Source organism: Stenotrophomonas terrae, assembly GCF_001431465.1.
GTDB classification, from domain to species: domain Bacteria; phylum Pseudomonadota; class Gammaproteobacteria; order Xanthomonadales; family Xanthomonadaceae; genus Stenotrophomonas; species Stenotrophomonas terrae.
On record NZ_LDJJ01000009.1, the window covers coordinates 1 to 194,940 of the forward strand.

Annotated in this window: 171 protein-coding genes; 91 read left to right on the forward strand and 80 right to left on the reverse strand. The window is 63.2% G+C overall.

What is annotated here, in order from left to right:
* Positions 1-86: 86 nt before the first annotated feature.
* From motB to msrB, 3 genes are all read right to left on the reverse strand, one after another.
* A complete protein-coding gene (gene motB / locus ABB27_RS03045; protein ID WP_057626757.1) occupies positions 87-1,028 on the reverse strand; it encodes a flagellar motor protein MotB in 942 nt (313 codons plus the stop codon).
* Positions 1,029-1,038: 10 nt separating this feature from the next.
* Positions 1,039-1,893 carry a flagellar motor stator protein MotA gene (motA, locus tag ABB27_RS03050; RefSeq protein WP_057626758.1) on the reverse strand — a complete coding sequence of 285 codons (855 nt, stop codon included), beginning with the start codon at positions 1,891-1,893 and terminating at the stop codon, positions 1,039-1,041.
* Between the two features lie 291 nt (positions 1,894-2,184).
* Positions 2,185-2,652: a peptide-methionine (R)-S-oxide reductase MsrB gene (gene msrB, locus ABB27_RS03055; protein WP_057626759.1), complete on the reverse strand. Its 468-nt coding sequence runs from the start codon at positions 2,650-2,652 to the stop codon at positions 2,185-2,187.
* A gap of 123 nt (positions 2,653-2,775) precedes the next feature.
* Here msrB and ABB27_RS03060 point away from each other — a divergent pair, with 123 nt between their 5' ends.
* Positions 2,776-3,162 (forward strand): classical arabinogalactan protein 4, encoded by a 387-nt coding sequence (locus tag ABB27_RS03060; protein WP_152984410.1) that lies wholly within the window; start codon positions 2,776-2,778, stop codon positions 3,160-3,162.
* 143 nt (positions 3,163-3,305) lie between these two features.
* Here ABB27_RS03060 and ABB27_RS03065 read toward each other — a convergent pair whose 3' ends face one another.
* On the reverse strand, positions 3,306-3,785 hold the full coding sequence (locus ABB27_RS03065) for a winged helix-turn-helix transcriptional regulator (protein WP_057626761.1): 480 nt from the start codon (positions 3,783-3,785) through the stop codon (positions 3,306-3,308).
* 149 nt (positions 3,786-3,934) lie between these two features.
* Between ABB27_RS03065 and ABB27_RS03070 the strand changes: the two genes are divergently transcribed.
* The gene (locus ABB27_RS03070) at positions 3,935-5,200 is read left to right on the forward strand and encodes a D-amino acid dehydrogenase (protein WP_057626762.1); all 1,266 of its coding nucleotides are present in this window, start codon (positions 3,935-3,937) and stop codon (positions 5,198-5,200) included.
* Entirely contained in the window at positions 5,200-6,276 is a 1,077-nt protein-coding gene (gene alr / locus ABB27_RS03075) for an alanine racemase (RefSeq protein ID WP_057626763.1), read from the forward strand. The genes ABB27_RS03070 and alr overlap by 1 nt, the downstream gene beginning before the upstream one ends.
* 184 nt (positions 6,277-6,460) lie before the next feature.
* Here the strand turns inward: alr and ABB27_RS03080 are convergent, their stop codons facing one another.
* Positions 6,461-7,030 carry a DUF3016 domain-containing protein gene (locus ABB27_RS03080; RefSeq protein WP_057626764.1) on the reverse strand — a complete coding sequence of 190 codons (570 nt, stop codon included), beginning with the start codon at positions 7,028-7,030 and terminating at the stop codon, positions 6,461-6,463.
* Between the two features lie 162 nt (positions 7,031-7,192).
* Here ABB27_RS03080 and ABB27_RS03085 point away from each other — a divergent pair, with 162 nt between their 5' ends.
* The 5 genes from ABB27_RS03085 (at position 7,193) to ABB27_RS03105 (ending at position 12,123) form a co-directional block, all read left to right on the forward strand.
* Complete coding sequence (locus ABB27_RS03085) at positions 7,193-9,232, forward strand: ATP-binding response regulator (RefSeq protein WP_211263661.1); 2,040 nt, start codon at positions 7,193-7,195, stop codon at positions 9,230-9,232.
* A gap of 52 nt (positions 9,233-9,284) precedes the next feature.
* Positions 9,285-9,590: a DUF3247 family protein gene (locus ABB27_RS03090; RefSeq protein WP_244479116.1), complete on the forward strand. Its 306-nt coding sequence runs from the start codon at positions 9,285-9,287 to the stop codon at positions 9,588-9,590.
* Positions 9,591-9,683: 93 nt separating this feature from the next.
* Positions 9,684-10,742 (forward strand): class I SAM-dependent methyltransferase, encoded by a 1,059-nt coding sequence (locus tag ABB27_RS03095; RefSeq protein WP_057626766.1) that lies wholly within the window; start codon positions 9,684-9,686, stop codon positions 10,740-10,742.
* Positions 10,739-11,446 (forward strand): pseudouridine synthase, encoded by a 708-nt coding sequence (locus tag ABB27_RS03100; protein WP_057626767.1) that lies wholly within the window; start codon positions 10,739-10,741, stop codon positions 11,444-11,446. The genes ABB27_RS03095 and ABB27_RS03100 overlap by 4 nt, the downstream gene beginning before the upstream one ends.
* Positions 11,446-12,123, forward strand: coding sequence for an HAD family hydrolase (locus ABB27_RS03105; RefSeq protein WP_057626768.1), 678 nt, complete (start codon positions 11,446-11,448; stop codon positions 12,121-12,123). The genes ABB27_RS03100 and ABB27_RS03105 overlap by 1 nt, the downstream gene beginning before the upstream one ends.
* 318 nt (positions 12,124-12,441) lie before the next feature.
* Here the strand turns inward: ABB27_RS03105 and ABB27_RS03110 are convergent, their stop codons facing one another.
* Entirely contained in the window at positions 12,442-13,005 is a 564-nt protein-coding gene (locus tag ABB27_RS03110) for a DUF1415 domain-containing protein (protein WP_057626769.1), read from the reverse strand.
* Between the two features lie 221 nt (positions 13,006-13,226).
* Between ABB27_RS03110 and ABB27_RS03115 the strand changes: the two genes are divergently transcribed.
* From ABB27_RS03115 to ABB27_RS03125, 3 genes are all read left to right on the forward strand, one after another.
* On the forward strand, positions 13,227-14,690 hold the full coding sequence (locus ABB27_RS03115) for a benzaldehyde dehydrogenase (RefSeq protein WP_057626770.1): 1,464 nt from the start codon (positions 13,227-13,229) through the stop codon (positions 14,688-14,690).
* Between the two features lie 13 nt (positions 14,691-14,703).
* The gene (locus tag ABB27_RS03120) at positions 14,704-15,828 is read left to right on the forward strand and encodes an NAD(P)-dependent alcohol dehydrogenase (protein WP_057626771.1); all 1,125 of its coding nucleotides are present in this window, start codon (positions 14,704-14,706) and stop codon (positions 15,826-15,828) included.
* Positions 15,829-15,920: 92 nt separating this feature from the next.
* Entirely contained in the window at positions 15,921-17,021 is a 1,101-nt protein-coding gene (locus ABB27_RS03125; RefSeq protein ID WP_057626772.1) for a helix-turn-helix domain-containing protein, read from the forward strand.
* A gap of 21 nt (positions 17,022-17,042) precedes the next feature.
* Here the strand turns inward: ABB27_RS03125 and ABB27_RS03130 are convergent, their stop codons facing one another.
* Positions 17,043-17,528, reverse strand: coding sequence for a YajQ family cyclic di-GMP-binding protein (locus ABB27_RS03130; protein ID WP_057626773.1), 486 nt, complete (start codon positions 17,526-17,528; stop codon positions 17,043-17,045).
* Positions 17,529-17,700: 172 nt separating this feature from the next.
* Complete coding sequence (locus tag ABB27_RS03135; RefSeq protein ID WP_057626774.1) at positions 17,701-18,672, reverse strand: mitochondrial fission ELM1 family protein; 972 nt, start codon at positions 18,670-18,672, stop codon at positions 17,701-17,703.
* 130 nt (positions 18,673-18,802) lie between these two features.
* On the opposite strand from ABB27_RS03135, the gene ABB27_RS03140 reads away from it, so the two are divergent.
* Positions 18,803-19,393, forward strand: coding sequence for a malonic semialdehyde reductase (locus ABB27_RS03140; protein WP_057626775.1), 591 nt, complete (start codon positions 18,803-18,805; stop codon positions 19,391-19,393).
* A 95-nt stretch (positions 19,394-19,488) separates the two neighbouring features.
* Positions 19,489-20,199: a YceI family protein gene (locus tag ABB27_RS03145; protein WP_083491112.1), complete on the forward strand. Its 711-nt coding sequence runs from the start codon at positions 19,489-19,491 to the stop codon at positions 20,197-20,199.
* 209 nt (positions 20,200-20,408) lie between these two features.
* On the opposite strand, the gene ABB27_RS03150 is transcribed toward ABB27_RS03145, so the two are convergent.
* Both ABB27_RS03150 and ABB27_RS03155 read right to left on the reverse strand, forming a co-directional pair.
* Positions 20,409-20,732 (reverse strand): hypothetical protein, encoded by a 324-nt coding sequence (locus ABB27_RS03150; protein WP_057626776.1) that lies wholly within the window; start codon positions 20,730-20,732, stop codon positions 20,409-20,411.
* Positions 20,733-21,139: 407 nt separating this feature from the next.
* The gene (locus tag ABB27_RS03155) at positions 21,140-21,352 is read right to left on the reverse strand and encodes a hypothetical protein (RefSeq protein WP_057626777.1); all 213 of its coding nucleotides are present in this window, start codon (positions 21,350-21,352) and stop codon (positions 21,140-21,142) included.
* Positions 21,353-21,450: 98 nt separating this feature from the next.
* Between ABB27_RS03155 and ABB27_RS03160 the strand changes: the two genes are divergently transcribed.
* On the forward strand, positions 21,451-22,410 hold the full coding sequence (locus ABB27_RS03160) for a LysR substrate-binding domain-containing protein (protein ID WP_083491113.1): 960 nt from the start codon (positions 21,451-21,453) through the stop codon (positions 22,408-22,410).
* On the opposite strand, the gene ABB27_RS03165 is transcribed toward ABB27_RS03160, so the two are convergent.
* From ABB27_RS03165 to ABB27_RS19590, 20 genes are all read right to left on the reverse strand, one after another.
* Positions 22,403-22,726, reverse strand: coding sequence for a DUF3325 domain-containing protein (locus ABB27_RS03165; protein ID WP_057626778.1), 324 nt, complete (start codon positions 22,724-22,726; stop codon positions 22,403-22,405). The two genes, ABB27_RS03160 and ABB27_RS03165, sit on opposite strands and share 8 nt — an antisense overlap.
* Positions 22,719-24,386: a PepSY-associated TM helix domain-containing protein gene (locus ABB27_RS03170; protein WP_057626779.1), complete on the reverse strand. Its 1,668-nt coding sequence runs from the start codon at positions 24,384-24,386 to the stop codon at positions 22,719-22,721. The genes ABB27_RS03165 and ABB27_RS03170 overlap by 8 nt, the downstream gene beginning before the upstream one ends.
* A gap of 12 nt (positions 24,387-24,398) precedes the next feature.
* Positions 24,399-24,716, reverse strand: a complete 318-nt coding sequence (locus ABB27_RS03175) for a hypothetical protein (protein ID WP_057626780.1) — start codon at positions 24,714-24,716, stop codon at positions 24,399-24,401.
* Positions 24,717-24,995: 279 nt separating this feature from the next.
* Complete coding sequence (locus ABB27_RS03180) at positions 24,996-27,188, reverse strand: TonB-dependent siderophore receptor (protein WP_083491114.1); 2,193 nt, start codon at positions 27,186-27,188, stop codon at positions 24,996-24,998.
* Positions 27,189-27,587: 399 nt separating this feature from the next.
* Positions 27,588-27,920, reverse strand: a complete 333-nt coding sequence (locus tag ABB27_RS03185; RefSeq protein WP_057626781.1) for a low molecular weight protein tyrosine phosphatase family protein — start codon at positions 27,918-27,920, stop codon at positions 27,588-27,590.
* A gap of 29 nt (positions 27,921-27,949) precedes the next feature.
* Entirely contained in the window at positions 27,950-28,378 is a 429-nt protein-coding gene (locus ABB27_RS03190) for a hypothetical protein (protein WP_152984411.1), read from the reverse strand.
* A gap of 76 nt (positions 28,379-28,454) precedes the next feature.
* Positions 28,455-28,841, reverse strand: a complete 387-nt coding sequence (locus tag ABB27_RS03195; RefSeq protein WP_057626783.1) for a YbjQ family protein — start codon at positions 28,839-28,841, stop codon at positions 28,455-28,457.
* 309 nt (positions 28,842-29,150) lie between these two features.
* Positions 29,151-29,555 carry a lysozyme inhibitor LprI family protein gene (locus ABB27_RS03200; protein WP_057626784.1) on the reverse strand — a complete coding sequence of 135 codons (405 nt, stop codon included), beginning with the start codon at positions 29,553-29,555 and terminating at the stop codon, positions 29,151-29,153.
* Between the two features lie 61 nt (positions 29,556-29,616).
* Positions 29,617-30,012, reverse strand: coding sequence for a hypothetical protein (locus ABB27_RS03205; protein ID WP_244479117.1), 396 nt, complete (start codon positions 30,010-30,012; stop codon positions 29,617-29,619).
* 130 nt (positions 30,013-30,142) lie between these two features.
* Entirely contained in the window at positions 30,143-30,649 is a 507-nt protein-coding gene (locus ABB27_RS03210; protein ID WP_057626785.1) for a GNAT family N-acetyltransferase, read from the reverse strand.
* A gap of 199 nt (positions 30,650-30,848) precedes the next feature.
* A complete protein-coding gene (locus ABB27_RS03215; RefSeq protein WP_152984412.1) occupies positions 30,849-31,358 on the reverse strand; it encodes a hypothetical protein in 510 nt (169 codons plus the stop codon).
* A 100-nt stretch (positions 31,359-31,458) separates the two neighbouring features.
* Positions 31,459-31,836: a DUF4124 domain-containing protein gene (locus ABB27_RS03220; RefSeq protein ID WP_057626787.1), complete on the reverse strand. Its 378-nt coding sequence runs from the start codon at positions 31,834-31,836 to the stop codon at positions 31,459-31,461.
* A 156-nt stretch (positions 31,837-31,992) separates the two neighbouring features.
* Positions 31,993-32,376 (reverse strand): hypothetical protein, encoded by a 384-nt coding sequence (locus ABB27_RS03225; RefSeq protein WP_057626788.1) that lies wholly within the window; start codon positions 32,374-32,376, stop codon positions 31,993-31,995.
* Between the two features lie 113 nt (positions 32,377-32,489).
* Positions 32,490-32,843 carry a hypothetical protein gene (locus ABB27_RS03230; protein ID WP_057626789.1) on the reverse strand — a complete coding sequence of 118 codons (354 nt, stop codon included), beginning with the start codon at positions 32,841-32,843 and terminating at the stop codon, positions 32,490-32,492.
* A 42-nt stretch (positions 32,844-32,885) separates the two neighbouring features.
* On the reverse strand, positions 32,886-33,392 hold the full coding sequence (locus ABB27_RS03235; RefSeq protein WP_057626790.1) for a hypothetical protein: 507 nt from the start codon (positions 33,390-33,392) through the stop codon (positions 32,886-32,888).
* Positions 33,393-33,449: 57 nt separating this feature from the next.
* Positions 33,450-33,827 (reverse strand): DUF1801 domain-containing protein, encoded by a 378-nt coding sequence (locus ABB27_RS03240; protein WP_244479118.1) that lies wholly within the window; start codon positions 33,825-33,827, stop codon positions 33,450-33,452.
* Between the two features lie 110 nt (positions 33,828-33,937).
* Positions 33,938-35,125 (reverse strand): serine hydrolase domain-containing protein, encoded by a 1,188-nt coding sequence (locus ABB27_RS03245; protein WP_057626792.1) that lies wholly within the window; start codon positions 35,123-35,125, stop codon positions 33,938-33,940.
* Positions 35,126-35,410: 285 nt separating this feature from the next.
* Positions 35,411-35,755, reverse strand: a complete 345-nt coding sequence (locus ABB27_RS03250; protein ID WP_057626793.1) for a GFA family protein — start codon at positions 35,753-35,755, stop codon at positions 35,411-35,413.
* 1,309 nt (positions 35,756-37,064) lie between these two features.
* Positions 37,065-37,448, reverse strand: coding sequence for a hypothetical protein (locus tag ABB27_RS03260; protein ID WP_152984413.1), 384 nt, complete (start codon positions 37,446-37,448; stop codon positions 37,065-37,067).
* Between the two features lie 296 nt (positions 37,449-37,744).
* A complete protein-coding gene (locus tag ABB27_RS19590) occupies positions 37,745-38,668 on the reverse strand; it encodes a LysR family transcriptional regulator (RefSeq protein ID WP_057626796.1) in 924 nt (307 codons plus the stop codon).
* A gap of 109 nt (positions 38,669-38,777) precedes the next feature.
* Here ABB27_RS19590 and ABB27_RS03270 point away from each other — a divergent pair, with 109 nt between their 5' ends.
* Entirely contained in the window at positions 38,778-40,289 is a 1,512-nt protein-coding gene (locus ABB27_RS03270) for an FAD-dependent oxidoreductase (RefSeq protein ID WP_057626797.1), read from the forward strand.
* Between the two features lie 2 nt (positions 40,290-40,291).
* Positions 40,292-40,483 (forward strand): hypothetical protein, encoded by a 192-nt coding sequence (locus ABB27_RS03275; RefSeq protein ID WP_057626798.1) that lies wholly within the window; start codon positions 40,292-40,294, stop codon positions 40,481-40,483.
* 521 nt (positions 40,484-41,004) lie between these two features.
* On the opposite strand, the gene ABB27_RS20140 is transcribed toward ABB27_RS03275, so the two are convergent.
* Genes ABB27_RS20140 through ABB27_RS03305 form a run of 6 tightly spaced genes read right to left on the reverse strand, consistent with a single transcriptional unit; the run spans position 41,005 to position 45,593 of the window.
* Positions 41,005-41,259 (reverse strand): hypothetical protein, encoded by a 255-nt coding sequence (locus ABB27_RS20140; protein WP_057626799.1) that lies wholly within the window; start codon positions 41,257-41,259, stop codon positions 41,005-41,007.
* A gap of 10 nt (positions 41,260-41,269) precedes the next feature.
* On the reverse strand, positions 41,270-42,181 hold the full coding sequence (locus ABB27_RS03285; protein ID WP_057626800.1) for a 2-dehydro-3-deoxygalactonokinase: 912 nt from the start codon (positions 42,179-42,181) through the stop codon (positions 41,270-41,272).
* Positions 42,178-43,086, reverse strand: coding sequence for an SMP-30/gluconolactonase/LRE family protein (locus tag ABB27_RS03290; RefSeq protein ID WP_244479119.1), 909 nt, complete (start codon positions 43,084-43,086; stop codon positions 42,178-42,180). The genes ABB27_RS03285 and ABB27_RS03290 overlap by 4 nt, the downstream gene beginning before the upstream one ends.
* Before the next feature lie 5 nt (positions 43,087-43,091).
* Complete coding sequence (dgoD, locus tag ABB27_RS03295) at positions 43,092-44,243, reverse strand: galactonate dehydratase (protein WP_057626802.1); 1,152 nt, start codon at positions 44,241-44,243, stop codon at positions 43,092-43,094.
* Entirely contained in the window at positions 44,240-44,857 is a 618-nt protein-coding gene (locus tag ABB27_RS03300; RefSeq protein WP_057626803.1) for a 2-dehydro-3-deoxy-6-phosphogalactonate aldolase, read from the reverse strand. Before ABB27_RS03300 ends, dgoD begins: the two co-directional genes overlap by 4 nt.
* Before the next feature lies 1 nt (position 44,858).
* The gene (locus tag ABB27_RS03305; protein ID WP_057626804.1) at positions 44,859-45,593 is read right to left on the reverse strand and encodes an SDR family oxidoreductase; all 735 of its coding nucleotides are present in this window, start codon (positions 45,591-45,593) and stop codon (positions 44,859-44,861) included.
* 245 nt (positions 45,594-45,838) lie between these two features.
* Between ABB27_RS03305 and ABB27_RS03310 the strand changes: the two genes are divergently transcribed.
* The 12 genes from ABB27_RS03310 (at position 45,839) to ABB27_RS03365 (ending at position 69,998) form a co-directional block, all read left to right on the forward strand.
* Positions 45,839-46,792, forward strand: coding sequence for a LysR substrate-binding domain-containing protein (locus ABB27_RS03310; protein ID WP_057626805.1), 954 nt, complete (start codon positions 45,839-45,841; stop codon positions 46,790-46,792).
* Positions 46,793-47,099: 307 nt separating this feature from the next.
* The gene (locus tag ABB27_RS03315; RefSeq protein WP_083491115.1) at positions 47,100-50,036 is read left to right on the forward strand and encodes a TonB-dependent receptor; all 2,937 of its coding nucleotides are present in this window, start codon (positions 47,100-47,102) and stop codon (positions 50,034-50,036) included.
* Positions 50,037-50,064: 28 nt separating this feature from the next.
* Positions 50,065-52,338 carry a beta propeller repeat protein gene (locus ABB27_RS03320; RefSeq protein WP_244479120.1) on the forward strand — a complete coding sequence of 758 codons (2,274 nt, stop codon included), beginning with the start codon at positions 50,065-50,067 and terminating at the stop codon, positions 52,336-52,338.
* Between the two features lie 17 nt (positions 52,339-52,355).
* Positions 52,356-54,257, forward strand: a complete 1,902-nt coding sequence (locus ABB27_RS03325; RefSeq protein WP_057626917.1) for a sialate O-acetylesterase — start codon at positions 52,356-52,358, stop codon at positions 54,255-54,257.
* A 37-nt stretch (positions 54,258-54,294) separates the two neighbouring features.
* Positions 54,295-55,992, forward strand: coding sequence for a GH35 family beta-galactosidase (locus ABB27_RS03330; protein ID WP_057626807.1), 1,698 nt, complete (start codon positions 54,295-54,297; stop codon positions 55,990-55,992).
* 49 nt (positions 55,993-56,041) lie between these two features.
* The gene (locus tag ABB27_RS03335) at positions 56,042-58,912 is read left to right on the forward strand and encodes a TIM-barrel domain-containing protein (RefSeq protein ID WP_057626918.1); all 2,871 of its coding nucleotides are present in this window, start codon (positions 56,042-56,044) and stop codon (positions 58,910-58,912) included.
* Between the two features lie 61 nt (positions 58,913-58,973).
* The gene (locus ABB27_RS03340) at positions 58,974-61,391 is read left to right on the forward strand and encodes a glycosyl hydrolase family 95 catalytic domain-containing protein (RefSeq protein WP_057626808.1); all 2,418 of its coding nucleotides are present in this window, start codon (positions 58,974-58,976) and stop codon (positions 61,389-61,391) included.
* 28 nt (positions 61,392-61,419) lie between these two features.
* On the forward strand, positions 61,420-62,913 hold the full coding sequence (gene xylB / locus ABB27_RS03345) for a xylulokinase (protein WP_057626809.1): 1,494 nt from the start codon (positions 61,420-61,422) through the stop codon (positions 62,911-62,913).
* A 33-nt stretch (positions 62,914-62,946) separates the two neighbouring features.
* Positions 62,947-64,281, forward strand: a complete 1,335-nt coding sequence (xylA, locus tag ABB27_RS03350) for a xylose isomerase (protein ID WP_057626810.1) — start codon at positions 62,947-62,949, stop codon at positions 64,279-64,281.
* A gap of 45 nt (positions 64,282-64,326) precedes the next feature.
* On the forward strand, positions 64,327-65,733 hold the full coding sequence (locus ABB27_RS03355; protein ID WP_425477478.1) for a sugar porter family MFS transporter: 1,407 nt from the start codon (positions 64,327-64,329) through the stop codon (positions 65,731-65,733).
* Complete coding sequence (locus ABB27_RS03360; protein ID WP_057626812.1) at positions 65,733-68,318, forward strand: glycoside hydrolase family 3 protein; 2,586 nt, start codon at positions 65,733-65,735, stop codon at positions 68,316-68,318. Before ABB27_RS03355 ends, ABB27_RS03360 begins: the two co-directional genes overlap by 1 nt.
* Before the next feature lie 117 nt (positions 68,319-68,435).
* Positions 68,436-69,998, forward strand: coding sequence for a sodium/sugar symporter (locus ABB27_RS03365; protein WP_057626813.1), 1,563 nt, complete (start codon positions 68,436-68,438; stop codon positions 69,996-69,998).
* A 91-nt stretch (positions 69,999-70,089) separates the two neighbouring features.
* Here the strand turns inward: ABB27_RS03365 and ABB27_RS03370 are convergent, their stop codons facing one another.
* Genes ABB27_RS03370 through cutA form a run of 3 tightly spaced genes read right to left on the reverse strand, consistent with a single transcriptional unit; the run spans position 70,090 to position 73,367 of the window.
* Entirely contained in the window at positions 70,090-70,680 is a 591-nt protein-coding gene (locus ABB27_RS03370) for a TlpA disulfide reductase family protein (RefSeq protein WP_057626814.1), read from the reverse strand.
* The gene (locus tag ABB27_RS03375) at positions 70,680-73,040 is read right to left on the reverse strand and encodes a protein-disulfide reductase DsbD family protein (RefSeq protein WP_057626815.1); all 2,361 of its coding nucleotides are present in this window, start codon (positions 73,038-73,040) and stop codon (positions 70,680-70,682) included. Before ABB27_RS03375 ends, ABB27_RS03370 begins: the two co-directional genes overlap by 1 nt.
* Before the next feature lie 3 nt (positions 73,041-73,043).
* Positions 73,044-73,367 carry a divalent-cation tolerance protein CutA gene (gene cutA, locus ABB27_RS03380; protein ID WP_057626816.1) on the reverse strand — a complete coding sequence of 108 codons (324 nt, stop codon included), beginning with the start codon at positions 73,365-73,367 and terminating at the stop codon, positions 73,044-73,046.
* Between the two features lie 180 nt (positions 73,368-73,547).
* Between cutA and ABB27_RS20415 the strand changes: the two genes are divergently transcribed.
* Genes ABB27_RS20415 through ABB27_RS03405 form a run of 5 tightly spaced genes read left to right on the forward strand, consistent with a single transcriptional unit; the run spans position 73,548 to position 77,841 of the window.
* Positions 73,548-73,955 (forward strand): type IV pilin protein, encoded by a 408-nt coding sequence (locus ABB27_RS20415; protein ID WP_057626817.1) that lies wholly within the window; start codon positions 73,548-73,550, stop codon positions 73,953-73,955.
* Positions 73,952-74,452 carry a pilus assembly FimT family protein gene (locus ABB27_RS03390; RefSeq protein ID WP_083491116.1) on the forward strand — a complete coding sequence of 167 codons (501 nt, stop codon included), beginning with the start codon at positions 73,952-73,954 and terminating at the stop codon, positions 74,450-74,452. The genes ABB27_RS20415 and ABB27_RS03390 overlap by 4 nt, the downstream gene beginning before the upstream one ends.
* Positions 74,436-74,855 carry a type IV pilus modification PilV family protein gene (locus ABB27_RS03395; protein ID WP_057626819.1) on the forward strand — a complete coding sequence of 140 codons (420 nt, stop codon included), beginning with the start codon at positions 74,436-74,438 and terminating at the stop codon, positions 74,853-74,855. The genes ABB27_RS03390 and ABB27_RS03395 overlap by 17 nt, the downstream gene beginning before the upstream one ends.
* A 2-nt stretch (positions 74,856-74,857) precedes the next feature.
* Positions 74,858-75,562, forward strand: coding sequence for a PilW family protein (locus ABB27_RS03400; protein ID WP_057626820.1), 705 nt, complete (start codon positions 74,858-74,860; stop codon positions 75,560-75,562).
* 20 nt (positions 75,563-75,582) lie between these two features.
* On the forward strand, positions 75,583-77,841 hold the full coding sequence (locus ABB27_RS03405) for an autotransporter outer membrane beta-barrel domain-containing protein (RefSeq protein ID WP_152984416.1): 2,259 nt from the start codon (positions 75,583-75,585) through the stop codon (positions 77,839-77,841).
* 318 nt (positions 77,842-78,159) lie between these two features.
* Here ABB27_RS03405 and ABB27_RS03410 read toward each other — a convergent pair whose 3' ends face one another.
* Positions 78,160-78,699, reverse strand: coding sequence for a hypothetical protein (locus ABB27_RS03410; protein WP_057626822.1), 540 nt, complete (start codon positions 78,697-78,699; stop codon positions 78,160-78,162).
* 668 nt (positions 78,700-79,367) lie between these two features.
* Here ABB27_RS03410 and ABB27_RS03420 point away from each other — a divergent pair.
* Positions 79,368-79,655, forward strand: coding sequence for a co-chaperone GroES (locus tag ABB27_RS03420; RefSeq protein ID WP_057626824.1), 288 nt, complete (start codon positions 79,368-79,370; stop codon positions 79,653-79,655).
* An 84-nt stretch (positions 79,656-79,739) separates the two neighbouring features.
* Positions 79,740-81,386 (forward strand): chaperonin GroEL, encoded by a 1,647-nt coding sequence (groL, locus tag ABB27_RS03425; protein ID WP_057626825.1) that lies wholly within the window; start codon positions 79,740-79,742, stop codon positions 81,384-81,386.
* A gap of 354 nt (positions 81,387-81,740) precedes the next feature.
* On the opposite strand, the gene trxC is transcribed toward groL, so the two are convergent.
* The 5 genes from trxC to ABB27_RS03450 all read right to left on the reverse strand — a co-directional run bounded on the left by trxC (position 81,741) and on the right by ABB27_RS03450 (position 88,246).
* The gene (trxC, locus tag ABB27_RS03430; protein ID WP_057626919.1) at positions 81,741-82,187 is read right to left on the reverse strand and encodes a thioredoxin TrxC; all 447 of its coding nucleotides are present in this window, start codon (positions 82,185-82,187) and stop codon (positions 81,741-81,743) included.
* 84 nt (positions 82,188-82,271) lie between these two features.
* Positions 82,272-82,829 (reverse strand): type II secretion system protein N, encoded by a 558-nt coding sequence (locus ABB27_RS03435; protein WP_057626826.1) that lies wholly within the window; start codon positions 82,827-82,829, stop codon positions 82,272-82,274.
* A 46-nt stretch (positions 82,830-82,875) separates the two neighbouring features.
* Complete coding sequence (locus ABB27_RS03440) at positions 82,876-85,770, reverse strand: M66 family metalloprotease (RefSeq protein ID WP_057626827.1); 2,895 nt, start codon at positions 85,768-85,770, stop codon at positions 82,876-82,878.
* A gap of 92 nt (positions 85,771-85,862) precedes the next feature.
* Entirely contained in the window at positions 85,863-87,782 is a 1,920-nt protein-coding gene (gspD, locus tag ABB27_RS03445) for a type II secretion system secretin GspD (RefSeq protein ID WP_057626828.1), read from the reverse strand.
* A complete protein-coding gene (locus ABB27_RS03450; RefSeq protein ID WP_057626829.1) occupies positions 87,779-88,246 on the reverse strand; it encodes a type II secretion system protein N in 468 nt (155 codons plus the stop codon). Before ABB27_RS03450 ends, gspD begins: the two co-directional genes overlap by 4 nt.
* A gap of 321 nt (positions 88,247-88,567) precedes the next feature.
* On the opposite strand from ABB27_RS03450, the gene gspE reads away from it, so the two are divergent.
* The 13 genes from gspE (at position 88,568) to ABB27_RS03515 (ending at position 98,505) form a co-directional block, all read left to right on the forward strand.
* Positions 88,568-90,079 (forward strand): type II secretion system ATPase GspE, encoded by a 1,512-nt coding sequence (gspE, locus tag ABB27_RS03455; protein WP_057626830.1) that lies wholly within the window; start codon positions 88,568-88,570, stop codon positions 90,077-90,079.
* Positions 90,080-90,107: 28 nt separating this feature from the next.
* On the forward strand, positions 90,108-91,313 hold the full coding sequence (gspF, locus tag ABB27_RS03460) for a type II secretion system inner membrane protein GspF (RefSeq protein WP_057626831.1): 1,206 nt from the start codon (positions 90,108-90,110) through the stop codon (positions 91,311-91,313).
* A 7-nt stretch (positions 91,314-91,320) separates the two neighbouring features.
* Complete coding sequence (gene gspG / locus ABB27_RS03465; protein WP_057626832.1) at positions 91,321-91,749, forward strand: type II secretion system major pseudopilin GspG; 429 nt, start codon at positions 91,321-91,323, stop codon at positions 91,747-91,749.
* 2 nt (positions 91,750-91,751) lie between these two features.
* The gene (gene gspH, locus ABB27_RS03470) at positions 91,752-92,252 is read left to right on the forward strand and encodes a type II secretion system minor pseudopilin GspH (protein ID WP_161809600.1); all 501 of its coding nucleotides are present in this window, start codon (positions 91,752-91,754) and stop codon (positions 92,250-92,252) included.
* The gene (gene gspI, locus ABB27_RS03475) at positions 92,249-92,611 is read left to right on the forward strand and encodes a type II secretion system minor pseudopilin GspI (RefSeq protein WP_057626834.1); all 363 of its coding nucleotides are present in this window, start codon (positions 92,249-92,251) and stop codon (positions 92,609-92,611) included. Before gspH ends, gspI begins: the two co-directional genes overlap by 4 nt.
* Positions 92,608-93,222, forward strand: a complete 615-nt coding sequence (gspJ, locus tag ABB27_RS03480; protein WP_211263662.1) for a type II secretion system minor pseudopilin GspJ — start codon at positions 92,608-92,610, stop codon at positions 93,220-93,222. The genes gspI and gspJ overlap by 4 nt, the downstream gene beginning before the upstream one ends.
* Positions 93,219-94,163 (forward strand): type II secretion system minor pseudopilin GspK, encoded by a 945-nt coding sequence (gene gspK, locus ABB27_RS03485; protein WP_057626835.1) that lies wholly within the window; start codon positions 93,219-93,221, stop codon positions 94,161-94,163. Before gspJ ends, gspK begins: the two co-directional genes overlap by 4 nt.
* A complete protein-coding gene (gene gspL, locus ABB27_RS03490; RefSeq protein WP_057626836.1) occupies positions 94,160-95,317 on the forward strand; it encodes a type II secretion system protein GspL in 1,158 nt (385 codons plus the stop codon). The genes gspK and gspL overlap by 4 nt, the downstream gene beginning before the upstream one ends.
* Before the next feature lie 2 nt (positions 95,318-95,319).
* A complete protein-coding gene (gene gspM / locus ABB27_RS03495; RefSeq protein WP_161809601.1) occupies positions 95,320-95,829 on the forward strand; it encodes a type II secretion system protein GspM in 510 nt (169 codons plus the stop codon).
* A 260-nt stretch (positions 95,830-96,089) separates the two neighbouring features.
* The gene (locus tag ABB27_RS03500) at positions 96,090-97,163 is read left to right on the forward strand and encodes a 3-deoxy-7-phosphoheptulonate synthase (RefSeq protein ID WP_057626838.1); all 1,074 of its coding nucleotides are present in this window, start codon (positions 96,090-96,092) and stop codon (positions 97,161-97,163) included.
* 121 nt (positions 97,164-97,284) lie between these two features.
* The gene (locus tag ABB27_RS03505) at positions 97,285-97,758 is read left to right on the forward strand and encodes a hypothetical protein (protein WP_057626839.1); all 474 of its coding nucleotides are present in this window, start codon (positions 97,285-97,287) and stop codon (positions 97,756-97,758) included.
* 21 nt (positions 97,759-97,779) lie between these two features.
* Complete coding sequence (locus ABB27_RS03510) at positions 97,780-98,037, forward strand: GIY-YIG nuclease family protein (RefSeq protein WP_057626840.1); 258 nt, start codon at positions 97,780-97,782, stop codon at positions 98,035-98,037.
* Positions 98,038-98,166: 129 nt separating this feature from the next.
* Positions 98,167-98,505, forward strand: coding sequence for a YegP family protein (locus tag ABB27_RS03515; protein WP_057626841.1), 339 nt, complete (start codon positions 98,167-98,169; stop codon positions 98,503-98,505).
* Positions 98,506-98,740: 235 nt separating this feature from the next.
* Here ABB27_RS03515 and scpC read toward each other — a convergent pair whose 3' ends face one another.
* Positions 98,741-100,255 carry a succinyl-CoA:acetate CoA-transferase ScpC gene (scpC, locus tag ABB27_RS03520; protein WP_057626842.1) on the reverse strand — a complete coding sequence of 505 codons (1,515 nt, stop codon included), beginning with the start codon at positions 100,253-100,255 and terminating at the stop codon, positions 98,741-98,743.
* A gap of 281 nt (positions 100,256-100,536) precedes the next feature.
* On the opposite strand from scpC, the gene glnE reads away from it, so the two are divergent.
* Positions 100,537-103,374: a bifunctional [glutamate--ammonia ligase]-adenylyl-L-tyrosine phosphorylase/[glutamate--ammonia-ligase] adenylyltransferase gene (glnE, locus tag ABB27_RS03525; RefSeq protein ID WP_057626843.1), complete on the forward strand. Its 2,838-nt coding sequence runs from the start codon at positions 100,537-100,539 to the stop codon at positions 103,372-103,374.
* 17 nt (positions 103,375-103,391) lie between these two features.
* Here glnE and ABB27_RS03530 read toward each other — a convergent pair whose 3' ends face one another.
* The 5 genes from ABB27_RS03530 to ABB27_RS03555 form a co-directional block, all read right to left on the reverse strand.
* Positions 103,392-103,967 carry a queuosine precursor transporter gene (locus ABB27_RS03530; RefSeq protein WP_057626844.1) on the reverse strand — a complete coding sequence of 192 codons (576 nt, stop codon included), beginning with the start codon at positions 103,965-103,967 and terminating at the stop codon, positions 103,392-103,394.
* Between the two features lie 496 nt (positions 103,968-104,463).
* A complete protein-coding gene (locus ABB27_RS03540; RefSeq protein WP_057626846.1) occupies positions 104,464-104,973 on the reverse strand; it encodes a hypothetical protein in 510 nt (169 codons plus the stop codon).
* A 32-nt stretch (positions 104,974-105,005) separates the two neighbouring features.
* Positions 105,006-105,533 (reverse strand): hypothetical protein, encoded by a 528-nt coding sequence (locus tag ABB27_RS03545; protein ID WP_057626847.1) that lies wholly within the window; start codon positions 105,531-105,533, stop codon positions 105,006-105,008.
* Entirely contained in the window at positions 105,530-106,405 is an 876-nt protein-coding gene (locus ABB27_RS03550) for a DUF2145 domain-containing protein (RefSeq protein ID WP_244479122.1), read from the reverse strand. Before ABB27_RS03550 ends, ABB27_RS03545 begins: the two co-directional genes overlap by 4 nt.
* A 91-nt stretch (positions 106,406-106,496) precedes the next feature.
* The gene (locus ABB27_RS03555; RefSeq protein WP_057626849.1) at positions 106,497-107,615 is read right to left on the reverse strand and encodes a serine hydrolase domain-containing protein; all 1,119 of its coding nucleotides are present in this window, start codon (positions 107,613-107,615) and stop codon (positions 106,497-106,499) included.
* A gap of 91 nt (positions 107,616-107,706) precedes the next feature.
* Here ABB27_RS03555 and ABB27_RS03560 point away from each other — a divergent pair, with 91 nt between their 5' ends.
* The 6 genes from ABB27_RS03560 (at position 107,707) to ABB27_RS03585 (ending at position 113,735) form a co-directional block, all read left to right on the forward strand.
* Positions 107,707-108,603 (forward strand): DMT family transporter, encoded by an 897-nt coding sequence (locus ABB27_RS03560; protein ID WP_057626850.1) that lies wholly within the window; start codon positions 107,707-107,709, stop codon positions 108,601-108,603.
* A gap of 598 nt (positions 108,604-109,201) precedes the next feature.
* On the forward strand, positions 109,202-110,209 hold the full coding sequence (locus ABB27_RS03565; protein ID WP_057626851.1) for a methionine ABC transporter ATP-binding protein: 1,008 nt from the start codon (positions 109,202-109,204) through the stop codon (positions 110,207-110,209).
* Complete coding sequence (locus tag ABB27_RS03570; protein WP_057626852.1) at positions 110,206-110,898, forward strand: methionine ABC transporter permease; 693 nt, start codon at positions 110,206-110,208, stop codon at positions 110,896-110,898. The genes ABB27_RS03565 and ABB27_RS03570 overlap by 4 nt, the downstream gene beginning before the upstream one ends.
* A gap of 80 nt (positions 110,899-110,978) precedes the next feature.
* Positions 110,979-111,773 (forward strand): MetQ/NlpA family ABC transporter substrate-binding protein, encoded by a 795-nt coding sequence (locus ABB27_RS03575; RefSeq protein WP_057626853.1) that lies wholly within the window; start codon positions 110,979-110,981, stop codon positions 111,771-111,773.
* A 576-nt stretch (positions 111,774-112,349) separates the two neighbouring features.
* Positions 112,350-112,913 (forward strand): CcdC protein domain-containing protein, encoded by a 564-nt coding sequence (locus ABB27_RS03580; protein ID WP_057626854.1) that lies wholly within the window; start codon positions 112,350-112,352, stop codon positions 112,911-112,913.
* A 57-nt stretch (positions 112,914-112,970) separates the two neighbouring features.
* A complete protein-coding gene (locus ABB27_RS03585; RefSeq protein WP_057626855.1) occupies positions 112,971-113,735 on the forward strand; it encodes a YiiX/YebB-like N1pC/P60 family cysteine hydrolase in 765 nt (254 codons plus the stop codon).
* Between the two features lie 85 nt (positions 113,736-113,820).
* Here the strand turns inward: ABB27_RS03585 and ABB27_RS03590 are convergent, their stop codons facing one another.
* Positions 113,821-114,459, reverse strand: coding sequence for an OmpW/AlkL family protein (locus ABB27_RS03590; RefSeq protein ID WP_057626856.1), 639 nt, complete (start codon positions 114,457-114,459; stop codon positions 113,821-113,823).
* Between the two features lie 215 nt (positions 114,460-114,674).
* Here ABB27_RS03590 and ABB27_RS03595 point away from each other — a divergent pair, with 215 nt between their 5' ends.
* From ABB27_RS03595 to lpdA, 4 genes are all read left to right on the forward strand, one after another.
* Positions 114,675-115,238 (forward strand): DNA-deoxyinosine glycosylase, encoded by a 564-nt coding sequence (locus tag ABB27_RS03595; RefSeq protein WP_057626857.1) that lies wholly within the window; start codon positions 114,675-114,677, stop codon positions 115,236-115,238.
* Positions 115,239-115,419: 181 nt separating this feature from the next.
* Entirely contained in the window at positions 115,420-116,805 is a 1,386-nt protein-coding gene (locus tag ABB27_RS03600; protein WP_057626858.1) for a dihydrolipoyllysine-residue acetyltransferase, read from the forward strand.
* A 5-nt stretch (positions 116,806-116,810) separates the two neighbouring features.
* The gene (locus tag ABB27_RS03605) at positions 116,811-117,458 is read left to right on the forward strand and encodes a hypothetical protein (RefSeq protein WP_244479123.1); all 648 of its coding nucleotides are present in this window, start codon (positions 116,811-116,813) and stop codon (positions 117,456-117,458) included.
* A 17-nt stretch (positions 117,459-117,475) separates the two neighbouring features.
* A complete protein-coding gene (gene lpdA / locus ABB27_RS03610; RefSeq protein WP_083491120.1) occupies positions 117,476-119,623 on the forward strand; it encodes a dihydrolipoyl dehydrogenase in 2,148 nt (715 codons plus the stop codon).
* Positions 119,624-120,241: 618 nt separating this feature from the next.
* Here lpdA and ABB27_RS03615 read toward each other — a convergent pair.
* Positions 120,242-121,066: a hypothetical protein gene (locus ABB27_RS03615; RefSeq protein WP_057626860.1), complete on the reverse strand. Its 825-nt coding sequence runs from the start codon at positions 121,064-121,066 to the stop codon at positions 120,242-120,244.
* Between the two features lie 429 nt (positions 121,067-121,495).
* Here ABB27_RS03615 and ABB27_RS03620 point away from each other — a divergent pair, with 429 nt between their 5' ends.
* The 9 genes from ABB27_RS03620 (at position 121,496) to ABB27_RS03660 (ending at position 128,688) form a co-directional block, all read left to right on the forward strand.
* Positions 121,496-121,861: a hypothetical protein gene (locus ABB27_RS03620; protein ID WP_211263663.1), complete on the forward strand. Its 366-nt coding sequence runs from the start codon at positions 121,496-121,498 to the stop codon at positions 121,859-121,861.
* 24 nt (positions 121,862-121,885) lie between these two features.
* Entirely contained in the window at positions 121,886-122,686 is an 801-nt protein-coding gene (gene atpB / locus ABB27_RS03625; protein ID WP_057626862.1) for a F0F1 ATP synthase subunit A, read from the forward strand.
* A gap of 74 nt (positions 122,687-122,760) precedes the next feature.
* The gene (gene atpE, locus ABB27_RS03630) at positions 122,761-123,063 is read left to right on the forward strand and encodes a F0F1 ATP synthase subunit C (RefSeq protein ID WP_054661978.1); all 303 of its coding nucleotides are present in this window, start codon (positions 122,761-122,763) and stop codon (positions 123,061-123,063) included.
* A gap of 111 nt (positions 123,064-123,174) precedes the next feature.
* Positions 123,175-123,645, forward strand: a complete 471-nt coding sequence (locus ABB27_RS03635; RefSeq protein WP_057626863.1) for a F0F1 ATP synthase subunit B — start codon at positions 123,175-123,177, stop codon at positions 123,643-123,645.
* Between the two features lie 3 nt (positions 123,646-123,648).
* Positions 123,649-124,176 carry a F0F1 ATP synthase subunit delta gene (locus ABB27_RS03640; RefSeq protein WP_057626864.1) on the forward strand — a complete coding sequence of 176 codons (528 nt, stop codon included), beginning with the start codon at positions 123,649-123,651 and terminating at the stop codon, positions 124,174-124,176.
* Between the two features lie 44 nt (positions 124,177-124,220).
* Positions 124,221-125,768 (forward strand): F0F1 ATP synthase subunit alpha, encoded by a 1,548-nt coding sequence (gene atpA, locus ABB27_RS03645; RefSeq protein ID WP_057626865.1) that lies wholly within the window; start codon positions 124,221-124,223, stop codon positions 125,766-125,768.
* A 107-nt stretch (positions 125,769-125,875) separates the two neighbouring features.
* Positions 125,876-126,739, forward strand: a complete 864-nt coding sequence (gene atpG / locus ABB27_RS03650; protein WP_057626866.1) for a F0F1 ATP synthase subunit gamma — start codon at positions 125,876-125,878, stop codon at positions 126,737-126,739.
* A gap of 38 nt (positions 126,740-126,777) precedes the next feature.
* The gene (gene atpD, locus ABB27_RS03655; protein ID WP_057626867.1) at positions 126,778-128,184 is read left to right on the forward strand and encodes a F0F1 ATP synthase subunit beta; all 1,407 of its coding nucleotides are present in this window, start codon (positions 126,778-126,780) and stop codon (positions 128,182-128,184) included.
* Between the two features lie 81 nt (positions 128,185-128,265).
* The gene (locus ABB27_RS03660) at positions 128,266-128,688 is read left to right on the forward strand and encodes a F0F1 ATP synthase subunit epsilon (RefSeq protein WP_057626868.1); all 423 of its coding nucleotides are present in this window, start codon (positions 128,266-128,268) and stop codon (positions 128,686-128,688) included.
* A gap of 242 nt (positions 128,689-128,930) precedes the next feature.
* Here ABB27_RS03660 and ABB27_RS03665 read toward each other — a convergent pair whose 3' ends face one another.
* Positions 128,931-129,314: a GtrA family protein gene (locus ABB27_RS03665; protein ID WP_057626869.1), complete on the reverse strand. Its 384-nt coding sequence runs from the start codon at positions 129,312-129,314 to the stop codon at positions 128,931-128,933.
* 81 nt (positions 129,315-129,395) lie between these two features.
* On the opposite strand from ABB27_RS03665, the gene glmU reads away from it, so the two are divergent.
* Positions 129,396-130,763, forward strand: coding sequence for a bifunctional UDP-N-acetylglucosamine diphosphorylase/glucosamine-1-phosphate N-acetyltransferase GlmU (gene glmU, locus ABB27_RS03670; protein ID WP_057626870.1), 1,368 nt, complete (start codon positions 129,396-129,398; stop codon positions 130,761-130,763).
* Here glmU and ABB27_RS20275 read toward each other — a convergent pair.
* Positions 130,750-130,908: a hypothetical protein gene (locus tag ABB27_RS20275; RefSeq protein ID WP_244479128.1), complete on the reverse strand. Its 159-nt coding sequence runs from the start codon at positions 130,906-130,908 to the stop codon at positions 130,750-130,752. The two genes, glmU and ABB27_RS20275, sit on opposite strands and share 14 nt — an antisense overlap.
* Before the next feature lie 3 nt (positions 130,909-130,911).
* Here ABB27_RS20275 and ABB27_RS03675 point away from each other — a divergent pair, with 3 nt between their 5' ends.
* Positions 130,912-131,265 carry a GNAT family N-acetyltransferase gene (locus ABB27_RS03675; RefSeq protein ID WP_338061714.1) on the forward strand — a complete coding sequence of 118 codons (354 nt, stop codon included), beginning with the start codon at positions 130,912-130,914 and terminating at the stop codon, positions 131,263-131,265.
* 169 nt (positions 131,266-131,434) lie between these two features.
* Here ABB27_RS03675 and ABB27_RS03680 read toward each other — a convergent pair whose 3' ends face one another.
* From ABB27_RS03680 to ABB27_RS03740, 13 genes are all read right to left on the reverse strand, one after another.
* Entirely contained in the window at positions 131,435-132,787 is a 1,353-nt protein-coding gene (locus tag ABB27_RS03680; protein WP_057626871.1) for a sensor histidine kinase, read from the reverse strand.
* Positions 132,788-132,797: 10 nt separating this feature from the next.
* Positions 132,798-134,135 carry a sigma-54-dependent transcriptional regulator gene (locus tag ABB27_RS03685; RefSeq protein WP_057626872.1) on the reverse strand — a complete coding sequence of 446 codons (1,338 nt, stop codon included), beginning with the start codon at positions 134,133-134,135 and terminating at the stop codon, positions 132,798-132,800.
* Positions 134,136-134,189: 54 nt separating this feature from the next.
* Positions 134,190-135,410, reverse strand: a complete 1,221-nt coding sequence (locus ABB27_RS03690) for an ABC transporter permease (protein WP_057626873.1) — start codon at positions 135,408-135,410, stop codon at positions 134,190-134,192.
* Between the two features lie 13 nt (positions 135,411-135,423).
* Positions 135,424-136,755: an ABC transporter permease gene (locus ABB27_RS03695; RefSeq protein ID WP_057626874.1), complete on the reverse strand. Its 1,332-nt coding sequence runs from the start codon at positions 136,753-136,755 to the stop codon at positions 135,424-135,426.
* Positions 136,752-137,237 (reverse strand): nuclear transport factor 2 family protein, encoded by a 486-nt coding sequence (locus ABB27_RS03700; RefSeq protein WP_057626875.1) that lies wholly within the window; start codon positions 137,235-137,237, stop codon positions 136,752-136,754. Before ABB27_RS03700 ends, ABB27_RS03695 begins: the two co-directional genes overlap by 4 nt.
* A 34-nt stretch (positions 137,238-137,271) precedes the next feature.
* Positions 137,272-138,495 (reverse strand): ABC transporter permease, encoded by a 1,224-nt coding sequence (locus ABB27_RS03705; protein WP_057626876.1) that lies wholly within the window; start codon positions 138,493-138,495, stop codon positions 137,272-137,274.
* Positions 138,496-138,553: 58 nt separating this feature from the next.
* A complete protein-coding gene (locus ABB27_RS03710; protein WP_057626877.1) occupies positions 138,554-139,864 on the reverse strand; it encodes an ABC transporter permease in 1,311 nt (436 codons plus the stop codon).
* Between the two features lie 25 nt (positions 139,865-139,889).
* A complete protein-coding gene (locus tag ABB27_RS03715) occupies positions 139,890-141,113 on the reverse strand; it encodes an ABC transporter permease (RefSeq protein WP_057626878.1) in 1,224 nt (407 codons plus the stop codon).
* Positions 141,114-141,235: 122 nt separating this feature from the next.
* Positions 141,236-142,540 carry an ABC transporter permease gene (locus ABB27_RS03720; RefSeq protein ID WP_057626879.1) on the reverse strand — a complete coding sequence of 435 codons (1,305 nt, stop codon included), beginning with the start codon at positions 142,538-142,540 and terminating at the stop codon, positions 141,236-141,238.
* 17 nt (positions 142,541-142,557) lie between these two features.
* Entirely contained in the window at positions 142,558-143,781 is a 1,224-nt protein-coding gene (locus ABB27_RS03725) for an ABC transporter permease (protein ID WP_338061715.1), read from the reverse strand.
* A gap of 3 nt (positions 143,782-143,784) precedes the next feature.
* Complete coding sequence (locus tag ABB27_RS03730; RefSeq protein ID WP_152984426.1) at positions 143,785-145,110, reverse strand: ABC transporter permease; 1,326 nt, start codon at positions 145,108-145,110, stop codon at positions 143,785-143,787.
* A gap of 13 nt (positions 145,111-145,123) precedes the next feature.
* Positions 145,124-145,849, reverse strand: coding sequence for an ABC transporter ATP-binding protein (locus ABB27_RS03735; protein ID WP_057626881.1), 726 nt, complete (start codon positions 145,847-145,849; stop codon positions 145,124-145,126).
* Between the two features lie 184 nt (positions 145,850-146,033).
* The gene (locus tag ABB27_RS03740; protein ID WP_057626882.1) at positions 146,034-147,302 is read right to left on the reverse strand and encodes an efflux RND transporter periplasmic adaptor subunit; all 1,269 of its coding nucleotides are present in this window, start codon (positions 147,300-147,302) and stop codon (positions 146,034-146,036) included.
* A gap of 215 nt (positions 147,303-147,517) precedes the next feature.
* On the opposite strand from ABB27_RS03740, the gene glmS reads away from it, so the two are divergent.
* Complete coding sequence (gene glmS, locus ABB27_RS03745) at positions 147,518-149,350, forward strand: glutamine--fructose-6-phosphate transaminase (isomerizing) (RefSeq protein WP_057626883.1); 1,833 nt, start codon at positions 147,518-147,520, stop codon at positions 149,348-149,350.
* 319 nt (positions 149,351-149,669) lie between these two features.
* Here the strand turns inward: glmS and ABB27_RS03750 are convergent, their stop codons facing one another.
* The 6 genes from ABB27_RS03750 to ABB27_RS20465 all read right to left on the reverse strand — a co-directional run bounded on the left by ABB27_RS03750 (position 149,670) and on the right by ABB27_RS20465 (position 158,538).
* A complete protein-coding gene (locus tag ABB27_RS03750; protein WP_057626884.1) occupies positions 149,670-150,062 on the reverse strand; it encodes a hypothetical protein in 393 nt (130 codons plus the stop codon).
* A complete protein-coding gene (locus tag ABB27_RS03755) occupies positions 150,059-153,529 on the reverse strand; it encodes a type I restriction endonuclease subunit R (RefSeq protein ID WP_244479124.1) in 3,471 nt (1,156 codons plus the stop codon). Before ABB27_RS03755 ends, ABB27_RS03750 begins: the two co-directional genes overlap by 4 nt.
* Positions 153,530-153,963: 434 nt before the next feature.
* Positions 153,964-155,271 (reverse strand): restriction endonuclease subunit S, encoded by a 1,308-nt coding sequence (locus ABB27_RS03765; protein ID WP_057626887.1) that lies wholly within the window; start codon positions 155,269-155,271, stop codon positions 153,964-153,966.
* Positions 155,268-157,322 (reverse strand): type I restriction-modification system subunit M, encoded by a 2,055-nt coding sequence (locus tag ABB27_RS03770; RefSeq protein WP_083491121.1) that lies wholly within the window; start codon positions 157,320-157,322, stop codon positions 155,268-155,270. Before ABB27_RS03770 ends, ABB27_RS03765 begins: the two co-directional genes overlap by 4 nt.
* Positions 157,323-157,471: 149 nt before the next feature.
* Positions 157,472-158,101, reverse strand: coding sequence for a hypothetical protein (locus ABB27_RS03775; protein WP_152984417.1), 630 nt, complete (start codon positions 158,099-158,101; stop codon positions 157,472-157,474).
* Entirely contained in the window at positions 158,098-158,538 is a 441-nt protein-coding gene (locus ABB27_RS20465; RefSeq protein ID WP_425477480.1) for a helix-turn-helix domain-containing protein, read from the reverse strand. The genes ABB27_RS03775 and ABB27_RS20465 overlap by 4 nt, the downstream gene beginning before the upstream one ends.
* 55 nt (positions 158,539-158,593) lie before the next feature.
* Between ABB27_RS20465 and ABB27_RS19220 the strand changes: the two genes are divergently transcribed.
* The 6 genes from ABB27_RS19220 to ABB27_RS03805 all read left to right on the forward strand — a co-directional run bounded on the left by ABB27_RS19220 (position 158,594) and on the right by ABB27_RS03805 (position 167,132).
* Positions 158,594-158,878 carry a DNA-binding protein gene (locus tag ABB27_RS19220; protein ID WP_083491122.1) on the forward strand — a complete coding sequence of 95 codons (285 nt, stop codon included), beginning with the start codon at positions 158,594-158,596 and terminating at the stop codon, positions 158,876-158,878.
* A 216-nt stretch (positions 158,879-159,094) separates the two neighbouring features.
* Positions 159,095-159,952, forward strand: a complete 858-nt coding sequence (locus ABB27_RS03780; protein WP_083491123.1) for a TnsA endonuclease N-terminal domain-containing protein — start codon at positions 159,095-159,097, stop codon at positions 159,950-159,952.
* Positions 159,949-162,156, forward strand: a complete 2,208-nt coding sequence (locus ABB27_RS03785) for a Mu transposase C-terminal domain-containing protein (protein WP_057626890.1) — start codon at positions 159,949-159,951, stop codon at positions 162,154-162,156. Before ABB27_RS03780 ends, ABB27_RS03785 begins: the two co-directional genes overlap by 4 nt.
* Positions 162,134-163,786 (forward strand): ATP-binding protein, encoded by a 1,653-nt coding sequence (locus ABB27_RS03790; RefSeq protein ID WP_211263664.1) that lies wholly within the window; start codon positions 162,134-162,136, stop codon positions 163,784-163,786. The genes ABB27_RS03785 and ABB27_RS03790 overlap by 23 nt, the downstream gene beginning before the upstream one ends.
* Before the next feature lie 2 nt (positions 163,787-163,788).
* Complete coding sequence (locus tag ABB27_RS19225; protein ID WP_083491124.1) at positions 163,789-165,528, forward strand: TnsD family Tn7-like transposition protein; 1,740 nt, start codon at positions 163,789-163,791, stop codon at positions 165,526-165,528.
* Entirely contained in the window at positions 165,525-167,132 is a 1,608-nt protein-coding gene (locus tag ABB27_RS03805; protein WP_057626894.1) for a hypothetical protein, read from the forward strand. The genes ABB27_RS19225 and ABB27_RS03805 overlap by 4 nt, the downstream gene beginning before the upstream one ends.
* Before the next feature lie 442 nt (positions 167,133-167,574).
* Here ABB27_RS03805 and ABB27_RS03810 read toward each other — a convergent pair whose 3' ends face one another.
* The 5 genes from ABB27_RS03810 to ABB27_RS03830 all read right to left on the reverse strand — a co-directional run bounded on the left by ABB27_RS03810 (position 167,575) and on the right by ABB27_RS03830 (position 172,193).
* Positions 167,575-168,525 (reverse strand): plasmid partitioning protein RepB C-terminal domain-containing protein, encoded by a 951-nt coding sequence (locus ABB27_RS03810; protein WP_057626895.1) that lies wholly within the window; start codon positions 168,523-168,525, stop codon positions 167,575-167,577.
* Entirely contained in the window at positions 168,522-169,403 is an 882-nt protein-coding gene (locus ABB27_RS03815) for a plasmid partitioning protein RepB C-terminal domain-containing protein (RefSeq protein WP_057626896.1), read from the reverse strand. The genes ABB27_RS03810 and ABB27_RS03815 overlap by 4 nt, the downstream gene beginning before the upstream one ends.
* 11 nt (positions 169,404-169,414) lie before the next feature.
* Positions 169,415-170,980 carry a recombinase family protein gene (locus tag ABB27_RS03820; RefSeq protein ID WP_057626897.1) on the reverse strand — a complete coding sequence of 522 codons (1,566 nt, stop codon included), beginning with the start codon at positions 170,978-170,980 and terminating at the stop codon, positions 169,415-169,417.
* A gap of 98 nt (positions 170,981-171,078) precedes the next feature.
* Positions 171,079-171,459, reverse strand: coding sequence for a helix-turn-helix domain-containing protein (locus ABB27_RS03825; protein WP_057626898.1), 381 nt, complete (start codon positions 171,457-171,459; stop codon positions 171,079-171,081).
* Between the two features lie 242 nt (positions 171,460-171,701).
* Positions 171,702-172,193 carry a helix-turn-helix domain-containing protein gene (locus tag ABB27_RS03830; protein WP_057626899.1) on the reverse strand — a complete coding sequence of 164 codons (492 nt, stop codon included), beginning with the start codon at positions 172,191-172,193 and terminating at the stop codon, positions 171,702-171,704.
* Positions 172,194-172,876: 683 nt separating this feature from the next.
* Between ABB27_RS03830 and ABB27_RS03835 the strand changes: the two genes are divergently transcribed.
* The 9 genes from ABB27_RS03835 to ABB27_RS03875 all read left to right on the forward strand — a co-directional run bounded on the left by ABB27_RS03835 (position 172,877) and on the right by ABB27_RS03875 (position 187,629).
* Positions 172,877-173,944 (forward strand): hypothetical protein, encoded by a 1,068-nt coding sequence (locus ABB27_RS03835; RefSeq protein ID WP_152984418.1) that lies wholly within the window; start codon positions 172,877-172,879, stop codon positions 173,942-173,944.
* A complete protein-coding gene (locus ABB27_RS03840) occupies positions 173,883-175,631 on the forward strand; it encodes a hypothetical protein (protein WP_152984419.1) in 1,749 nt (582 codons plus the stop codon). The genes ABB27_RS03835 and ABB27_RS03840 overlap by 62 nt, the downstream gene beginning before the upstream one ends.
* Before the next feature lie 804 nt (positions 175,632-176,435).
* Positions 176,436-176,957 (forward strand): RNA polymerase sigma factor, encoded by a 522-nt coding sequence (locus ABB27_RS03845; RefSeq protein WP_057626902.1) that lies wholly within the window; start codon positions 176,436-176,438, stop codon positions 176,955-176,957.
* 40 nt (positions 176,958-176,997) lie between these two features.
* Positions 176,998-178,125, forward strand: coding sequence for a FecR family protein (locus tag ABB27_RS03850; protein WP_057626903.1), 1,128 nt, complete (start codon positions 176,998-177,000; stop codon positions 178,123-178,125).
* A gap of 145 nt (positions 178,126-178,270) precedes the next feature.
* Positions 178,271-181,432, forward strand: coding sequence for a TonB-dependent receptor (locus ABB27_RS03855; protein WP_161809603.1), 3,162 nt, complete (start codon positions 178,271-178,273; stop codon positions 181,430-181,432).
* Positions 181,433-181,510: 78 nt separating this feature from the next.
* The gene (locus tag ABB27_RS03860) at positions 181,511-182,770 is read left to right on the forward strand and encodes a TlpA disulfide reductase family protein (RefSeq protein ID WP_057626905.1); all 1,260 of its coding nucleotides are present in this window, start codon (positions 181,511-181,513) and stop codon (positions 182,768-182,770) included.
* Positions 182,754-184,877: a protein-disulfide reductase DsbD family protein gene (locus ABB27_RS03865; protein WP_057626906.1), complete on the forward strand. Its 2,124-nt coding sequence runs from the start codon at positions 182,754-182,756 to the stop codon at positions 184,875-184,877. The genes ABB27_RS03860 and ABB27_RS03865 overlap by 17 nt, the downstream gene beginning before the upstream one ends.
* 53 nt (positions 184,878-184,930) lie before the next feature.
* Positions 184,931-186,289 (forward strand): M16 family metallopeptidase, encoded by a 1,359-nt coding sequence (locus ABB27_RS03870; protein ID WP_083491129.1) that lies wholly within the window; start codon positions 184,931-184,933, stop codon positions 186,287-186,289.
* Positions 186,286-187,629 carry a M16 family metallopeptidase gene (locus ABB27_RS03875; RefSeq protein WP_057626907.1) on the forward strand — a complete coding sequence of 448 codons (1,344 nt, stop codon included), beginning with the start codon at positions 186,286-186,288 and terminating at the stop codon, positions 187,627-187,629. Before ABB27_RS03870 ends, ABB27_RS03875 begins: the two co-directional genes overlap by 4 nt.
* Before the next feature lie 203 nt (positions 187,630-187,832).
* Here the strand turns inward: ABB27_RS03875 and gloA are convergent, their stop codons facing one another.
* A complete protein-coding gene (gene gloA / locus ABB27_RS03880; protein WP_057626908.1) occupies positions 187,833-188,360 on the reverse strand; it encodes a lactoylglutathione lyase in 528 nt (175 codons plus the stop codon).
* A 322-nt stretch (positions 188,361-188,682) separates the two neighbouring features.
* Between gloA and ABB27_RS03885 the strand changes: the two genes are divergently transcribed.
* The 5 genes from ABB27_RS03885 to ABB27_RS20025 all read left to right on the forward strand — a co-directional run bounded on the left by ABB27_RS03885 (position 188,683) and on the right by ABB27_RS20025 (position 194,898).
* Positions 188,683-189,183, forward strand: a complete 501-nt coding sequence (locus ABB27_RS03885; RefSeq protein WP_161809604.1) for a CopL family metal-binding regulatory protein — start codon at positions 188,683-188,685, stop codon at positions 189,181-189,183.
* A 94-nt stretch (positions 189,184-189,277) separates the two neighbouring features.
* On the forward strand, positions 189,278-191,992 hold the full coding sequence (locus ABB27_RS03890; protein ID WP_057626910.1) for a TonB-dependent receptor: 2,715 nt from the start codon (positions 189,278-189,280) through the stop codon (positions 191,990-191,992).
* A 57-nt stretch (positions 191,993-192,049) separates the two neighbouring features.
* The gene (locus ABB27_RS03895; protein ID WP_057626926.1) at positions 192,050-192,742 is read left to right on the forward strand and encodes a PepSY domain-containing protein; all 693 of its coding nucleotides are present in this window, start codon (positions 192,050-192,052) and stop codon (positions 192,740-192,742) included.
* Positions 192,739-194,553: a 2Fe-2S iron-sulfur cluster-binding protein gene (locus ABB27_RS03900; protein ID WP_057626911.1), complete on the forward strand. Its 1,815-nt coding sequence runs from the start codon at positions 192,739-192,741 to the stop codon at positions 194,551-194,553. Before ABB27_RS03895 ends, ABB27_RS03900 begins: the two co-directional genes overlap by 4 nt.
* A 54-nt stretch (positions 194,554-194,607) precedes the next feature.
* Complete coding sequence (locus ABB27_RS20025; protein WP_162531828.1) at positions 194,608-194,898, forward strand: hypothetical protein; 291 nt, start codon at positions 194,608-194,610, stop codon at positions 194,896-194,898.
* The last annotated feature ends 42 nt before the right edge of the window (positions 194,899-194,940 follow it).

A 194,940-nucleotide genomic window follows, 5' to 3' on the forward strand; every position in this document is an offset into this window, starting at 1 on the left:
TTCGCCCCCTCCCTTTGGCCGCAGGCCAAGGGGAGGGTTGGGGAGGGGTAGCTCCAGGTCGCCGATCGCCGGGAGAACAACAGCCCTCAATCCACCGCCGACGGCACCCCGTCCACTTCCACATCCGCGGTCGCATTGGGCGGCAAGGCCAGCGTGGCGGTCTCATTGAGCGCGGCAGCCTCCGCTTCCTTGGTCATCACCACGATGCTGATGCGGCGGTTGATCGGGTTCTGCGGGTTGATCTTGTCGAACAATACCGAGGAGGCCAGGCCGACCACGCGGGCCACTTTGATTTCCTCCATGCCGCCTTCCAGCAGGGTGCGGCGCGCGGCGTTGGCGCGGTCGGCACTGAGCTCCCAGTTGCCGTAGCCGAGCTGGGTGGAATAGGCGGTGGTGTCGGTATGGCCGGTGATGCTGATGTGGTTGGGCACCTGGTTGATGAAGTGCGACAGCTCCAGCAGGATCGTCTTGGTATACGGCATCAGGCGCGCGCTGCCGAGGTCGAACATCGGCCGGTTCTGCTTGTCCACGATCTGGATGCGCAGGCCTTCCGGGGTGATGTCCAGCAGTAGCTGGTCCTTGAACGGCTCCAGCGCCTGGCTCTTGCTGATCGCTTCCTGCAGCTCCTGCTTCAGCGCCTCCAGCCGTTGCCGGTCGCGTTCGCGTTCCTGCACCGGCGTGGGCATCGATTCCTGCTTGTTCTGGAACGGGTCATCGCTGTTGCCACGCGACACGTCGGTAGCGCCGCCCAGTTTGATCATCGACGTACTGGCGCCGCCCGGGCCGGCCATGCCTGGCGCCGGCGTGCTGCTGCTGCCGCTGAGCGGGCTGGGATTGCGGAAGTATTCGGAAATCGCCGCGCGCTCGGGCTTGCTGGTGGCGGCCATCAGCCACAGCACCAGGAAGAAGGCCATCATCGCGGTGACGAAGTCGGCGTAGGCCACCTTCCACGAACCGCCGTGGTGGCCGCCGCCCTGGACTTTCTTCACCCGGCGCACGATCACCGTGGGTTTGGCGTTCTCGGTCATGGGCGGGGCCTTACTTGACCGACTTCAGATGCTGTTCGAACTCGCTGAAGCCCGGGCGCAGTGCCGACGGCACGGTCTTGCGGGCGAACTCCAGGGCGATCTTCGGGTTGTAGCCGCGCAGGCAGGCCAGCAGCGCGGTCTTCACCGATTCGTAGATGCGTGCGTCCTGTTCGGCGCGCGCTTCCACCGCTGCAGCCAGCGGGCCGATGAAGCCATAGCCGAGCAGGATGCCGAGGAAGGTGCCGACCAGCGCGCCGGCCACGTGTGCGCCGACTTCCTTGATGTCACCACCGATGGCGCCCATGGTGATGACGATGCCCAGCACCGCGGCGACGATGCCGAAACCGGGAAGGCCATCGGCCACCTTGTTGAGCACGTGGGCCGGTTCCAGCGCCTCGTGGTGGTGCTTTTCCAGCTCCAGTTCCAGCAGCGGTTCCAGCTCGTGCGGCTCGATGTTGGAGCCGATCATCAGGCGCAGGCAATCGGTGATGAAGTCCAGCAGGTGGTGGTCGGCCAGCACCTTGGGGTAGTTGGCGAACACCGCGCTGTCCTGCGGATTCTCTACATGGTCTTCCAGCGCCATGAAGCCTTCGCGGCGCGCCTTGTTGAGCAGTTCGTAGAGCAGGCTGAGCACGTCCAGATAGTCCTGGCGCTTGTACTGCGGGCCCTTGAACACGCTGACGGTGGCGCGCAGGGTCTGCTTGACGGTCTTGAGCGGGGTGGCGATCAGGAACGCGCCCAGGGCCGCGCCGCCGATGATGACCAGCTCGTAGGGTTGCCACAGCGCGGCCAGGCGGCCGTGCGCACCGACGTAACCGCCCAGGACAGCGAAGATGACAACGAGCAGGCCGACGATGATGAGCATGGGAAGCAGACGCGGGGATGGGGATATCCCGTTGTCGGCCGTCAGAGCGGAATCTGTAGAGCCCTACCTTGTTCGGCGGGTTCAGGAACCCTGCTCCTGTAGAGCCGAGCCATGCTCGGCTGGGGCTCAGCAGCTCTTGTAGAGCCGAGCCATGCTCGGCTGAGGCTCTACCGGTAACGCTTCTGCCGAGCATGGCTCGGCACTACAACGGCAAAGCCTCTGCCGAGCATGGCTCGGCACTACAACGGCAAAGCCCCCTGCCGAGCATGGCTCGGCACTACAGGGAAGCTGCTAGGCCGCTGGCTGTGCCTCGGCACCGCCGCGCTGCAGCGGGTCGGGGTAGGGCTGGCCGTTCTCGACGAAACCCAGCGATACCGAGTTCAGGCAATGCCGTTCAAAGGTCGGCGGCGGGCCGTCCGGGAACACGTGACCCAGATGGCTGCCACAGCGGGCGCAGACGATCTCGGTGCGGATCATGCCGTGGCTGATGTCGCGGATCTCGCGCACATGCGCCGGATCGAAGGGGGCGAAGAAGCTCGGCCAGCCGGTCCCCGAATCAAACTTGGTGCTGGAGCGGAACAGCGGCAGTGCACACAGGCGGCAGCAGTACACGCCATCACGCTTGTTATCCAGGAACACGCCACAGAACGGTGCCTCGGTGCCGTGCTGCAACAGCACGCGCTGTTCTTCGGCGCTGAGGTCGGCAACAAGGGCGTCGCGCTGGGCGCTGCTGGGAGGGCTGAGGTCGAAAGCGGTCATGGCGGAGAATCCGTGGGGCAGGTAGCAATGGTAGGGGCGGGCAGACGCCAGTCCAAGGGCGCATTCATCGCGGCGCAAGCTGTGCCGGCGCATGCTTTCTGCGTGCAACAACAGGAGGGGCCGATGAAACGGGCGATGTATCTGGTGCTGGCATTGCTGGCAGCCTGGCCGCTGTTGCTGCAGGCACAGCTGCAACAGCCACCGGCACCGACGGCGACGCGCCCGGTGACCCTGCCGCCACCGCCGCAGCCGCCATCCACGTCGCCGCGGCTACCGCAGGATGTGCGCCCGCCGTCGGTCAAGCCGCCCAAGCCGGTTCCGAAGGTGAAGCCGATCGTGCAACCGGCGCAGCCTGTGCGGCCGATCTACGACAGCAAGGGCCAGCCGGCGCCGCATATGCGCCAGACCAGCCCGGGTCGGGTGCTGGATACGCGTACCAATCGTTATTACGACACCGTGCCCAGTGGCATGGGCCAGCAGGTGGTGCCGCCGCCGGCCGGTACCCGGTAGGCGAGCGATTACCTGATTACCTGTAGTGCCGAGCCATGCTCGGCAGGCATTTGCCCGTGTAGTGCCGAGCCATGCTCGGCAGGGGCATTACCGGTAAGGCTTCTGCCGAGCATGGCTCGGCACTACAGGAGCGTGGTTTCGCACTACTCGGCGATTGGCAGGCACAGGGTTTCTTTGACTTCTTCCATCACGATGTAGCTCTTGGATTCACGCACGTGCGGCAAGGTCAACAAGGTGCTGCCCAGCAGTTTGCGGTAAGAGGCCATTTCATTGATGCGGGCCTTGAGCAGGTAGTCGAAATCGCCGGACATCAGGTGGCATTCCAGCACGTTGGGCAGCTTCAGCGCGGCGCGGCGGAATTCCTCGAAGATGTCGCCGGACTTGTAGGCCAGGCTGATCTCCACGAACACCAGCAGGCTGGCCTTGACCGAAGAAGGATCCAGCCGCGCGTAGTAGCCGGTGATCACGCCTTCGCGCTCCAGCCGGCGCACGCGCTCGGTACAGGGCGTGGTCGACAGGCCAACGCGCTCGCCCAGCTCGGTGAAGGAGATGCGGCCCTCCTGCTGCAGGATGCGCAGGATCTTGCGGTCGATCTTGTCCAGTTCGCGGCTGCGGGTGGCCATATGGCTCTGCTTTTGATGAACGAAACAGGAAATTACCCTGATTAGGTGCATCAATAAAGGTAAAAACACTGGTTCACCCTGAATATACTGCGCCGTTCCTAGCCCCTGCCATCCCGTGCGCAGGGAATGATGTGGTCCGGAGAATGAAAATGCGCGTTCTGGTGCTTGGCAGCGGTGTGATCGGCACGACCAGTGCCTGGTATCTACGGCAGGCCGGCTTTGATGTCACCGTGGTTGATCGGCAGCCTGGCCCGGCGCTGGAGACCAGCTTCGCCAATGCCGGCCAGCTGTCGTTCGGCTATACCTCGCCGTGGGCCGCCCCGGGCGTGCCGTTCAAGGCGATCAAGTGGCTGTTCGAGGAACATGCGCCGCTGGCGATCCGCCCGACCGCGGACATGGCCCAGTACCGCTGGCTGTGGCAGATGCTGCGCAACTGCACCTCGGCCCGCTACGCGGTCAACAAGGCGCGCATGGTGCGCGTGTCCGACTACAGCCGCGATTGCATCAACGAGCTGCGCGCGGCCACCGGCATCGATTATGAAGGCCGCCAGCTGGGCACCACCCAGTTGTTCCGCACCCAGCAGCAGCTGGATGCCGCCGCGCAGGACATCGAAGTGCTGCGCGAGTACGGCGTGCCTTACGAAGTGCTGGACCGCCAGGGCATTGCCCGCGTCGAGCCGGCGTTGGCCGGCAAGACCGAGACGCTGGTCGGCGCACTGCGCCTGCCCGAGGACCAGACCGGCGATTGCCAGCTGTTCACCAACAAACTGGCAGCACTGGCCGAGGCCGCCGGCGTCGAGTTCCGCTTCGACCAGGACATCGCCTCGATCCAGCGCGAAGGTGACCGCATCACCGGCGTACGCATCAATGGCAAGCTGGAAACCGCTGACCATTACGTTGTCGCGCTGGGCAGTTATTCGCCGCAGTTGCTGGCGCCGCTGGGCATGCAGCTGCCGGTGTATCCGTTGAAGGGTTATTCGCTGACCCTGCCGATCACCAATGCAGCGATGGCGCCGAACTCGACCATCCTGGACGAGAGCTACAAGATCGCCATCACCCGCTTCGAAGACCGCATCCGCGTTGGCGGCATGGCCGAGGTGGCCGGCTTTGACCTGTCGCTGGAACCGCGCCGCCGCGCCACGCTGGAAAAGGTGGTCAGGGATCTGTACCCGGACGGTGGTGACCTGGGCCAGGCCAGCTTCTGGACCGGCCTGCGCCCGGCGACTCCGGACGGCACGCCGGTGATCGGCGCAACGCCATATCGCAACCTGTTCCTCAACACCGGCCACGGCACCCTGGGCTGGACCATGGCAGCCGGTTCCGGTCGTTACCTGGCCGATCTGATGAGCGGCAAGCAGCCGCAGATCAGCACCGAAGGGCTGGATATCTTCCGCTACGGCAAGGGGCAGCACTGATGCGCCCGGCACAGGCACTGATCGACCTGGACGCGCTGCGCCACAACTATCGGCTTGCGCGCCAGCTGGGCGGCGGCAAGGCACTGGCCATCATCAAGGCCGATGCCTACGGCCACGGCGCGGTGGCCTGCGCGCGCGCGCTGCAGGACGAAGCCGATGGTTTTGGCGTGGCCTGCATCGAGGAAGCATTGGAGCTGCGCCAGGCCGGTATCCGCGGCCCGATCCTGTTGATGGAAGGTTTCTTCGACGCGGCCGAGCTGCCGTTGATCGTCGAGCATGATTTCTGGGTGGTGGTAGCGACCTCGTGGCAGCTGCAGGCGGTGGAAGCATTCAAGACCGATGCCACGCTGCGCATCTGGTTGAAGCTGGACAGCGGCATGCACCGGCTGGGTTTGTCGCCGGAGGAATTCCGCGACGCGCACGCACGCCTGAGCGCGCTGCCACAGGTTGGCCCGCTGGTGCTGATGACGCACCTGGCGCGCGCTGACGAACTGGACAGCAACCGCACCCGCGAACAGTTGGACGTGTTCATCCGCGCCACAGAAGGTTTGGCGGGCGAAACCAGCCTGTGCAATTCGCCAGCGCTGTTGGGCTGGCCGGATGTGCGCAGTGACTGGGTGCGGCCGGGCCTGATGTTGTACGGCGCCGATCCGCTGTATCCGCAGCCCAGCCCGCACGCAGCGCAACTGCGCCCGGTGATGACCCTGCAGTCGCGGGTGATCGCCGTGCGTGAGCTGGCGGTGGGCGAGCCGCTGGGTTACGGCGCGCGTTTTGTTGCCGAAGCGCCGACCCGCGTCGGCGTGGTGGCGATGGGCTATGCCGATGGCTATCCGCAGTTCGCACCGAATGGCACGCCGGTGTTGATCGATGGCGTGCCGGGCAGGCTGATCGGCCGCGTATCGATGGACATGCTGACCGTGGACCTCACCGACCATCCGCAGGCCGCACGCGGCAGCATCGTGCAGCTATGGGGCAATGCACCGACCATTTCGGAGCTGGCACCGCGCTGCAATACCAGCGCCTACCGGCTGCCATGCAGCCTCAAGCGCACCCCACGGGTATATCTGTCGGAGTGAGCTGAGCTCCGGTAGTGCCGAGCCATGCTCGGCAGAGGCTTTACCAGCAATGCCAATGTAGTGCCGAGCCATGCTCGGCAGAAGCTTTACCGGTAACGCCCATTGCCGAGCATGGCTCGGCACTACAGGTGAAGCAAAAGGGCCGCATTGCGGCCCTTTTCAATTTCAATCCAGCAAGCGCGGATTATAGACCGGCGGTGGTGTCGTCGTTGCGCAGTTCGCGGCGCAGCCAATCGTCGAGCATGCGCTTTTCGTAACGCAGCGGGTCGGTGTTGCTGGGCAGGCTGCTGTTGAGCAGGTAGCCGGTATCGGACAGCTTGCGCTCGCCCTGGCTGATGATCTGGCCGCTGGCGTCGGTCAGCGTGAACTGCAGCGAGATACGCGGCGGGTAGATGTCGCGCATGATGCGTACGTCGTCCAGGCGCGGGCCATGCCATGGCTCGTAGTCACCGGCACGCTTGATATCGGTGATGGTCACGTCCAACTTCTGCCCTTCCGGCAGCATTTTGCTGGCCTGCTTGCGCAGGTATTCGGCCAGGGTTTCCACCCAGTCGCCGAGCTGGGCATCCCAACGGTTGCGGCTGTAGCGCAGTTCGGTGAACTGGGCCGGATCGGTCCATTGCACCTGCACTTGGCCTTCGACGTTCAGTGCACGCGGGGCTTCGGGATCGGCGACCGTGCGCGGTTTGGCGTCGGCGCCGCCAACGGCCAGCAGGCAGGCCAAGGCAAGTCCGGTGATGGTCAGGGTTTTCATGACGTACTCCTGGGGACTTTGATGACTAAAGTGTGCGGCCGATAAGGATAGGCTTCAATGAGCACGTGTCGGTGTCCTGCATGGGATTGCGCGATGGTTCATCATCACGGGCTGTGGATCGGCCCTCGCCCACACTGGCCGGTGCCTCCCTCCCTTTCCGCCGTGACCCGCTCCCTTCAGACAATGCCTGCTCCCAACCTGGAATCCGCCCTGTCAGTGATGTCTCTGGACGATGAGGATCTGGAAAACTCCAGTCTTTATCGGGAGGTATTCAATGCGGTGGGCAGCGGTCTGTGTGTGATCGAGCTGGTGCTTGAGGAGGGGGTTGCGGTGGATTTCATCTACCGCAAGGTCAACGCCGGTTTCCAGAAGGTCACCGGGCAGAGCGATGTCATTGGCCGCCGCGCCAGTGACGTGGTGCCGGCGATGGGGGCGGACTGGTTCGCGGCCTTCGGTCGGGTGCTCAGCGATGGCGGCATCAGCCAGTTCGAGCGCGAGGTGTCGGAGCCGGCACGCTGGTATTCGGTGGAAGCGGTGCGCATCGGCGAGCCGGACAAGCACCGCGTGGCCGTATTTCTTTTTGACATCTCCGCACGCAAGCGTATTGAAACCGAGCTGGCCGAGAGCGAGGCGCGTTTCAGCGCCTTGGCCGACGGCCTGCCGATGCCGGTGTGGGTGGTGGATGACATTGGCCAGCTGCGTTTCGTCAATACCGCGTTCCTTACCTTCTTCGGCTTGCATGCCGATCAGGACCTGGGCCCGGATCCGTGGCAGCGGCTGGTGCATCCGGACGAACAGGTTTCGTTCGGGTTCCAGTTGCAGGCGGCATTGAACGGGCGCACCGAACTGCACACCAATACCCGCGTGCGCCGTCACGATGGGCAATGGCGCTGGTTGGAAATGAACGCCGTGCCACGTTTTTCCGCTGATGGCCGCTTCATCGGCCTGGCCGGCAACAGCCCGGACATCACCGAGCGGCGCGAGATTGAAATGGCCCGCGAGGACCTGCTCACCGCCGAACGCGTGGCCCGCAACGCGGCCGAGGGCATGGCGCGGATGAAAGATGAGTTCCTGGCCACGCTGTCGCACGAACTGCGTACGCCGTTGACCACGGTGCTGGGCTGGAGTGAGCTGCTGCTGCAGCGCATGGAAGCCGATCACCCGATGCGGCGCGGCATGGAGGTGATCGCCAGCAGTGCGATGACCCAGAAAAACCTGATGTCGGACATGCTCGACCTGAGCAGCATGCTGCTGGGCAAGGTACAGCTGGAAGTGGAAGTGGTGGATCTGGCCGAGCAGGTGCGCGAAGCAGTGCGCGCGCAGGAGCTGGTGATCGAAGGCAAGGCGCAGACGCTGCAAGTGCTATTGCCGGAACTGCCGCAGCCGGTGCTGGGTGATGCCACCCGCCTGCAGCAGATCCTGGGCAACCTGCTGTCCAACGCGATCAAGTTCACTCCGGTGGAAGGGCGGATCGAGATCAGCCTGTTGCATGAAAGCGGGCATTTGGTGGTGCAGATCAAGGATGACGGCGACGGCATCGCACCGGAATTCCTGAAACATCTGTTCAGCCGCTTCAGCCAGGCCGACAGCACCACCACCCGTCGCCATGGCGGCTTGGGGCTGGGCCTTGCCATCGTCCAGCAGTTGACCGAGCTGCATGGCGGCACTGTCTCGGCCGCTAGTGCCGGGCCAGGGCGCGGCGCCACCTTCCGCGTGCGGCTGCCGGAGTTCCAGGCGCAGAAGGCGCTGCGCCACCCGCGCCGGCGGGTGCAGCGCGGGCGCATCGGCGAGCAGGTACTGGTGCCCAATGCGCTGCAGGGCCTGCGGGTGCTGGCGGTGGAAGACCAGGTCGACATGCTCGGTTACATCCGCCGCTTGCTGGAGGAACAGGGCGCGTCGGTGGTAACCGCCGGTACCGCCGCCGAGGCATTGGAGCTGCTGGACCTGCGCGGGCATACCGCGTTCGATGTATTGATCAGCGATATCGGCATGCCGGGCATGGATGGCTACGGCCTGATCCATACCCTGCGGCAGACCCTGGGCGTGGGCGCTGACGAGCTGCCGGCGGTGGCGGTGACCGCGCTGGCGCGGGCCGACGACCGGCGGCGCGCGTTCTCCTCCGGCTTCCAGGGGCATGTGGCCAAGCCGTATAGCGTGGCGCAGCTGATTTCGGCCATCCGCGACGCGCGCCTGCCGCGTTGATTTCTTTGCGTGGGTTTCACGCGGAATAACGGTAATGTGATGGCGTTCACCCATGGACGCTGTCATGCCCTTGTACGCGCCCCATGTTTATTCCGACCCGACGCTGATCGCCTCGCTGGAGGCCTTGCTCGGCCAGTTGCCTGAGCAGGCGCGGGTAATGCTGGTACTCAAGGGCGGCAGCCGGGTGGCCGGGACGGTCACCACGCAGCCGGCGCTGCAGCATTTTGCCGACCACAACGAACAGCCCGGGGTGAACGCGACCGTACGCCTGGAGGACCTGCTGCGGTCCTGCCAGCAACATGTGGTCTGGCTGGACAGCGTGCTGCAGGTGCTGCACCTGCCGGCTGCCGAGCCCTGATCCGGCGCATTTGCCGGCCCTGTTCAGCTGGCCGCGGCCGGTCACGGCGGCCGGCCCGGTAGAATGGCCGGCCCTGCTTGATGAATTACCGGCATGCCTGCTCCGCACGACGCTCCGTTGGAAACCCTGTTCCTTCCGTTCTCCAAGGCTGGCCTGCGCTGGCCGCAGGGGCCGGTCCTGTTCCTGCGCGCGCGCGATGGTTGGCCGCTGCGCGAGCACGCCGACAGCGCCCAGCTGGTCTGCACACAGAGTTTCCGCCCGTTTGCCGAGGCCTTGCAGCGCAGCGGCTGGGAAGTGCGTGACGAACAGGCGCTGGAGCAGTCCGATGAGCGCTACGCGGTGGTGCTGGTGCTGCCGCCGCGGCAGCGTGACGAAGCGCGCGCCCTGTTTGCCCAGGCCTTGGACAAGCTGGCCCCGGGCGGCATCATCGTTGCCTGCCAGTCCAACAACGAAGGCGCGCGCTCCGGCGAAAGCGACCTGCAGCAGCTGGCTGGGCTGGGCGGCACGCTGACCAAGAACCATTGCCGCGCCTATTGGTCGCAACCGGCCGAGGGCAAGCACGACGTCGCCCTGCACAAGCGCTGGGCGGCACTGGATGCGCCGCGCAAGATCGTCGATGGGCGCTTCCTGAGCCGCCCCGGCGTGTTTGCCTGGGACCGCATCGATCCGGCCTCGGCCCTGCTGGTGGAGCAGCTGCCGGCCGACCTGGCTGGCCGTGGCGCCGATCTGGGCGCGGGTTGGGGCTATCTGTCGTCCGAAGTGCTGGCACGTTGCCCCAAGGTCACCGCACTGGATCTGTACGAAGCCGAGGCGCGCGCGCTGGCGCTGGCCCGCCACAACCTGGCCGAGGCCGGAGCGCAGGTGAAGCTGGACTTCCGCTGGCATGACGTCACCACCGGCATCGATGACCGCTACGATTTCATCGTTTCCAATCCGCCGTTCCACACCCCGGCCCGCGAAGACCGGCCGGATATCGGCCGCCGCTTCATTGCCGTGGCCGCGCAGTCGCTGCGTCCGGGCGGGCAGTTGTTCATGGTTGCCAACCGCCACCTGCCGTATGAGCAGATCCTCACCGAGAGCTTCGGCCAGGTGCGCGTTGCCGCCGAGCGCGATGGCTTCAAGGTCATCGTCGGCACCCGGGGCCGTGCATGAAGCTGGTCAAGCACATCGCCAACCTGGGCTATGGCAGCCGCAAGCAGGTGCAGCAGCTGTTCCGCGAAGGCCGCATCACCGATGCGCAGGGCGAGGTGCTGTATGCCGATGACAAGGTCGAGCACGACAACATCCGTATCGATGACGAGGTGTTGGACCCGCCGCCGGGCCTGATCCTGATGCTGCACAAGCCAGCCGGCTATACCTGTTCCACCAAGGACCATGGCCGCCTGATCTATGAGCTGCTGCCGGAGCGTTTCCGCGACCGCGACCCGGTGCTTTCCAGCGTTGGCAGGCTCGATCGCGATACCTCGGGCATGCTGCTGATGACCGATGATGGCCAGCTGCTGCACCGGATCGTGTCGCCCAAGTCGAAGCTGGACAAGGTTTACGAAGCACAGCTGGCACAGGATCTGAGCGGCAGCGAAGCGGCGCAGTTCGCCAGTGGCACGCTGTTGCTGGAATCGGACGACAAGCCCTTGTTGCCGGCCGAACTTGAGGTGCTCGGCCCGCGTGCGGCGCGGCTGACCCTGCACGAAGGGCGTTACCACCAGGTGCGGCGCATGTTCGCAGCGGTGGGCAACCACGTGCAGGCGCTGCACCGTTCGCGTATTGGCGGCCTGGGTCTGGATGATCTGGCCGAAGGCCAATGGCGGCAGCTGGACGCCGCTGACCTGGCCGTACTGTTTGGAGAACAGGCCTGATGGAATTGCTGGCCCGCCCGCAGGCGGTGGTGTTCGACATGGACGGCCTGATGCTGGACAGCGAGCGCGCGCTGATGGGCTGCCTGGAGCAGGTTGCGCAGGTGCAGGGCCATGTCCTGCCGCGCAGCCTGTTGCTGTCGTTGATTGGTTCCTCCGATGCCACTACCCGGCAGAAGCTGGCCGATGTGCTGGGGCTGGAGCGCACCGATGCTTTGTTGGCCGAATCCTATGCACGTTATGCCGACATCGTCGATGCCGGTGTGCCGTTGCGGCCGGGCATCACCGAGTTGCTGGAGTTGCTGCGCGAGCACGACATTCCGCGTGCGGTTGCCACCGCCACGCGTTCACCGCTGGCGCAGCGCAAGCTGGCGGCGGCGGGTTTGCTGCCGTATTTCCAGTTTGTTGCCACCAGCAGCGATGTAGCCCATTCCAAACCGGCGCCGGACATCTACCTGCATGCCGCGCGTGGACTGGGCATCGCGCCGGCGCATTGCCTGGCCCTGGAAGACTCACCCACCGGCGTGCGCGCGGCACTGGCCGCCGGCATGACCACGATCCAGATTCCGGACCTGCTGGAACCGGACGAAGAAGTGCGTGGCTACGGTCACCACATCACCGCCTCGCTGCATGACGTGCGCGAGCTGCTGCAGCAATGGCTGCCGGTAGGCGCAGCGTAGGCTTCACCTGTAGTGCCGAGCCATGCTCGGCTAGGGCTCTACCGATAAGGCCTCTGCCGAGCATGGCTCGGCACTACATTGGGCATCGCCGGTAATGCCTCTGCCGAGCATGGCTCGGCACTACATTGGCATTGCTGGGAATGCCCCTGCCGAGCATGGCTCGGCACTACATTGGCATTGCTGGTAACGCCTCTGCCGAGCATGGCTCGGCGCTACATTGGCATTGCTGGTAATGCCTCTGCCGAGCATGGCTCGGCACTACATTGGCATCGCTGGTAATGCCCTTGCCGAGCATGGCTCGGCACTACCGGTCATCGCTCAGGTATTGCCTTCACCACCACCGAGCACGCGGTGCCAGCCTTCCACGCCGAGCTGGTCCAGCGTGGCGATATTGCGTTCGACAATCACGTCCGGGTCCGGGAACGCGGCTACCGCACGCTCAACGCTGTCTTCGCGCAGCAGGTGCAGGGTGGGGTAGGGCGAGCGGTTGGTGTAGTTGCTCACGTCGTCTGCGGCGGCACCGGCGAACTGGTACTGCGGGTGGAAGCTGGCCACCTGCAGGATGCCCTGCAGATCCAGCGCTTCCACCGCGGCGTCGGCGTTTTCGAGGAAATCGTTGTAGTCCAGGAAATCCTCCAGCACCTGCGGGTGGATGATCAACGTGGTGTCGATCTGCTCGGCCGGGGTGTCGCGCAACAGCAGCAGCTCTTCGGCCAACTGCTCCAGCAGGGCCTCCGGCGTGCTGGCGTCGCTGAGCACGAAGCGCACCTGCTGCTTGACGTAGACCGCCTTCGCAAACGGGCACAGGTTCAACCCGATCACCGCCTTTTCCACCCAGTTGCGGGTGACGGCGATGGGATCGATGGTGGCGTGTTCGTTCATGGCTGGCGCTCGGGCTGGCAGGGCAGGCGATTGTAGTGGGCAACCGGGCCCGCTGCCGCCGTGCTGTCATCGCGTGGGTGTTCACTGTCCACAAACTGGACACGGTGCATTGTCGAAAATCGCACGATTTCAGCAGCTTGTGCTGATCTCGCCGATGGCTAATAGGCAGCTGCCGGGTGCAGGTATTCAATGTCTGCACCGACCACGCAAGGAGTACGGCAATGGCAAAAGAGGCGTTTCTTCCCCCGGAGTTGTGGGTGGGCAAGCAGTTTGATGGTCAATGGCAGCGCGGCAACAGCCAGCAGGAAGTGATCGAGCCGGCCACCGGCAAGACGCTGGGCAGCATCGGGCTGGCGGACCCGGCGCAGATTGCGCGCTCGGCCGCCGCTGCAGCCGCGGCACAACGCGACTGGGCCAACGCGCCCTATGAAACCCGCGCGCAGGTGCTGCGCCGCGCCGCGCAGCTGGCCGATGAATACGCGGCTGACATCATCGAGTGGATCGTGCGCGAGTCCGGCTCTACCCGGCTCAAGGCCGGCTTCGAGAACAAGGTAAGCACCAAGGCCCTGCATGAGGCCGCAGCGCTGCCCTCGCGCAGTGTGGGTGAGCTGCTGCCGTCGGTGCCGGGGCGGCTCAATCTTGCACGCCGCCGTCCGCTGGGTGTGGTGGGGGTGATTTCACCGTTCAACTTCCCCCTGTATCTGGCGATGCGCGCGGTGGCACCGGCGCTGGCGCTGGGCAATGCGGTGGTGCTCAAGCCCGACCCGCGCACGGCGGTCTGCGGTGGCTTTGTCATCGCCCGCCTGTTCGAGCTGGCCGGGCTGCCGGCCGGGGTGCTGCATGTGCTGCCGGGCGATGGCGCAGCGGGTGCGGCGCTGACCAGCGATCCCAACATCGCCATGATCCAGTTCACCGGTTCCACCGCTGCCGGGCGCAAGGTCGGCGAAGCCGCAGGCCGGCATCTGAAGAAGGTATCGCTGGAGCTGGGCGGCAAGAACGCGCTGATCGTGCTCGACGATGCCGATATCGATCTGGCCATCGCCAACACCACCTGGGGCGTCTACCTGCACCAGGGGCAGATCTGCATGGCGACCGGCCGCGTGCTGGTCCAACGCGGCATCTATGATCGCTTCCTGGAGAAACTCATCTCCAAGGCGCAATCGCTGACCGTCGGTGACCCGGCCGTTGCCGATGTCGCGCTGGGGCCGCTGATCAACGCCCAGCAGCGCGACCATGCCGCACGCGTGGTTGCCGAGGCCGCGGCCGCCGGCGCAACCCTGGAAACCGGTGGCACCTATCAGGATCTGTTCTTCGAGCCGACCGTGCTCAGCGATGTGAGCCCAGGCAACCCGGCCTTCCATGAGGAGATCTTCGCGCCGGTGGCGGTGGTGGTGCCGTTCGACAGCGATGCGGATGCCGCCGCGCTGGCCAACGACAGCGAGTACGGTCTGTCGATGGCCATCATTTCCAGCAATGTCGACCGTGCCTTGAAACTTGGCGAACAGCTGCATACCGGCATCCTGCATATCAACGACCAGACCGTGAACGACGAGGTCATCAATCCCTTTGGTGGTGTCGGCGCATCGGGCAATGGCAGCAGCATTGGTGGCCCGGCCAACATCGAGGAATTCACCCAATGGCAATGGCTGAGCATCAAGGGCGAAGCCCCCGCCTATCCGCTGTGAACTGGAGAAACCCATGAGTGCATCTGCAGAACTGCGTGACATCACCGTGGCGGTGGTGCGTGAGAAGGAAAAGCCTTTCAGCATCGAACAGGCACGCATACGCGGGCCCAAGGATGACGAGGTGCTGGTGCGGGTGGTGGCCACCGGCCTGTGCCATACCGACCTGATCGTGCGTGACCAGTACTACCCTGTGCCGTTGCCGGCGGTACTTGGCCATGAGGGCGCCGGTGTGATCGAGGCGGTGGGCCCGGCGGTCAAGGATCTGCGGGTGGGCGACCATGTGGTGCTCACCTATGGCGCCTGCGGCCACTGCAATCCCTGTAGCGGCGGCCACGGTGCCTACTGCAAGGACTTCTATGGCCTGAACTTCGGTGGTGGTGAACTGGACGGCAGTACCGCCATCCAGGACCCGCACGGCCATCCGCTGCATGACCACTTCTTCGCCCAGTCCTCGTTCGCCACCTATGCCTTGAGCCGCGAGAACAATGCGATCAAGGTGCCTGAAGATGCGCCGATCGAACTGCTCGGGCCGCTGGGCTGCGGTATCCAGACCGGTGCTGGTGCGGTGATCAATTCGCTCAAGGTCGGTACTGGCAGCAGCTTTGCGTCCTATGGCGCCGGTGCGGTGGGCCTGAGCGCGGTGATGGCGGCGCGCGTGGCTGGTGCCACCACCATCATCGCCATCGACGTGGTGCCGTCGCGCCTGGCGCTGGCCACCGAACTGGGCGCCACCCATGTGATCAACAGCCGCGAGGTGGATGTGGTCGAAGCGGTGCGTGGGATCACCGGTGGTGGCGTCGAGTACGCGTTGGAATCCACCGGCCGTGCGGAGGTGCTGGAGCAGGGCATCGCGGCATTGGCCGGGCTGGGTGTGATTGGTGTGGTGGGTGCGCCCAAGCTCGGCACCAAGGCCGCGTTCGACATCAACGATCTGTTGCTGGGCGGGCGCAGCATCCGCGGAATCGTTGAAGGTGACAGCGTGCCGAAGGTGTTCATCCCGCAGCTGGTACAGCTGTACCAGCAAGGTCGCTTCCCGTTCGACAAGCTGGTCAAGTTCTATCCGTTGGAGGAGATCAACCAGGCTGCCGAAGACAGCACCAAGGGCATCACCTTGAAGCCGATTCTCAAGATAGGCTGATGGAACAAACCATCGCGGACCATGCCGGCCCGCGATGGCGATCCAGTCAGCGGGCGCGGTGTAGGCTGGGGCCAGTTGTCTGGAGGATGCCCATGGCCACCACGCTCATGCAACAGCAGCAACGCCTGGCTGCCGCCCGGCAGCGCTTCGCCGAAGGCGGCCGATTGCCTGCGCAGCTGCTTGCACCGGCGCTGTTGCGCTCCTGGGAACGTTCGCGGCTGGCGGGCATACGCCCGCAGCACGCACCGCACTATGCGCCGCTGGCACAACGGCGGCCGCGTCTGGAAGATCCCGCCGATCGTCTGTTGGCACGTTGCGTGCGGCAGGACATGGATGATCTATGGGCGGCCTTCGGCGGCCGCCGCTGGACCTTGTTGTGCGTCAACCGCGAGGGCCTGATCATCGCCCAGCGCGAACATGGCCTGGCCGATGAGGCGATACTGCGGCCTATCCAGGTCGGGCGGCGGATCCGCGAGATCGAGATCGGCACCACTGCGCCATCCTGTGCGCTGGCCGAGGATGCTGCGGCACTGGTACGCGGCAACGAGCACTACCTGGATGAATTTTCCCGCGTCTATTGCCTGAGCGTGCCGTTGCGCGGGGTGGATGGTGAAGTGCTGGGGGCGCTGGACATCACCGGTATCGGCGAACGCGACAGCGAGTTGCTGCGCGGCTATTTCCGGCAGGCGGCACTGTCCATCGAGAACCAGTTGATCCAGCAGCAGCGTGATTGCCACCTGCTGGCGCTGCAACATGACGCGCGCTGGTTGGGGACGCCGTTGCAGGGTGTGTTGGCGGTGCGCGAAGACGGCCAGCTGCATGCAGCCAACAGCGTGGCGCGACGCATCCTCGGCTTGCCGCGCAGTGGCACGTTGCCGTTGACGAGCCTGGACAGCCTGTTTGCCAATGCCAGCGTGCACCAGCGCCGTCGCCTGCTGCAGGCCGGGCCGGTGCATCGGGTGCAGCTGCACGCCGACAGTGCCTTGCAGCTGCAATACCTGCGCGGGCCGGTGGGCGCACGTGCCAGTACCGCCAAGCGGGCGGTGAGCACTGTGGTGGGTTCATTGCGGGCGCAGGGCACGCAGGTGGTACGTGAGGCGGTTGCCGCGCATGCCGGCAACCTCAGCGCGGCGGCGCGGCAGTTGGGCATCTCGCGCACCACGCTGTACCGCAAACTGCAGCAGGCCGGTTGAGCCTGCTGCAGCGCAGTTGCATCAATCGCGGAAGTTGTCGAACTGCAGCGGCTGTTCGAAGTCATCCTTCTTCAGCAGCGCCATCACTTCCTGCAGGTCATCACGCTTCTTGCCGTTGACGCGCAGCTTGTCGCCGTTGATCTGGGTGTCGACCTTGATCTTGGATTCCTTGATCTTGGCGGCGATCTGCTTGGCCAGCTTCTGCTCGATGCCCTGCTTGACCGTCACCTGCTGGCGCGCGCCACCCAGGTTGGTTTCGATGTCGCCAAACTCCATGCAGCGGAAATCGATGCTGCGTGCAGCCAGGCGCTGCTTGAGGATGTCGGCCATCTGCTTGAGCTGGAAATCGGTGGGCGCGGTGAGCTTGATCAGCTTCTCGCCGTCCTGCTCGAAACTGGCGGCCACACCCTTGAAATCGAAGCGCGTGGACAGTTCGCGGTTGGCCTGGTCGATGGCGTTGGTCAGCTCGTGCTTGTCAACTTCGGATACGACGTCAAAGGAAGGCATGGGCCTGCTCCAATCAGAAAAACAGCCGCCATTCTAGGCGATTGGCGGCAAGGGCATGGCGCAGACGGCTACGCTGCCGACGCCAGCGATCGCTGTTGGTGTTGGCGCTGCGGCTTGCAGATGGGAGACGCAGCGGGAAGGGGCAAGCTCCGCTGCGATCCATGCGCCCTGCTCACATGCCCAGGCGCAGTTTCACTTCGGCGGCGATCCGGGTGGTTTCGCGCAGGGGCTCGACCGCCAGATTCAGATCAGCGTCAAACGCCGCCAGCCCATCCAGCAAGCGCCCGCGCTCACGCAGCGCCTGTTGGAAGTGCGCCATCCGTTCCTGCGCGCGCTCGCCCAGCAGTACGCCGACCGGCACGCGGGTGGCGCAGGCTTCCGACAGCAGGTTGACCGAGTCTGGCGTGCAGACAATACGATCAGCCCAGCCCAGCAGTCCGGCATAGGGATTGGAGCCGTCGCCGCCATCGGCCCAGATCACCCCGGGCACGTCGTCGAAGGCACGCAGCAGGGCCGCCGTCACCGCGCGCGGGGTGCGCCGCGAGGTGGTGGCCAGCACGCTGCCCCCTTCGGCGCGGATGCGCGCGGCCAGCTGCTGGAACAGGGGCTGGATCTCGCTGTCCTGCCAGGGCGCGTGATCGGTGGGGCCGCCGACCAGCAGCGCGGTGCGTGGCCCGGGCAGCTGTTCGAAGCTGGAGAACGCCGCGCGCCCCCAGGCCAGCCAGTCGTCGCTGACCGGGTTGAGGCTGCCCAGCAGGGTGAGCACATTGGCTGCGCGCAGGCGATCGTGTTCGGGCACCACCAGCAGGTCCCAGTGGCGCGGTGCGATGCGCGGGTCGAGGATCTGCACGGTGCGGGTGCCGCGTTGGCCCAGCACCCGCAGGGCGCCTGCGGCCTGCCGGCCACAGCCGATCGCCAGCGCCGGTGGGTTGCCGGCCAACTGTGCGAACTGCGGACCAAAGCCCCGCGCCGCGCCCGGCAGCAGGCGCGGCGCCAGCCAGCGCCACGGGGCCTGCGGCTGCAGCTGCAGGCGCTGTTGGCCGCCCAGAGCCAGCGCGGACGCCAGCGCCACGGCCTGGCGCACGTTGCCGGCGCGGCCGTCGGTGATCGTCCAGGGGAGCGTCGATCGTTTCGCGTATGGCATTAATTCGTTTCAATAAGGCTGGGTGTTGCAACAGCCAGAGGGCTCTACACTGAGCCCTCTGATCGGGGGTCATTGTCCGGGGCTTTCCAGGGCAATGTCACGACCGTAGCCAATTCATCACGGAGTTTCCATGTCCGACATCTTCAACGATGCCGCGCTTGACCAGCTGTTCCGCACCGCCCGTACCCAGAATGCGTTCCAGGACCGTCCGGTCGAGGACAGCCAGCTGCGTGCCCTGTACGACCTGTTGAAGTGGGCGCCCACGTCCGCCAACACCAGCCCGGCGCGCTTCGTGTTCGTCAAATCGGCCGAAGCCAAGCAGAAGCTGGCGCCGGCAATGTCCGAGGGCAACCTGGCCAAGACCATGGCAGCGCCGGTCACCGCGATCATTGGGTTTGATCTGGATTTCCACGAGAAGCTGCCGTACCTGTTCCCGCACACCGACGCCAAGGCCTGGTTTGACGGCCCGCGCGAAGGCCGCCATGAGGCCGCGTTCCGCAACGGCAGCCTGCAGGGCGCCTACCTGATCCTGGCCGCACGCGCGCTGGGACTGGATGCCGGCCCGATGTCGGGCTTCGACCCGGCCAAGGTGGATGAAGCGTTTTTTGCCGGCACCGCCATCAAGTCCAATTTCCTCGTCAATCTGGGCTATGGCGACTCGTCCGGCATCTTCCCGCGGCTGCCGCGGCTGTCCTTCGACGAAGCCGCGCGTATTGCCTGAGTTGCAAAGCGTTCCACGCGGCGTCCGTCACATCGGCTGACGCCGTGCTTGTTGAAACTGATTACGTTCTGTCTATCACCTCCAAGGAGAGACCCATGTCCACGATGTCCAAGCTGCTGCTCCCGCTGGCCCTTGCTGCTGCCATCACCGCCTGCTCCAAGCCGGCCGACACCGCCGCCCCGGCTGCCACCCCGGCCGAAACCGCTGCTGCTCCGGCTGAAGCCGCTGCCGCCGCGCCGGCTGCCCCGGAAGCCGCTGCGATCCAGATCGCGGCTGGTACCTACAAGCTCGACCCGAGCCACACCGACGTGCTGGTGCAGTGGAACCACATGGGTTTCTCCAACCCGACCGCGCACTTCGGCAATGCTGATGGCACCCTGGTGTACGACGCGGCCGATGTTGGCAAGTCGAGCGTGGAAGTGACCCTGCCGCTGTCGGGCCTGAACAGCTTCACCGCCAAGTTCGACGAGCACCTGCGCAGCGCCGATTTCTTCGACGCCGCCAAGTTCCCGACCGCCACCTTCAAGAGCACCAAGGTGGAAGCAGCCGGCACCAACAAGCTGAGCGTGACCGGTGACCTGACCGTCAAGGGCGTGACCAAGCCGGTGGTGCTGGACGTGACCGTCAACGGCGCCGGCGAGCACCCGATGATGAAGGTGCCGTCGGTGGGCTTTGATGCCACCACCACCATCAAGCGCAGCGACTTCGGCATCGGCGCCTACGCCCCGGCCGTGAGCGACGACGTCAAGATCCGCATCACCACCGAAGCCTCGATCCCGAAGGCCGAGGAAGCTGCCGCCAAGTAATCGCAGCCGCGATTTCTTCGCAGCAGGCAACAAACGCAAAGGCCCGCCATTGGCGGGCCTTTGTCGTTCTGGAGTTCTGGCCTTCCGGCTCTTTGTATCTTTGTGGGAGCGGCGTAAGCCGCGAAGCAGAGATATCGTCAGCTGGCACAGGTTCCAATGGCTTGAGCAATGTCAGCTTCGCGGCTTACGCCGCTCCTACGAACGAGCGCTCAACCAATCCGCGCTGGCATCCCGGCAAGCCGCATATGCCTGATCAGCTCCCGCAGGTAGTTGCCTGCAAAGCACCACAGCGCGTCGCCAACAGGTTTCAGTACGCGCCTGCCCCAGCGCTGATGGATATGCCGTGCGTATGGCAGCAACACATCCGAAAAGATCACCACCAGTTGCGCGGAGAAAAGCGCCAGCAACACTTCCAGCCCCAGCGCATCCAGCACAGGCACCAACGTAGCCAGTTCCGGATTGGAAACGATGCACAGAATCACGACGGTGGTAAGCAAGGCGGCCGCGCGGCCGCGCCAGTTGCGGATTTTCATGCGGGCATCATAAGCGCCGTTTGAACACAGTGCGCTTCAATGCAGCGAGGTAGCCCGGGTAAGCGCAGCGCACCCGGGGAACGATGCTCGGCAGGATTGCGGCTGTGCTGAAAAAGCCGCCAATGTGCTGTGCGTCCCAGGGTTACGGCAATCCAGCGTTCTGGTGAAATGGCCTGATGTTTCTTGTGGGAGCGGCGTAAGCCGCGAAGCAGGCACACCATCAGCTGACACAGGCGCGATGGGTTCCTGCAACATCAGCTTCGCGGTTTACACCGCTCCCACAAGTGCAGTAGCCCGGGTAAGCGCAGCGCACCCGGGGAATGATGATCGGCGGGTATTGCGGCTCTGCTCCAAAGCCCCGGGTGCGCTGCGCTTACCCGGGCTACCACAGCGGGGCGGTTGCCGATTCACCGATTCGAGCAGGCATCGATTGCACTGGGCAACTTCCGCATCGGTTCGTCAGCTTGCCTGCGTTCGCGTCCATCACGCAGCGGCTTGCCCGCATCAGCAGCGGTGTCCTCACGGGCTGGGGGCGTGGCAGCGTCTTCTGCCAGCTGCCTGGCCAACGCGACATTGGTGATGTGGCCGTGCATGAACAGCAGATCGGTATAGATGCTCATTTCCCTGCTCCGTCTTGAGAGGGACTGAGGTTAGTTCCGCGTTATAGTCCGCAAAAGCGAGCATTCCTCAAGCTAGCATTGAGAATTACTAAAGGCATATGAGCGGGCCACCCCTCCAGTTCCTGCACGGCTTCGTGCTTGCCGCACGCATGGGCAATATGTCGCGTGCCGCCGAGGCGATGAATGTCACTGTCAGCGCGCTAAGCCATCAGATGCGGCAGCTGGAGCAGCGGCTTGGCTACCCACTGCTGCTGCGGCAGGCGCGTGGCGTTGAAGCTACGGCGGAAGGACGGCGCCTGCTCGATCAGGTCGGGCCGCACCTGGATGCCATCAACGAGGCGTTCCGCCCCTTCCAGGCGCGGCGCGATTGCGTGTTGTCGGTCAGCGCGGTGCCGACCATGGCCTCGGCATGGCTGGTGCCGCGCCTGGGTCGCTTCGTGGCGGCGCATCCGCAGATTGAGATCAATCTGCAATCCAACCAGCTGTTGATCGATTTCGAGCGGCAACTGCAGTTTGATGGGGCGATGCGTATCGGCGATGGTCGTTGGCCGGGAGTGATCGCAGAACCCTTGATCGACGAGTGGCTGGTGCCGATGGCCAGCCCGGCACTGGTGCAGCGCATGGGCGGCATCGGTGCGAAGCCGTTGGCGGAATGGCCGCTGCTGGGCGACCCGGATGGCGAATGGGACCGCTGGTTCGAATTGACCGGTGCAAAGGCGCCCAAGCGCTATGTTGCGATCTTTGATGACTCCGAATCGCACCACCGTGCGGCCTTGGAAGGCGTGGGCGTGGCACTCGGGCGGGTGACGCGCGCGCAGCTGCTGCTGCAGTCAGGCCAGTTGCAGTTGCTGTCCGATCACCGTCTGAAGACGGCGTGGTCGCACTGGCTTGTCTATCCCGAACGATCAAAGAGCCATGCTGGCTTTCAGGCATTCCGGCAATGGCTGCATGCGGAAGCGGCCGAATACCGGGTGATGATGGTGAACAGCAGCAACAGTGAGCCGCGCGTCGGCGCCTGCAATCGCAGCCTGCCGCGAGCGACTCGTACGTCTACCTGATCCACGGTGCCAGAACACGCAGGCGCTGCGGCCGCGACGACAAGGTGAACGCCACCAACAATGCGCCACCGCTCAAGGCCATGACCCATACCAGCACCGCCATCGTTGCATGGTCCACGCCCAGGCACAGCAGCAGCGCGGCGCCGATGCTGCAGCCGCCCAGGATGCGCAGCAGGCGCAGGACCGCAGGCGAGGGCTGGCGTTGCCATACCTGCGCGGCATGCACCTGCATCGACAGCGCCAGCCAGGCCATGCCGCAGAAGCTGAGCAACAGCGCGGCTGTGAGCATCAGGTTGGCGGCGAGTGACTCATGCATGGGCATTCTCATTCTGGCTGTGGCTCAGCTGCCTTGCATGCGCGCGCTGGCCGAGCTTGCGCGCGACAATCATTGCCACGGCCGCAGTGCAAAGCAGGAACAGGTCGATGCCGGCTACCGGCCAGTAACCTTGCGACAACGTCCGCAGCAGGTGGTCGCCGGTGGTGATCCAGTTCAGTGCAACCGCCGCGACCGCCAATACCGCGATGGCCCAGGTCTGCTCGCGCCACGCCGGGTTGCTCAGGCCGCGCGCCACCGGCGCGCCGCGCAGGCCGGCATGCACCAGCGCCAGCGCCCACACTGCCCAGAAGGCGTAGCGCTCCCAGTCACCCCGGCTGGGCAGCGCGTCGGGTAGCAGGCGGTTGGCAATCAGGATGCCGAGCGTGGCCAATACCATGCCGGTGACCGTGGTCACCGCCAAGGCATCCACGATGCGCGCACCCTGACTGCCTTGCTGCGCGTGCTGGCGCTTGCGCTTCTCGACGAAGAAGACGAAACCGGTGGCAATGCACACCGCCCCGGCCAGGCCGCCGAGCACGTACAACCAGCGCAGCAGCCAATGGCGGAAGTGCTGCAGGTGCAGGCCGGTGAGGAACTCGCTCATGCGTGCCACCGGCGTTGCGGCCGGGTCCTCGCGGATCAATTTGCCGTTGCCGGCATTGAAGTGGATGCCATCGCCAACCAGGGCGATGCGGTCGGTGCCGGCGCGATAGACACTGACGTAGCCGTTGGTATCGCCCACGTGCTGCAGCACCAGGAAGCCAACGTCACCGGCCTTGTCATTGGCCTGCCAGCGCTGTTGTGCCTGCGCCACCATCGCATCGACCGATGCCAGCCCTGCGGCAACCCCGGCGCGCTGGTGTGGCAGACCGGTTTCCTGTGCCTCGGTCCGTTCGTGCAGGTCATGCAGATCGTGCAGCTGGGTGTGGCCGACCGGGAAATAATAGGTACCGGCAAAGATCAGCAGGCCGGTGAGCGCGAAGAAGAAGTGGAACGGCAATGCCACCACGCCGGTGAGGTTGTGCAGGTCCAGCACGCTGCGCAGCCGCGCCTTGCCAGGGCGGAAGGTGAAGAATTCACGGAACAGCTTGCGGTGCATCACCACGCCGCTGATCAGTGCGGCCAGCATCACCAACGCGGAGAAGCCGACGATCCAGATGCCCAGGTTTTTCCAGTCCAGGGTCAGCCCATAGTGCAGCGGGAAGAAAAAGCCGCTGCCGATCTTCAGGCGGTCGTCGGGCAGCACGCTGCCATCGCGTGGATCGATGGTGGCATAGGCCCAGATGAGTTCTTCCGGGTCCTTGGCATTGGGTACCTGGTAGCCGGCATACAGGGCCAGGACCGGATCGCGGTGGGTGGTGTAGGCACTCCAGCTGGCGACCTTGTCGAAGTGCTCCGGCATCGGCCCGTTGACGCGTGGGCGCATCGCGTCGATGGCTTCCTTGTTTGGCTGCATGCGCTCGAAGGCAGGCCGTAGCACCTTTTCGAAGGACGGCATCGGTTGCGGCTCGATGCGGGTTGCCGGGATCGCCCAACGGTCGATTTCCCGATCGAAGACGGACAGCGCGCCAAAGAAGAACGCTGCCATCAGCACGAAGCCGAGCACCAGGCCGAACCAGGTATGCAGCCACGCCATGGCTTGCCGGAAACTATTGAACATGGGGTTCTCCGTTCACACCAGCAGGGTTTGCACGAGTGAGGCCAGGCCCGCCATCAGCAGGCCGCCACCAAGCAATACGATGCCCACCCGCAGCAGTTGCCTGCTTGCGATGCTCCACAGGAACACCAGCACATAGGCGAGCAGGCCGATGAAGGCACCAAGGAACTCGGCATCGTGGAAATCCAGTTTGGCCGCGAACAACAGGCAGGTTGCCAACGCCACCGTGCCCCAGGCAAAGACGTAGCCGCCGAGCATGGCCATCAGCACGCGCAGCACGATCTGCAGGCGACGTGAGCGGGATGGAGCAGCGAGGGTGGAGGGTTGGGACATGGTGTGGGGAGGTCTCGGGTATCGATGAAGGGTGAAGCGTTGCTTGAAGCCCCTCTCCCTGCGGGAGAGGGGTTGGGGAGAGGGGGAGGTTGGCCGTGAAGTGCAACCCCTCTCCCGCCCGTTGGGCACCCTCTCCCGCAAGGGGAGAGGGGATGGAGCAAAAGCCAAAGCCAAAAGCCAAAAGCCGAAAGCCGAAAAGCAAAAGCCGAAAAGCAAAAGCCGAAAAGCAAAAGCCGAAAAGCAAAAGCCAACCTATGGCCTTGCTGCCATCAGCCGCACTCAGAACCGCCAGTCAAAGCTCAACTGGTAGTTGCGCGGCGCACCGTAGTAGCCAATCTGATACAGACTGTTGATGTACTTCTGATCGGTGAGGTTGTTGATGTTGGCGCGCACCGTCGCGTTGGGCAGTACATCCCAGGCGATGAAGGCATTGAGCACCGCGTAGCTGCCCTGGCGGACCACCATGTTGGTGTAGCTCTCCTTGGTGGAGGTATCGCTCTGCCAGCGGCCACCCAGGCCGAACGACAGCGCTTCATAAGCTGGCAGGCGTGAGGTCAGCATCAGGTTGGCGGTGCGGCGCGGCACCCAGGTATAGGTGCTGCCGCCGTCCTGGTTGCTCATCTTCAACTGCGTATAGCCCAGTACCAGGCTGGTGTTGTCGCTGAGCTTGCCGGTGGCCTCGAACTCGACGCCCTTGGACTCCACGTCCACGCCGTAATACCAGTAGTTGGCGGTGGCGAAGTCATAGCCACCATAGGTGGACAGGTTTTCCTGCTTGGCCTTGAACAAGGCCAGCGTGGTCAGCAGGCGCCGGTCCAGCCATTCGGCCTTGACGCCGACTTCGTAGTTCACGCCCTTGGTCGGGTCCAGGTAGACATGCTTGATGTCGTACTGGTCCTGCGGCTGGTAGATGTCGGAGTAGCTGACATAACCCAGCACGCTGTCGTTGAAGTCCCAGGTCAGGCCGGCGTACGGGCTGACGTTGTCCTCGGTCTGGCTGAAGGCCACGCCGTTGTTGCCGTCGCGGTGATACTCGGCCCAGTTGACGCCGACCACGGCCTTGAGCCGATCGGTAAAGCTCAAACGGGTGGCGCCGTAACCGCGCTTCAGGCGCTGGTTGGTCCAACTGGCCTTGGTGCGTGCGCCCCATTGCGGCTCGGCGACCACGTTGCCTGCATATGGGAATGCCGGCAATGCACCGAACGAGGGATCGTTGCCATCCACCGGGTGGTCCCAGGTGGTCTCCGCGCTCTTGGCAATGCTGAAACCGAACATGGCTTCCTGCTCGCGCCCGAACAACTGGAAGCGGCCGTTTACGGTGATATCGCCCAGATGCGAGCTGCCTTCGTCGATGCCCTTGTACGACCAACCCACCAGGCCTTGGCCGGTAAGCGGATCCAGGCCGGTGGTGGTGTAGGCGAAGAACAGCTGGTCATCACTGCCGAGCTTGCGGTAGTTGTACGACGCCTTGACCTGCCAATCCGCGCTGAGCTGGTGGGTGTATTCGGCGAACGCGGTTTCGGTTTTGGTATCCCAGTACGTCCAATCCTGGGTGGTGGACGCGCTGCGCCGCCATGAGGCCTGGCTGCCGTCGGCATTGACGAAGGTCAGCGCGCCCCACATGTTCTGGTCGCTGTTGGCCTTCTGCCATGAATAGCCCAGGGTCAAGGTGCCGTTGTCACCTATCTGGCCGTCGACCACGCCGTACAGGAAGTTGCGGTCAGTGTTGAAGCCGCGCAGATAGGAGTCACCGTCTTCGTGCGCGGCCACCACCCGTCCAGCCCAGCGGCCGTCGTCGGTGAACGGGGTGGCATAGTCCACCTCAACGCGGCGCTTGCCCCAGGAACCCACGCTCACGCCCAGCTGGCCCTTGGCCTCATTGGTGGGGCGCTTGCGCACATAGTTGATGGTGCCCGAGGCGTTGCCCACGCCGGTGAGCAGGCCATTGGCGCCGCGGATCACTTCCAGCTTCTCGTAGCCGTAGGCGTCCATCGCACCGGTGACGATGCCCCAGTCGTTGGGCAGGCCGACGCCGTCGATCTGGGTGTTCTTGATGTCGAAGCCGCGCGCCACGTAGTTGGTGCGGTTGGTTTCCCATTCCTCCACCTGGATGCCGGTGGCCAGGCGCAGCGCATCGTTGAGGTTGTCGATGCCGAACTGCTGCATCTGCTCACCGCTGACCACGCTGATCGACTGCGGGGTTTCCTTGATGTCCAGGTCCAGGTTGGTGGCGCCATTGCTGACCCGGTTGGCACGTTGGGACACCACCCGCACCGTATCCAGTTGGGTAGCGGTGTCATTTTCCACGCCGGCGGCGCTTGCAGTGGCGGCCTGTGGCGCTGCCAGCAGGCTACCGCAGCTGCTGGCCAGAGCCAGGCAGATGGCCGCTTTCAGGCGGCGGTTGGTGAACCGGAAAGGGAACGAAGCGCCTGCGGCAATGGCCGGGCGGGGGGAGGTGCGGTTGCGGTGCATGAGTGGGCCTGAACGGAAGAAAGCAAGGGGATTAGCCACGTGCGGGGCGTTGCCCGCTTCCGGTGCGGGGCATGACTGCGCTCAGGCGGGCGGCAATGTTAGTGCGAAATTAAATGCGAATGATTTGCATTTTGCAACTGTTCCCTGAGTCAGCCAGCACCGCATGGGGCGTTTCGCGTGGTTCTGGCAGGCTGTGATTGGCGTGGTTTGCTCAGAGGAGGACCGCCCCGGCCCCGTCGCTGGGGCGATACAGGCGTCTGCAGCGCATTGTCAGCGCCCGCAGAACCAAAGCCCCTCTCCCTTCACGGGAGAGGGGTTGGGGAGAGGGCGACGAGATCAGCGCTGCCGGCTGCCGCAGGTATTCCGCCCGGCCCGAGACCCCCACAGCGCGTGCCCAGCTCAAGCCACGGGCAGGAAGCGCGTCACCTTGTGCTTGAGCAGCTGCACCAATACTGGGTCCATATAGTCGTAGTCATCCGGGATATCCAGGCAGATCACCCGCTTGCCATCCAGGTGCGCGCGGAACTTCTTCGACAACTTGTTGCGATGCGCTTTTTCCATCACGAAGATCAGGTCTGCCCAGAGCAGCAGTTCGGGTGATACCGGCGTGCTGGCATCGTTGCCCAGCCCGGCCGATTGGGTCTCGATGCCGGGCCAGTCGGCGAATACCTGCTCGCCGGTGGGGCTGCGCAGGCGATTCTGGCTGCAGATGAAAAGGACGTTGCGCGGCATGGTGGCTCTGGCTCAGGTTTGGCGATTGATCAGGCATGCGGCGCTGAGCGTTCGCCTTGCCGGCGATGCATCAGCAGCGGAGTGAACACGGCGACGCCAAGCAGCGGCCAGCCGAAAAACAGAACCCGGAAAAGCAGCGATCCGTTTGTCGTCCCGATCAGCAGCAACGACACCACGCAGCCACAGCTGAAGCCGATCCAGACCAAGATTTTGTTGAAGGCCAATGGCTCGCTGCTCAGCGCGGCATAGGCGTGCCATAGCGCGATGATGCCCAGCCAGCCGCCGGCAATGCACAGCAAGACCTGTACGGCGTCAGCCATATGCTCGCCGGCCTGGAGCGACTCCAGTGCGAACATCACACCGGGCACGCTATAGAACAGCGCCACCAGCATGGTGGGCACAATGACCCCGACGCCAACGAGTTGAGCCAGCACGCGGGTTCGCATCTGAGTGCTCATGCGCGGGCAGCCTCTGCTGTTGGCGACGTTTCTGTGGGCATCATCGGCGGTGCACCAGCACGCTCAGGCATCGTGCTCAGCGCGGCTGCGGCTCGACGACCACGGCGGTGCCATAGCAAAGCACCTCGGTGAGCCCGGTCATCAACTCGGTGGCGTCGTAGCGCACGCCGATGATCGCGTTGGCGCCGAGCTGCCGCGCGTGGGTCACCATGTCGCGGTAGGTCTCATCACGCGCCTGCTCGCACAGCTCTGTGTAGATGGTGATGTTGCCGCCGAAAATGGTCTGCAGCCCACCCAGAAAGTTGCCCACGATGGAGCGCGAACGCACGGTGATGCCGCGCACCAGGCCGAGGTTGCGTACAGCGCGATAACCCGGCAGTTCCAGCGCGGTGGTGATCATCGAATCGTTGAGAACTGCGGCCGTCGTCGAGCGCGGTGAGGACGAGTTGTACGGGTCGGTCATGGATGGGCCTGGGCAGATGATGGAGTGATGAACGCGGAGTATGGCGCAATGCTTTTACGCAGGTGCCTCGGTAGCGTCCTGCGTCCAGACCTGCCCTGAAAGGGCAGAGTGAAAAGCCGAACAAAAGCTAGCCCGGGTAAGCGCAGCGCACCCGGGGTTGCTGGCACGCATTCGGTAACATCATCGGCCAGCTGCTTCCCGGGTGCGCTGCACTTACCAGGGCTACGGTGACGCGGCCTGCTGAGCCCAAAGAACCAACATGTAGTGCCGAGCCATGCTCGGCAGGGGCATCAGGCGTCTGGCGGGCAGCTATGGAGACGAAGGCTCCCCAACCAGTTCACGCAGTTCGCCTACCCGGCTGATGTTCAACTGCATAGGACAGAACGAATACATCGGTGAGCCCACGTAGGAGCCGGCAAGCTGGCAGTGCAGGTCGCGGTAGACCAGCCAGGCCTTCTGTGCCCGCTCCAGTTGTTCGGCATCCTCTGCGTTCTCGGCCAGCAGCCGGCTGTAAAGCGCGCGATACAGGCGGTTCATCTCGGCCTTGGCGCTTGCAGAAGCTGCGCTGGAGCACGCATCGACCGTACCGTTGTTGATGCCGCCGGCTTCTGCGAGGCAGTCGTTGTAGACCTGCTGATGATCCGGCTGCGCCGGTGACTCGGCCCAAGCGAGGGTTGGTGACAGCAGCAGGGCGATAGTCAACGCGCGGATCATGTAAACCTTGATGTCAGGAGGTGGCAGTGGCGTCCACCGTGGTGATCGCTCGCCTGCAGGCTCAACGACGGGTGAGTTCCTGGCCATCGACGGTCATTTTCCAGCTGCCATCTACCTGGTGCGGCGGCACTGATACCACGAAGCGGGTGGTCAATGGGCCAACCCCGGCGATGAAGTCATTGCCTTCATAGGCCTTGATCGGCGCATCCAGGGACGTGCTTTTCGACGGGCTGGGCTGGTGCTTGTAGACCACGCGGCCGCTGGCATCGATAAGCAGCGATGTGGTTTCAGATTCCCAGCTGCCGATATAGGCCTGCTTGTCTGCGGGCACTGGCTTGCCGCAGGCCACCAGCAGGCAGGCGAGCAATATGCCGAGCAGCGCGGAAGCACCGCGGCGTAGCTGCGAGGTTTGCCGTGCGTTGCTGCTGGCGGTGACGTGTGAGCGAGTGCTGCGCATCCTGGAATCCTTCCCGTGAGCGTTGGGTGCAAGTCCGTCAGCTCCGCGCTGATCGGATGAGTGGAGTGGCATCACTCTGCCAACGAATGCCGTCGCCGGCAAGCCGGCGCAGTCCGGAAGTGCCAGCCGCTTATTCCTGCGCGGAGAACGCCGCGTGATAGGCAACCGTTCCCTGTGGCGGCGCGCCGTCAAACGAGAGTGCCTGGAAATACTCGGCGGGCGCGCCCGGTAGCGTCAACGAAGGCGTCGCTACGAATCCAAACCGCCGGTAATAAGCGGGCTCCCCCAACACCACGCAGCCTGCCGCGCCGTTCCGGCGAAGCAGATCAAGCGCAGACTCCACCAGCTGCGTGCCAATGCCTTGGCCCTGCAGCGATGGCAGCACCGACACCGGGCCTAGGCCATACCAGCCAATGCTGGCATCGTTGATGGTGACCGGCGATGCAGCGACATGGCCGACAACGGCGCCAGCGCGTTCGGCAACCAGGGAAACGCTGAGCTGTCCTTCGCGTCGCAGCGCGGCCACGATGAACTGCTCGGTGTGGCTGCTGTGCGCGGCGTCTGCAAACGCGGCGATGGTCACTGCTGCAATTGCGGCGCTGTCATTGGCTGTTTCAGGGCGGATCTGCAGGTTCATGCGTGTCTGGCTTGGGCGGTTGTGAGCGAATGATGCACCCAATGTGGTCACGGCTCGAAATTGATTGGGCGATCAAGATCGGTGTGCGAGCGGAGCTTGAAAGCGCGCACGGCGATGAAGGAAGACCGTGCGGAAAGGATTGGTGTTGCGTCAGCAGGTTTGATCACGAACCTACGCTGCGCTTGAACGCAGCGAAGCATCATCTGCAACTGAGCGTCACTATCGGCTCCAGGTACGCCGGCAGCGTGCCTTGCGCATCCATCACCGCCAGCGCATCAAAGCGGGGAATACGGGCACCGGGGTCGGTGGCAAGCAAGACCTTGTATGCCTTGAGCATGCTGCGCATGCCGGCGAGCTGGGAGGGTTGCAGCGCGCCCTTCTGCGATGGATTGGCCACCTGGAAGGCCGCACTGCCAAAAATGAACTGTGCCAACAGCTCGGGGCCATTTGCTATGCCCTTGCCTGGTATTGGTGCCAACACATCCGGGCAGACGTAATCCACCGCGTCGGTGGTGCTGTCCTCCCACTCAAGCAGCAAGGCGCGGATGCTGGTTGCCTCCGGGTGCCTTGGCTGTGCTTCCAGCAACGCGGTCAGGCCAACGACCTGGGCACTGTCGATCTTCAACGCGGGTGCGCCCTGCGCGAAGGCCGCCAAGGGCAGGGCAAGCGTGAGTGCGAGGATCAGTGTTCTGTTGAGGGAGCGGCTCACGGACTCTCCTGCACGGATAGGGAAAGCAGCGGCAACATCGGCAGTGGGTGCTGATTCAACGGCTACGGTCAGGCCCTGAACCACGCCGTGCCAGCGTACATCAACGGCAGGCGGCGTTGACCTGCTGGTCCAGGTTGCCACGCATATCGGCGCTTGCCTGGGCGCCAGCGGCGCCCAGCGCTGCAGTGCGCAGTGCCTTGGCGCTATCGCATTTTTCGTTGGCCGCAGTGGTGGTGTAACGGACCTGCACACGGCGCTGGCCCGGCCTGGCCGGAGCTGCTGAGATGGTCTGGGTCGGGTTGGAGCGCGAGGGGGTCGCATACCGGCGCAGCGAGGTTTCGCCTTCGCTGCAGGGGATGGACTGGTAGCTGGTCTCTCCCTTCGGGCTGCTGCACTTGTAAACCGCCTGGGCCTGCGCCGAGGGCAGGGCAAAACAGGCCAGGATGGGTGCGAGGGCGAGCAGACAGGCCTTTGTCATCGAAGCTCCCTGAATAAACATGAATAGGCGAAAGAAGGGGCTGATTATGGCGGCTTTGGCGGCGCGAATCCGGGACGGGCGCGGCGTTTCAGGGCAAAAAGCTACGCCCGGCCAGATCAAGGTGTCGGCGATGAGCTCAAGGAAGCCGGCGAAGGCTCACCAGGGCTGCGGGGGCTTCATGGCGGGCACGCGATTGCGGAATTTGCTGCAGGCCAGGAGCAGGATCAACGCGAAGCAGACGAGGAAAGGAGGCAGGTAGACTCCCATGTTGGTTGATCCCACTCCCATGATCGACAGATGAAGATCGTCCAGCCACTTCATCTGCATGATCGTGAGAACGAGCCCGGTGATGGTGGGAACCGGAATCCCGCCGTGGCCGGCCACGAAAAGGGTGGGAGCAAACGACGCGATCAGCGCCGAAAGCGCCACGCGATACAGGATCGGCCAATTGGCAAAACGCGCCCGAAGTTTGAACAGCGCAATGGTTGCGAGCAGCGCCAGCAATGTCATCAGGATGGGGACGGCGAGGAGTTCAAACATGCAAGGCACCGGAGCGTCGGGGCTGGGCGACGTGCATCGCCAACGGAATGCCACTGACCGAGGTCAGCGGCAAGGTCGCATCTGATAATTGACTGGCGTGCTGCGGAGCCTGCTCAGCACTGGAAGCCAAGCACCAGCTCGGAGTTATCGGCGCTGCTGCGGTCCAGATCACTGCGCCGTTCCAACGGCTGCGTGCAACCACGCGGCTTGATGTACTCGCCGGCCATCTCCACCAACTCGGCGGCCTCAAGCGGCTGCTTGTCCTTGCTGCGGACATGGATGTAGTAAGGCTGTTGGAACATCACGATATAGGTATCCAGCGCATAGCTGCGACCGGCATGCTCCAACTCGGCATGGTTCTCGTCGACCTTCACCCAGCCGCGTTCAATCAGTTTGCTCTGTGCAGCCATGCCGGGCAGTGCAAGCAGAGACGCTGCGACGAGGATGGTGGTGATGATTCCTTTCATGGATGACTCTTCTATTGAGGATTTGATATGGGTTTAGCGAGTTTACTGTCCCGGAGTGTTGATCTCATCTGCCAAGACACCGCGGAGTGGGAGAGCGTTGGCCCGAGTGCTACGGCTCTCAATGCCGGGGTCATGCGGTGCGCAATAGCCGGCAAGATTGCTGATATAGGCCTTGCCAACTTGGCTGACGAGCACGATAGAACAGTGATAAGGGGCGCCTCGGCCCGTCCACAGTGGCGTGGCGCACATTCCGAAACTGCCGAATCTGACTTCCATGGCTGCCGATGTGAGTTGGGACGACTGTATGTCGGCGCGGGCAAGCAGGGCGGTCAGTACATCGCCGTAGTTGGCAGCCAGTGCCTGGCTGATTGGGCCGCCTGGCGCGGACGTTCGGGCGAGCAGGTCAAAGCGGGCGGATGTATCGGCGAGTGTGGCTGTCTCCAGGCATAGCAAGCCCAGGCCCCAATAGCCGGCAAGGTCATTATTGCGGCTGATGAAGGTTTCGCCGAGTGAGCGGGAGATGCCTTTCAGGTGGCGCGTGCTTGCCATGCGCGCTCCAGGGTTGGCGTTGGACCAGATCGCAATCTGTGCATTGCTTGAGCATGGTCAGACCGCACCTCTTGCTGCCTCCAGAGCGAGCGGTAGGTAGTGCGCCAGCTTCTTGGTGTTGATGTCCTTTGCCGAGTGCAGCTTGATGTGCCGCCGGCCTTTGCCTGCGCCTTCAAGGTGGCCCAACGAGTCCGGGATCCTGGCGCCGCTGCCGAACTCGACAGACACGTGGTGCTTATAGGCAAAGACCCCGCAGAACGGCTGCCCTGAGCTGAAGAGGATGCCGCCGTACTTGACCTCCTCGGTCACTGCCGGGACGGTCTGCTTTACAAGCGCGCGGACAGATTCGAGTAGGGAGAATTGCTCCTCGCCAAGCAGGCGGACGTCATCCAGGAGGTCTTGAATGGATTTTTTAGCCATGGCGTTGCTGTTCAACTCCAGAACCGAGCCTGCCGGTGAAGCCGGCCGGCGTGAGTGATTGTTGGGCGGCGAGGTTGCGTATGACGGCCAGCGCCGAACGGCGAGCGGACCCGCGCCAGTAGACGCTATCGGGGTGGCTCATGCTCAGCAAGCTTCTCCCGCGAGGCGATTCTCTCGACCAGCGTATCGATAGCGGCCTCCATGGCATGTGCCGTCTGGTCGCCACTCTGGTTGGTGATGACGAAGATGCCCAGATCATATTTCGGCATGATGTAGATGTAGCACTGCGAGCGGGGAACGCCGCCATGATGCGCGTAGTAGAGGTCCTTCAGGCGGTCACCGCTGACGATGTTCCAGAAGTAGCCGATGCTGAACTCGGAATCGAACTTGACCAGAGGACGATGCGATTCCGTCACCACCGGCCCGCCGGCCAATTGGAACTTGAGGTAGTTCAGCATGTCCGGGGTTGTGGCTTTCACGTTTCCGGATGCGCCCCAGGGTAACTCCGGCATTGGTGTGGTCGGGACCACATTGTCGCTGTGATAACCAGCCGCAAGCCGGGCCGCTTCGTCTTCGCTCATCTTGATCCGAATGTCGCTCATTCCCGCTACATCGCGAAAGAATCCACGCAGCAGTGACTCATAGTCGCGCTTGTAAACAACTTCCAGAATGTGGGCCGCCAGTTGCGTTCCGGCACTGGAGTAGGCGTACTCCTTTCCGGGCGCGCTGCCTATCTCGACAGTGTGCAAGTCATTGAAAAAATCTGTCTTTCCATAGCCCTTGTAGACGGCATTGAGCTCGCCGGGCGTACGGTGATCGGTGAAGTCTGCGAGCACCGTGTTTGCGCGTTCCGGCAGCATGTTTGGCAAGCCACTGGTATGCGACAGCAGGTGACGGATACGGAGGGGTTCGCTCTTGTACTGCAGGTTCGGATAGTCCCCTTGCAGGTACTGACGGACATCGTCTTCCAGGCCCAGCTTGTGCTCCAGCACCGCATTGGCAATCAAGGTCCCGGTCAGGGTCTTGCTCAAAGAGCCGATTTCGTAGAGCGTCGCATCGGTTGGAGGAGATGGCTTCCCGGTTTCCATGTCGCCGCGGTGACGGATGAATTCCTCGCCCCGGTATACCACTGCGATCGAGGCTGAGTGGAGCAAGGGCTGTTCGATCAGCGTTGCGGCTACTTCATCGATGTCAGCCCCGAGATTTTTTGCCGGGACATTCTTACCCGTGCATCCCGCGCTCAACAGCACGGCGGACAATGCGAAGCAGTTGAACCATCGCCGGTTTCGAACAATCATCGAGGTCGCTTGCATGCGTCGGCGCTTGAAGGCAAGTAGGAAAAGGGTTCGTAACATAGCCGATTGCCGAGGCTCACGCCTGTGACCTATCCGCGGCTGCGTCTGTTGGCTCTGCTGGAATGGTCGCCATCTAAGGGCTGCTGAATGCCGGAAGCGGGGAGCGGACCCGCCGCGGCGGAATCGCTGCTCATCTCCCGGTTCGAATCGGAAGATTGCAGGCTATTTGCTGTGCTGCCTGATGCATCGATTCAGCTTGTCGGCACAGCGGCTTCGGCTTGAATGAGCTGCCGGCTATCGCCACTAGAATTCCTTGCCATTTACCGGGACACGTTTGAGCTCGGCCAGGTCTATTCCATCCACGCAGCGAACATTGATTGCCGCCATCTTGGTTCCGTCAGGCTTGCTCCCAAGGCCGAAGGCCTGGCAGCCACAAACCGAGCAGAACTGGTGCAGGATGTTGTGCGTGTTGAAGGTGTAGGTCGTGAGTTTGTCTGCTCCTGATGTGACCGCAAATGCTTCGCGTGGCACGAACCAGAACAAAAGTCCCTTGATGCTGCAGTGTGAGCAGTTGCATTCAATGGCTTGGTCAATCTCACCTTGAGCGGTGAACTTCACTGCTCCGCAATGACAACTTCCAGATTGCATGGGTGCCTCCTAAGGCGTGAGTTGAGCCTTGCCGCGGCGCGGTGTTGGCTTGAATGAACCTTCAGGCATCAAGTCGACACCAAAACGCCAGTGAGTACCTGCCCATGTCGATTGACTCCCAATCAGAGGACTCATGGATTGGCATCTTAAGGGTGATTGTTTTGAGGTCAACATGTAGAGGAAACTCGGAAAGAACAATGTCCGCTACCTCGGGCCCGAGCCTGTGAGTGATTTTGAACACAGGGAACGAATCTACGAGTTCGGCGGCGCCGATGCGGAACGTGCCTCGGGTCAGCAGTTCGTCACCGTCAAAGAGGGCTAGGTCAACGCGCACAGATTTGCCCTTTGATGCCTGACGTGCGCATCAGGGCGAGCCAAGCAACGGTCTCGGTTTGAATGAATTGTGCGGTGTTTGATATGGATCCAGCAATCTGCACCGGGCAGCCTGAGCCGGCTCATGATATGCGTTGTAGCTGACGAGTTCCTGGAAACATGCATGCCAACAGCCGCCGCCGATCTGACGCGCTTGACCCGAAACCAGGCAGCTTATGAGGCAATCGTTCCCTGGGCTGCATTGTTTGGATAGCTCGGTGACAAAGCAGCTCTCATAGTCATTGAGCGCGACAGGGTTGATGTTATTGGCAAGGCATTTTCCGTCCAGCAAGTCCCGGAAGTCTGGGCCTGGAGGAGCCGCTGGGAGCGCCTCGCCGCGCGAATTTCTGTGACTCACCGAACTTGGTGATTCACTACATGCCGTCAAAATAACTAGTCCAATTATCAGGATTGATTTTGACATGGCACCTAATCCTGGATATTTAAGCCGCGCCGCGAAGCGGTGTCGGCTTGAATGAGCTGTTAGGTGCAGTTAGCCTACCTTGCAATTGAAACCGACACATCGTCAATCGCACCTTTGTCATCAAATGAAAAGCCAATCGAGCAGTAGCCACCGCCCCGCCAGTTGCTTGAGATTGGATGGGTAAGGCTGTACCAGTGCTTCAATGTCCGCGGATTAACCCAGCCAGGCTGCCCAAGTCTACGGAAAAGTTCTTGGCGGTCGAGGCCAATATAGTCATGCAGAATATTGTCAGATGGACATGGTACTGGAGTTGGCGAGGGATCTCCTACAGGCATGGCACGAAATGCAGCAAGTTGGCGGCCTAATGAATCCAATCCAGTTTCTGTTTGATGCTGCCCTCGCGCGGCAGGCGCAGATAGCAGAAATGCGAGTAAGACGATCGCGAATCTCATGATCTGCACCTAACCCTGGAATTAAGCCGAGCCGCGGAGCGGCTTCGGCTTGAATGAATTGTTAGCCGTCAACGACGATTGATTGAGAACGCGGCTCATAGACTGGGTGGAATGGGTCCGAAGTATCGGTAGCAATCTTGTAGGTGAACTCTAGGACGTTATCTGTAAGACGGAGGTCGAGTGCGCGGATACCTACAAAGAATGGATTGTGGCCCACGTGGATTATTGGATAGAAGCGGTCCTGCATGGGCTCTAGCGGATAGTTGCTTGAGGATTTCTTGAAGGCAAGGCGATTCGCAATTGTTGCGAACCTATCGACATACAGCTGCTGCATGAACTGCACCACGAACTGCTGGTTCTTGCGCGGCGAAAGCACTGATAACAAGCGCCTATCTCCGGATAAATTGCGCTCTTCAAAGATGACCCAGCCTGGACCATGTTTCATTGACGGCTAACTCTTATGTAGACCGCGCGGGAGCGGTGTATTGCTGAGTATTGCGCATCTTTCCGTTGTTTTGAACAACGGGATGTACTTGCGCGATCAATGTTCTGTGGCATTGCATAAGCCGAGTCAGAGAGTGGCTAGCAAACAGCAGTTCCAATCGGTGATATTGAATACACTCCGGCGGCAACGGGCGTAGTGGTATCTGCAACGCCTTGATACGGGTCATTCGTCCAGCTGCCAATTTCAAATAGCCCACCTGAGCTACCGGGCCTTTCCGCCAGGTTTGATGTTGACGCCTATTCCACTTCCCTCGTCCGCGCCAACTCCGCCGCATTCCTCAATGCTTGCAGAAAACGCGCGAGCGGCGCGCTCTGCGGTTCGCCATCGCGGGTGTACACCATCACCGGCCGTTGCCAGGCAAACCCGGGTGCATCCAGCTTCACCCAATGCCCGGCGAGCAGCTCGGCCTGCGCCAAACGGCTGGGCAACAAGGTGAGGTAGCCGCCGTCGCGGATCATCGCGCGCATGAACTCCGGCGAGCCGCTTTCCATCGTGTTGAGCGGTGGTTCCAGGCCGGCTTCATGGAAGCGTTGGCGGAAGGCGGCTTCCACCGCGCCCAGGCGCCGGCCGAAGATCCAGGCTTGTTCCAGCAATTGCGCCGGACTGATATCGCGTTGGCGCGCCAGCGGGTGGCGCACGCTGGCGAGTACGCGGTACTCGTCGTGCATCAGTACTTCGCTCTTGATGCGCGGGTCCGGGTCGCCGTCGCCGAAGGTGTGCAGGGTGACCACCGCATCCAGTTCGCGCGCCAGCAGGTTGGGCAGCAGTTCGGGCAGGATGCCGCCGCTGACGTGGATGCCGATCTTCGGCCAGTGCCGGCGCAGCGCCAGTACCGCCGGCGCCACCAGCGAGCCGGCCGTGCTGGGACCGGTGCCGATGCGGACCTGGCCCTCGGCACCGGTCTGCAGTTCCTGCAGGCGGTCCTCGAAGCGGCGCACGGCGTCGTGGGCGGGCTGGGCATGCTCCATCAGCAGGCGGCCGACGTCGGTGAGCCGGGCTTCGCGGCTGCCGCGCTCGAACAGGCGCGCGCCCAGCTGCTGCTCCAGCGCCTGGATGCCCTTGCTCAGGGCCTGCTGGGTGCGGCCGGTGGCCGCGGCGGCGCGGGTGAAGCTGCCGTGTTCAACCACGGACAGGAAGTAGCGGAGCTGGCGGAGATCCATGGCGGCACGCGGTAACAACCAATGGTTGTGGATCGTACGCGAATTGGTTGGCGGTTGCCGGGGCGGGGCGCTGATAGTCGGCTGATCGCAATCTCCCGGGAGGGGAACCATGGCCAGTCGCAACGCCGTCAAACAGTGGGACCAGCAGTACGACCTCGTCATCGCCGGCTTTGGCCTGGCGGCCATGTGTGCCGCCATCGAGGCGCACGACCTGGACCCGAACCTGTCCATCCTCATCCTGGAGAAGGCCAACGAGGCCGAGACCGGCGGCAACAGCCGCGTGGCCGGTCAGTCGCTGCTGATCACCAAGAACGCCAAGGTGCTGGCCGAGTACCAGCGCAAGATGAGCGTGGCCAACCCGATCCCGGAAGACATGCTGGTGCCGTGGTCCGAGGCGATGGAAGCGCTGGAACCATGGATCCAGGAACGTGCGGCCCAGGCCGGCGCGCAGTTCATCCATGGCACTGGCTTCTCCGAGCGCGATGCGGTGTTGGAGTTCCCGGAGTTCGGCGCCCGCGAGGCCGTGCATTGCACCGCCACAATCCTGCCGATCCCGTCGGGCGTGTATCTGGCCTTCCGCGAGAACATCCGCCTGCGCCCGCGCATCCAGATTGCCTATGAATCACCACTCAAGGACCTGGTGCAGGACCCGGACACGCTGGAAGTGTTCGGCGTCATCGCCGAGCAGAACGGCCAGCGCGTGGCCATCCGTGCCAACAAGGGCGTGGTGATGGCCACCGGTGGTTTTGAAGCCAACCTGGACATGCAGCGCAATTATTTCGGCCTGGCCAATCCGGCGCCGCTGGGTACGCCACACAACACCGGCGACGGCATCAAGATCCTGCAGAAGGCCGGCGCCGATCTGTGGCATATGCGCAACCAGGGACAGTCCGGTGGTATCTGGCCGGGCTTCAAGCCGGAAGGTTTCGTCAACGGCTTCCTGCGCAACTTCTTCTGGCAGAGCTTCAGCTGGATTGAGGTGGACGCAAACACCGAGCGCTTCTACAACGAAACCGCCGAGTTGCAGCTCACCCATTACAAGGAAAAGAAGCACGGCCATTGGGTGGACACCCCGCACTACCGTGCGCAGCCGGTGCACATGATCTTTGATGCCATCACCTGCCAGTACAACAAGCTGGTGGTGGAGGTGATGAGCTGGAACCCGGTGGTGCGTGGCTACAAGTGGTCCGACGACAACTCGGTGGAAGTGGAGAAGGGCTGGATCCAGAAGGCCGACACGCTGGAAGAACTGGCAGTGAAGATCAACCGTGACCCAGCCAAGCTGCGCGCGGAAGTGGAACGTTACAACGCGGCGTGTGCGGCGAAGAACGATGCGGACTTCGGCCGCAACCCGGATACCTTGTTCCCGATCGCGCAGGCACCGTTCTACGGCATGCGCGTGGACCCGGTGATCGTCTGCACCGGCGGTGGCGCACGCCGCAACATCAAGTCCGAAGTGCTGGACCACGATGGCAAGCACATCCCGCGTCTGTACGAAGCCGGTGAGATGGGCTCGATGTTCTCCGACCTGTACCAGAACGGTTCGTACCTGACCGAAGCGATGATTTCCGGCCGTGCTGCAGGCCGTGAAATCGTTGGCCTTGGCAACTGGGAGGGCTGAGCATGAAGGTTGCAACCCCTGCGATGAAGCTGGACGTGCGCATCAATGACGTGAAAGCCGAGGACGGCCTGCTGGTGATGGATGGTGTCGCCGGCATGTTGCCGTGCAAGACCAGCCTGACGCCGGCCGAGTTCCGGCAGATGATGAAGCTGGCGCTGCGCCCGAGCGTGTTGGCGCTGTTGTTCAAGAAGTAAGCCAAGCGCTATGCAGCGTCGAGCGGAGCCGAGCTGCTGCTTGAAGCCCCTCTCCCACCGGGAGAGGGGTTGGGGAGAGGGTAAGGCGCGAAGCCCCCAGCAGTTGCTTGAAGCCCCGCTCGCGGGAGAAGGGAATCGAGGCAAAGCCAAGCATCATCTGTAGTGCCGAGCCATGCTCGGCAAGGGCTTTACCGCAAAACCAAAAGCTCCCCTCATCCGCCCCTTCGGGGCACCTTCTCCCGTAAACGGGAGAAGGGAATCGAGGCAAGGCCAAGCATCACCTGTAGTGCCGAGCCATGCTCGGCAAGGGCTTTACCGCAAAACCCAAAGCTCCCCCTCATCCGCCCCTTCGGGGCACCTTCTCCCGTAAACGGGAGAAGGGAATCGAGGCAAGGCCAAGCATCACCTGTAGTGCCGAGCCATGCTCGGCAAGGGCTTTACCGCAAAATCCAAAGCCAAAGCGCCCCCTCATCCCAACCCTTCTCCCGCAGGCGGGAGAAGGGCTAAAGCAACGGCTAAAGCTAGAGCAACAGCCAAAGCAACAGCCAAAGCAACAGCCACAGCCACAGCCACAGCCACAGCCACAGCCACAGCCAAAGCAACAGCCAAAGCAACAGCCAAAGCAACAGCCACAGCCACAGCAACAGCCAAAGCCAAAGCCGAGTAAACGAAATATAGAAAAGCTTCAGAACTGGAATCTGCTGCGCAACCGCCGCAACCGCCGCAACCGCCGCAACCGCCGCAACCAGCACAACCAGCACAACCAGCACAAGCAAACCCCGCGACTCAGCCGCCGCTACCCAACTCCAGCCGCCGCTGCCACAGCGAATACATGCCGCGCGCCGCCAGATCCTCCGGATGACGCTGCACTCCCACGCCCCAGGAAATCAACGCCTGTGCGTACAGTGCCAGCAGGCGGTCATTGCCTATCAGGTGTACCTGCGACAAGCGCGGGGTGTGTTCAAGTACGCCCGATGCAAGTATCTCGTGGCCGATCAGCAGGCCGGACAGGTAGGACGGCAAGGCGCTTGCCTCCATCTGGTTGAACAGGCCCAGTGTGCGCACGCCAAACAGGTGGTGCAGCAGGCCGCCCGTCTGGCGGCTGCGCTTGAGCCCGCTTTCAAATGCCCAGGCGTCGAAGCGGCTGTCATCTTCGGGCATCAGTTTGCCCAGCAGACTGTGGTTGCGCAGTACCGCATACAGCTCGCCGGTCATCGCCGTGGTCAGGCGGCGTACCTGGCCGTCGGCTATCGAAACCCATTTGCTGTGCGTGCCTGGTAGGCATACAACATGATTGCCGCGCGGTAGCACGGCCAACAGCGCCGCCAATTGGGTTTCTTCACCACGCATCACATCCGGCACGGCCTCGCTGCCGGTGTCGCTGACACCCGGCACGATCCACAGCCTGCGCCCAGCCAACGCGCTCGCCTGCAGTGGAACCAGCGCCGCCGCCAGATCATCAATGCCGGCCGGGCAGGGCAGGTAAGGTACTTCGTGCCAGCCATTGCGGCTGCCTACCATGCCGGACAGGATCAACAGCGGGTCATCCCAGCCGGTGATCTCCTCGGCCAAGACTGCTTCAAACTGTGCGGCGCTGGCCTGCAGACCGCGCTCGCTGCGGCGACGCTCACACACATGCCCGTTGTCATCCAGGCGATACAGACGCAGGCTGCTGGTGCCCCAATCCACGGCGATCATGGCAATTCCACGCGGTCTACGCTGGCCTTCAATTGCGGGTGCTCCCAGACAAAGATGCCGCCGGCACCGGGCTGCGTTGCCAGTGCGTCCGCGTCCAGACCGATACGGGCGCTGCTGATGTACAGGCGGCCAGCTGCAATCACGCAGCACGACGCATATTGGGCAGGAATGTGGATCTCCCGTTCAATGCGGCCATCGGCCGTGTAACAGCTCACCCGGCCTGCGCCCCAGTGCGCATTCCACAGGCGGCCCTGCGTATCGACCACGGCGCCATCGGGTTCGATGCCGGGCTCGGTCACGCTGGCGAAAACCTGCAGTGCATCTACATGTGCGCCGTGCGGGTCATAGCGGCCAGTGATGAGCTTGGCTTGCGGCGAGTCGCAGAAATAGATGCGCTCGCCTTTGGGGCTGAAACAGATGGCGTTGGGGATGTGGGCCTGCGGCAAGGGCAGGCGGCGCAGGCCGTTGTGCGCGCTCCACTGGTAGAAGCTGCCGCCACGCCGTCCTTCGGGATGATCGCTCTTGGTGCCGAACACGAAGTTGCCATGGCGGTCGGCGCGGCCGTCATTGATGCGGGTGGCAGGGTTGTCCGCCTCCACCAGGGCCAGCAGCTGCAAGTGCAGTTCGCTGTCCTGCAGTTGCGTCTCCGGATCGGCCACATACAGGCCGTTGGCCAGGCCCAGCAACAGGCGGCCATCGCTTGCCAGCGCGACGCAGCCCAGCGGTTCGTGCAGTTGCCAGCTGCGGCTGCGGCCGTTGGCCAGGTCGTGGTGCCAAAGGCGGCCTGCGAGGATGTCGGTCCAGTACAGGGCGTTGCGGCGGTCACACCAGAGGATGCCCTCGGCCAACTCGCATTGGCTGTCCACCAGCAATCGTGCCTGCGCTGTCGGCACGTCCGCAGCCACTGCACTCACCATTCGGCAACGCTGCCGTCGCTGTGGCGCCACAGCGGGTTGCGCCAGCGCGGTGGCTGCTTGTTGGCTTCGATCAAGCGCGCTTCGTCGATCTCCACACCCAGGCCGGGCTTGGGCAGCGCGGCGATGCAGCCCTGCGCATCGCAGGCGAAGTCGTCCTTGTTGATGACGTAGTCCAGAAGGTCGGCGCCTTCGTTGTAATGGATGCCGATGCTCTGTTCCTGCAGCACCGCATTGTGGGCGACAAAGTCGAGCTGCAGGCAGGCTGCCAGCGCCACGGGGCCCAGCGGGCAATGCGGTGCCAGGGCGACGTCATGCGCTTCGGCCATCGCCGCGATCTTGTGGCACTCGCTGATGCCGCCGGCATGCGACAGGTCCGGTTGCAGGATGGACAGGCCGCCGGCGGCCAACACCGGCTTGAACTCGGTGCGCGAGTACATGCGCTCGCCGGCCGCCAGCGGAATGCTGCTGATCTCCGACAGTGGGCGATAGTATTCCCACTGCTCCGGCAATACCGGTTCTTCGACAAACAAGGGGCGGTACGATGCCAGCTCCCTCAGCAGCACGCGCGCCATTGGGGCGCTCACCCGGCCATGGAAGTCGATGCCAAAGTCCACCGTATTGCCCAGCGCTTCGCGGATGGTGGCGACTTTCTCGATGGCGCTGTCAACGGCGCGCGGGCTGTCAATCAGCTTCAGTTCTTCAGTACCGTTGAACTTGAAGGTGTCATAGCCCAGTGATTTGTAGTGCCGCATCTGCGCGACAATATCGGCCGGGCGGTCGCCACCGACCCAGCGATAGGTCTTCATCCGGTCACGCACCAAGCCACCGAGCAGTTGGTAGACCGGCACGCCCAGCGCCTTGCCCTTGATGTCCCACAGTGCCTGGTCGATGCCGGCGATAGCGCTCATCAGGATCGCGCCGCCGCGGTAGAAGCCACCGCGGTACAACACCTGCCACAGGTCGTTGATACGCGCCGGGTCCTTGCGGATCAGGTAATCGCCAAGCTCGTGCACGGCCGCTTCAACGGTGGCGGCACGGCCCTCGATCACCGGTTCGCCCCAGCCGCTGATGCCCTCATCGGTCTCGATCTTGAGGAACAGCCAGCGCGGCGCGGCCTGGTAGGTGGTCAGACGCACGATCTTCATGCCGAGTAGTCCAGATAGGCCTGGCGGAAGGCACGTGCGTTGTCGCGCGTTGCCTGCACCGGTTGGCCGGGTTGATAAAGGTCACCGCCGGTGCCCGCACCCTGGCAACCAGCTGAAAGATAGCTGGCCAAGGTGCTGGGGGAGACGCCACCAACGGCGAAAAGGGGAACCGGCGGCAAGACGCTGCGCAGGGCGCGTACCAGTGCCGGGCCATGAATGGATGCGGGGAACAGCTTGAGCACCTGCGCGCCGGCACGCAGCGCCTGGAAGGCCTCGCTCGCGGTGGCGATACCGGCTGCCACCAGCAACCCTTCGGCAACCGCGTGTTGGATCAGCTGCGGGTCGGTATTGGGCGTGACCATCAGCCGGCCGCCGGTGCGTAGCAAGGCATCGATGTGCTGCGGCTGCACCACCGTGCCGGCACCAATGCAGGCGTGCTGGCCGTGGCGTTGCACGCTGCGGCGTACGCTGTCCTCCCAGTCGGGCGAGTTGGTCGGGATCTCGATCGCGTCGAAACCTTCCTCGACCAGTGCATCGACATGCGCATCCACCTCGCCCGGCGTTATGCCGCGCAGGATGGCGATCAAGGGCAATTGGAAGGGCAGGACAGTCATGTCAGTCGTGGTAAACCTGCGAGCGGCCGCCATCGATCAGGATGTCGGTGGCATTGATGAAACACGCCTCGTCACTGGCCAGGAACAGCGCGGTATAAGCCACTTCCTCGGGTGTGCCGATGCGACGCGGCGGCAGCAGCGCGGTCTGGCGCTCGCGGGCGCCTGGCTCGCGTTCAAACCAGGCTTCGATGCGCGGCACCAGGATCAAGCCGGGCGAAATTGAGTTCACGCGGATGCCGTGCGCGGCATATTCGATGCCCAGCGAGCGGGTCATGCCGATCAAGGCGTGCTTGGCTACCGGGTACGGGAAGGCACCAGGGATGATCTTGTGGCCGTGCACCGAGGCGATGTTGACGATGGCACCGGCCTGCTGCGCGACCATGCCGGGCAACACAGCCTTGCACAGCTGCCAGGCGCCTTCCAGGTTCAACGCAAAGCAGCGCTGCCACTGTGCATCGTCCAGCGCCAATGGATCGGAAAACACGTCGGCGCCGGCGTTGTTGACCAGTACGTCGATGCGGCCATGCCGTGCCAGCGTTGCCTCGATCAGGGCACGCATCGCAGCGGCGTCAGTGATGTCGCCCTGCAGCAGTTCGAAGCCGTCGTTGTCGCCGGGGTTGAGGTCGATACCCACAACCTGCGCGCCTTGCGCATGGAACAGGCGGGCAATGGCCGCGCCGATGCCGCTGGCAGCGCCGGTAACCACGGCCACCTTGCCGGCCAGGCGCGCACTCATCGGCTGCCCCCGGCTTGGCCCATGCCGTCGCCGCCCGCGTTGTTGGCGCTGGCGCATTGTGAAGCCTTCATTCCTTTCTCCCTGAAGCCTGCTGTCGGTACTGGCCGCGCCTGCCCGGCAGGGCGGCAGCGGTGCTGACGGAAGCGTGGCATAGCCTTGCGTGAGAACCTATGTGCGACAAATGAAATTTTTGTCGTAATGTATTCGCTGGGCGAATAGCTACTCAGCCGAGGGGATCGGTACGCATGGTTCAACCCACCACCGGCTGGTTCAATGCCACCCGTTTGAAGACCCGCCACCTGTTGTTGCTGCTGCACCTTTACGAGCAGCGCTCGGTGCTGCGTGCGGCCGAGGCGGCCAACATGACCCAGCCGGCGGCATCCAAGCTGTTGGCCGAGATGGAAGACCTGCTCGGTGTGCCGCTGTTCGAGCGGCATGCGCGCGGGGTGGAGCCGACCTGGTACGGCATGGTGCTGATCCGCCGCGCGCGCTCGGCGCTGTCGGAGATAGGCCGCGCCCAGGACGAGATCGCCGCGCTGCGCAGTGGCCGCACCGGGCAGGCGGCAATCGGCACCGTGGTCAACCCGGGTACCAACCTGGTGCCGCAGGCGGTGGCCGCGCTCAAGCGCGACTTCCCGGACATCCTGATCCGGATCGAAATGGACTACAGCCGGCCGCTGGTGGCCAAGCTGCTCGATGGCCAGCTGGATATCGTGGTCGGCCGCATCATGGGCGCCGAAGGCAGCAGCGAGCTGGAGTTCGAGCCGCTGGCCGATGAGCCGCACTCGGTGATCGTGCGTGCGGGCCATCCACTGGCGGCGCGCAAGCGGGTCAGCTACGGCGACCTGGTCGACTATGGTTGGATCATGCCGCCCGAAGGCAGTGTGCTGCGCTCACGGCTGGATGCGGTATTCCTGGAGCACGGGCTGGTGCCGCCGCAGAACATCGTCGAAACGACCTCGCTGCCCGTCACCATTCACCTGCTGCGGCACAGCGATCTGCTGACCGCGTTGCCGGCAGAATCGGTAGCGCCCTATCTGCAGACCGGGCAGATGCTGGTGCTGCCGATCGCGCTGGATGTGCGTATGGAATTTTTCGGAATCATCCGCCGCCGCGACCAGTTGCTCTCGCCCGGCGCCGAGCGTGTGCTTGAGGCGTTGCGGCTTACCGCGCGGAGGTTGTACCCGCCGGTGGCCTGAATCGGGGTATTCGCTTCCGATATACATCCTGCGCATTTTTTCATTGGTCGGGAATGTGTGCCCCCGCCTATGCTCGCCGCCGTGGTGGTCGATGACCATCGGTATCAGGGTCGTTGGTCACATGCATCGGGGGGTGCGGTCGGCCAACGGCAACGAAGGATGTGAAGAACGGTTAGTCCAGTGCCCTGCAATTGCCGGGGTGCGTTAGTACGCGGTTTTCAATCTGCTTCACCTGGTGCCAAAGGCGCAATGACGTCGGTGCTGGGAAAAACCAAATCGTCGCCATGTGTCCTGGGAGGGAACACTCATGTCAACGTTACAGCGCCGCCTCAAGGTGGCCAATAGTGCGCGCCGTCGTGCGTGTACCGGTCTGCAACCCACTGTGCTTGCCCTGAGTGTCGCGCTGCTGCTGTCGGCAGCTGCGCAGGCGCAGCAAGCCGCGCCCGCCGACGCCACCGAGCTGGACAAGGTGCAGGTTACCGGCACCCGTGGGAGCCTTACCAAGGCGCAGGTGATCAAGGAAACCAGCGACCAGATCGTCGATTCGATCGTTGCCGAAGATATCGGCAAACTGCCTGACAACAATGTTGCCGAGGCACTGCAGCGCATCAGTGGCGTGCAGATCACCCGCAACAAGGGTGAGGGCAGCGACATCATGGTGCGCGGCCTCACCCAGGTGCGCAGCGAGCTCAATGGCCGCGATATTTTCACCGCCAACAGTGGCCGTGCGCTGAGCTGGGAAGACGTGCCGGCCGAACTGCTGGGCGGCGTGGACGTTTACAAGAACCCGAGCGCGGAATTGATCGAAGGCGGCCTCGGCGGCCTGGTCAACCTGCGCACGCGCATGCCGTTCGACCAGGAAGGCATGAAGCTGTCGGGCAGCTTCACCGTCAACAAGTGGGACCTGCGCGACTCGGTGCAGCCCTCGGCCTCGTTCCTGTTCTCCAACCGCTGGAATACCGGTGCCGGCGAGTTTGGCCTGCTGTTCAATGTTGCCCACCAGGAAGGCCAGTACCGCGAAGACCGCATCAACATGGGCAGCTACCTGGCCTATGACGATGTGCCGGGCTACGAGGGCAAGGAAGTGGTGGTGCCCAGCGAAGTGGGCATGTACAGCCATTTTGGTGACCGTGAGCGCGACGGCCAGTACATCGCCCTGCAGTGGAAGCCCAACGACGACATCGAGCTGTATGCCACCGGCCTGCGCTCGGACTACAAGTTCCGCAACCGCGAGTACAGCGTGCGTGTGGGCAACCTCAACAACAATACCCAGGACCTGGTGAACTGGTCGGGCAATGGCTGGGGTTTCGTCTCGCCGAGCATCCCGGGCTACGAGGCCTTCAACGACCCGTTCGGTTTTGATGGCAACGGCGAGTTCCAGTACGGCACCTTCAACAATGCGCTGGTGACCACTACCTCGCGCATGGACTGGCGCAACTCGGTGACCACCGACCTGGCGCTGGGCGGCAAGTGGCAGGTCAATGACAACCTGCACCTGTCCACCGATTTCCAGTACATCGATGCCACCACCGAGAGCGTCAATTACTGGGTGGACCTGCTGGCTGGCCAGGTGGACCCCGATGACTGGCGTGGCTGGTCGGGCCTGTACGGTGTGCCGCCGGTACGTGTGGACATGACCGGCAAGTACCCGTCGGTGACCGTGCTGGATCCTTCCACCGGCCAGCCGATCAACGGCTACATGAGTGATATCAGCAACTACGGTGGCTGGTACTCGCACCTGGACAAGCGCGACAACAACGATGCCGACCAGTTCTCCTGGCGCGCCGACCTGCGCTGGGATTTCCTCGACAGCAACCTGCTCAACGACCTGCGCATGGGCGTGCGCTATACCGACCGCTCGGCCATTACCCGCAGCTCGGGCTGGAACTGGCAGAAGATCGCACCGGCCGGCACCGACAACGCCTGGGGCAGCTTCACCGCGGCACCGTTCTCCGATTACCCGGACGCCTGCTATCGCCTGTTCCCGTTCAGTGACCACTTCCGTGGGGCCAGCGGCCTGCCGACCGGTTACGTGGCCTGTGACCAGATGGTGGCCGACTACGAAAACACCGTGCGCATGTTTGGCCACGATCCCGTCGCCTACAACCCGACCACCGATATCCGCGACTACACCGAGAACACCTACGCGGCGTACGCGATGTTGCGGCTGGGCCAGGAGGATGCGCGCTTCCGCTGGGATGCCAATGTCGGCGTGCGCGTGGTGCGTACCGAAACCTCGGTCAAGGGCTATGAGCTGGAGCAGAACTCGCCGTCGAACGACGTGTCGAAGGTCAGCGTCACCAACTCCTATACCGATGTGTTGCCGAGCTTGAACTTCCGCATGTTCCTGACCGACAACCTGCAGTGGCGCGTTGCCGCCTCGCGTGCGATGTCGCGTCCGGACTTCGATCTGCTGGATCCGTACGTTTACCTCAACGACACCTTCTTCGACTTCAACACCGGTGGCGTGTCCTATGCCAGCCGTGGCAATCCCTACCTGAAGCCGATGTACTCCAACCAGTTCGACACCTCGCTGGAGTGGTACTTCGGCCAGGGCTCGATGCTGTACGGCACCGCGTTCTACAAGAAGGTCAAGGGTTTCTACTACTACGACACGATCGCGGCCAACTATTACGACGCCAACTTCGACATGCCGCTGGAGGGTTCAACCACCGGCGAAACCCGGCCCTGCGTCAGCGCCGAGTGCGTGCGTGAGTTCCAGCTGCAGACCCGCTCCAATGGCAAGGACGGCAAGATCAAGGGCCTGGAGCTGGGCTACCGCCAGTTCTTCACCTTCCTGCCGGGCGCGTTGGATGGGCTGGGCTTCGAGGCCAACTACACCTACGTGGACAGCAAGGCACCGGCACCGGATGCGGCTGGCACCGATGGCGTTGAGATCTCCTACCTGCCGCTGGAAGGCCTGTCCAAGAACAGCTACAACGTGGTGCTGATGTATGAAAAGTCCCGCGTTTCGTTCCGCGCTGCCTACAACTGGCGTGATACCTGGCTGGTCACCACGCGTCCGCCCAATGCCGGCCATGTGCCGCAGTACCACGATGCCACCGGTCAGCTGGATGCCTCGCTGCGCATCAATCTCAACGAGATCTGGTCGCTGACGCTCGATGGCACCAACCTGCTCGATGAGGTGCGCTCGGACTACTACGGCAGCAGCAGCCGCCCGAATGGCTGGTACATCAATGATCGCCGTTACGGCATGAGCATCCGGGCCAACCTGGATCTGTAAACGCGGCGTGTGCAGACGGAGGTGCGGTATGGCAGGTATCAGGCGCTTCAATACAGTGGGTAGCTGGCAGCACGCCACTACCCGCTGCGCAGGATATCTGCGGCGATGGTTGGCGGCAGCGGTGTTGCTGCTGCCAGCCCTGGCTTGCGTACCGGCAGTACATGCCGGTACGCAGCCGGAATACACCTGGCACAACGTCGCCATCGGCGGCGGTGGCTTTGTTACCGGCCTGGTGTTCCACCCGCAGCAAGCGGGGCTGCAGTACGCGCGCACCGATATCGGTGGCGCCTACCGTTGGGATGCGACACAGCAGCGCTGGCAACCGCTGTTGGATTGGATGGGCGCAGAGGACCAGGGCCGCTTCGGCGTGGAAAGCATGGCGGTGGACCCGACCGACCCGAACCGTCTGTATCTGGCGGTGGGCACTTACCTGCACGCACGCGGCAGCAATGGCGCCATCCTGCGCTCGCACGACCAGGGCCGCAGCTTCCAGCGCACCGAGCTGCCATTCGAACTGGGCGGCAACGAACTGGGCCGGGCCAATGGCGAGCGGCTTGCCGTAGACCCCAATGATGGCAAGGTGTTGTTGTTTGGCACCCGCGCCAATGGTGTGTGGCGCAGCGGCGATGCTGGCGCCAGCTGGAGCGAGCTGAGCGCGTTCCCGGCTATCGCCAAGTCGCCGGCCGCAACCGCGGAAGGCTGGAATGGTGCGCAGGCCATCGGCGTGGTCTTCATCGAATTCGAACCCGAAAGCAAAGGCGATACTGGCGCCTCGCGCACGCTCTATGCCGGTGTGTCCACGCAGCAGGCCTCGCTGTACCGCTCCGACGATGCCGGCAGCAGCTGGCAGGTAGTGCCGGGCCAGCCGACCGGTCTGCGCCCCAATCACATGGTGCGCGACAGTCTGGGCCGTTGGCTGCTGAGTTACGGCGACGCGCCCGGCCCCAATACGATGAACAACGGCGCGCTGTGGCGCTACGATCCGCGCGACGGCAGCTGGGCCGATATCACTCCGGTGGCGCAGTCCACCGATCTGGAAGGTGACGGCTTTGGTTGGGGCGCGGTCGCGGTGGACCCGCAGGACCCATTGCGCATCGTCGCCAGCACCTTCAATCGCTTCGCCCCGCATGACGATATCTTCCGCAGCATCGATGGTGGACGCAGTTGGACTGCATTGTCGACGCGCGCCGATTTCGATCACAGCTACGCGCCGTGGACTGAAGAAGCACGCCCGCATTGGATTGGCGTGCTGGCACTGGACCCGCACGACCCGGGCCACCTGCAGTTCGTCACCGGCTACGGCATCTGGGACACGCGTGACCTGCGCGCTTTCGACGAAGGCAAGCGGCTGCGCTGGCGCTTCCCGCTGGTCGGCTTCGAGGAGACGGTGCCGCTGGCATTGGTCAGCCCACCGCAGGGTGCGCACCTGATCAGTGGGCTGGGTGACATCGACGGCTTCGTGCACGACGATCTGGATCTTCCGCAGCGCCGCTTTGCCGGTGTGCGTTTCTCCAATACCGAAAGCCTGGCCTATGCCGGGCAGGCGCCACAGCTGATGGTGCGTACCGGTTATTTCCACCACCGTCCTGAAGGCGCGGTACGCGCGGCGTGGTCGAACGACGGTGGCTACAACTGGACGCCGTTCGCCAGCGAACCGGCGGACGGCGAGGGCGCCGGGCGCATCACTGTCGCCGCCGACGGCAAGCGGGTGATCTGGCAGACCCGCAATGGCGGGCATTGGCTCAGTGCTGATTTTGGCGGCCGCTGGCAGGCGGTGCAGGGCCTGCCGAAGAATGCGGTGGTGGAAGCGGACCGGCACGAAGCCGCTGTGTACTACGGTTTCGACCCCGCCAGTGGCGCGCTGTATGTCAGCGGCGACGGTGGCGTGGCGTTCCAGCAGGCCGAGGCCGGGACGGGTGCGGTAGGCGACTGGTATCGCGCCGAGATCCGTCCCAATCCCTGGCGGGCGGGGGAGGCCTGGGTTGCGGCGGGTTGGCGCGGGCTGCTGCATTGGTCGCCGGGCCGGTTGCAGCGCGTGCAGGGCCTGGACACCGTGTTTTCGGTCGGGCTGGGCAAGCCGGCAAAGGACGGCGATGCTCCGGTGCTGTTTGTTTTTGGCGAGATGGCCGGCAAGCGCGGCCTGTACCGCTCGGACAATGGTGGCCGCCGCTGGCGCCGCATCGACAACGACGCCCAGCGCTTTGCCGGCGTCATCCGCCACGTCACCGGTGATGCACGTATCCCCGGGCGCGTGTATTTCGGCACCGAAGGCCGGGGCATCTGGTACGGAGAACCGCAGTGAAGCAGCTGGTATGGACGATGGGCCTGGCCTTGCTGGCCAGCAGTGCGCAGGCGGTGGAGCTGGCGCGTGTGTTTGCCGATGGCATGGTGCTGCAGCGCGGTCAGCCGTTGCCGGTGTGGGGCAGGGCAGCACCGGGTGCACAGGTGCGTGTGGACTTCGCAGGCAAGCAGGCCACGGCGAAGGCGGACGCCAACGGCAACTGGCGCGCCGAGCTGCCGGCCTTGCCGGCCGGCGGCCCTTACACGCTGCGGATTGATGACAAGGCGGCGCCGGCACAGCTGAGCGATGTGTATGTCGGTGAGGTGTGGCTGGCTTCGGGCCAGTCCAACATGGAATGGCCACTGGCGCAGACCGATGGCGCGGAGGCGGCCATTGCGGCGGCCAACGATCCGTTGATCCGCCATTTCAAGATTCCCAAGTCGTGGTCGGGCGCACCGCAGTGGCAGCTCGAGGGCGGTACATGGCTACCAGCCAACCCGAAGAACGCCGCCGAGTTCTCGGCGGTGGCGTATTACTTCGCCCAACAGCTGCGTGCGCGCACCGGTGTGGCGGTCGGCATCATTGACAGCACCTGGGGCGGAAGCACCATCGAAGCCTGGACCGATGCCGCCACCCAGGGCTTGGACAACGCTGCGCTGCTGGCGCAGGCAGCCGCCTTGCGTGAATCCGATGCGCAGGCCGTGCAGCAGACCCACGCCAATCTGGCGCGCTGGCCGCAGCTGCCTGCCGATGCCAGCCAGTGGCAGCGCAGCGAGCTGGACGAGGCCGAGTGGGCCGATATCAAGGCACCTGGCCTATGGGAAACCCAGGGCTGGAATGGCATGGACGGTGTGGCCTGGTATCGCACCAGCTTCCGCCTGAGCGCCGATGAAGCGGCAAAGGGCGTGATCCTGGGCGTGGGTCGCATCGACGACACCGACACCACCTGGGTCAATGGCCAGCAGGTCGGTGAGACCAGGCTGCAATACAACCTGGCGCGCCGCTATGCGGTGCCGGCATCGGCCCTGCACGCCGGCCTCAACCACGTCGCGATACGTGTGCAGGACTTCGGTGGCGGTGGCGGCATCCATGGCGAGCCGAGCGAAGTATTCGTGCAGCCCAACGGCGCCGCCGGGCGCCCGCTGGATGGCTGGAAGTTCCGTGTCGAGCGCGCCCAGGTGGCCCTGGTCGATGACAAGAACCAGTATCCGACGCTGCTGTTCAACGCAATGATCCATCCGCTGCAGGATTACCCGCTGCGTGGGGTGATCTGGTACCAAGGCGAAGCCAACGCCAATACGCTGCCGCAGGCGCAGAAGTACCGCCAGCAGTTTCCGGCGTTGATCGCGCAATGGCGCAAGCAATGGCATGCGCCGGCATTGCCATTCCTGTGGGTGCAGCTGGCGCCGTTCTCATCCGGCGCCGATCAGCGCGATGCCGACGATGTCGCCATCGAAAGCCCATGGGCATTGCTGCGCGAATCGCAGAGCGCGACGCTGTCGGTGCCGGCAACGGCGCAGGCGGTGATCACCGACGTGGGCAATCTGCAGAACATCCATCCGGGCAACAAGCGCACCGTCGGTGAGCGTCTGGCGCTGGCCGCCGGCAAGTTGGCATATGGCGATAGCTCGCTGATTGCATCAGGCCCGCAGTACATCGGTCATGAAGTTCGAGGGGGCAGCGTGGTGTTGACCTTCGCACCTGCCAATGCGCCGCTGCAGGTAAGCGCTACGGGCGATTTGAAGGGCTTTGAAGTTGCAGGTGCCGATGGGCGTTTCCATCGAGCGCAGGCGCGCATTGAAGGCAACCGGGTGGTCCTGCAAAGCACAGCAGTGACGGCGCCGGTGGCTGCCCGTTATGGCTGGAGCGATACCGCGCAGGGGGCAAATCTGATGGGTTCCACCGGTTTGCCGGCGTCACCTTTCCGCACCGGGCCATGACGGCCCGGGTTTCTGCAAGCAGCAAGAGAAAACGACCATGAAGCTGATCTGCCCACGTCTCTCATCCATCAATGCCGGTCTGCTCGGTGCTGCGATTACCGTGTTGCTGGCTGCATGCGGTGGCAACACGGCAGACAACCCTGCAGTGCAGCCGGGCGCAGATAAGGCAGCAGCTGTATCTGCAGCGCCTGCGACGGCAACTGAGTTGCCGCGGATCATCAGCGAGAACGGTCGCCACGCGCTGCTGGTGGATGGCAAGCCGTTCCTGATCCTGGGCGCACAGGTCAACAACTCCAGCAACTACCCGCAGGCGCTGGAGGATGTGTGGCCGGCGATCGAACTGGTCAAGCCGAACACGGTGATGGTGCCGGTAGCCTGGGAGCAGGTGGAAGCCAAGGAGGGTGAGTTCGATTTCTCCTTCGTCGATACCTTGCTGCAGCAGGCGCGCGAGAAGAAGGTGCGGTTGATCCTGTTGTGGTTCGCCACCTGGAAGAACAACGGCCCGAACTACGCGCCGGAGTGGGTGAAGCTGGACAATAACCGCTTCCCGCGGGTGATCACGGCCGACGGACGCACGCTCAACTCGCTGTCGCCGCACGCAGCGGCCACGCTGGACGCGGACCGCAAGGCCTTCGTGCAGCTGATGCGTCACCTCAAGGCCAAGGACCCGCAGCACACCGTGATCATGGTGCAGCCGGAAAACGAGCCGGGCACCTACGGCAGCGTGCGTGATTTCTCGCCGTTGGCGCAGAAGGATTTTGAAAGCACGGTGCCCGAAGCCCTGCTGAGGAAGCTGGGCAAGCAGCCGGGTAACTGGCGCGAGGTATTTGGCGCCGATGCCGATGAGTTCTTCCATGCCTGGCATATCGCCCACTTCATCGACCAGGTGGCCGCAGCCGGCAAGGCCGAGTACCCGCTGCCGATGCTGGTCAATGCCGCGTTGCGCGGGCCGTTCAATCCGGGCCAGCCGGGCACCTATGCCAGCGGCGGCCCCACCGACAACGTGCTGGACGTGTACAAGGCGGCGGCGCCGAACATCGACCTGCTGGCGCCGGATATCTACATGCCGGACTACGCGCTGTATACAACGGTGCTGGATCGTTACTCACGCGCTGACAACCCGCTGTTTGTGGCTGAAACCGGCAACCGCGCCGAGTACGCGCGCTACATGTTCTCGACGTTGGGGCATCAGGGCATCGGCTGGTCGCCGTTCGGTATCGACTATTCCAGGTACACCAACTATCCATTGGGTGCCAAGGACATCAACCCGGCCGCATTCGAGCCGTTCGCACTGAATTACCGCCTGCTGACGCCAGCTGCCGAGGTGATCGCCAAGGCCAGCTTCGAAGGCAAGGTGCATGGCACTGCCGAGGAGCCGGGGCAGGGCACGCAGACGGTGAAAATCGACGACAAATGGAATGCGGTCATCAGCTATGGCGTGCCGCAGTTCTGGTTCCAGGGTGTGCCACCGGGCAACGCCGAGCCGATTGGCCGTGCGCTGGTGGTGCAGCTGGGGCCGGATGAGTTCCTGCTGACCGGCGCGCATGCCCGCATCAGCCTGGTGGCCGCCGATCCGGCCGTCGCTGCCCGGCAGATCTATCACTCGGTCGACGAAGGGACTTACGTCGATGGGCAATGGCAGTTCCGCCGTCGTTGGAACGGCGATCAAACCGATTACGGGCTCAACTTCTCCGATGCCACCCAGCTGTTGCGGGTGAAGTTGGCGACGTACTGAGCACTTGACCATAAGGCGCCGCCGCAAGGTGGCGCAGCGGAGGGGAATGATGATGTCGAAGAACAAACCCGCGCGTCTGCGCAGCAATGTATTGGCACTGGCCGTGGTGGTGGCGATGGCACCGCTGGCAGCGTCCGCGCAGACCGTGGACCGTCAAGCCGATGGCGTGGTGGTGGCGCCGGCCGATGCCAAGGCGGCCAAGGTCCGCCTGCAGTTGGTGGAGCAGAACATCATCCGCGTCAGCGCCGACGTGGACGGCGATTTCCAGCGCAGCCCCAGCCTGATGCGCGTCGCCAACGCAGCGCCAGTGCCCAGCTTCGATATCAGCCAGGATGCCAGCGCGGTAACGCTGAAGGCTGCCGGCATCTCCGCGCAGGTGGCCTTGGCCGATGGCCGCGTCAGCTTCTTCGACGCAGCAGGCAAGCCCTTGCTGGCAGAGTCGGCAGCGGCACGTGGCTTCACTGCCGAGCAGGTTGAAGGCAAGCCGATGTACAGCCTGCGCCAGCGCTTTGATTCGGTGGACGGCGAGGGCCTGTACGGCACCGGCCTGCACCAGCAGGGTTGGATGAACCTCAAGGGCCGTGACGTCGAGCTGCTGCAGCACAATATCGACAACGCCATCCCCTACCTTATCTCCAGCCGCAACTACGGCATCCTCTGGGACAACAACTCGATCACCCGCTACGGCGATCCCAAGGGCCTGCGTCCGCTGCAGGAAGACCTGGTGGTCTACGACGCTGCCGGCAAGCCGGGTGCGTTCACTGCCACCTATTCGTTCGACGGCAAGCAGCGCGTGGTGCGCCGCGAGAACGAGATCAACTATCAATACATCAAGGACCTGAAGGCCTTGCCGGCCGATGGCTGGAACACCGCGCAAGGCGGCCGCACCCAGGTGGTGTGGGAAGGTGCGATCGAAGCCAGGCAGGGCGGCCGCCATACGTTCTCGATGTACAACAGCGAGTACGCCAAGGTCTATGTCGACGGCAAGCTGGTGATCGATCGCTGGCGCCAGAACTGGAACCCGTGGCACCACGAATTCGCGCTCGACCTGCAGCCGGGCCAGAAGCACCAGGTGAAGGTGGAATGGGACGCGATCGATCCGTCCTACATCGCCCTGCTGCACCGCGATCCGCTGCCGGCAGCCGAGGCGCAGGATCTGTCGATCTGGTCCGAGGCCGGGCAGATGATCGACTACTACGTGGTCGCCGGCGCCAATGCCGACGAACTGATCGCAGGCTACCGCGAGTTGACTGGCAAGGCCGTGCTGCTGCCGAAGTGGTCGTACGGCTTCTGGCAGAGCCGTGAGCGTTACAAGACGCAGGACGAGCTGACCGGCGCGCTGGACGAGTACCGCCGCCGCAAGCTGCCGATCGATGCCATCGTGCTCGACTGGTCGTATTGGCCGGAAGACGCCTGGGGCTCGCACGATTTCGACAGCAAGAACTTCCCCGACCCGAGTGGCATGATCAAGCACGTGCACGACCAGCACGCGCAGATCATGATTTCGGTGTGGCCGAAGTTCTACCCGACCACCGCCAACTACAAGGAGCTCGATGCCGCCGACGCCATGTACCACCGCAATGTGGAAGTGGGCGAACTGGACTGGATCGGCAAGGGCTATCTGAACTCGTTCTACGACCCGTATTCCAAGCAGGGCCGCGATATCTTCTGGCGCCAGGTCAACGAGAAGCTCAACAGCCGTGGCATCGACGCCTGGTGGCTGGATGCTTCCGAGCCGGACCTGCACAGCAATATCGACATAGGCGAGCGCAAGGCACGCACCACCCCGACCGCGATCGGTTCCTCGGTGGAGTACTTCAACTCCTATCCGCTGGTGCATTCGGAAGGCGTGTACGAAGGTTCGCGCGAGGTCGACCCGGACAAGCGCGTGTTCATCCTGTCGCGTGCCTACTTCGCTGGCCAGCAGCGCGCCGGCGCGGCGTTTTGGAGTGGCGACATCGTGCCGCGTTGGGACGATATGCGCGAGCAGATCTCCGGCCTGGTCAATGCCTCGATGGCGGGCGCGCCGAATGTCAGCTTCGATATCGGCGGCTTTGCACCGGAGCAGCGCTTCATCGACAAGGATCCGGCGCACCTGCCGGAGTGGCGCGAAATGAGCCTGCGCTGGTTCCAGTACGGCGCCTTCGTGCCGGTGTTCCGCCTGCATGGCCAGTTCCCGTACCGCGAGATCTGGGAGATCGCGCCGGAAGGCACACCGCACTACAACAGCTTCGTGCACTACCTGAAGCTGCGTTACACCTTGCTGCCCTACATCTACACGCTGGCTGGCGACACCTGGCAGAAGGACGGCACCATCCTGCGCGCGATGGCGATGGACTTCCCGGCCGATCCCAAGGTCCGCGACATCGCCGACCAGTACCTGTTCGGCCCGGCCTTCCTGGTCGCGCCGGTGACCGCGTTCAAGGCCACCAGCCGCCAGGTCTACCTGCCGGCCGGCACCAGCTGGGTCGACTTCAACACCGGTGAGCGCCATGCCGGTGGCCAGACCATCACTGCCGCCGCGCCGCTGGAGCGCAGCCCGCTGTTCGTGCGTGCCGGTTCCATCGTGCCGCGCAGCGTGGTCCAGCAATACGTGGATGAGCAGCCCAACGCGCCGGTGACCATCGAGGTCTACACCGGTGCCGACGGCAGCTTCTCGCTGTACGAGGACAACGGCCGCAACTACGGCTATGAGCGTGGCCAATCCAGCCGTATCCCGCTGCAGTGGGATCAGGCCAAGGGCGTGCTGAGCATCGGCGCGCGCGAGGGCAGCTACCCGGGCATGCAGGACCGTCGCGAACTGCGCGTGCGTTGGGTCGATGGCCCGCGCGACGGCGTGGGCGAACTGGAGCCCAAGGCTGATGTCGTGATCCGCTACGACGGCAAGGCGCAGGCCATCACCCGTCCGGTTGCCCGCTGACAGCAGCACGTTGGTTCGGCATTATGGTAACCGGTGGACATTTGAGTCTGGGAGGGCCGCAATGAACGCTGCAAACGGCCCTGTCCCGGTCCTCGGGACGGCCACTGATACTGCCGAGCTGGCACAGCCCGGCCGCCGTGCGCTGTTCAAGGGCGCAGCGGCAGCGCTGGCCGTCGGCTCGCTGCCGATGGCCGGCATGCTGCATGCGGCGACGCCGGAAGCGCCGGCGTCCGCTGCCGATCTGCTGTGGTACCGGCAACCGGCACGCAGCTGGGTGGAGGCCCTGCCGCTGGGCAATGGCCGGCTCGGTGCGATGGTGTTCGGCGGCGTCGCCAACGAACGCCTGCAACTCAATGAAGACACGCTCTACGCCGGCGGGCCGTACAACGCCGTCAACCCGCGTGCGCGCGACAACGTCCAGCGCGTGCGCGAGCTTGTTTTTGCCGGCGACTACGTGGCTGCCGAAGCGCTGGCCAACGAGACGCTGATCTCGCGGCCGGTCAAACAGATGCCGTACCAGCCGCTGGGCAACCTGTGGCTGGAGTTCCACCGGCTCGAAGGCATCAGCGATTACCGCCGCGAACTGGATCTGGATGCAGCCATCGCCCGCACCGGCTTTCGCGCCGGTGCTGCCCAGCATCGCCGCGAGGTGTTCATCTCGCCGGTCGATCAATGCCTGGTGCTGCGCTACACGGTGGAAGCCGGTGAGCCGATGGGCGGCTTCATCCGTACCGCCAACGAACATGCCACCACGACAACCGCCAGCGAGGACGGTTGGCTGGTCAGCGGGCACAACGTGGCGCGCGATGGCGTGCCGGGCAAGCTGCGCTTTGCCTTCCGCGTCGCGGTGCGGCAGACCGGCGGCAAACTGCGCATCAGCCCTGATCACATCGCCTTTGATGGCGTGCGCGAGCTGGAGCTGCGCCTGGTCGCGGCTACCAGCTACCGCGACTTTGATGATGTCAGCGGCGATCCCGAGGCGATCACCGCTGCGCAGCTGGCCGCCGCATCCGCCAAGAGTGCAGCGCAGCTCAAGGACGATCACCTCGCCGAGCATCGGCGCCTGTACCGGCGCATGCAGCTGCAGCTCGGCCACACCGCCGCCGCCGAAAAACCCACCGACGAACGCATCGCCGCCTTTGCCAGCGGCGATGATCCGGCCCTGATCGCGCTGTATCACGCCTATGCGCGCTACCTGTTGATCTGCAGCTCGCGCCCCGGCACCCAGCCAGCCAACCTGCAGGGCATCTGGAACGATTTGATGGACCCGCCATGGGAGAGCAAGTACACGCTCAACATCAACACGCAGATGAACTACTGGCCGGCTGAAGCTGCCGCATTGCCCGAATGCGTGGAGCCGTTGCAAGACATGATCGAGGCGCTGGCGCGCACCGGTGCGGTCACTGCGCGGCAGATGTACGGCGTCGACGGCTGGGTGGTGCACAACAACACCGACCTGTGGCGGGTCAGCACGCCGCCCGATGGCGCGCAGTGGGCACTGTGGCCGACCGGCGGCGCCTGGCTGCTGCAGCAGTTGTGGGACCGTTGGGACTATGGCCGCGACCCCGACTACCTGCGCCGGATATGGCCATTGTTCAAGGGTGCGGCGCTGTTCTTCGTGCAGACCCTGCAACGCGATCCGAGTACCGGCCATCAAGTCACGGTGCCGTCGATCTCGCCGGAGAACCAGCACCCGTACGGCGCTGCGATCTGCGCCGGGCCAACCATGGATGCACAGCTGCTGCGCGACCTGTTTGGTCAGTGCATCGAAGCCGCGCGGCTGCTGGATACCGACCACGACTTTGCCGCGCAATTGGACACGCTGCGCGCGCAGCTGCCGCCCAACCAGATCGGCCGCGCCGGCCAGCTGATGGAATGGCAGCAGGACTGGGACATGCAGGCACCCGAGCTGCACCACCGGCATATCTCACACCTGTACGGCCTGCATCCGTCCAGCCAGATCAATCGCCGCGACACCCCGGAACTCAGCGCCGCCGCGCGCCGCTCGCTGGAACTGCGCGGCGACGAGGCGACCGGTTGGGGCATCGCCTGGCGCCTGAACGTATGGGCGCGGCTGGGCGAAGGCCAGCGTTGCCTGCAGATACTACGCCTGTTGCTGGCGCCGCAGCGCAGCTATCCGAACCTGTTTGATGCGCACCCGCCATTCCAGATCGACGGCAACTTCGGCGGTGCTGCCGGCATCGTCGAGATGCTGGTGCAGAGCTGGGGCGGGTCGGTATTCCTGCTGCCGGCACTGCCCGCTGAGCTTGCGCAGGGCAGCGTGCGCGGCCTGCGCGTGCGCAATGCGGCTGTGCTGGATATGCAGTGGAGCGCAGGCCAACTGCAGCAGGTAAGCCTGCTGGCCGAACGCGGCGGCGCTTTCAACCTGGTCTACCAGACCCGCGAACTGAAGCTGGACCTGCATGCAGGGCAGCGCATCAGCGCGCAGCTGCACGAAGGCCAATGGAGCATTGCATGAAGAATTTCCTGTCCGGCGAGTGCGCGGCATGAGCATTGTTGCCGGTATCGATGCAGGCACGCAGAGCCTGAAAGTCGTGATCTATGACGCCGCGCAGCGGCAGCTGCTGGCCAGCGTCAGCGCGCCACTGGAGCTGCACAGCGCCGATGACGGCAGCCGCGAGCAGGACCCGGCCGCGTGGGTGGCGGCGATGGGAGACTGCTTCGGGCGCATCGACCCGCAACTGCGGCTACAGGTACGGGCGTTGGCGGTATCGGGCCAGCAACATGGTTTTGTAGCACTGGATGCCGCTGGCCAGGTCCTGGCACCGGCCAAGCTCTGGTGCGATACCAGCAGCAGTGCCGAGTGCGGGCAGATCATGGACGCGGTCGGTGGCGCGCAGCGCTGCATCGAACTGGCGGGCAATCCCATCCTGGCCGGCTATACCGCCTCCAAGTTGCCGTGGACGGCCAAGCACCGGCCCGATGCCTACGCAAAGCTGGCGCATATCCTGCTGCCGCACGATTACCTCAACTTCGTGTTGACCGGCCAGTACTACTGCGAGCACGGCGACGCCTCGGGCACCGGCTGGCTGGACGTGCGTACGCGCCAATGGTCGCCGCAGCTGCTCAAGGCCACCGATCCGAACCGCGACCTGGGCCAGTGCCTGCCACCGTTGGTCGACGCCGACGCGTTGTTCGATATTGCACCGGCCATGGCCGCGCGGCTCGGCCTGGCAGGCACCGTAAAAGTAGGCGCGGGTGGCGGCGACAACATGATGGCGGCCATTGGCACCGGCTGCGTGGCGCCCGGCAAGCTGGCGATGAGCCTGGGCACCTCGGGCACGCTGTTTGCCAGCTCCGATGTGCCGGTGGTGGACCCGGCTGGCGCCTGGGCGGCGTTCTGTTCGTCCAGCGGTGGCTGGTTGCCGTTGATCTGCACGATGAACTGCACCGTGGCCACCGAGCAGGTGGCGCGCATGTTCGGTTTCAGCAGCCGCGAGGGTGATGCACATATCGCGGCCACGCCGCCGGGCGCCGATGGTCTGTTGATGCTGCCCTTCCTCAATGGCGAGCGCACCCCGGACCTGCCATTGGGCAAGGGCGTGCTGGCCGGCCTGGATGCGCACACCATGAATGCCTCGCACTTCTATCGCGCGGCGATGGAAGGCGCGACCTATGCGCTGAAGTACGGCTTTGATGCCTTCGTCCGCGCCGGCATGCAGTTCGATCGCATCGTGCTGACCGGCGGTGGCTGCAACAGCGCGGCATGGCGGCAGATGATCGCCGATGTATTTGAACTGCCGGTGGAAGTGCCGCAGCAGTCCGAAGGTGCCGCCTTTGGTGCTGCATTGCAGGCGCTGTGGGCGCTACAGCGCAGTACCGGTAGCGAAGTTTCCCTGGCCGCTGTGGCGGCCGCCCATGTAACACCTGCCGCTGCCGCCTCCGCCACGCCCGATCCGGCGCGTGCTGCGGCCTATGCAGCGGCCTATCAGCGTTACCTGCAGCACCTGCACGCCGTCATGCCGCTGTACCGCGGTTGATCTCTTTCGTAAGTCGACACAGGAATTCGCACCATGAGCAAGCAGCCTTTCATCGGCGCCACCGAGTATTTCCCCGGCATCGGCCAGATCCCGTTTGAGGGTCCTGGGTCGGACAACCCGTTGGCGTTCAAGGTCTATGACGCGGACAAGGTGATCGGTGGCAAGACCATGCGCGAGCACCTGCGCTTTGCTGCCTGCTACTGGCATACCTTCTGCAATGCCGGTGCCGATCCGTTCGGCCCGGGTACGCGCCGCTTCCCGTGGGAGAAGGGCGAGGCGATGGCCAGCGCCGAAGCCAAGGTTGATGCCGCGTTCGAATTTTTCAGCAAGCTCGGCGTGCCGTACTACTGCTTCCACGATGTGGACATGGCGCCGGATGCCGATGATATCGGTACCTACGAAAAGAACCTCAGGCACGTGGTCGCCCTGGCCAAGCAGCGCCAGCAGGCCACCGGCGTCAAGTTGCTGTGGGGCACGGCCAACCTGTTCTCGCACCCGCGTTACATGAACGGTGCTGCCACCAACCCGGACTTCAACGTGGTCAGCCGTGCCGCCGTGCAGGTCAAGGCCGCACTGGAAGCCACGGTTGAACTGGGCGGTGAGCACTACGTGTTCTGGGGCGGCCGCGAAGGTTATGCCTGCCTGCACAACACCAATATGAAGCGCGAGCTGGAGCACTTCGCCCGCTTCCTGAGCGCTGCACGTGACTACGGTCGCAGCATTGGTTTCAACGGCAAGTTCTTCATTGAACCCAAGCCGATGGAACCGATGAAGCACCAGTATGATTTCGACTCCGCCACGGTCTCCGGTTTCCTCCATGCGCATGGTCTGCAGAACGACTTCATGCTGAACATCGAAGCCAACCACGCCACGCTGTCTGGCCACACCTTCGAGCACGACCTGCAGGTCGCATCGGATCATGGCCTGCTCGGCAGCATCGATGCCAACCGCGGCAATGCACAGAATGGCTGGGATACCGATCAGTTCCCGACCGACCTGTACGACACCGTAGGCGCGATGCTGGTGGTGCTGCGCCAGGGCGGCCTGGTCGGCGGCTTGAATTTCGATGCCAAGCCGCGCCGCGAGTCCACCGATATGGAAGACCTGTTCATTGCCCACATCGGCGGCATGGATGCGTTTGCACGTGGCCTGGAAGTGGCCCATGGCCTGCTCAACGATTCGCCGTGGGAACAGTGGCGCACGCAGCGCTATGCCAGCTTCGATGCCGGCGCAGGCAAGGACTTCGCCAGCGGCAAGCTGGGCCTGGCCGATCTGGCCAGGCTGGCGGCCGCCAGCGGTGAGCCGGTACAGGCCAGCGGCAAACAGGAACGTTACGAGAATCTGCTCAACCAATATCTGCTGCGCTGAGCAGCAGGCCGAACGACATAACCAGACAGAGAGGGCGAGGGGATGGTGCAGTCAGCAGCAAACAAGGAAAACACCGCGCTGATCATCTTGATCAGCGTGGTGGCGACGATAGGCGGGTTCCTGTTCGGCTTCGACAGTGGCGTGATCAACGGTACGGTCGATGGCTTGAAACAGGCCTTTGGTTCCACCGAAGCGCAGCTTGGCTTCGAGGTGGCGTCGATGCTGCTGGGCTGTGCGATTGGTGCATTCTTCGCCGGCCGCCTGGCTGACCGTTGGGGGCGGCGCTCGGTGTTGATCATCTCGGCGGTATTGTTCCTGCTGTCGGCGCTGGGCGCCGGTGCAGCGACAAACTCGCTGCTGTTCATCGTCGCGCGCCTGGTGGGTGGCTTTGCGGTGGGTGCAGCCAGCGTGATGTCGCCGGCCTACATCGCCGAGGTCGCACCGGCACGCTACCGCGGCCGCCTGGCTACGGTGCAGCAGATCGCGATCATCTCCGGTCTGTTTGCTGCCTTCCTCAGCAATTACTTGTTGGCCAAGGCCGCGGGTACTTCGACCGAGCCGCTGTGGGCGGGGCAGGCGGCCTGGCGCTGGATGTTCTGGATGCAGGTAACTCCGTCGGCACTGTTCCTGGTGCTGTTGCTGGCCATCCCGGAGAGCCCGCGCTTCCTGGTGGTCAAGCGTCGCAAGGATGAAGCACTGGCGGTGCTGACCCGTCTGTTCGGTGCCGAGCAGGCAAGCGCCACGCTGGTTGAGATCGATGCCTCGCTGTCGCAGGATCATCACCGTCCGCAGCTGTCCGATCTGATCAACAAGACCACGCGCAAAATCCGTCCGGTCGTGTGGGTGGGCATTGGTCTTGCCGTGTTCCAGCAACTGGTCGGCATCAACGTGGTGTTCTATTACGGCGCGGTGTTGTGGCAGGCGGTGGGCTTCTCCGAAAGCGACGCGCTGCTGATCAATGTGCTGTCCGGTGCACTGAGCATCGGCGCCTGCATCGTCACTGTGCTGCTGGTCGACAGGATCGGCCGCAAGCCACTTTTGTGGGTGGGTTCGGTGGGCATGTCGGTAGCGCTGGCGCTGGTGGTGTATGCCTTCGCCAGCGGATCAATGGTGGAAGGCCACCTGCAGCTACCCGGCCACATGGGCACCCTGGCGCTGGTCGCGGCCAATGCCTACGTGGTGTTTTTCAATGTGTCCTGGGGCCCGGTGATGTGGGTGATGCTGGGTGAGATGTTCCCCAACCAGATCCGTGGCTCGGCGCTGGCCGTGGCCGGCGCCGCGCAGTGGACCGCCAACTTCATCGTCACCGTGACCTTCCCGATGCTGCTGGCCGGCATTGGCTTGGCGTCCACCTACAGCATCTACCTGGTGTCGGCGGTGATCTCGGTGTTCTTCGTGATCAAGTTCGTGCGCGAGACCAAGGGTCGTTCGCTCGAGCAGATGGAGGGTTGATGATGACAATGTTCTCGAACCGACGCGCCGCCCTGGTCGGCGCCCTGGCGCTGGCCCTGCTGGCTGGCTGCAATGGCAGCGACAAGGCCGCACCAGCAGCATCATCGGCACCGGCCAAGGCCGACGCCGCCTATGACGGCAGCATCCATCCCGAGCAGTGGCCCAGTGTGGCCTGGCCGCTGGCGGAGGATCCTGCGCTGGAAAAACGCGTCAACGATCTGCTGGCGACGATGACGCTGGAAGAAAAGGTAGGCCAGCTGGTGCAGGGCGACCTTGCCAGCATCACCCCGGAAGACGTACGCAAGTACCGGCTCGGCTCGATCCTGGCCGGCGGCAGCTCCGACCCGGGTGGCAAGTACAACGCGCCGGCCAAGGATTGGTTGAAGGTGGCCGATGACTTCTGGGCCGCATCGATGGATACCAGCGGCGGTGGCAAGGCCATTCCGCTGCTGTTCGGCATCGATGCCATGCATGGCCAGAGCAATGTGGTGGGCGCGACGTTGTTCCCGCACAACGTTGGTCTGGGTGCTACCCGCAATGCCGAGCTGCAGCGCCGCATCGGTGAGATCACCGCCGCGGAGACGCGTACCACCGGCATGGAGTGGGCGTTCGCGCCGACCGTGGCGGTGCCGCAGGACGTGCGTTGGGGCCGCGCCTACGAAGGCTATTCGGAGAACCCGCAACTGGTGGCCGAGTTCGCCTCGGCGATGGTCGAAGGCCTGCAGGGCAAGGTCGGCGCCGCCGACTTCCTCGACGACAAGCACGTGATGGTGTCGGTCAAGCATTTCGTCGGCGACGGTGGTACCACCGATGGCAAGGACCAGGGCGATACCCAGGTCAGCGAGGCCGAATTGCGTGACGTGCATGCAGCCGGTTATGTCACCGCGATCAAGGCCGGTGCGCAGTCGGTGATGGCCTCGTTCAACAGTTTCCACGGCACCAAGATGCACGGCCACAAGCCGCTGCTGACCGACGTGCTGAAGGGTCGCATGAACTACGGCGGCTTCGTGGTCGGTGACTGGAATGGCCACGGCCAGATCCCGGGCTGCAGCACCACCGATTGCCCCGCCACCTACGATGCCGGGCTGGACATGGCCATGGCGACCGACAGCTGGAAGGGCATGTACGAAACGACCATTGCCGCGGTGAAGGACGGCAAGCTGTCGATCGAGCGTGTGGATGATGCCGTGCGCCGCATCCTGCGGGTCAAGTTCCGCATGCACCTGTTCGATGCACCCAGGCCCTCGCAGCGTGCGCTGGGCGGCAAGTTCGAACTACTGGGTGCGCCGGAGCATCGTGCAGTCGCACGCCAGGCGGTGCAGGAGTCGCTGGTGTTGTTGAAGAACAACAACGGCATCCTGCCGCTGCGCACGCAGCAGCATGTACTGGTGGCCGGTGATGGTGCCGACAACATCGGCAAGCAGGCCGGTGGTTGGACCTTGAACTGGCAGGGCACCGGCACTCAACGTGCCGACTTCCCCAATGCCGACACGATCTGGCAAGGCCTGCAGCGTGGCATCAGTGCCGGCGGCGGCAGTGCCGAGCTGGCGGTTGATGGCAAGTACAAGACCAAGCCGGACGTGGCCATCGTGGTGTTTGGCGAAGAACCATATGCCGAGTTCCAGGGTGATATCCCCAACCTGCTGTACAAGCCGGGCAACGATGCCGACCTTGAACTGCTCAAGCGCCTGAAGGCAGACGGCATTGCGGTGGTGGCGGTGTTCATCAGCGGTCGCCCGTTGTGGATGAACCGCGAGATCAACGCAGCCGATGCCTTCGTCGCCGCCTGGTTGCCGGGTTCGGAGGGCGCGGGTGTGGCTGATGTATTGCTGCGCAAGCCCGATGGCAGCGTGGACCACGACTTCAAGGGCAAGCTCAGCTTCTCCTGGCCGCGCACCGCCCTGGATTCGGCGGTCAACCAGCCGGGTCACAACCCGCTGTACAAATTCGGCTACGGCCTGAGCTATGCCGACAAGGGCGATGTTGCAGCCTTGCCGGAAGTGTCCGGTGTAAGTGGTGAGCAGGCGGGCAGTGGCGTGTATTTCGCCAAGGGCCGCCCGTCGTTGGGGCTGGCCCTGCAGCTGTCCAGCGCATCGCAGCCGGATATGCCGGCCACCACCGTGCCCACTGTGTTGGCCGATGGCAGCCTGCGGATGACCGCGGTTGATCACAAGGCGCAGGAAGATGCGCGTCGCCTGCAGTGGTCGGGTACGGCGCCGGCAAAACTGGCCTTGATTGCAGCGACGCCGTTGGATGTCACCCGCCAGAGCAATGGCGATGTGCAGTTGCAGCTGACCCTGCGCCGTGACAGCGACCTCAAGGCGCCGCTGTGGGTGGGCGTTGGCTGCGGTGATGGCTGTGCGGCCAAGGTGGACCTGCAACCCACGCTGTCGGCTATTCCGGCTGGCAAGTGGGCGGTGGTCGGCGTGCCGCTCAAGTGTTTTGCCAAGGCAGGTGCTGACCTGTCCAAGCTGCAGCGTGCCACCGAGCTGGAGACTGCTGCCGTTCTGGATATGTCGGTATCGCGCATCGCCCTTGGCGCTGCCGGCGAGGCCGAGGTAAACGTGGACTGCGCAACGCGCTGAGTGGCGATGGCGTCGGCACGGAGGGTGCCGACGCCCGGATGGTTCATGGCCTTTGGGGGCCGGTAGCGAAAGGGCGCAGGACGGCGCTCTTTTCGATGCATTGCAGGGAATCAACTGATGGGACTGGGAACACTGGATATCACGATCGTGCTGGTCTACCTGGCCGGCATCTTCGTGCTGGCGCAATGGGTGTCGCGCGAGAAGGCCGGCCATAGCAAGGACGCCAAGGATTATTTCCTGGCCAGCAAATCGCTGCCGTGGTGGGCGATTGGCGCGTCCCTGATTGCGGCCAATATTTCTGCCGAGCAGATCATCGGCATGTCCGGTTCGGGCTATGCGATTGGTCTTGCGGTGGCTTCCTACGAATGGATGGCGGCGCTGACCTTGCTGATCGTCGGTAAATGGTTCCTGCCGGTATTCCTGCGCAATGGCATCTACACCATGCCGCAGTTTCTGGAGCAGCGTTACGGCAGCCGCATCCGCACGGTGATGGCGGTGTTCTGGTTGGGCCTGTACGTGTTCGTCAACGTCACCTCGATCCTGTGGCTGGGCGCGGTGGCGGTGAACCAGGTCACCGGCATGGAGCAGATGACCGCAGTGGTGCTGATCGGTGTGTTTGCGCTGCTCTACCAGTTGTACGGTGGGCTGAAGGCAGTGGCGCTGACCGATATCGTGCAGGTCACCTTGCTGGTGCTGGGCGGTCTGTTTGTCGCCGGCCTGACCTTGAATCAGTTGGGCGATGGCGCCGGCATCGTCGCCGGTTTCAACAAGCTGTGGCAGGCGCAGCCCGGTCATTTCGAAATGATCCTGAGCAGGGACAACCCGTTCTACAAGGATCTGCCGGGCCTGAGTGTGTTGCTGGGCGGGCTGTGGATCATGAACATCAGCTACTGGGGCTTCAACCAGTACATCATCCAGCGCGCACTGGCGGCGAAGGATATCGGTGAGGCGCAGAAGGGCGTGCTGTTTGCCGCGTTCCTGAAGTTGCTGATGCCGGTGATCGTGGTGTTGCCGGGTATTGCCGCGGTGATGCTGGCCCCCAACCTGGACAAGCCCGACCAGGCCTACCCGACGATGATGCGCATGTTGCCTAGCGGCGTATTGGGCCTGGTGTTTGCCGCACTGGTGGCGGCGATCGTGGCCTCGCTGGCATCGAAGATCAATTCGGTTGCCACTATTTTTACCTTGGACTTCTACGCCAAGCGCAAGCCCGATGCCGACCAGGCCACGCTGGTGCGGGTGGGGCGTATCGCAGCGGCGGTGGCGGCGGTGCTGGGCATTCTTGCGGCCAAGCCCTTGCTGGGCAGCTTTGACCAGGCCTTCCAGTACATCCAGGAATACACCGGCTTTTTCACCCCGGGCATCGTGGTGATCTTCATGCTGGGCCTGTTCTGGAAGCGTGCCAATGAGGCCGGTGCCTTGTCGGCGGCGATTGGTTCGTTCGTGCTGTCGATCATATTGAAGCTGGCCTGGCCGGCGCTGCCCTTCATTGACCGCGTCGGCCTGGTGTTCCTGTTGGCGCTGGCATTGGCGGTGGTGGTGTCGCTGCTAACCCCGGCGGCGCCGCAGAAAGACGTCATCACTACGAGTGATGTGGACTACAGCACGGGCACCGTATTCAACCTGGGCGCGGTAGCGGTCAGCGCAATCCTGATCGCCTTGTACGCAGTGTTCTGGTGAGTTGAGTGGTGCTAGCCCCTCTCCCGCCGGGAGAGGGGTTGGGGTGAGGGTGAGGCGCCCTAGCTTTGCGGTCCATCCACAATGCAGGGATTCACTCCCCCGCAGGTGAACCCACATCCGCCACCCAGGCATCAATCTCGCCTGCCTTGAACGGCCCCAGCTTCTGCTTGAGCACGCGACCCTGCGCATCAACCAACACGCTGTAAGGCAGCAGCCCCTGCGAATTGCCCAACTTGACGCTGGCGTCATTCGGCCCCGGTGTCTCGATCACGATCGGGTAATACACCGGCACATTGCCGAGAAAATCCAGCACCGCCTCGGGCGTATCCAAGGCCAGGCCAACCACCTGCGGGCCATCATCGGCATGACGCGCGGCAAAGCGCGCCAGCTCCGGCATTTCCTCGATGCAGGGCGCACACCAGCTGGCCCACACATTGATCAGCAGCGGCTTGCCCTTGAAGCGATCCGGAAACTGCACCGGCATCCCATCCAGATCTGGCAGGGTGAAGGCCGGCAACAGTTCACCGACCCTCACACCCTGCACCGGCGTCGCTGATTTCAGCGGCGCAGCAGGTCCACTCATCGATGGCAGTGGTGGCGAGGTTGGGCGGGTCAGCCATGCACCGGCCGACAGCCCGGCCGCTGCCGCAATGCCTGCCACCCACCACACGGCACGCCGCATCAGCGTGCCGCGCGCAGCAGCGCTTCTTCGGCGATGGACTGGGTCAGCACGGTGGGCAGCACGCGCGGCGGTGCACCCGGGCCGTAGACCACGTACAACGGCACGCCCACGGCTTTGTGTTGGTCCAGGAAAGCGCTGATCTGCGGATCGACATTGGTCCAGTCACCGCGCATGTACACCGCGTTGACCCGCTTGAGCGTGTCGCGGAACTTGTCACGGTCCAGCACATTGCGCTCGTTGGCCTTGCAGGTGACGCACCAGTCGGCGGTCATGTTGACGAATACCACGCGGTTGTCGGCACGCAGGCGGTCCAGCATCTGCGGCGAGTAGGCCACGGTGCCTTCGCTGGCGACAGCGGCAGCGGGCGGCGGCAGGCGGGTCACGCCCCACACCGGCACCAGCGCCAACAGGGCGATCACTGCGCCCAGCACCATGCCGAGCGTGCGGCTGTGCCAGCGGCTGCGCTCGAACCACCACAGGCCCAGTGCAAGCATTGCCATGCCGACCAGCATCAAGCCCATCGCATCGATGCCACGCTGCTTGCCCAGCACCCACAACAGCCAGATGGCGGTGAGGTACATCGGGAAGGCCATCACGTGCTTGAAGGTTTCCATCCATGCACCCGGCTTGGGCAGGCGCTTGGCCAGCGCTGGCACAAAGCCGATGAGCAGGAACGGCAGTGCCAGGCCCAGGCCCAGCGCCAGGAAGACCAGCATCGCCAGCGCCGGCGGCGCGGTGAAGGCATAGGCCAGGGCCGGGCCCATGAACGGTGCGATGCAGGGGCTGGCAACCACACAGGCCAGCACGCCGGTGAAGAAATCACCGCTGGGGCCACTGCGGCTAGCGAGTTTCTGGCCAAGCTGGCCGCCATTGGCACCCAGGGTGAACACCCCGGACAGGCTCAGGCCCACCACGAACATCAGGTACACCAGGGCGGCGATGAACCACGGGTGCTGCAGCTGGAAACCCCAGCCGGCTGCCTGGCCGGCGGCGCGCAGCGCCAGCACCAGGCCACCGATCACGGCGAACGCGACCAGCACGCCGGCCGTGTACCAGAGTGCGTGGTTGCGCGCGTGCTGGCGGCTTTCGCCGCTTTGCGCCACGCCCAGCACCTTCAGTGACAGCACCGGCAGGACGCAGGGCATCAGGTTCAGGATCAGGCCGCCGGCCAGCGCCAGCAGCAGGATCCACAGCAGCGAGCCATTGCCCGCAGTCTCTGCCGGCGGCTGGCTGCGGCGGGTATTGTCAGCCGAGGCATCCGGTGCGGCTTCAGCCAGGCTGGCGGCCTCGGCCGCAGGGCGCACCACCAACGGCTGCGGTGCCGGCGGGTTGGCCGGATCGATCAGCGGCATCGGCGTGACTTCGCCCTTCTTGCCTGCCGGCAGCGGCGGGATTACCAGCGGAGCGACCGCCAGTTCTTCCTTTTCCTTCTGCGAGATCTTGCCGACGGGCAGCGACAGGCGTACCCGGCGAGTCATTGGCGGATAGCAGATACCGTCGGTCTGGCAGCCCTGGAAGGTGACCACCAGGGTGGCCGGGGTGGCTTCGGGCTTGTCGCGGCGCAGCGGCAGCGGCACGTCGACCTGGTCGAAGTAGACCACCACGTTGCCGAAGTGTTCGTCGCGGTAGGGTTTGCCTGCCGGCCATTGCGGGCGGCCGGCGCGCACGCCGTCGGCGCCTTCCAGCGCCAGCGAGGTGCGGTCGCGGTACAGGTAATAGCCCGGTGCCGGCGAGAACCGCAGCAGCAGGCGGTTGCCGTTGTCGACTATGGCCTCGAAGCCGAATGCCTTTTCCGACGGCAGCGGCAGGCCCTGCACGGCGGCGGTACCGGGCAGGTTGAGGCCGCCACCGGCATTGCCGGCCAGCGGGTTGAACATCGGCGCGGCGGCAGGGGCGGCCGCTGCAGCCGGGGCCGCGTTGGCGCCGGCGGCCGGCAGTTTTACTTCAACGGTGCGTTTCTGCGGCGGATAGCACACGCCGGCATCGGCACAGCCCTGGTAGCGGACTTCGAGGGTGACGCTGGTGGCGCCGGCATCGGCGGTGCCCGGCAGCACCGAACGCAGCTGGCGGTGGTAAGTCTCCACATCGCCGAAGAATTCGTCGTGCTTTTTCTCGCCCTGTGGCATCTGCAGGGCGCCGGCGGTGAAGCCGGGGCCTGCCTTGACGCTGGTGCGGTGGTGGTAAAGGTAATAGCCCGGGGCGATGTCCCAACGCAGCTCGATGCGATCGCGGCTGGGGGCGTCGACCCGCAGGGCGAAGGCCTGGTCAACCGGAAGCAGGTCTTTTTCACTGATGGCCAGCGCCGGCAGGGCGCTGAGCGTAAGCAGGCAGAAGGCGGCAATTTGTCGCAACAGCATCATTAATTACGTTTCCTCCCGGGTCTGCGCCCGGATCCAGTCCAGATACGCCGGCAGGCCGGCGCTGGGGGAGATCGCCACGATCTCCGGCAATTCATAGGGGTGGTGCAGCCTGATCGCGGCGCTCAAGGCATCCAGTCGATCAACGCAGGTTTTGATAACCAGCTGAATCTCTTCAGCTTGTTCAATCTGCCCCTGCCAGCGGTACACAGACCGCATGGGGGGCAACAAGTTCACACAGGCAGCCAAACGCTGCTCCACCAGCTGATGAGCCAGCGCCTGCGCGGTTTGAGCGTCGGGGCAAGTGCAAAAGACCAGTCTTACGTCCATCCGGCCATTGTCGCAGAAGCGCTTGTAGCACTTTCAGTTGGAAGTATTGACATCGTTGTCATCGATTGTATATTGCGGCCGGTCACAGTTTCACCTGTTCGTCACCCGATCAACGGTGACGGCCAATTCTTACAAGGTGCCGTTCGACGACGTGTTCGCAAAGCTCAACAGGGGGGGCGCATGCCACAACGCAATAGTCAGGGTTTCACGCTGATCGAGCTGATGATCGTCGTGGTCATCATTGCCGTTTTGGCGGCCATCGCCATGCCGCTGTACTCGGACTACGTGCTGCGTAGCAAGATCCGCACGGCGCAAAGCGATTTGATGGCGCTGGCCAGCACGGTCGAGAACTTCCGCCAACGCACGCTGGGTTATCCGGGCAGCGATGCGGCGGCCAAGAAGGGTTGGAACGCGGCCACCAAGGCCGGCCAGTTCAGCTACACCTATACCGCCACCAGTGCCGGCTATGAGCTCAAGGCGGTTGCCGGCGATGCGCTGGGCAAGGCCAGCGGCTGCACGCTGAAGCTGGATCAGGGCAATGGCCGTACGGTCTCCGGCAACTGTGCTGGCGTGAGTGACTGGCCATGAGTCGCCGCGCCATGGGTTTTTCACTGATCGAATTGATGGTGACCCTGGCAGTGATGGCGGTATTGGCGCTGGCGAGCATGCCGTTCGCGCGGCAGTGGATCGACAGTAACCGCCAGATGCAGGCCCGCAACCTGCTGTGGGAAACGGTCTCGCAGACCCGCGCGCTCGCATTGCGCAACCCCGAGCATGTCACCGGCAGCGCCATCGCGGCCCGGCTGCAGCAACAGGGCCGCAGCCTGCAGGTATTGCGCGGCGCCGGTGAGGACGTGCTGTGGCAGGGCGAACTGCCACGCGGTGGCGACTACCGCCTGGCCGGCGCGGATGACTACGCCGATGCCGATGCGCTGCAAGCCTCGGCTGATCTGCTTGCCTGCGTGGCCTTCGACAACCGCGGCCAACGCCTGCCCGCCGCTGCCAGCTGCAGCAGTGGCGCCACCCATTCGCGTATTGCCATCGGCATGAACAGCCAGGATCCGCTCTATGTCGATCTGCTTTGATTCCCGCCGCCGGCAACGCGGCGACATGATGCTGGAGGCGCTGGTCGGGGTGCTGATCACCAGCATCATCGGCGCCGGTCTGGCCCACGTGATGGCCCAGGTGATGAACAGCCAGCGCGATGCCAAGGTGGAAAACCTGGTGGTCGAGCGCCTGCGTGACAGCCTGCACGGCCAGGGCGTAAGCCTGTGCGGCAGTGGCACGCTGGAAATCAGCCTGCCCAATGGCGAGGCCAAGAACGCGGTAGTCAGCTGCGAGCCGGCCACGGCAACGCTGGCCATGGCGGGTGTGGAGCGCACGGTGGAAGCCCCGCAGCGGGTGGATCTGAAAGTAGCGGCCACCGACCTGGGCAACAAGGGCGCTGGCGAAGACGATCCCGATCTGCTGCTGTCCACAAGGCAATGAGCATGCACCTGCATTCCGCATCCGGGATTGGCCGCGCGCGGCAGCGTGGGCAGAGCCTGATCAGCATGATGGTGGGGCTGGTGATTTCCATGATCACCATCGCCGCGATGATGACGCTGTACAAAACCATGGTGGAGGTTTCCAGCAACGCCTCGCGTTCGGCATTGCGCGATGGCCAGGTATCGGCGGCGTTGCTGTCGGCACAGATGGAACTGCAGAGCGCGGGATTCGGCGTGCCTGCGGCCGACAGCTTGAACAGCAAGTTGTTCGTACGCGCAGCAGGCAAGGAGCTGGTCTGGCGCTACAAGACCTCGCTTGCTGCCAGCGACTATGTCTGCTCGGGATTGCGCCTGGTCGATGGCGAAGGCCTGTACCGCTTCACGCCCAAGGTCTGCAGCGATGCCGCAGCGGCAACCTGGAGCAGCAGCGAGCAGCAACTGCTGGCCGGCAGTGCCGCGTTCTTCACCCCGCTGCAGAAGGACGGCAGCGCGTTTGCAGCGGACGAGCAGGAACTGGCCGCGATGACGCTTGCGCCCGGCTATGTGTTCTCGCTCAAAGGCCAAAGCCAATGCCTGCCTTACATGCAGCAGGACTTCAGTGCCACGCCCACCGCTGCCGTGGGCCAGCAGCTGGCATTGGAACGCGATGACGCCAGCAGCCACCTGTTCATGGCCTGCCTGCCCAACCTGGCCGTAACCACCAGCTGATGACCAAGGAGCACGCGCGCATGGACAGGAATCGTTATTCCGCTTGGAAGCGACAACGCGGTGTTGCCACGTTGCTGATCGTGTTGATGGTGGGCCTGGCGGTGTCGGTCACCGTCGCTGCAACAATCTATTCACTGCGCGGCGCCCAGTCGCAGCAACTCACCACGCACTCGGCAACGGCTGCGCAGGCGGCGGCATGGCGCGGCGTGGAAGCCCTGCGCCTGTACCTGCTGCAGGTGGAAACAAGCGTCTGGCCGGGCTGGGTGGGCAACGACGCCAAGCCGGTCACTGGTCTGGAGGCGCTGGGAATACGCGCCGCTACGGTGACCTCGGTGGAGGCAACTGGCAGCGATCACTACCGGGTAAGTGCACAGGTCACCGGCACCGCCGGCGTTGGCAATGCCTTGACCACGGCAACGGTGGAAGTGGTCTATGACGTGGTGCCGGGCAGCGGCACGCCGGGTCTGCCGCCGGTATGCGCATCCATGCCCAAGGCGCCGATGGTCTTCAATGGCAACCTGGATTACAGCGGCGGCAAGCTCGATGTCACCAATGCGGTCAACTACGAGAACATCGTGGTAGCCGGCAACCTGACCATCGGCGGCGGCTCCACCGCGCGCATCTCCGGCTGCGTAAAGGGCGATGTTTCCTTGACCGGTGGTGGCATCACCGACAACGGTCATCTGTATTCGGAAGGTAATATCCGCATCAACGGCATGGGCAACCCCAGCGGCACCACGCTGTGGGCGCGCAATGTCGAGATTGGCAATGGCGTCAGCGGCGGCAACTACAACGCGATCAAGGCCGGCGCCTATGCGGTTGCCGTTTACGCCGGCACCCAGATGATCGGCACGGCCGAGGTTGGTGGCCGCTTGATTCCTTCCACCGTGACCGGCGGCACGCCGTGGGTGACCGGTACCGTTGCGCCGTTGGCCACCGGCCACGTACTGATCACGCTGACCGACCAGAGCCAGTTCCTGCTGGACTTCAGCAAGCAGGACAGTGCTGGCGCGGCGATATTCCAGGTTGATCCGGCCACCGGCCTGGTAACCGGCACGGCAAGCGCCGAGCGGCTCAAAGGCGCGGACGATGCGGCCTTGCCGGATGGATTGAGCTTCCGTTCCACCCGTATCGCCGGCGGAACGGTAGGGCTGGCAACGCTCACCGTCGGCCAGCTGTGGGGCTACAACGTCAACGTCACCGGTTGGAACGGCAAGTACGACACGCTATGGGCCAGCGGCGCCATCGCAATGACCTCGGGTACGGTCAAGAATCTGCTGGGCGGCGGCAACATGACCGTCAACGATGTTGCGGTCAGTGGTTCGGGCCGTATTGCCGGCAACCTCAACAAGATCTTGAACAACGTGCAGGCCAACCAGATGGGCACCAGCCCGGGCCTGCCGGGCATCCCGTACTGCGAAGCACGGGTCAAGCCGGTGGATGCCGATAATTTCCTGGGCATGGCCAACTACGCCTACAGCAGCGCCGGCGGCGTAGCGCAGCTGACCATCCGCAACGTCAAACGCGCCAACGGTGAGTCCATCGACGGTGTCTATCCGTTGAAGAATCCCAGTGCCGCGCAGCTGGCGATCCTGCAGGAGCTGATGACCTGCAACAACAGCAATGACAAGGGTTGTCTGAACGTGCTGCAGCGTGACGGCAGCTGGCTGCTGCACGGCGTCGGCAAGATGCCGGCCGGTGTGCTGTGGTTCGATCAGTCGGTGAAGATCGACGGTGCCAGCACCGACATGCTCAACAGCGTGGTGGTGCGCGGCTGTGATGACCCCAGCCAGGCAAGCTGCGGTGGCAATGTCACCTTCACCTCGTCCGGTCACCGCGATTTCATTGCGCCGAACTTTGCCGGTGCTGCCCGGGTCTGCGGTGCAGCCTTCTACCCGAGCAACCTGTGCGCCAGCCCGTCGAAATTTGTCGAGTGGGAAGGGCCGGGCGCCGATGGCAAGCCGCAGACCTACCAGGGCCTGCCGATTGCCAACACCGCCGTCATCGCCGAAGGCGGCGCCGACATTGCGGGCTGGGAACTGCGTGGCAGCGTGATGCTGGGCAAGCAGCTGGCCACCAGCGGCGCTACCGTCACCATCCACGGCAGCCTGACCGTAGGCAGCAACCAAACCGCCGATACCACCATTTCCGCCGGCGGCATCTCGGTCGATTTTCCCAGTGGTGGTGGTTTGAATCTGATCCCGGTGTGCAGTGGTGGCAGCGGCGGCTTGCCTGCCAGTCCTGCCAGTGCCTCGGTGCAGTGGTCGCGGTACCTGTGATATTCCAAAAAAAGTAGTTCAGCCCGCAGTCTGGGCGGCTCTCTCTTGGCATGGCGTGTCCCGTAATCCCCCGGGGCACGCCATCTTTTTTGGGGCGTTGACTTCGCTGGTTTGATTGGTGAAACAAACATTCCCCGGGTAGGCGGGGGAGATGGCTGACTCCTGCCAACGACTTGAAGGCAGCCGATGCCGCACTGCAATCCATCGATGGTGAAACCGCTGCCAAACACATAAAGCAGTCGCGGCAGCTTTATGGTGGCGCAGGCGCTGCATCAGCGTGAGCAACGTCCTGCGCGCCGCTGGCAGCTGCTGAAGGAATCAGCTTTCGCTTGCTGCCGGGGATTCGGTGTGGGTCAGGTTGATGCGGTGCTTTCTGGCGTAGGCGTCCTGCATCTGGTCCAGCTCATCGGTGAGCTCGTCGAACTTGGTCGCGGTCGCATCCATTGCTTCAAGCAAGGGTGCTGCCTGCTCGTCGCTGAAACCATCCGGCAGGTCGGTGAGCTTGAGCATGGAGTCATACCAGGTCACCGCCTCTTCGAGTGACGTCACCAGCTTGGCGTGCAGCTCCGTAGCATCTTCAGGAATTTTCAGCGCCTTCATCTGATCGCGCATGTCCACCGCTTCCTGGCGCGCATTGCCCAGGCGGGATTTGAAGTTGGACAGGCCTTTGCGGTCAGCCATGGCCTGGGTCAGGCGTTCGGCGTCGTTGCCGCCGCTCCATTGGTTGACCTTGTCGATCAGGCCGTTCCAGGTACTGATGTTGCTGTCCATGTATTCGCTTGCGGACGGGCCGGTCAACTGGCTGCAGGCGGCGAGCAGAACGAGCAACAGCGGGGCAAATCGTGACAGCACTTTCATTGGTTTCTCCTTTGACATTGAAATGGGCTTCCTTACGCAAGCTGCCGATCATAGCGTGGTGGCCGCCGCGGGTGCTGTAGACCGTCCGGGCTTGAGCGTGTGTGAGGACCCTGGCATCTATTTGGTCAGGCAAAGGAAGAGCCGAAGAAGATCTGGGTGCCGCTGGCGACGTGGGGCGACTTCCCGGCCACCGTCCATGCGCGACGGATCCCCGGCAGCGCCTTGAACAGCGGCTTCTGTAGCCGCGGACTTGTGCGGGCCTGGCAGTGACGCTTTCAGAGTGCAGGGTTGCCCAAGGGCCGACATCCATTCCGGCATGGGGGAGGGCAGGGAGGTGCCTGTGCAGGAGGGGGTTGTCCACGGCGGCGTGTCGGAATTGCAGTTGGTGGGCCCCATCGCACGGCCGTACCTTGGGAATCACCGGATGGCAAGGGATCACATGATGCATGTTCTGGGGCAGCTGACTTGGCGCGGCGATGGGCTCCGGCGCCCGCCCGGCGGTACCCCCCAATCAATTTGCCGGCCGGCCCTTGAAAGGCCCCCAGCCAGCCCCATCTCCCAGACAAGCCCGTTCGACGGGTCTTTTTACGCGTGATGCCGGCATCCCCTTGGTTCTACCGCTGGTGTCGCCGGAATTTCAGGCCAATCAATTACTTAAGAGGTCTTTCATGAGCATCAAGCCGCTTCACGACCGCGTTGTGGTCAAGCCGATCGAAGCCGACGAAATCTCCGCCGGCGGCATCCTGATCCCGGATTCGGCCAAGGAAAAGTCCACCAAGGGTGAAGTCGTGGCCGTGGGCCCGGGCAAGCCGCTGGACAACGGTTCGGTGCGCGCCCCGTCGCTGAAGGTTGGCGACAAGGTCATTTACGGCCAGTACGCCGGTTCGTCCTACAAGGCCGAAGGCGTCGAGTACAAGGTGCTGCGCGAAGACGACGTGCTTGCCGTCATCGGCTGAGCTGCCGCGCTGCCTGTTCCTGTAATACCCCTTTCCCGATAAAAGCAGCCGAGCTCGGCTCGGCTCTACTCAGAGGTAATCGCAATGGCTGCCAAGGATATTCGTTTCGGTGAAGACGCCCGTTCGCGCATGGTGCGCGGCGTAAACGTTCTCGCCAATGCCGTCAAGGCAACCCTGGGCCCGAAGGGCCGCAATGTCGTGCTCGAGAAGAGCTTCGGCGCCCCGACCATCACCAAGGACGGCGTGTCCGTCGCCAAGGAAATCGAACTGGCTGACAAGTTCGAGAACATGGGCGCGCAGATGGTGAAGGAAGTTGCTTCGCGCACCAATGACGACGCTGGCGACGGCACCACCACCGCCACCGTGCTGGCCCAGGCCCTGATCCGCGAAGGCGCCAAGGCTGTTGCCGCCGGCATGAACCCGATGGACCTCAAGCGCGGTATCGACAAGGCCGTGATCGCCGCCGTCGCCGAGCTGAAGAACATCTCCAAGCCCACCGCTGACGACAAGGCCATTGCCCAGGTCGGCACCATCTCGGCCAACTCGGACGAATCGATCGGCAACATCATTGCCGAAGCGATGAAGAAGGTCGGCAAGGAAGGCGTGATCACCGTTGAAGAAGGCTCTGGCCTGGAAAACGAGCTGGACGTCGTCGAAGGCATGCAGTTCGACCGCGGCTACCTGTCCCCGTACTTCATCAACAACCAGCAGTCGCAGACCGCTGACCTGGATGACCCGTACATCCTGCTGCACGACAAGAAGATCTCCAACGTGCGTGACCTGCTGCCGGTGCTGGAAGGCGTCGCCAAGGCAGGCAAGCCGCTGCTGATCATCGCCGAAGACATCGAAGGCGAAGCGCTGGCTACCCTGGTGGTCAACACCATCCGTGGCATCGTCAAGGTCGTGGCCGTCAAGGCACCGGGCTTCGGCGACCGTCGCAAGGCGATGCTGGAAGACATGGCCGTGCTGACCGGCGGCACCGTGATCTCCGAAGAAGTTGGCCTGTCGCTGGAAAAGGCCACCATCAAGGACCTGGGCCGCGCCAAGAAGGTGCAGGTTTCCAAGGAAAACACCACCGTCATCGACGGCGCCGGCGATACCGCTGCCATCGAGTCGCGCGTCAAGCAGATCAAGGCGCAGATCGAAGAGACCTCTTCGGACTACGATCGCGAGAAGCTGCAGGAACGCGTTGCCAAGCTGGCCGGCGGCGTTGCCGTGATCAAGGTCGGTGCCTCGACCGAAATCGAAATGAAGGAAAAGAAGGACCGCGTTGACGACGCCCTGCACGCTACCCGCGCAGCCGTCGAAGAAGGCGTGGTCCCGGGCGGCGGCGTCGCCCTGGTGCGCGCTGTCACCGCACTGGCTGGCCTGAAGGGCAACAACGAAGACCAGAACCACGGCATCCAGATCGCCCTGCGCGCGATGGAAGCGCCGCTGCGCGAAATCGTTGCCAACGCCGGTGAAGAGCCGTCGGTCATCGTCAACCGCGTCAAGGAAGGCACGGGCAGCTTCGGCTACAACGCCGCCTCCGGCGAGTTCGGCGACATGCTGGAGTTCGGCATCCTGGATCCGACCAAGGTGACCCGTTCGGCGCTGCAGAATGCAGCTTCGATCGCTGGCCTGATGATCACCACCGAAGCCATGGTTGCCGAAGCTCCGAAGAAGGACGAGCCGGCCATGGGCGGCGGCGGAATGGGCGGTATGGGTGGCATGGGCGGCATGGACTTCTAAGTCCGCCGCAGCCTCACCGCTGCTTGTAGTAAACAAAACCCCGCCGCAAGGCGGGGTTTTGTTTTGCCGGGCCCCCTCCCTTTCGCGCAGCGAAGGGGAGGGTTGGGGAGGGGTGCTTTTGGGGCCTTCCAAGCGGTGTTGGCTTCGCGGCTTACGCCGCTCCCACACAGGCGGATGCGTTGCTGGGAAGGCTTCCGCCGAGCATGACTCGGCACTGCCTGCTCCCTCCCTTTCGCGCAGCGAAGGGGAGGGGTGCTTTTGGGGCCTTCCAAGCGGTGTTGGCTTCGCGGCTTACGCCGCTCCCACACAGGCGGATGCATTGCTGGGAAGGCCTTTGCCGAGCATGGCTCGGCATTACCGGTGGCTGCTTGCCCATTGCACGATGCTGCTGGCCGGCATCGCGCCCAACTGCCGGGCTATCTCGCGGCCGCTGCGGATCAGCACCATAGTCGGAATGCTGCGGATGTTGTAGCGGGTGGCGATGGCCGGTTCTGCCTCGGTGTCCAGTTTGCCCAGGCGCATGCGTGGTTCCAGTTGTGCGGCGGCCTTGGCGAACTCCGGTGCCATCTGCCGGCACGGCCCGCACCAGCTGGCCCAGAAATCCACCAGCAGTGGAATCTGTGAGCGGCTGGCATGGGCTTCGAAACTGGCCGCGTTCAAGGCAATCGGCGCGGCAGCAAACAAGGCCTGATGGCAACGCCCGCAGGACGGTGCCTGTGACAGACGATCAGCGGGAACGCGGTTGATCGCATTGCAATGCGGGCAGGCAATCTGCAGCGGTTCGGCGGCGGTGTCGTTCATCGGCATGACCATGGGGCGTGGGACCAGCCAACAGTATGCGCTGCGGTGCTGAACCGTCCATCGCATGTCCGGCCATCGCATCACTCAAGGCGTATTGCACAGTCCCAGCGCGGCCAGTTCGGCCTTCTGCGCATCGGGCAGGGCGGCCATCGTGGCACTGTCGCCGCAGGCCGCGCGCACCGCATCGATATTGTCGGCGCGCAGCAGTGCGCCGCCGCTGGAGGTGGCAGAGGTGTTGGCGTTGCCGGCACGTATTGCCGGTGTCGCGGTCGCGGCTGCACGCGCCGGTTGCTTGCGTGCGGCACCCTGGCCGAGCAGGCGCAGGCTTGAAAGCTGTGAACCACGGGCGAGCACGATGTGATCGCGGGCAATGCTGTGCACGCGCAGGCCATTGCCGATGTCCTGGCCGATATGCAAGGTCTGTGATGCCGCGCCGGCTTGCTGCAGTACCGCCAGCGAGCGTTCGGCCTGCGGGTGTACGAAGGTGGCCAGCAAGCGAAGTGACTGGGTGTTGCTGGTTGCGTACAGCGGCGGCCGCTGCGTCGCTGCAGCCGGCTGCGCCAGGACCGCGTTGCCGAAGGCGGCGCAGGCAGCGATGCCAATCCAGGTGATCAGCGGCAGGGAAGGAATGGGTGGCTTCATTGGCGGATGGAATAGCCCGGGGCACGCGGCCCCGGGCAGTTGCGGATTACTGGATGTTCAAGCCGCGCAGCACAACCAGATTGTTGGGGCTGAGCAGGGTCAGCAGTGCGTTGTCGTTGGCGCTGAGCCCGTTCCAGCGCTGGTTGACGCCGTTGGTGCACGAGTAGGTGATCAGCTTGCCGCGGCCGTTGGTGAGGAAGCCACCGGACAGATCGAGGCAGCTGTTGTTGCGGCCGATCTTCGGCAGCGCGCTCAGGTCGAACATCTGCGCATCCAAGGTGCGATCACAGGTGTTCAAGGTCACCGCGCCGTTGTTGCCACCGTTGCCGGCCAGGCACAGCGCCGGGTTGGCCGCACTGTGGATGGCACCGCGCAGGTCGGCCATCCACAACTCGTTGTCGGCACCGGTGCAGGTGCTGGCGTCGGCGATGTAGACCGTTGGCTTGCCGTCGACCTGCTCGGTCTTCAGGCAATGCTTGCTATTGGTGACCAGCATCGGCTGCGCGGCCGGCAGCAATGGCGTCTGGCGCAGGCCCAGCGTGTCCAGCAAGGCCTTGAGTGCATCCACTGCGGCGGTGTTGTTGCTGCCCTGCAGATCGGCGCGGTAGCGGTTCATCCAGCGATTGAGGCGGGTGGCCTTGTTCTCCTGGGCGATGTAGGCATCGCGCACCTGTTTGGCCTCGGCGGACAGCCCGGTGGGGTTGTTGCCCCAGCTGGCGTACAGCAGGTTGCCGCGGCTACCGAGGTTGACCAGCGGCTTGCCACCGGCGGCGACCAACAGCTGATCGAGCTCGGGCATTTCCACCGCGCGCAAAGCGCTGTACCCGGCTTCCTTGCCGACCACGACCGGTGCCTTCATCGGCGCCAGGTTCTGCGGGAAGCTCATCGTTGCCAGGGTGCTGGCGGCCGCTCCGGGTTCCTGGCATTGCAGGCTGGCCTGCTGCGGGTTGTCGGCCTGGGCCAGATTGACGTGCAGCTTGTTGACCGAGTTGTTCTGCAGCACGGTGGGGGCTACTGCAATACGCTTGCTGCTGCCACCGGCAAAGCTCACCTGCAGCCAGCATTGGCGGGTGCTGGCGTTGTCGATCGGCGTCGGCAGGTCGAACACATTGCCCCAGTTGCCACGGAACGCCGGGTACAGCAGTGCCTTGCCGGTGCTGGGATCGTAGCCGCCAAGCACGGTGAACACCGGCGTACCGACCAGGCGTGGCTTGAGGTAGTTGCCGTCTGGCGAGTTGAAGAACAACTCCTTGTTGGTAGGCACCTTGCCGGTCACCGGTTCCATGCGGCGGGTGTCGGCATTCCAGCCGAGGTAGCCGGTCGCCGAACTCTGCGTGGGTACCGGCTTGTTCAAGCGCTGCTGGATCGCGATCTTGGTGCTGTAGCCGGTGTAGTGGGTATAGCGCGACAGCGCACTGGAGAACCCACCACCGGCCATGGCGTCGGTGGCAAAGCTGTAGGTGTCGTCATAGATCGGCATGCCGTTCAGGGCGCCGGTCTTGGACTGCCGCCAATGGAAATTGGCACGCATGCGCTTGCGGTAGGCGATGTAGCCCCAGCCGCTGTCATGGTGGTGGCCGGACAGGAAGTAGTTGTCGCCGGATTGGCCCGGGTAGTGGCCCAGCCCGTAGTGGTGGCCGATCTCGTGGCTGAATTCATTGCCGCTGGTGGAGTACAGCGTCAGCATGCCGTTGCCGCCGCTCAGGCCATGGCTCTGCTTGCCGTTGCTGTACATGCCGACGGCGTGGTGCGCCACCACGTTCTGGAACCACTGCGGCTGCGACTGCCCGGCCATGCCGGAGGCGGTGGCACCGAAGTTGGCCAGGTTGATGCCGACGCTGACCGTGGATTTGCCGGTGTTCTCGCGCATGTCACCGGCATAGACGCCACCTTCGCCCGCGCTGGCGGTGTCGTAGATGGTGCCGTTGGAGATCATCACCTTGTCCAGCTTCATCGGCTCGTAATAGGCCACCGTCATGCGGGCGGCAGGGATGGTCTGGAAGTAGTCGGCTGCGCCCTGTTCGGGGTTTTTCAGCAGCCAGAAGGCATCGCTTTCAGCCGGTGGGTCGGTGAGCATGCCGAGGCGGATGTTGTGCACCACCAGCTCGGCCGGCGCACCGAAATCAATCTTGTCGGCGGCAAGGTTGCCACTGCGGGCCTTGTCGTCGGTGATGTCCAGGCTCATGCCGGGCTTGACCCAATCCCACGGCAGGCGGGTGGTCCAGGCACGGCGGGAATAGTTGTAGTCGGGTCGGCCGTCGGTGTTGTTGTAGTCCGAGCGGTACATGGAATTGGGGTGCAGCAGCTGTGCGGTGCCCATCACCGTGCCATCCACCGAGACCGTCACGTTGAGCGCGTCGATATCCTTCAGCGACGGATCCGGGGTGACCAGCAGCAGGGCTTCGCGCTCGGTGGTCAGGCGCGGCATGTTCTTGGCTTCATTGCCGCTGGGGTCGACCGTGTGGCTCTGGCCGAACTGGATCATCGCCGGCAGCGAGCCGGCCAGATCATTGCGTACCGCGCGCACGCCGCCGCTGGCATCAATGTCGTAGAAACCCTTCAGGTCCACTTCGTCATAGCGGGCCGAAGTGGGTTCCGGGTAGGGATCAGCCGGCGTAGGAGTGGGTTCGGGCTCAGGCTCGGGTGTCGGTGGGGTTGTTTCGCCGCCATTGCCGCCTTCACTGCCACCGCTGCCGTTCTCACCGCCACTGCCGGCGCCGTTGCCATCGCCACCGGAGCCACCTACATCGATATCGTTGCCGAAGCCGTTGTCACCGTTGCCTTCATCGGCGGGCGGGTCGGGTACAACCGGCACCGAGGTGTCGCCGCCGTTGCTGCTGCCATTGTCTTTGTCGGTGGGTGCTTCGCTTTTGTCACACGATGCGAGCAGCACCATGCTCATTGCCAGCGCAAGCGCGCGCAGGTTGATTGCGTTGTTCAAGTAGTTCTCCCCTTGTTTTGAACTATTGCGGTGAAACCGAGCAGCGCACTCCGGCCCCAAACCGGTGGCTGGGCTGCCCGTGGATGAACGTGTCAGCGATCGGGTGTCCGCGCGCCGTCACGTTCAGAAGCTCCCTGGCTGCGATCGAACAGTTGTTCGGGCGAGGGAGGTAAAGGATTGGCGTACTTGCCGCGCGCGCTGGGCGTCTGCCGCAGATCCAGGTACTTGCGCTCGCTCATGTCGCTGGCCGCACTCTGGCCGAGGATCACGGTCGGGCGCAGGAACACCATCAGGTTGCGTTTGACGCGGGTGTCGCTGGTCGAGCTGAACAACCGGCCCAGGCCGGGAATGCTGCCCAGCAAGGGCACGCTGGCGCGGGTATGGGTGACGTCATCCTGGATCAGGCCGCCGAGCACGATCACCTGCCCATCGTTGGCCAGGATGGTGCTTTTGATCGAGCGCTTGTTGGTGATCACATCGGACAGGGTGATGCCGCTGGGCGTTGCCGCCAGCGAGGAGATCTCCTGTTCGATTTCCAGCCGCAGGGTGCCGCCCTGGTTGATATGCGGCGTCACCTTCAGCGTCACGCCGATGTCCTGGCGCTGGATGGTGGTGAACGGATTGCTGGTGCCATCGCCGGTGGTGGTATACGAACCGGTCTGGAATGGCACGTTCTGGCCAACCAGGATTTCCGCCGGTTCGTGGTCCAGGGTGAGCAGGGTCGGCGTCGACAGCAGGTTGTTCTTGGAATTGGTCGACAGCGCCGTCACCAGTGCACCGAAGTTGCTGTTGCCGATGCCGAGAATGGCGCCGGAGGGCAGCGATGTCGGCGTGGTACCGGCGGCCAGCGAACTGAGCAGGGTGCCGATCGACAGCCCGGTATTGTTGTAGTTGACTCCGCCAACACCGTTGCTGCGCGAGCCGCCATCCAGCGCCCATTGCACGCCGAGTGCGTCTTCGATATCGCCGGAGATCTCGACGATGGCCGCTTCCACCAATACCTGCGAGCGCGGGATGTCCAGCTGCCGGACGATGTCGGTCAGTACCTGCAGCATTTCGGGCTTGGCGTGGATGACCACCGCGTTGAGGCTTTCATCGGCGCGGATCAGGGTGCCGGTCTGGGTCTGCTTGTCATCGCCTTCCTGCTTGATCGAATCGCCGATGGCGCCCAGGGTCTGCGCCATCTGCTTGGCATCACCGTGCTGCAGGCGGATCACCTGGGTGGTGGTGGAACGGGGTGCATCCACGTCCAGCGAGCGCGCCAGTTCCAGCAGCCGCTGGCGGGCCTGTTCCGGGCCGAAGATCAGCAGGCGGTTGGTGCGCGTGTCGGCCAGCACCTTGGTGGCCGAGCCTGCGCTGGTCGCACCAAGGCTGGCCTGCAGCAGCTTCTGCAGGTTCTCCACGCTGGCGAACTGCACCTCGTAGTCGGCATGGCCATGCAGCTTGGGCGCATCCAGCTGCCGCAGCAGTGCCTCGATGCGGGCGATATTGCCGCGCCGGTCGCTGATGATCAGCGAATTGGAGGTGGGCACCGCGGCCAGGTGCGCGTTGGCCGGAACCAGCGGCCGCAGCATTGGCAGCAGCTCGGTGGCAACGCTGTGCTGCACCGTGAGCACGCGGGTCTCGATCGCGTCCGGGCCACGGCCACGGCCATCGGCGAACACATGCGCCTCATCGTTGGGCACCACCCGCGTCTGGGTGTCTTCCTCGATCACCGCAAAGCCGTGGATCGTCATCACCGACAGGAACAGGCGTCGCACTTCCGGCAGGCTCATCGGCTCCTGGGTGCTGACACTGACTTCGCCGACCACGCGTGGGTCGATGATCAAGGTGTCGCCGGTGATATTGGCCACCGCACCAATGAAGTCACGGATATCCGTGTCCTTCATGTTGATGCTCCATTGCTGGGGGGAATCGCTGGCCGGCGCTGCGCTGATGGCCAGTGGCGCAAGCAGCAGTGTGGCCAGCAACATGAAGCGATGCAGCGCAATGCGCACAGGGAAGGTGATCATTCGGCGGCGCCTGCAGCCAACGCAGCGGTGCTGCTGGGCGCGCTGGGGAAGTCCAGTCTGCCGGTGCTGCCATTGCGGCTGAACAGCACATGGTCATGGGCAACCTGCTGCAGCACCACGCCGGGCAGGAACTCCTCGCCGGCAAACACGTTGACCGCACCCTGGCCTTCGATGCGGATCAACGCCTGCGATTGCCGCGGGTCGGCGGCGACGATGCAGCCCTGCAGCTGCGTGCCCTGTAGATCGGCAGCGCTGGAGGTTGCCGTGGCGCTGCCGAACAGCCGCTGCAGCATCTGCGGCGACAGCGCAGGCGCGTGCGGCGGCGCCACATCGGCGCTGGCTGGCAGCTGGCGCATCTGCAGATAGATCTGGCGCGCCTGCCATGACAAGGCAGCCGCTCCGGAAAGCGTGATGAGGATCGCGACGATCCTGGGCAGCAGTTTGGAAGTATCTGACTGGAACATCGGTGTTACGGCATCTCCCCTGGCAAAAGCCGCCTTGGCAAAAACAGCGCGCACAAGGGGAAGCTCGCTGCACTTTTCAGGCAACGTAGCGCCAAGGTCTCTGGTTTTCCCCTGTATTCGCAGTGACAGATTTTGCGAAGCCGGTACTCTAGCGGTGTACGTAAGAGAGGCGATGCAAACAGCTGCATATTTGTGACACGCATCCGGAAAGCGGCGCTGAAATCACGCCTTTTTGCCGAGAACGTGGCATTTTTCCGGCACAAATCTTCAGGGGGAAAGTGTGACATCGCTCCGCGCAGTGATGTCACCTTGCAGTTATCGATGGTTGAAACCGAGCTCACGGCAACGCCGGCGGCGGCTGGCGGCGTGCCCGTGGCGCGCTTGCCATTCGCGTTTGCGCGCCGGCATGGCGTGCTGTTGCTGGACGATGGCGATGCACGCATGGTCTGCCGCGCCGATGCCCCGCTGAGTGCGCTGGCCGAGGCGCAGCGCATCGGTGGGCGGCCGCTGGCGCAGCACACGGTGGCCGATGAAGCCTTCGAACAGCTGCTGCAACAGGCCTATCAGCAGGACTCCGGCAGTGCCATGAGCATGGCCGACGAGCTTGGCGACAGCATGGATCTGGCCAGCCTGGTGGAGGGCCTGGAACAGGTCGAGGACCTGCTCGAGCAGCAGGATGATGCGCCCATCATCCGCCTGATCAACGCCCTGCTTGGCGAAGCGCTGGCCGAACACGCCTCCGACATCCATATCGAAACCTTCGAGCGGCGGCTGGTGGTGCGCTTCCGTGTGGACGGCATCCTGCGCGACGTGGTGGAGCCACGGCGCGAGCTGGCGGCCTTGCTGGTATCGCGCATCAAGGTGATGGCGCGGCTGGATATCGCCGAAAAAAGATTGCCGCAGGACGGTCGCATCTCGGTGCGGGTGGGCGGGCGCGAGGTGGATATCCGTGTTTCCACCTTGCCCGCGGCCAATGGCGAACGGGTGGTGCTGCGACTGCTGGACAAGCAGTCCGGCAGGTTGTCGCTGCAGCACCTGGGCATGCGCGTGCGCGATGTCGGGGTGATGCAGGCCATGCTGTGCCGCCCGCACGGCATCGTGCTGGTCACCGGCCCCACCGGCGCCGGCAAGAGCACCACCCTGTATGCCGGCCTGCGTGCGATCAACAACCGCCAGCGCAACATCCTCACCGTTGAAGATCCCATCGAGTACCACCTTGATGGCGTCGGCCAGACCCAGGTCAACAGCCGCATCGAGATGACCTTCGCGCGTGGCCTGCGCGCCATCCTGCGGCAGGACCCGGATGTATTGATGGTCGGCGAGATCCGCGACAACGAAACCGCACGCATCGCCGTGCAGGCCTCGCTTACCGGCCATCTGCTGCTGTCCACGCTGCATACCAACAGCGCGGTGGGTGCGGTCACCCGCCTGCTGGACATGGGCGTGGAATCGTTCCTGCTGTCCTCCTCGCTGCTCGGTGTGCTGGCACAGCGGCTGGTACGCCGCCTGTGCCCGAAGTGCCGGGTGGTGACGCCGGCCTCCACCGCCGAATGTGCGCAGTTGGACATGGAGCCCTGGCAGCGACCGTTGTTGTTCCGCCCGGTGGGCTGCGAGCACTGCAACGGCCAGGGCTATCGCGGCCGTACCGGCATCTACGAGCTGGTCGAGTTCGGTCCCGAGCTGCGTGCGCTGGTGCATGCCGGCGCCGGTGAGGCCGAACTGCTGGCGCAGGCGCGGCTGCAGGGCCCATCGATGCTGGACGACGGCCGCGTCAAGGTGCTGGACGGCGTGACCACGCTGGAAGAAGTACTGCGGGTCGGGCGCGACCTGTGAATCCTGATACGCAGCAGGGGGCGCGCTGATGGCGGCGTTCGAATACCTGGCACTGTCGGCTGACGGCCGCAGGCACAAAGGCGTGCTGGAGGCGGACAGCGCCCGCCAGGCGCGGCAACAGCTGCGTGAGCGCAATCTTGCGCCGGTGCAGGTGGAAGCGGCAGCTGCGCGTGATGCCGGCACCACGGCCAGCGGCGGCGGCCGTATCGGCAGCAGCGACCTGGCCCTGCTGACCCGGCAGCTGGCAACGCTGGTGCAGGCTGCCTTGCCGGTGGAGGAGGCGCTGCGCGCGGTGGCCGCACAGACCAGCAAATCGCGCATACGCGCGACCCTGTTGGCGGTGCGCGGCAGGATCCTGGAAGGACATGGCCTGGCCGCAGCGCTCGCCGCGTATCCGCGTGCGTTTCCCACGATCTACCGCAGCATGGTTGCCGCCGGTGAACGCGGCCATCTGGGCGTGGTGCTGGAGCAGCTGGCCGACTACACCGAACAGCGCCAGCAATCACGCCAGCGGATCCAGCTGGCCTTGCTGTATCCGCTGATCCTGCTGGTGGTGGCAAGCCTGATCGTGGGCTTCCTGCTCGGCTATGTGGTGCCGGATGTGATCGACGTCTTCGTCGACTCCGGCCAGGCGCTGCCCTGGCTTACCCGCGCGCTGGTGGCTACCAGCAACGCGGTCAGCCACTGGGGCCCCTGGCTGCTGCCGCTGCTGGTCATCTCCGGCGTGCTGCTTTGGCGCGCGCTGCAGCAAGCCGCGAACCGTCTGCGCTGGGATACCGCGTTGCTGAAGCTGCCCCTGTTCGGCCTGTTGTTGCGGGATCTGGACACGGCCCGCTTTGCATCCACCCTGGCCATCCTGGCGCGCAGTGGCGTGCCCTTGGTGGAAGCGCTGCGCATCGCCGCCCAGGTAGTGGGCAACCAATGCATCAAGGCCGGCCTGCTGCAGTCCGAGCTGGTGGTGCGCGAAGGCGGCAGCCTGACCCGTGCGCTGGAGCAGCACACGCCGCTGCCGCCGATGCTGCTGCATATGGTCGCGGCAGGCGAGAAATCCGGTGAGCTGGACGCGATGCTGGCCCGTGCCGCGCGCAACCAGGAAACCGATCTGGCCGCGCGGATCGCCCTGCTGGTCGGCTTGTTTGAGCCCTTCATGCTGGTGCTGATGGGCGTGGTGGTGTTGTTGATCGTGCTGGCCATCCTGCTGCCGATCATGTCCTTGAACCAACTAGTGGGTTGAAACAGTGATGAGTGCAATTGCAAGACGCCAGGCCGGCTTCACCCTGATCGAGATCATGGTGGTGGTGGTGATCATCGGCATCCTCGCCGCGCTGGTGGTGCCCAAGGTGATGGGGCGGCCGGACCAGGCCAAGGTCACCGTCGCGCGTGGCGACCTGAAGGCGATTGGTTCGGCATTGGAGATGTACCGGCTCGACAACCGCAGCTATCCGGACACCCAACAGGGCCTGGAAGCCTTGGTGCAGCGGCCGCCAACCGGTGCCGACAACTGGAACCCGGAAGGCTATCTGGCGCGCATGCCGGTTGATCCCTGGGGCAACCCCTATCTCTACCTGGCACCGGGCAGCAAGGGGGGCTACGACTTGTGGAGCCATGGCGCCGATGGCCGCGAAGGCGGGCAGGGACTGGACGCGGACCTGGACAGCCGGGACCTTTGACGGTGGTGCGGGCGCGCGGCTTCACCCTGGTTGAAGTACTGGTGGTCGTGGTGATTGTCGGCGTGCTGGCGGCGGCGGTGGGGCTGGTCGCAACTGCGCGTGGCGACGGCTATGCATTGCGCGAAGAGGCCGAGCGCCTGGCGGCGGTAGTGCGCCTGCTTGCCGATGAGGCGGTGCTGGACAACCGTGAGTACGGCATCCGTGTCAGCGCGCAGGGCTATGAAATGCGCGCCTATGACAACCGCGATGGACGCTGGCATGCGCAACCCGGCTGGGCGCCGCGGCAACTGCCGGACAACCTGCAGCTGTTGCTGGAAGGCGCAGTGGTAGCGCTGCCGGCCAGCCCCGGTGCCGACGCAGCGCCGCAGATCGTGCTGTCGTCTTCGGCACAGTGGACGCCGTTCAGCGCCCGCATCAAGGATACGAGCCGGCATGGCCTGGTCTACCGGATCGACAGCGATGGCATGAGCGAGCCGCTGGTGCAGCAGGTATCACCGCCATGAGGCCGGCGCGTGGATTCACCCTGCTCGAGGTGATGGTGGCACTGGCGGTACTGGCGGTGGTCGCGGCGATGGTGCATGCCACCCTGCAACGGCATGTGCGCAATACACGCGTGCTGGAGAACCGCGCACTGGCGGGTTGGCTGGCCGATAACACGCTGGCCGAGCTGCAGTTGCAGGGCGTTGCAGCCCCGGGCATCAACGATGACATCGTCGAGCAGGGCGGCCGCCGTTGGCGCGTGGTGCGCGACATCCAGGCTACTGCCGAGCCGCAGTTGCGGCTGGTGCGGATACGGGTAAGCGATGCCGCCGGCGAGGATGGCGGGGTCAGCCTGAGCGGTTTCGTTGGAGTCAGCCGGTGAAGCGGAGCGCCATTGCCGGTTTCACCTTGCTGGAAGTGCTGGTCGCCGTGGCCATCTTCGCCCTGGTTGGTATTGCCAGCCATCGCCTGCTGCTCAGCGCAGTGCGCGTGGATGCGCAGACCCGTCAACAGGAGCTGCAGCTGCGCCAGCTTGTACGCGCCATGAGCAGCCTTGAACGGGATGTCGAACAGGCGCTGGAGCGCCCGGTACTGGATGCCGACGGCAACGAGGAACCCGCGTTCTGGAGCGATCCGGACGGGCAGGGCCTGCAATGGACGCGTGCCGGCTGGGGCAATCCGCTGGCGGCACCGCGTGCCCAGCTGCAACGCGTGCGCTGGCGCCAGGACGGCACGATGCTGGCGCGCGAATACTGGCCGGTGCTGGACCGTGCCGACGACACAACCGTGCAACGGCAGGTGGCCTTGCCGGACGTCAGCGGCGTGCAATGGCGTTACCTGGACCGGCAAGGGGTGTGGCGCACGCAATGGCATGGCAACGATGCCCAGCCACTGCCGCGCGCGCTGGAGCTGCGCCTGCAGCACCCGCGCTTTGGCGCGCTGCGGCGCGTGCTGGTGCTGCCCGATGGCGCGGCAGGCGGACGACCATCGTGAAGCGCAGCCAATACGGGGTTGCCCTGATTACCGTGCTACTGGTGGTGGCGTTGGCCGCCACCGTCTGCGCGGCACTGGTCACCCGCCAGCAATTGTCGATCCGCAGCATCGCCAACCAGCTGCATGCGCGACAGGCCTGGCAGTACGCACGCGGTGGTGAGCAGTTGGCGATCGCGCTGTTGGCAGCGGATCTGCGACAAGCCGGCACCACCGATCATCGCGGCGAGGCCTGGGCACAGACTTTGCCGTTGTACCCGTTGGAAGGCGGCGGCCTGAGCCTGTCCATTGAAGACCTGAGCGGGCGCTTCAATCTCAACAGCGTGGTGCAGGGCGGGCAGGTGGATGCCGATGCCTTCGCCCGCCTGCAGCGGCTGCTGGCGTTGCTGCAATTGGACCCGCAGCTGGCCTGGCAGCTGGTGGCATGGATCGCACCGGCGCTGGCGCCGGATGCAATCCGGCTGCAGGCCGAGCGCAGTTACCAGCACCGCACGCCCGCCTACCAGCCGGCGCGGCGCGCGCTGCGCGATGTCAGCGAGCTGCGCCTGCTCGCAGGATTCGATGAGGCGGCGTATCAACGGCTGTTGCCGCACGTCAGTGCATTACCGGCCAGCGCCACGCTCAATCTCAATACCGCCGATCCCTGGGTTCTGGCCAGTCTTGCCGATGGGCTTGCACTCGGCGACGGCCGGCGGCTGGCCGATGCACGCGGGGGTTCGGGCTTTGCCAGTGTCGATGGCCTGCTCGCGCAGCCGCTGCTGCAGCGCCGGCAGGTCGCCAGGAATGGCTTGGCGGTCAGCAGCAACTGGTTCCAGGCCAGCAGCGAGGTCGCCATCGGTGAACGACGCCTGCGCCTGCTCAGTGTCCTGCAGCGTGATGCTGGCGCCGCCCGGGTGGTCGCCCGCCAGTTGGTTCCCCCTGTTTTTCCGGAGAAAGATCGATGAAGTCGCCGCCGGCATTGCCATGCCTGTTCCTGACCGCCTGGTGCAACGCGCACCTGGATGATGACCTGCGGGTGACCTGGAGCGACGGTGAGCAGACCGCACGGCTGCCCTTGCTCGATGCCCTGGCAAGACTCAAGGGCCGTGCCATTGCCTTGATCGTGCCGGTTGAACATGTGGCCAGCTGCGCGGTGAACCTGCCGGCAGGTAATGCGCACTGGCAGCGCAAGGCATTGCCGTATGCGGTGGAGCCCTTGTTGGCCGAGGATGTGGAAGACCTGCATCTGGCGCTGGGTGAAACCTTGAGCGACGGCCGCCAGCGTGTGGTTGCGATCAACCGCAGCCTGCTGGAGGGTTGGCTGCAGTATCTGCGCGGCAAGGGCGCGCAGGTCAGTGCCATCCATGTTGATGCCGACCTGCTGCCGAATGAGGTCACCACGCTGTGCTGGGGCAACAACCGCTGCCTGCTGGCCGGTACCGATGAGCTGCGGCTGGCATTGGCACCGGCGCAGCTGCCGGCGCTGTTGCAGCGGCTGCCCGGACCCTGCCGGGTACTCCATGCCAGCGATGTCACCCCGCAGCTGGCGCCTGCCGCCGACGTCAGCCTGCAGGCCCTGGATGTGGCGTTGCCTGCATGGATGGTGGCACGCACCGCGCACGCGCTGGATCTTGCCCAAGGCAGCTTTGCGCCCGCATCGCGCCTGCAGCTGCGCAACTGGAAGCCGGTGGCCTGGGCATTGGCGGCGGTACTGGTGGCGCAGCTGGCATTTGATGGCCTGCATATCTGGTTGTTGCAGCAACAGACCGCGGGTTACCGGCAGGTCAATGAATCCATCTACAAGGGCTTGTTTCCGCAGGAGCGCCGCATCGTCAATTTGAAGGCGCAGTTTGACCAGCACCTGCAGCAGGGCGCATCGACTACACGCCTGGATGCGCTGCTGGCCAGCGTCGCCGAGGCGATGCCGGCCGAGTCGGGCCTGCAGGTGCAGCAGCTGCGGTTTGATGCCGGCAGCGGTGAACTGACGCTGCAATTGCAGGGCGGCGATGCCGCTGCGTTCGAATCACTGCAGCAGCGTCTGCGGGCCAAACCCATCGCGCTGAAGGCGAGCCTGCTTGATGACGGTGGAATGCAATTGAATCTGGGGCAGGCGCAATGAACATGACAACTACACGCAACGGTACCGGCAACGGCGTGCAACAGCTGATCCGCACGCGCTGGGCCGCGCTTGCGCCACGTGAGCGTATCGCCTTGCAGGTATTGCTGGCCTTCGCTGTGCTGCTGGCGTTCTGGTTCGGCGCCTGGTCGCCGACCCGCCACGCCTTGCAGCAGGCGCGCGCCAATGCTGCTGCCGAACAACAATTGCAGGCGCATCTGCGTGCCAATGCGCCCCGTCTGCTGGCCGGTGCCCATCTGCGTGGCGCGTTGAAGGCCGAGCAATTACCCGCAATGCTGTCAGCGACGGCCGCCGAGCAGGGGCTGACGCTGCGGCAGGTACAGCAACAGCCGGATCAGCGTGTTGCGGTAAGCGTGGAGGGCGCGCCCGCCGCGCTATTGCCATGGTTGCAGGCATTGCAGGGCAAGGGCGTGGGCCTGGCCGAATTGAGCCTGGTGCAGCAGCCCGACGGCAGCTGGAATGGCGAGGTGATGCTGGTTGGGCCAGCAAGCTGAACATGACAGCGGTAGTGTCTGTTGCCGCTGAAACTGTCGCATCGCACAAAAAACCGTGTTATCAATGCTTCCCATGAACGCAGCCCGCGCCAGCTTTTATTTTTGGTATTACTTTCCCAAGCCGCTGGCGGAGGAAGGACTGCGCTTACCCTGAAGAAACTTTCAGATGCATTCCCGAAAAGCCGCCAGCGAACCTGGCGGCTTTTTTCATGCCGCCACGCTGGGGCCGAACCATTCACTGTTTTGAACTGGAGACCCCCATGCCCCCCCACACCGACGATCTTCGCATCCGCAAACTTGAACCGTTGACCTCGCCGGCACAGCTGCTGTCGCTGTTGCCCTGTGATGAACAGGCCTCGCAGACCGTGGCCGATGCCCGCGCCTCGCTGCACCGCATCCTGCACGGCCAGGATGACCGGCTCGCGGTCGTGGTGGGCCCCTGTTCCATCCACGATCCGGTGGCGGCGATGGAATACGCGCAGCGCCTGCGTCCGCTGCGCGATGCGCTCAGTGGTGAACTCGAAATCGTGATGCGTGTGTACTTCGAAAAGCCCCGCACAACGGTGGGCTGGAAGGGGCTGATCAACGATCCGGACCTGGACGGCAGCTTCAACATCAACAAGGGCCTGCGCGTTGCCCGCGGCCTGCTGCGTGACATCAACCGCCTTGGCCTGCCGGCCGGCGTGGAATTCCTCGATGTGATCTCGCCGCAGTACATTGCCGACCTGGTGGCCTGGGGCGCGATTGGCGCGCGCACCACCGAAAGCCAGGTGCACCGTGAGCTGGCCTCGGGGCTGTCCTGCCCGGTTGGCTTCAAGAACGGCACCACCGGTGATGTGAAGATCGCCACCGATGCGGTTGGCGCGGCCTCGCATCCGCACCACTTCCTGTCGGTGACCAAGGAGGGCGGCACCGCCATCGTGGCCACCCAGGGCAACCCGGATTGCCATGTGATCCTGCGTGGCGGCAAGACCCCGAACTACGACGCCGCCAGCGTGCAGGCCGCCAGCGAGGTGCTGGCCAAATCGCAGCTGCCGGCGCGGTTGATGATCGACGCCAGCCACGCCAACAGCAGCAAGAAGCCGGAAAACCAACCCAAGGTGATCGACGACATCGCTACCCAGCTGGAAGCCGGTGAGCAGCGCATTGTCGGGGTGATGGTCGAAAGCCACCTGGTGGCCGGCCGCCAGGACCTGGTCGAAGGCCAGCCGCTGGTCTACGGCCAGAGCATCACCGACGGTTGCATCGATTGGGACAGCACCGTGCAGGTGCTGGAGCGCCTGGCCGACGCGGTGCGTGCCCGCCGTCGCGCCCAGCTGGAGGCGGCAGCCTGAGGATTCCGTGACAGTTTCACTGGCGCACAGCAGGCAGTCCAAGTAGTTTACGCGGCGGGAGGTGGTAGGCCTCCCGCCTGCCGTGGGGACAGGGGGAGCACCTTCTCCTGCAGGAAAGCCTATGAATCACCGCTCCAAGGAGAAGGAACTGATGCGTTTCCGTATGTGCACCATGGCGCTGGCTTTGATGCTGGTCCCGTCGCTGGCGCTGGCCAAGAAGGAAGTTGTGGATTCGGGCAGCGGTTGCCTGCAGAACCTGTCGGTGGCCGGTGGTTTCACCAGCGGCAAGCAGTTCCTGGCATCGACCGACCATGAAGGCGTCAGCTACCCGGTTGCGTTTGCCAAGACCGTGGCCGCGATCGAGGCCGAAGGCATGGTGGGGGTCTATCCGAACGAGACCACCGGTTATATCGCTGCCGAGAATCCGGTCCGCGGTGGCGGCGGTTCGACCGTGCCGCTGCGCACCACCGTGCGTCGTCAGCCTGATGGCAGCGTCCGCGTGGAAGTGCGTTTCAGCATCAAGGGCGGCCAGTTGACCTCGAACAAGGCCGTCGGTGAAGGCCTGTGCAAGATTGCTGACGCAGCCAGCCTGTAAGTCGGTGCGGAGCAGGGCCAGGTGAAGGGTCTGTGGTTTCTGTATCTGCTGGAATGCCGCGATGGCAGCTACTACGCAGGTATCACCACTGATGTGGATGCCCGTTTCCTGGCCCATGCTGCCGGCAAGGGTGCGCGTTATACCCGCGCGCACCCGCCGCTGCGGGTGTTGGCCAGCCGCCCCTATGCGGACCGCTCGGCAGCCTCCCGCGCGGAATGGCAGATCAAGCAGCTGCCGCGCGAGCGCAAATTGGCCTGGCTGGAACGGACAGAAGATTGAGGTAGAGTCGCACCTGTAGCCGCGGCAGCTTGCGGCTTCCAACGTCCGGTCACCCGGGCAACAGCCACGCATGCGGCGGCGGTAGCAGGGCGGCAGCGTGCCGGCATCATCCTCAAGCGGGGTATTGCAATGGCAGGTTGGTATGAGTTGGACAAGAGCAGCGACGGCCAGTTCTATTTCGTGCTCAAGGCAGGCAACGCCGAGGTCATCCTGACCAGCGAGCGTTACACCGCGCGATCCGGGGCGGAGAACGGCATCGCCTCGGTACAGAAGAACAGCCCGGATGAAGCGAACTACGAGCGCAAGACCGCCAGCGACGGGCGCTACCATTTCAATCTGAAGGCAGCCAACCACCAGGTGATCGGCAGCAGCCAGATGTACTCATCGCAGGCCGCGCGTGAAGCCGGCATCACCAGCGTCAAGGGCAATGGCCCGAGCACCACGATCAAGGACAAGACGGCGGGGTAGCGTTGTTGCTGTTATGCCCAAAAAAACAAACCCCGGGTAAAACCCGGGGTTTTTCAATTGTAGTGCCGAGCCATGCTCGGCAAGAGGCCTTCCCAATAGAACCGACCTGTAGTGCCGAGCCATGCTCGGCAAGGGCCTTCCCGGTAAAGCCCCTGCCGAGCATGGCTCGGCACTACAAATAGGGTCTTTCCGGTAACGCCCAGCCGAGCATGGCTCGGCTCTACAGATGGGGCTTTCAGGCCTTCATCGTGCCGGTATCGATATAGCGCTGGTGCCAGGACAAGGCTTCCGGCAGCAGGTGCGGGGTGTGCTTGCCGTAGCTGTCGCGGCAGGCGCGGTCGAAGTAGTCGTTGAGCTGGTCGCGGTAGTCCGGGTGCGCACAGTTGTCGATCACTTGGCGCGCACGCGCACGCGGCGGCAGGCCGCGCAGATCGGCCAGGCCCTGCTCGGTGACGATGATGGAGACATCGTGCTCGGTGTGATCGACGTGGCTGACCATCGGCACGATTGCCGAGATCGAACCACCCTTGGCCGTCGATGGGCTGAGGAAGGTCGACAGGAAACCATTGCGGGTGAAGTCACCCGAGCCGCCGATACCGTTCATGATGCGGCTGCCCATCACGTGGGTGGAATTGACGTTGCCGTACAGGTCCACCTCGATCATGCCGTTCATGCCGATGCAGCCAAGACGGCGCACCAGTTCCGGATGGTTGGAGATCTCCTGCGTGCGCATGATGATGCGCTCGCGGTAGAACTTGATGTTGCGCTTGAACTCTTCGTTGGCTTCCGGGCTCAGTGCAAAGCCGGTGCACGAGGCGTAGTCGAGCACGCCGGACTTGAGCAGATCCAGCATGCCGTCCTGGATCACCTCGGTGAACGAGGTCAGGCCGCGCAGGCCGCTCTCGGCCAGGCCGGCCAGCACTGCATTGGGGATATTGCCCACGCCCGACTGCAGTGGCAGCAGGTTGGCCGGCAGCCGGCCCTTGGCCACTTCATGCTTGAGGAACTCGATCAGGTAGCCGGCAATCTGGCGGCTGTCCTCGTCGATCGGCTTGAACGGGCTGTTGCGGTCCGGCCCATTGGTGCGCACCACTGCCACGATCTTGTCCGGGTCCACGTTGAGCGTGGTCTGGCCGATGCGGTCATTGGCATGGATCAGCGGGATCGGCTTGCGGTGCGGCGGCAGTGCGGTGCCGTAGTAGATGTCGTGCATGCCCTCGATATCCGCGGGCTGCCACTCGTTGACTTCGATGATCACTTTCTTGGCCAGGTCCAGCCAGGTCTTGTTGTTGCCGACCGAGGTGGAAGGCACTAGCGAGCCGTCTTCGCGGATGGCCGAGACTTCGATCACCGCCGTATCGATATCGCCGTAGAAGCCGAACCACACGTGCTGGGCGACGTGGGAAAGGTGGATGTCGATGTAGTCCAACTTGCCTTCGTTGATGCGCTTGCGCGCATCCGGGTCGGTCTGGAACGGCATGCGCATCGCAATGGCGTCGACCTTGGCCAACGCGCCATCGAGTTCCGGTGCGGTCGAGGCACCGGTCATCAGCTTGATCTGGAACGGCTGGCCGGCGGCGTGCACGTCTTCAATGCGCTGCGCCAGCGCCAGCGGCACCGCCTTGGGATAGCCAGAGCCGGTGAAGCCGCTCATGGCCACGGTTTCGCCCGGCTGGATGAAAGCGGCCGCTTGCTCGGCGGAAACGACGCGGTCGCGCAGGCGCGGGTCCAAAATACGTTCGACAGACATGACGACTACGGTTTGTTGGGGGGATTGCTGATTATCGCGGATCGGCGTGAACACGGGGGTTCTACCTTGGTGGGATGGTCTTTGCGGATCCGGTGCTCTTGTACTGCCCAGTATTGTTTTGCACTGCAGCGTGCAAGTTGTTCGCGCAGCCCGCAGGATCGCCTTGCATCCCGACGTGGGGGAGGGAGCAAAGCCCGCTGACAGTTCGCTGTCAGCGGGCTTTTTTATTGCCTGATCGGCGGAGATGGCGACCGCTCGCCCGCAGATGCCAGAATCGGCGGATGGACCAAATCCCCCCTGCAATTCCTGAATTTGTTCAGCCCGTAATCGAACGCGCCTTGGCCCGGCTCAAGCTGGCCGCCCCGGATCCGGCGCAGTGGCCGCAATCGACGGCCTTCGACACCGGCTTGCGGCAATTGGCGATCACCAGCGATTTCGCCATCGACACCTTGTGCCGGCAGCCGGAGCTGCTGCAGCTGCTGGGCCAGGCAGACCCGGCGCCGCTGCCCTTGCCTGCATTGGACCCGTTGCAGGCCAGTGCCTGGCCGACCCAGCTGCGCCGCTATCGCGCCGCCACCTCGACCCGGCTGATCTGGCGCGACCTGCTGGAACTGGACGATGTGGATGCCACCCTGGCCGGCGCCACGCGGCTGGCCGAGGAGTGCCTGGCGCTGGGGCTGTCGGCTCTGGAGCAGGAATTTGCCAACCGTCACGGGGTGGTGCGGGCGGCCGATGGCAGTGCGCAGCAGCTGGTGGTGTTCGGGCTGGGCAAGCTGGGCGGCGGTGAGCTCAATTTTTCTTCCGACATCGATCTGGTCTACGCCTACCCGCAAAACGGCGAGTCCGATGGCGCCCGTCCGCTGGCGGCCGAGGAATATTTCGCCCGACTTGGCCAGCGCCTGGCGCGGCTGCTGGATGAAACCACCGCCGAAGGCTTCAGCCATCGCGTTGACCTGCGCCTGCGCCCGTTCGGCACGGCCGGGCGGATTGCCCTCTCATTCGCCGGCATGGACCAGTACTTCCAGCGCGAAGGTCGCGACTGGGAGCGCTATGCCTGGATCAAGGCACGCGCGGTAGCCGGCGACATCGCTGCCGGCGAAGCCTGGCTGGAGACGCTGCGGCCCTTCGTCTACCGTCGCTACCTGGATTACACCGCGCTCGATGGCCTGCGCGAGATGAAGGCGGCGATCACCGCCGAGGTTGCACGCAAGGACCGCCTGGACGACATCAAGCGTGGCCCCGGCGGCATCCGCGAGATCGAATTCCTTGCCCAGGCGCTGCAGCTGATCCGTGGCGGCCGCGAGCCGTCACTGCGTGAACGGCGCCTGCTGCCGGCGCTGCGCGCTCTGGTTGAAGGCGGGCAGATGGCGGCATCTGATGGCGATGACCTGATCCATGCCTACCGCTTCCTGCGCCGGCTGGAGAACCGCCTGCAGATGCTGCGCGATGCGCAGACCCATTGCCTGCCCAACGACCCGCTGGACCGCACGCGCATCGCGCTGGGCCTGGGCTATGCCGACTGGGAGGCTTTGCTGGCAGCACTGGACGAACAGCGCGAACGCGTCGGCGTCGAATTCGGCGCCTTGCTGGCACCGCGGCGGGGCCAGGCCGCGCCCGACGTGCTGTCCAGTTACTGGCGTGTATTGCCCGGCGGCGGCAGCGCCGATGTGTTGGCCGAGGCCGGCTTCAGCGATGCCCATGGTGCCGATCAATCGCTGCGTGAGTTCGCCCAGTCGCTGGGAGTGAAATCACTCTCGGACACGGCCCGCGCGCGGCTGGATCGCGTGCTGCCGGCGCTGCTGCATGCCGCCACCCGCTCGCCGCAGCCGGATGCCGCGTTGCGTCGTGTGCTCGGCCTGCTGCAGGCGATCCTGCGCCGTACCAGCTACCTGGCGCTGCTGGACGAACAACCCAGCGCGCTGAACCGGCTGGTCAATGTGCTGGCACGCAGCGCGCTGTTGTCAGAACGGCTGGTGGCCTTCCCGCTGCTGCTGGACGAATTGCTCGACACCCGCGTTGCTGGGCCGATGCCGGACGCGCAGGAAATGCGCGCCGCCTGCGCCAGTGCACTGGCCATCGACGACCCGGAAGCAGCCCTGCGCGAGCTCAATGAAGTGCGGCTTGCGCTGAGCTTCCGCATGGCACTGGCCTTCCACGATGGCCGCCAACGGGCGGTGGACTGCACCCATCAGCTGGCGCTGCTGGCCGACGCGGTGGTGGTGACGGTGCTGCAGATGGCGCATGCCGACATGCTGCAGGCACATGGTGAAGTGCCGGGCGGGCGCTTCGCGATCATCGGCTATGGCAGCCTGGGCGGCGTCGAGCTGGGGTTTGGTTCGGACCTGGACCTGGTGTTCCTGTACGACAGCCCGGCGGGTGTGGAGGGCAGTGATGGTCCGCGTCCCTTGGACAGCGGCCGCTGGTTCGCACGCCTGGCGCAGAAGGTGATGGCCCTGCTTGGCGCGGTGACCGCGGCTGGCCGCCTGTACGACATCGACGTGCGGCTGCGCCCGGACGGTGGCAAGGGCGCGCTGGTGTCATCACTGGCCAGCTATACCGAATACCAGCGCGAGCGCGCCTGGACCTGGGAGCACCAGGCCCTGGTGCGTGCGCGCGGCGTTGCCGGTGATGCGTCGTTGTTGGCGGATTTCGAACAGGTGCGCACGGACACCTTGAGCCGCGTGCGCGATCACGACACCCTGTTTGGTGATGTATTGAAGATGCGCGGGCGCATGCGCAGCGAACTGGATCGCAGCGACGCAGGCCGGCTGGATCTGAAGCAGGGGCCGGGCGGGCTGGTGGACCTGGAGTTCGTGCTGCAGACCGGCGTGCTGTCGCAGGCGCAACACAGCCCGGCGCTATGCGAGCCGAGGGAAACCCCGTTCCTGATTACCGCGCTGGCCAAGCTGGGGTGGCTGCCGGCGGAAACTGCAACGGCCCTGCACGAGGCCCACGCCACGCTGCTCGATGCCGGCCTGAGCTGCACCTTGGACCGGCGCCCACGCATCGTTGTGCCCACCGCTGAGATCGAGGCCGCCTGTGCCGCGATCACGGCGGCGGCGATTGCCCAGGGACTGCCTTTTCCCGCGTCCAAGGGCCAGGTAGAGCCCAGGAGCTGATTGCCAGGAGCTGGAGATCAGGAACCGGCTTTACCGGTTCCTGGCTTCAACGGCGACATCTTCCACAGCAGCGCACGGAACGGCGCCAGCAGGCAGACGCCGATGGCCAGCTTTACTGCCAGATCGCCAGCTGCCCAGCTGATCCACGGCAGCTGCGAGCCGGCGAAGGCGATCGACCAGAAGATGGCCGTATCCACCGTGGCGCTGCAGGTGGTGGCAACCATCGGTGCACGCCACCAGTTGCCGGCACGCAGGCGATCGAACACGGTGATGTCCAGCAACTGCGCCACGATGAAGGCCGAACAGGAAGCCACCGCAATACGCGGGGTGGCGATCCATACCGACAGCACCACCGCCACCGCGAAACCGGCCCAGGCCACGCGGCGTGCCGCCTGCGGGCCAAAGCGGCGATTGATCAGGTTGCTGACCAGGAACGCGATCGGATAGCTGAACGCACCCCAGGTAAGCCAGTCATTGATCGGGTATTGCACCAGCACATTCGAACCCAGCACCACGGCACCCATTGCCAGCACGGCCAGCAGCAGCGAGGTGGGAGTCAGTGGAGCAAAGCGGATGGACGGATGTGAGGACATGAACGGGCACAGGCAGCGCCGCTAGGCACTGCATCAATAAAGAAGGGAGGGCCGTGCCCGATAGGGCAGGTAGGTCCGCATTGTAACTGGTGTGGGTCTGGGGAGATGTCAACGGCCACAGGAGTGCATGCTGCCTGCGATCAGGAGAACGTAGCCCCTCTCCCGTTCACGGGAGAGGGGTTGGGGTGAGGGCAGCTTTTGCCTGTGCCGTTGGCGTTGCTCGCGTTTCAGTTTCGAGAAGCCCAAAACCCCCTCATCCGCCCTTCGGGCACCTTCTCCCGCAGGCGGGAGAAGGAAGTAATCAGGCATGTTTGCGATCTGAAGCACCTTCTCCCGCAGCGGGAGAAGGGAGGCTCCAAGCATTTCTACAATCTGAAACTGACAAGCATTGAGTGCGCTGCAGATAGCTTGCGATCTGAAGCACCTTCTCCCGCAAGCAACAGAAGGAAGCAATCAAGCATTCATGCGGATTGCTCCAGCCTGCATGGCGAGCTCTTCAGAGCTTCCCGCTATGGCTCACCTGCGCCGCTTCAATCGCCGGCACGAAGCTCAGTACTGCGCCATCCTCGGCCCGCAGCATCCAGCCCGCGCCCTGCGGGCTGGGTGTGAACGCGACGGTCTGGCCCAGCACGAAGTTTGATGCCGGGTTGTCCTCGCGCTGTGGCCAATGCAGCGTGGCGGTGTTGGCCGCGTCCAGTGGGTCTGCCAGTGCAACGCTGCGGCCGCCATCGGCGTCCTGGGTGATCGCTTCAACCTTCATGTCTGGCAAGGGGCCGGCACTGACACGGCGGGCCTGGCCCTGGCCGGATTGCGATGACGCCGTGGACGACTTGTCCGCCGCCGATGCCACCAGCAGCAACGGTGCCGAGACCAGCATCGACGCGCCTGCAGAGGTCACCAGGGTGCTGACTTCCGATCGGTTCAGGCCGTCACCGGCACGCGCCGGCGCAATCACCAACAGGCCGCTGAGGGCGGCGCATGCAAGCAGGGAAAACAGGGGTTTCATGGGGGAGCTCCTCAGCGACATCAGGTCAATGATCAAAGTGTGCGGGTGCGGCTTTCATCCACCGCCTCGATGGTGGGCACGAAGGCCAGCGCCGCGCCTTCGGGATTGCGCAGCATCCAGCCCGCGCCCTGCGGACTCGGCTGGAAGGCGATCTTGGCGCCGACGGTGAAGCCCGCGGCCGGATCGTCTTCGCGCTTGGGCCACTGCAGGGTGGCGTGGTTCTCCGGGTTGGCCGGGTCTTCCAGGGCGACACGGCGGCCGCCGTCCGCTGCGGTCTCTACCGACTTGACCTCCAGGTCCGGCAACGGGCCGGCGCTGACGCGGCGTTTTTCTTCGCGCCGTTCCGTGGATTCCTTGGACATGTCGGCGGCGCCGCGCACACCGGCGGCGGACAGGAAGATCGGCCCGGACACCACCATCACCACGCTGGAGCCGGTCACCAGCACCGAGGCCTGCGAGCCATTGAGGTTGAAGCCTTCAGCACCTGCCTGGCTGGGCGCCAGGGCGAGGCTGGCGGCGAGGGCAAAGGCGAGGGCGCTGCTCTTGAGCAGATGCTTCATGGGGTGGACTCCTGTCGTTGTACGGGGGACGGCGTGCCGGTCATGGCAGGCACCGGGGTTTGGTGGGCAACGGCAAGTTCGCGTTCCAGTGCGCCGCTGCGGTGCAGGAAGTCGAAGACCGACTCCACCGTCACCACCGAGTAGTTGCCGGAAATGCGCTCACTGGCCGGGTGATCGGTGACTGCCACGTTGTCGGCAAAGAAGCGCGCGCCCAGGCGCTTGCCTATGCCGATGTGCATGCGTGTGGGCGTATAGCTTTTCTGCTTCAGCCAGGCCAGCGCGCTGCTGCGGTCAGCCAGGGCAGGCTCACCGGCGGCCTGTGCCATTGCCGCAGCGGTGACTTCCAGAATCCATTGGTTGGAGTTTTGGTAGTCGGTGCTGCCGGGGTAGGCCAGCATGCTGTAGCGCGGCTCATGCAGGGCGCGTGCGTTGCGCGCCTCGCCGCTGAGCAGCGTCTTCAATGCGGTGCGTACTTCCGGGGCGGGAATGCCCACGCGCAGGTCGGTGGTGATCGAGCTTTCGCCAACCAGGTTCACCAGGCCTTCTCGGTACAGGTCCGAGTTGTCGCTCTTGCAGCGGTTCAGCAGGTGCACCACGTCCCAACTGCCACTGTCGTTACGAACCAGAAAGGCCAGATGGCTGTGACGCAGGCCGTACTTGCTCAGGTCCTGGCCACCGCGCGCGGCGATAGCCACATCCACGCCAGGCAGGGCATCGAGGGTGTCAGCGGTGACCGCGGCCATGTCGAACATGGCGGCAATGGTGGTCGGTGGCGGGTAACGCGGGCTGCAGGCCTGCTGCGCGAATACCGGGGCGGTGAGGGTGGCAAGGCTCAGCGAGGCTGCCAGCAATAGTGTCGTGCGAGGTTTCATCGGCGCGCATCCTTGCATGGTGATTGGGAAATATTCGTTAGGGGGCGGCACCGGTGCGACAAGGTGGCTGGCTGCCGTTGCCTGGATTCGGTCAAGGCTGCTTCCATTGCGCATGCAGCAGGCCGGATACCGCGAAACAGGCCGGTGCATCCTTGTTGGACAGCACGATCACGGTTTCGCCGGTTGCCGGGTAATGGCGCACGTCGGTGCAGACGCCGTCGGTGCTGCCGCCATGGCCCCAGCGGAAATCACGGGCCGGCACGTCCTTGCCATAGCCGGTGGCAAAAAAGCCCAGGCCCATGAACTCACGCTGGGTGCGGTTGGCCTGTTCGAACAGTGCAGCCGGCAGCAGCTTGCCGGCATTCAAAGCCTGCACGAAGCGGAACATGTCACGCGCGCTGCCCACTTCGCCGCCAGCGGGCAGGCCGCGACCGGGTTGGGTGGCGCAGTTGCGCACGCGCTTGCCGTCCACGTCCACATAGCCCCGGGCGAGATCGGCTGCGGGGTCGTCGCAATCGACGAAACCGGTATGTTGCATGCCTGCCGGCTGCAGCACGTGTTGGCGGATGTAGCTCTCGAAGTCCTGCCCGGAGAGGACTTCCAGCATCCGTCCCAGTACCAGATAGCCAAAGTTGCCGTACTTCTGCGCGCTGCCAGGGGCGAACTCCGGTGCGCGTCCGGCGTGCAGCGCGACCATCTCGTCCAGGCTGCGCAGCCGCGCGCGATCCGCGCTGTGCTCGGCGCCAAACAGCTCATCGATATCACCCGCACCGGCGCTGTGTGTCAGCAATTGGCGCACGCTCACCTCATTGGCGAACTGGCGGTTGGGGTAGTCCTTGAGCACCTCGCCGACCTTGCTGTCCAGGCTGAGGCGGCCGGCGGCGATCTGCTGCAGGATCGCCACGCTGGTGAACATCTTGCCGGCCGAGGCCAGGTTGAAGCGGTCGTTCACCTGCAGGGGTGCTTCCTGCTGCTCATCGCGCGCGCCATAGGCTTTCTCGAACACTACGTCATCGCCACTGGCGATCAATACCGTGCCCGAGAACTGCCCGGCGGCCTGCAGGCCCAGCGCAAAGCCATCCAACTGTGCCAGCGCTTCAGCGCTGGGTGCCTGCGCGGCAGTGACAGCCCAAGGCAATACTGCAAGCAGCAGCGGGGCAAGGCGCAGCAGGCGAGGCGTGGCAGCTGGGGTTTTCAGTGGCTTGTGCATGTTCGTGCCAGACCGGAGGTGGCCAGAACATAGCATCGACCATTACTGGCGGCAGTCTGCAAGCCGGGCTCCGGCAGCGGATAATGGGCGCATGTCACCTACTCAATCCCCCGTGCGTGCCATCGTCTGGATGCTGGCCGCCGTCGCTTTCTTCTCGTGCATGGACGCTGGCATGAAAATGCTGTCCAGCAGCTATCCGACCTTGCAGGTCACCATGCTGCGTGGCGCGGCCTCGCTGCCGTTCGTGCTGGTGTGGGTGCTGGCCACGGCCGGGCCACGCTCGATCATCCCGGTGCGCTGGGGCCTGCACCTGCTGCGCGGCGTGCTCGGCATGGTGATGATCGGTTGCTTTGTCTACGCCTTGCGGACGCTGTCGCTGTCCACCGCCTACACCATTTACTTTGTCGCGCCCTTGTTGGTGGCCGCGCTGTCGGTGCCCTTGCTCGGCGAATACGTGGGCCTGCGGCGCTGGGTGGCGATCGGCATCGGCCTGATCGGCGTGCTGGTGGTGCTGCGCCCGGGCGTGGATGGGTTCATCTCCTTCCCGGGCCTGATGGTGCTGCTGGCGGCGACCGCATACGCGATTGCCGCGGTAACGGTCAGCCTGCTGACCCGTACGGATACCCCGCAATCAATGGTGGTCTGGTTCCTGCTGATCATGGCGGTGGGGGCGGGGTTGTTGGCCTGGCCGCAATGGCAGCCGCTGCAGTGGAAGCACGCGGCGCTGATCGCCGGCATGGGCCTGGCTGGGGCCCTGGGCCAGATCGCGCTGACCCGTGCCTTCCAATTGGGACAGGCTTCGATGATCGCGCCGCTGGAGTACACCGGCCTGGTCTGGGTGATCGGCTGGGACGTGCTGCTGTGGCAGAAGCTGCCTGACCGCTGGACCTGGATAGGCGCCAGCATCATCGTCGCCAGCGGCCTGTACCTGCTGCACCGCGAGCGGGTGCAGCGGGCACAGCGACCGGACCAGATCGATCACCCCTGAGCCAGCGGCCGGGGCAGGGGGGCCGGGTTGTTGTAGGAGCGGCGTCAGCCGCGAAGCTGACACTGCCGGAAAGGCCTCAAAGCCAACCCCTCCCCAACCCTCCCCTCCGCCTTGGGCGCAAGGGAGGGGGCAGGGCGCTTGTGGGAGCGGCGTCAGCCGCGAAGCTGACACTGCCGGAAAGGCCTTAGAGCCGACCCCGCCCCAACCCTCCCCTCCGCCTTCGGCGCAAGGGAGGGGGCAGAACGCTTGTGGGAGCGGCGTCAGCCGCGAAGCTGACACTGCCGGGAATGCCTCAAAGCCAACCTCTCCCCAACCCGTCCGGCCCGAAGGCACAGCCTTCGGTCGTTCATCAGGCCGCGCGCCAGTGGCGCGCAAACTGGCCTTCTTCACCCCCTTGGCTGCGCCAAAGGGAGGGGGTGTAGTGCCGAGCCATGCTCGGCAGGGGCTTTCCCCGCAGCGCAGGCAGCGCCCCGGCACTGCCCCGATCCAGCCCACTTAGAACCAAAAGGAATAAGATTCCGGTTTGCGGCACGCGCGCCGGCGGCTCGGCGCTGCTAGGCTGCACGCCCCCTCCTTATGCCCCCCGGTTGCCCTGGCAGTGATCGAGTTCCAGCACCTGCAGAAGTCTTATGCCGTCGACGGTCGCGCGATCACCGCGCTGCATCCGCTCGACCTGAAGATCCAGGCCGGCGAAGTGTTCGGCATCATCGGCCACTCCGGTGCCGGCAAGTCGACCCTGATTCGCCTGATCAACCGGCTCGAAGAACCCAGCGGCGGCCACGTGCTGATCGACGGCCAGGATGCCACCGCGCTGCCGGCCGACGGTCTGCGCACGCTGCGCCGGCGCATCGGCATGATCTTCCAGCACTTCAATCTGTTGTCGGCGCGTACCGTGGCCGCCAATGTCGCGTTCCCATTGGAATTGGCGGGCACACCCAAGGCCGAGATCGATGCACGCGTGGCCGAACTGCTGCGCATGGTCGGGCTGGAAGCGCATGCGGGCAAATACCCCTCGCAGCTGTCCGGTGGGCAGAAGCAGCGCGTCGGCATTGCCCGCGCGCTGGCCACGCGCCCGCAGATCCTGCTGTGCGACGAAGCCACCAGTGCGCTGGACCCGCAGACCACCGCCTCGGTGCTGGCCCTGCTGGGCAAGATCAACCGCGACCTGGGCCTGACCATCGTGCTGATCACCCACGAAATGGATGTGATCCGCCGCGTCTGCGACCGTGTCGCCGTGCTTGATGCCGGCCATATGGTCGAGATGGGGCCGGTGACCGAGGTGTTCCTGCATCCGCAGCACCCGACCACGCGCCGATTTGTCAGCGAATCCGAACATGTGGACGAAGGCGAGCAGCTGCGTGACTACGCCGCAGTCGGTGGCCGCATCGTGCGCCTGACCTTCCTCGGCGACGGTACCTACGATCCGCTGTTGGGGCGCATCGCCCGCGACACCGGGGTGGACTACAACATCCTTACCGGTCGCATCGATCGCATCAAGGACACGCCCTACGGCCAGCTGACCGTGGCCCTGGTGGGCGGCGACCAGAATGCCGCACAGGCGGCCTTCGTTGCTGCCGGTGTGCACGTCGAGGAACTGCGCCGATGATCATTGCAACTGCTGCGGAAGGCTTCTTCCGTCATCTCGATGCCGGCAAGTGGGCCGATATCGGCCAGGCCACCATCGATACCCTGCTGATGCTGGCCGGCTCGTTGCCGCTGACCCTGGCAATCGGCCTGCCGCTGGGCGTGCTGCTGTTCCTGACCGGTTCGCCGCAGCTGCATCGCAAGCCAGTGGTCTACGGCATTACCGCACTGCTGGTGAACCTGCTGCGCTCGGTGCCCTTCATCATCCTGATGATCGTGCTGATCCCGGTGACGCTGGGCCTGATGGGCACCTCGCTGGGCGTGCGTGGCGCGATCCTGCCACTGGTGGTGGGTGCCGCACCGTTCTATGCGCGACTGGTTGAAACCGCCCTGCGTGAAGTTGATCGCGGCGTGATCGAGGCCAGCCAGGCGATGGGCGCGACCACCAGACAGCTGGTCTTCAAAGTGCTGTTGCCGGAAGCGCGGCCGGGCCTGATTGCCGGCGCCACCGTCACCACCATTGCCCTGATCGGCTTCACCGCGATGGGCGGTGCGATCGGTTCCGGCGGCCTCGGCGACCTGGCCTTCCGCGATGGCTACCAGCGTTCGCATACCGATGTAGCCCTGGTCACGGTGGTGCTGTTGCTGGTGCTGGTGCAACTGCTGCAGATGCTGGGCGACCGTCTGGTCACGCATTACAGCCGCAAGTAATGGAATGACGGCAGGCCGGCACACAGCGTGCCGGCCTGTTAGCGTATGTCCACCATCCTTCCCCACGGGATCACGTACCGATGAACAAGCTATTCGCCTTCCCCCTGGTTGCCGCCGTGCTGGCCCTGTCGGCCTGCGCCAAGCCTGCTGCCGATGAATCCAAGCTGGTGGTTGCCGCCACCGCCGTGCCGCATGCTGAGATTCTGCAGGTGGTCAAGCCGCTGCTGGAGAAGGAAGGCGTCAAGCTCGACGTGCGCGTATTCAATGACTACGTGCAGCCCAACGACCAGTTGGTGCAGAAGCAGGTGGACGCCAACTACTTCCAGACCGAGCCTTACCTGAAGGCCTACAACGCGGACCGCAAGACCGATCTGGTCACCGTCACCGGCGTGCATATCGAACCATTCGGTGCCTATTCGCGCCGCTTCAAGTCGCTGGCCGAGCTGCCCAATGGCGCCGACGTGGTGATCCCGAACGACCCCAGCAACAACAGTCGCGCGCTGATCCTGTTGGACAAGGCCGGCGTGATCAAGCTCAAGGACCCGAGCAACGCGCTGTCCACCCAGCGTGACATCACCGAGAACCCGAAGCAGCTCAAGTTCCGCGAGCTGGATTCGGCGATGCTGCCGCGCGTTCTGGACCAGGTCGATCTGGCCCTGATCAACACCAACTATGCATTGGACGCCGGCCTCAACCCGACCAAGGACGCGCTGGCGATCGAGAGCAGTGATTCGCCGTATGTGAACTTCCTGGTGGCGCGCCCGGACAACAAGGACGACGCCCGCGTACAGAAGCTGGCCAAGGCCTTGAACAGCCCGGAAGTGAAGGCTTTCATCGAGCAGAAGTACAAAGGCGCAGTGCTGCCGGCCTTCTAATCCCCAATGTAGTGCCGAGCCACGCTCGGCAGGGGCTTTCCAAGCAGTCCCACGGTAGTGCCGAGCCATGCTCGGCAGGGGCTTTCCCAGCAATGCCAAGGTAGTGCCGAGCCATGCTCGGCAGGGGCTTTCCAAGCAGCCCCACGGTAGTGCCGAGCCATGCTCGGCAAGGGGCTTTCCAAGCAGCCCCGCGGTAGTGCCGAGCCATGCTCGGCAAGGGGCTTTCCCAACAGCCCCATGTAGGAGCGGCGTAAGCCGCGAAGCAGATACAAGCACAGGCGCCAGCAGTATCGCAATCCGATGATGCCCGTGCTTCGCGGCTTACGCCGCTCCTACAGGGTTGGAATTCTTGTAAGGCCCCTTGCCGAGCATGGCTCGGCACTACAACCAGCAAACCTTGTAAGGCCCTTGCCGAGCATGGCTCGGCACTACAACCAGCAAACCTTGTAAGGCCCTTGCCGAGCATGGCTCGGCACTACAACCAGCAAACCTTGTAAGGCCTCTGCCGAGCATGGCTCGGCACTACAGTTGGTTCGTGGCGTACTCTTTGGTTCTGCATCCCGGGATCAGGCCTCCATGCCGCTGCTGTTCGCACTGCCACTGGCGCTACTGGTATTTGTTGCCATCATCTTGCTGCTGATGCCGTTGTCGCTGTGGCAGCGTGTACGCAGTGGCGGTGCACGGCGGCAGGCGCGGCCTTGGCTGATCAGCTTCAACTTCTGGGCGACGCTGGTGTCCACCGGCCTGTTCGCGGTGTTTGTTGCCATTGCCGGCTTCTGGTGGACCGGTGCCTGGGCCTATGCGGCGCTGGGCTGGTTGGCGGGCCTGTTGGTCGGGGTGCTTGGCCATTTCTTGACGCGCTTCGAGCCTGGCCCGGAAGCGCTGCATTACAAACCCAATACCTGGCTGGTACTGGCACTGACCGCGATGATCGTGGTGCGGGTGGTTGCCGGCATGGTGCAGGGCTGGCAAGCCTCGGTGAATGGTGTGCCCTGGCCGGAGGCGGGCTGGCTCAGCCATGCCGGCCTGCTGGCAATGGCGGCGTTGCTGCTCGGTTACGCGGGCATGTATGCATGGCTGCTGCGGCGCAGGGTCCGCCACCATCAACGCTATCGCGGGTTCGACCGCAGCCCGCGCTGAGCCGATGGCGGGCAGGGCCGGTCCCGGCTAGTCTGATGCAGGCACAGACGGAGAGCATTGATGGGTTTGCTGCGGTTTTTCGGGCGCAGGCTGGCGCATTTCCTGGCGCAGCCGCGTCGCCATCAGATGCGGCCTTCGACCAGCGCGCCGGCGCTGTTGTCGCGCACCTTGCGGCGCGGGGACGTGTTGCTGGTGGAGGGCAATAGCCGTTTCTCCACCGCCATCAAATACCTGACCCAGTCCACCTGGTCGCATGCGGCGCTTTACATCGGCGAAGAGCCACTGCTGGAGGGCGGCAAGCCGCAGCCGATGCTGATCGACGTGGATGTGGAGCAGGGCGTGCGCCGCATTCCATTGAGCGCGTTCACCGATCAACACACCCGCATCTGCCGCCCGCAGGGCCTGTCACCGGCGGTGGTGGATCAACTGGTTGGTTTCCTGCGTGCCCGCCTGGGCTACAGCTATGACCTGAAGAACGTGTTCGACCTGGCGCGCTACCTGATACGGCAACCACCGGTGCCCGGACATCTGCGGCGGCGACTGATTGCCCTGGGCAGCGGGGAGCCGACCAAGGCGATTTGTTCGACCCTGCTGGCACAGGCGTTCGAGTCGATCCGCTACCCGATCCTGCCGGAGATCGAAACGGTGTCGGCACAGGCCGGTGGTGCCGAGCAGACGCGGGAAATCCTGCATATCCGCAACTACAGCCTTTACACCCCGCGTGACTTTGACGTGTCGCCGTTCTTCGACGTGGTCAAGCCGCGATTGCAACAGAAGTTTGATTACCTGGCGCTGCAGTGGAGTGATGACGGCAGTCCGTAGGGTGGGGCTTTACCGCGCACGAAAAAAACACGGGCCGCAAGCGGCCCGTGTCTTCATTGCCAAGTTGTATCCGGCTCAGCGTCGCTTAGAAGCGGGCGCCGATACCAAAACCAACGGTCCACGGATCCAGCTTCAGCTCGCCGGCGTTCTGGCCAGCAATCCGCAGGTCCGGGCGGGCGTGCATGTAACGCGCGTCAGCACGGGCAAACCAGGTCGAGTTGATGTTCATGTCAACACCGAGCGTACCGATGGCGCCCTTGGCGGTTTCAACACCAACGTGGTTGCCGGTATCGCTCAGGCCGTCGATCTTCTCGTTGCTGAAGTTCGATTCGTAGTAACCCAGGCCCACGAACGGACGGAAGGTGTTGTCGGCCTGGCCGAAGTGGTACTGCGCGCTCAGGGCGATCGGCTGCTGCTCGACGGTACCCGCCTTGGCGCCACCATCGGTGCGCACGCGGTGGTCGAACTTGTCAGCGGCACCCCACAGCTCAACGGCGAAGTTGTCGTTGAAGTAATAGCTGGCGCTCAGCGTCGGTGCCGGGCCACCATCGACCTTGCCCACGCCGTTGATCGGATCATTCTTCGGCTGCACCAGGCTGATTCCGCCAACCACGGCAAAATGCTTGCCCGAAGCGGTATCGCCATTGCCATCCTGCGCGAATGCGGTGGAAGACAGCGCCAGTGCGCCGAGCGTGGCAAGGCTGAGAATTTTGATGGAACGCATGACTAACTCCTCATGTTGCGAACAGAACTATTGCGATCAGGATTACGTTGTTATCAAGGCCCTCGTTACGGGGCGTGGTCACCCTAACGATGGCAAGATGAATCGCTCTAAACGCAGCTGTATTTCAGTGTTGTTGCGTTCAGTGAAAAACAGAGGAATCCCATGGACACGATGTTCTGCCCAAAATTTTCGTTCACGATGTTGTGCTGCGTGTGATGAGCACTGAACTATTGCAAGGCTTGCCCGCGCAGGTGACTGCGCAGTGCCGTGTACTGGTGTTGGGGTCGATGCCGGGCGCGCTGTCGCTGCAGGAAGCGCGTTACTACGCACATCCGCGCAATCGCTTCTGGCCGCTGATGGCGGCCTTGTGCGGTTTCGACGCGCAGTTGGCGTATGCGCAGCGGCTGCAGTGTCTGCAGCAGTCCGGCGCCGGGTTGTGGGATGTGATCGGGCAGTGCGAGCGCAGCGGCAGCCTGGATGCATCCATCGTGCGCGGCAGTGAAGTACCCAACCGTCTGCCCGAGCTGTTTGCCGATCTGCCACAGTTGCGCGCCATCGCCTGTAATGGCGCTGCAGCGCACAGAGCGTTCCAGCAATGGATTGCTCCGGCTTTGCCGCCTTTGGCGGCTGCGCTGCCGGTGCTGGCGCTGCCCTCGACCAGTCCGGCCAACGCGGCGTGGTCGTTGCCGCGCCTGATCGAGCGCTGGCAGCCGCTGCAACAATGGTTGAATGCGCCCGGTCCGGTGATATCGCCTGCAACAAACGGCTTGGCTGGCTAGGACAGGCAAGACAGCCAGCAAGTCACAAACAGTGGCTGGAGGCGGACAGGGCGGCCGTCATGGCGTGTGTGGCGTGCCCTTGTCCGGGGACATACGGCTGCGAATTCAGTTGTAGCGGTTGGCGCTGCGGCCCGCTAACGCCACAATAGGGGATTCCCCTCATTAGTTGCTGGAGTAGTTCATGGCCGAAATCAAGGAAGCACTTGTCCCCGATATCGGTGACTACAGCGACATTCCGGTGATCGAAGTGCTGGTCGCCGTTGGCGATACCGTCAAGAAGGACCAGGGCCTGGTCACGCTGGAATCGGATAAGGCGACGATGGAAGTACCGTCGGCCTACGCCGGTGTGGTCAAGGAACTGAAGGTCAAGGTTGGCGACGGCCTGTCCGAAGGCAAGGTCGTGGCCCTGATTGAAGTCAGCGAAGAGGCCGCCAAGCCTGCCGCCCCCGCTGCTGCCGCTACGCCGGCTGCTCCGGCCAAGGTCGAAGCCGCTGCCGAGACCGGCACCAAGGTCGAGCCGGTGGCGGTTGCCCCGGTCGCCGACAAGCTGGCCCAGCGCGAAATCGCCCAGGAAGACTCGGTCACCACCAGCAAGCCGGCCAGCCCGCCGGTGCAGTTCAATGCCGAAGGCGTGCTGCCGGCCAATGTGCCGTATGCCAGCCCTGCGGTGCGCGTGTTTGCCCGCGAGCTGGGCGTGGATCTGCAGCAGGTCAAGGGTTCGGAGAAGGGTGGCCGCATCACCAAGACCGACGTACAGAAGTTCGTCAAGGGCGCGCTGTCCGGTGGCGTTGCTGCCAGCGCTGGTGCCCCGGCGGCTGCCGGCGGTGGCCTGAACCTGCTGCCGTGGCCGAAGGTCGATTTCAGCAAGTTCGGCGAGACCGAAGTGGTGCAGCTGTCGCGCATCAAGAAGATCTCCGGCGCCAACCTGGCCCGCAACTGGGCGATGATCCCGCATGTCACCCAGTTCGAGCAGGCTGACATCACCGATCTGGAAGGTCTGCGGGTTGCCCTGAACAAGGAAAACGAGAAGGCAGGCATCAAGCTGACCATGCTCGCCTTCCTGATCAAGGCCAGTGCTGCGGCGCTGAAGAAGTTCCCCGAGTTCAACGCCTCGCTGGACGCCAGTGGCGAGAACCTGACCCTGAAGAAGTACTTCAACATCGGCTTTGCCGCCGATACGCCGAACGGCCTGGTCGTGCCGGTGATCCGTGACGTCGACAAGAAGGGCGTGGTGCAGATTGCCCAGGAAACCGGCGAACTGGCCAAGAAGGCACGTGACGGCAAGCTCGGCCCGGCTGACATGAGCGGCGGCTGCTTCTCGATCAGCTCGCTGGGTGGCATTGGCGGCACCGCCTTCACGCCGATTGTGAATGCGCCGGAAGTGGCCATCCTGGGTGTCTCCAAGTCGGCCATCCAGCCGGTCTGGAACGGCAAGGAATTCGCGCCGAAGCTGATGCTGCCGTTGTCGCTGAGCTATGACCATCGCGTCATCGACGGCGCGCTGGCGGCCCGTTTCACCACCTACCTGTCGCAGGTGCTGGCCGACATGCGGCGCGTGCTGCTGTGATGCCAGTGGCGTCACGACGCACGCTGTTGGCGTTGGTGCTGGCTGCCCTGACGGGCCCGGCACTGGCGGCCAGCCAGTGTCTGCCGGTGGTTGGTGAAGGCTGGCCGCCGGCGGTGGGCAACTACGGCCAGGCGGCGACCAGCCTGCTCGGTGGCCAGGCCGAAGATGGCCTGTCGCTGCTGGTGCTGCCGGCACGCGGGGTGGAGTCACAGGTGGTGCTGCGCCGCGATGGCGGCAATGGCCAGTGGATGGTGTTGGCCGGATTGGCCGACAAGCGCATCTACAACTGGAGCAGCGGTGCCAGCCGTGGCGGTGTCAGCCTGTTGCTGGACCAGGAGCCCGAGTTCGCCCAGGCGCCATTGCCCGATGCACTGGCGCAGCGCCTGGTCGAGGTCTGGGGCAAGGCCCTGGCGTCGTCCGAAGTGGCTGCGCGTGCGCCGGTCACCGACGGCGAGGTGCTGTCCTTCACCGTCAATGGCGAGCGTTACAGCGGTCAGCGGCCTGCTTGCGGGCAGCTGGAGGCGCTGCAGGAACAGGCGGCGCTGCTGATCGAGCTGGCCCATAGCAAAGACAAAAAGTACGAGAAGCGTTACGCCAACATCGAACGCGCGCTCGACAAGATGCATGACCGGTTCGTCGGCGACGCCGGCTGAGCCCACAGGAGAAAACAATGGCGACGATTGAAATCAAGGTTCCGGACATTGGCGACTACAACGACGTGCCGGTGATCGAGATTCTGGTGGCCGTGGGCGACACGGTGAAGAAGGACCAGGGTCTGGTCACGCTGGAGTCGGACAAGGCCACGCTGGAAGTGCCGTCCTCGGCTGCGGGTGTGGTCAAGGAAATCAAGGTCAAGCTCGACGACAAGCTGTCCGAGGGCGACGTGGTGGTGATCCTGGAAGCCGAAGGCGAGGGCGCTGCCCCGGCCGCGGCACCCGCACCGGCCGCCGCGCCTGCGCCGGCTGCACAGCCCGCCGCTGCTGCAGCCCCGGCCGCGGTCAGCGCGCCGGTTGCCGCCGCGCCGGCCGCCACTGGCCCGATCGAGGTCAAGGTGCCGGATATCGGTGACTACCAAAATGTGCCGGTGATCGAGATCCTGGTGGCCGTGGGCGACACGGTGAAGAAGGACCAGGGCCTGGTCACGCTGGAATCGGACAAGGCCACGCTGGAAGTGCCGTCTTCGGCCGATGGCGTGGTCAAGGAAATCAAGGTCAAGCTCGACGACAAGCTCTCGGTCGGTGATGTGGTGGTGGTGCTGGAAGGCGCCGCTGCTGCCGCGCCGGCAGCGGCCAAGGCCGCACCGGGCAGCAAGCCGCCGGTGACCCCGTCGCACCGCGCGCCGGACCCGGCAGTTGCCGCCAAGGCACTGCCGTCCAGCGGCCGTACCGCCGACATCGAATGCCGCATCGTGGTGCTGGGCGCAGGCCCGGGCGGCTATACCGCTGCCTTCCGTGCCGCCGACCTGGGCATGGACACGGTGCTGATCGAGCGTTACGCCAGCCTCGGCGGCGTTTGCCTCAATGTCGGCTGCATTCCGTCCAAGGCGCTGCTGCATGCGGCCGAAATCATCGACCACGCCGCGCATGCCAATGAACTGGGCATCGAGTACGGCGCGCCGAAGATCAGCCTGGACAAGCTGCGCGAGTACAAGGAAAAGGTCGTCGGCCAGCTGACCAAGGGCCTGGCCGGCATGGCCAAGCAGCGCAAGATCCGCACCGTGCACGGCCTGGCCAAGTTCATCTCGGCCAACGAGCTGGAGATCGTCGGTGACGACGGCAAGACCCAGCTGCTGCGCTTCGAGCAGTGCATCATCGCCGCTGGTTCGCAGGCGGTGAAGCTGCCCAACTTCCCGTGGGACGACAAGCGCGTGATGGACTCCACCGACGCACTGGAACTGGCCGAAGTGCCGGCTTCGCTGCTGGTTGTTGGTGGTGGCATCATCGGCCTGGAAATGGCCACCGTGTACAGCGCCCTGGGTTCCAAGGTGACCGTGGTCGAGTTCATGGACCAGCTGATGCCGGGTGCCGACAAGGACCTGGTCAAGCCGCTGGCCGACCGCCTGAAGAAGCAGGGCATCGAGGTGCACCTGAAGACCAAGGCTTCGGGCGTGTCCGCTGACAAGAAGGGCATCACCGTGACCTTCGAAGCCGCCACCGAAGGCGAGAAGCCGGCAATGGAAAGCGGCACGTTTGATCGCGTGCTGGTGGCTGTGGGCCGTTCTGCCAATGGCAAGAAGATCGATGCCGACAAGGCCGGCGTCGAAGTGACCGACCGTGGCTTCATTCCGGTTGATCGGCAGATGCGTACCAACGTGCCGCACATCTTCGCCATCGGCGACATCGTCGGTAACCCGATGCTGGCCCACAAGGCTACGCACGAAGGCAAGCTGGCGGCTGAAGTCGCTTTCGGCGAGAAGAAAGAGTGGGTGGCGCGGGTGATTCCGTCGGTGGCCTATACCAATCCGGAAATCGCCTGGGTCGGCGTCACCGAGACCGAGGCCAAGGCCAAGGGCTTGAAGGTGGGCGTGGCCAAGTTCCCGTGGGCGGCCAGCGGTCGCGCGATTGGTATTGGTCGTACCGAAGGCTTCACCAAGTTGATCTTCGACGAAGAAACCCACCGCGTGATCGGTGGCGCCATCGTCGGCGTGCATGCCGGTGAGTTGCTCGCAGAAATTGGCCTGGCCATCGAAATGGGTGCGGAGGCCGAAGACATCGGCCACACCATCCACGCGCATCCGACCCTGAGTGAGTCGGTGGCGATGGCCTCGGAGATCTACGACGGCACCATCACCGATCTGTATATCCCGAAGAAGAAGTAATCGAATCTCGAAGAAGACGTAATCGAAGATTGAAAAGGGCCGCTTAGCGGCCCTTTTCATTTGCGTCGTGTAGTGCGCAGCAATGCTTCATTGGTAGTGCCGAGCAATGCTCGGCAGGAGCTTCATTTGTAGAGCCGAGCCATGCTCGGCTGGGGCGTTACCGGGAAGGCCTCTGCCGAGCATGGCTCGGCACTACAGGTGCAATGAGGCCTCTGCCGAGCATGGCTCTGCACTAATAGCCCCTCTCCCGTTTACGGGAGAGGGGTTGGGGTGAGGGCAGCTTTTAGGGCGCAGCGATGCTGCGCTTGGGGCGTTGCTGGGAAGGCCTCTTGCCGAGCATGGCTCGGCACTACAGGTGCGATGAGGCCTCTGCCGAGCATGGCTCGGCACTACAGGTGCGATGAAGCCTCTGCCGAGCATGGCTCGGCACTAATAGCCCCTCTCCCGTTCACGGGAGAGGGGTTGGGGTGAGGGCAGCTTTTAGGGCGCAGCGATGCTGCGCTTGGGGCTTTGCCGGGAAGGCCTCTGCCGAGCAAGGCTCGGCACTACAGGAGCTGTGACGCCTCTTGCCGAGCATGGCTCGGCACTACAGGCCCCGCTTGCGGGTGAGGGTGCTCCTCAGAACGACAGGCTTACGCCGGCCAGTGGGCCCTTGAACTCCTGCTTCAGGCCGATGACGCCGTCGCTGCCTTTCTGGTCCACGTCCAGCTTGAACCAGTCGTAGCCGGCGAAGATGCCGAAGTTCTTGTTGAAGTTGTACTGCACGATGGCGTTGGCGCGGCTCAGGTCGCCCTTGTAGTCGTCGAAGTTACCCCAGCTGGTGTTGAGGTACTGGCCCTGGAAGTTGATCAGCCAGTGCTCGGAGGGCGTGAAGGTCAGTCGCGCGCCCACCACCGGTGCGATGCCGTCGGCCTTCTCGTTGAGGAAGCGGCCCTGGTAGACGTCGCCCACGTCGGCGTAGCCATCGGCGCTGATCTTGGCGTACTCGGCGCCCAGCTGCAGGCCGAAATCGAAGCGATCACCGTCGACCACCGAGTAGTCGTACACCAGTGTTGCCACCTGGTATTTCAGCTCGCCTTTTACAAAACTGCCGGCCGGCACGGTGGTGTCGCCCCAGCTGATGCCTTCGTCCAGCGTCTCGCGGCGATCCTTGTCGTACTTGAAGTAGTCGAAGATCAGGCGCTGGCGATCACTGATACGGAACAGACCATCGATGCGCGGCTCCCACTCCTTGCCGCCCAGATCGAAATCCTCGGACAGGTTGATGTCCTGGCCGGCAACGGTGGTGCTGCCGCGGATGGTGTTGTCGGTATCGATGTTCATCGCGCCCAGGCGCAGCGTGAAGCGCGGATCGTCTTCGGCGGCGTGCGCAGGCAGCGCATGGGTCAGAGCGAGTGTGAGTGCGCACGGAGCAAGTGCGAGAATAAAGCGGGAATTGCGCATGCCTATGCCTAGCTGTTGCGATGGGGCTGCTGACCTTCGCCGATCCGATGTAGAGAACGGTGAGCGCAGCGTGCAGGCAATGTGTAGGCGCAGATCAATTGCGGCGAGGTGGTGCCGCCGAGGGCGTGCGACACCACCTCACCCGAGCCTGCGCACGCGCCCGACGAGGTAGCGGGTGGCGGACTGCCAAGCTCTGACCGGCAGGCTTGGGGGAAGTTCCCGTGCTGCGATGCAATATTTATTGTCCCTTGCGGGCACCCGCAGGCCCGCCTTGTCGGGAAAAAACGTGATATTGCGGCCACTTGCATAGTCAAAAGGGGACAAATGCCGGTTGTCTCGCAAATTGTCCCACTGTTATACTTTCGCGGCTCGACGAGACGCCTTTGCGCGGTTCGGCTCTTTCCTTTACCTGATGCAGGACACTTTGACGTGCTGAACTCCGTTGACGCGGGTCGGCGACTGATGTTGCGCGCCGCGGTCTACCCGCTGGTCGCAGTGGTGGTCCTGGCTCTGGCCTTCCTCTTCGTGGGGCCAAAGCATGCGCTGGGCGCCCTTGTATCGGGCCTGGCGGTGGTAGCAGGGACGGCGCTGGCCGCGTGGGTAGGGCTCGGTGGCGGCGTTCAGGCCGCTGGTTCAGCCATGGTCCGCCTGTTCCTGGGGTTCGTGCTGAAGATTGTGCTGATTGTTGCCGTACTGGGAATGGCTTTTTTCTGGTGGCGACTTCCTCCTTTGGCTCTGCTGGCGGCAATTCCAGTGGCGCTGATGTTCCAGGTTCTGGCTCTGGCCAGACGTTGATTCACTCATAAAGGTTCCGGACACATGGCGGGCGAGGCTCTAACTCCTACCACGTACATCCAGCATCACCTGCAGAATCTGACCGCTCCGGTCGGTGACAGCGGTGGCAGCTTCTGGATGATCCACGTCGATACCATCGTCACCGCGGTCCTGATGGGCCTGCTGATGGTGTTCGCCTTCTGGATGGCAACCCGCAAGGCCACCGCCGGTGTGCCGGGCAAGTGGCAGGCGTTCGTTGAAATCTGCCTGGAGTTCGTTGACCGCCAGGCCAAGGACACCTACCACGGCAAGAGCAAGCTGATCACGCCCATCGCGATCACCATCTTCTTCTGGATCCTGTTGATGAACCTCATCAAGATGATCCCGGCCGATTTCATCGCCAAGCCGCTGGAGCTGGCAGGCATCCATTACTGGAAGCCGGTGCCGACCGCCGACGTCAATGCCACCCTGGGCATGTCGATCAGCGTGTTCATCCTGATGATCTTCTTCGCGCTGAAGTCCAAGGGCATCGGCGGTTTCATCAAGGAATTCCTGACGGCCCCGTTCGGCAAGTGGATGATGCCGTTCAACCTGATCCTCAACATCGTCGAGTGGCTGAGCAAGCCGATCTCTCTGGCGATGCGACTGTTCGGCAACATGTTCGGCGGCGAAATCGTTTTCCTGCTGATCTGGGTGCTGGGCGGTGCCGGCGTATTCGGTGCCGTTGCCGGTGGCGTATTCGGCTTTGGCTGGATGCTGTTCCACCTGCTGGTGATCCCGCTGCAGGCCTTCATCTTCATGATGTTGACCATCGTGTACTTGAGCCTGTCGGAAGACAGTCACTAAAGTTACAAGCTTCACCCAGTTTCAACCTTCATCCGTTTCATCACCCTTAGCTACTTAAGTTCCTGGAGATAACCATGTACTTCGCCGTCCTGACCAACCTCGCCCAAGTTCAGAGCTCCACCGCCCTTGCCGTCGGCATCATGATCGGCCTGGCCGCGCTGGGCGCTGGCCTCGGTCTGGCCATCATGGCTGGTAAGTTCCTGGAGTCGGCCGCTCGCCAGCCGGAACTGATCCCGGTCCTGCAGGTCCGCATGTTCATCACCGCCGGCCTGATCGATGCCGCGTTCATCATCTCGGTCGCCGTTGGCCTGCTGCTGGCCTTCGCCAACCCGCTGGCTGCTGCCCTGCTGGCCGAAGCCGCCAAGCTGGCAGGCTGATCCAGCTGCAGTGAGACGGTCGGGTGCCTGTTGGCACCCGACTTCGGATGAAGGTTCGGTTGCGCCGCCACGGCGGCGTAACCACCCCCGACACCAGCGATCGAGCTAATCATGAATATCAATCTCACCCTCTTTGCACAGGCCCTGGCCTTTGCTTTGCTGATCTGGATCATCGCGACCAAGATCTGGCCGCCGTTGTTGAAGGCCATTGAAGAGCGCCAGCAGAAGATCGCTGAGGGCTTGGCCGCTGCCGACCGCAGCCAGAAAGATCTGGCCCAGGCGGAAGTCAAGGTCAACGAGGCACTGAAAGAAGCCCGTGGCAAGGCCAACGAGATCATCGACCAGGCTCACGCCCGTGCGAACCAGATCGTTGAAGCTGCCAAGAACGAAGCCATCGCCGAAGCCAACCGCCAGAAAGACCTGGCCCAGGCTGAAATCGACGCTGCCGCAAACCGTGCCCGTGAAGATCTGCGCAAGCAGGTATCCGCTCTGGCCGTGACCGGCGCCGAAAAGCTGCTCAAGCGCGAAATCGATGCCAACGCCCACAAGGCGCTGCTCGACGAGCTGGCTGCGGAGATCTGATCGATGAGCCAGGCCCTCACGCTTGCCCGCCCGTACGCCCGCGCCGCGTTTGCGATTGCGCGTGACGAAGGCAAGTTCGCGCCGTGGTCGGACGCGCTTGCGTTCTCCGCCCGCGTTGCCGCCGATCCGCGCGTGTCGGCCTTGCTGTCGAATCCGCAGCTGAGCCGCGGCGATGCCGTTGCCCTGCTGAGCCCGGAAGCGACCAGCGAGACCTACGGTCGCTTCCTGAACCTGCTGGCCGATGCCCGTCGCCTGCAGCAGCTGCCGGAAATCTCCGGCCTGTACGAGCAGCTGCGCGCCGAAGCCGAACACGTGGTCAAGGCCACCGTGACCTCGGCGGCCGAACTGTCGGGCGATGAGCTGGAAAAGATCAAGGCTGCGCTGCGCAAGCGTTTCGGCTGCGACGTCGAGGTATCGACCGCGGTGGACGCTTCGCTGATCGGCGGCGCCGTGATCGATGCCGGCGACGTGGTTATCGATGGCTCGCTCAAGGGCAAGCTGTCGCGCCTGCAGACCGCGCTCGCACACTGAATTCACATTACCGTCCGGCCACAAGCCGGCACTAGGACTTGACGATGGCTACCACGCTCAACCCCTCTGAAATCAGCGAACTGATCAAGACCCGCATCGAGAAGGTCGCCCTGTCCGCGGAATCGCGCAACGAAGGCACCGTGACTGGCGTGTCCGACGGTATCGTGCGCATCTTCGGTCTGGCCGACGTGATGCAGGGCGAAATGATCGAACTGCCGAACAACACTTACGCCCTGGCACTGAACCTGGAGCGCGACTCGGTCGGCGCCGTGGTCCTGGGCGACTACCAGAACCTGCGCGAAGGCGACGTGGCCAAGACCACCGGCCGCATCCTGGAAGTGCCGGTTGGTCCGGAAATGCTCGGCCGCGTTGTCAACGCGCTGGGTGAGCCGATCGACGGCAAGGGCCCGCTGGGCACCTCGCTGACCGCGCCGGTCGAGCGCGTTGCGCCGGGCGTGATCTGGCGTAAGTCGGTCGACCAGCCGGTGCAGACCGGTTACAAGTCGGTCGATGCGATGATCCCGATCGGCCGTGGCCAGCGCGAGCTGATCATCGGTGACCGCCAGACCGGCAAGACGGCAATGGCGATCGATGCGGTGATCAACCAGAAGGGCACCGGCATCAAGTGCGTGTACGTAGCGATCGGCCAGAAGGCTTCGACCGTTGCCAACATCGTGCGCAAGCTGGAAGAAAACGGCGCCCTGGCCCACACCGTGGTCGTGGCCGCTACCGCTTCCGAATCGGCTGCGATGCAGTACATCAGCGCCTACTCCGGCTGCACCATGGGTGAGTACTTCATGGACCGCGGCCAGGACGCCCTGATCGTGTACGACGATCTGTCCAAGCAGGCTGTTGCCTACCGCCAGATCTCGCTGCTGCTGAAGCGCCCGCCGGGCCGCGAAGCCTACCCGGGTGACGTGTTCTACCTGCACTCCCGCCTGCTCGAGCGCGCAGCTCGCGTGTCGGAAGAGTACGTGGAGAAGTTCACCAACGGCGAAGTGACCGGCAAGACCGGCTCGCTGACCGCACTGCCGATCATCGAAACCCAGGCCGGCGACGTGTCCGCCTTCGTTCCGACCAACGTGATCTCGATCACCGACGGCCAGATCTTCCTGGAAACCGACCTGTTCAACGCTGGTATCCGTCCGGCCGTCAACGCCGGTATCTCGGTGTCGCGCGTCGGTGGTGCAGCCCAGACCAAGATCATCAAGAAGCTGTCCGGCGGCATCCGTATCTCGCTGGCCCAGTACCGTGAGCTGGCTGCGTTCGCGCAGTTCGCCTCGGACCTGGACGAAGCTACCCGCAAGCAGCTGGAGCGCGGTCAGCGCGTCACCGAGCTGATGAAGCAGAAGCAGTACGCGCCGATGTCCATCGCCGACCAGGCACTGTCGATCTACGCCGTCAACGAGGGCTTCCTCGACGACGTGCCGGTCAACAAGCTGCTGTCGTTCGAAGCTGGCCTGCACGCGCACTTCGCCAACACCGCAGGTGAGTTGACCTCCAAGATCAACAGCACCGGCGCCTGGAACGACGAGATCGAAGCTGCCTTCAAGAAGGGCATCGCCGATTTCAAGAGCACCGGTACCTGGTAATACCAGTCCTGTAGTGCCGGGCCCTGCCCGGCACGACTGAAAGCAGCGGAGCCTGGCTCCGCTGTACGGCAAACGCGGGGTTCGACCTCGCGCCACGGGAATAAGAGATGGCAAGCGGACGCGAAATCAAAACCAAGATCAAGAGCGTGCAGAACACCCGCAAGGTGACGCGCGCGCTCGAAATGGTCTCGGCCTCCAAGATCCGCAAGGCGCAGGATCGGATGAAGACCTCGCGTCCGTACGCGCAGGCGATGAAGCAGGTGATCGGTCACCTGGCCCAGGCCAGCACCGATTTCCAGCATCCGTTCCTGGTTGAGCGTGAGCAGGTCAAGCGCGTGGGTTACATCGTGATCTCTTCCGATCGCGGTCTGGCCGGCGGCCTGAACAACAACCTGTTCCGCAAGACGGTCGCTGAAATGCGCGACTGGCAGGACAAGGGCGCCGAGATCGACGTGGTGACCGTTGGCCAGAAGGCCGGCGCGTTCTTCCGCCGCGTCAACGTCAACATGGCCGCCTCGGTGGCCAACATCGGCGACCAGCCCAAGCTGGAAACGCTGATCGGCGTGATCAAGGTCATGCTCGATGCCTTCACCGAAGGCAAGGTTGACCGCGTGTACCTGGTCTACAACCGCTTCATCAACACGATGACGCAGAAGGCCAGCTTCGATCAGCTGCTGCCGTTGCCGGCCGCTGAAAAGCAGGTGGCCTCGCACGACTGGGATTACCTGTACGAGCCCGACGCAGCAACCGTGCTTGAGCACGTGATCACCCGCTACATCGAATCGTTGGTGTATCAGGCGGTGCTGGAGAATGTTGCCTCCGAGCACGCAGCTCGCATGGTGGCGATGAAGGCGGCAAGCGACAACGCGAACAAGATGATCGGAACCCTGCAGCTGGTCTACAACAAGGCCCGCCAGGCAGCGATCACCCAGGAAATCTCCGAAATCGTCAGCGGCGCGGCAGCGGTCTAACGCGCGCAGTCAACAGCACACATTTAGAGGATGCAGCAATGAGTCAGGGCAAGATCGTTCAGATCATCGGCGCGGTCGTCGACGTCGAATTCCCGCGCAGCGACGTGCCGAAGGTGTACGACGCGCTGAAGGTCGACAACACCGAAATCACGCTGGAAGTCCAGCAGCAGCTGGGTGACGGTATCGTCCGCGCGATTGCGCTGGGCTCGACCGACGGCCTGAAGCGTGGCCTGGTTGCCACCAACACCAACCGCGCCATCTCGGTGCCGGTCGGCGCTGGCACCCTGGGCCGCATCATGGACGTGCTGGGTCGCCCGATCGACGAAGCCGGCCCGGTGCAGGCTTCGGACAGCTGGGAAATCCACCGCGCTGCACCGTCGTACGAAGACCAGTCTTCCTCGACCGAGCTGCTGGAAACCGGCATCAAGGTGATCGACCTGATGTGCCCGTTCGCCAAGGGCGGCAAGGTCGGCCTGTTCGGCGGCGCCGGCGTCGGCAAGACCGTCAACATGATGGAACTGATCAACAACATCGCCAAGGCGCACAGCGGCCTGTCCGTGTTCGCCGGCGTGGGTGAGCGTACCCGTGAGGGCAACGACTTCTACCACGAGATGAAGGACTCCAACGTCCTGGACAAGGTGGCGATGGTGTACGGCCAGATGAATGAGCCGCCGGGCAACCGTCTGCGCGTTGCACTGACCGGCCTGACCATGGCGGAGTACTTCCGTGATGAGAAGGACGCCAGCGGCAAGGGCAAGGACGTGCTGCTGTTCGTCGACAACATCTACCGCTACACCCTGGCCGGTACCGAAGTGTCGGCACTGCTGGGCCGTATGCCGTCGGCCGTGGGTTACCAGCCGACCCTGGCTGAGGAAATGGGCGTCCTGCAGGAGCGCATCACCTCGACCAAGTCCGGCTCGATCACCTCGATCCAGGCCGTCTACGTGCCCGCCGATGACTTGACCGATCCGTCGCCGGCCACCACGTTCGCCCACTTGGATTCGACCGTGACCCTGTCGCGTTCGATCGCCTCGCTGGGTATCTACCCGGCCGTGGATCCGCTGGATTCGACCTCGCGCCAGATGGACCCGCAGGTCATCGGCACCGAGCATTACGACACCGCACAGCGCGTCCAGCAGACCTTGCAGAAGTACAAGGAACTGAAGGACATCATTGCCATCCTGGGTATGGACGAACTGTCCCAGGAAGACAAGGAGTCGGTGTCGCGCGCCCGTAAGATCGAACGCTTCTTCAGCCAGCCGTTCCACGTGGCCGAAGTGTTCACCGGTTCGCCGGGCAAGTACGTGCCGCTGAAGGACACCATCCGTGGCTTCAAGGCCATCGTCGATGGTGAGTACGACCACCTGCCGGAGCAGGCGTTCTACATGGTCGGCAGCATCGAAGAAGCGGTCGAGAAGGCCAAGAAGATGGCCGAAAAGGCCTAATTCCCACGTGGCGGAGTTCGCTCCGCCCACGCGGCATCCTGCGGTGGGCGCAGGCCCACCCAACCAGGCGAAGAGAGTTCCATGAGCACCATCCGTTGCGACATCGTCAGTGCCGAGCAGCAGATCTTCAGCGGCGAAGCGACCCTGGTCGTGGCCACCGGTGAGCTGGGCGAGCTGGGCATCGCGCCCAAGCACGCACCGCTGATCACCCGTCTGAAGCCGGGTAAGGTCGTGGTCACCACCGCTGCAGGGGAACACCTGGATTTCGCCATCTCCGGCGGCATCCTGGAAGTGCAGCCGCAGGTTGTGACCGTACTGGCCGACACCGCCATCCGCGCCAGCGACATCGATGAAGCATCGGTGCGCAAGGCCAAGGAAGAAGCAGAGCGCGTGCTGGCCCACCGTGGCGAAGCCATGGAGCTGGCCGAGGCACAGCAGAAGCTGGCCGAAGTCACTGCCCAGCTGCAAGCGCTGGAGCGTCTGCGCCGCAACCTCAAGCACTGAGGTCTGCAGCAACACGCACGAAAAACGCCGGCCAACAGCCGGCTTTTTTTTTTGCGCCTTCGGTAGTGCCGAGCCATGCTCGGCAGGGGCTTTCCCGGTGAAACCCATGCCGAGCATGGCTCGGCACTACATGTGCCGCGCTTGTGGGAGAAGGGTTGAACTTGCTGCTGGGCGCAGTGATGGCGTTGGGGCTTTGTCGGTAAAGCTCCTGCCGAGCATGGCTCGGCACTACCGCGTCCTTCTCAGCGGTAGACCACGTGCCGCAGCAGCAGGAAGCTCACTCCGGCCAGGCCGGCCTCGACCAGCGGTTTGGCCAGCCATGCGTACTGCAGCCCCAGGGAATGGGCCACCCAGTCGATCAGCCAGGTGCTGATCACGGTCATCAGCAGCCATAGCGCCAGGAAGCGGGCGAAGCGCTTCCAGCCATGGCGCTGCTCACCCTGTGCAGCGAAGGTGTAACGCCCGTTGAGCCAGAAACCGAGCAGTGCGCCGCTCACGCGTCCAAGCAGGTTGCCTGGTGTCACCGGCAGACCCAGTGCAGTGGCCAATACGAACACTCCCCAGTCCAATGCAAGCTGCAATAGGCCAATGAAGATGTATTGACTGCCTTGGCGGAACAGACTCATGGTTGCGCGAGATTGAGTGAGGGTCTGCAATGCTAACCCCTTGCGCTTAGAATCCAGAGACTCTCGAAGGAAGTTGTAGGCATGACCCAGCCGCTGCACGTCATCATCCTCGCTGCCGGTGCCGGCAAGCGCATGAAATCCCTGCTGCCCAAGGTGCTGCAGCCGATCGCCGGGCGGCCGATGTTGGCCCACGTGATCGAGACGGCGCGGCAGCTGCAGCCGGCGGGTATCCACGTGGTCTATGGGCACGGTGGTGAAGCCGTGCGTGCCGCCTTCGCAGATCAAACGGATCTGCTGTGGGCCGAGCAGAGCCAGCAGCTGGGTACTGGCCATGCCGTGCAGCAGGCCATGCCGCAGGTGCCGGATACCGCGCAGGTGCTGGTGCTGTATGGCGACGTGCCATTGATGCGTGCATCTACCTTGAGCGCCTTGTTGAAGGACGGCCCGCGCCTGGCGGTATTGGTGGCCGAGCTGGATGACCCCAATGGCTACGGCCGCATCGTCCGTGATGCCGAGGGCAGGGTTGCGGCCATCGTCGAGCAGAAAGATGCCAGCGATGAACAGAAGCGCATCCGCACCGTGAACACCGGCATCATCACCGCCGAATCGACGGCATTGCGACGCTGGCTGTCCGGTCTGTCCAACCGCAACGCGCAGGGCGAGTACTACCTGACCGATATCTTCGCCTCCGCAGCTGATGAGTACGCTGCGGCCGAACTGGTGGCGGTAGCTGATGCGCAGGAAGCCGAAGGTGCGAATGACCCGTGGCAGCTGTCGCAGCTGGAACGGGCGTGGCAGCTGCGTGCGGCCAAGGCGCTGTGCGAGCAGGGCGCGCGTCTGCTGGATCCATCGCGGTTCGATCAGCGCGGCTCGGTCACGGTCGGCCGCGACGTACAGATCGATGCCAACGTGATTCTGGAAGGCGAGGTTGAGCTGGGCGATGGCGTCAGCATCGGCGCCTTCGTGCGGCTGAAGGACGTCAAGCTCGCTGCCGGCACCGAAGTGCGACCGCATTGCGATCTTGAAGGTGTGGTCAGCGAAGGCGCGGCACAGATCGGGCCGTTTGCGCGGCTGCGTCCGGGCACTGTGTTGGCTGATGGCGTGCACGTGGGCAACTTCGTGGAGACCAAGAAGGCCACGCTGGGCAAGGGCAGCAAGGCCAACCACCTGACCTATCTGGGGGATGTGGTTATCGGCAGCGGCACCAACATCGGTGCTGGCACCATCACCTGCAACTACGACGGCGTGAACAAATTCCAGACCACGATAGGCGACAAGGTTTTCGTCGGTTCCAATAGTTCGCTGGTAGCGCCGCTGACCATCGAGGATGGCGCCACGATTGGTGCCGGCTCGGTGATCACCCGCGATGCGCCGGAAGGCAAGCTGACGGTGGCGCGCACGCGCCAGCAGACGATTGAAGGTTGGGTGCGTCCTGTCAAAAAGTCCTGAGCCACGGCTGGCACAGCGCGAGGAACTCGCGCTGCTGCCGCGGATTGAAGCACGCGCCGCTGAGCGCCTGCACGGACATCCGGCTGCGCGGATATTTGCAGCCAGCCTGACCGACCGGCAGTTGTTTGAGCAGGCGTGGCAGCAAGGAATGCTGTGGGTGATTGCCAGCGGGCACGAACTGGCGGGTTACCTGATGGCCGGTGTTCTTGGGGCTGATTTCCATATCCAGCAGATGGACGTTGCGCCGGAACATGGGCGCAAAGGTTTGGGCCGGGCCTTGCTGCGGCATGCGTTGGAGCAGGGCAGGGCACGTGGACATCAGCGTGCGGTGCTGAGCACCCTGAGCGATGTTGCGTGGAATGCTCCCTTCTATGCCAGCGAGGGTTTCCGCGAGTGGCCTGCGCAGGATTGGAGCGCGGAAATGCGCGAGGTGATGGCGGCCGAGACAGCGGCGGGTTTCCCGATGGAGCTGCGTTTGGCTATGCAGCGAGCGCTGGAATAGGCGCAGGGGCGTAGTGCCGAGCCATGCTCGGCAGGGCGTTCCCGATGGCGCCGCCGCGCTGTAGGAGCGGCGCAAGCCGCGAAGCCAGGAGATTTCCAGATCACCCGGTATTGCGGTCGCGGATATGGCGCCAGCTTCGCGGCTTACGCCGCTCCTACAACTGCATTTGTTAGTCGTGCGGCAGCAGTATCGCCACGCATAGGCCGCCGTCCTTGCGGTTCTGCAGCGAGATGCGGCCGCCGTGTGCTTCGATGATCTCGCGGGTCAAGGCCAGGCCCAGGCCGGTGCCGTTGCGCTTGGTCGAATAGAACGGCATCAAAGCGTTCTGCAGCACGGCTTCGTTCATGCCGCTGCCGCGATCCAGTACTTCGATGCGCAGCCAGTTCGGCAGCCGCGCGATACGTACTTCCACCGATTCATCTGCCGCGCCGTTGTCGGCGCCGGCTTCGTGGGCGTTCTTCAGCAGGTTCAACATTGCCTGCGAGAACTGCGATTGATCCAGGCGGCTGTATTGCTCATCCACCAACGGTGCCATGCGGAAGCTGATCTGCTGCTGCAGTCCCTGCAGGAACTGGCTCCAGGCAACGGTCTGCAACTGCGGCTGCGGTAGTTTGGCAAAGCGCGCATAGCCACGGATGAATCCTTCCAGGTGGCGCGCGCGTTCCTCGACGGTGCCGAAGATGTCCTCGAGCCGCTCATGGCGACCACGCCGCACCAGCTCCGCACCGGAATGCGCCAGCGAGGCAATCGGTGCCAGCGAGTTGTTCAGCTCATGGCTGATCACCCGGATCACCTTCTTCCAGGTCTGCACTTCCTGACGGCGCAGCTCGGCGGTCAGTAGGCGCAGCAACAGCAGTTCGTGCGGACGCCCATTCAAATGGAAGGCGCGCCGCGACAGGTGATAGATCTGCTCGTCATCATCGTCGTCTTCGGCCGCATCCGGGTCACGCACCGCAAACAGGCTGTCGCCGCCGCGGGCGATGGCGTTGCGCAGTTCGATCGGCATGTTTTCCAACAGCTCATGCATGCGCTGGCCTTCCAGCTTCCAACCACCATGCAGCAGCTTGCGCGCGGCGGTGTTGGAGAAGGTCACGCGTTGCACACCATCGCCGCCGTCGGTGAGCAGCAGCATCGCCACCGGCGTGTTCTGCACCATGGTGTCCAGCAGAAGTTCGCGCTGCACCAGTGATTGCCGCTGTTCGCGCAGCACATCGCCCAGCTCGGCATGGGCCTGCACCAGCTGTGCGAACTCATCGTTGCCGCGCCAGTGCACGCCAAAGTTGAACTCGCCATCGCGATAGCTGCTGGTGGTGCCCGCCAGCGCCCGCAGCAGCGAGCGGATCGGTGCGGTGGCGCGCCGCAACGCCCACCACATCAGCGCAAGCAGGACGACCGTGGACACACCCGCCACCACCCAGCCACGGTCCATCCAATACGCCAGGAACCACGGCAAGGCCGCTGCCAGGGCCAGCACCGGCAGCAGCCGCAGAAACAGGGTGAAGGTGAAGGAGCGCGTTTTCACTTGGATGTACTCACTCGCGCGGGATGCCGTGGCGATCCATGCGCCGGTACAGTGCCTGCCGGCTCAGCCCCAGCTCGGCGGCTGCCTGGGCGATGACGCCGCCGGCCCGTTCCAGTGCAGTGACGATGTGCGCGCGATCGGGTTCATCCGCGGGCGCGGTGGAACGCGCCGGTGCACGTGGCAGGTTCAGGTCGGCAACTTCGATGCGCGGGCCTTGTGCGAGCAGGGCGGCGCGTTGGATCACGTTGCGCAGTTCGCGCACATTGCCTGGCCAGTTGTGGCGTTGCAGGGCCTGCAGGGCGGGCGCGGACAGCGGCTTGCCGTCGGCGAGGAAGTACTGTGCCAGCGGCAGGATGTCCTCGCGGCGCTCGGCCAGCGCCGGCAGGCTCAGTTCGACGGTGTTGAGCCGGTAATACAGATCTTCGCGGAAGCTGCCGGCGCGGATCATCGCCGGCAGGTCGGCATTGGTGGCGCTGACCACGCGCACTTTCACCTGTCGCTCGCGATTGGAGCCCAGCCGTTCAAAGCGACCGGTTTCCAGCACCCGCAGCAGTTTCATCTGCCCGGTCAGCGACAGGTTGCCTATTTCATCAAGGAACAAGGTGCCGCCGTCGGCTGCCTCGAACTTGCCTTCGCGTGCCTTGTTGGCGCCGGTATAGGCGCCGGCCTCGGTGCCGAACAGTTCGGCTTCGATCAGCTCGGACGGAATGGCACCGCAGTTGAGTGCGACGAACGGCCCTTTGCTGTGCGCCGAGTTGGCCTGGATGATTTCGGCGATCTTCTCCTTGCCGGCGCCGTTCGGGCCGGTGATCAGTACCGGCAATTCCGAGCGCGCGACCTGGCAGGCCAGGGCGATGATGCGCTCGCTGGAAGGGTCGGCGAACACCAGCCCGCGCAGATCGTAGCGATCATGCAGCGCTTTTTGCTGGCGCTGCTCGCGGGCGCGGCGGCGGGCCAGCTCGCGGCGCGCTTCGGCCAGTTCCAACAGGTTGTTGACGGTGGTCAGCAGGCGGCCGTCATCCCAGGGCTTGGCCAGGTAGTCGGCGGCACCGGCCTTGACCAGCTCCACGGCACTGTCCAGGTGCGTCCAGGCGGTTAGCAGGATCACCGGCAGGTCAGGGTGGGCCTGGCGGATGCGCCGGAACAGATCCTGGCCTTCTTCGCCGGAGGTGGTGTCGGCAGTGAAGTTCATGTCCTGCAGGACCAGATCAAACTCGTGCTCGGCCAGCATCGCCAGCCCTTGCTCCGGCGAACTGGCGTGGCGGGTGTCGATGTCGTGCAGGGAAAACAGCACGTCCAGTGCAGTGGCCACGGCAGCGTTGTCGTCGATGATCAGGATCTGTGGCATGAGTTGTCGCAGAGGAAGATGAAGGGGCGGCGGCAGTGTGCTGCAGTCAGCACCTTACACGCTGCGCGTCGCGCTGGCAGGCGGCAGCTGCGCGGCACGCCGCGCAGGCGCGGCCACCGCCAGCTGGCCGAGCAGCAGCATCAGGCCACCGGCGACCAGCAGGTAGGCCCACGGCAGCCGCGGAAGTTCGTAATGCTGCATCAGCCATTGGTTGATCACCAGTGCCAGCAGCAGTCCTATCGCCAGGCCGGCGGTGGTCAGTAGCAGGTTTTCCGCGAGGAAGTGGCGCATCACCTGCATGCGGGTTGCGCCCAGTGCGCGGCGGATGCCGATCTGGCGGGTGCGCTGCTGTATCCAGTAGCCGCTGAGGCTGGCGATGCCGATCAAGGTGATGGTCGCCACCACCAGGTTCACCGTAAGCAGCAACCACACGGCGGCACGGCGGTTGCGCAGGCCGTTGCTGCGCAGCTGCTCGTAGCTGGATACGACCGGGTTGAAGCTCTTGGCCATCTGCCCGGCGTAGGTGGTCTGCAATACGGCAGGCACGGCCTTGATCACCGCCTCGCGCTGAGCGGCATCGGCGCGCACCACGAAACTGAGCAGGGGCAGGCCGGCGGGACGTTGTGGCAGCAGAATGGCGTACTCGGCCTTGCCATCGTCCAGCTCGCTGAGTTGGTAACGCAGTAGGTGCGCCACTACACCGACCACCACGTAGTGGCTGTCGCCGTCGCCGGAAGTCAACGCCTGGCCGACCGGGTTGCCCTCGAACAGCGTCCTGCCCAGCGCTTCGGTGATGATGATGGGCGTGGTGGTGGCGTTGCCGCCATCGCCCAGCTGCAGGTCGCGGTACTCGTTGTCGAGGAAGTCGCGGCCGCGGCTGAGCTGTAGGCCGAGGGTGTCGATCAGCCGGTTGCCGATGAAGCCGCTGGCTTGCACGGTGGGGCCAGCGGCTGATTTGAGGTCGTAGACCATGGTCAAGGTCTCGCGCATGGGCGCTCCGACCACGGCGGTTGCGCGTTGTACGCCGGGGATGCGCGCCAGTGCATCGGCACCGGTGCTGCCTTGTACCGCCGTCCAGTTGCCATCCGGGCGCACCACCTGGTCGATGATGATGACTTCCTGGTCGGCGATGCCATCGTCGATCAACAGCGGCCCGGCCTGCTGGGCAAGCAGGAACAGGGTATTGCACAGGATCGCGCAGGCCACGGTGATCTGCAGCACGATCAACCATGGCATCAGTGGCTGGCGACGCATCGAGGAGAGCAGCGGATTCATGCGGTAGCCTTGTTCAAAGGGTTTTGACCTGCAGTGCCGGTTCCTGGCGTGCGGCGCGTATCGCCGGCAACAGCCCAACCACTACGCCGGTCGCCAGTGCCATCAGCAGCAAGCCGATGAACAGGCCTGGGCTCAGCCGTGCCAGCGATGAGTAGGCCTCGCCTTGTTGGCGCATCAGCCACAGGCCGGTCAGCGTCAACGGCAGCGCCAATAATCCCCCCAGCAGACCAGCCAGGGTGGATTCGACCAGACAGGTGGCGATGATTGCGCGGCGTGGCGCGCCCAGTACACGGCGCACGCCGTGCTCGCCGGCGCGGCGCAGGAAGCGCGCTGCCAGCAGCCCGGCGACGTTGACCAGGCACAACACCAGCAGGCCCACCGCCAGCCACAGATTCAATCGCACGCTGTCCGGTACCACGCGGTTGAAGTGTAACCACTGCGCCATCGATTGCAGGCGGGTGCTGGGTGCACGCGCGAAGATGCCGGAGGAATGGCGCTCGGCAGCAAAGCCTTGCAGGCTTTGCGCGTAGCTGTCGCGTTGCTCATCGTCCTTCAGCTCGGCCCACAGCACCAGCCAGCGGCACTGCTGGGTATCGATCTGATCGAAGCGGAAGCCGCCAAAGCCATTGTCATCGCAGATGCGGGTGCTGGTGATCTCGGCACCGGACCCCAGTACTGCTTCGGCCGGAGCGAACACCTCGTCACCATCGCCTTCCCAGCCCGCGTTATTGGAGGGCAGGAAGTGCGGGCGCGGCCGAGGTGCCCAGCGCTCGCTGATGCCGATGACGCGGAAGTTGTGTTTTCCCAGCCGAATCTCCGCGCCGGTACCGTCTTCGCGCCCCAGCAGGTGTTGGCTGAGCGCGCGGCTGATCACCACCACGGGGGTTCGCGCTGCTTCTTCCTCTGCGGTCCAGAAGCGCCCATGCCGCAATGGCACGCTGAACACAGGCAGCATCGGCCCGATAGCCAACGTTGCCGAGACGTTCTTGTTGAGCGTGCCGTCGGTGCTGCTGACGGTGAGCGGGGAACTCAGTAATGCCACCTGCTGAATATCCGGACGCAGCTGACGCATCGCCTGCACGTCGGCCAGTTTCCATAGCGGCGGCACTGGCGAGCCATCGCCGTAGCTATCGCTCTCGCCGCTTTTGGGGGCCTGGCGTGAATCCGCCCAGGCCAGGTGCAGGTTCTGGCTGATGCCGGGCAGGGGATCGGCGGCCAGCACCGACAGCAGGGTCAGCATGGTCATCACCGAGGCCAGGCCCAAGGCGAGGGTGAGGACTACCAGGGCCATCGTCCGTGGGTGGCGGATGCAACCACGCAGGCCGGTTTCCAATGTGTAGTTCATGCAGCAGGCTCGGTTGCCGCGCGGTGCGCGTAACTCAGTACGCGGGTGGCCTGCCATTGGCCATCGCGCAGGCGCCAGACGATGACGAAGTCGGCCAGTCCATCGCAGTGCTCACCCTTGAGGTCGCAGAAACGGTGCTGGCCACGGGCAATCGCACCAAAATCCTTGATCGGGAATACCTCCAGCGTGCCCGGCAGCAGCTGCCGGGTGTAATTGCCACAGGCATTCTTGCGGGTATTGGCCAGCATCGTCTCACGCGTCCAGGTGACACCACCGCTGTCGTGATAGAACTCCACCGCCGGGTCGAAGTAGCTGGCGTGCTTTTCAAACTGGGCCGGATCGCTGCAATGGTTGAAGCTGTCGAACATGCCGTGGTCGAGCGCGGCAATGGTGTCGTGCAGGCTGCCGCTGGCAGTATCGGCAGCCTGTGCCAACGGACTGATGGAGAGGGTAAGCGCGAACAGTGTTGCCAGCGTTTTCATTTGCGTGGAGTCCTGATGGGTGCGAACAGCGGGATCAAAGGCTACGGGTGGCTACCGCCGGCGGAATGCTGGCCGCGCGACGGGCAGGGCCGAGCACGGCCAATTGGCCCAGCAGCCACAACACGATCGCGCTTGCTGGCAGGTAATAAAGCGGCAGCCGTGGCAGCTCATAGCGGTTCATGAGCAGCATGTTCAGCGCATAGGCGAGCAGCAGGCCGAGCACGATGCCGGCGCTGCTCAACAGGAAGTTCTCCAGCTGGAAGTAGCGCAGGATGTGGCGGCGGGTTGCGCCCAGGGCGCGGCGTATGCCGATCTGACGGGTGCGCTGCTGGACCCAGAAACTGGCCTGGCCGATGATGCCGAAGGCGGTTACCGCCAGTAGTGCGGCGCAGACGCTGACCAGCAGCCAGATCACCGCACGGTCACGTTGATGGAAGTCGCTGCGCATCTGTTCCAGCGTATCCTGCTGCTCGATGATCCGGTTGGGGTCTTGCTGGTTGAGTGCGGTGGTGGCCGCCTTGAGCACGCTCTGGCGTTGTTCGGGTGTGGTGCGCAGCGCATAGGCGCCATTGGAGACGCGGATGGGAAAGATCACCGAATCGTAGCGATTGGCAAAGGTGCCGCCTTCACCAGGCGCCATCAGATCCTTGACCACGCCGACGACGGTGGACGGCGGCTGCTCCTCGCCCCAGATGTAGACGCGTTTGCCGATGGGGCTGTCACCGGGGAACAAGCGCTGCGCCAGTGTTTTGCCGAGCAGGATGGATGGCACGGTGGGGCCGATCTTGTTGGGGTCGAAGGCGCTGTTCTCGATGTACTCATCGGGCAGGAAGCTGCGTCCTTCCACCACTTGCAGGCCATAGGTCTGCAGCAGATGGCCGTCATCCATGTAGATCGAGGCGTGCGCGGTTGGGCGGGTCTGGCCAGCCTGCAGGCGGATGTCCGAACCCCAGACATTGCCGCCGTATGGAATCTGATTGACGCTGCTGGCCGCCTTTACCCCCGGCAGCACAGTCAGCGCCTGCACATCCTGCTGGCGCAGCGCATCGGAGTTGACGTCCGGCAGCAGGCTGCTGGTGGCCAGGTAGACCAGTTCGTCGTCGACAACCCCGCTTTGGGTGCGCAGTTCGTTGACGCGGTTGCTGATGATGAACACCGCATTGCAGATGATGGCGCAGCTCAGCGCGATCTCCAGCACCAGCAACAGGCTGGCGGTCTTGTGTCGCATCAGTTGGTTGAAGATGGGTAGCAGATCCATGGTCAAGACCGTGAGCAGCAGAGGGGAATGCAAAGACGCGATCAGGTGGGCGGCCAGGCTATTGGCTCTTCAGTTGCAGGGCTGGCGGTACCTGCATGGCCCGCCACGCGGGCAACAGGCCGGCGACCACGCTGACCGCCACGGCCAGCACAAAGGTCAACCACAGCGTGGTGATGTCCATGTGTGCCAGCTTGGCGTACTCATCGGGTTGCTGGCGGATCAGCCACAGGCCGAACGCAGCGAAGCCCAGCCCCAGTCCGCCACCGACCAGACCGATGACCCCGGCTTCGGTCAGGCATTGCTTGAATATGTCCAGCCGCGAGGCACCCAGGGAGCGGCGCACGCCTATTTCGCCACTGCGGCGCAGAAACTTGGCCAGCAGCAGGCTGACCGTATTGATCATGCATACCAGCAGGAAGCCGAAGGCCAGCCACATCTGCAGGCGCACGTCGTTGGGCACGATGCGGTTGAAGTCCAGCCAACCCATGACATCGTGCAGCCGCACATTGGTCGGGCGCTCGAAGCGGCCGTTGGCGCGCTGGGTGTCCGAGTAATCGGCCAGGTACTTCAGGTAGTCGCGTGCTTTTTCAGGCGAGTCCAACTCCACCCAATACTGCAGCCATGCACAGGGGGCGGTGAGCCCATAGTTGCCTTCGTCACCACTGCCGGCACCCCAGCATTGCACGTTGCCCTGGGTATCCAGCTTCAACGCGCGGGAGGTGGAGAAGGGCAGCAGCACCTGTTCGTCACCGCCGTAGCGTTGACTGGTCAGGTCATAGAAACGCGGCGTTGGCGCGAAGTCGCCAAGCAAGCCGATGATGCGGAATGTGCCTTGTGGCAGATGCAGCTCCTTGCCGATCGGTTCGGCGCTGCCAAACAGCCGGCCGGCCAGCTTGCGGTCGATGACTGCAACCAGGGCGCGTGCTTCGTCATCGGCCGCATGCCAGGCGTTGCCGGCGGCCAGTGGTACGTCGAACATCGGGAAGAAGTCGGCCGAGGTGTAGCGTGCCCTGATCCGGAATGGCTGCGCGGCATTGCCGGCAGGCATCACCGTCACCGAGCCGGCGCTCATCGCCGCCTGCCGATCGCCGTGCTTCTGCCGCAGCAGTTCTTCGGCATCGTAGCGGCTCATCTGCAGCAGGGGATCCTTGTCCAGGGTGGCATCCTTGCCAAGACTGCGTGGCTCCAGCTGCGGATAGAACAGGCGTGCGCTCTTGCCGGGGATGGGGTCGCCGGACAGCACGAAGTACAGCCCCAGCGTGGTCATCGTCGCACCGATGCCCACGGCAATGGTGAGCACCATCAAGGTGGTCAATACCTTGTTGCGGGCAAAGCTGCGCAACGCCAGTTGCAGGTAGTAGCCAAACATTCCATCTCCTCCTTGAGGCGCCGGATCAGGTGCTGCGCGTTGCTACCGCCGGCGGGATCGAGGCGGCCTTGCGGGCCGGGCCGAACACCGCGATCTGGCCGAGCAGCCACAGCAGTACCGCGCCTACCGGCAGGTACATCAGCGGCAGCCGCGGCAGCTCGTAGCGTCCCATCAGCCACTGGTTGAGCATGTAAGCCAGCAACATGCCGACCACGATGCCGATGCCGGCCAGCAGGAAGTTCTCGGTCTGGAAGTAGCGCAGGATCTGTGCGCGGGTAGCACCCAGGGCGCGACGGATGCCGATCTGCTTGGTGCGCTGCTGCACCCAGAAGCTGGCCAGGCCGATGATGCCCAGTGCGGTCACCAGCAACAGCAGGCCGCTGACGATCAACAGCAGGCCGATCATGTCGCGGTCATCGGCGAAGTACTTGGCGCGCTTCTCATCGACGGTCTGCTTGCTCCACACCAGACGATTCGGGTCGTTCTTGTCCAGCGTTGCCAGTGCCTGTTTCAGCACTTCATCGCGGCGTGCCGGGTCGGTTACGCGGATGACGAAACGGCCGCCATTGGCGTAGTTCATGCGGACAGGGAACAGTAGCGAGTACGTGCGATTGTTATTCTGATTGTTTGGCCGCAGCAGGGTCTGCACCACACCAACGACAGTGACCGGAATGTTGGCCATGTACAGGGTCTTGCCGACCGCAGCGCCGTCCGGGAACAGTTGCTTAGCCATCGGCTCGCTGAGGATCACCGACAAACGGACAGATTCGAGATTCTGTTCTTTCTCGAGTTTGTCGTTGCTCATGTACTCGTCGGCATTGAAGTCACGCCCAGCGATCAACTTCAAGCCCAGGGTCTTGAGGGTGTTCTCGCCGATTGTGTACTGGGCGCCATTGACCGACTGTGCTTCGGGTTCCGGGCTGGCAGCCAACGAGGTGTTCCAGGAGCCGCCCTGGAACGGCAGCTGGTTGATGATGGCGACGTTCTCCACGCCGGGGATGGCGCGCAGGGTAGCGATGTCCTCAGCCGTGCGGGCGTCACCGTCCACCTGCTTGCCAATGCCGCTGAGGCCGATTTCGATCAGCTTGTTTTCGTCGATGCCGCTGGTCTGCTGCATGTTGTCGATGCGCTGGGAAACGATGAACAGCGCGTTGCAGATGATGGCGCAGCTCAGCGCGATCTCCAGCACGATCAGTGCGGCGGCGGTCTTGTGCCGCGACAGCGTGGAGAGGATGGGGCGGATTTCCATGAGGTTTCTCCGGGGAAGCGTGGAGCTGGGAATAGGGTTTGGTTGGGAGAGGCGAGGGCGACTGCCAAAGCACCCCTCCCCAGCCCTCCCCTGCGCTTTGCGCAAGGGAGGGGGTAATCGCGTTACTGGCTCTTGAGCTGCAGTGCCGGGGCGACCTGCATGGCGCGCCAGGCGGGCAGGATGCCGGCGAGCATGCTGGCGAACACCGCCAGGGCGAAGGTGATCAACAGCATCGAGCCGTCCAGGTGCGCAAGCGATGCGTATTCGGCCGGGCGCTGGCGCACTGCCCACAATCCGAACAGGGCAAACACCAAGCCAAGCAGACCACCGGCCAGACCAATCGTGCCGGCCTCGATCAGGCACTGCTTGAAGATTTCCGCACGGCTGGCACCCAAGGCGCGGCGCACACCGATCTCACCGCTGCGGCGCAGGAACTTGGCCAGCAGCAGGCCGACGGTATTGACCAGGCACACCAGCAGGAAGCCGAAGGCCAGCCACATCTGCAGGCGCACGTCGCCCGGCACCGCGTTGCGGTATTCCATCAGGTCCATGACATCGCGCACGCGGGTATTGGCCGGACGCTCGAAACGACCGGCAGCACGCTGGTTCTCGGAGTAGTTGTCCAGGTAGCCCTTGAAGTTTTTGGCATCGCCCGGCGAATTCAACTCCACCCAGTACTGGACCCAGGCGCAGGGCACGTTCAAGGCCATTGCGTCGTTGACGATCTCGCGGCCGAAGCAGTTCATGCTGCCGTTGCGGTCCAGCTTGAGTTCCAACGAGGTGCTGAACGGCAGGAACACGTCTTCTTCGGAATCGAACTTGCCCGAGTACAGGTCGTAGAACTTTGGTGCTGGCTTCCATGCTTTGAGCACGCCGACAATGCGCATTGCATGGCCTTCCACCAGTACTTCCTTGCCGACGCTGTTTGCTCCCTTGAACAATTTGTCATTCAGGGTCTTGCTGATCACCGCTACGCGGCTGCGGCCCTGGTCTTCATCGCTGCTCCAGCCCTGGCCGAACGCAAACGGCGTATCGAACATCGGGAAGAAGTCAGCCGAGGTGTAGCGCATGCTGATGCTGAAGGGCTTGAGTGCATCCACCCGCGGATCGACGATGCCACCGCCGCCGGTCATCAATGCCTGGCGCGGCGCTTTCTTCTGGCTCAGCAGGGTTTCCGCATCGAAGCGGGTCAGCTGCATCTCCGGCTCTTCGCCGGGCTTGTAGCCTTCGCGCATGCCCGGGTCCAGCTGCACATAGAACAGGCGGTCACTCTTTTGCGGAATCGGGTCGCCGGACAGCACCTTGAACACCGTCAAGGTGGTCATCGCCGCACCGATGCCGAGCGCGATGGCCAGCACCATCAGGGCGGTCAGGATCTTGTTGCGGCCGAAGCTGCGCAGCGCAAGTTTGAAGTAGTAACTGAACATGGACGATCCTTGGCAGCTCAGACGCTGCGGGTGGCGACGATGGGTGGAATGGAGGCAGCGCGCAGGGCCGGGCCGATGACGGCAGCCTGGCCCAGCAACCACAGCAGTACGGCGCCCAGCGGCAGGTAATACAGCGGCAGCCGGGGGATTTCGAAGTAATGCATCAACAACTGGTTGCCGGCGTAGGCCAGCAGCATGCCCAGCGCGATGCCGGCGGTGGTCAGCAGCAGGTTTTCGGTCTGGAAGTAGCTGATGATCTGGCGGCGGGTTGCACCCAGTGCGCGGCGTACACCGATTTGCTTGGTGCGTTGCTGCACCCAGAAACTGGCCAGGCCAATGATGCCCAGCGCGGTGACCAGCAACATGACCAGGCAGATGCCCAGCAGCAGGCGGGTCATGCTGCGGTCCTGCTGGAAGTAGATTTCGCGCAACTGCTGCAGCGGCTTGCTGTAGTCAGCGGAGATGATCGCTTCCGGCGTGACCTTGGGGGCGGCGGCGACGGCGTCGCTGACGATACGTTGCAGATCACGTGGATTGGCACGCACAACATAGGTGCCGGCCTGCGAATCTGTGGTCACCGGCACGATCACCGACCACTCCATGCCGGCCAGGCCGTTTTCGCTGCGGCCCGGGTCGGGGCGTGAGAAATGTGCCAGTACGCCAGCAACGGTGAGCTGGTAGTCGCCCATCCACAGCTGCTTGCCCAGCGGGTCCTGGCCCGGCCAAAGATGCTTGGCAAATGCCTGGGTGATCCAGACCTGGGCGTGCGCGGGCAGGAAGTTCTCCACCCGCTGGTAGTCGGCGTCACTGAACATGCGGCCCTGCACCGGCTTCAACTGCAACGTATCGATTGCGCCTGCATCCATCGTGTAGAAATGCGGCACACCGCCGTGGTGCTTGCCCTCCGGATCCAGTGAGACGCCGGCGGTGCCGGCGCGTTGACCGAACGGCACGGCATTGAGGACGCCCACGGCCTGCACGCCGGCTTGGCTGCGCAGCTGCTGCAACCAGCGGCTGTTGATATCCACCTCGCTGCAGGATTCACAGTCGAGTAAGCTGAGTGTTGCGATGGAGGCCTCATCGACGCCGCTGATCATGCCGATCAGCTCCATCCGCGAGGCGGCCAGGAACAGCGCATTGCACAGCACCGCACAGGCCAGCGCGATTTCCAGCACGATCAGGCTGGCGGCGATGCGATGCCGCGACAGGGTGGCGATGATGGGTTTGATGTCCAGGGTCATGGCTTACAGGGCCTTGATCTGCAGGGCCGGATCGATGCGGGCGGCGCGCAGCGCCGGCAGCAGTCCAGCGATGACGGTGGTCGCCACGGCGGTGGCGAAGGTGAGCAGCAGCATGGTCATGTCCAGCTGCACCATGTCGGCGTAGGCCAGCGGCTGCTGGCGGATGCTCCACAACCCGACCAGGGTGAACAGCAGGCCGAGCACGGCACCGCCAACGCCGATCAGCGCCGCCTCGATCAGGCATTGCTGGAACACCATCGCGCGGGTCGCACCCAGCGCACGCAGCACACCGATCTCGCCGGTACGGCGCAGGAACTTGGCCAGCAACAGGCCGACGGTGTTGAACAGGCAGATCACCAGGAAGGCGATGGCCACCCAGGCCTGCAGCTTCACATCACGCGGCACCACACCGTTGTAATCCATCCATTCCATCAGGCTGCGCAGCCGCGCCAGCTCCGGCTGGCTGATACGGCCGAGCTGCTGTTGCTGCTGTACATAGGCCTGCAGGTGCTGCTGGTAGGCGGCGACCTTGGCGGGGCTGTCCAACTGCACCCACAACTGCAGCCACACGCAGTCGGTGTTCTCCAGGTGGCCCGGCTGCTCGGGCAGGGTGTTGCAGGTGAACTGCTGGAAGTTGCCGGCGTTGATCTGCAGGCCGGTGAAGAACGGCACCATCACCTCTTCGACCGGACGGTAATAGTCGGCGGTGTCGCCCTGTGCAAAGCGGCCACCGGCCACGGTGTAGAACAGCGGCGATGGGCGCCACGGCTTGAGCACGCCGATGATGCGGACTTCGCTGTCGCGGATGCGCAGCATCTGGCCGGTGCTGTCCTTGCCGCCGAACAGGCGCTGGTTCAATTCCGAGGAGATCACCGCCACGCGGGCACGGCGTTGATCATCCTCGGCCGACCAGCCGGCACCGTAGGCCATCGGCACCTGAAACATCGGGAAAAAATCGGCGGTGGTGGACAGCATCGTGGTCATCATCGCCGGCCCTTGGCTAGCCGGCGCGGATAACTTGACGGGGCTGTCCACCACCAAAGCCTTGCGGTCGGCCGGACCATCACGCCACAGGTCCGTCGCCGAGGTGTAGTCGAGCATGTCCAGCGGTTCACGGCTGGCGCGTTCGCCACGCGGCGATGCATCCACCTGCGGGTAGTAGATCTGCGCGCTGCGCCCGGGCAGGGGATCGCCCGAGAGCAGGTGCTTCACTGTCAGCGTGGTCATCGACGCACCAATGCCCATTGCAATGGACAGCACCATCAGTGCGGTCAGCACGGGGGTGCGGCGCAGACTGCGCAGGCCTTGGCGGAGGTGATAGGCGAACAGCGACATGGGTGGCTCAGCCCTGGTTGTCGGCAACAGCGGCGATACGGGCGGCGTGGGCCAGCACCGGCTCGCGGATCAGGTCGGTGGCCTGGCCATCGACGATGTGCACGTTGCGCTGGGCGCGTGCAGCCAGTTCCGGATCATGGGTCACCATGACGATGGTGGTGCCCTGGCTGTTGATCTCTTCCAGCAGCTCCATCACGCCGCGTGCCATCTGCGTATCCAGGTTGCCGGTAGGTTCGTCGGCCAGCAGCAGGCGCGGGCTGCCAGCCAGGGCGCGGGCGATGGCGGCGCGCTGCTGCTGACCGCCGGACAGTTCGGCCGGGTAGTGCTTCATGCGCGAGCCCAGGCCGACATCGCTCAGGGCTTTTTCAATGCGCTGCTTGCGCTCGGCCGAGGGCATGCCGCGGTAACGCAGCGGCACATCGACGTTGTCGAACAGGTTGAGGTCGGGGATCAGGTTGAAGCCCTGGAAGATGAAGCCGATCTTCTGGTTGCGCAGGCGCGAGCGGGCGTCGTCGCCGAGATGGCTGACGTCCTGCCCATCGAGCAGGTATTGGCCGCTGGTGAAGGTTTCCAGCAGGCCGGCGATGTTGAGGAAGGTGGTCTTGCCCGAGCCGGAGGGGCCGGTGACCGCGACGAACTCGCCTTCGCGCACATGCAGGTCCAGCGAACGCAGCGCATGGGTTTCAACCTGTTCGGTACGGAAGACCTTGGAGACGGATTGCATCTGGAGCATGGGTTTTCCTTTCAGCGACGGGGAATGTGGAGCGGGCAATAGCGTGGGACGGGGTGGATGGGAGTGCTGGAGCGGTGATGCGGAAAACAGCGGGCGGGCGTCGTTGCGTACAGCGTGCAGGTCAGGGCTCACGACAACCCGGGCACCTGCAGCTGCGTTCAATCCCGACGCCCGACCCCCGCCTTCAGTTGATGGAGACGCGTTCGTTGTCGCCGAACAGGTCGGCACCGGAGACAACGATCTTTTCGCCCGGCTGCAGGCCGGAGACGATTTCCACTTCGCCCAGGCTGCTGACGCCGGTCTGGATCGGGCGACGCACCGCGGTGCCACCGCTGACCACATAGGCGTAGCGGCCGCCGGATTGTTCGATGAACGGGCCGCGCTCGACCTTGAGCACGTTGTTGCGGGTATCCAGCAGGATGCGAGCGCTCATGCGCTGGCTCTGGCGCAGGCCGGGCGGCTGCTTGTCGGAGAAGCGCAGGCGGGCGACGACTTCACCGTTCACCACTTCCGGCGACACCGCGGCGATTTCGCCCGGGAACGGTTGGCCCGAACCGCTGGTGAGCTGGGCCGGCATGCCGATCGCCAGATCACGCGCGAAGCTTTCCGGTACCTTGATTTCAATCTCGAAGCGCGACAGGTCAACCACGCCCAGGATCGGTGCGTTGGTGGCGACCTGGGTGTGCTGGGTGGCCTGTACCTGGCCAACCTGGCCATCGAACGGTGCGCGCAGGGTCAGTGCGTCGACCTGGCGCTTTACCTCGGCGACCACGGCTTCCTGGCGGTCGGCGAGCAGGCGCTTGTTGCGGGCATCCAGGGTCGCGCCCTGGCTCTGCAGGCTGGCGTCCTGATGGGCGTGCTGCAGTTCGATATCGGCCTTCTTCAGTTCGTCCTGGGCCTTGGCCAGATCCACCTGTGGCACCGCGCCGCCGTCGTAACCGCGCTGGTAACGGTCCAGATCGCGCTGGGCGGCGGTACGCAGCAGGCCGGCCTGGTCGGACAGTTTGGCGCCGGTGGCGCGGGCGAGGACGGCATCCAGCGCGGCGCGGCTGGCTTCGGCCTCCAGGCCGGCCAGGGTGGCCTGCTCCTGGGCCAGCTTGCTGCGCAGTTCCGGGCTGTCGATCACTGCCAGCTCCTGGCCCTGCTTGACCACGTCACCGGCGACGACCTTCAGGGTCACCGTGCCGGAGGAGATGGCGTACAGCACAGGGCTGTTGGCGGCGATGACGCGGCCATCGGCGGCGATGTCACGGACCAGGTCGCCGCGGCTGACCTCGGCCACGCGCAGGCGGTCGCCATCGAACGAACGGCTGGCGCCTAGCCAGTTGCTGATCACATAGCCGATGCCGATCACCACCGCTGCGGTGGCGACGGCCGGCCACAGCCAACGGCGCCAGACGGGTTGTGGGCGCTGGGTGCTTACCTGGTCCTGGGCGGAGGTGTCGCGGATCATCGTCGGCTTCGCTGCTGGGGTTGGTATCTATTAAGCAGGTCGCGTGCCAACTCCAACTGTTTGAATCTATTTGGAAAATATTCAGTGTTGTGAGTGTCCGGGTGTCCGCGGACGCTTGCGCGGACAGTGTCCGGGCGCCGATGTCCCGGCATGTCCACTGGTTGTCTGATCCAGCTGACTTAGAATGTCCGTTCGTAAACACGAATGGATAGGCTATGTGCGGGATTGTGGGAGCGATCGCGGATCGCGATGTGGTTCCGGTACTGATTGAAGGGCTCAAGCGGCTGGAATACCGCGGCTACGATTCCTCCGGCATTGCGGTGCTGGATGGTGAGCACATCCGGCGCGTGCGCCGCACCGGCCGGGTCGCGGAAATGGAAGGCGCGGCCACTGCCGAACAGTTCCATTCAGTGCTGGGCATCGGCCACACCCGCTGGGCCACCCATGGTGGCGTCACCGAATCCAATGCCCATCCGCACATCAGCCAGGGTGTGGCGCTGGTGCACAACGGCATCATCGAGAACCACGAAGAGCAGCGCGAGAAGCTGCTCGCGCTGGGCTATGTGTTCGAGTCGCAGACCGATACCGAGGTGATCGCGCACCTGATCCACCATCACCTCAAGGCCGATCACGACGACCTGCTCGGTGCCCTGCAACGCACGGTCAAGGAGTTGACCGGTGCTTACGCACTGGCGGTGATCAGCCAGAACGAGCCCGAGCGCATGGTGGTGGCACGCATGGGCTGCCCGCTGCTGGTTGGGCTGGGTGAGGGCGAGAACTTCGTCGCCTCGGATGTGTCGGCGATCCTGCAGGCCACCCGCCGGGTGATGTTCCTGGAAGAAGGCGATACCGCCGAGCTGACCCGTCACGGCGTGCGTGTATTTGATGCCGACAACGCCCCGGCGCAGCGCGAGCAGCGCATGTCGGACGTATCGTTGGCCTCGCTGGAACTGGGCCCGTACCGTCACTTCATGCAGAAGGAAATCCACGAACAGCCGCGCGCGCTGGCCGACACCGTCGAGGCCGCGATTGATGCCGGTGGTTTCCCGGCAACCTTGTTCGGCAAGAATGCCGAAGCGGTGTTCAAGGACATCGAGGGCGTGCAGATCCTGGCCTGCGGCACCAGCTACTACGCTGGCCTGACCGCGCGCTATTGGATCGAAGCCATCTCCGGCCTGCCGTGCAGCGTGGAGATCGCCAGCGAGTACCGCTATCGCGCCGCCTATGCCAATCCCAAGCACCTGATCGTCACCATCTCCCAGTCCGGCGAAACCCTGGACACGATGGAGGCGCTCAAGTACGCCAAGTCGCTGGGCCACAAGCACACGCTGTCGATCTGCAACGTGCCCGAGAGCGCCATTCCGCGCGCCAGCGAACTGGTCTGCTACACCCGTGCCGGCGCCGAGATCGGTGTCGCCTCGACCAAGGCGTTCACCACCCAACTGGCCGCGCTGTTCCAGCTGACCGTGGTGCTGGGCAAGCTGCATGGCAAGGTCGATGCCGAGCAGGAGAGTGGCTACCTGGAACAGCTGCGGCATCTGCCGGGCAGCGTGCAGCATGCACTGAACCTGGAGCCGCAGATCATCGCCTGGGCCGAGCGCTTCGCCGGCAAGTCCAACGCGTTGTTCCTGGGCCGTGGCCTGCATTACCCGATTGCCCTGGAAGGCGCGCTCAAGCTCAAGGAAATTTCCTATATCCACGCCGAGGCCTATCCGGCCGGTGAGCTCAAGCACGGTCCGCTGGCGCTGGTGGATGCGGAGATGCCGGTGGTGGTAATCGCCCCCAACGACAGCCTGTTGGAGAAGGTGAAGTCCAACATGCAGGAAGTGCGTGCGCGCGGCGGCGAGCTGTTCGTGTTCACCGACCAGGACAGCAACTTCACTGCCTCCGACGGCGTACACGTGATCCGCACCCCGCGCCATGCCGGCGTGCTCAGCCCCATCGTGCACACCATCCCGGTGCAGATGCTGGCGTATCACACTGCCCTGGCGCGTGGCACCGACGTGGACAAGCCGCGCAACCTGGCCAAGAGCGTCACCGTGGAGTGATGCCTGTCACAGAGGCGTAACCGGTGTGGAGAAGTAAAAAAGCTCTATCTCAGGCAATAGAGATCTATCCCAGTGAACAAAGTTTTATTATGGGAAATAAAGCTTGATCCTGAGAGTCCGCTCTTCAGACCGATGAGCTGTGAACCAAGGTGATAAGAAGCTGCCGCCATCATGGGCGGCAGTCTTTTCGGTGCATCAATTTTTCGCCGGTGGGAAAATCAGGTTGTCACCATCCGTTCCTGTCTTTTCAGACTTCCATCCGGATGGGTCCAGAAGATCACTACGTCCAGCCGGGATGATGTATTCAGATAGATGGCTGCTAGTACTTCAATGGATTGTTTGGGGGCCAGCGTTGCCGGGAGCTTGGCGGCATAGTCTTGCGAGACCAAGGGGCTGTCACCAGGCGGATTTCGAATCCAGCATTGCTTGCAGTGACTTCGCCATCGTTCGTGAGGCGAAAACGCTCACTGATTAGCGGGCGGCCATTGCTACTGATGATCTGACGCTTTACCAAGCTAAGCGATAGCGTTGTCTTTCTACGGCGATCCTGCTCCTGCTGCAATTGGAGCTGCGCTAGTTCGTCCTGAGCGCGGGCCAGATCGTTGGCTTCCCGGGCAGTCTTGTTGGCAATACCCGCGCGGTGAAGCGCCACTGCGCTGATTGCCACAGCAAGTAAGGCAATGGCGGTTGTTATGCCTTCGTAGTGCGTCATGCGCCAAGACCAGCCTGGTCGATGTTTTGTCCCGCCTTGATCAGTTCGTAGACCAACCCGATCAGTGGGGCCATCGCCTGATGGTCATGCTTCATGACGTGCGCAGCCAAGTCGCCATGCGATTGCAGCGCACGCACCACCGCTGATTGTACTGAGCCATTGATGTTGCCGTTCATGGCTACGTCGCGCGGGTTGCTCTTGACCTGGGCCATAGTGTTGGCGTCTTCGCGCACTATGTCGGCGACGTGATTTACGAACGCCACCTTGTCGGTCAGCGGTGTAGCTTCACCGAAGATCGAATTGAGGCGTGCAATCACTTGTCGCAGATAAACAGGGAGCGATGCCTGACCACCGCCACCCGCACCGATGGGCTTGAGGATGACAGCATCATCCTTGGGTGGTTCGCCACCATCTGGCATGTCTTCAAGCTTGATGTCGAAGCCGGTCAGGACCAGGGCGGACACGTCTACCTGCTCGGGCGGCACGCCGTGTAGGCGTTTGGCCAGCAACCGGGCGAAGCTGGCGAAGCCTTCCAGCTCGGCATCGCCGAGGTCGATGGTCTGGGCGATATAGGTGTACAGCGAGCCAAAGCGGCTCAGCCCGGATTTGAAATCCAGCAACTCCTGCAACGTATCGGCATGCGCGGTGCGGGCGGCATCAGCCTGTTTCATGCCGGCTTCGTTGCCCTGTATTTTGGCCAGCTCGAACGCTTGCTCAGCCGACTGCATGGCGGCCAGCCCGGCTTTGATGGCGTCATTGAAGCGCTGTGTCGGCTGGCTGGTGGCGGCGTACAACGCCTTGTGCTGCGCCTGTTCTCCCGCCGCAAACGCCGCGGCCGATTTGTAGCGCACGGCGGTGTAGGCAGCCACGTCTTCGCGTGCGTAGATGCGTGCCTTATCCAGGTCGGCCTGCAGGTCGTAGATGATGTTGGGGTTCTGCACGTCCACGATGCGCGCGCCGGTGTCGTACTTTGCAAACGCATCCACGATGGCCTGCGGCTCGTTGACGAAATCGACCACGAAGGTGGTGTCCTTGCCCGGCGCAGTGCGGTTGAGCCGCGACAGCGTCTGCACAATTTCCACTTCGTTGGCAATCTTCTTGTCCAGGTACATTGCGCACAGCTTGGGCTGGTCGAAGCCGGTCTGGAATTTGTTGGCCACGATCATCACGCGGAACTCGGGACGGTCGAACACCTTGCGTAGGTCGCTGCCGTACTGGCGCAGGTTCATGCTGCTTTCGGTGAACTGCTCGTCGTCCTGCGCGGTGAACGGGTCGTCCCGCAGTTGCTCGTCTGAGCTGTGGCTCACTTCCTTGCCGGTCAGTGCGCCGGAGAACGCCACCAGCGCCTGAAACGCTTTGTGCTGTGGGCGGGCAGCAATGTACGCATCGAACGCACGCTTGTAGCGCACGGCTGACGCACGCGATGAGGTGACAATCATCGCCTTGGCGGTGCCGCCCAGCAGTGGCGCTACATTGGCCGCAAAGTGCTCAACGATGAACTCCACCTTCTGCGTGACATTGGTCGCGTGCAGGTTGAGCCATTTGGCCAGGGCGCGTTTGGCTGCCTTCTGCGAGAGGCGCTTGCCGTCCTTGGTCGGCTCGGCCAGGTTGAATGCGGTTTTGTACGGCAGATAGCCGGCCATCACGTCGAGGATGAAACCTTCCTCAATCGCCTGGCGCATCGGGTACTTGTGGAAGGATTGCGGCTTGTTTTCTTTGCTGGGCGGCAGGGTGGGGTCGGCAAGCCGGCCGAACAGGGTCAGCGTGGCGTGCTTGGGCGTAGCCGTGAAGGCAAAGTAAGAGACGTTCTTCGGGCGCACACGCGAGGACTGGATCTTCTCCAGCAGCTCCTCGACGGTCAGCCCTTCCATTTCCTTGGCATCGCGCAGCGCGAGCGTGGCCTGCAGCTTGGAGGCGGCTGAGCCGGTCTGGCTGGTGTGGGCTTCGTCGATGATGACGGCGAAGCTGCGGTCTTTCAGCTTGCCGTTGGTCAGCACCTGCTCCATGGCGTAGGGGAAGGTCTGGAGCGTCACCACGATGATGGGTGTGCCGCGCTCCATAGCCCTGGCCAGCTCCTTAGACTTGCTTTCGCCAGTGTCCTTATCACCGATGGCGGCAATCAGATCCTTCTGGTGGTCGATCTGCTGGACGGCGTCCTGGAGTTGCTTGTCAAGCACGGTGCGATCGGTGACCACGATGACCGAATGGAAGTAGGGCTCGCCTTTGTCAGGAGTGCGCAGGCGGATCAGGTCGTGCGCAGTCCAAGCAATTGTGCTGGTCTTGCCCGAGCCTGCCGAGTGTTCGCACAGGTAGGTCATACCCGGGCCGTTGGCCTTGGCATCGGCGATCATCTTGGTCACGGCATCCCACTGGTGGAAGCGGGGGAAGATCTGCGTTTCCTTGCGGGAGTGGTTGCCGGCCAAGTCGACCACGTCCTTCTTCTCGGTGTAAACGAAGCTGTGGAAGATCCGCAGCCAGTTGTCGCGCTGGCAGACCTGCTCCCAGAAGAACGCCACTGGGTACTCGCCGTTTTCCCGGATAGGATTGCCCGTCCAGACGCCATTACTGCCGTCACGGCCCTGGTTGAAGGGCAGGAAGTAGCTGTTCTTGCCGGCCAGCTTCGTGCACATCTGGATGTCACTGTCGGACATGGCGAAGTGGACAACCGCGCCACGCTGGAATGTCAGCAACGGCTCCACGCGCCTGGTGGTCTGGTCCATCGGCAGACGGTCGTTCTTGTACTGCTCGACAGCGGCTTCCGCAGACTGGGTGAAGTCGGTCTTGAGCTCCACGGTGGCCACGGCCAGGCCGTTGATGAAGAACACCAAGTCGATCGCCAGCTTGCTGCCGGGGCGGTACATGAGCTGCGGCACCACGCGCAGGATGTTCGAGTTGTAGCGCTCCCAGGCAGACAGATCACGTTCGTCCTCTGGCAAGCCCTCGCTGAGCGAAATCTCGCCCGCGCCAGCCACCTTGATGCCCTTGCGCAGCACGCTGACCGTGCCCTCGCGTTCCAGGGCCTGGGCAAGACGATCCATGAGGGTGGCTGTGGCCTTGTCTCCGTTGCCGGCCTTTAGCCTCTCCCACTTCTTGGGCTGGGTCGTCTTCACCCACTCAACCAAATCCTGGGGGTACAGCGCATGGTTCTGGTCGTAGCCGGGCGTGGTGCCAACCTTCCAGCCGCGGGCGGCCAATTGCTTGACGATGTACTCCTCGAAGTACTTCTCGCGGTGGGCGGTGTCGGTGAAGGCGGGGTGCATGGCGGGACGTGTCCTTACGAATTGGCGCTCAGGTGAGTGAACAGGAAGATCGCTATACAGGCGTAAGCTGCAATGATCAGAGCGAGCTTTGACCAGTAGAAGAAGATCGCAGGCCAGTTGAACCAACGGGAAGCAGCAACGTTGGCGTCGGTTGTGACCGACTTGGCTGCCAGTTCCTTCTCCTTGGCCCGGTGGAAATACCCCCAAATCGCTGACGACGTGGCGTACTGGAGGAGGTCGCAGGCCAAAGAAAGGCAGAGGAGAATCATGGCCCAGGTCAGGATCGATGGAAGCGCGATCCCTGGTTGATCCTGAGGCTGGTTGAACACCCAGATTGCCGCAATGCCGGCAAACGCCAGCTGCCTGGCCGCGGCGCTTGCCAAGCCAGATTGGCGGTAATAGTTCTCCCTCGCCTCAGAGAGCTTCATTTGGACTTCTGGCCGCCTGAGGGATTACGCGGGCCTCCGCTGTTTGTATTGCTGCTCCTGTTCCCGCCACCGGTAGGCGTACTGGCTCCCGGGCCAGTTCCCTTGTTACCCGAACCACCAGTATTAGGAGAAGAGGGCTTGTTGTTGCCGCCAGATGGGCCGCTGCGATTGGATGAAGTCATTGTCGTGATGAGGGCGGAGTTGTGGAATTGGTTAGTTGCTCAGGGCGATCTTGCCGGTAACAGCAGCGGTGATCAGTGCTGTGCGGTGCTCGCGCAACAGCTCGACGGAGCGCTCAGTCTTGGCGATTAGGGTGTCGATGCGGGAGGTGGCGCTAGAAATGTGGGCTAGGATCTTGACTTGCTCTTCTTCCGGAGGACGCGGAACTGGAAGATCGCGCAGATTGCTAGATGAGATCGAGGCCAGGTTGGTGGTTTGCTTGGATCGGAATGTAAAGAAGGACTGGGCGGAGGTCGAACCCTTGTATGCATTCAACCACTCGCTGGAAACACCATGGGGACGGATCGCAAAGACATGGTTCTGGTGTACGCAGTTGGCGATTTCGTCGCGCCAAATATGGCCACGGCCTAGCTTGTCGTTATCCCCACCCTCATTCATTAGCACGTCGTTTGCTTGCAAACGATAGCGATCCAGATCACTTCGCAGGATGTTCACTGTCGCCACATCATCTAGTTTTAGGTAGCCATCCTGGACATTGGCCACCCGCAGGTAGGGGACGCTGATTACGTCGGGGCCGGATAGGCTCTTGCCGAGCGCCAAGCCTGTCTGGACAGAAGCAATATGTCGCAGTTTGGGGATTGTCCAATGCGTCGGCACCTTCCCCAACCACTCGATCCCGCTGTCCTTCATCTGCATATTCGGATCGAGCCCCTTGGTCACGGCATGCGTGATCAGGGCCTGGCGCTTCTCACGCAACAGTTCAATGAAACGAGTCTTCTTGACTACAAGAGTGTCGATACGAGAGGTGGCACCGTCCAGGTAGGCGACGATGGCATCTTGTTCTGGGCGAGGTGGAATGAGTACGGGGAACAGACGGAACTTGTCTGCTTCAAGATCCCACTGCCCGACACGAATGCCCTTCGAAATCGACTGATACCCGGTCACAAAGGGAGAACTTCGGAATAGGTGGTGGAAGAAGGAGTCGTTACCTGCGTGTAGCTTGTCGTAAACGTAGTAAGCCGGACTGACGATGCCTTGCAGCCCGGATACAGCAATCGATCCCTGCCAGGTCTTCATTTTGTTGGTCACCAAATCGCCTCTCACGACGAGCTGGTAGCCGCTTAGGTCTTCCGACTCACGGTTCTTGTTGTCATCTCTGGAGCTCTTTTCGATGACGCCGTAGTCGCGGTAGACCGAGAGGAGGGTCTCGATGGGGTGACCTGTGATCTTCTTAGGCTTGTACATTGACCACAGCGGCTTCACGTCCCAGTGGACAGGAACATCGCCTAGCCAGCGCGCGCCGGATGGTTTGAATGACGTATGGCGACGAGTAGGCGTCATTCCGCCACCTCATCCAGCAGTGCCGCAATTTCCGCTTCCACCGCCTTCAACTCCGCGTCGATCTCGTGCAGATCACGCGGTGGCACATACTTGTAGAAGTAGCGATTGAAGTTGATCTCGTAGCCCACCTTGCCGATCTGACCGTCGCGATCATCGATGTAGTTGGTGTCCACCCAGGCATCGGAAACGTGAGGCAGAACTTCGGCTTTCATGTAGTCGCCGATGTTCTGGTCGAGCGGAACGCTCTCGAAATCCTCCAGTTCCTTGTCTGGCACGGGGTTGCCTTCGTCATCGAGGACTTCCGGGGCATCAGGGGTGCGCACGCCCAGCGCGCTTTCCAGCGCGTTGGCCAGTGGCTTGGCGATCTTGGGCAGGCCAGCCTTCTTGGTCAGCGCGGGCAAGTCGACGAACCACTCGTAGGGATAGGTCTGGCCCAAGTACTTGCGCAGCAGCTTCGCCCAGCCGTCTTGCGTTTCCTCATCCAGTTTGGCGAAGGGCTTGTTGGTCTGGAGGGCTTCGATGGCCTCATCAGTGATCTTGGCAACCAGGCGCAAGGGGCGCAGCACCTTGATCCGGCGGTAACCGAAGTCGCGGTAGTCCACGATCCGCACGTTCTCGCTGGGTGCGAAATCGGCATATAGGCGAGCGATGTCCTGTGCCTGCTCGTCGCTGACATAACGGCGCTTGTTACCCTCGGACTTGCGCATGGGGCTGTGCATGCCCGTGGCGTCGATCAGCTGGACCTTGCCCGCGCGCTCCTTGGGCTTGTTGTTGTCCAGCAGCCAGATGTAAGTGCCAATGCCCGTGCGGAAGAAGATGTCGGTGGGCAGGGCTACGATGGCGTCGATCAGGTCGTTTTCCAATAGCCAACGACGGATCTCGGTTTCACCCTGGCCGGCGTTGCCGGTGAACAGCGGCGAGCCCGACAGGATGATGGCCGCACGGCCGCCGCCATTCTCAGGGCGCTCCAGCTTGGAAACGAGATGCTGGATGAAGAGCATGGAGCCGTCGGAAATGCGCGGCGTTCCTGCGCCGAAGCGGCCCTCAAAGCCCCTCTCTTTGGCCTCTCGCTCGACGAAGGCCTGGTCCTTCTCCCACTTCTTGCCGAAGGGAGGGTTGGACAAGCAGTAATGGAAGCGCTGGCCGGCGAATGCGTCCTGGGAGAGCGTGGACTTGGGGCCAGCGATGTTGGCCGACAGGTCACGCGCGGGCTCGGTTTCCAGGCGACGCAGCAACATGTTGGCCAGGGCGACGGCGTGGGTTTCTGGTTCCAGCTCCTGGCCGAACGGGATCAGTACGGGCGGGGCCTTGCCTTGGGCAGCGAGGCCATCGACGTGATTCATGGCGTCGGTGAGGAAGCCGCCGGTGCCGCAGGTGGGATCGTAGAGCGTGCGGATCAGGCCCGGGTTGTCGCGGAACAGGGCATCGTCGGGATCGAGCAGCAGGGTCGTGGCCAGGTGGACCACGTCGCGCGGCGTCATGAAGTCCTCAGCCGCCTCGTTGACCTCCGAGCCGAACCGGCGGATCAGGTGCTCGTAGATGTTGGACATCACCCGGTCGGGCACGACATCCGGGTGTAGGTCGGTGTTGGCGAAGTTCTGGCAGATCTTGAACAGGATGTCGGCGCGGGCCAGGCGTGCGATCGTGTCGATGAAATTGAACTGATCGAAGATAACGCGCGCGTTGTCCGAGAAACCGGCGATGTAGGCCTCCAGGTTGGACTTGGTCTTGGTCGCGCCCAGGGTGGCCAGCGAGTACTGGGAGGTGTTGTAGAAGGGCAGGCTCGCGGTCTGGCGCAGGATCAGTGCCGTATCCAGCCCCTTGTTTTTGAACTTTGCATGGGCCTCGCGGACCTTCTCGCGGGTGGGTTCCAGCACGCATTCCAGACGACGCAGCAGGGTGAACGGCAGGATGATCTTGCCGAAGTCGGTGTGCCTGAAGTCGCCCCACAGGTCTTCGGCATTCTTCCAGATAAAGCTGGCCAGGACGGTGTCGGAAGCGTTGGGGGCTTCTGCGGTCGGGGTGCTGGTGGTCTTGCCGTTCTTGGTCATGGTGCCTGTTTCAAAGTCGAAAGTGATGTGCAGCCTGAGCGTTGAGCGCAGGCGACAAAAAGAGGAAATCGCATGGGATTGGCTATCTGTTCACTTAGCCCACGCAGGCTTTTCTTGTTCCTTCTCGTTCTATGACGAGAGGTAAGAATTCAATGCCAGGCAAGGTTGCGCACCTTGTTGTGGGATCGCGTTGTACTTGCGGTACAAAGTGCGTCGAACGTCTGACCGTACCTTGAAAGGACATGCTGTGGACGTGATGTGTACAGCGACCAGCCGTAGTAGAGGAAGCAGTAGACGAAGGCTACAGCCAGGATGACTACTACCTTCAACCAAATCGGTCCAGTTAATGCGACCGTCATCGCGCACATCAGAAACATGTGCACACAGACGATGGTCGCGAAGATAGTGTTGAGGATGGTCATGATGAAGGGGCGGCGCAGATGAACCTGCCCATCCCTGACTCTAAGGTCGGTGTTGAGGACAACAAGGCGGACAGCATCCACAGGTATACCGGCATCAAGCGCTTTTGCCGCTACCTGCATCACTGGTCCGGGTGCTGAGCGCCAGTAGCGGACCGCGAAGTCGGCTCGGCGGTATTGCTCGGTTGCCTGCCGAGCCTGCATGGATCGATCGCCATGCCGTTCCAGGACGTAGTCGAGCTGACGTTCTGCAAGCCAGCGTTTCAGGGACCAATACCAACGTCCGGCAAAGAACGGATCCAACGTCTGCCCTATCCGTTGAAGCGTTCGCTGGGCTGCACGTGGAAGGAGTCTCTTCATGAACGCATGAACCTCACTAGCCGTTCCTTCAGTTCACTGCTTGATTTCGGCGTGCTGGTTTGCGCGAGTGTCGTGCAGAGGAAGGAGAAAAATCGCTCGCGTTCCACGTATGGGAGGGGGGTGCCAGCGTCGTCTCTAGCGAATTCGTCGACGGTACGGAACGCAGCTACGTAGAGGTCTGGTGAGCTTGAAGCTGCCTGCGCATGACCGATGCTGTCGCCCAGGACGAGGTGGCCCACATCGACACCGTGCTCTTTGAGGCGCAGGAGGTAGTTGAGGTCGGGTACCCGGGCGTCCTGCTCGTAAAGGTGCTGGGAAACGCGCTTGACGCCCCCCAGTTCCGCGAACTGCTCTTGAGTCAGGCGTAGTTGATCCCTAGCGTCCCTGAGTCGCCTACCAAAGCTCAAATTCCAGCCTCCCGGGCTTGTAAAAGCCAAAAAAATACACTAAAAGATACTCTATGTTTACGATTGTGAACTTTTGAGTGCCATCATGGATGCAAGCATAACCGGAGCCAAGGCCGATGCGATACGGCAGGAATTCGCTCGTCGGGGCGTATCGATCAGCGCATGGGCGCGTACCCATGGCTATTCGAAACAACTCGTTTACCAAGTGCTTGCGGGGCGAAAGCGGTGTGTTCGTGGTCAGTGCCACGAAATAGCGGTGCGGCTCGGATTGAAGACGGGCGTTATCGGCACCGTGGCAGACATTGATGCGCTGAGTGCGGCGGGCATCACATCACGGCCTTCCGCTGACGAAGAGGACGATGTGCCATGAGCTAGCACCGATACGGCAACAAAAACTCGGGCATAAAAAAACCGCCGGCTAGGGCGGTTTTCTTGGGCAAAACATGTGAATCAAGCGTGGCGCTTGGTCAGGAGTCTGCTCGACTCCGAAAAACGTGTCAAGCCTCCCGGGACAACCCGTGTTCCCCAAGTGGAGGCAGTCATGGGCACAGCCCAACGAGCCGCCCGTCACGTCACGAGGTGACGCATGGCAAAGCGCAGATACGATTTCGATGAAGCCAGAATCTCCCGATTCCTGAAAGAAGGACGTGGCACAGGTCAAGGTCAGGACTACAAGCCCTGGCTGACTATTCACGACGTTCCATCGCTGGGACTAGCCTCGCGAATCTTCGGCTTCAAAACAAGGAGGGAGCATCACTGCTTGTCCAATCTTGAGGCGGGATTCCTTCGCATTCTCGAGTGGTCGGAACTGGTGCTTGATATCCGGGAGCAATTTCCGTTGGACCGGGAGGTCACGCGCATGCTGGCCGGGAAGATGGGCATTGAGCATCCACGTGATCCTCGTACGCGGGTCGATGTGGTCATGACGACGGACTTTATGGTCGATGTCCGGACCGATGGCCGGTCGAAGACGGTTGCGTACGCGATAAAACCCGCCCAGGACCTCGAAGACCTGAAGACGGGTCGAAGGACGATCGACAAGCTGGAGCTGGAGCGCCGCTATTGGAGTCGTGACCAGATTTCATGGCATCTGGTGACGGACCGTGACCTTCCAAAACTCCGGATCATGAATCTTGCATGGCTGCATGAAATGCGGTCGTTCGAGCATGAGTTGGCCCCGCATCCTTGCTATTGGCAGGACCGGTGTGACCAGTTTCTTGGCGAGTTTCAACGCGTTCGCAGTGGCTCCATTGACGATTTTTTCATGCACTTGGAGGGCCGGCGCCAGTTTGCCCCGGGCGAACCCTTGAAAGTGCTGCGCCATCTGGCTGCCAACAAGCAAATTGTCATCGACTTGGACAGGGAGTTTTCACACCGTGACCGGTTCGACGTACTGCGCCTTCCTGAGCGAGAGCAGCCTCGGCTGCAGCTGGTGGGTACATGATTCTGAAGATAGGTGATGTACTCGTTCTTGATCCCGACTCGAATAAGCGGGCTAGGGTCGTGTGGATGACGCCCGATCGGGCGTCGGTAGCGCTCTATCCCTTGGACGCAGACAGGGCCTTTCCTGAGCTGGTTCCAGCCGCGGCGCTGGAGGCTGGAATCCTTGCGCGTCAGACGAGGCTGATGCCGGATCCATTCATGATCGCCGTCATGGAAGACCAGCTGAAACAGGTGCATAAGGACCGGCGCGATCGTGCTTGGAGGTTGATACGGCCCCTCGTGGCCGAGGTGCCATACATCTTCGCCGCGGATCGGCGGGGTGCCTTGGTGTCAGATACAGTCGAGAGGGCCAGGAGCGGTAGCGATCCGGATCTTCAGCGGGTCACCAAGGCGCTGGTCTACCTATATCTCCGGCGCTTCTGGCAACGGGGAATGACGGCCAACGCATTGCTTCCGGACTACGAAAAATCTGGCGGCCGGGGCAAGACACGGAAAGCTGGTGAGAGGAAGCGTGGTCGGCCGCGGAAGTTCGGAAATCAGATGGGTGTCAACGTAACCCCCGACATGCGGAAAGTTTTTTCCGTGGCCTATTCCCGCTACTACGTCAGCCAAGTTAAAGGGAAATACACGCTGATCGGTGCCTACCGGAAGATGGTCTCGGATTTTTATTCGGTGAAGGACATCGACCCGGAGACGGGTCAGATCATGCATTACCAGCACGAGGTGATCGAGGCGCAAGGTGGCATCCCGACCTTCGAGCAATTTCAGTATTGGTCCAGCAAGGATCACCTTCGGCTGGAGATCAAGCGCAAGCGGATGGGCGAGAAGCTTTACGACAAAGACATGCGTGGCTTGCTGGGCACTTCCAATGCTGAGGTGATCGGGCCCGGAAGCCGCTACCAGATCGACGCCACGATCGGGGATGTCTACCTTGTCTCGCGGCTGGATCCGAACCTGATCATTGGCCGCCCGGTTGTGTACGTCGTGATCGATGTATTCAGTCGCCTGATCGTCGGGATATACATCGGCCTGGAAGGGCCTTCCTGGGTGTCAGCGATGATGGCGCTGGCGAATACCGCGATGGACAAGGTCGCGTACTGCGCGCAGTTCGGCATCACCATCCAGCAGGAGGATTGGCCGGCGCACCATCTGCCGGGCACATTGTTGGGAGACCGCGGCGAGATCGAAAGCGAGAAGATCGACACCCTGATCAACAGCTTCAATGTTTCCGTCGAGAATGCGAGTTCCTATCGCGCAGACTGGAAAGGTATCGTGGAGAGCCGCTTCCGTCTGCTGCCTGCGAAGTTCAAGGCGTATACGCCGGGCTACATCGATGTCGACTACCGGCAACGTGGCGGTACCGACTACCGCCTCGACGCGGTACTGAACCTGGATGATTTCACCAAGATCATCATCAACTGCGTTCTGCACTACAACAATTCGCACGAGATCACGACCTACGATTGCGACAGAGGTGTCCGGGCGGACGGCGTGCCTGCCATCCCCAGCCACCTGTGGGAATGGGGGATTCGCCACCGCTCAGGCACCCTGAGGGCATTTCCCGAAGACTTGGTTAAGTTCAGCCTGATGCCGAAGGATCGGGCATCAGTCTCCGAAACCGGAATCGCCTTCCGCGGATGTTTCTACACCTGCCAGCGTGCAATCGAGGAGCGTTGGTTCGACAAGGCCCGCCAGGACGGTCGCTGGCAGGTGAGCGTGTCCTACGATCCGCGGGACTTGGATCAGGTCTACCTACATTCTTCCGGGGCCAATATGGCGTTCGAGGTATGCACGTTGACCGACCGAAGCCGCGCGGACAGGCATCTGTCCTCATGGGAGATCGATCAGGTCGATCAGCGTGACAAGCATCGTCGTGCGGACGAACGCACGGACGCCCTATTGGCGTCGGCAAACACCGATGCCGCGAACGAGCGAGTCATCAAGGAGGCTCAGGAACGACGCGGACCGCCAAGCAAAGCTAGTGCGGCCAGCAGGACCGCCAATATCAGTCGCAACCGCGCCGAAGAAAAGAAGGCTAGTCGTGCCACGGATACCTTCAGGTTTGGCGAGCATGCGTCCGGGGCGATGAGGCCGAGTGCGGAGGTGGTGCCGATCAGCGGAAGAATCATGCCTGCGGATGACATCGACTACAGCGCGCCGTCGATCGACGAAATTTTAGGGGATGACGATGGCCATCGAGCCTGAAACTCCGGAGTTGCCGGAGTTGCCGGAGTTGCCGGAGTTGCCGGAGTATGCCGGCAACCCCTTCATCGCGAGACTGCCTCCCCTTCAGTCGCAGAGGTCGCTGTACGCGAAGATGCTGCGAGTGCCGTATTTCGACGAGAAGGAGGTTGCTTATCCCGCACATGTGCGCAAGCACTGCATCGTACGTTTGGCCAAGTGCTTCCTGCCGCAAGCTCGCCAGGTAGATCTGGCCGATCGGTTCTCCTTGCTGCTCCTGCAAGGCTACGTGGGCCGCAACCCGCTGACGCATGATTATCTGAGCCACCTGCAGAACGGTTTCGAACGGATCGAGCGAAAGTCGCTCGAGGCTGCGGTTTCAAGGCCGGTGCAGAACACTGCAAATAGCTTCGCGCTACTTGGCTGCCCGGGTGTGGGCAAAACCTTGGCGATGAACTGCGTGCTGGCACAGTATCCGCAAGTCATCTGGCACGAACAGCCCCAGGTCCTTGTCCAGATTGTCTGGTTGCGACTGGAAGCTCCTGCCCTAGGGTCGTTGAAGCAGCTTTGCATAGACTTTTTCCAGGCGATCGATCAGTTGATCGGCACCGACTACGTCAAGCGCTATGCGACCGGCGCCACGGTGGAGCAGATGCTCCTACAGATGGCCTATGTCTCCCAGTTGCATGCGTTGGGTGTACTGGTGATCGACGAAATCCAGCATCTGCGCGGAGTGAAGGTGGGGGCGGATGCGTTGATGAAATTCCTTGTGAAATTAGTCAACACCATCGGCCTGCCGGTCATTCCGATTGGAACTCTGGGAGCGTTGGAGATCCTGCGAGGCACCTTCAGCCAGGCCCGTCGATCGACGGGACTCGGATCCCTGGTATGGGAACGGATGGCGCCGGATGCCGTCTGGAATAGATTCATCGAACAGCTCTGGAAGTACCAGTGGACTACGCCTCGGACAGAGTTGTCCGACGAGTTGAATGCGGCCCTGTATGACGAGTGCCAAGGCGTGGCCGATCTCGCGGTCAAGTTATTCATGCTTGCGCAACTTCGGCTGGTCGGGATTAGTGAGGTCAGAAAAGGAAGACCGGAAACCCTGACGCCAGAGTTGATCCGGAGGGTCGCCAAGGAGGAGTTCGTCCTTGTGGCACCGATGATTGAGGCGCTTCGTCAGAACGATGCGGTCAAACTCGGTAAGTTCGACGACCTGCGCTCGCTGAACGACCATATCGGAGTGGTACTGAGCCGGACTATCGCGGGCGCACCGGGACCGGCTGAGGGGACCATGTTTCCGGTCGCGGCAGAAGCTGGAACGCTCGAGAACAAGACGGTTGAATTAGCGCTGCTTGCGTCTCTGCGGAACATGGGCGTGGCCCAAGATGTAGCCATGGCACTGGTCGATGAAGCTGTCGCGAAAAATCCTTCTGGCGATCCACTGTTACTGCTGCAGAAGATCGTTTCAACGCTGACGGCCAGCAAACCCAAGAGAAATTCACCCAAACCCGACGCGCCGCCGCCGGACGAACTTCCGGACGACGATTTGCGTCGTCTTGTGGCGAAAGGCAAGCAGAACCATACGTCGGCCTACGAGTCCTTGCTGACAGCTGGCGTAGTACGCCCCCCGATGTTGGATTTTGCGGCCTGACTATGCTGGCCTACTTCCCACGCATCTATCAGGGCGAGCTGTTTTACAGCGTGCTGGCGCGCTACCACCGGCACGTGGGGGCGCCATCGCCAATCCAATCTATGGAGGCGCTGTTTGGGCGGCGGCTGGTGACGATGAGTGTCGCTTTCCCCGGTTATCTACAGGTTCTGGCTGATCGGCTGCCAGTCGGATTCGGGTGGACAGCCGAACGGTTCATCGACGAACTGACGCTGCTGCCGTACTACACCGCCTTCCAGCCAGCTTCTGTCAGGCGGCGGGCGCGGCAGACGATGCTCCAAGGGAAAACGGACGGTCTACTGATCCGGCTGGGTATAGCGGCTTTCCCCGTCGGACGAGTCACTCGGCTCCGGTTCTGCTCGTTATGCCTGAAACAGATGTGGGAGCAGTGCGGGGAATACTACTGGCGCCGGGACCATCAACTGCCAAGCGCACTGGTCTGTCCAGAACATGGCTGTCCCTTACAAGCTAGTGCTGTTTCAATGACATCACTGAGTCGGCATATCCCCGTCGCGGCTGACGATAAAAGCTGCCCATGGAATGCTCCAGCTCTCATGCTAAGCAGTGCTTCTCTGGTGCTATCCGATCTCCAGCGGCTGGCGCGGGCTAGCCGAACCTTGCTGGAGAATCCTGGACAATCGCGATCACCATCAGAATGGACCCGGCACTACCGACAAGGGGTCCATCTTGCTGGACTGGCGTACTCGGTAAAACGTTTCGACCAGCAGCGGCTGCAGGAAAAGTTTCGAGAGCATCATCGTGACGTTCTTGCTCGCTGGCCAGAGCTGATGGCAGGTCTGGTCTTCCGTGGCGATTGGTTGCCGGCCATGGTGCGGAAGCATCGCAAAGCGTTCCATCCTCTTCAGCACATTCTCTTGCAAGACTTCATTGATCACCAGTCACCGACCGCCAAGCCATTCGGGGCCGGGCCTTGGCCATGTCTAAATCCGTTGGCTCGGCATCGAGGGCGGGAGCTGATTTCTACCTTTGAGATGCATCGTAACCATAGTCATCAGGTCGGCGTCTTCACCTGTCGGTGCGGTTACATGTACACGCGCAGCTACTTTCCAGGTAGAGGTGATGTAGGGTTTCCAAGGTTTCATTCATATGGACCGATGCTGTTGCCAGCCCTGAGAAAGATGACCTCTGATGGCGTGTCACTGCGTGGGATCGGGCATCGCCTGCAACTTGATCCCAAGACGGTAGTGAAACTTGCAATCGATCTTGGTGTTCCGGTTGTCCGGAAGGGTGGATTGGATCGAAAGCAACCTGGAAGCAGCACCATCGCATTCGAGCGGGTGATTATACCGACGATGAAAAATCGTAAGGCGCGGAAGGCGAGCACTCCACTTCTGGATTGGCCTTCGGTGGATCGGGAAACCCGTCATAACATCCAAAGCGCTGTTCAGCGTCTGCGAACGTTCGAGCCGCCAGTGCGTATCACTGTGACGCGCTTAGAGCGACAGATATGGAGCCGTGGATGGCTAAGTAAGCGCGCCAGCAAGCTTCCAACGGCAATGGCATGTCTGAGTGGCGTTGTCGAGTCGGTCGAGCAGTTCCAGCGGCGGCGAGCCGGCTGGGTTATTCAACAGATGGACAAGGTCGGTGAGCCGCTGCAGGTTTGGCGGATTTTGCGCAGGGCTGGCCTTACCTCCCGACATGAAGATGTGGTCGCGTCCGTGTTGGCAGAATTTCTTGGTGGCGTGTACAGGAGCGCTGTATGACGCGGATGGTGTTCAAGTCGGTCGCGAACCTGACCGAGGATCCGGTTGAGGTTTTCTGGTTGGCTGGATTCGTGTGCAACGAGCGTAACGAGTGGCAAGTGCGAGTGGTCTACCGGAACAAGCGCACCGGGGAACTGATTCCAATGTGTGAGCCCATTGGGATGTTGCCGATCCTGAGTTTGGGAACTTGGTTCGACTACGGTTTATTGCAAACGGAAGGTCTGCCGGGTGACCTCATGGAGGTTGTCATTCCTGATGTGGGGCAACCAGAGGTGATCACCTCGGCGGACATGCCGAGTTCGCTATATCGGCTTCCGACAAGCCGCGCTGGACACCAACGATTGTTTCGATACCGCACACGACACGGTGTCGTTCATATCCCGGCGGTGGAGCTGATCCGAGCCCTGTTCATTCACAACCGTGCGTTGGCATTGGCTTTGATGCGCCCAGCGGGATTGGAGCAGTTGTACATACCGATGGCACCTGGGCCTCGGGAGCTGGCGACGCTCTGTTTTACGAAGGAAATTGCCAAGAGTGTGCTGAGTCGGGAATTGGCCATGGAGTTCGCGTGGCTGGTGCTGGATGTGGAAGCTCGGCGTTCATGGGAGAGCGTCAGGTGTCTCTCGGCTGGCCAAGATTGTATTTTTTTTGAGCCACCCCCTATCCGGGGTTCGTCGTGGCAGTTCCGGGGCATCCGGCACGAGAACCAAATGTTAGTACTTGAATTGAATAATTTGAGTGGGCGCGCAGTGCCGGTGAAAATACTTGAATACACGCATCCGGACTTGAAGAAGGCGATTCGAGCAGGAGTGTCCGGTGCCAAGCCGGGCAATCCGAAGGGAGGTGATAAGCCGGATACCGGAGAGCCGGGTGACGACATTGATGTGGCCGGAACAGATCAGGGAAGTAGTGGTTACCGCAACCCGTTGGTCGCTAACATGGGCCGACGCCAGAGCGCTTTTGAGAGCCAGATCAAGGTAATCAAAAAAGAGATCGAGGTGGAACAGGCACCACGCGAGCCGACTGGCAAGGAACCTAAGAAGAAGCCCCGACATAAGAAAAAGATACAAGTGACGACCAGTGAAAGGGCAGGTGGTAAAGGGCTCCGCCCCATAGACTTCGGGATCCTTTGCCGGGCCCCCTTGCACAGAATTGGGGATCTGGTGGCATTTGATGAAACCATCCGTCACATGCGCGACAGATTGCCAGATGTGCAGTTTGCTGCAGGGCTGGTGCTACTCAAACAGGGCAAGGCTGCTGCGAGCGTGGGTTCCGCGCCACGGGCGGCGATGGTGGTGAGGATCAACAGACTCAAAGAGCCTCCCATAGTTTTGATAGATATCGATCGCACCGGGATCGTGGCGCTTTCGCTGATGGTGTTGCACTTCAAGGGTGGGGAGAAAGAGGATTGGATCGAGAGGGCGATACAGAAAACATTGAACGGCTGGGCCGATGTTGGTGGGCATTGGTCTACTGACGTCGAAGCCGAGATGGAGCCCATGTGTCGAAGCGAACGGATTCCGAAAGCCATGGTGCCGAGAGAAGGATTTGAAAAGCAGGCAGAGGGATGGGCGCTTCGGCTGATTGATAGGTTGGGACTGTGAAGTGTCGGATTCAGACAAGGGGGGATTGGACTCGGGGCGTCGCAGATTGAATTGGCCGATAGCAGGCGTTGGGTGCGAGGATTACCGCAGTACGCCACCGGTCAACGGGGTAGCATCTGGGTCACATGGGCGGGCATCTTCCAAAGCGGACCGTATCAACGCCGCTGCTTCTCAAGGGGATTGAGTTTGGTCGCGTGGCGATTCCAGATGCAGTTCACTTCAATCGATAAAGTGAAATGGAGGCTCGCGCAAAGCTGTTCTACGTGGCGTTGTCGCGTGCAGGATCCTCACTGATCATTTCCTCAGCTTCTCCTGTCGTGGAGCTTCCTTTGTCGACATAGGCGTTCTTGAATCCTGTTAATTTCTCGCCGGCTTCGCGTTGCACGCTTCTAAGCCTGCCCTGTACCTGTTTTGGTTGCTGCATAGGTAATTTTTACTTCTCCTACCGGCGATCAGGTGCTGGTGCGCTTTCGTGTGTTTGTCCAGTAACCGTGGCAGGACCGAAATCGATGCGGTCGATATCTCCGATTCGCTGGAACTCCGCCAGGTATTCGGGTTGTTGGATGTTGAGCCAACGGACAATCTTTGGTCGGCTAAGAATTTTGTTCAGGAAGCCTCGTGCGATCGTCAGGTGCAGGTTGTCGATGCCATAGGTCTCCTCGGCGAACATGGTTCGACTCTGTACCAAGGAAAGCTCACGCTCTAGCTTGGAAATTTGCTCGCGCGTGATGTCCGGCTTTCGACCAGTCACCATAGGTTTGACGAGTTGATCATCAGGAGTGGCATGGAGCAATGCGCGTGCGAACTGGGTTGTAAAAGTGCGATGTCCTGACATCAACTCGGCTGCTTCAATCTGCCTAAGCGGCTTCATACGTTTGAGAATCTCGAACACGACCATCGGACAGGTCTTGTCTGATAGAAGCGTGGCAACTTCGGGACATATTCCATCAAGCAATCGGAAGCGCCGACGAATCGATGTGGCCTCAAGGTTAAGTGCCTCGGCGATGCGATCCTCAGATACACCGTGTTCGACGGCGCGCACAATCATCATGTGCTCTTGGACTGCTGATAGCCTGCTGATGCGCTTGTTGTAGGTGTAGGATTCGTCATCCGTTGAGATCAGGCACTCGACGTCTTCGGCGCCTAAATCCCGGAGGATTTCAACGCGCATTAATCCATCCAGTAGCAGGTAGGTTCCGTCGTCCAATGGGTTGGGGGCGACGACGGGAAGTTCGACCAAGCCGATGGTGCGAATGGATGCCGTAATCTGCTGGAATTTCTGACTCTGCCTGGTTACCTTCCGCAGGGGCTTGAGGGGGACGATGTTGCATATCGGGATTAGCTTGGTATCTAGCCGGAATCCTAGATGGGCATCTTGATGGCCGTTGTTCATTGAGCCATCCTCCTGTTCATTCGGTCATCAATCGCCTTTGGAAGGGAGTCAATCCCTTCTGCGTGGAGGAGCTCGACAAATTTCGGTACGGTGAGTAATTCTCGGAATGCCTCAACCACAAACAGTAGTCGGCCCTGAGTGAATTCAGCCTTCTTGGCTAGAAGTTGTTGCTTCTTTACCTCTTTTTCGTAGACGCGGCGGAGGTCATCCGCGGACAACTTTTTGCTAGCCTTCTTCCCGTCAAAAGGCTTCCTCTGGGATTTCCCTCGAGCGGCTCTTTGCTCAAGAATTCGCCGGATGATCGCGAGCTTCTTCCCCTTCAGTTTTCCTTGGGTATACGCATCTGCGAGGGCGGCTTGGATTCCTGCATCGTCGCTTCTGGATATAACGACTGCCAAACTCACAGGGATAAGCCCCGTTTCGACTGCTGATATGAGACGTTCTTCGCCGTGTTCGAATAGGCGAAGTACCATGCCAACCCACGATTGGGTGACGCCGAGTTTCTGTGCGATCTGGTTCTCGTCGTAGCCGCGCTTGTCGAGCGTGCATATCTCCTGCATCAGCTCGATGGGGGAATGCTGGCGCCGGGCGATGTTCTCGACCAGACTCATGACAAGGCACCGTTCTTCGCCTTCCTCAACGACGAAAGCGGGGATGTCAGCGTGTCCAAGTCGCTGGAAAGCCTCCAGGCGGCCTTGGCCGCAGACAAGGTCGTAGTGCGGCGCACTGTCTCCGCCCTTCCGCAAGCTCACCGTGATCGGGCGTTTCAGTCCGATGGCGCTGATGTTGTCGATGATGTCCTTGTGTGTGCGCGCACTCCTGTTTCTGGGATTGATCACGCGGATGTCATCAACGGGGATCATCTGGATCGGGCGCATACGTGCCTCCTCTAGGCGGCGATGCTCATATGGAATCGTTCCGCAAGCTCATACAGTGGCGCGAGAGAGTCGAAACGATACGAATCGAGGCTTACTTCGTTGTTGTCTTCGGAGAGTCGGTGGCCACGCAGTGGCATGTCGATACGAGGGAATATGTAGTAGTCGAAGATAGTGGTGTTCGTGGCTGCCATGCGGGCGACCACGGTGACATCCGGCTTTAGACTGGTGTCAAAGCGAAGATGCCAGCGGAAGGATCCACTTGGGAGTTGTCGACATCTGGCCAGCACGATGGAGACAGTGAACTCATCATTGACGGTGACAAGGCCCGAAGTTGCGATGTTGCTCTGACCACCCGCGGCCATCAGGCCCTCGATGATCTCCGTCAGGATGCTCGGTAGGATCGATCTCAGCCTCTGATTGACTTCGAGGTAGCGGAAGTCACGGTCCGGTCGGAAGCCAATCAGGGAGTAGGCGCGTACGAGGCTGCCGAAGTGCGAACGGTAGACGCTGCTAGAGGGCATCCCCTCCTGTTCATCTATCAGTAGGCCGGACAGGGTTCCTGTGCGGTCGTACAGTCGCTTGAGGAGATCAAGCATGGTGGCTTCGTCGAAGCGACGTGATCTGGCCTCGATCAGTTGTTGGGCCGCGCCAAATAAATCGGTAGGGACAATTCCTTCAAAAGCGCCGTTGCTCCGGACCCAGGTGTCGGGACTGTTTTTTACGTGTCGCTGCTTTAGCTTGAACGAGGTCCTGTTGTAGACGTTGTTGCCGACGTATTTTTCGTTGGTCAGAAGTTGGTGGACCGTTCCACGCGTCCATCGACGCCCCAGATCGGTACGTATGCCCATTGCATTGAGGTTGTCGGCGATCTCTCGTTCCGTGGTGCGGCGATGAACAAATTGCTCGTAGATTTCTTGGACCACGGCCACCTCGTCGGCCGGGCCCGGTGCCAGAATCACTCGATCGGTCTGTAGGCTCTTTCGTTCACCAGGCTGAAGTTGCGCCTTCGGAACCCGGCTTTCGTCCAGCAGCATGCGGCGTAGGCCGAAGCCGGGTGATCCTCCTTGTCGAAAGCCGAGTTCGATAAGCCGGCATTGCCCTTTGAAGACTTTGTTGGAGAGTTCGCGACTGTATTCGCCTGCCATTGCGCGCTTGACGCTCTTCATGATGACGGACATGGGGCTGCCGTCATTCTCAAAGGGCTCCGCGCAGTACACGACCTGAAGTCCGGCCCGTCGGCAAACGTACTCGTAGTAGGCGCTCTCATCAGCGTCCTGGAATCGTCCCCAGCGACTGATGTCGTAGACCAGGATGGCCTTGAATTCCAAGTTGGAGGTCTGAACGTCCTGAATCAGCTGTTTGAGGGCGTCACGGCCATCCAAACTTAAGCCGCTTTTGCCTTCGTCCGCATAGGTGCAAACGATGTCAAAACCATGCTGAGCGGCATACTTCTCGATGGCTTCGCGCTGATTCTCCGTTGAGTAGCGCTGATGGTCAGTCGACATGCGCACATACTGCGCGGCGGGGATGAGAGGTTCCCCGCCGATCCGAAGCGGACCTATGCGTCGATCAGCCATTGCCGTGCTTGGGCGTAACCCTGCCAGCTAGATGAAGAGTCAATCCTCTACCAAAATGTTGGAAAATGTCAAGCTATTCCAATACTTTGCAAATTTCCCTACTCAAGCTGAAGGGACTCGTTGCGTGTGGTTTCAACCGGTTCGGAGGGTATCGCGATAAGTAGCTGGAGTACCGCTTTTTGTTGCGCCGCAGTAAGTCCTCGAAACCTGTCGAGCAGCCGAATTTCGCGTGATTCAAGTGGCCGGGGCACATCGTCTGCAATGAGCGCCCAAGGGTGGCAGCCCAAGGCCTGTCCCAGGCTTTGAAGCCAATCGACGGTTAGCCGACGCCTACCTGCCTCAAGATTGCTGATTTGCTGGTTTGTTGTGTTGGTGAGCGAGGCGAGCTTGTCCAGCGACAGCCCTCGAGCCTCGCGGAAGGCCTTAATTCGGTTGCGCACGCTCCGGCATATCCCTGAAATGGGGGCGTCGTCGCCCATTCTTCCTGCTGTGTAATTCAATCAGAACATCCAGCTTCTCAAGCAGCAACCCTTCACCACGATCTAGATCGTCTTCGGTAATTGCTGGCGCTGACCCTAAAGCGGGAGCTTTCAGTCGCAATCAGACAATCTGGACAAGAACCTGGCGCTGCTCGTGCCAGATGACCTGCGAATACCGTGTCAGGACGCAGTTCATTGCCAGGGTTTGCCTATCGTCGAGTGTGAATTTGAATCGCTGAAGATCAGCCAAGATCCTCCTCCCGTATCCGCCACAGTGCGGTATCCGGGATCTCGGTTTCAGCCTGTTTCAGGAGATGGGGGCGAAGCTTTTCGGAGACTGCCTGATCTTCCAACTTCATGTGGATCGCGGTCCGATTGAATGTGGCGTTGAAGAGCTTCAGGCGCTGTTGATCGACGCTGGTCTGCAGCGGCTGTCTCGGCACCACGAGTAAAACCACTTCACAATCCATGGCCGCGGCTGCGCGGCGCAATGTGTCAATCTGCACCGTGCCGGCGCGCTCGCTGTTCTCCAACTTGAGCACCGAACTAGGTTGCACCCCCAGTCGTCGTGCGAGCTCGGTTCGCGACATCCCTAAGGCGTCGCGGGTGGCAGCGATCCAACCGCCGCGTGGTACAGGACGAAGCCTGGGCAGTATCTGACGCAGCCAATTGCCGGTTTGATCGAGCTTCGATCTGGCTAAGCGACGCATCTGGGAAGTCGCGTTGGGAGCCATCAGGGGGTTCCTTTCAAGGATCAAAAGATTAACGTAATTATTCCCTGTATGGCTCTTTTGTATGTGTGGTTTCTGCCACACAGGGCTCTAGTCACTATTCAATCGCTCTATGAAGCGCTTGTTCGGCCGGCCGCGCCGGATGGCCTCCTACCCGGATCGTCGATGGTCAGCTGTAGGCGCCTCTGACGTCGGCGTTGGTGCCGGAGAGTCAGTTGCGCTCTCACCATCTCTCCAGGCGTCCAAAAGACTGCCCCAACATGTCGCTTGGTGGCATCCCTTCGCCTCGAGAATTTTCGGCTTCAAGACCGGACGGGAACACCATTGCCTGTCGAATCTGGTATCGGGGGGGGGGCAATCGCCGCTTAGGTCCATTTTTGGCGAACGCTAAAAATGGGAGGATTACCATGCGTTTCGCAAGGACGCCGATGAATGACGGATCAGATACCGTAATGCTTGGGTCGATTTGTAATCCTGAGATCATCGGGGCGTACGGAACGGAGAAATGTATGCGCGTACGCCTGCTGCGGTGCGGCATACAGGCCGACAGGGGGGGCTCGCGTATACTGTTAAGCAGGGGGAATGCCACATGCCGGTCGACTCACCTCGGGCCTCTCAGCCCCTGAGACGCATGGGAAGGATCATGCGTGCGTGCGGTACTTGTGATTCTGAGGAAAGGGAACTCAATGAACGCAATCGTTGCGCCGTCGTCTAGCCGTAGGGTTCTGAGCACCACGCTGCACCATTTGGACCTGAACAGCAGCACGTGTACCGCTGCCACCATTCCAGCTGGCAATTCTGACCTCGGTACGTATTTGGATGAGCTGCTGTATGAGATCAGCGCCAAGCCCCAGCACCGCGCTTATCAGCTGTCCAGTGGCACGACTGAGTTCGCTACCTCGCTAGGCGGGTTCTATCAGGCGCAGGACCTGGCCACGACGGGGACCGAAGCACTTGCTGAGCGTTTGCTCCGCATCGAGCTGCAGACCGATGCCAAGTACGGACATTTGAATCCAACCGGCACACATATTCGCAAGGGAAGCTTCCTGCAATACATGTACCAGGAGAACTCCCGGTACCACTATCTTGGCGTGAAAGTCGATCACCACGCCTTTATCGATGAGCAGGACCTCCGTAAACGAATTGGCCTTGGACAGACACAAAAACTGTTCAAGGCATGCCGTGTGACGTTCGATGTCAACGGCGCGCCGGAGGAGACGCTCGTATTCGATACGAACACGCGCCCATCGGTCTATTGGTGGCGTGATTTCTGGGAGCTCAAGGAACTTAGGAGCGATCGCCACAATACCGAGACTGCCATTCGGGGTGTTATCAAATGTCTCAATGCGATCAAGAAGACAGCCCCAACCGACTATACCCATCTAAGAAATGCAGCAATCACCGCATTCAAGCAAGCCGGCGCGCTCGACTTTACAGTATTTGTCGATGGCATTTTCACTAATTACCAACCCGTAGAGCAGTCGTTGGCGCAATCCCTCCCTAAGGTCGTGGAGAAGATTAGGCAGTTGCCGACCACCAGCAAGTTCGACGTGCAGTTCACGCTCGTCCCGGAGGCGGTGCCTTTCAGGCGCATGAATGTTGCTGTTAGCGAAGAGATATCGCTGAGTTACAACGAGGATGTGGCTAACCTAGATGACAAGATCTGGTCTTCAAAGACGCGGGACGGCCGGGATGTCGTTGTCATTCGCGCCACTGAAGCAGCTGATCGATTCAAGTTCAAACCTTGGACGTGACATGGGCGTCGACTTTGGTGCCATATTCGCTGCTGTAGACCTCGCCAATGCGACGCGGGTGGAGCGCCTCGACGAGTTCGAGCTTTTCGTTGAAGATGAATTGACTCAGGCCCAGGCGCATGTGGTCGCGCTTGCACTCCTTGGGATCGGTCCCTCTTTGCCCAATCGTGATCGATTTGAAATCACGATCACTGTCGACGGTGAGGCCGCCAGTGCTTGCGACGATGAAGAGGACAGCCGCGTCAGGATTGGAGGTCTGTTTGATCTCGGAAGTAATACCCGTGCCGAGGTAGGCTTTCGCGTCATCATAGGCAAGCAGGTGCAGCACAATGCCATCTCTGTCTATGACATGGAGGCATTTGGTCGGTACCTCGCCCAGGAGCCCCTCACGCAAGTGCTCGAGGCGCTTGCGGCTCGGCTGGACGGGCACCTCCGCCTAATTTGCATTGGCTTACGTAAGCAGGGAGGTAGCGCCACCCTGCAGTTCGTGCCGGAGGACCACGAAGAGCCAGCGACGGCTACGCTGCCGAGCGCGGCGCGTGAGCGCATCATTGCGCTGTTCAAGGAAAATTCATTTAGCGCGTCTCTTCCCGGGAAGCTTATTCCTCAAGACTTTCAGCTCGACACACCGTTGGGACAGCCCGCGGTCGATGGATTCTTTGCACGCGCTAGCGCGGTTCTTAGTGCTGTGTACCTATGTAACAACGCAGAGCTTGAATCCGACAACACCTTGACCTACCGCATGGCCGGTTACAAGGTTCTGGAAGAGAAGCGGATTTCCGTGGCCGAACTCTCCGGTGCGCATGAGGTGCTGAACAAGATCGCCAGTTGGGCATACGATGCCGGTGGAAGCACAGACAAGGTGGGCCTGGCGCGTAATGTACTTTCCCTCCATGTGGCGTCTTTGTGCGACCTAGCCCACCAGCCCCATGTTCTGAATGCCATCTTGTCCAACTACCAGATCTATCTGAAGGACAACGTATCGGCGTATCTCGAAGTGAGAAATCGAATGGCCGAGCTTCTGCTGGAATCCACGGCCAAAACCCATGCGCTCGTAGAAAGCCTATTGGACTCTGTGCGCAACGGCATGCTGGTGGTGTTTACGTTCGTGCTGACCGTGGTGGTGGTCAACGGCTTAAAGGACACCAATGCGAGGGTAGTTTTCTCGGGAGAGTACGTTTGGATCGTCATTATCATCGCAGTACTTTGCAGCATCTGGATACATAGTGCGTGCAAAGATGTCGTGACTAGGTTCGACAGTGCGACTAGATCCACAACGCAGCTTCTCCGGGACAGTTACCGAAACGTGCTGATCGAGGACGAGGTCGATCAACATACGGCCAAGACGTTCGCCAACAACAGAGGCCATTTAATTGAGCAGGTCAGAAGATACCGCCGTCTGTGGTATTTGGTGTCGGTGACGCTGGTGGCCACGTTCGCCATTGGCTACGTAGTGAGCTATCAGCTGCCTAGATTCAGTAGTCCGAAAGCTGATAGTGGAGCCGCTTCTACAATCCAAGCGCCCGCCTCATCGCGTGAGGAGCCGGGGCGCGTTCGGAGTAAGGGCATCGGAAATGTTTCTGGTTCGGTAAAGCCGACCGCGAGGGCTTCGCAGATGGCGCCCGCAGATAGTCAGGCGCCTCCGGTAAGCAAGGAGACGGCGGTCCATCGCGAAACCTCACAGTGATCACGATGATTCATCGACACATGGCAGCGCGTGTCCAAGGGTGGCCTTGTAGTCATGGGGCTAAAGGCTGCCTTGTGTATGCGATTTTGCTTTTTTGCAGCGGGTGGAAGGACTGCGAAGTGATCGATATGTGCAGGATTGCGTGTGCCAGTCTTCTGGGAGGATCGGTACGAACCTATCAGGACTGGGAGCAAGAACGGCTCGAACCATCCGGCGCAGCCAAGACGCTGCTGAAGGTTGCCGCCATCCGCCCTGATGCTGTGCGTGAAGCCATGGCAGTTTGAACAGGAAGGACGAATCGCAGGATCACGGATGGCGTGGTCGGGACAGGACTTTATTTCCGGAGCTTGCCATTGTGGCTGGTGGCCAGGATAAAACTTTAAAAATTCCTGTCCTATCACAAGAACGAGCAATCAATGGGTTGCGTGGATTTCAGGATAGAACTTTATTCCCCGTACACAACCGGGCTTACGGATAATCACTTCCAGCAGCCCGGTCCTCTCTCCCCCGACGTTGCTCGAAGCCCGGCCCAGTGCCGGGCTTTTGCTTTGTGTGGCACTTCGATCGTCACCGGGGTAGGCGCTCCTGCCGATGGCGAGTCCGGTCTGCGGAAAACGCCCGCGACAGGCTAAGCTTCGCGCCAATGTGATCGCTGGCTGAACGTGTTGCTTTGCAGAAGTACCCTAATCGCCCCTTGTCCCGCACTGCATGGTCAAGGGGGCGTCGTGTCGGTCGCTCCGGCCATTGGGAGCGGGCGATGACGAAGCGGGACAAGCGGGTCTGCCACGGCGGGCGCCGGACACGATGATCGAGCCGGCCGGACAGGAGCCGCCCGGGCGGGAGTTCGCCGCACGGGCGGTGCACGACTACAGCGCCGAGCTGCACCGCTTCCTGCGGCGGCGGGTGGCCGAGGCCCAGGACCTGGGCGACCTGGTGCAGGAGGTCTACCTGCGCCTGCTGCGGGTACAGAGCATCGAGACCGTACGCAATCCGCTGGCCTACATCTATGGCATCGCCGCGCACGTGGCCAGCGAGTTCAACATGCGCCAACGCCAAGGTCGGCTGTTGTACGACTCGACCGTGGTGGAGGCAGTATCGGAGAACCCCGGCCAGGCGGCTTTCAGCGAGGGTGGTGGCTTCTTCGAACGCCAGGTTGGCGATGCGTTGGCGCAGTTGCCGGCCAACCGCCTGGCGGTATTGCTGCTGGAGCGCCGCGAAGGCCTGAGCCATGCGCAGATCGCGCAGCGGCTGGGGCTGAGCGTGCATACGGTGAAGAAATACAGTGTTGAAGCGCTGGCGCATGTACGCGCGAGTTTGGAACGATGAACAGGATGTGGACCTTGCTACGGGCAGGGCGGGTGAACCCATGAATATCTATCGCACATCGCCGCAGCAGAGCCGGGAGCGCGCCGCACGTGAGGCCGCAGAGTGGCTGCAGGTCATGGCTGGCACGCCCAGCGAGGTGGACCGCGCAGGCTTTGCGGCCTGGGTGGCGCACTCGCCATTGCATCTTGAAGAGTTGCTGATGGCACAACTGGTGGAGCGTGAGCTGGCCAGCAGTGCAGCGCTGCAGCGCTTCGACCTGGAGGCGGTGCTGGCGCAGGCGACGGCGACCGACAATGTGGTGCCGCTGCACGATGCGCTAGCTGCGATGACGGTCCCTAAATCGCAGGCCGGCGCGCCCGCAGTGCGATGGAATCGCCGTCGACGTGGCTGTGCGCTGGCGGCGGGCATTGCTGCCTGCGCGCTGCTGGCCGGCAGCTGGACCCTGTTGCAGCCGGAAGTGCCGGTTTACCAATACGCCAGCGCGGTAGGCGAACAGCGCAGCATCGCCCTTGCCGATGGCTCGATGGTCAGTCTGGCGCCGGCCTCCTATATCGCCGTGCGTTTCAGTGCCGGCGTGCGTGACATTGAACTGCGCGATGGCGAGGCCACGTTTGATGTGGCGCACGACGCCAGTCGCCCGTTCCGCGTGCATGCCGGCGACAACACGGTGCAGGCGGTGGGCACGCGCTTCACGGTCAACCGGCTGCCTTCGGGCACGCTGGTCGCGGTCAGCGAAGGCAAGGTCAAGGTGACTGCCAATGGCAGCTGGCTGGAATCACTGTGGCGCGATGATGCCTCCACCCTGGAGGCAGGCAAGGCCACGGTTGAATCGCTGGGGCGCCCAGCCGCATTGTCGGCCGGCGAGCAGGCGCGGATCCCGCAGGGCCAGCAGGCCATGTTGCGGATGCCGCTGGAAGCACCGAACGAGCCGGTCGATGGCAAGCGCCGCTTGAGCTTCCGCAACGACACCCTGGCCGACATCATCAGCGAGTTCAACCGTTACAACCCACGGCCGATCGTTGTCACCGACCCGCTGATCCGCGAGCAGCGCTACAGCGGTGTGTTCTATGCCGATGATGCTGATTCCTTCCTGCAGTTCCTGGAATGCTGCTCGCAGCTGCAGGTCAGCCGTCAGGCCGATCGCAACGTGGTGGGCGGCCGCCAGTAGCCACGCATCAGCTCAAAGAAATATTTTTCATCGTGAGTACCCTTTTCGCGCACTTGGACACACGGATGTAACAAGAGGCTGGTTCCGCGCAAGGCGGCTCCGGTTGCTCGGTAACCATTCGATGTCTTTCGGGGGCGAATTATCCATGGGGTCCAGCATTATTCTTCGTAAACACATGTTGGTGAAGGCGGTGGCGGTTGCGCTGCTGGTCGGCACCGGCAATGTGGCGGTGGCACAGTCGGCAGCGATCGATACGGTTGCCGGCGCGGCGGTGTTCCAGTTCGATCTCGCGGCGCAGCCGCTGGCTTCCGCATTGGAGGCGTTTGCCGAGCAGACGGGGCTGCAGGTGGTTTATGCCGGTGGCGCTGGAAGTGGGGTGCACAGCAGCGCCGTCAATGGCCGGATGGACGCGGCGGCGGCGCTGCAGCAGCTGCTCTCATCCACGGCCTACACGCATGAGTTCATCAACGCCAAGACCGTCGCCATCCGCCCGCGTAGCAGTGCCGGTGACCTGGTTGAGCAGGCCGGCGGCAATGCCGAAACGCTGGAGACCATCAATGTCACCGGCACCTACCTGAAGAACATCGATCCGGCCTCGCCGCTGATCGTGATCGATTCGCAGTTGATCGAAAGCCGTGGCTATGCCTCGATCGAAGACGTGTTGCGTAACCTGCCGCAGAACTTCTCCAACCGCACCAGCGCTTCGCGCGCGCTGGGTGAAAAGGAGTTCGGCAGTTCGTATGGCGATGGCGTGTCCGGGCTGGGTTCCTCCGGCGCCAACCTGCGCGGCCTGGGTAGCCGCTCCACGCTGATCCTGGTCGATGGCCGCCGCCGCAGTGGCTCGGCGCAGGCGCAGGGCGCATACACCGATATTTCCTCGATTCCGGTTTCGCAGATCGAGCGCATCGAAGTGCTCAGCGATGGCGCCAGCGCCATCTATGGCTCCGATGCGGTGGCCGGTGTGATCAACATCGTGCTGAAGAAATCCTACGATGGAACCACCGCACAGCTGCGGCATGAGAATTCCAATACCGGCGCCGATGTATCGCGCTTGGATCTGGCACGTACCTTCGGCTATGGCAGTGGCCACGTCACCGCAGCGGTGGGGCGTGAGCGCAGCTTGCCGGCCGACGTCACCAGCCTGATCCACGTTGGCCCGAATGGCCGCGGCGACTTCAGCGATCGTGGCGGCGTCAATGGCCGTACCCGCAACAAGGGCCAGCCCGGGGTGGTCTATGAGTCCTTGGATTTCGGCATTGATTACCACTTCATGGGCGAGGCCATCGGTGTGATTCCCGGTGGACAGGATGGCACCGCGCTGGATCCGGACAGCCTGCTTGCCTACGACCCGGCCACCGCCCCGTCCACCTACGAACGCAGCCGCATCGGCCCCAAGGTCGACAATACCTATGCGCGCATCAGCGGTATGCACGATCTGGGCGAAACCACCCAGTTGAACTATGGCATCAGCCATGTGCGCCAGGTCAACAAGGAGAACTGGCGGCCTACGCTGTTCGACTTCAGCCTCTTCGAGCACGGCTACAACACCTACGTTCCGCAGAGCAATCCGTACAACACATTCGGTAGCGACGTGTTGGTGGGCTATTCCTTCGAGCGCGAGTTCGAAGGCATGAACCTGAGCGAAGACCAGAAGCAGACCAACAGCGACGCGCATGTCGGCATCAATGGCAAGCTGCCGTTCGCCAAGGGTTGGGATTACGAGGCGACCTTCAGCACCGGCCGCGAGAAGGGCACAACCACCGCCTTGATGGACCTGACCGGCTCGATGGGCGCGGATGGCTATGCGCGCACGCTGGAAGTGCTCAATGGTCTGAATGTGTTTGGCGACGGCAGCAACGATGCCATCGTCGCGCGCAACCGCGAGCTGCTGCAGAGTCTGGTGGAACGGCATGTCTACCGCTTCCAGTCGCGCGCCAATACGCTGGATCTGCTGACCCGTGGCGAGCTGTTGCAACTGCCGGCAGGGAAGATCGAGGCAGCGTTTGGTGCCCAGCACCGTGAGCAGCGCTACAACTACGAGAGCAACCTCGGTGAGCGGCTGAGCTCGGAGAGCAAGGGCAAGTCCGAGGCGCTGTTCACCGAGATCGGCATCCCGTTGCTGAAGGATCAGCCGCTGGCCAAGCTGCTGAGCTTGACCGTGGCGGCACGCTACGAGCGCTTCGATCAGCGTGGCGACAGCGCCCTGCGCGATTGGTCGGCCGGGCTGGGCGAACTGGGCGGCTTCGACGTCCAACAGCTGACCGGCCTCAACAATGACGGCAGTACCGGCATCACCGGCAGCGACAGCAGCGTGTCACGCAGCTTCAGCCGCACCAGCCCGCTGGCGCGGCTGGCATGGAAGCCGAGCGACGCGTTGCGCCTGCGTGCCACCTGGGGCGAATCCTTCCTGGTGCCACAGGCCCAGCAGCAGTTCGGTCAGCTGATCATGGACGACTACACCTCACGCGTGCTGTTCAACGGCGGCCAGCTGCCGGAGGGCGTCACCCAGATCGTCGCGCTCAGTGGGCCCAATGTGAACCTGAAGCCGCAGGTGGCCAGTGTGGTGACCTACGGCTTCGACTGGTCACCCACGTTTGCCACCGGCCTGCAGCTGTCGGCTACCTACAACCGCACCACCTTCGACAACTACATCGGCGATCCGCTATCCGGCCTGACCTACTCGGAGATCTTCAAGGACATCAGCAAGATGCCCGAAGGGACCTTCACGCTGGGCGAGAACGGGGTGATGCTGTGGGACAACCGAGCCATCAACTTCCTCGGCCGTCGCTCGCGCAGTGTCGATACCACCGCCAGCTATTACTTCGGCAACGAGTGGGGTGATTGGCGCATCGAGCTCAATGCGGTGCGCACGTTGGAGCTGACCTCGCGCTCCCTGGCATCAATGCCGACGCTGAGCTATGCGGACAGTGAGCTGGGGCCGAGCAAGTGGGCCGGTGACCTGTTTGTCGGCTGGGAAGGAAATGCGTGGTTTGCATCGCTTGGCAGCCACTACAGCGCGGCACATCGTGTGTTGTATCCGCTGTCGGCCACCGCCAACGACTACAACGATTTCATCCCCAACGAAAATCCGCGTACCCGCTCGGCGTCCTACACCACCTTCGACGCCCAGTTCGGCTATCGCAGGCATCAGCGTGATGGCTGGTTGGGCGGCGTGACCGCGCGCGTGGGCGTGCAGAACATGTTCGATCGGCAGTACCCATTCGTCGACAACCTGTCCGGCTTCGTCTCCAACCGGGTGAACATCCGCGGCCGCGTGCTGTACCTGGATATCAAGAAAGAGTTCTGACGCTGCAGCGTCTTCCTGTAACAACGCGGCGCGCCAGTCCCTCGTCGGTGGCGCGCCGCACTCAACGCAAGGAAATCCATGAAGTCGATTGCCAACACCACGCGCGCCTGCCTGCTGGCTGCCGCGGTCACCGCCATGGTAGGTCTGTCTGCCTGCAGCCCATCAGTGGCACCGGCTGCGGCGCCTGCCCAGGACGGCACCGCAACGCCGGCAGGCAGTGAGACGTACAGTATTCGCGGCACGCTGCCGGCGCTGGTCGATGGCACCGAGCTCAAGCTGCTGGTGCCGTCGTCGGCTGGCGACCCGCTGCATATCAAGCCGGCGGCTACTGCCGTCGCGAAGGACGGCGCGTTCGTGTTGACCGGGCAGGTGCCGCAGGCGGTGCCGGCGGTATTGATGGTGGGCAACCAGGGCTCGGTAAAGCTGGTGCTGGAGCCGGGTGAACTGCGCATCGAGATGGGCCCGCTTGGTCCGTTGGCCAAGGGCGGCAGCCTGACCGAGCGTGTCTACGGCTATCTGGAAGATCCGGCCTATGTAAGCGCATTCACCGCCAACCGCGAGGCCAACCGCAAGGCGTTTGCAGGTGTCGACGAGAATGACGAAGCCGCGATGAAGGCGGCGCGCGATGCCGTCGGTGCGCCGTTCATGGCCTTGGCCAAGGTCAAGAACGACTACGACGCGGCCATCCTCGACGGCAGCGCGCCGGCGCTGCTGAAGCTGCTGGTACTGAGCGAAAACTATGACTGGAAGCGCTACGACATGGCCCGGCGCACGCAGATGCTTGCCAGCTACAAGCAGGAACTGGGCGAGCATCCGTTGATCGTGCAGATGGAGCAGGCGGCGGCCGAGCATGCCAAGACCCAGCAGCTGGCCGAGAAGTTCGGGCCCGGCAAGCCCTACGCCGACATCGAGGCGGTTGGCGTGGATGGCAAGGTGGTCAAGCTGTCCGAAGTACTGGCGCGCAACAAACTGGTGCTGCTGGACTTCTGGGCGTCGTGGTGTGGCCCCTGCCGTGGTGAATTTCCGCACCTGCTGAAGGTCTATCGCGAGTTCCAAGCCCACGGTTTCGAGATCTACGCGGTGTCGCTGGATGAGGACAAGGCCGATTGGACCAAGGCCATGCAGGAAGAGGGCGGCAGCAATGACTTGCCGTGGATCAACCTGCAGGCACCGGGTTTCGAGGACAGTGCGGCGCAGACCTATGGTGTGGTGCAGCTGCCGCAGAACTATCTGATTGCCGGTGACGGCACCATTGTCGGTGTCGGCATGCGCGAGTGGGATGTGGAGCGTGCGGTGCGCGCGCAGATCAAGAAGGTTGAAGATGCGTCTGCACGTTGATGCACTCCGCCGTGTGGCGATGAGCACGCTGCTGTTGCTTGCGGTACTGCTGCCGGGCACGGTACTGGCGCAGGTGCAGGCCGAGCTGGTTGCCGCACAGCGCTCGGTGCAGCCTGGGCAGCCGTTGCAGCTGGCCCTGCGCATGCAGCATGACCCGCATTGGCACAGCTTCTGGAAGAACGCCGGCACCGGCCTGCCGACCAAGCTGATGTGGGAACTGCCGCCGGGATGGACCGCCGAGGCCATCCAGTGGCCGACGCCCATCCTGGTGCGCGACCGCGAAGGCAATATCACCGGGCATGGCTATGAGGGCTTGTCATATCTGCCGGTGCGGCTGATTGCCCCGGCAGACTTGCCAGCCGGCAGCGTGGTGGAACTGAAAGCGCAGGCACGCTGGTTGATGTGCGAGACGGTGTGCATTCCGGGCAAGGCGGCATTGAGCTTGCGGATGCCGGTCAGCGCCGAGCCCGCGCAGTCCGATGAAGGAGTGCAGGCTGCATTGGCCGCGCTGCCGATGCCCGCGGCCAGTGAAGGCTGGCAGCTGGCGGCTACCCATGCGCCGGCTGGGCTGACGCTGCGAGTGGCGGCACCGGCTGATATTGCCGATCTGCATTTCTTCCCCGCCGATGCCTTCGTTTCGTACAAGGTGCCGCAGACCATCGGCAACCGTGGCGCGCGTGCGCTGCTGAAGCTGCCGCTGGACCCGGCCGAGACCATGCCCGCCGACGCGATGCTGCGCGGTGTGTTGGCCTACAACGATGCCCAGGGTGTTTATCGCGGTGTCAGCATCGAGCTGCCGTTCGTGGCCGAAGCCGAGGCGACGGCGTTGGTCAGCACCGCCGACCTGGGTGCGGTGCCCGCCTCGGCCAGCGGTGATGGCAGCACGCAGCAGCTCTCTGCCCTGGTATTGCTGTTTGCATTGCTGGGTGGGCTCATCCTTAATCTGATGCCCTGCGTGTTCCCGGTGCTTGGATTGAAAGTGGTGGGCTTCATCGAGCAGGCGGGCAATGACCGCCGCAAGGTAAGCCTGCATGCGTTGTCGTTTACTGCCGGGGTACTGCTTTCGTTCTGGGCGCTGGCGGCGTTGTTGGCGGTATTGCGCGAAGGCGGGCAACAGCTGGGCTGGGGCTTCCAGCTGCAGTCGGCACCATTCGTGTTCGTGCTGGCGCTGGTGATGCTGGCGTTCGCGATGAACCTCAGCGGCGTGTTCGAAGTTGGCATGCGTGCCACCGGCGTTGGCTCCAGCCTGCAGACCCGCGGTGGCGTGGCCGGTAGCTTCTTCAGTGGCATGCTTGCCACCGTGGTGGCCACACCGTGCAGTGCACCGTTCCTGGCGCCTGCGCTGGGCGCAGCACTGGCGCTGCCGACGGCGCAGGCCTTCATCGTGTTCACTTTCATCGCCTTGGGCCTGGCCTTGCCCTATCTGCTGCTGTCGGTGTTCCCGTCGCTGGTGCTGCTGCTGCCGCGCCCGGGGGCATGGATGGAAACCTTCAAGCAGCTGATGGCATTCCCGTTGTACGCCACCGTCGCCTATCTGCTGTGGGTGCTGGCCGGCCAGTTGCAGGAAGCAGCGCTGCTCAACGCTTTGCTGGCATTGTCCCTGCTCGGCTTCGGCCTGTGGCTATATGGCCGTGGCACCCGTCCAGGAGCGCGCGGTGGCCGCGCGTTGGCATCCACGCTGGCGGGCGTATTGGTAGTGCTGGTGGCAGGGGCATTTGGCTGGCCACGCGCCGCGACGCCGGAGCAGATGCAATGGGAGCCGTGGAGCAGCGAGCGTATCCAGCAGCTGCAGGCTGAAGGGCGACCGGTCTACGTTGATTTCACCGCACGCTGGTGCGCGACCTGCCAGGTCAACAAGAAGGTGGTGTTTGCTTCCTCGCGCGTGCGTGATTACTTCCGCGACAACAAGGTGGCCACGCTGAAGGCCGACTGGACCAATGCCGATCCGCTGATCACCGCCGAGCTGGAACGTTGGAACCGCAGCGCCGTGCCGTTCAACCTGGCCTATCCCGCAGGTGCTGCTGCACCGCGCGAACTGCCGGAAGTGTTGACGGCGGACATCGTGCTCGCCGCTTTAGAAAACGCTACCCCACACGGACAGGATTGAACCCCGTCCCGACTTCCCCGCGCCCTCGGGCGCATTCCAAGAGAACGCAACGCATGATTTCGCAACGCCTGTTGTGCGCCGGCCTTGCGCTGGGCCTGATGGCAGCTTCCGCTGCCTCGGCCGAGCCGGTCAAGGTCAATGGCTTCACCCATGTCAAATCCCTCGACGGTATCGATGAGTACCGTCTCGACGCCAATGGCCTGAGCGTGCTGTTGCTGCCCAACCATGCTGCGCCGGTGGTGACCTTCCAGATGACCTACCGGGTCGGTTCGCGCAACGAGGTGACCGGCTCGACCGGTGGTACCCACCTGCTCGAGCACCTGATGTTCATGGGCAGCACCCACTTCGACGGCGAGAACAACGTCGATACCTACCTGGATCGCGTCGGTGCCGGCTTCAATGCCACCACCTCGCTGGACCGCACCAACTACTATGCCACGTTGCCGCCGGCCGCGCTGGACGGTTACATCGCCATCGAAGCCGATCGCATGCGCGGCCTGCTGCTGCGCGAGAAGGACCGCCAGAGCGAAATGACCGTGGTGCGCAACGAGTACGAGCGCAACGAGAACAACCCCAATGGCGCGTTGATGAAGCTGATGTGGGCCACCGCCTTCAATGCCCATCCCTACCACCATCCGGTGATCGGCTGGCGCAGCGATATCGAAAAGGTTTCCATCGAGAAACTGCGCGAGTTCTACGACACCTTCTACTGGCCGAACAACGCCACCGTCACCGTGGTCGGCGATATCGACAGCGCCCAGGTGCTGGCCAGCATCGGTGACAAGTTCGGCAAGGTGCCACGCTCGCCGCATGCCATCCCCGAGGTCTACACCACCGAGCCGGACCAGCAGGGCGAGCGTCGGGTGACGCTGCGCCGGGCCGGCGAGACCGGCACGGTGATGATGGCGTACAAGGCACCGGCGGGCCTGGACAAGGACATTCCGGCGTTGAACGTGCTGGAACTGGTATTGCAGGGCGGTCGCAGTGCGCGCCTGCAGCGGGCGCTGGTGGACACCAGTAAAGCGGTGGCGGTTTCCGGTGGCATGTACCAGCAGCGCGACCCGAGCCTGTTCATGCTGAGCGTGGCACTGGCACCGGACAGCAAGCACGAAGAAATTGAAAAGATTGTCCGCGACGAGATCGCCAAGCTTGCCCGCGACGGCGTTACCGCGGAAGAAATCAAGCGTGTACTTGGCCCGTACCGAGCCGAGGAAGCCTACCGACGTGACGGTACCGACCAGGCCGCTGATGCGCTCAACGAGTTCATCGCGATGGGCGATTGGACCCTGTATTCCAGCGCCTTGAAGGACCTTGAGAAGGTCACCCCGGCCGACGTGCAGCGCGTCGCCGGCACGTATTTCACCGCAGAGCAGAGCACGGTTGGCTGGTTCGTGCCGGAGAGCAGCAAGTGAGCAACGCAAAACGCATTCGACTGATTCCGCTGGCGCTGGCCGCACTGTCCAGCCTTGCCGCGTTCGCCGCCCAGGCTGGCGTCGCCGACACTGCCGTGCACGCCAAGGCGGCCGGCATCGACCTGATCGTCTACCCGATGGGGGTCAAGGACGTGGTCACCTTCACCGGCTCGATGCCGTTGGGTGATGCCTTCCTTGTTGCCAAGGCCGATGACCCGGCGGTGCCGACGCTGACCGCGATGCTGCTGGAAGCCGGTACTACCCGGCGCGACAAGTTCGCCATCTCGGACACGCTGGATGGCATCGGCGCCCAGTTGTCGCTGAGCCCCAGCGCGGCGCGCATCGGCATCTACGGCAAGAGCCTGAAGCAGGACCTGCCGATCGTGCTTGACCTGCTTGCCGAGCAGCTGCGCGAGCCGGCGTTCACCGCCGAGGAACTGTCCAAGGCCAAGGTACAGCTGGAAGCTGCGCTGCGCCAGGCCAGCGACAACCCTGGCACGATGGCGCGCGAGACCATGATGCTGGGCATCTTCCCGGCCGGCAGCGTCAATGCACCAGTGCCGCGCGAAGCCATGCTCAAGGCGGTGCCGCAGGTGACGCTGGAGCAGATCAGGGCCTTCCACGCAACGTATTACGGCCCGGCGCACATGACCCTGGTGTTTGCCGGTGACGTCGATGCCAAGGCGATTGAAACCGCAGTGGCGCACGGCTTCAACGGTTGGAGCGGCGGCGTGGACTATCTGCGTACCGCGCCGGCTCGGTTGCCGGCCAAGGCCGCCGAGCACAACATCGCGATGAAGGACAAGAGCAGCGTCAGCGTATTCCTCGGCCAGTCCACCGGCCTGCGTTATACGGATGCGGACTATCTGCCGATGACGGTGGGCGTGGATGTGTTGGGTTCGGGCTTCACCGGTCGCCTGATGGCGGCGGTGCGTGCCAAGGAAGGCCTGACCTATGGCATCGGCGGCAACCTGCTGGGCAGCGATTACATGGACGGCGGCCTGGGCATCAACACCACCTTCGCACCGGAACTGATGGACAAGGGCATTGCCAGCACCCGCCGCGAGCTGCAGCGCTGGTGGAAGGATGGCATCACCGCCGAAGAGCTGGATGCACGCAAGCAGGCGATGGTGGGCAGCTACCAGGTCGGCCTGGGCAATACCGACGGCATGTCGACGGCGATCATCGGTACGGTTGAACGCGGGGTTGGCCTGGCATGGCTGGACAACTACCCGCAGGCGATCCAGTCGGTGACCCTGGAGCAGGTCAACGGTGCAATCCGCCGGTATGTGGACCCGCAGAAGATGGTGCTGGTGAAGGCCGGCACCTTCAAGAAGTAAGTCGCAGCCTCTGCCAAGTGGTACGACACCAACAAACGCCGGCGTAAGCCGGCGTTTGTTGTTTGTCAGCAGCAATTGATGCAATCCGTAGTTACGTAGCCCGGGTAAGCAAAGCGCACCCGGGGTAGAAGATCGCCGATTGGCGCCCGGCCGCGCCCTGTCTACATGGGCAATAGCTGATCTTCAAGGCGCCGCGTTCTTAATCAAGCACGCACGCTATTGGAGATGATCTCCACCCAATAGCCGTCCGGGTCCTTGATGAAGGCCAGGCTTTTCATCCGGCCATCGCTCAGGCGCTTCTGGAACGGCACGTTCAATGCCTCGAAGCGAGCGCAGGCACTCTCGATGTCCGGCACCGACACGCAGATGTGGCCGAAGCCGCGCGGGTCGCTGTTGCCGTCGTGGTAGACCGGGCCGTCCTGGTTCTCGGTGCCGTGGTTGTGGGTGAGTTCCAGCACGCCGGGGATGCCGGCCATCCACAGGCGACGTTCGGCATCATCCTGCGGCACCTGCACGCCAGCCGGCACGTAGGCCAGGAAGTACAGGCTGAATTGCGCCTCGGCGAAATCACGCTGGTCGATCAGCTGGAAGCCCAGCACGCGGGTGTAGAAATCCAGCGAGGCGCGGATGTCCTTGACTCGCAGCATGGTGTGGTTGAACACGAAGCCGTTGGTTTCGGCCGGCACCTGTGCAGCGACGCCGGGCTGTTGAGCAAGGGTTTGAAGACTCATGGGGACAATCCTGTTGCGATGAATGGGGTAGGTGCGATGTGCTGCCGCCGCAGCGCAATGCCGATGCAAAAAGTTGCATGTGAAATCGCTAGCACAGCTTGCATGCGTCGATACAAAAAATCATCACCGGCATACCTTCAATGGCTAGGCGGCTGCGCGCGCGCTGGCTATGCTGCGTCGCAGGATAGTCGTTGTTCCCCACGTTTTGATGAAGCGCACATGCATTGCCTGATGTGCGGCGGGAGCGACGCTGGCGCAAGGCTTGCGCGGTTTGTTGGCGGGGATGCCAGCGCGAAGGGGAGCACGGCGTGAGCAGCGGCGGTTGACAAGCTTTCTCTGGTCGCGCTATTCATTGTATGTATATACAAATAACGAGACGGTTCTGATTTCCATGTCCTATCGTGTGTGGCTGCCGTTGCTGCTGATGCTGGTGCTCGCCGTTGAAGGCGTGCTCGGGGCATGGGCGAGCACGCGCATGGTGCTGCACGCGGAAGGCGTTCCGAGCGTTGCCGGTATCACCCGTGCCGCCAGTGCCAGCTGTGACCCGGCGCCGCGCGCGCTTGCGCTGGCCCAGCGCGGCTCAACGGCCACTGACGGCCATGAAAAGCATGCAGGGAAATCGGCTTCACCCGCCCACGCAGACGAGTGCAGCTGCGCCGACAGCGTCGGCTGCGAATGCCTGTGCGTGTTCACCATCTATCCCCCCGCGACGGCGCTGTTGTTCGCCGGTGCGCATCCGCCGGTAGCGGCCGATACGCCACTGCCGGCGCTGGTTCTGCCGGCTGGCAGGCTTTCCCGCGTCTTCCGACCTCCCATCGTCTGAGCGGTTGTTCTCGCGTCACCACGACGTTGCAGTGAACCGTGCTCGCGCCCGCGACTGCGGCTACGCCCCGAGAAAAATCCCAGCGAGAGAGAACATGTATTTGAAGCCCCAAGCCTTGGCTGCGGCCATCGGCACACTGTTGTGTGCCACCGCCGTCCACACCGCCAATGCGCAGGACGCGCAGTCCCCGAATGAAGCCGCCCGCACGCTGGACGCCGTGCAGGTCACCGGCAGCCATATCAAGCGCGCACAGTTGTCCGGGGTTGGCCCGGTCAGCGTGATCGATGCACAGGCCATTGAACGCTCCGGTGCCACTTCGGTTGACACCTTGTTGCAGCGCCTGCCGGCCTCGGCCGGTTTTGCCGGCAGCCAGAGCAATGCCTACTGGGCCGAGAACGGCTACGGCACCACCCAGGTCAACCTGCGCGGGCTGGGCATCAACCGCACCCTGGTGCTGCTCAATGGCCGCCGCATCGTCAATGGCGGCACCGGCGCCAACAGCTCGGTCGATCTGAATATGATTCCGGTATCGCTGATCGAGCGCGTGGAAGTGCTCAAGGACGGCGCTTCGGCCATCTACGGCGCCGATGCGGTCGCCGGCGTGGTCAACATCATCACCAAGCAGGGTTTTGACGGTGCCGAGGCTGCCGTGCGTTACGGCCAGACCACACGTGGCGATGGCGACGAAACCGCGGTCGACCTGGCCTGGGGCGTCACCAGCGAGCGCGGTTCGCTGATGGCCGGCATCAACTATGCCGAAGGCGGCACGGTCAACATGGGCTCGCGCGCACCCTGCGGCCTGGCCGAAGTGGATGGCAAGCTGGTGTGCTCGGGCAGCTCCACCACGGTCGGTGGCCGCGCGTTGCTGGCCGATGGCAGCCGGGTCAATTTCAACCAGGTGCTGGGCGGCAATGGCGATTTCTACGAGCCGTATTCGGCCGCCAAGCACAACTACAACGGCAACCCCACGCTCAACGCGGTCAATCCCATCAAGCGGATCAGCATGAGCGTGTTCGGCGACAGCCAGCTCAGCGAGAACACCAGCGTGTTCACCGAGCTGATGTATACCAACCGGCAGTCCGATCAGCTGGCCGCACCGGGCGGATTGGGCGTGTACCGGCCGATCAACATCGCCGCCGATCACCCGACCAATCCCACCGGACAGGATCTGCTGCTGCAGCGTCGGCGCCTGGAAGAAGCCGGCCCGCGCCATTTCTCGCAGGAAGTGAATACCTTTCGTGGCCTTGTAGGCGTGAAGGGGCATTTCGGCACGGGCTGGGATTGGTCAGCGGCCTTGAACTGGGGGCGTAACACCGGCGTCGATGGCTCGGACAATGTGGCCAATCTCGATCGTGTCGAGCAGACCCTGGACCGGCGCATCTGCAGCCCGGTGCCGGGTGCGGCCATTCCCTGCGGCGACTACCTGGGTCATGGCGATCTGAGCCGCGAAGTGCTCGATTACATCCTCTACACCTCGCGCGATACCGGCGGCAACGAGCAGAAGAGTTTCACCGCCAACCTGAGCGGGCAGATTTTCGAACTGCCAGCCGGTTGGGTAGGCTTCGCCGCCGGCGTGGAAGTGCGCAAAGAGCGTGGCTGGCGCAATCCCGATCCACTGACCGTGCTGGGCATCGGCAACACCAACCAGCAGGACCCGATTGCCGGTGAGTACACCGCCAAGGAAGTCTTCGCCGAGCTGGCGATTCCGCTGCTGCAGGACAATGTCATCGCCGATTCGCTGTACCTGAATCTGGCTGGCCGCGCCTCGGACTACGATCTGTTCGGCCGCGACTACAACTACAAGGTCGGCCTGGACTGGCAGGTCAATCCGGCGTTGAAGGTGCGCAGCACCTATGCCACCGCGTTCCGCATCCCGAACATCCCGGAGCTGTTTGGCGGCGTCGCCGAAGGCAACCTGACCACCACCGACCCGTGCAGCAACTGGTCGGCGTTGCCGGCGGGCTCCACGGTGCGTGACAACTGCCAGGCCTACGGCGTGCCGGCCGGCTATGTGCAGCCGGGCAATACCATCCTCACCACCTCCGGTGGCAATGCCGATCTGAAGCCGGAAGACGCCACCTCGTTCACCGCGGGCGTGGTGTGGACACCGGAGTTCCTGTCCGGCCTGACATTGACGCTGGACTACTACAACATCCGCATCAAGCACGCGATCCAGCGCATCGATGGCTCCACCAAGCTGGCCATCTGCTACAACACGCCGGGGCTGGCGCATCCGTTCTGCGACGCCAGCAACTTCACCCGCAACCCGCGCACCGGCGAAGTGGATTTCCTGTCCTCGCAGCCGGTCAATGCCGCCAACGAACACGTCACCGGCTATGACTTCGGTGCCTTGTACGAATTCAAGGCGGCAGGCTTTGATGCCAGCGTCAGTGCAGATGTGTCCTACCTGCAGCGTTACGACGTGCGGCCGTATGACGGCGCGGACCTGATCGAGTACGCCGGCAAGATCACCGGCGGCCGTGGCAGCTATGCCAAGTGGCGCGGCCTGGTCTCGATGAATGCATCGCGCGACAAGTGGTCGGGTACCTGGAGCACGCAGTACATCGGGCGTGCTGATGACATCAACGCGGCGCGCGGTGATATCGGCGATCACGCACCGTCGGTGTTCTATCACAACCTGCAGCTCAAGTACGCGGTGAGCAAGGCGCTGGATGTATCGCTGGGCCTGGACAATGTCTTCGACAAGAAGCCGCCGTTCATCCAGAGCTATACCGATGCCAACACCGATACGATGACCTATGACCTGCTGGGTCGCCGCTGGTACGCACGCATCGGCTACCGCTGGTGACTGGATGCGCCCCGTCGCAGCCGCGGCGGGACGCGTCATTGAACGAGGACGATGTTGATGAAACCCGCATTCTGGGCACGCCGTGCCCACAAATGGATCGGCCTGGTGATCGGTGTGCAGGCGCTGCTGTGGATGCTCAGCGGCGTCTACATGACCGTCGTGCCGCTAGGCGTGATCCATGGCGACCACCTTGCCCACGTGCATGGCACGCCGCTGCCGGCACAGGCGGCCCGTGTAGGCGCCGACGTGCTGTCAGCGCGCTATCCACAGATGGAGTCGTTCCGGCTCAAGCACGTGCTGGAACGCGAGGTCTATGAGATCCGCCAAGGGAAACAGAAATACCTGGTCGATGCTGCCAGCGGCGAACGCCTGGCGCCGATGGACCGTGAGCAGGCCATCGCACTGGCGCAGTCCCTGTATCAGGGGGACGGCGAAGTGGAACGGGTGGAATGGATCACCCGCGCACCGTCGGAAGTGAAGACCCGCCCGGTGCCGATGTGGGCCGTGCATTTCAGTGGACGCGGCGACACCACGCTGTACCTGTCACCGGACAGCGGTGAGCTGCTGGCGCGGCGGCACGACCTGTGGCGTGTGTTTGACTTCGTGTGGATGCTGCACATCATGGATTACGACAACCGCACCGACGTCAACAACACCTTGTTGCGGGTGGCATCGGTCATCGGCCTGGGCTTCGCCCTCAGCGGCATCTGGCTGCTGTTCTACAGCTTCGGCAAGCGGAGGAACGCATGACGCCCTGGATGCGTACCCTGCACAAGTGGGTGGGCCTGATTGTCGGCCTGCAGTTCATGGTGTGGCTGGGCAGTGGCTTGATGATGAGCCTGCTCGACCCGGAAAAGATTGAAGGCAGCGCCCAGCGCGCTGAAGCGGTTGCCAACCCCGCCTGGCCCTCTACGACGGTGTCCGCAAGCGTGGCGTTGGCTGCGGCAAAGGGCGAGGCAGCAACGCTGGACAGCGGTTGGCTGCTGCAACAGCCGGTGTATCGCCTGCAATCGCCGGAAGGCACGGAAGTGATCGATGCCCGCGACGGTAAGCGTATCGCCATCGACGCGGCGGTTGCGGCAAAAGTGGCACAGGCCGCATATGCCGGCGATGGTGAAGCCGCAGCACCGCAATACCTGCAGAAGACCTTGGAGACGCGGGCCAACCCGGACCCGGTATGGCGCGTGGACTTCAGTGATGGGCAGGACACCAGCATCTACGTGTCCGCACACAGCGGCCAGGTAATGGAACATCGCAACGCCACCTGGCGGCTGTTCGATATCTTCTGGATGCTGCACATCATGGATTACAGCAGCCGGGTCAACTTCAACAACCCATTGGTGGTGGGCATGGGCATTGGCGGCCTGTGGCTGGCGTTGACGGGCGTGTGGTTGTTGATCGCAAGTTTCCACCTGCAGGAGTTCATCCCGCGTCGCTGGCGCTCGCGCCGGCAGTTGATGGTGTACGCCCCAGGCGGTGCACATCTGCGCACGGTCGAGGTGGCCAATGGCGACAGTGTCTACGTGGCGCTGGCGCGCGAAGGCATCCAGCTTCCCTCCAACTGTGGTGGTGGCCAGAGCTGCGGCCTATGCGAGGTGCGCGTGCGTACCGGTGCCGGCAAGGCAACGGCGGCCGATCGCGCGCACGTGCCTGAAGCCAAACGCAAGGTGGGATGCCGCCTGGCCTGCAACCTGCAGGTGGATGACGATATCGAGATCGAAGTGGCCGGCGGCGCCAGTTTGTGGACCGAGCATTGGGCCCGCGTCGAGAAAGTCGTCGCGGTGACGCCGTTCCTGAGGGAGATTCATCTGCGCCCTGAGCAGGCAGCGGACACGCAGTTCCAGCCGGGCTGCTACCTGCAGCTGCATGTGCCCGAGTACGAATTGCCGCGCAGCGCGGTGTGGCATCCGGCCGAGCATGACGAGGATTGGAAGGCACTGTCCTTGCCTGCGACCTTGCAGAACAAGGCGGCGGTGCGCCGTTCCTATTCGCTGGCAACGCCGGTGTCGAACGCAGACGGCGGCCTGGTATTGCTGGTGCGCTTCAGCCCTGGCTGGCAGGAGAACCGCAAGCATCCGCCAGGCAAGGGTTCAAGCTATGCCTATACGCTGCGCGAGGGTGACCGCGTTCGCTACAGCGGTCCGTTCGGTGACTTTGCACTCAGCGGCAGCGAACGCGAGAAGATCTTCATTGGCGCAGGTGCAGGCATGGCGCCACTGCGTGCGCTGATCCAGCAGCGTTTGGATGAAGGCGGGGGCGAGCGTATCCACTATTGGTACGGCGCCCGTGGCGAACGTGACTGCCCATATGTAGAGCAGATGCAGGAGCTAGCGCATGAGCATGCCAACTTCAGTTGGCATCCGGTGTGGTCAGGGCAGGGCAGTGATGCACGCCGCGTGCACGAGGCGATGCATGAGGATCTGTTGAAGCAGCATCCGGACCTGGCCGGCTGCGAGTTCTATCTGTGTGGCCCGCCGGCGATGTTGGCGGCGACCAGGCAGCTGCTGCGCAAGTTGGGTGTTGCCGATGAGCGGGTTGCGTTTGATGACTTCAAGATCTGAGCGACGCTTTCTGTAGCTGAGCCACGGTAGTTGCTTAGGCAGCTGCTGTGGTTGTTGGCTTTGGCTGTTGCTCTTGTTTTGGCTGTTGCGCTGGTTTTGGCTGTTGCTTTGGCTTTGGCTTTGGCTTCCGCTTCCGCTTCCGCTTCCGCTTCCGCTTTCGCTTTCGCTTTCGCTTTCGCTCTGGCTCTGGCTGTTGCTTCGGCTTTGGCTTTGGCTCTGGCTGTTGTTTCGGCTTCGGCTGTTGCTTCGGCTCTCGCCTTGATCTTTGCTTCCAGCATTCCCTTCTCCCGCTTGCGGGAGAAGGTGCCCATAGGGCGGATGAGGGGAGCTTTTGACTTGGCCTAGCTAGAAGCTTGCCCTCACCCCAACCCCTCTCCCGTGAACGGG

What these genes read in the sequence shown, in the direction of transcription:
- motB (WP_057626757.1), bottom strand. Translation starts at nt 1,028, where the DNA reads ATGACCGAGAACGCCAAACCCACGGTGATCGTGCGCCGGGTGAAGAAA.
- motA (WP_057626758.1), bottom strand. Translation starts at nt 1,893, where the DNA reads ATGCTCATCATCGTCGGCCTGCTCGTTGTCATCTTCGCTGTCCTGGGC.
- msrB (WP_057626759.1), bottom strand. Translation starts at nt 2,652, where the DNA reads ATGACCGCTTTCGACCTCAGCCCTCCCAGCAGCGCCCAGCGCGACGCC.
- ABB27_RS03060 (WP_152984410.1), top strand. Translation starts at nt 2,776, where the DNA reads ATGAAACGGGCGATGTATCTGGTGCTGGCATTGCTGGCAGCCTGGCCG.
- ABB27_RS03065 (WP_057626761.1), bottom strand. Translation starts at nt 3,785, where the DNA reads ATGGCCACCCGCAGCCGCGAACTGGACAAGATCGACCGCAAGATCCTG.
- ABB27_RS03070 (WP_057626762.1), top strand. Translation starts at nt 3,935, where the DNA reads ATGCGCGTTCTGGTGCTTGGCAGCGGTGTGATCGGCACGACCAGTGCC.
- alr (WP_057626763.1), top strand. Translation starts at nt 5,200, where the DNA reads ATGCGCCCGGCACAGGCACTGATCGACCTGGACGCGCTGCGCCACAAC.
- ABB27_RS03080 (WP_057626764.1), bottom strand. Translation starts at nt 7,030, where the DNA reads ATGAAAACCCTGACCATCACCGGACTTGCCTTGGCCTGCCTGCTGGCC.
- ABB27_RS03090 (WP_244479116.1), top strand. Translation starts at nt 9,285, where the DNA reads ATGGACGCTGTCATGCCCTTGTACGCGCCCCATGTTTATTCCGACCCG.
- ABB27_RS03095 (WP_057626766.1), top strand. Translation starts at nt 9,684, where the DNA reads ATGCCTGCTCCGCACGACGCTCCGTTGGAAACCCTGTTCCTTCCGTTC.
- ABB27_RS03100 (WP_057626767.1), top strand. Translation starts at nt 10,739, where the DNA reads ATGAAGCTGGTCAAGCACATCGCCAACCTGGGCTATGGCAGCCGCAAG.
- ABB27_RS03105 (WP_057626768.1), top strand. Translation starts at nt 11,446, where the DNA reads ATGGAATTGCTGGCCCGCCCGCAGGCGGTGGTGTTCGACATGGACGGC.
- ABB27_RS03110 (WP_057626769.1), bottom strand. Translation starts at nt 13,005, where the DNA reads ATGAACGAACACGCCACCATCGATCCCATCGCCGTCACCCGCAACTGG.
- ABB27_RS03115 (WP_057626770.1), top strand. Translation starts at nt 13,227, where the DNA reads ATGGCAAAAGAGGCGTTTCTTCCCCCGGAGTTGTGGGTGGGCAAGCAG.
- ABB27_RS03120 (WP_057626771.1), top strand. Translation starts at nt 14,704, where the DNA reads ATGAGTGCATCTGCAGAACTGCGTGACATCACCGTGGCGGTGGTGCGT.
- ABB27_RS03125 (WP_057626772.1), top strand. Translation starts at nt 15,921, where the DNA reads ATGGCCACCACGCTCATGCAACAGCAGCAACGCCTGGCTGCCGCCCGG.
- ABB27_RS03130 (WP_057626773.1), bottom strand. Translation starts at nt 17,528, where the DNA reads ATGCCTTCCTTTGACGTCGTATCCGAAGTTGACAAGCACGAGCTGACC.
- ABB27_RS03135 (WP_057626774.1), bottom strand. Translation starts at nt 18,672, where the DNA reads ATGCCATACGCGAAACGATCGACGCTCCCCTGGACGATCACCGACGGC.
- ABB27_RS03140 (WP_057626775.1), top strand. Translation starts at nt 18,803, where the DNA reads ATGTCCGACATCTTCAACGATGCCGCGCTTGACCAGCTGTTCCGCACC.
- ABB27_RS03145 (WP_083491112.1), top strand. Translation starts at nt 19,489, where the DNA reads ATGTCCACGATGTCCAAGCTGCTGCTCCCGCTGGCCCTTGCTGCTGCC.
- ABB27_RS03150 (WP_057626776.1), bottom strand. Translation starts at nt 20,732, where the DNA reads ATGAAAATCCGCAACTGGCGCGGCCGCGCGGCCGCCTTGCTTACCACC.
- ABB27_RS03155 (WP_057626777.1), bottom strand. Translation starts at nt 21,352, where the DNA reads ATGAGCATCTATACCGATCTGCTGTTCATGCACGGCCACATCACCAAT.
- ABB27_RS03160 (WP_083491113.1), top strand. Translation starts at nt 21,451, where the DNA reads ATGAGCGGGCCACCCCTCCAGTTCCTGCACGGCTTCGTGCTTGCCGCA.
- ABB27_RS03165 (WP_057626778.1), bottom strand. Translation starts at nt 22,726, where the DNA reads ATGCATGAGTCACTCGCCGCCAACCTGATGCTCACAGCCGCGCTGTTG.
- ABB27_RS03170 (WP_057626779.1), bottom strand. Translation starts at nt 24,386, where the DNA reads ATGTTCAATAGTTTCCGGCAAGCCATGGCGTGGCTGCATACCTGGTTC.
- ABB27_RS03175 (WP_057626780.1), bottom strand. Translation starts at nt 24,716, where the DNA reads ATGTCCCAACCCTCCACCCTCGCTGCTCCATCCCGCTCACGTCGCCTG.
- ABB27_RS03180 (WP_083491114.1), bottom strand. Translation starts at nt 27,188, where the DNA reads ATGCACCGCAACCGCACCTCCCCCCGCCCGGCCATTGCCGCAGGCGCT.
- ABB27_RS03185 (WP_057626781.1), bottom strand. Translation starts at nt 27,920, where the DNA reads ATGCCGCGCAACGTCCTTTTCATCTGCAGCCAGAATCGCCTGCGCAGC.
- ABB27_RS03190 (WP_152984411.1), bottom strand. Translation starts at nt 28,378, where the DNA reads ATGAGCACTCAGATGCGAACCCGCGTGCTGGCTCAACTCGTTGGCGTC.
- ABB27_RS03195 (WP_057626783.1), bottom strand. Translation starts at nt 28,841, where the DNA reads ATGACCGACCCGTACAACTCGTCCTCACCGCGCTCGACGACGGCCGCA.
- ABB27_RS03200 (WP_057626784.1), bottom strand. Translation starts at nt 29,555, where the DNA reads ATGATCCGCGCGTTGACTATCGCCCTGCTGCTGTCACCAACCCTCGCT.
- ABB27_RS03205 (WP_244479117.1), bottom strand. Translation starts at nt 30,012, where the DNA reads ATGCGCAGCACTCGCTCACACGTCACCGCCAGCAGCAACGCACGGCAA.
- ABB27_RS03210 (WP_057626785.1), bottom strand. Translation starts at nt 30,649, where the DNA reads ATGAACCTGCAGATCCGCCCTGAAACAGCCAATGACAGCGCCGCAATT.
- ABB27_RS03220 (WP_057626787.1), bottom strand. Translation starts at nt 31,836, where the DNA reads ATGACAAAGGCCTGTCTGCTCGCCCTCGCACCCATCCTGGCCTGTTTT.
- ABB27_RS03225 (WP_057626788.1), bottom strand. Translation starts at nt 32,376, where the DNA reads ATGTTTGAACTCCTCGCCGTCCCCATCCTGATGACATTGCTGGCGCTG.
- ABB27_RS03230 (WP_057626789.1), bottom strand. Translation starts at nt 32,843, where the DNA reads ATGAAAGGAATCATCACCACCATCCTCGTCGCAGCGTCTCTGCTTGCA.
- ABB27_RS03235 (WP_057626790.1), bottom strand. Translation starts at nt 33,392, where the DNA reads ATGGCAAGCACGCGCCACCTGAAAGGCATCTCCCGCTCACTCGGCGAA.
- ABB27_RS03245 (WP_057626792.1), bottom strand. Translation starts at nt 35,125, where the DNA reads ATGCAAGCGACCTCGATGATTGTTCGAAACCGGCGATGGTTCAACTGC.
- ABB27_RS03250 (WP_057626793.1), bottom strand. Translation starts at nt 35,755, where the DNA reads ATGCAATCTGGAAGTTGTCATTGCGGAGCAGTGAAGTTCACCGCTCAA.
- ABB27_RS03260 (WP_152984413.1), bottom strand. Translation starts at nt 37,448, where the DNA reads ATGAAACATGGTCCAGGCTGGGTCATCTTTGAAGAGCGCAATTTATCC.
- ABB27_RS19590 (WP_057626796.1), bottom strand. Translation starts at nt 38,668, where the DNA reads ATGGATCTCCGCCAGCTCCGCTACTTCCTGTCCGTGGTTGAACACGGC.
- ABB27_RS03270 (WP_057626797.1), top strand. Translation starts at nt 38,778, where the DNA reads ATGGCCAGTCGCAACGCCGTCAAACAGTGGGACCAGCAGTACGACCTC.
- ABB27_RS03275 (WP_057626798.1), top strand. Translation starts at nt 40,292, where the DNA reads ATGAAGGTTGCAACCCCTGCGATGAAGCTGGACGTGCGCATCAATGAC.
- ABB27_RS03285 (WP_057626800.1), bottom strand. Translation starts at nt 42,181, where the DNA reads ATGATCGCCGTGGATTGGGGCACCAGCAGCCTGCGTCTGTATCGCCTG.
- dgoD (WP_057626802.1), bottom strand. Translation starts at nt 44,243, where the DNA reads ATGAAGATCGTGCGTCTGACCACCTACCAGGCCGCGCCGCGCTGGCTG.
- ABB27_RS03300 (WP_057626803.1), bottom strand. Translation starts at nt 44,857, where the DNA reads ATGACTGTCCTGCCCTTCCAATTGCCCTTGATCGCCATCCTGCGCGGC.
- ABB27_RS03305 (WP_057626804.1), bottom strand. Translation starts at nt 45,593, where the DNA reads ATGAGTGCGCGCCTGGCCGGCAAGGTGGCCGTGGTTACCGGCGCTGCC.
- ABB27_RS03310 (WP_057626805.1), top strand. Translation starts at nt 45,839, where the DNA reads ATGGTTCAACCCACCACCGGCTGGTTCAATGCCACCCGTTTGAAGACC.
- ABB27_RS03315 (WP_083491115.1), top strand. Translation starts at nt 47,100, where the DNA reads ATGTCAACGTTACAGCGCCGCCTCAAGGTGGCCAATAGTGCGCGCCGT.
- ABB27_RS03320 (WP_244479120.1), top strand. Translation starts at nt 50,065, where the DNA reads ATGGCAGGTATCAGGCGCTTCAATACAGTGGGTAGCTGGCAGCACGCC.
- ABB27_RS03325 (WP_057626917.1), top strand. Translation starts at nt 52,356, where the DNA reads ATGGGCCTGGCCTTGCTGGCCAGCAGTGCGCAGGCGGTGGAGCTGGCG.
- ABB27_RS03330 (WP_057626807.1), top strand. Translation starts at nt 54,295, where the DNA reads ATGAAGCTGATCTGCCCACGTCTCTCATCCATCAATGCCGGTCTGCTC.
- ABB27_RS03335 (WP_057626918.1), top strand. Translation starts at nt 56,042, where the DNA reads ATGATGTCGAAGAACAAACCCGCGCGTCTGCGCAGCAATGTATTGGCA.
- ABB27_RS03340 (WP_057626808.1), top strand. Translation starts at nt 58,974, where the DNA reads ATGAACGCTGCAAACGGCCCTGTCCCGGTCCTCGGGACGGCCACTGAT.
- xylB (WP_057626809.1), top strand. Translation starts at nt 61,420, where the DNA reads ATGAGCATTGTTGCCGGTATCGATGCAGGCACGCAGAGCCTGAAAGTC.
- xylA (WP_057626810.1), top strand. Translation starts at nt 62,947, where the DNA reads ATGAGCAAGCAGCCTTTCATCGGCGCCACCGAGTATTTCCCCGGCATC.
- ABB27_RS03360 (WP_057626812.1), top strand. Translation starts at nt 65,733, where the DNA reads ATGATGACAATGTTCTCGAACCGACGCGCCGCCCTGGTCGGCGCCCTG.
- ABB27_RS03365 (WP_057626813.1), top strand. Translation starts at nt 68,436, where the DNA reads ATGGGACTGGGAACACTGGATATCACGATCGTGCTGGTCTACCTGGCC.
- ABB27_RS03370 (WP_057626814.1), bottom strand. Translation starts at nt 70,680, where the DNA reads ATGCGGCGTGCCGTGTGGTGGGTGGCAGGCATTGCGGCAGCGGCCGGG.
- ABB27_RS03375 (WP_057626815.1), bottom strand. Translation starts at nt 73,040, where the DNA reads ATGATGCTGTTGCGACAAATTGCCGCCTTCTGCCTGCTTACGCTCAGC.
- cutA (WP_057626816.1), bottom strand. Translation starts at nt 73,367, where the DNA reads ATGGACGTAAGACTGGTCTTTTGCACTTGCCCCGACGCTCAAACCGCG.
- ABB27_RS20415 (WP_057626817.1), top strand. Translation starts at nt 73,548, where the DNA reads ATGCCACAACGCAATAGTCAGGGTTTCACGCTGATCGAGCTGATGATC.
- ABB27_RS03390 (WP_083491116.1), top strand. Translation starts at nt 73,952, where the DNA reads ATGAGTCGCCGCGCCATGGGTTTTTCACTGATCGAATTGATGGTGACC.
- ABB27_RS03395 (WP_057626819.1), top strand. Translation starts at nt 74,436, where the DNA reads ATGTCGATCTGCTTTGATTCCCGCCGCCGGCAACGCGGCGACATGATG.
- ABB27_RS03400 (WP_057626820.1), top strand. Translation starts at nt 74,858, where the DNA reads ATGCACCTGCATTCCGCATCCGGGATTGGCCGCGCGCGGCAGCGTGGG.
- ABB27_RS03405 (WP_152984416.1), top strand. Translation starts at nt 75,583, where the DNA reads ATGGACAGGAATCGTTATTCCGCTTGGAAGCGACAACGCGGTGTTGCC.
- ABB27_RS03410 (WP_057626822.1), bottom strand. Translation starts at nt 78,699, where the DNA reads ATGAAAGTGCTGTCACGATTTGCCCCGCTGTTGCTCGTTCTGCTCGCC.
- ABB27_RS03420 (WP_057626824.1), top strand. Translation starts at nt 79,368, where the DNA reads ATGAGCATCAAGCCGCTTCACGACCGCGTTGTGGTCAAGCCGATCGAA.
- groL (WP_057626825.1), top strand. Translation starts at nt 79,740, where the DNA reads ATGGCTGCCAAGGATATTCGTTTCGGTGAAGACGCCCGTTCGCGCATG.
- trxC (WP_057626919.1), bottom strand. Translation starts at nt 82,187, where the DNA reads ATGAACGACACCGCCGCCGAACCGCTGCAGATTGCCTGCCCGCATTGC.
- ABB27_RS03435 (WP_057626826.1), bottom strand. Translation starts at nt 82,829, where the DNA reads ATGAAGCCACCCATTCCTTCCCTGCCGCTGATCACCTGGATTGGCATC.
- gspD (WP_057626828.1), bottom strand. Translation starts at nt 87,782, where the DNA reads ATGATCACCTTCCCTGTGCGCATTGCGCTGCATCGCTTCATGTTGCTG.
- ABB27_RS03450 (WP_057626829.1), bottom strand. Translation starts at nt 88,246, where the DNA reads ATGTTCCAGTCAGATACTTCCAAACTGCTGCCCAGGATCGTCGCGATC.
- gspE (WP_057626830.1), top strand. Translation starts at nt 88,568, where the DNA reads ATGGTTGAAACCGAGCTCACGGCAACGCCGGCGGCGGCTGGCGGCGTG.
- gspF (WP_057626831.1), top strand. Translation starts at nt 90,108, where the DNA reads ATGGCGGCGTTCGAATACCTGGCACTGTCGGCTGACGGCCGCAGGCAC.
- gspG (WP_057626832.1), top strand. Translation starts at nt 91,321, where the DNA reads ATGAGTGCAATTGCAAGACGCCAGGCCGGCTTCACCCTGATCGAGATC.
- gspI (WP_057626834.1), top strand. Translation starts at nt 92,249, where the DNA reads ATGAGGCCGGCGCGTGGATTCACCCTGCTCGAGGTGATGGTGGCACTG.
- gspL (WP_057626836.1), top strand. Translation starts at nt 94,160, where the DNA reads ATGAAGTCGCCGCCGGCATTGCCATGCCTGTTCCTGACCGCCTGGTGC.
- gspM (WP_161809601.1), top strand. Translation starts at nt 95,320, where the DNA reads ATGACAACTACACGCAACGGTACCGGCAACGGCGTGCAACAGCTGATC.
- ABB27_RS03500 (WP_057626838.1), top strand. Translation starts at nt 96,090, where the DNA reads ATGCCCCCCCACACCGACGATCTTCGCATCCGCAAACTTGAACCGTTG.
- ABB27_RS03505 (WP_057626839.1), top strand. Translation starts at nt 97,285, where the DNA reads ATGAATCACCGCTCCAAGGAGAAGGAACTGATGCGTTTCCGTATGTGC.
- ABB27_RS03515 (WP_057626841.1), top strand. Translation starts at nt 98,167, where the DNA reads ATGGCAGGTTGGTATGAGTTGGACAAGAGCAGCGACGGCCAGTTCTAT.
- scpC (WP_057626842.1), bottom strand. Translation starts at nt 100,255, where the DNA reads ATGTCTGTCGAACGTATTTTGGACCCGCGCCTGCGCGACCGCGTCGTT.
- glnE (WP_057626843.1), top strand. Translation starts at nt 100,537, where the DNA reads ATGGACCAAATCCCCCCTGCAATTCCTGAATTTGTTCAGCCCGTAATC.
- ABB27_RS03530 (WP_057626844.1), bottom strand. Translation starts at nt 103,967, where the DNA reads ATGTCCTCACATCCGTCCATCCGCTTTGCTCCACTGACTCCCACCTCG.
- ABB27_RS03540 (WP_057626846.1), bottom strand. Translation starts at nt 104,973, where the DNA reads ATGAAACCCCTGTTTTCCCTGCTTGCATGCGCCGCCCTCAGCGGCCTG.
- ABB27_RS03545 (WP_057626847.1), bottom strand. Translation starts at nt 105,533, where the DNA reads ATGAAGCATCTGCTCAAGAGCAGCGCCCTCGCCTTTGCCCTCGCCGCC.
- ABB27_RS03550 (WP_244479122.1), bottom strand. Translation starts at nt 106,405, where the DNA reads ATGAAACCTCGCACGACACTATTGCTGGCAGCCTCGCTGAGCCTTGCC.
- ABB27_RS03555 (WP_057626849.1), bottom strand. Translation starts at nt 107,615, where the DNA reads ATGCACAAGCCACTGAAAACCCCAGCTGCCACGCCTCGCCTGCTGCGC.
- ABB27_RS03560 (WP_057626850.1), top strand. Translation starts at nt 107,707, where the DNA reads ATGTCACCTACTCAATCCCCCGTGCGTGCCATCGTCTGGATGCTGGCC.
- ABB27_RS03570 (WP_057626852.1), top strand. Translation starts at nt 110,206, where the DNA reads ATGATCATTGCAACTGCTGCGGAAGGCTTCTTCCGTCATCTCGATGCC.
- ABB27_RS03575 (WP_057626853.1), top strand. Translation starts at nt 110,979, where the DNA reads ATGAACAAGCTATTCGCCTTCCCCCTGGTTGCCGCCGTGCTGGCCCTG.
- ABB27_RS03580 (WP_057626854.1), top strand. Translation starts at nt 112,350, where the DNA reads ATGCCGCTGCTGTTCGCACTGCCACTGGCGCTACTGGTATTTGTTGCC.
- ABB27_RS03590 (WP_057626856.1), bottom strand. Translation starts at nt 114,459, where the DNA reads ATGCGTTCCATCAAAATTCTCAGCCTTGCCACGCTCGGCGCACTGGCG.
- ABB27_RS03595 (WP_057626857.1), top strand. Translation starts at nt 114,675, where the DNA reads ATGAGCACTGAACTATTGCAAGGCTTGCCCGCGCAGGTGACTGCGCAG.
- ABB27_RS03600 (WP_057626858.1), top strand. Translation starts at nt 115,420, where the DNA reads ATGGCCGAAATCAAGGAAGCACTTGTCCCCGATATCGGTGACTACAGC.
- lpdA (WP_083491120.1), top strand. Translation starts at nt 117,476, where the DNA reads ATGGCGACGATTGAAATCAAGGTTCCGGACATTGGCGACTACAACGAC.
- ABB27_RS03615 (WP_057626860.1), bottom strand. Translation starts at nt 121,066, where the DNA reads ATGCGCAATTCCCGCTTTATTCTCGCACTTGCTCCGTGCGCACTCACA.
- atpB (WP_057626862.1), top strand. Translation starts at nt 121,886, where the DNA reads ATGGCGGGCGAGGCTCTAACTCCTACCACGTACATCCAGCATCACCTG.
- atpE (WP_054661978.1), top strand. Translation starts at nt 122,761, where the DNA reads ATGTACTTCGCCGTCCTGACCAACCTCGCCCAAGTTCAGAGCTCCACC.
- ABB27_RS03635 (WP_057626863.1), top strand. Translation starts at nt 123,175, where the DNA reads ATGAATATCAATCTCACCCTCTTTGCACAGGCCCTGGCCTTTGCTTTG.
- ABB27_RS03640 (WP_057626864.1), top strand. Translation starts at nt 123,649, where the DNA reads ATGAGCCAGGCCCTCACGCTTGCCCGCCCGTACGCCCGCGCCGCGTTT.
- atpA (WP_057626865.1), top strand. Translation starts at nt 124,221, where the DNA reads ATGGCTACCACGCTCAACCCCTCTGAAATCAGCGAACTGATCAAGACC.
- atpG (WP_057626866.1), top strand. Translation starts at nt 125,876, where the DNA reads ATGGCAAGCGGACGCGAAATCAAAACCAAGATCAAGAGCGTGCAGAAC.
- atpD (WP_057626867.1), top strand. Translation starts at nt 126,778, where the DNA reads ATGAGTCAGGGCAAGATCGTTCAGATCATCGGCGCGGTCGTCGACGTC.
- ABB27_RS03660 (WP_057626868.1), top strand. Translation starts at nt 128,266, where the DNA reads ATGAGCACCATCCGTTGCGACATCGTCAGTGCCGAGCAGCAGATCTTC.
- ABB27_RS03665 (WP_057626869.1), bottom strand. Translation starts at nt 129,314, where the DNA reads ATGAGTCTGTTCCGCCAAGGCAGTCAATACATCTTCATTGGCCTATTG.
- glmU (WP_057626870.1), top strand. Translation starts at nt 129,396, where the DNA reads ATGACCCAGCCGCTGCACGTCATCATCCTCGCTGCCGGTGCCGGCAAG.
- ABB27_RS03675 (WP_338061714.1), top strand. Translation starts at nt 130,912, where the DNA reads ATGCTGTGGGTGATTGCCAGCGGGCACGAACTGGCGGGTTACCTGATG.
- ABB27_RS03685 (WP_057626872.1), bottom strand. Translation starts at nt 134,135, where the DNA reads ATGCCACAGATCCTGATCATCGACGACAACGCTGCCGTGGCCACTGCA.
- ABB27_RS03690 (WP_057626873.1), bottom strand. Translation starts at nt 135,410, where the DNA reads ATGAATCCGCTGCTCTCCTCGATGCGTCGCCAGCCACTGATGCCATGG.
- ABB27_RS03695 (WP_057626874.1), bottom strand. Translation starts at nt 136,755, where the DNA reads ATGAACTACACATTGGAAACCGGCCTGCGTGGTTGCATCCGCCACCCA.
- ABB27_RS03700 (WP_057626875.1), bottom strand. Translation starts at nt 137,237, where the DNA reads ATGAAAACGCTGGCAACACTGTTCGCGCTTACCCTCTCCATCAGTCCG.
- ABB27_RS03705 (WP_057626876.1), bottom strand. Translation starts at nt 138,495, where the DNA reads ATGGATCTGCTACCCATCTTCAACCAACTGATGCGACACAAGACCGCC.
- ABB27_RS03710 (WP_057626877.1), bottom strand. Translation starts at nt 139,864, where the DNA reads ATGTTTGGCTACTACCTGCAACTGGCGTTGCGCAGCTTTGCCCGCAAC.
- ABB27_RS03715 (WP_057626878.1), bottom strand. Translation starts at nt 141,113, where the DNA reads ATGGAAATCCGCCCCATCCTCTCCACGCTGTCGCGGCACAAGACCGCC.
- ABB27_RS03720 (WP_057626879.1), bottom strand. Translation starts at nt 142,540, where the DNA reads ATGTTCAGTTACTACTTCAAACTTGCGCTGCGCAGCTTCGGCCGCAAC.
- ABB27_RS03725 (WP_338061715.1), bottom strand. Translation starts at nt 143,781, where the DNA reads ATGACCCTGGACATCAAACCCATCATCGCCACCCTGTCGCGGCATCGC.
- ABB27_RS03735 (WP_057626881.1), bottom strand. Translation starts at nt 145,849, where the DNA reads ATGCTCCAGATGCAATCCGTCTCCAAGGTCTTCCGTACCGAACAGGTT.
- ABB27_RS03740 (WP_057626882.1), bottom strand. Translation starts at nt 147,302, where the DNA reads ATGATCCGCGACACCTCCGCCCAGGACCAGGTAAGCACCCAGCGCCCA.
- glmS (WP_057626883.1), top strand. Translation starts at nt 147,518, where the DNA reads ATGTGCGGGATTGTGGGAGCGATCGCGGATCGCGATGTGGTTCCGGTA.
- ABB27_RS03750 (WP_057626884.1), bottom strand. Translation starts at nt 150,062, where the DNA reads ATGACGCACTACGAAGGCATAACAACCGCCATTGCCTTACTTGCTGTG.
- ABB27_RS03765 (WP_057626887.1), bottom strand. Translation starts at nt 155,271, where the DNA reads ATGACGCCTACTCGTCGCCATACGTCATTCAAACCATCCGGCGCGCGC.
- ABB27_RS03770 (WP_083491121.1), bottom strand. Translation starts at nt 157,322, where the DNA reads ATGACCAAGAACGGCAAGACCACCAGCACCCCGACCGCAGAAGCCCCC.
- ABB27_RS03775 (WP_152984417.1), bottom strand. Translation starts at nt 158,101, where the DNA reads ATGAAGAGACTCCTTCCACGTGCAGCCCAGCGAACGCTTCAACGGATA.
- ABB27_RS19220 (WP_083491122.1), top strand. Translation starts at nt 158,594, where the DNA reads ATGGATGCAAGCATAACCGGAGCCAAGGCCGATGCGATACGGCAGGAA.
- ABB27_RS03780 (WP_083491123.1), top strand. Translation starts at nt 159,095, where the DNA reads ATGGCAAAGCGCAGATACGATTTCGATGAAGCCAGAATCTCCCGATTC.
- ABB27_RS03785 (WP_057626890.1), top strand. Translation starts at nt 159,949, where the DNA reads ATGATTCTGAAGATAGGTGATGTACTCGTTCTTGATCCCGACTCGAAT.
- ABB27_RS03790 (WP_211263664.1), top strand. Translation starts at nt 162,134, where the DNA reads ATGACGATGGCCATCGAGCCTGAAACTCCGGAGTTGCCGGAGTTGCCG.
- ABB27_RS19225 (WP_083491124.1), top strand. Translation starts at nt 163,789, where the DNA reads ATGCTGGCCTACTTCCCACGCATCTATCAGGGCGAGCTGTTTTACAGC.
- ABB27_RS03805 (WP_057626894.1), top strand. Translation starts at nt 165,525, where the DNA reads ATGACGCGGATGGTGTTCAAGTCGGTCGCGAACCTGACCGAGGATCCG.
- ABB27_RS03810 (WP_057626895.1), bottom strand. Translation starts at nt 168,525, where the DNA reads ATGAACAACGGCCATCAAGATGCCCATCTAGGATTCCGGCTAGATACC.
- ABB27_RS03815 (WP_057626896.1), bottom strand. Translation starts at nt 169,403, where the DNA reads ATGCGCCCGATCCAGATGATCCCCGTTGATGACATCCGCGTGATCAAT.
- ABB27_RS03820 (WP_057626897.1), bottom strand. Translation starts at nt 170,980, where the DNA reads ATGGCTGATCGACGCATAGGTCCGCTTCGGATCGGCGGGGAACCTCTC.
- ABB27_RS03825 (WP_057626898.1), bottom strand. Translation starts at nt 171,459, where the DNA reads ATGGGCGACGACGCCCCCATTTCAGGGATATGCCGGAGCGTGCGCAAC.
- ABB27_RS03830 (WP_057626899.1), bottom strand. Translation starts at nt 172,193, where the DNA reads ATGGCTCCCAACGCGACTTCCCAGATGCGTCGCTTAGCCAGATCGAAG.
- ABB27_RS03835 (WP_152984418.1), top strand. Translation starts at nt 172,877, where the DNA reads ATGAACGCAATCGTTGCGCCGTCGTCTAGCCGTAGGGTTCTGAGCACC.
- ABB27_RS03840 (WP_152984419.1), top strand. Translation starts at nt 173,883, where the DNA reads ATGTCGTTGTCATTCGCGCCACTGAAGCAGCTGATCGATTCAAGTTCA.
- ABB27_RS03845 (WP_057626902.1), top strand. Translation starts at nt 176,436, where the DNA reads ATGATCGAGCCGGCCGGACAGGAGCCGCCCGGGCGGGAGTTCGCCGCA.
- ABB27_RS03850 (WP_057626903.1), top strand. Translation starts at nt 176,998, where the DNA reads ATGAATATCTATCGCACATCGCCGCAGCAGAGCCGGGAGCGCGCCGCA.
- ABB27_RS03855 (WP_161809603.1), top strand. Translation starts at nt 178,271, where the DNA reads ATGGGGTCCAGCATTATTCTTCGTAAACACATGTTGGTGAAGGCGGTG.
- ABB27_RS03860 (WP_057626905.1), top strand. Translation starts at nt 181,511, where the DNA reads ATGAAGTCGATTGCCAACACCACGCGCGCCTGCCTGCTGGCTGCCGCG.
- ABB27_RS03865 (WP_057626906.1), top strand. Translation starts at nt 182,754, where the DNA reads ATGCGTCTGCACGTTGATGCACTCCGCCGTGTGGCGATGAGCACGCTG.
- ABB27_RS03870 (WP_083491129.1), top strand. Translation starts at nt 184,931, where the DNA reads ATGATTTCGCAACGCCTGTTGTGCGCCGGCCTTGCGCTGGGCCTGATG.
- gloA (WP_057626908.1), bottom strand. Translation starts at nt 188,360, where the DNA reads ATGAGTCTTCAAACCCTTGCTCAACAGCCCGGCGTCGCTGCACAGGTG.
- ABB27_RS03890 (WP_057626910.1), top strand. Translation starts at nt 189,278, where the DNA reads ATGTATTTGAAGCCCCAAGCCTTGGCTGCGGCCATCGGCACACTGTTG.
- ABB27_RS03895 (WP_057626926.1), top strand. Translation starts at nt 192,050, where the DNA reads ATGAAACCCGCATTCTGGGCACGCCGTGCCCACAAATGGATCGGCCTG.
- ABB27_RS03900 (WP_057626911.1), top strand. Translation starts at nt 192,739, where the DNA reads ATGACGCCCTGGATGCGTACCCTGCACAAGTGGGTGGGCCTGATTGTC.